Source organism: Streptomyces sp. NPDC004327, assembly GCF_042873935.1.
Lineage (GTDB): Bacteria > Actinomycetota > Actinomycetes > Streptomycetales > Streptomycetaceae > Streptomyces.
Map to the genome: position 1 here is coordinate 110761 of NZ_JBIAME010000003.1, position 223002 is coordinate 333762.

Annotated in this window: 212 protein-coding genes, 3 pseudogenes and 1 riboswitch (1 of these 216 only partly in view); of the genes and pseudogenes, 119 read left to right on the forward strand and 96 right to left on the reverse strand. The window is 73.0% G+C overall.

The features are described 5' to 3' along the window. Positions 1-60 precede the first annotated feature (60 nt). On the reverse strand, positions 61-627 hold the full coding sequence (locus ACFYU9_RS10980) for a flavin reductase family protein (RefSeq protein WP_389205154.1): 567 nt from the start codon (positions 625-627) through the stop codon (positions 61-63). Between the two features lie 249 nt (positions 628-876). Between ACFYU9_RS10980 and cdgB the strand changes: the two genes are divergently transcribed. Both cdgB and ACFYU9_RS10990 read left to right on the forward strand, forming a co-directional pair. Next, complete coding sequence (gene cdgB, locus ACFYU9_RS10985; protein WP_389205153.1) at positions 877-2562, forward strand: diguanylate cyclase CdgB; 1686 nt, start codon at positions 877-879, stop codon at positions 2560-2562. A gap of 231 nt (positions 2563-2793) precedes the next feature. Next, entirely contained in the window at positions 2794-3771 is a 978-nt protein-coding gene (locus tag ACFYU9_RS10990; RefSeq protein WP_389205152.1) for a CBM35 domain-containing protein, read from the forward strand. Positions 3772-3861: 90 nt separating this feature from the next. Here ACFYU9_RS10990 and ACFYU9_RS10995 read toward each other — a convergent pair whose 3' ends face one another. The 5 genes from ACFYU9_RS10995 to ACFYU9_RS11015 all read right to left on the reverse strand — a co-directional run bounded on the left by ACFYU9_RS10995 (position 3862) and on the right by ACFYU9_RS11015 (position 8994). Continuing rightward, entirely contained in the window at positions 3862-4707 is an 846-nt protein-coding gene (locus ACFYU9_RS10995) for a ketose-bisphosphate aldolase (RefSeq protein WP_389344248.1), read from the reverse strand. Between the two features lie 97 nt (positions 4708-4804). Beyond that, positions 4805-5749: a 1-phosphofructokinase family hexose kinase gene (locus ACFYU9_RS11000; protein WP_389205150.1), complete on the reverse strand. Its 945-nt coding sequence runs from the start codon at positions 5747-5749 to the stop codon at positions 4805-4807. Between the two features lie 119 nt (positions 5750-5868). Beyond that, positions 5869-7014 carry an N-acetylglucosamine-6-phosphate deacetylase gene (nagA, locus tag ACFYU9_RS11005; protein WP_389344250.1) on the reverse strand — a complete coding sequence of 382 codons (1146 nt, stop codon included), beginning with the start codon at positions 7012-7014 and terminating at the stop codon, positions 5869-5871. Continuing rightward, positions 7014-7976 (reverse strand): ROK family protein, encoded by a 963-nt coding sequence (locus ACFYU9_RS11010; protein ID WP_389344252.1) that lies wholly within the window; start codon positions 7974-7976, stop codon positions 7014-7016. Before ACFYU9_RS11010 ends, nagA begins: the two co-directional genes overlap by 1 nt. Positions 7977-8073: 97 nt before the next feature. Continuing rightward, entirely contained in the window at positions 8074-8994 is a 921-nt protein-coding gene (locus tag ACFYU9_RS11015) for an SIS domain-containing protein (RefSeq protein ID WP_389344254.1), read from the reverse strand. Between the two features lie 204 nt (positions 8995-9198). Between ACFYU9_RS11015 and ACFYU9_RS11020 the strand changes: the two genes are divergently transcribed. From ACFYU9_RS11020 to otsB, 3 genes are all read left to right on the forward strand, one after another. Then, entirely contained in the window at positions 9199-10473 is a 1275-nt protein-coding gene (locus ACFYU9_RS11020) for an extracellular solute-binding protein (protein ID WP_389344255.1), read from the forward strand. Positions 10474-10483: 10 nt separating this feature from the next. After that, positions 10484-10723 carry a DUF3263 domain-containing protein gene (locus tag ACFYU9_RS11025; protein WP_389205145.1) on the forward strand — a complete coding sequence of 80 codons (240 nt, stop codon included), beginning with the start codon at positions 10484-10486 and terminating at the stop codon, positions 10721-10723. Between the two features lie 64 nt (positions 10724-10787). After that, on the forward strand, positions 10788-11633 hold the full coding sequence (gene otsB / locus ACFYU9_RS11030) for a trehalose-phosphatase (RefSeq protein WP_389344257.1): 846 nt from the start codon (positions 10788-10790) through the stop codon (positions 11631-11633). 60 nt (positions 11634-11693) lie between these two features. Here otsB and ACFYU9_RS11035 read toward each other — a convergent pair whose 3' ends face one another. The 3 genes from ACFYU9_RS11035 to ACFYU9_RS11045 form a co-directional block, all read right to left on the reverse strand. Next, entirely contained in the window at positions 11694-12596 is a 903-nt protein-coding gene (locus tag ACFYU9_RS11035) for a hypothetical protein (protein WP_389344259.1), read from the reverse strand. A gap of 113 nt (positions 12597-12709) precedes the next feature. Continuing rightward, a complete protein-coding gene (locus tag ACFYU9_RS11040) occupies positions 12710-14074 on the reverse strand; it encodes a trehalose-6-phosphate synthase (protein ID WP_389344261.1) in 1365 nt (454 codons plus the stop codon). Positions 14075-14166: 92 nt separating this feature from the next. Then, the gene (locus ACFYU9_RS11045; RefSeq protein ID WP_389344748.1) at positions 14167-15111 is read right to left on the reverse strand and encodes a glucosyl-3-phosphoglycerate synthase; all 945 of its coding nucleotides are present in this window, start codon (positions 15109-15111) and stop codon (positions 14167-14169) included. A 121-nt stretch (positions 15112-15232) separates the two neighbouring features. Further along, a riboswitch (SAM riboswitch) is annotated at positions 15233-15377 on the forward strand. A gap of 17 nt (positions 15378-15394) precedes the next feature. Between ACFYU9_RS11045 and thrC the strand changes: the two genes are divergently transcribed. The 4 genes from thrC (at position 15395) to groL (ending at position 19597) form a co-directional block, all read left to right on the forward strand. Then, positions 15395-16687 carry a threonine synthase gene (thrC, locus tag ACFYU9_RS11050; protein WP_389205141.1) on the forward strand — a complete coding sequence of 431 codons (1293 nt, stop codon included), beginning with the start codon at positions 15395-15397 and terminating at the stop codon, positions 16685-16687. 32 nt (positions 16688-16719) lie between these two features. Beyond that, complete coding sequence (locus tag ACFYU9_RS11055; protein WP_389205140.1) at positions 16720-16998, forward strand: MoaD/ThiS family protein; 279 nt, start codon at positions 16720-16722, stop codon at positions 16996-16998. Positions 16999-17398: 400 nt separating this feature from the next. Beyond that, a complete protein-coding gene (locus ACFYU9_RS11060; RefSeq protein WP_005315736.1) occupies positions 17399-17602 on the forward strand; it encodes a cold-shock protein in 204 nt (67 codons plus the stop codon). A 372-nt stretch (positions 17603-17974) separates the two neighbouring features. Further along, entirely contained in the window at positions 17975-19597 is a 1623-nt protein-coding gene (groL, locus tag ACFYU9_RS11065; RefSeq protein ID WP_389205139.1) for a chaperonin GroEL, read from the forward strand. A 101-nt stretch (positions 19598-19698) separates the two neighbouring features. On the opposite strand, the gene ACFYU9_RS11070 is transcribed toward groL, so the two are convergent. Together ACFYU9_RS11070 and ACFYU9_RS11075 are read right to left on the reverse strand one after the other, a co-directional pair. Further along, entirely contained in the window at positions 19699-21411 is a 1713-nt protein-coding gene (locus ACFYU9_RS11070) for a hypothetical protein (RefSeq protein ID WP_389344263.1), read from the reverse strand. After that, the gene (locus tag ACFYU9_RS11075) at positions 21401-23068 is read right to left on the reverse strand and encodes a hypothetical protein (RefSeq protein WP_389344265.1); all 1668 of its coding nucleotides are present in this window, start codon (positions 23066-23068) and stop codon (positions 21401-21403) included. Before ACFYU9_RS11075 ends, ACFYU9_RS11070 begins: the two co-directional genes overlap by 11 nt. 211 nt (positions 23069-23279) lie before the next feature. Here ACFYU9_RS11075 and ACFYU9_RS11080 point away from each other — a divergent pair, with 211 nt between their 5' ends. Next, a complete protein-coding gene (locus ACFYU9_RS11080; protein WP_389344267.1) occupies positions 23280-23756 on the forward strand; it encodes an SRPBCC family protein in 477 nt (158 codons plus the stop codon). Positions 23757-23820: 64 nt separating this feature from the next. After that, entirely contained in the window at positions 23821-24186 is a 366-nt protein-coding gene (locus ACFYU9_RS11085) for a VOC family protein (RefSeq protein ID WP_389344269.1), read from the forward strand. Here the strand turns inward: ACFYU9_RS11085 and ACFYU9_RS11090 are convergent. From ACFYU9_RS11090 to ACFYU9_RS11100, 3 genes are all read right to left on the reverse strand, one after another. Further along, positions 24134-24907, reverse strand: a complete 774-nt coding sequence (locus tag ACFYU9_RS11090) for a class I SAM-dependent methyltransferase (RefSeq protein ID WP_389205134.1) — start codon at positions 24905-24907, stop codon at positions 24134-24136. The two genes, ACFYU9_RS11085 and ACFYU9_RS11090, sit on opposite strands and share 53 nt — an antisense overlap. 274 nt (positions 24908-25181) lie before the next feature. Further along, a complete protein-coding gene (locus ACFYU9_RS11095; RefSeq protein WP_389344271.1) occupies positions 25182-25949 on the reverse strand; it encodes a transporter substrate-binding domain-containing protein in 768 nt (255 codons plus the stop codon). A gap of 9 nt (positions 25950-25958) precedes the next feature. Continuing rightward, complete coding sequence (locus ACFYU9_RS11100; protein ID WP_389344273.1) at positions 25959-26894, reverse strand: aldo/keto reductase; 936 nt, start codon at positions 26892-26894, stop codon at positions 25959-25961. A gap of 237 nt (positions 26895-27131) precedes the next feature. Here ACFYU9_RS11100 and ACFYU9_RS11105 point away from each other — a divergent pair, with 237 nt between their 5' ends. Further along, a complete protein-coding gene (locus tag ACFYU9_RS11105; protein WP_389344275.1) occupies positions 27132-28628 on the forward strand; it encodes an alpha/beta hydrolase in 1497 nt (498 codons plus the stop codon). A 31-nt stretch (positions 28629-28659) separates the two neighbouring features. Here the strand turns inward: ACFYU9_RS11105 and ACFYU9_RS11110 are convergent, their stop codons facing one another. From ACFYU9_RS11110 to ACFYU9_RS11120, 3 genes are all read right to left on the reverse strand, one after another. Further along, positions 28660-30147, reverse strand: a complete 1488-nt coding sequence (locus ACFYU9_RS11110) for a PTS transporter subunit EIIC (protein WP_389344277.1) — start codon at positions 30145-30147, stop codon at positions 28660-28662. Positions 30148-30189: 42 nt separating this feature from the next. Then, positions 30190-31110 (reverse strand): N-acetylmuramic acid 6-phosphate etherase, encoded by a 921-nt coding sequence (murQ, locus tag ACFYU9_RS11115; RefSeq protein WP_389344279.1) that lies wholly within the window; start codon positions 31108-31110, stop codon positions 30190-30192. Between the two features lie 87 nt (positions 31111-31197). After that, positions 31198-32181: a MurR/RpiR family transcriptional regulator gene (locus ACFYU9_RS11120; protein ID WP_389205128.1), complete on the reverse strand. Its 984-nt coding sequence runs from the start codon at positions 32179-32181 to the stop codon at positions 31198-31200. A gap of 54 nt (positions 32182-32235) precedes the next feature. Between ACFYU9_RS11120 and ACFYU9_RS11125 the strand changes: the two genes are divergently transcribed. Next, entirely contained in the window at positions 32236-32592 is a 357-nt protein-coding gene (locus ACFYU9_RS11125) for a hypothetical protein (protein ID WP_389205127.1), read from the forward strand. Then, on the forward strand, positions 32589-32858 hold the full coding sequence (locus ACFYU9_RS11130; RefSeq protein WP_389205126.1) for a DUF4031 domain-containing protein: 270 nt from the start codon (positions 32589-32591) through the stop codon (positions 32856-32858). Before ACFYU9_RS11125 ends, ACFYU9_RS11130 begins: the two co-directional genes overlap by 4 nt. A gap of 135 nt (positions 32859-32993) precedes the next feature. Here ACFYU9_RS11130 and ACFYU9_RS11135 read toward each other — a convergent pair whose 3' ends face one another. Further along, positions 32994-34208, reverse strand: coding sequence for a Cmx/CmrA family chloramphenicol efflux MFS transporter (locus ACFYU9_RS11135; protein ID WP_389344750.1), 1215 nt, complete (start codon positions 34206-34208; stop codon positions 32994-32996). A 260-nt stretch (positions 34209-34468) separates the two neighbouring features. Between ACFYU9_RS11135 and ACFYU9_RS11140 the strand changes: the two genes are divergently transcribed. Further along, complete coding sequence (locus ACFYU9_RS11140) at positions 34469-35041, forward strand: DinB family protein (protein ID WP_389205124.1); 573 nt, start codon at positions 34469-34471, stop codon at positions 35039-35041. A gap of 198 nt (positions 35042-35239) precedes the next feature. On the opposite strand, the gene ACFYU9_RS11145 is transcribed toward ACFYU9_RS11140, so the two are convergent. Continuing rightward, on the reverse strand, positions 35240-35935 hold the full coding sequence (locus ACFYU9_RS11145) for a hypothetical protein (protein WP_389344281.1): 696 nt from the start codon (positions 35933-35935) through the stop codon (positions 35240-35242). 178 nt (positions 35936-36113) lie between these two features. Between ACFYU9_RS11145 and ACFYU9_RS11150 the strand changes: the two genes are divergently transcribed. The 20 genes from ACFYU9_RS11150 to ACFYU9_RS11245 all read left to right on the forward strand — a co-directional run bounded on the left by ACFYU9_RS11150 (position 36114) and on the right by ACFYU9_RS11245 (position 58774). Continuing rightward, on the forward strand, positions 36114-37556 hold the full coding sequence (locus ACFYU9_RS11150; RefSeq protein ID WP_389205121.1) for an MFS transporter: 1443 nt from the start codon (positions 36114-36116) through the stop codon (positions 37554-37556). Between the two features lie 187 nt (positions 37557-37743). Next, entirely contained in the window at positions 37744-38916 is a 1173-nt protein-coding gene (locus tag ACFYU9_RS11155; protein WP_389344283.1) for a trans-sulfuration enzyme family protein, read from the forward strand. A gap of 120 nt (positions 38917-39036) precedes the next feature. Then, entirely contained in the window at positions 39037-39606 is a 570-nt protein-coding gene (locus ACFYU9_RS11160) for a MaoC family dehydratase (RefSeq protein ID WP_389344285.1), read from the forward strand. Positions 39607-39681: 75 nt separating this feature from the next. Further along, positions 39682-40524 carry a class I SAM-dependent methyltransferase gene (locus ACFYU9_RS11165; protein WP_389344287.1) on the forward strand — a complete coding sequence of 281 codons (843 nt, stop codon included), beginning with the start codon at positions 39682-39684 and terminating at the stop codon, positions 40522-40524. After that, positions 40521-41564, forward strand: coding sequence for a methyltransferase domain-containing protein (locus ACFYU9_RS11170; RefSeq protein WP_389205117.1), 1044 nt, complete (start codon positions 40521-40523; stop codon positions 41562-41564). Before ACFYU9_RS11165 ends, ACFYU9_RS11170 begins: the two co-directional genes overlap by 4 nt. Before the next feature lie 29 nt (positions 41565-41593). Then, a complete protein-coding gene (locus ACFYU9_RS11175; protein ID WP_389205116.1) occupies positions 41594-42484 on the forward strand; it encodes a diiron oxygenase in 891 nt (296 codons plus the stop codon). Positions 42485-42541: 57 nt separating this feature from the next. Beyond that, complete coding sequence (locus tag ACFYU9_RS11180) at positions 42542-43438, forward strand: hypothetical protein (RefSeq protein ID WP_389205115.1); 897 nt, start codon at positions 42542-42544, stop codon at positions 43436-43438. A gap of 1 nt (position 43439) precedes the next feature. After that, positions 43440-43901, forward strand: coding sequence for a holo-ACP synthase (gene acpS, locus ACFYU9_RS11185; RefSeq protein WP_389205114.1), 462 nt, complete (start codon positions 43440-43442; stop codon positions 43899-43901). A gap of 14 nt (positions 43902-43915) precedes the next feature. Next, complete coding sequence (locus ACFYU9_RS11190; RefSeq protein WP_389205113.1) at positions 43916-44179, forward strand: phosphopantetheine-binding protein; 264 nt, start codon at positions 43916-43918, stop codon at positions 44177-44179. Continuing rightward, positions 44176-45396 (forward strand): methionine adenosyltransferase, encoded by a 1221-nt coding sequence (gene metK / locus ACFYU9_RS11195; protein WP_389344288.1) that lies wholly within the window; start codon positions 44176-44178, stop codon positions 45394-45396. Before ACFYU9_RS11190 ends, metK begins: the two co-directional genes overlap by 4 nt. Positions 45397-45399: 3 nt before the next feature. Then, a complete protein-coding gene (locus ACFYU9_RS11200; protein WP_389344290.1) occupies positions 45400-46383 on the forward strand; it encodes a carbohydrate kinase family protein in 984 nt (327 codons plus the stop codon). Next, on the forward strand, positions 46380-49850 hold the full coding sequence (gene metH, locus ACFYU9_RS11205) for a methionine synthase (protein WP_389344292.1): 3471 nt from the start codon (positions 46380-46382) through the stop codon (positions 49848-49850). The genes ACFYU9_RS11200 and metH overlap by 4 nt, the downstream gene beginning before the upstream one ends. Next, positions 49847-50722 carry a methylenetetrahydrofolate reductase [NAD(P)H] gene (metF, locus tag ACFYU9_RS11210; protein ID WP_389205109.1) on the forward strand — a complete coding sequence of 292 codons (876 nt, stop codon included), beginning with the start codon at positions 49847-49849 and terminating at the stop codon, positions 50720-50722. Before metH ends, metF begins: the two co-directional genes overlap by 4 nt. Next, the gene (gene ahcY / locus ACFYU9_RS11215; protein WP_389205108.1) at positions 50715-52118 is read left to right on the forward strand and encodes an adenosylhomocysteinase; all 1404 of its coding nucleotides are present in this window, start codon (positions 50715-50717) and stop codon (positions 52116-52118) included. Before metF ends, ahcY begins: the two co-directional genes overlap by 8 nt. Before the next feature lie 88 nt (positions 52119-52206). After that, positions 52207-52803, forward strand: coding sequence for a maleylpyruvate isomerase family mycothiol-dependent enzyme (locus ACFYU9_RS11220; RefSeq protein WP_389205107.1), 597 nt, complete (start codon positions 52207-52209; stop codon positions 52801-52803). Between the two features lie 131 nt (positions 52804-52934). Next, on the forward strand, positions 52935-56681 hold the full coding sequence (locus ACFYU9_RS11225; protein WP_389344294.1) for an amino acid adenylation domain-containing protein: 3747 nt from the start codon (positions 52935-52937) through the stop codon (positions 56679-56681). Between the two features lie 107 nt (positions 56682-56788). Further along, complete coding sequence (locus tag ACFYU9_RS11230) at positions 56789-57070, forward strand: antibiotic biosynthesis monooxygenase (protein WP_389344296.1); 282 nt, start codon at positions 56789-56791, stop codon at positions 57068-57070. Positions 57071-57120: 50 nt separating this feature from the next. After that, positions 57121-57408, forward strand: a complete 288-nt coding sequence (locus ACFYU9_RS11235) for a DUF2087 domain-containing protein (RefSeq protein ID WP_389205104.1) — start codon at positions 57121-57123, stop codon at positions 57406-57408. Continuing rightward, positions 57405-58034: a LysE family transporter gene (locus ACFYU9_RS11240; protein WP_389344298.1), complete on the forward strand. Its 630-nt coding sequence runs from the start codon at positions 57405-57407 to the stop codon at positions 58032-58034. The genes ACFYU9_RS11235 and ACFYU9_RS11240 overlap by 4 nt, the downstream gene beginning before the upstream one ends. Before the next feature lie 167 nt (positions 58035-58201). Then, on the forward strand, positions 58202-58774 hold the full coding sequence (locus ACFYU9_RS11245) for a dihydrofolate reductase family protein (protein WP_389205102.1): 573 nt from the start codon (positions 58202-58204) through the stop codon (positions 58772-58774). A 13-nt stretch (positions 58775-58787) separates the two neighbouring features. On the opposite strand, the gene ACFYU9_RS11250 is transcribed toward ACFYU9_RS11245, so the two are convergent. From ACFYU9_RS11250 to ACFYU9_RS11300, 11 genes are all read right to left on the reverse strand, one after another. Beyond that, positions 58788-60176: an FAD-binding oxidoreductase gene (locus ACFYU9_RS11250; protein ID WP_389205101.1), complete on the reverse strand. Its 1389-nt coding sequence runs from the start codon at positions 60174-60176 to the stop codon at positions 58788-58790. 45 nt (positions 60177-60221) lie between these two features. Beyond that, positions 60222-60494: a hypothetical protein gene (locus tag ACFYU9_RS11255; RefSeq protein WP_389205100.1), complete on the reverse strand. Its 273-nt coding sequence runs from the start codon at positions 60492-60494 to the stop codon at positions 60222-60224. 100 nt (positions 60495-60594) lie between these two features. Then, the gene (gene tpx, locus ACFYU9_RS11260; protein WP_389205098.1) at positions 60595-61092 is read right to left on the reverse strand and encodes a thiol peroxidase; all 498 of its coding nucleotides are present in this window, start codon (positions 61090-61092) and stop codon (positions 60595-60597) included. A 178-nt stretch (positions 61093-61270) separates the two neighbouring features. Further along, positions 61271-61513, reverse strand: coding sequence for a DUF6253 family protein (locus tag ACFYU9_RS11265; protein ID WP_389205097.1), 243 nt, complete (start codon positions 61511-61513; stop codon positions 61271-61273). 4 nt (positions 61514-61517) lie between these two features. Beyond that, complete coding sequence (locus tag ACFYU9_RS11270; RefSeq protein WP_389205096.1) at positions 61518-62321, reverse strand: maleate cis-trans isomerase; 804 nt, start codon at positions 62319-62321, stop codon at positions 61518-61520. Between the two features lie 11 nt (positions 62322-62332). Then, a complete protein-coding gene (locus ACFYU9_RS11275; protein WP_389205095.1) occupies positions 62333-63034 on the reverse strand; it encodes a transglutaminase family protein in 702 nt (233 codons plus the stop codon). Positions 63035-63166: 132 nt separating this feature from the next. Further along, positions 63167-64276, reverse strand: coding sequence for an acyl-CoA dehydrogenase family protein (locus ACFYU9_RS11280; protein WP_389205094.1), 1110 nt, complete (start codon positions 64274-64276; stop codon positions 63167-63169). Positions 64277-64386: 110 nt separating this feature from the next. Next, positions 64387-64788 carry an ectoine synthase gene (locus ACFYU9_RS11285; RefSeq protein ID WP_389205093.1) on the reverse strand — a complete coding sequence of 134 codons (402 nt, stop codon included), beginning with the start codon at positions 64786-64788 and terminating at the stop codon, positions 64387-64389. 52 nt (positions 64789-64840) lie between these two features. Further along, entirely contained in the window at positions 64841-65110 is a 270-nt protein-coding gene (locus ACFYU9_RS11290) for an acyl carrier protein (protein ID WP_389205092.1), read from the reverse strand. Beyond that, positions 65107-66588: a class I adenylate-forming enzyme family protein gene (locus ACFYU9_RS11295; RefSeq protein WP_389205091.1), complete on the reverse strand. Its 1482-nt coding sequence runs from the start codon at positions 66586-66588 to the stop codon at positions 65107-65109. Before ACFYU9_RS11295 ends, ACFYU9_RS11290 begins: the two co-directional genes overlap by 4 nt. 338 nt (positions 66589-66926) lie before the next feature. Then, positions 66927-67382 (reverse strand): MarR family winged helix-turn-helix transcriptional regulator, encoded by a 456-nt coding sequence (locus ACFYU9_RS11300; protein ID WP_389205090.1) that lies wholly within the window; start codon positions 67380-67382, stop codon positions 66927-66929. A 129-nt stretch (positions 67383-67511) separates the two neighbouring features. Between ACFYU9_RS11300 and ACFYU9_RS11305 the strand changes: the two genes are divergently transcribed. The 8 genes from ACFYU9_RS11305 to ACFYU9_RS11340 all read left to right on the forward strand — a co-directional run bounded on the left by ACFYU9_RS11305 (position 67512) and on the right by ACFYU9_RS11340 (position 71249). Continuing rightward, positions 67512-67949 (forward strand): DMT family transporter, encoded by a 438-nt coding sequence (locus ACFYU9_RS11305; RefSeq protein WP_389205089.1) that lies wholly within the window; start codon positions 67512-67514, stop codon positions 67947-67949. A gap of 112 nt (positions 67950-68061) precedes the next feature. Beyond that, positions 68062-68379 (forward strand): DMT family transporter, encoded by a 318-nt coding sequence (locus ACFYU9_RS11310; RefSeq protein ID WP_389205088.1) that lies wholly within the window; start codon positions 68062-68064, stop codon positions 68377-68379. An 11-nt stretch (positions 68380-68390) separates the two neighbouring features. Then, a complete protein-coding gene (locus ACFYU9_RS11315) occupies positions 68391-68888 on the forward strand; it encodes a nucleoside deaminase (RefSeq protein ID WP_389205087.1) in 498 nt (165 codons plus the stop codon). Beyond that, positions 68885-69544, forward strand: a complete 660-nt coding sequence (locus ACFYU9_RS11320; RefSeq protein WP_389205085.1) for a DsbA family protein — start codon at positions 68885-68887, stop codon at positions 69542-69544. The genes ACFYU9_RS11315 and ACFYU9_RS11320 overlap by 4 nt, the downstream gene beginning before the upstream one ends. Before the next feature lie 290 nt (positions 69545-69834). Further along, positions 69835-70293, forward strand: coding sequence for a group II truncated hemoglobin (locus ACFYU9_RS11325; protein WP_389344300.1), 459 nt, complete (start codon positions 69835-69837; stop codon positions 70291-70293). Between the two features lie 130 nt (positions 70294-70423). Continuing rightward, positions 70424-70561: a hypothetical protein gene (locus tag ACFYU9_RS11330; RefSeq protein WP_389344302.1), complete on the forward strand. Its 138-nt coding sequence runs from the start codon at positions 70424-70426 to the stop codon at positions 70559-70561. Next, positions 70558-71019, forward strand: coding sequence for an ester cyclase (locus ACFYU9_RS11335; RefSeq protein WP_389344304.1), 462 nt, complete (start codon positions 70558-70560; stop codon positions 71017-71019). The genes ACFYU9_RS11330 and ACFYU9_RS11335 overlap by 4 nt, the downstream gene beginning before the upstream one ends. 95 nt (positions 71020-71114) lie before the next feature. Continuing rightward, the gene (locus tag ACFYU9_RS11340; protein WP_389205311.1) at positions 71115-71249 is read left to right on the forward strand and encodes a hypothetical protein; all 135 of its coding nucleotides are present in this window, start codon (positions 71115-71117) and stop codon (positions 71247-71249) included. A 129-nt stretch (positions 71250-71378) separates the two neighbouring features. Here ACFYU9_RS11340 and ACFYU9_RS11345 read toward each other — a convergent pair whose 3' ends face one another. From ACFYU9_RS11345 to ACFYU9_RS11355, 3 genes are all read right to left on the reverse strand, one after another. Next, entirely contained in the window at positions 71379-72200 is an 822-nt protein-coding gene (locus ACFYU9_RS11345; protein WP_389344306.1) for a hypothetical protein, read from the reverse strand. Positions 72201-72598: 398 nt separating this feature from the next. Further along, positions 72599-73951, reverse strand: coding sequence for a hypothetical protein (locus tag ACFYU9_RS11350; RefSeq protein WP_389344308.1), 1353 nt, complete (start codon positions 73949-73951; stop codon positions 72599-72601). A 149-nt stretch (positions 73952-74100) separates the two neighbouring features. Further along, positions 74101-74784 (reverse strand): PIG-L deacetylase family protein, encoded by a 684-nt coding sequence (locus tag ACFYU9_RS11355; RefSeq protein ID WP_389344310.1) that lies wholly within the window; start codon positions 74782-74784, stop codon positions 74101-74103. Positions 74785-75041: 257 nt separating this feature from the next. Between ACFYU9_RS11355 and asnB the strand changes: the two genes are divergently transcribed. From asnB to ACFYU9_RS11385, 6 genes are all read left to right on the forward strand, one after another. Further along, the gene (gene asnB, locus ACFYU9_RS11360; protein WP_389344312.1) at positions 75042-76856 is read left to right on the forward strand and encodes an asparagine synthase (glutamine-hydrolyzing); all 1815 of its coding nucleotides are present in this window, start codon (positions 75042-75044) and stop codon (positions 76854-76856) included. Further along, positions 76846-77748: a hypothetical protein gene (locus tag ACFYU9_RS11365; RefSeq protein WP_389344314.1), complete on the forward strand. Its 903-nt coding sequence runs from the start codon at positions 76846-76848 to the stop codon at positions 77746-77748. The genes asnB and ACFYU9_RS11365 overlap by 11 nt, the downstream gene beginning before the upstream one ends. 121 nt (positions 77749-77869) lie before the next feature. Continuing rightward, the gene (locus ACFYU9_RS11370; protein WP_389205076.1) at positions 77870-78616 is read left to right on the forward strand and encodes an SDR family oxidoreductase; all 747 of its coding nucleotides are present in this window, start codon (positions 77870-77872) and stop codon (positions 78614-78616) included. 30 nt (positions 78617-78646) lie between these two features. After that, positions 78647-80212: a class I tRNA ligase family protein gene (locus ACFYU9_RS11375; RefSeq protein WP_389205075.1), complete on the forward strand. Its 1566-nt coding sequence runs from the start codon at positions 78647-78649 to the stop codon at positions 80210-80212. Positions 80213-80414: 202 nt separating this feature from the next. Next, on the forward strand, positions 80415-81734 hold the full coding sequence (mshA, locus tag ACFYU9_RS11380; RefSeq protein ID WP_389205299.1) for a D-inositol-3-phosphate glycosyltransferase: 1320 nt from the start codon (positions 80415-80417) through the stop codon (positions 81732-81734). A gap of 216 nt (positions 81735-81950) precedes the next feature. Next, positions 81951-82142, forward strand: a complete 192-nt coding sequence (locus tag ACFYU9_RS11385) for a hypothetical protein (protein ID WP_389205074.1) — start codon at positions 81951-81953, stop codon at positions 82140-82142. Positions 82143-82284: 142 nt separating this feature from the next. Here ACFYU9_RS11385 and ACFYU9_RS11390 read toward each other — a convergent pair whose 3' ends face one another. The 7 genes from ACFYU9_RS11390 to ACFYU9_RS11420 form a co-directional block, all read right to left on the reverse strand. Continuing rightward, positions 82285-83340, reverse strand: a complete 1056-nt coding sequence (locus ACFYU9_RS11390; RefSeq protein ID WP_389205073.1) for a LuxR C-terminal-related transcriptional regulator — start codon at positions 83338-83340, stop codon at positions 82285-82287. 138 nt (positions 83341-83478) lie between these two features. Next, a complete protein-coding gene (locus ACFYU9_RS11395; RefSeq protein WP_389205072.1) occupies positions 83479-84507 on the reverse strand; it encodes a LuxR C-terminal-related transcriptional regulator in 1029 nt (342 codons plus the stop codon). A 97-nt stretch (positions 84508-84604) separates the two neighbouring features. After that, positions 84605-85045, reverse strand: coding sequence for a Fur family transcriptional regulator (locus ACFYU9_RS11400; RefSeq protein ID WP_389344316.1), 441 nt, complete (start codon positions 85043-85045; stop codon positions 84605-84607). Between the two features lie 96 nt (positions 85046-85141). After that, positions 85142-86095, reverse strand: coding sequence for an SAM-dependent methyltransferase (locus ACFYU9_RS11405; RefSeq protein WP_389205069.1), 954 nt, complete (start codon positions 86093-86095; stop codon positions 85142-85144). Positions 86096-86393: 298 nt separating this feature from the next. After that, positions 86394-86882, reverse strand: coding sequence for a GNAT family N-acetyltransferase (locus ACFYU9_RS11410; protein WP_389344318.1), 489 nt, complete (start codon positions 86880-86882; stop codon positions 86394-86396). Between the two features lie 103 nt (positions 86883-86985). Next, positions 86986-87897, reverse strand: a complete 912-nt coding sequence (locus ACFYU9_RS11415; protein ID WP_389344320.1) for a M56 family metallopeptidase — start codon at positions 87895-87897, stop codon at positions 86986-86988. Then, a complete protein-coding gene (locus tag ACFYU9_RS11420; protein WP_389205297.1) occupies positions 87894-88325 on the reverse strand; it encodes a BlaI/MecI/CopY family transcriptional regulator in 432 nt (143 codons plus the stop codon). Before ACFYU9_RS11420 ends, ACFYU9_RS11415 begins: the two co-directional genes overlap by 4 nt. 85 nt (positions 88326-88410) lie before the next feature. Between ACFYU9_RS11420 and ACFYU9_RS11425 the strand changes: the two genes are divergently transcribed. Then, the gene (locus ACFYU9_RS11425) at positions 88411-88566 is read left to right on the forward strand and encodes a hypothetical protein (RefSeq protein WP_389205065.1); all 156 of its coding nucleotides are present in this window, start codon (positions 88411-88413) and stop codon (positions 88564-88566) included. Positions 88567-88648: 82 nt separating this feature from the next. On the opposite strand, the gene ACFYU9_RS11430 is transcribed toward ACFYU9_RS11425, so the two are convergent. The 3 genes from ACFYU9_RS11430 to ACFYU9_RS11440 all read right to left on the reverse strand — a co-directional run bounded on the left by ACFYU9_RS11430 (position 88649) and on the right by ACFYU9_RS11440 (position 91645). Beyond that, a complete protein-coding gene (locus tag ACFYU9_RS11430) occupies positions 88649-88930 on the reverse strand; it encodes a metal-sensitive transcriptional regulator (protein WP_132911977.1) in 282 nt (93 codons plus the stop codon). A 50-nt stretch (positions 88931-88980) separates the two neighbouring features. Beyond that, a complete protein-coding gene (locus ACFYU9_RS11435; protein WP_389344322.1) occupies positions 88981-91257 on the reverse strand; it encodes a heavy metal translocating P-type ATPase in 2277 nt (758 codons plus the stop codon). Positions 91258-91354: 97 nt separating this feature from the next. After that, positions 91355-91645, reverse strand: a complete 291-nt coding sequence (locus ACFYU9_RS11440; RefSeq protein ID WP_389205062.1) for a cation transporter — start codon at positions 91643-91645, stop codon at positions 91355-91357. 184 nt (positions 91646-91829) lie between these two features. On the opposite strand from ACFYU9_RS11440, the gene ACFYU9_RS11445 reads away from it, so the two are divergent. Continuing rightward, positions 91830-92807 (forward strand): hypothetical protein, encoded by a 978-nt coding sequence (locus tag ACFYU9_RS11445; protein WP_389344324.1) that lies wholly within the window; start codon positions 91830-91832, stop codon positions 92805-92807. Between the two features lie 67 nt (positions 92808-92874). Further along, complete coding sequence (locus ACFYU9_RS11450; RefSeq protein WP_389205060.1) at positions 92875-93564, forward strand: copper homeostasis protein CutC; 690 nt, start codon at positions 92875-92877, stop codon at positions 93562-93564. Between the two features lie 9 nt (positions 93565-93573). Here the strand turns inward: ACFYU9_RS11450 and ACFYU9_RS11455 are convergent, their stop codons facing one another. Continuing rightward, positions 93574-94461 carry a LysR family transcriptional regulator gene (locus ACFYU9_RS11455; RefSeq protein WP_389205296.1) on the reverse strand — a complete coding sequence of 296 codons (888 nt, stop codon included), beginning with the start codon at positions 94459-94461 and terminating at the stop codon, positions 93574-93576. Positions 94462-94612: 151 nt separating this feature from the next. On the opposite strand from ACFYU9_RS11455, the gene ACFYU9_RS11460 reads away from it, so the two are divergent. Beyond that, entirely contained in the window at positions 94613-95332 is a 720-nt protein-coding gene (locus ACFYU9_RS11460) for a flavodoxin family protein (protein WP_389344326.1), read from the forward strand. 88 nt (positions 95333-95420) lie between these two features. On the opposite strand, the gene ACFYU9_RS11465 is transcribed toward ACFYU9_RS11460, so the two are convergent. The 3 genes from ACFYU9_RS11465 to ACFYU9_RS11475 form a co-directional block, all read right to left on the reverse strand. Next, on the reverse strand, positions 95421-96326 hold the full coding sequence (locus ACFYU9_RS11465; protein ID WP_389344327.1) for a hypothetical protein: 906 nt from the start codon (positions 96324-96326) through the stop codon (positions 95421-95423). A 303-nt stretch (positions 96327-96629) separates the two neighbouring features. Beyond that, positions 96630-97208 (reverse strand): HD family hydrolase, encoded by a 579-nt coding sequence (locus tag ACFYU9_RS11470; protein WP_389205056.1) that lies wholly within the window; start codon positions 97206-97208, stop codon positions 96630-96632. A 16-nt stretch (positions 97209-97224) separates the two neighbouring features. Next, positions 97225-98226 carry an XRE family transcriptional regulator gene (locus tag ACFYU9_RS11475; RefSeq protein ID WP_389205055.1) on the reverse strand — a complete coding sequence of 334 codons (1002 nt, stop codon included), beginning with the start codon at positions 98224-98226 and terminating at the stop codon, positions 97225-97227. 264 nt (positions 98227-98490) lie between these two features. Here ACFYU9_RS11475 and ACFYU9_RS11480 point away from each other — a divergent pair, with 264 nt between their 5' ends. The 3 genes from ACFYU9_RS11480 to ACFYU9_RS11490 all read left to right on the forward strand — a co-directional run bounded on the left by ACFYU9_RS11480 (position 98491) and on the right by ACFYU9_RS11490 (position 101148). After that, positions 98491-99012 (forward strand): hypothetical protein, encoded by a 522-nt coding sequence (locus tag ACFYU9_RS11480; RefSeq protein WP_389205053.1) that lies wholly within the window; start codon positions 98491-98493, stop codon positions 99010-99012. A gap of 3 nt (positions 99013-99015) precedes the next feature. Beyond that, the gene (locus tag ACFYU9_RS11485) at positions 99016-100191 is read left to right on the forward strand and encodes a methyltransferase domain-containing protein (RefSeq protein ID WP_389344329.1); all 1176 of its coding nucleotides are present in this window, start codon (positions 99016-99018) and stop codon (positions 100189-100191) included. A gap of 75 nt (positions 100192-100266) precedes the next feature. Continuing rightward, complete coding sequence (locus tag ACFYU9_RS11490; protein WP_389344331.1) at positions 100267-101148, forward strand: aminoglycoside phosphotransferase family protein; 882 nt, start codon at positions 100267-100269, stop codon at positions 101146-101148. Between the two features lie 149 nt (positions 101149-101297). Here ACFYU9_RS11490 and ACFYU9_RS11495 read toward each other — a convergent pair whose 3' ends face one another. Next, entirely contained in the window at positions 101298-103340 is a 2043-nt protein-coding gene (locus ACFYU9_RS11495) for a HelD family protein (protein WP_389205049.1), read from the reverse strand. Positions 103341-103555: 215 nt separating this feature from the next. Beyond that, positions 103556-105196 carry a DNA repair helicase XPB gene (locus tag ACFYU9_RS11500; protein WP_389205048.1) on the reverse strand — a complete coding sequence of 547 codons (1641 nt, stop codon included), beginning with the start codon at positions 105194-105196 and terminating at the stop codon, positions 103556-103558. A gap of 140 nt (positions 105197-105336) precedes the next feature. Here ACFYU9_RS11500 and ACFYU9_RS11505 point away from each other — a divergent pair, with 140 nt between their 5' ends. Further along, positions 105337-105615 carry a hypothetical protein gene (locus tag ACFYU9_RS11505; protein WP_389344333.1) on the forward strand — a complete coding sequence of 93 codons (279 nt, stop codon included), beginning with the start codon at positions 105337-105339 and terminating at the stop codon, positions 105613-105615. Between the two features lie 2 nt (positions 105616-105617). Next, positions 105618-105959 (forward strand): type II toxin-antitoxin system PemK/MazF family toxin, encoded by a 342-nt coding sequence (locus ACFYU9_RS11510; RefSeq protein ID WP_389344335.1) that lies wholly within the window; start codon positions 105618-105620, stop codon positions 105957-105959. A gap of 33 nt (positions 105960-105992) precedes the next feature. Here ACFYU9_RS11510 and ACFYU9_RS11515 read toward each other — a convergent pair whose 3' ends face one another. After that, positions 105993-106733: a GntR family transcriptional regulator gene (locus tag ACFYU9_RS11515; protein ID WP_389205044.1), complete on the reverse strand. Its 741-nt coding sequence runs from the start codon at positions 106731-106733 to the stop codon at positions 105993-105995. Between the two features lie 234 nt (positions 106734-106967). Here ACFYU9_RS11515 and ACFYU9_RS11520 point away from each other — a divergent pair, with 234 nt between their 5' ends. The 5 genes from ACFYU9_RS11520 to ACFYU9_RS11540 are packed head-to-tail and all read left to right on the forward strand — an operon-like array spanning position 106968 to position 112493. Further along, positions 106968-108128 carry an ABC transporter substrate-binding protein gene (locus ACFYU9_RS11520; RefSeq protein WP_389205043.1) on the forward strand — a complete coding sequence of 387 codons (1161 nt, stop codon included), beginning with the start codon at positions 106968-106970 and terminating at the stop codon, positions 108126-108128. 17 nt (positions 108129-108145) lie between these two features. Then, entirely contained in the window at positions 108146-109045 is a 900-nt protein-coding gene (locus ACFYU9_RS11525) for an ABC transporter permease (RefSeq protein WP_389205041.1), read from the forward strand. Further along, positions 109033-109863: an ABC transporter permease gene (locus ACFYU9_RS11530; protein ID WP_389205040.1), complete on the forward strand. Its 831-nt coding sequence runs from the start codon at positions 109033-109035 to the stop codon at positions 109861-109863. The genes ACFYU9_RS11525 and ACFYU9_RS11530 overlap by 13 nt, the downstream gene beginning before the upstream one ends. A 2-nt stretch (positions 109864-109865) precedes the next feature. Next, positions 109866-110945 carry an ABC transporter ATP-binding protein gene (locus ACFYU9_RS11535; RefSeq protein ID WP_389344337.1) on the forward strand — a complete coding sequence of 360 codons (1080 nt, stop codon included), beginning with the start codon at positions 109866-109868 and terminating at the stop codon, positions 110943-110945. 57 nt (positions 110946-111002) lie between these two features. Then, complete coding sequence (locus ACFYU9_RS11540; RefSeq protein WP_389344339.1) at positions 111003-112493, forward strand: HAD-IA family hydrolase; 1491 nt, start codon at positions 111003-111005, stop codon at positions 112491-112493. 54 nt (positions 112494-112547) lie between these two features. On the opposite strand, the gene ACFYU9_RS11545 is transcribed toward ACFYU9_RS11540, so the two are convergent. After that, complete coding sequence (locus ACFYU9_RS11545; protein ID WP_389344341.1) at positions 112548-115112, reverse strand: helicase C-terminal domain-containing protein; 2565 nt, start codon at positions 115110-115112, stop codon at positions 112548-112550. A gap of 41 nt (positions 115113-115153) precedes the next feature. Here ACFYU9_RS11545 and ACFYU9_RS11550 point away from each other — a divergent pair, with 41 nt between their 5' ends. Then, positions 115154-116014 carry a hypothetical protein gene (locus tag ACFYU9_RS11550; protein ID WP_389344343.1) on the forward strand — a complete coding sequence of 287 codons (861 nt, stop codon included), beginning with the start codon at positions 115154-115156 and terminating at the stop codon, positions 116012-116014. 191 nt (positions 116015-116205) lie between these two features. Here ACFYU9_RS11550 and ACFYU9_RS11555 read toward each other — a convergent pair whose 3' ends face one another. Next, on the reverse strand, positions 116206-116538 hold the full coding sequence (locus ACFYU9_RS11555; protein WP_389344345.1) for an ArsR/SmtB family transcription factor: 333 nt from the start codon (positions 116536-116538) through the stop codon (positions 116206-116208). A gap of 128 nt (positions 116539-116666) precedes the next feature. On the opposite strand from ACFYU9_RS11555, the gene ACFYU9_RS11560 reads away from it, so the two are divergent. Further along, positions 116667-117659, forward strand: a complete 993-nt coding sequence (locus tag ACFYU9_RS11560) for a zinc-binding alcohol dehydrogenase family protein (protein ID WP_389344347.1) — start codon at positions 116667-116669, stop codon at positions 117657-117659. Positions 117660-117712: 53 nt separating this feature from the next. Then, positions 117713-118348: an HAD family hydrolase gene (locus ACFYU9_RS11565; RefSeq protein ID WP_389205033.1), complete on the forward strand. Its 636-nt coding sequence runs from the start codon at positions 117713-117715 to the stop codon at positions 118346-118348. On the opposite strand, the gene ACFYU9_RS11570 is transcribed toward ACFYU9_RS11565, so the two are convergent. Further along, positions 118336-118626: a hypothetical protein gene (locus ACFYU9_RS11570; protein ID WP_389205032.1), complete on the reverse strand. Its 291-nt coding sequence runs from the start codon at positions 118624-118626 to the stop codon at positions 118336-118338. The genes ACFYU9_RS11565 and ACFYU9_RS11570 overlap by 13 nt on opposite strands. Positions 118627-118794: 168 nt before the next feature. Here ACFYU9_RS11570 and ACFYU9_RS11575 point away from each other — a divergent pair, with 168 nt between their 5' ends. Then, positions 118795-119178, forward strand: coding sequence for a cold-shock protein (locus tag ACFYU9_RS11575; protein ID WP_389205031.1), 384 nt, complete (start codon positions 118795-118797; stop codon positions 119176-119178). Positions 119179-119244: 66 nt separating this feature from the next. Here ACFYU9_RS11575 and ACFYU9_RS11580 read toward each other — a convergent pair whose 3' ends face one another. The 4 genes from ACFYU9_RS11580 to ACFYU9_RS11595 all read right to left on the reverse strand — a co-directional run bounded on the left by ACFYU9_RS11580 (position 119245) and on the right by ACFYU9_RS11595 (position 122773). Continuing rightward, on the reverse strand, positions 119245-120093 hold the full coding sequence (locus ACFYU9_RS11580; protein ID WP_389344349.1) for a 1,4-dihydroxy-6-naphthoate synthase: 849 nt from the start codon (positions 120091-120093) through the stop codon (positions 119245-119247). Continuing rightward, positions 120081-120779, reverse strand: a complete 699-nt coding sequence (locus ACFYU9_RS11585; protein ID WP_389344351.1) for a futalosine hydrolase — start codon at positions 120777-120779, stop codon at positions 120081-120083. Before ACFYU9_RS11585 ends, ACFYU9_RS11580 begins: the two co-directional genes overlap by 13 nt. 23 nt (positions 120780-120802) lie before the next feature. Beyond that, positions 120803-121285: a DUF2771 domain-containing protein gene (locus tag ACFYU9_RS11590; RefSeq protein WP_389205028.1), complete on the reverse strand. Its 483-nt coding sequence runs from the start codon at positions 121283-121285 to the stop codon at positions 120803-120805. 87 nt (positions 121286-121372) lie between these two features. Next, entirely contained in the window at positions 121373-122773 is a 1401-nt protein-coding gene (locus ACFYU9_RS11595; protein WP_389344353.1) for an MFS transporter, read from the reverse strand. A gap of 400 nt (positions 122774-123173) precedes the next feature. Here ACFYU9_RS11595 and ACFYU9_RS11600 point away from each other — a divergent pair, with 400 nt between their 5' ends. Next, positions 123174-124112 carry a DUF3027 domain-containing protein gene (locus ACFYU9_RS11600; protein WP_389205025.1) on the forward strand — a complete coding sequence of 313 codons (939 nt, stop codon included), beginning with the start codon at positions 123174-123176 and terminating at the stop codon, positions 124110-124112. 205 nt (positions 124113-124317) lie between these two features. Continuing rightward, the gene (locus tag ACFYU9_RS11605; RefSeq protein WP_389344355.1) at positions 124318-127497 is read left to right on the forward strand and encodes a sacsin N-terminal ATP-binding-like domain-containing protein; all 3180 of its coding nucleotides are present in this window, start codon (positions 124318-124320) and stop codon (positions 127495-127497) included. Between the two features lie 340 nt (positions 127498-127837). On the opposite strand, the gene ACFYU9_RS11610 is transcribed toward ACFYU9_RS11605, so the two are convergent. From ACFYU9_RS11610 to ACFYU9_RS11625, 4 genes are all read right to left on the reverse strand, one after another. Beyond that, the gene (locus ACFYU9_RS11610) at positions 127838-128731 is read right to left on the reverse strand and encodes a hypothetical protein (RefSeq protein ID WP_389344357.1); all 894 of its coding nucleotides are present in this window, start codon (positions 128729-128731) and stop codon (positions 127838-127840) included. An 89-nt stretch (positions 128732-128820) separates the two neighbouring features. After that, a complete protein-coding gene (locus ACFYU9_RS11615) occupies positions 128821-131343 on the reverse strand; it encodes a hypothetical protein (RefSeq protein ID WP_389344359.1) in 2523 nt (840 codons plus the stop codon). Between the two features lie 69 nt (positions 131344-131412). After that, positions 131413-133815 (reverse strand): HAD-IC family P-type ATPase, encoded by a 2403-nt coding sequence (locus ACFYU9_RS11620; protein ID WP_389344361.1) that lies wholly within the window; start codon positions 133813-133815, stop codon positions 131413-131415. Between the two features lie 134 nt (positions 133816-133949). Continuing rightward, positions 133950-134228, reverse strand: a complete 279-nt coding sequence (locus tag ACFYU9_RS11625; protein ID WP_389205020.1) for a DUF2530 domain-containing protein — start codon at positions 134226-134228, stop codon at positions 133950-133952. A 155-nt stretch (positions 134229-134383) separates the two neighbouring features. Here ACFYU9_RS11625 and ACFYU9_RS11630 point away from each other — a divergent pair, with 155 nt between their 5' ends. Then, positions 134384-135835, forward strand: a complete 1452-nt coding sequence (locus tag ACFYU9_RS11630; RefSeq protein ID WP_389205019.1) for an NCS2 family permease — start codon at positions 134384-134386, stop codon at positions 135833-135835. Here ACFYU9_RS11630 and ACFYU9_RS11635 read toward each other — a convergent pair. Then, on the reverse strand, positions 135805-136044 hold the full coding sequence (locus ACFYU9_RS11635; protein WP_389344363.1) for a ribbon-helix-helix protein, CopG family: 240 nt from the start codon (positions 136042-136044) through the stop codon (positions 135805-135807). The two genes, ACFYU9_RS11630 and ACFYU9_RS11635, sit on opposite strands and share 31 nt — an antisense overlap. A gap of 157 nt (positions 136045-136201) precedes the next feature. On the opposite strand from ACFYU9_RS11635, the gene ACFYU9_RS11640 reads away from it, so the two are divergent. Together ACFYU9_RS11640 and ACFYU9_RS11645 are read left to right on the forward strand one after the other, a co-directional pair. After that, the gene (locus ACFYU9_RS11640; RefSeq protein ID WP_389205017.1) at positions 136202-136651 is read left to right on the forward strand and encodes a MarR family winged helix-turn-helix transcriptional regulator; all 450 of its coding nucleotides are present in this window, start codon (positions 136202-136204) and stop codon (positions 136649-136651) included. A gap of 27 nt (positions 136652-136678) precedes the next feature. After that, the gene (locus ACFYU9_RS11645) at positions 136679-138043 is read left to right on the forward strand and encodes an MFS transporter (protein WP_389344365.1); all 1365 of its coding nucleotides are present in this window, start codon (positions 136679-136681) and stop codon (positions 138041-138043) included. A 190-nt stretch (positions 138044-138233) separates the two neighbouring features. On the opposite strand, the gene ACFYU9_RS11650 is transcribed toward ACFYU9_RS11645, so the two are convergent. Then, positions 138234-138746: a GNAT family N-acetyltransferase gene (locus tag ACFYU9_RS11650; protein ID WP_389205015.1), complete on the reverse strand. Its 513-nt coding sequence runs from the start codon at positions 138744-138746 to the stop codon at positions 138234-138236. A gap of 42 nt (positions 138747-138788) precedes the next feature. Here ACFYU9_RS11650 and thpR point away from each other — a divergent pair, with 42 nt between their 5' ends. After that, entirely contained in the window at positions 138789-139373 is a 585-nt protein-coding gene (thpR, locus tag ACFYU9_RS11655; protein WP_389344367.1) for an RNA 2',3'-cyclic phosphodiesterase, read from the forward strand. A 164-nt stretch (positions 139374-139537) separates the two neighbouring features. After that, the gene (locus tag ACFYU9_RS11660; RefSeq protein WP_389344369.1) at positions 139538-140530 is read left to right on the forward strand and encodes an aldo/keto reductase; all 993 of its coding nucleotides are present in this window, start codon (positions 139538-139540) and stop codon (positions 140528-140530) included. Positions 140531-140646: 116 nt separating this feature from the next. On the opposite strand, the gene ACFYU9_RS11665 is transcribed toward ACFYU9_RS11660, so the two are convergent. Next, positions 140647-141228, reverse strand: coding sequence for a MarR family winged helix-turn-helix transcriptional regulator (locus ACFYU9_RS11665; RefSeq protein ID WP_389344371.1), 582 nt, complete (start codon positions 141226-141228; stop codon positions 140647-140649). A 21-nt stretch (positions 141229-141249) separates the two neighbouring features. On the opposite strand from ACFYU9_RS11665, the gene ACFYU9_RS11670 reads away from it, so the two are divergent. Together ACFYU9_RS11670 and ACFYU9_RS11675 are read left to right on the forward strand one after the other, a co-directional pair. Beyond that, positions 141250-141666, forward strand: a complete 417-nt coding sequence (locus ACFYU9_RS11670) for a carboxymuconolactone decarboxylase family protein (RefSeq protein ID WP_389344373.1) — start codon at positions 141250-141252, stop codon at positions 141664-141666. Between the two features lie 227 nt (positions 141667-141893). After that, positions 141894-142337 carry a RidA family protein gene (locus tag ACFYU9_RS11675; RefSeq protein WP_389344375.1) on the forward strand — a complete coding sequence of 148 codons (444 nt, stop codon included), beginning with the start codon at positions 141894-141896 and terminating at the stop codon, positions 142335-142337. Here ACFYU9_RS11675 and ACFYU9_RS11680 read toward each other — a convergent pair. Then, positions 142334-143014, reverse strand: a complete 681-nt coding sequence (locus ACFYU9_RS11680) for a GDSL-type esterase/lipase family protein (protein ID WP_389205008.1) — start codon at positions 143012-143014, stop codon at positions 142334-142336. The two genes, ACFYU9_RS11675 and ACFYU9_RS11680, sit on opposite strands and share 4 nt — an antisense overlap. Positions 143015-143113: 99 nt before the next feature. On the opposite strand from ACFYU9_RS11680, the gene ACFYU9_RS11685 reads away from it, so the two are divergent. After that, complete coding sequence (locus ACFYU9_RS11685; protein WP_389344377.1) at positions 143114-144115, forward strand: WD40 repeat domain-containing protein; 1002 nt, start codon at positions 143114-143116, stop codon at positions 144113-144115. Positions 144116-144124: 9 nt separating this feature from the next. Here the strand turns inward: ACFYU9_RS11685 and ACFYU9_RS11690 are convergent, their stop codons facing one another. Then, positions 144125-144721, reverse strand: a complete 597-nt coding sequence (locus ACFYU9_RS11690) for a peptidase inhibitor family I36 protein (protein WP_389205006.1) — start codon at positions 144719-144721, stop codon at positions 144125-144127. 222 nt (positions 144722-144943) lie between these two features. On the opposite strand from ACFYU9_RS11690, the gene ACFYU9_RS11695 reads away from it, so the two are divergent. Continuing rightward, complete coding sequence (locus tag ACFYU9_RS11695; RefSeq protein ID WP_389205005.1) at positions 144944-146008, forward strand: helix-turn-helix domain-containing protein; 1065 nt, start codon at positions 144944-144946, stop codon at positions 146006-146008. A 31-nt stretch (positions 146009-146039) separates the two neighbouring features. Here the strand turns inward: ACFYU9_RS11695 and serC are convergent, their stop codons facing one another. Then, positions 146040-147158, reverse strand: coding sequence for a phosphoserine transaminase (gene serC / locus ACFYU9_RS11700; protein WP_389205004.1), 1119 nt, complete (start codon positions 147156-147158; stop codon positions 146040-146042). Positions 147159-147208: 50 nt separating this feature from the next. Between serC and ACFYU9_RS11705 the strand changes: the two genes are divergently transcribed. Further along, positions 147209-150049 carry an FAD-binding and (Fe-S)-binding domain-containing protein gene (locus ACFYU9_RS11705; RefSeq protein WP_389344379.1) on the forward strand — a complete coding sequence of 947 codons (2841 nt, stop codon included), beginning with the start codon at positions 147209-147211 and terminating at the stop codon, positions 150047-150049. 85 nt (positions 150050-150134) lie between these two features. Here the strand turns inward: ACFYU9_RS11705 and ACFYU9_RS11710 are convergent, their stop codons facing one another. Both ACFYU9_RS11710 and ACFYU9_RS11715 read right to left on the reverse strand, forming a co-directional pair. Further along, complete coding sequence (locus ACFYU9_RS11710; protein ID WP_389344381.1) at positions 150135-150827, reverse strand: DUF4232 domain-containing protein; 693 nt, start codon at positions 150825-150827, stop codon at positions 150135-150137. Positions 150828-150979: 152 nt separating this feature from the next. Beyond that, positions 150980-151885: a LysR family transcriptional regulator gene (locus tag ACFYU9_RS11715; RefSeq protein WP_389344383.1), complete on the reverse strand. Its 906-nt coding sequence runs from the start codon at positions 151883-151885 to the stop codon at positions 150980-150982. A 120-nt stretch (positions 151886-152005) separates the two neighbouring features. Between ACFYU9_RS11715 and ACFYU9_RS11720 the strand changes: the two genes are divergently transcribed. Continuing rightward, positions 152006-152950 (forward strand): DMT family transporter, encoded by a 945-nt coding sequence (locus tag ACFYU9_RS11720; RefSeq protein WP_389344385.1) that lies wholly within the window; start codon positions 152006-152008, stop codon positions 152948-152950. Between the two features lie 43 nt (positions 152951-152993). On the opposite strand, the gene ACFYU9_RS11725 is transcribed toward ACFYU9_RS11720, so the two are convergent. Beyond that, a complete protein-coding gene (locus ACFYU9_RS11725) occupies positions 152994-153200 on the reverse strand; it encodes a hypothetical protein (protein WP_389204998.1) in 207 nt (68 codons plus the stop codon). Positions 153201-153284: 84 nt separating this feature from the next. Further along, positions 153285-155780, reverse strand: coding sequence for an FtsX-like permease family protein (locus tag ACFYU9_RS11730; protein WP_389344387.1), 2496 nt, complete (start codon positions 155778-155780; stop codon positions 153285-153287). A gap of 250 nt (positions 155781-156030) precedes the next feature. Here ACFYU9_RS11730 and ACFYU9_RS11735 point away from each other — a divergent pair. The 10 genes and pseudogenes from ACFYU9_RS11735 to ACFYU9_RS11780 form a co-directional block, all read left to right on the forward strand. Beyond that, positions 156031-156810 (forward strand): annotated as a pseudogene (locus ACFYU9_RS11735) (TIGR03084 family metal-binding protein); the annotation flags it as partial. 206 nt (positions 156811-157016) lie between these two features. Then, entirely contained in the window at positions 157017-158717 is a 1701-nt protein-coding gene (locus ACFYU9_RS11740) for an acyclic terpene utilization AtuA family protein (RefSeq protein ID WP_389344389.1), read from the forward strand. Continuing rightward, entirely contained in the window at positions 158714-160318 is a 1605-nt protein-coding gene (locus ACFYU9_RS11745) for an acyl-CoA carboxylase subunit beta (protein ID WP_389204995.1), read from the forward strand. Before ACFYU9_RS11740 ends, ACFYU9_RS11745 begins: the two co-directional genes overlap by 4 nt. A gap of 8 nt (positions 160319-160326) precedes the next feature. Next, positions 160327-162252, forward strand: coding sequence for an acetyl/propionyl/methylcrotonyl-CoA carboxylase subunit alpha (locus tag ACFYU9_RS11750; RefSeq protein ID WP_389344391.1), 1926 nt, complete (start codon positions 160327-160329; stop codon positions 162250-162252). Next, positions 162249-163385, forward strand: coding sequence for an acyl-CoA dehydrogenase family protein (locus ACFYU9_RS11755; protein WP_389344393.1), 1137 nt, complete (start codon positions 162249-162251; stop codon positions 163383-163385). The genes ACFYU9_RS11750 and ACFYU9_RS11755 overlap by 4 nt, the downstream gene beginning before the upstream one ends. A 51-nt stretch (positions 163386-163436) precedes the next feature. Then, positions 163437-165023, forward strand: a complete 1587-nt coding sequence (locus ACFYU9_RS11760) for a 4-coumarate--CoA ligase family protein (RefSeq protein ID WP_389344395.1) — start codon at positions 163437-163439, stop codon at positions 165021-165023. Continuing rightward, a complete protein-coding gene (locus ACFYU9_RS11765; RefSeq protein ID WP_389204987.1) occupies positions 165020-165742 on the forward strand; it encodes an enoyl-CoA hydratase family protein in 723 nt (240 codons plus the stop codon). Before ACFYU9_RS11760 ends, ACFYU9_RS11765 begins: the two co-directional genes overlap by 4 nt. Further along, a complete protein-coding gene (locus ACFYU9_RS11770) occupies positions 165730-166308 on the forward strand; it encodes a TetR/AcrR family transcriptional regulator (RefSeq protein ID WP_389204986.1) in 579 nt (192 codons plus the stop codon). The genes ACFYU9_RS11765 and ACFYU9_RS11770 overlap by 13 nt, the downstream gene beginning before the upstream one ends. Positions 166309-166399: 91 nt before the next feature. Next, the gene (locus ACFYU9_RS11775) at positions 166400-166474 is read left to right on the forward strand and encodes a putative leader peptide (RefSeq protein ID WP_389205295.1); all 75 of its coding nucleotides are present in this window, start codon (positions 166400-166402) and stop codon (positions 166472-166474) included. A 91-nt stretch (positions 166475-166565) separates the two neighbouring features. Further along, entirely contained in the window at positions 166566-167636 is a 1071-nt protein-coding gene (locus ACFYU9_RS11780; RefSeq protein WP_389344397.1) for an isopenicillin N synthase family dioxygenase, read from the forward strand. Here the strand turns inward: ACFYU9_RS11780 and ACFYU9_RS11785 are convergent. Further along, positions 167615-168715 carry a citrate synthase 2 gene (locus ACFYU9_RS11785; protein WP_389204984.1) on the reverse strand — a complete coding sequence of 367 codons (1101 nt, stop codon included), beginning with the start codon at positions 168713-168715 and terminating at the stop codon, positions 167615-167617. The two genes, ACFYU9_RS11780 and ACFYU9_RS11785, sit on opposite strands and share 22 nt — an antisense overlap. 399 nt (positions 168716-169114) lie before the next feature. Here ACFYU9_RS11785 and pdxH point away from each other — a divergent pair, with 399 nt between their 5' ends. Continuing rightward, positions 169115-169768: a pyridoxamine 5'-phosphate oxidase gene (pdxH, locus tag ACFYU9_RS11790; RefSeq protein ID WP_389205294.1), complete on the forward strand. Its 654-nt coding sequence runs from the start codon at positions 169115-169117 to the stop codon at positions 169766-169768. Positions 169769-170023: 255 nt separating this feature from the next. Here the strand turns inward: pdxH and ACFYU9_RS11795 are convergent, their stop codons facing one another. Continuing rightward, the gene (locus tag ACFYU9_RS11795; protein ID WP_389344786.1) at positions 170024-170656 is read right to left on the reverse strand and encodes a hypothetical protein; all 633 of its coding nucleotides are present in this window, start codon (positions 170654-170656) and stop codon (positions 170024-170026) included. 12 nt (positions 170657-170668) lie between these two features. Then, positions 170669-171609, reverse strand: a pseudogene (iscB, locus tag ACFYU9_RS11800) (RNA-guided endonuclease IscB); the annotation flags it as partial. A 318-nt stretch (positions 171610-171927) separates the two neighbouring features. Here iscB and ACFYU9_RS11805 point away from each other — a divergent pair. Both ACFYU9_RS11805 and ACFYU9_RS11810 read left to right on the forward strand, forming a co-directional pair. Beyond that, positions 171928-173280 carry a PAS domain-containing protein gene (locus ACFYU9_RS11805; RefSeq protein ID WP_389204981.1) on the forward strand — a complete coding sequence of 451 codons (1353 nt, stop codon included), beginning with the start codon at positions 171928-171930 and terminating at the stop codon, positions 173278-173280. Between the two features lie 89 nt (positions 173281-173369). After that, a complete protein-coding gene (locus tag ACFYU9_RS11810; protein ID WP_389344399.1) occupies positions 173370-176264 on the forward strand; it encodes a hypothetical protein in 2895 nt (964 codons plus the stop codon). 88 nt (positions 176265-176352) lie between these two features. Here the strand turns inward: ACFYU9_RS11810 and ACFYU9_RS11815 are convergent, their stop codons facing one another. Continuing rightward, positions 176353-177108 carry an SIS domain-containing protein gene (locus ACFYU9_RS11815; RefSeq protein ID WP_389204979.1) on the reverse strand — a complete coding sequence of 252 codons (756 nt, stop codon included), beginning with the start codon at positions 177106-177108 and terminating at the stop codon, positions 176353-176355. A 149-nt stretch (positions 177109-177257) separates the two neighbouring features. Here ACFYU9_RS11815 and ACFYU9_RS11820 point away from each other — a divergent pair, with 149 nt between their 5' ends. From ACFYU9_RS11820 to ACFYU9_RS11830, 3 genes are all read left to right on the forward strand, one after another. Further along, complete coding sequence (locus ACFYU9_RS11820; RefSeq protein WP_389204978.1) at positions 177258-177950, forward strand: metal-dependent transcriptional regulator; 693 nt, start codon at positions 177258-177260, stop codon at positions 177948-177950. Positions 177951-178421: 471 nt separating this feature from the next. After that, complete coding sequence (locus ACFYU9_RS11825; protein ID WP_389344401.1) at positions 178422-179273, forward strand: alpha/beta fold hydrolase; 852 nt, start codon at positions 178422-178424, stop codon at positions 179271-179273. A gap of 164 nt (positions 179274-179437) precedes the next feature. Next, positions 179438-180460, forward strand: a complete 1023-nt coding sequence (locus ACFYU9_RS11830) for a hypothetical protein (RefSeq protein WP_389204976.1) — start codon at positions 179438-179440, stop codon at positions 180458-180460. 100 nt (positions 180461-180560) lie between these two features. Here the strand turns inward: ACFYU9_RS11830 and ACFYU9_RS11835 are convergent, their stop codons facing one another. From ACFYU9_RS11835 to ACFYU9_RS11850, 4 genes are all read right to left on the reverse strand, one after another. After that, a complete protein-coding gene (locus tag ACFYU9_RS11835; RefSeq protein WP_389204975.1) occupies positions 180561-181025 on the reverse strand; it encodes a subtilase-type protease inhibitor in 465 nt (154 codons plus the stop codon). Between the two features lie 390 nt (positions 181026-181415). Next, positions 181416-183038 carry a transporter gene (locus tag ACFYU9_RS11840; RefSeq protein ID WP_389344403.1) on the reverse strand — a complete coding sequence of 541 codons (1623 nt, stop codon included), beginning with the start codon at positions 183036-183038 and terminating at the stop codon, positions 181416-181418. After that, entirely contained in the window at positions 183035-183874 is an 840-nt protein-coding gene (locus tag ACFYU9_RS11845; RefSeq protein ID WP_389205293.1) for an ABC transporter ATP-binding protein, read from the reverse strand. Before ACFYU9_RS11845 ends, ACFYU9_RS11840 begins: the two co-directional genes overlap by 4 nt. Before the next feature lie 108 nt (positions 183875-183982). Further along, positions 183983-184657 carry a bifunctional DNA primase/polymerase gene (locus tag ACFYU9_RS11850; protein WP_389204973.1) on the reverse strand — a complete coding sequence of 225 codons (675 nt, stop codon included), beginning with the start codon at positions 184655-184657 and terminating at the stop codon, positions 183983-183985. 323 nt (positions 184658-184980) lie between these two features. Between ACFYU9_RS11850 and ACFYU9_RS11855 the strand changes: the two genes are divergently transcribed. Together ACFYU9_RS11855 and ACFYU9_RS11860 are read left to right on the forward strand one after the other, a co-directional pair. Beyond that, a complete protein-coding gene (locus ACFYU9_RS11855; RefSeq protein ID WP_389204972.1) occupies positions 184981-186363 on the forward strand; it encodes a transcriptional regulator in 1383 nt (460 codons plus the stop codon). Between the two features lie 174 nt (positions 186364-186537). After that, positions 186538-187848, forward strand: coding sequence for a hypothetical protein (locus ACFYU9_RS11860; protein ID WP_389344405.1), 1311 nt, complete (start codon positions 186538-186540; stop codon positions 187846-187848). A 22-nt stretch (positions 187849-187870) separates the two neighbouring features. Here the strand turns inward: ACFYU9_RS11860 and ACFYU9_RS11865 are convergent, their stop codons facing one another. Beyond that, on the reverse strand, positions 187871-189127 hold the full coding sequence (locus tag ACFYU9_RS11865) for an ABC transporter substrate-binding protein (RefSeq protein ID WP_389204970.1): 1257 nt from the start codon (positions 189125-189127) through the stop codon (positions 187871-187873). Between the two features lie 193 nt (positions 189128-189320). On the opposite strand from ACFYU9_RS11865, the gene ACFYU9_RS11870 reads away from it, so the two are divergent. Together ACFYU9_RS11870 and purU are read left to right on the forward strand one after the other, a co-directional pair. After that, entirely contained in the window at positions 189321-189767 is a 447-nt protein-coding gene (locus ACFYU9_RS11870; protein ID WP_389205292.1) for a hypothetical protein, read from the forward strand. Between the two features lie 69 nt (positions 189768-189836). Then, complete coding sequence (gene purU / locus ACFYU9_RS11875) at positions 189837-190688, forward strand: formyltetrahydrofolate deformylase (RefSeq protein ID WP_389204968.1); 852 nt, start codon at positions 189837-189839, stop codon at positions 190686-190688. An 86-nt stretch (positions 190689-190774) separates the two neighbouring features. Here the strand turns inward: purU and ACFYU9_RS11880 are convergent, their stop codons facing one another. Then, positions 190775-192085: a maleylpyruvate isomerase N-terminal domain-containing protein gene (locus ACFYU9_RS11880; protein ID WP_389344407.1), complete on the reverse strand. Its 1311-nt coding sequence runs from the start codon at positions 192083-192085 to the stop codon at positions 190775-190777. Then, positions 192082-192675: a sigma-70 family RNA polymerase sigma factor gene (locus ACFYU9_RS11885; RefSeq protein WP_389204966.1), complete on the reverse strand. Its 594-nt coding sequence runs from the start codon at positions 192673-192675 to the stop codon at positions 192082-192084. Before ACFYU9_RS11885 ends, ACFYU9_RS11880 begins: the two co-directional genes overlap by 4 nt. Positions 192676-192960: 285 nt before the next feature. Here ACFYU9_RS11885 and ACFYU9_RS11890 point away from each other — a divergent pair, with 285 nt between their 5' ends. Continuing rightward, the gene (locus ACFYU9_RS11890) at positions 192961-193335 is read left to right on the forward strand and encodes an STAS domain-containing protein (protein WP_389204965.1); all 375 of its coding nucleotides are present in this window, start codon (positions 192961-192963) and stop codon (positions 193333-193335) included. Between the two features lie 18 nt (positions 193336-193353). Here the strand turns inward: ACFYU9_RS11890 and ACFYU9_RS11895 are convergent, their stop codons facing one another. Beyond that, positions 193354-194868, reverse strand: a complete 1515-nt coding sequence (locus tag ACFYU9_RS11895) for a class I adenylate-forming enzyme family protein (protein WP_389204964.1) — start codon at positions 194866-194868, stop codon at positions 193354-193356. Positions 194869-195013: 145 nt separating this feature from the next. Between ACFYU9_RS11895 and ACFYU9_RS11900 the strand changes: the two genes are divergently transcribed. From ACFYU9_RS11900 to ACFYU9_RS11915, 4 genes are all read left to right on the forward strand, one after another. Beyond that, positions 195014-196204, forward strand: a complete 1191-nt coding sequence (locus tag ACFYU9_RS11900) for an amidohydrolase family protein (RefSeq protein ID WP_389204963.1) — start codon at positions 195014-195016, stop codon at positions 196202-196204. Then, the gene (locus tag ACFYU9_RS11905) at positions 196204-197337 is read left to right on the forward strand and encodes an acyl-CoA dehydrogenase (RefSeq protein WP_389344408.1); all 1134 of its coding nucleotides are present in this window, start codon (positions 196204-196206) and stop codon (positions 197335-197337) included. The genes ACFYU9_RS11900 and ACFYU9_RS11905 overlap by 1 nt, the downstream gene beginning before the upstream one ends. An 8-nt stretch (positions 197338-197345) precedes the next feature. After that, the gene (locus ACFYU9_RS11910) at positions 197346-198224 is read left to right on the forward strand and encodes an acyl-CoA dehydrogenase family protein (protein ID WP_389204961.1); all 879 of its coding nucleotides are present in this window, start codon (positions 197346-197348) and stop codon (positions 198222-198224) included. 376 nt (positions 198225-198600) lie between these two features. Continuing rightward, complete coding sequence (locus ACFYU9_RS11915) at positions 198601-199050, forward strand: ATP-binding protein (protein WP_389204960.1); 450 nt, start codon at positions 198601-198603, stop codon at positions 199048-199050. 191 nt (positions 199051-199241) lie between these two features. On the opposite strand, the gene ACFYU9_RS11920 is transcribed toward ACFYU9_RS11915, so the two are convergent. Continuing rightward, entirely contained in the window at positions 199242-200168 is a 927-nt protein-coding gene (locus ACFYU9_RS11920; protein WP_389204959.1) for a cyclase family protein, read from the reverse strand. Positions 200169-200269: 101 nt separating this feature from the next. On the opposite strand from ACFYU9_RS11920, the gene ACFYU9_RS11925 reads away from it, so the two are divergent. The 3 genes from ACFYU9_RS11925 to ACFYU9_RS11935 all read left to right on the forward strand — a co-directional run bounded on the left by ACFYU9_RS11925 (position 200270) and on the right by ACFYU9_RS11935 (position 203558). Then, positions 200270-201202, forward strand: coding sequence for an SDR family oxidoreductase (locus ACFYU9_RS11925; protein WP_389344410.1), 933 nt, complete (start codon positions 200270-200272; stop codon positions 201200-201202). Beyond that, entirely contained in the window at positions 201199-202248 is a 1050-nt protein-coding gene (locus ACFYU9_RS11930; RefSeq protein WP_389204957.1) for a Zn-dependent alcohol dehydrogenase, read from the forward strand. The genes ACFYU9_RS11925 and ACFYU9_RS11930 overlap by 4 nt, the downstream gene beginning before the upstream one ends. 77 nt (positions 202249-202325) lie before the next feature. After that, complete coding sequence (locus ACFYU9_RS11935) at positions 202326-203558, forward strand: MFS transporter (RefSeq protein WP_389204956.1); 1233 nt, start codon at positions 202326-202328, stop codon at positions 203556-203558. Positions 203559-203602: 44 nt separating this feature from the next. Here ACFYU9_RS11935 and ACFYU9_RS11940 read toward each other — a convergent pair whose 3' ends face one another. Then, positions 203603-204163 (reverse strand): nuclear transport factor 2 family protein, encoded by a 561-nt coding sequence (locus ACFYU9_RS11940; protein ID WP_389344412.1) that lies wholly within the window; start codon positions 204161-204163, stop codon positions 203603-203605. Between the two features lie 169 nt (positions 204164-204332). After that, positions 204333-205307 carry a GlxA family transcriptional regulator gene (locus ACFYU9_RS11945; protein ID WP_389204954.1) on the reverse strand — a complete coding sequence of 325 codons (975 nt, stop codon included), beginning with the start codon at positions 205305-205307 and terminating at the stop codon, positions 204333-204335. Positions 205308-205347: 40 nt separating this feature from the next. On the opposite strand from ACFYU9_RS11945, the gene ACFYU9_RS11950 reads away from it, so the two are divergent. The 3 genes from ACFYU9_RS11950 (at position 205348) to ACFYU9_RS11960 (ending at position 208834) form a co-directional block, all read left to right on the forward strand. Then, positions 205348-206616, forward strand: coding sequence for an MFS transporter (locus ACFYU9_RS11950; RefSeq protein ID WP_389205291.1), 1269 nt, complete (start codon positions 205348-205350; stop codon positions 206614-206616). A gap of 239 nt (positions 206617-206855) precedes the next feature. Then, on the forward strand, positions 206856-208163 hold the full coding sequence (locus ACFYU9_RS11955) for an MFS transporter (protein ID WP_389204953.1): 1308 nt from the start codon (positions 206856-206858) through the stop codon (positions 208161-208163). A 92-nt stretch (positions 208164-208255) separates the two neighbouring features. Continuing rightward, positions 208256-208834: a hypothetical protein gene (locus tag ACFYU9_RS11960; RefSeq protein WP_389204952.1), complete on the forward strand. Its 579-nt coding sequence runs from the start codon at positions 208256-208258 to the stop codon at positions 208832-208834. A gap of 155 nt (positions 208835-208989) precedes the next feature. On the opposite strand, the gene ACFYU9_RS11965 is transcribed toward ACFYU9_RS11960, so the two are convergent. The 5 genes and pseudogenes from ACFYU9_RS11965 to ACFYU9_RS11985 form a co-directional block, all read right to left on the reverse strand. Beyond that, positions 208990-209601, reverse strand: a complete 612-nt coding sequence (locus ACFYU9_RS11965; protein ID WP_389344414.1) for a flavin reductase family protein — start codon at positions 209599-209601, stop codon at positions 208990-208992. A 16-nt stretch (positions 209602-209617) separates the two neighbouring features. After that, positions 209618-209997, reverse strand: a pseudogene (locus ACFYU9_RS11970) (MarR family transcriptional regulator); the annotation flags it as partial. A 208-nt stretch (positions 209998-210205) separates the two neighbouring features. Further along, positions 210206-210997 carry an enoyl-CoA hydratase/isomerase family protein gene (locus ACFYU9_RS11975; RefSeq protein ID WP_389344416.1) on the reverse strand — a complete coding sequence of 264 codons (792 nt, stop codon included), beginning with the start codon at positions 210995-210997 and terminating at the stop codon, positions 210206-210208. 9 nt (positions 210998-211006) lie between these two features. Further along, positions 211007-213244: an acetate--CoA ligase family protein gene (locus tag ACFYU9_RS11980; RefSeq protein WP_389344418.1), complete on the reverse strand. Its 2238-nt coding sequence runs from the start codon at positions 213242-213244 to the stop codon at positions 211007-211009. A gap of 138 nt (positions 213245-213382) precedes the next feature. Then, the gene (locus tag ACFYU9_RS11985) at positions 213383-214564 is read right to left on the reverse strand and encodes a flavin-containing monooxygenase (protein WP_389344419.1); all 1182 of its coding nucleotides are present in this window, start codon (positions 214562-214564) and stop codon (positions 213383-213385) included. A 166-nt stretch (positions 214565-214730) separates the two neighbouring features. Here ACFYU9_RS11985 and ACFYU9_RS11990 point away from each other — a divergent pair, with 166 nt between their 5' ends. Both ACFYU9_RS11990 and ACFYU9_RS11995 read left to right on the forward strand, forming a co-directional pair. Continuing rightward, entirely contained in the window at positions 214731-215180 is a 450-nt protein-coding gene (locus ACFYU9_RS11990) for a DoxX family membrane protein (protein WP_389204947.1), read from the forward strand. 13 nt (positions 215181-215193) lie between these two features. Beyond that, the gene (locus ACFYU9_RS11995) at positions 215194-215604 is read left to right on the forward strand and encodes a Zn-ribbon domain-containing OB-fold protein (protein ID WP_389344421.1); all 411 of its coding nucleotides are present in this window, start codon (positions 215194-215196) and stop codon (positions 215602-215604) included. Here the strand turns inward: ACFYU9_RS11995 and ACFYU9_RS12000 are convergent. Then, positions 215601-216230 (reverse strand): YciI family protein, encoded by a 630-nt coding sequence (locus tag ACFYU9_RS12000; RefSeq protein WP_389344423.1) that lies wholly within the window; start codon positions 216228-216230, stop codon positions 215601-215603. The genes ACFYU9_RS11995 and ACFYU9_RS12000 overlap by 4 nt on opposite strands. Before the next feature lie 146 nt (positions 216231-216376). Here ACFYU9_RS12000 and ACFYU9_RS12005 point away from each other — a divergent pair, with 146 nt between their 5' ends. Beyond that, positions 216377-217162 carry a MerR family transcriptional regulator gene (locus ACFYU9_RS12005; protein WP_389344425.1) on the forward strand — a complete coding sequence of 262 codons (786 nt, stop codon included), beginning with the start codon at positions 216377-216379 and terminating at the stop codon, positions 217160-217162. 162 nt (positions 217163-217324) lie between these two features. Here the strand turns inward: ACFYU9_RS12005 and ACFYU9_RS12010 are convergent, their stop codons facing one another. Both ACFYU9_RS12010 and ACFYU9_RS12015 read right to left on the reverse strand, forming a co-directional pair. After that, entirely contained in the window at positions 217325-217900 is a 576-nt protein-coding gene (locus ACFYU9_RS12010; protein ID WP_389344427.1) for a DUF1707 domain-containing protein, read from the reverse strand. After that, the gene (locus ACFYU9_RS12015) at positions 217900-218529 is read right to left on the reverse strand and encodes a TetR/AcrR family transcriptional regulator (protein ID WP_389204942.1); all 630 of its coding nucleotides are present in this window, start codon (positions 218527-218529) and stop codon (positions 217900-217902) included. Before ACFYU9_RS12015 ends, ACFYU9_RS12010 begins: the two co-directional genes overlap by 1 nt. Before the next feature lie 231 nt (positions 218530-218760). Here ACFYU9_RS12015 and ACFYU9_RS12020 point away from each other — a divergent pair, with 231 nt between their 5' ends. Together ACFYU9_RS12020 and ACFYU9_RS12025 are read left to right on the forward strand one after the other, a co-directional pair. Continuing rightward, complete coding sequence (locus ACFYU9_RS12020; protein ID WP_389204939.1) at positions 218761-219315, forward strand: ClpP family protease; 555 nt, start codon at positions 218761-218763, stop codon at positions 219313-219315. Between the two features lie 86 nt (positions 219316-219401). Then, positions 219402-219623 (forward strand): hypothetical protein, encoded by a 222-nt coding sequence (locus ACFYU9_RS12025; protein WP_389344428.1) that lies wholly within the window; start codon positions 219402-219404, stop codon positions 219621-219623. 32 nt (positions 219624-219655) lie between these two features. Here the strand turns inward: ACFYU9_RS12025 and ACFYU9_RS12030 are convergent, their stop codons facing one another. Continuing rightward, a complete protein-coding gene (locus tag ACFYU9_RS12030) occupies positions 219656-220327 on the reverse strand; it encodes an HAD-IA family hydrolase (RefSeq protein ID WP_389204937.1) in 672 nt (223 codons plus the stop codon). Between the two features lie 98 nt (positions 220328-220425). On the opposite strand from ACFYU9_RS12030, the gene ACFYU9_RS12035 reads away from it, so the two are divergent. The 3 genes from ACFYU9_RS12035 (at position 220426) to ACFYU9_RS12045 (ending at position 222460) form a co-directional block, all read left to right on the forward strand. Continuing rightward, positions 220426-221232 (forward strand): alpha/beta fold hydrolase, encoded by an 807-nt coding sequence (locus ACFYU9_RS12035; RefSeq protein ID WP_389344430.1) that lies wholly within the window; start codon positions 220426-220428, stop codon positions 221230-221232. Positions 221233-221357: 125 nt separating this feature from the next. Beyond that, positions 221358-222218: an oxaloacetate decarboxylase gene (locus tag ACFYU9_RS12040; RefSeq protein WP_389344432.1), complete on the forward strand. Its 861-nt coding sequence runs from the start codon at positions 221358-221360 to the stop codon at positions 222216-222218. After that, positions 222215-222460 carry a hypothetical protein gene (locus ACFYU9_RS12045; RefSeq protein ID WP_389344434.1) on the forward strand — a complete coding sequence of 82 codons (246 nt, stop codon included), beginning with the start codon at positions 222215-222217 and terminating at the stop codon, positions 222458-222460. Before ACFYU9_RS12040 ends, ACFYU9_RS12045 begins: the two co-directional genes overlap by 4 nt. 91 nt (positions 222461-222551) lie before the next feature. Here the strand turns inward: ACFYU9_RS12045 and ACFYU9_RS12050 are convergent, their stop codons facing one another. Next, positions 222552-223002, reverse strand: partial view of a DUF664 domain-containing protein gene (locus tag ACFYU9_RS12050; protein WP_389204933.1) — the 3' portion only. 74 nt of this gene lie beyond the right edge of the window; only the last 451 of its 525 coding nucleotides appear in the window; its start codon lies beyond the right edge, outside the window — the gene reads right to left on this strand; its stop codon occupies positions 222552-222554.

Sequence of the window (223002 nt, forward strand, 5' to 3'; positions counted from 1 at the left end):
CTGCGGCCTTCGAGCCCGCAGCTTCGGGCCCGCACCCTTCGGACCCGCGCCCCCCCGCCGTCAGCCCAGCGTCCGGTAGCGGCCCTTGAAGTACGTCAGCGGGCTGCCCTCCGCCGACGGCAGCGTCGTCGCGAGCACGCGGCCGATGACGAGGGTGTGGTCGCCGGCGACGACACGGCTCTCCGTACGGCATTCGAGGGTGGCGAGCGCGCCGCCCATCAGGGGCGCGCCGCTGTGCGCGCCGCGCGTGTACGGCACGTCGGCGAAGAGCAGCCGGTCGCTGACCCGGCCTTTCATGGCGAAGCGGCCCGCGATGTGCCGCTGGCTCTCGGCGAGCAGCGAGACCGCCCAGACCGGCACCTCGGTGAGCACGTCGTCCATGCGGGAGCCGTTGCGCAGGCTGACCAGGACGAGCGGCGGGTCGAGGGAGACCGAGAGGAACGCGGTGGCGGTCATGCCGACGTCCTCGCCGTGCGGGCCGTCCTCCGGGTCGTGGGCCGTCACCAGGACGACACCGGCCGCGAGGCGGGCCATGGCGGCCTTGAACTCGTCGTTGCTCACCCCCTCAGCATGAGGGATGGCCAGGTCGACGGTGGGGGTCCCGAGCGTGGGCGTCTTCTGCAGCACACTCGCACGCTAGTCCGGGCCGCCGGACGGCCACATCGGACCCCGGGACCAGCCGGGCTTCCCCCGTGGGTCCTAGGACCCGCAAGCCCTCCGGGTCGGCTGTGACTTGAGTCACAGAGGGCGCTAATTGTTGACCCTGTGTACCGGGTGCACAGCTCGCTGTGATTCAGTGGCGGGAACAGCACCACGTAGCCGATGAGCCGATGAGAACCCTGGAGTCAGCTGTCGAGGTCTCGGGGAGAGCGAGCGATGGAGACCGAGTCGGAGCCGTACGTCCGTCTTGCGACCCTGCGGCAGCTGCATCAGGTCGTGGCGGACCTCAACACCGCCCGCAGCCTGGCGGACACCGTGCAGGCCGTCGCCGACGGCATCGTCAACGGGCTCAACTATGAGCTGGCCTGCGTCAATCTCGTGCGCCCCGACGGCGACCTGGTCGTGTCCGCCTTCGCCGGCAGCCCCGCCGCCGAGGCCCTGATCACCGGCCGGGTCGGCTCCCGCGCCTCCTGGGACCGCCGCCTCGCCATGGGCGAGGCCTGGGGCGACCTGCGCTTCATCCCGCACACCGAGGGCTGGGTGCTCATCGAGGACGACGTCCCGCAGTGGCACACCGAGGGCCCAGCCCCCCGCTTCGAGGACGAGTGGCACCCGCACGACCGGCTCTACGCGCCCATGTACTCCCCCGGAGTCCGCTCCGCCCACTCGGGGGCGCCCACGGGACCGGCCCGTGAGCTGCTCGGCGTCATCTCCGTCGACCGCCCGCGCAACGGCCGCCATCCCGGCCCCTGGGGCCAGGAGGCGCTCCAGATGTACGCCTCGCAGGCCGCCATCGCGATCAGCAACGCCCGCCTGCGCTCCAACATGCAGCGCGCCCTGGTCCGTCTGGAGCGCGAGCAGCAGGCGCTGCGGGCCAGCGAGGAGTCGTTCCGGCAGGCCTTCGAGTACGCGCCCTCCGGCATGGCCATCGCCGAGATGGGCGGCGACCAGCACGGCCGGCTCCTGCGCACCAACGACGCCCTGTGCCGCCTGCTCGGCCGCCCCGCCTCCGTCATGCGCCGCTACAGCTTCGCCGACCTCGTCCACCCCGAGGACATAGGCACCCTGCTCCGCACCTCCGCCGAGGGCGGCCGCGCCGAGCTGCGCCTCGGCCGCCGCGACGGCACGTACGTCTGGGTGTCCCTCCGCAACTCCGTCGTCGCCGACACCGCCGACGGCCCCCGCTTCCTCCTCACCCACGTCGAGGACATCGAGGAGCGCAAGCGGCACGAGCTCCAGCTCGCCCACCGCGCCTCGCACGACGCCCTCACCGGCCTGCCCAACAGCGCCGAGCTGCGCTCCCGGCTCTCCGCCCGGATCTGCGAGCGCCCCTTCGCGGGCGCCGGCGACACCGCCGCCGCGGCGCACGGACCGGCCCACGAGGGCGAGTACGGATACGAGCACGAGCACGGCTTCGGCTTCTCCCCGGTCGGCGGCCCGGGCGGTGTCTACGACCACCACGTGCACACCGTCGCCCCCACCGGCGGCGAGGTCGACGACGGCACCAAGGGCCTCGCCGTCCTCTTCTGCGACCTCGACGGCTTCAAGTCGATCAACGACCGCTTCGGCCACCACACCGGCGACGCCGTCCTCATCGAGGTCGCCCGCCGCCTCACCACGGGCGTGCGGGACGGCGACACGGTGGCCAGGCTCGGCGGCGACGAGTTCGTCGTCCTCGCCGACGGGCTCGGCTCGGCCGACGCCGCCGACCTCGCCGTCCGGCTGCGCAACGCGATCATCCCGCCGATCCGGGTGGACGGGCGGGCCGTGCGCGTCGGGGCCAGCTTCGGCATCGGCTGGGCGGAGTGCGGCATGACGGTCGAAGAGGTGCTGAACAGCGCGGACCAGCGGATGTACATCGAGAAGCGGTCGAGGTCGAAGGTGCACCGCAGGGCCGGATGACCTCCTCGGTCCTCTCCACCGGTCTGCGCGGGGCCTGTTGAGGACGGCCCCACCGGCCGTCTCGCCGGACGCTCGCAGTTCGTCTCACGGTCGCGCCGTGAGCGGCCTCATGACGTCCCCCGCGGGTTCGTTCACCGGTCGTACACATGGGGCCGAGCCGTTGACAGGGCCGTACGAGGTAGGCTCGGCCGGTCGGCGACGGCTGGCGAGCAGGGAAAAGGAGTGACCCGGATGGCTGCCGGTAACGACGGCGCGAAGACGCCCGAGGACGAGGATCCGTTCGGCTATCTGTACGCGGACGGACAGGCGGCGGATGCCCAGCGCACCCAGGGCGGCGGCTACGGCTACCCGGGTCCGGCGGCGCAGCCGGGCGTGCCCCGCACCTCGTACCACCAGGTCCGCGCGGTCGGCGAGCGCCAGTACGGCGGCCACGCGCAGGCCCAGCAGGCGCACGTGCCGCAGCAGCAGGCGTACGGGCAGCAGCCGGGCGGCTACGGCCAGCCGCACCCGCAGTACGCGGCCCCCGAGACCTACCCCGGCGGCGCCCCCACCCGTCCGACCCCGCCGGTTCCCGCCGGGCGCGGCGGCTCCGGCCGCGGCCCGAACACCAAGGGCCTGCTCATCGGCGCCGTGGCGGTCGTCGCGGTCGTCGTGATCGGCATCACCGCGGCCGTGATCAGCAACACCGGCGGCGACGAGAACAACGCGGGCGGCGGCACGCCGACCGGCACGCCCACCCAGGTCTCCGAGTCCCCCTCGACGGCCCCGACCCAGTCCTCGCAGCCCCCGCAGGAGCTGCCGAAGCAGGACGCGGCCACGCTGAAGCTGGGCGGTTCGGCGGCGCTCGCCAAGGACATCAAGGGCGCCGAGGGCGCGGACGGCGCGTACGTCACCGGGTTCAACGCGCTCGGGTCCTCGGTGACCTGGCAGGCGGACGTGGCGACGGCCGGCAGCTACCGGCTGTACGTGCGCTACGCGATCCCCGCGGCGGACGCGAACGCGACCCTGACGATCAACGACAAGGCGAACAGCAACCCGATAGGGCTGAAGAACTTCGTCGGTTCGACGGACCCGAACCTGGAGAAGAACTGGCAGACCACCTGGGCGCCGGTGACCCTCAAGCAGGGCACGAACACGATCAAGCTGTCGTGCGAGCAGGGCAACCAGTGCAACGCGATCTTCGACTGGCTGGAGATCCGCACCGGCTGAACCGTCGGCTGGCAGAGAAGGGCCCCGGAGGCACACGCCTCCGGGGCCTCGTCGTTTCCGGGCGTCGTTTCCGGGCGCCGGATCCGGGTCTCAGAGCAGCCGCAGGAACGCCGCCACCGTCTCCGTCATCGCCTCGCGCGCCGGGCGCAGGTACCGGCGCGGGTCCACCGACGCCGGGTCGTGGTCGAGGAAGGTCCGCACGGCCCCGGTGAAGGCCGTGTTCAGGGCCGTACCGACGTTGATCTTGGTCATGCCGGCGGCGACGGCGGCGCGGATCTCGGCGTCCGGGACGCCGGAGGAGCCGTGCAGGACGAGCGGGACCGGGACGGCGGCGCGGAGGGCGGAGATCAGGGCGTGGTCGAGGGCGGCGGTGCGCTCGGTCATCGCGTGGGTGGAGCCGACGGCGACGGCGAGGGCGTCGACGCCGGTGTCGGCGACGTAGCCGGCGGCCTCGGCGGGGTCGGTGCGGACGCCGGGCGCGTGCGCGTCGAGCGGCGGCTCGCCCGCCTTGCCGCCCACCCTGCCCAGTTCGGCCTCGATCCAGATGCCGCGCGCGTGGCCCCAGCGGACCGCCTCGGCCGTCGCCTTCACGTTGTCGCCGTAACCCAGCCCGCTCGCGTCGAACATGACGCTCCCGAAGCCCTCCGCGTGCGCCTGGCGGAGCAGGCCGACGGACTCGACGTGGTCGAGGTGGAGGGCGAGCGGGGCGGTGGAGGCGCGGGCGACGGCGGCGGTGGCGGCGGCGATCGCGGAGAGCCGGCCGCCGTGGAACTTCACGGCGTTCTCGGAGATCTGCAGGACGGCCGGGGCGCCGGCCCGTTCGGCGCCGGCGGCGATGGCCTCGGCGTGTTCCAGGGTGATGACGTTGAAGGCGGCGAGCCCCCGGCCGGAGGCCTGCGCGTCGGTGACGAGGTCGCCGGTGCGGACGAGTGGCATGTGCGTTCCCCGATTCCCGGGCCGGACCGGCCCGGTGGGCCGATCGGCCTGCTCGTGCTGCGGTACGCGCCGGAGCCGGGCCCCGGCAGGACTGGGGTTACGCCGCCGTCGCCGGCTCGCGCAGCGTGACGCGGGGGAGCAGCGCCTCGTACGCCGTCTCGTCGAACTCGCCCGCCACCGGGGAGAGGACGGTCGCGGCGGACAGGGCGACGGCGTGGGTGAGGCGGGTGGGCCAGTCGGCGCCGTCGACGAGGCCGGCGAGCAGCGCGGCGACGGCCGAGTCGCCGGCTCCGGTCGGGTTGCCCCGCACGGGCGCCGGCGGGGCCGCCTGCCACTGGCCGTCGGGCGTGGCGGCGAGCAGGCCCTCGGGGCCGAGCGAGGTGACGACCGCGTGGGCGCCGCGGCGGCGGGCGTCGCGGGTGGCGCGGTGGGGCTCGCGGGAGCCGGTGAGCCGGGCGAGTTCCTCGGCGTTGGGCTTGACGATGTCGGGGCGGGCGGCGATGCCGCGGCGCAGCGGTTCGCCGCTGGTGTCGAGGAGGACGGGGACGCCTGCGGCGCGGGCGCGCCGGACCAGTTCGGCGTAGGCGCCGACGTGGATGCCGGGCGGCAGGCTGCCGCACAGGGCCACGGCCCGGGCGCCGTCGAGGAGTTCGGCGAAGCGGGCGGTGAAGGCGGCCCATTCGGCGGGGGTGATGGCCGGTCCCGGCTCGTTGAGCTGGGTGGTGTCGCCGCTGGCGGCGTCGACGACGGCGACGGTGCGGCGGGTGGCGCCGCCGGTCGGCACGAGCGCGTCGCGGACCCGGCCGGGCAGGTCGGCGGTGGTGGCGGCGAGCAGGCCGCGCAGCACGTCGCCGGTGGGGCCGCCGGCGAAGCCGGTGACGACGGTGTCGTGGCCGAGCGCGGCGAGCACGCGGGCCACGTTCAGGCCCTTGCCGCCGGGGCGTTCGATGACCTGGGTGACGCGGTGCGAGGCGTGCGGGACGAGGGCGGGGACCCGGTAGGTGAGGTCGAGCGCCGTGTTGAGGGTGACTGTCAGGATCACCAGCCGTACCCCCTCGTCGTCTGCTGGCTGTCGGCGCCCCGATCATGCCAAACAGAAGGCGGTTGGCCCAGACCCAGGACCAACCGCCTTGAGACAACTTGCCACAAGTAGTGGCGAAATCAGATCATTTGAGGCTCGATCAGCCACTCGCCCTTGCGCATCACGCCCCTGACCTCGAACTCCGCGTCGAGGACGACGAGGTCCGCGTCCTTGCCGGCCTCCAGGGAGCCCACCCGGTCGTACACGCCGAGGAGTCTCGCCGGGTTGGCGGAGATGGCCTGGACGACGGACTCGACGGGCAGCTTGTCGACCGTCGCGGCGCGCTTGAACGCCCGGTCGAGGGTGAGCGTGGAGCCGGCGATGGAGCCGCCCTCGACGAGCCGCGCCACGCTGTCCTTCACCTCGACCTCCAGCGGGCCGAGCATGTAGCGGCCGTCGCCGAAGCCGGCCGCGTCCATGGCGTCGGTGATGAAGGCGACGCGCTCCGGGCCGGCGTGGTGGAAGGCCAGCTCCAGGGCGGCCGGGTGCAGATGGGTGCCGTCGTTGATGAGCTCGACGGTGATCCGCTCGTCCTCCAGGAGCGCGGCGATCGGGCCGGGCGCGCGGTGGCCGAGGGCGGGCATCGCGTTGTAGAGGTGGGTGGCGACGCTCGCGCCCGCGTCGATGGCGGCCCGCGTCTGCTCGTAGGTGGCGTCGGTGTGGCCGATCGCGGCGATCACGCCGTGCTCGGCGAGCAGCCGTACGGAGTCGAGGCCGCCGGGCAGCTCGGTGGCGAGGGTGACCATGCGGGCCTGGCCGCGGGCCGCGTCGAGGAGCTTGCGGACCTCGGCCGGCTCGGGGTCGCGCAGCAGCGTCTCGTCGTGGGCGCCCTTGCGGCACGGGGAGATGAACGGGCCCTCGAAGTGGATGCCGGCGATGTCGCCCTGCTCGGCCAGCTCGGAGAGCAGACCGGCGCGCCGGCTCAGGAAGTCCATCTCGCCGGTGACGAAGGAGGCGACGACGGTGGTGGTGCCGTGCAGCCGGTGGGTGCGGACGCCGGTGAGGATCTCGTCCACGGTGCCGGAGGTGAAGGACGCGCCGCCGCCGCCGTGGTTGTGCATGTCGACGAAGCCGGGCACGAGCCAGTGGCCGGAGAGGTCGAGGGTGGGGGCTTCGGCGGGGGCGGAGCCCGCGATGCGGCCGTTCTCGACGATCACTCGTCCGTTCTCGACGATCCCGGTCGGCAGCACCACGCGGGCCCCGGTGAGAACTGTGGAAACGGCCATCAGGCGGATACCTCCGGGTCGGTGGGGCGGTCGAGGGGGCTCTGGTCGGCGACGAGGTCCCAGGCGAGGAGGCCCGCGCCCAGGCAGCCGGCGGTGTCTCCGAGGGCCGCCGGGACGATGGCGGGCAGCTTCTGGAAGGTGACGCGCTCCTCCACGGCGGCCCGCAGGGGTGTGAACAACGTTTCCCCTGCTTCGGCCAGACCGCCACCGATGATGAGCGTGCGGGGGTCCAGCAGGGTGAGGGCCGTGACCAGGCCGTCGGCGAGCGCGTCGACGGCGTCCTGCCAGACGCGGCCGGCGGCCGGGTCGCCGGACTCGACGGCCTTGGCGCAGTCGGCGGCGTCGGCCTGCGGGTCGCCGGAGGCGGCGGCCCAGGCGAGCGAGACGGCGGAGGCGGAGGCGTACCGCTCCAGGCAGCCGCGCTGGCCGCAGCCGCATTCCGTGCCGCCGGGGCGGACGACGATGTGGCCGATCTCGCCGGCGTAGCCGTGGGCGCCGGCCTCGATGGCGGAGCCGATGCCGATGGCGCCCGCGATGCCGGTGCCGAGCGGCACGAAGAGGAAGCGGTCGGCGCCGTTGCCGGCGCCGATCCGGCCCTCGGCGAGGCCGCCGGTGCGCACGTCGTGGCCGAGGGCGACGGGGATGCCGCCGAGCCGTTCGCTGAGCAGGGCGCGCATGGGGACGTCGCGCCAGCCGAGGTTGGCGGCGTAGACGGCGATGCCGTTCGCGGCGTCGACGATGCCGGGCACGGCGACGCCGGCGGCCGCGGCGGGCTCGCCGTACCGCTCCTGGCCGAGTGCGCGCAGCTCCTCGGCGAAGCCCAGGATCGTCTCCACGACGGCCGCGGGGCCGCGCTCGCGCCCGGTGGCCCGCCGCGCCTCGTGGAGCAGGGTGCCGTCCGCCCCGACGAGGGCGGCCTTCATGCCGGTGCCGCCCACATCGAGGGCGATGACGTGTCTCACGGGGGACAGTCTCGCGCGTCAGCACCCGAAAGGTCTAGTCCACTGTGGAGGATTGTTGCGCGGGGATACAAAGCCTGGTCGGCGGACGTGAGCGGCCTCACGGGGTGAGGATCACGCTCCGCGTGAGGTTGCGCGGCCGGTCCGGGTCGAGGCCGCGCGACTCCGCGAGCGCGACCGCGAGGCACTGGGCGCGGACCAGGTCGGCGAGCGGATCGAGGCCGGCGCGCGAGACGAGGGTGCCGCCGACCCGGGCCACATCGGCCGCGAGGCCCTCGGGGAGCGCGCCGAAGACCCAGGTGGCGCGGCCCGGGGCGGTGATCGCGATGGGGCCGTGGCGGTACTCGAGGGCCGGGTACGCCTCGGTCCATGCCCCGGCCGCCTCGCGCATCTTCAGCGCGGCCTCCAGGGCGAGCCCGTACGCCCAGCCGCGGCCCAGGAAGGTCCACTGCTCGGCCGCGAGCACCGCCTCCTCCAGCGGCTCGGTGAGCGCGAGCTCGGCGTCGACGGCGGCCTCGGCGACGGACTTCACGCCGGGGACCTCGCCGAGCCCGGCGCGCAGGAAGGCGAGCGCGGTGGTGGCGAAGCGGGTCTGGACGACGGACTCCTCGTCGGCCCAGTCCAGGACCGCGAGCGCGTCGGCCGCGTCTCTCACCGGCGTCCCCGGGTCGGCGGTCAGCGCCGTGGTCGGGACCCGGCCGCGCACCGCCGCGAGCAGGTCGAGGACCTCGGTCGTGGTGCCGGAGCGGGTGATCGCCACGACCCGGTCGTACGAGCCGGCGGCCGCCCGGCCCACCGGGAACTCGGACGAGGCGAAGGCGTCGGTCTCGCCGAGCCCGGCGGCCTCGCGCAGCGCCGCGTAGCCGAGGGCCATGAACCAGGAGGTGCCGCAGCCGGTGACGGCGACCCGCTCACCGGGCTTCGGCAGCCCCTCGAAGCCGGCCGCGGCCTCGGCGGCGCGGCGCCAGGAGGCGGGCTGGGTGGCGATCTCGGCGGCGGTGCGGGAGGGCGTGCGGGACATGCGGGCGACTCCTCATGGTCCAGACCAGCGGGAAATCCAGGAAGGTACTGCCAACTTCTGCGGTCCCGTGCATAGCAGTGCACGGCACCGCACGGCAATGCGTTGCCGAAGCGATACGTGAGTGGTGTAGACCTCCGGTGCCTACCCGGGAGAAACTTGCGGCCGAACATTGTCTCGACGACGAGCAAAGGGTGGGTTACGGCTGTGCAGCGGCGACGATTCCTGGGACTGGCCGCGGCGGCCGGAGCACTCGGCCTGACCGGCGGGCTCACCGGCTGCGGCACGCTGACCGGCGGCGACGGCGACGTCACCCTCAAGCTGGTCGCCGCCGACTACGACCTCACCGGCGGCGACTCCACCCGGAAGTACTGGGCCGGCCTGGTCGCCGCCTTCGAGGCGAAGAACCCCGGTGTGAAGGTCCAGGTCCAGATCGAGTCCTGGAACGACGTCGACCGCAAGGTCGCCGAGCTGGTCAAGGCCGGCCAGGCGCCCGACCTCGCGCAGATCGGCGCCTACGCCGACTACGCGGCCGCCGACAAGCTCTACGCCGCCGACCAGCTGCTCTCCATCCCCGTGGGCGCCAACTTCCTCGCGCCGCTCGTCGACGCCGGCGAGTACAAGCGCACCCAGTACGGCATGCCGTTCGTCGCCTCCACCCGGCTGCTCTTCTACAACGAGGACCTGTTCGAGAAGGCCGGCATCAGCGCGCCGCCGACCACCTGGGACGAGCTCGCGGCCGCCGCGCAGAAGCTGCGGAAGAAGGGCGTCACATACCCCTTCGCGCTGCCGCTCGGGCCCGAGGAGGCCCAGGCCGAGACCATGATGTGGCTGCTCAGTGGGGGCGGCGGCTACACCGACGGCATCGACCACTACAAGATCGACTCCGAGGCGAACGTCCGCACCTTCGACTGGCTGCGCGACGAGCTCGTCGGCGCGGGCCTCACCGGCCCGGTCGCCCCCGGCAAGCTCAACCGCAAGGAGGCCTTCGCCGCCTTCGCGCGCGGCGAGGTAGGCATGCTCAACGGCCACCCGTCCCTCATGCAGGAGGCCGAGAAGAAGGGCGTCAAAGTCGGCAAGGTCGCCCTGCCCGGCCGCGACGGCAAGGCCAAGGCGACCATGGGCGTCGCCGACTGGATCATGGCCTTCAAGCAGAACGGCCACCGCAAGGAGATCGGCGCCTTCCTCGACTTCGTCTTCAGCGACGAGAACGTGCTGCGCTTCGCCGGCGACAACGACCTGCTGCCCGCCACCATCACCGCCTCCCTCGCCATGCAGTCCGCCCCGGAGCACGCGGCCCTGCGCGAGTTCCTCGCGGCCCTGCCCGAGTCCCAGCTGCCGCCCGTCGGCAAGACGTCCTGGGCGCAGGTCAGCGGCAGCGTCAAGGCGCAGATCGGCAAGGCGGTCGAGCCGGGCGGGAAGCCGTCGGAAGTCCTGGGCAGGATCGCACGCGAGGCGACGGCGGCCGAGAGCGCGGAATAAGTTGGTCAGTATGACCAGTGAACTCGGGGAGCTCGGCGAGCGCGAGCGGGCCGTCCTGGCCGTGGAGCGCCGCTCCTGGCCCGGCCCGGGCGCCAAGGAGCGGGCGGTACGCGAACAGCTCGGCCTCTCCGCCGTCCGCTACTACCAGCTGCTCAACGCCCTCCTCGACGACCCGCGCGCCCTCGCCCACGACCCGGTCACGGTCAACCGCCTGCGCCGGGTCCGCGCGGAGCGCGAAGCGCGCCGCTGAGCCGTCGCGCCGCTGAGCCGTCGCCCCGCTGACGGGACGGGCATCCGTCGGTAGGGTCGTGGGCATGGTCAGCAGCCTTCCGCACCCGACCACAGCCGCCGGCCGCGACGGACTCGCCGCGCTCCTCGCGCGGCCCGAGAAGGCCGTCGTGGCGCTCGACTTCGACGGGACGCTCGCCGAGATCGTCCCCGACCCCGAACGCGCCCGCGCCCACCCCGGCGCCGTGCCCGCGCTCGCCGCCCTCGCCCCCCGGGTGGCCGCCGTCGCGGTCGTCACCGGCAGGCCCGCCGGAGTGGCCGTACGGTACGGGGGCTTCGCCGGCGTACCGGGCCTGGAGCACCTGGTCGTCCTCGGCCACTACGGCGCCGAGCGCTGGGACGCCGTCACCGGCACCGTCCGGGCCGCCGCCCCGCACCCCGGCGTCGCCTCGGTCCGCGCCGAGCTGCCCGGCTTCCTCGACCGGGTCGGCGCCTGGCCCGGCACCTGGATCGAGGAGAAGGGCCGCGCGGTCGCCGTCCACACCCGCCGCGCCACCGACCCCCAGGGCGCCTTCGAGGCCCTCAAGGGCCCCCTCGGCGACCTCGCCGCCGCCCACGGCCTCGTCCTCGAACCCGGCCGCATGGTCCTCGAACTCCGCCCCCCGGGCATGGACAAGGGCGTTGCCCTCGCCGACTACGTCCACGAGATCGGCGCCTCCGCCGTCCTCTACGCGGGCGACGACCTCGGCGACCTCCCCGCCTACGCCGCCGTCGAGAAACTCCGCTCCGACGGCACCCCCGGCCTCCTCGTCTGCTCCGCCGCCGAAGCCCAGGCCGTCCCCGACCTGGCCGACCGCGCCGACCTCACGGTGGCGGGGCCGGCGGCGGTGGTGGGTTTCCTGGCGGGGCTGGCGCGCGAGCTGGAGGCGTAAGCCGAAGGGCCCCGGTCCGTCGGACGGACCGGGGCCCTGGGCGTGCGCCGGGCGGGCGGGTCAGCTCAGCTGGACCACCTTGTGCATGCCGAGGAAGGCGTGCGGGATGCCGTTCTCGTCGTCCGGGATGAAGCAGAGCAGGACGTACCTGCCGGCCGGGAGGTTCTTCGCCTGGACGATGGCCGTGTGGTCGGCGGAGATGGCTCCCAGGCCGCTGGGCGGGCCGGTGAAGGGGGACGGGGGCTGCTGGCCGTGGGCGAGGGCGTCGAAGTAGGCCTGGATGTCGGCGTCCGTGGTGCCCGGCTTGACCGGCCGGATGAGCATCTCGTGGATCTCGTCGGTCGTGTTGTGCACCAGGATCGGGGCGTCCGCCCGGTTCACGTCCTCGACCCGGAAGCGCGGGCCCTTCTCCTGGAGCACGATGCCCTTGGGGAAGGGGGCCAGGCCCTTGTCCGGGTCGCCGTCGCAGAGTTCGAGCGACCTGAGCACGGGGTGGGCGGGGTCGGCGAGGAAGGCGCTGAAGTCGAGCAGGTAGACGGTGCCGTCGGAGATCGGCTCGGTGACGTCGACCGGGACCTTCGGCGTCGCGAAACCGCCGCCGAGTGCCTCCGCGTCCTTGTTGAACGCGGTGATGCCGACCTTCGCGATCGCCGGGTTCTCGTTGACCGCCTTGGCCAGGTCGGCGAGCACCTTGTCGACCGAGACGCCCTGGTGCGGGCGGAAGACCTGGAGCTGGCGTCCCCCGGGGTTGTCGGTGCTGATGCGGAAGTGGACGATTCCGCCTTCGGCGGCGTCGGGTGCCTCGATGCCGTGCTCGGTGAGCCTGACGTCGACGGCCTCGTGCCGGTCCTGGCCCTGGTGCGTCACGGCCTGGGCCGTGCCGACGCCGGTCAGGGTGGTGGCGCAGGCGAGAGCGACGGCCGCGGCCGCTCCCGTCCCGCGCCTCAGCGGGGCGATGCGCATGGAAGTCCTTTCGACGGGGTCCCCCGTCGGCCAGGGCACCACGGGCCCGCCGTGCGTGCCGTCAGGCACGCGGCAGGAACGCCCGTTCGGTGCAGGACATCCCGTCGACCGCCCTACTGCCCGCGCAGCTCCGCCAGCTGGCTCAGGAACCACCGCTGCGGCGGCAGCGCCGTCGCCGCCGCGGCCAGGCGCTTGGTGCGGTCCGCGCGCTCCGCCGCCGGCATCGTCAGGGCCTCGTGGAGCGCCTCGGCGGTCTCCGTCACGTCGTAGGGGTTGACCGTGAGGGCGTCGGCGTGGAGTTCCTCGTAGGCGCCCGCCTCGCGGGAGAGGACCAGGGCGCAGCCGGCGTCGGAGACGACCGGGATCTCCTTGGCGACGAGGTTCATGCCGTCGCGGACGGGGTTGACGAGGGCGACGTCGGCGAGGCGGTAGGCGGCGAGGGAGCGGGGGAAGTCGTCCTGGACGGAGACGAGGACGGGCTGCCAGTCGGCCGTGCCGAACTCGGCGTTGATCGCGGCGGCGAGCTCGGTGACCGAGGCGGTGTAGGAGCGGTAGACCTCCAGGTCCTGGCGGGAGGGGTAGGCGGAGGCGAGGTGGACGACGCGGCCGCGCCACTCGGGGCGGGTGGTGAGCAGCTCGCGGTAGGCGAGCAGGCCGCGGAGGATGTTCTTGGAGAGTTCGGTGCGATCGACGCGGACGATCGTCTTCCGGTCCCCGACCTCGGCCCGCAGCGCCGCCAGACGGTCGTCGACCTCGGGCCGGTGCGCCAGCGCGCGCAGGTCGTCGCCGTCGACGCCGAGCGGGTACGTACGGACCCGGGTGTCGCCGATCGTGCGCCCCACGCGCGGGTCGGACAGGAAGGCGTCGGCCCAGGCCCGGGTGTGGAAGCCGACCTCGTCGGCGCCGAGCATGCCCTCCACCAGCTCCTGGTGGACGTCGTCGGGGAGCATCCGCAGATAGCGCGGATCGGCCCACGGCGTGTGCGTGAAGTGCCCGATCCGCAGGTCGGGGCGGAGCTCCCGCAGCTGCCCCGGCACCAGCGCCAGGTGGTAGTCCTGCACGAGGACCGCCGCGCCCTCGTCCGCCGCCCGGGCGAGCGCCTCGGCGAAGGCCTGGTTGTAGCCGCGGTAGGACTCCCAGCGGCGGCGGAAGGCGGCGTCGAAGACGGGCTCGCGCGGGATGTCGTACAGGTGGTGGTGGAGGAACCACAGCACCGAGTTCGCGATGCCGTTGTACGCGTCGGCGTACACCTGCGGGTCGATGTCCAGCATCGTCACGCCCGGCTCGGCGATCCCGCGCCGCACCGCCTCGCGGTCGCCGTCGCCGAGCGCCGCGCACACCCACACGCTGTCGCCGGACGAGACCGCGCTCAGGCCCGACACGAGGCCGCCGCCGCCGCGCCGGGGGTGGAGGGAGCCGTCCTCCCGCAGGGTGTACGAGACCGGGCCGCGGTTCGATGCCACGAGGACAGAAGCCATACGGCGAACCTAGCCCGTCCGGTAAACGCTCAAACGTACGGATTTAAGACAGGAGGATGCGGGCAGGCCCGTCCCCGGCCCGCCGCCCGGCCTCACGCCACCCTGCGCCGCTCCGCGTACTCCGCCACCTCCGCCATCGGCGGCCGCTCCTCCGTGTCCACCTCGTACGTGCGGGGCGTGAACCCCTCCTCGCCGCGCTCGAACTGCGTCAGCCGCGGCCTGACGAGATGGCCGCGCGACAGCCGCAGCTGCGCCGTCCGGTAGATCGCCGCCGCCATCCGGCCCAGCGCCCGGCCGTCCTGGTGGCGGTGCTTCCTGACCCCCACGTCCACCTGTGCGAGCGCGTCGAGGCCCACCGTGTGCAGCGCGTCCACCAGCAGGCCCAGCTCCACTCCGTAACCGACCGGGAACGGCAGCCGTTCGAGCAGCGAGCGCCGCGCCGCGTACTCGCCGCCCAGCGGCTGGACGAAGCCGGCCAGCTGCGGCCAGTGCAGATTGAGCAGCGGGCGGGCCACCAGCTCGGTCACCCGGCCGCCCTGACCTGGTTCGTCGCCGAGCGGCCGGTCGTACATCGCCTTGACGAAGTCCACGTCCGGGTCGGTCAGGAGCGGTCCCACGATGCCGGTGACGAAGTCCGCCGAGAAGTCCTTCAGGTCCGCGTCCACGAAGCAGATCACGTCGCCGCTCGTCACCATCAGTGACCGCCACAGGACCTCGCCCTTGCCCGGCACCGCCGGTATCCGGGGCAGGATCGCGTCGCGCGCGACCACGCGCGCGCCCGCCGCCGCGGCGACCTCGGCCGTACGGTCGGTCGAGCCCGAGTCGACCACCACCAGCTCGTCCACCAGCGGCACCGCCTCCGTCATCAGCTCGCGGCGGATCACGGAGACGATCGTGCCGACCGTCGCCTCCTCGTTCAGCGCGGGCAGCACCACGCTGACCTTCGTACCGCGCTTGGCGGCGAGGATCCGCTCCAGCGGACGGTCGGCCACCGACCAGGACCGCCGGGCCAGCCAGCGCTCCACTTCTTCCAGCAACGTGATCTCCATCTCGCGGATCGGACGTCCGTCTCCGGCTTCGAAGGCTTCGGTTACAGTCTTGAACAACGCGGATGCCCGATGCATGTCGGGGTGCCGACCGCGTTCCACAATCGAATACCGCTCATCCAGAGGGGCAGAGGGATACGGCCCGTTGAAGCCCCGGCAACCCTCCAGTCGGTTTGTCTCGTCATCCAGCGAGGTCCCCGGCTAGGGAAGGTGCCAAATCCGTCTCATGGCGAAATGCGCCATGAGGAAGATGAGGAGAAAGGGCCTCGCCTCCATGGCTGTTCAGACCGTCGCACCCGCTTCCGGAACCTCCGTCGACCTCGGTCCCGCGTCCGGCCTCTCTTGTCGGGAATGCGGTGAGACCTTCCCGCTCGGCCCGATTTTCGCCTGTGAGCTGTGTTTCGGCCCGCTCGAAGTGGCCTACGACCTGCCGGCCGGCGACCCCGAGGCCCTGCGCAAGCGCATCGAGGCCGGTCCCGCCAGCATCTGGCGCTACGCCCCGCTGCTGCCCGTCCCGGCCGACGTCGCCGAGAAGCCGAACCTGAACCCCGGCTGGACCCCGCTGGTCAAGGCCGACAACCTGGCCCGCGAGCTCGGCGTCGAGCCCGGCAAGCTGTTCGTCAAGGACGACTCCGGCAACCCGACCCACTCCTTCAAGGACCGGGTCGTCGCCCAGGCCATCGAGGCCGCCCGCGCCTTCGGCTTCACCACCCTCTCCTGCTCCTCCACCGGCAACCTGGCCGGCGCCGTCGGCGCCGCGGCCGCCCGGGCCGGCTTCCGCTCCTGCGTGTTCATCCCGCACGACCTGGAGCAGGGCAAGGTCGTCATGGCCGGCGTCTACGGCGGCGACCTCGTCGCCGTCGAGGGCAACTACGACGACGTCAACCGCTTCTGCTCGGAGCTCATCGGCGACCCGCTCGGCGAGGGCTGGGGCTTCGTCAACGTCAACCTCCGTCCGTACTACGGCGAGGGCTCCAAGACGCTCGCCTACGAGATCTGCGAGCAGCTCGGCTGGGTCATCCCGGACCAGCTCGTCATCCCCATCGCCTCCGGCTCCCAGCTCACCAAGATCGACAAGGGTCTGCAGGAGCTCATCAAGCTGGGCCTGGTCGAGGACAAGCCGTACAAGATCTTCGGCGCCCAGGCCGAGGGCTGCTCCCCGGTCTCCGCCGCCTTCAAGGCCGGCCACGACGTCGTACGGCCCCAGAAGCCGAACACCATCGCCAAGTCGCTCGCCATCGGCAACCCGGCCGACGGCCCCTACGTCCTCGACATCGCCCGCCGGACCGGCGGCGCCGTGGAGGACGTGAACGACGAGCAGGTCGTCGACGCCATCAAGCTGCTCGCCCGCACCGAGGGCATCTTCGCGGAGACCGCCGGCGGCGTGACCGTCGGCGTGGCGCGCAAGCTCGTCGAGAACGGCGTCATCGACCCGTCGAAGACCACCGTCGTCCTCAACACGGGTGACGGCCTCAAGACCCTGGACGCCGTTGCCGACACTTCTCAGGCGACCGCCACCATCCGACCGAGCCTGGACGCGTTCCGCGACGCCGGCCTCGCCCACTGACCGCTGACCCGCTGAAAGGTACGAAGACAGCCATGGCCGTGAACGTCCGCATCCCCACCATCCTCCGCACCTACACCGGCGGCCAGGCCGAGGTCGCCGCCGAGGGCGCGACCCTCGCCGAGGTCATCGCCGACCTGGAGAAGAACCACGCCGGCATCGCCGCCCGCGTCCTGGACGACCAGGGCAAGCTGCGCCGCTTCGTCAACGTGTACGTGAACGACGACGACGTGCGTTTCGAGCAGGGCCTGGAGACGGCCACGCCGAACGGCGCCGGCATCTCCATCATTCCGGCGGTCGCCGGCGGCTGCTGAGCCCCGGAGACGGCACTACCCATCAGTACAGAATTGCCCCTTCCGCGAGAAGAAGCGGAGGGGGCAATTCTGCATGGTTGAGCGCGGTAGAGTTGGGGAAGTCCCCTCCGCTGCTCATGCCAGACGCATATGAGAATGCGCCTCGACCGACAAGAAGCAGCCAAAGTGCCCGTGCCTTGTGTACCTTCTGCGCACTTTGCCGGGCCCGACTTGCCCCGGAATTCAGCATATTCTCCCCAATTCCCCTTTCCGGCGTGCCCAGAATTCTCGTCCGATTGACCTGTTGCAGAGGGCAGTTGGGCAGATACATTCAGCCGCGGTCGACGCGTTCCGGCGCAGGGTCTGACCCGGGTCCGCGAAGTGCGGTCCCGCGCAAGGGCCAGTAATAGGGGAGTTAGGCATGGCTCAGGGCACCGTCAAGTGGTTCAACGCGGAGAAGGGCTACGGCTTCATCGCGGTCGACGGTGGTGCGGATGTTTTCGTCCACTACAGCGCGATCCAGATGGACGGCTACCGCACCCTCGAAGAGGGTCAGCGGGTCGAGTTCGAGATCTCGCAGGGCCAGAAGGGTCCGCAGGCGGACATGGTCAAGCTCGCCGTCTGAGCACGGCGCGATCGGCCGACGACGCACTTCCGTCGAGGGGCCCGCATCCCGGTTACCGGGGCGCGGGCCCCTCGCGCGTGCGCGGGCGCGTACGTGCGGGAGGACGGGGGCGCGTGCGTACGGGAGGGCGGGGGGAGCGTGCGCGGGAGTGCGCCGAGAGGTGGTCGATCCTCCGTAGTCGCTTGCACTCACATGGGGCGAGTGCTAATCATTGGCGTTAGCACTCTCACGCTGAGAGTGCTACGAGGATCGGGCAGACGAGGTCGCCGGCCGCGTGGGGCAAGGAACCACGAGGACGCGCCGACCGTCCGTCGCGGGCGTCGGCGCGGTCCTGGAGCGTTATCCACCCCATGTCCGGGAGGACCACTTCACATGGCCAAGATCATCGCGTTCGACGAGGAGGCCCGGCGCGGTCTCGAGCGCGGCATGAACCAGCTCGCTGACGCCGTCAAGGTCACCCTCGGCCCCAAGGGCCGTAACGTCGTCCTCGAGAAGAAGTGGGGCGCCCCCACGATCACCAACGATGGTGTCTCCATCGCCAAGGAGATCGAGCTCGAGGACCCGTACGAGAAGATCGGCGCCGAGCTGGTCAAGGAAGTCGCCAAGAAGACGGACGACGTCGCCGGCGACGGTACGACCACCGCCACCGTTCTCGCCCAGGCCCTGGTCCGCGAGGGCCTGCGCAACGTCGCCGCGGGTGCCAACCCGATGGCCCTCAAGCGCGGCATCGAGAAGGCCGTCGAGGCCGTCTCCGGTGCGCTGCTCGACCAGGCGAAGGAGGTCGAGACGAAGGAGCAGATCGCCTCCACCGCCTCCATCTCCGCCGCCGACACCCAGATCGGCGAGCTCATCGCCGAGGCCATGGACAAGGTCGGCAAGGAAGGCGTCATCACCGTCGAGGAGTCCCAGACCTTCGGTCTGGAGCTTGAGCTCACCGAGGGCATGCGCTTCGACAAGGGCTACATCTCGGCGTACTTCGCGACCGACATGGAGCGCATGGAGGCGGCGCTCGAGGACCCGTACATCCTCATCGTCAACTCCAAGATCTCCTCGGTGAAGGACCTGCTCCCGCTCCTCGAGAAGGTCATGCAGTCGGGCAAGCCGCTGCTGATCATCGCCGAGGACGTCGAGGGCGAGGCCCTGTCGACCCTGGTCGTCAACAAGATCCGCGGCACCTTCCGCTCCGTCGCCGTCAAGGCCCCGGGCTTCGGCGACCGCCGCAAGGCCATGCTGAACGACATCGCCATCCTCACCGGCGGCACGGTCATCTCCGAGGAGGTCGGCCTCAAGCTGGAGAGCGCCGGTCTCGACCTCCTGGGCCGCGCCCGCAAGGTCGTCATCACCAAGGACGAGACGACCATCGTCGACGGTGCCGGTGACAGCGAGCAGGTCGCGGGCCGCGTGAACCAGATCCGCGCCGAGATCGAGAACTCCGACTCGGACTACGACCGCGAGAAGCTCCAGGAGCGCCTGGCGAAGCTCGCCGGTGGCGTCGCCGTCATCAAGGCCGGTGCCGCGACCGAGGTCGAGCTCAAGGAGCGCAAGCACCGCATCGAGGACGCCGTCCGCAACGCGAAGGCCGCCGTCGAGGAGGGCATCGTCGCCGGTGGTGGCGTCGCGCTGCTGCAGGCCGGTTCCGTCTTCGAGAAGCTGGACCTGGACGGCGACGAGGCCACCGGTGCCGAGATCGTCCGCAAGGCGCTGGCCGCCCCGCTGACCCAGATCTCCGTGAACGCCGGCCTCGAGGGTGGCGTCGTGGTGGAGAAGGTCCGCAACCTGCCCGTCGGCCACGGCCTGAACGCCGCGTCCGGTGAGTACGTCGACATGATCGCCGAGGGCATCATCGACCCGGCCAAGGTGACGCGCTCCGCGCTGCAGAACGCCGCCTCCATCGCGGCCCTGTTCCTCACCACCGAGGCCGTCATCGCCGACAAGCCGGAGAAGGCCGCCGCGCCGGCCGGCGGCGGCATGCCGGGCGGTGACATGGACTTCTGATCCTGACGGATCGGACGTTCATCGCTGAACGCGACCGAGGGCGGCACCCCCACTGGGGGTGCCGCCCTCGGGCTTTCGCGGCCGGTCGTGCGGACTGCGGGTCAGCGCACGTCGACGTAGTCGTTGTACGCGGCCGGCGCGTTGAAGTGCGTGCCGTCACCGTTGTGCCGGATGGTGTACGAGCCGTCCACCGTCGCCGTCGTCCGGAACGTCACCGCGCCGTTCCAGGCCGTGCGGCCGGTCGCCAGCTGCTTCCACGCCGAGGAGCCGCGGGCCTGGAACCACAGGGTGACGGGAGCGTTCCCGTACCCCTTCCACACGCCGCCGACCGCCTGCTGGAGCGTGCCGGTCACGGTCATGGCCGCGCCCTTGCGCACCGGCTCCGGGTTGGCGTTCACGCCGATGATCCGCGTGGCGGTGCGGACCATCCGGAACGTGACGCCGGTGGACTCGGTGAACTCGTTGCTCAGCACGTGCCGGACCCGGAAGAAGCCGCCCTGGCTCCTGCCGTTGAGGTTGTAGAACGCGGGGTAGCTGTTGTTGCCGAGGGAAGTGGTGGCGATGGTCCGCCAGCCGGTTCGGCCGTCGGCCGAGTTCTCCAGGAGCAGCGTCTCCGGAGGGGTCCAGCTGAACCACTGCTTCGGGTTGTACCAGGGACGGAAGGCGCCGATCACATTGACCTTGCCGTCCGCGGCGAGGGTGCCGCGGGCGACGAGGACCCGGGCCTCCTGAGGCATCGCCAGCTGGCCGTTGGCGCCGGAGAAGTACAGGAACGGGTCGGTGGGGGAGACCGTCCAGCCGTCCACCCGGATGCCGGGAGTGGCCGGCAGCTGGGCGCTGAAGCGGCCGTCCGCGTCGGTCGAGACCGTCTGGGCGACGGGGGTGTCGTAGGAGCCGGAGGCCAGGCTCACCCGGACCTGCTGGTCGGCCACGGGGGCGTCGGCGTTGTTCGGGTCGGTCATGCGGCCGGTGACCGTGACCTTCTCGCCGGGCAGCACGCGGGCCTTGTCTGCGGTGGCGGTCACGTTCACGCGGCGGCTGTTGTAGCCGAGGAGCCCCCGCGTGAAGTCGTACGAGCCGTGCACCTGCTCGCTGTTCTCCGCGTACGAGACGCGGAACTCCTCGCCGATCTTCACGTCGCCGTACGACTCGCCGCTGAACGCGCCCGTGTCGTCTGTGGTCGCCGTCTGCGCCGGGGTGCCCTCGGCGGCCAGGCGCTGCACGGTGATGCCGCGGCCGGGGATCGGGACCAGGTCGCCGGAGCCGGGCTGGACGCCGACGAGCGTGCCCGAGGGGTGGGTGCTGCGGTCGTTCCAGCTGGGCGCGGAGAAGCCGACGTCGAGCTGCGGCTTCAGGGTGAAGTCGAGCGTGCCGGCGTCGCTGCGGGTCAGGGTGTTGCCGAGGGAGTCGGTCGCCGTGACGTCGATGGCGTATTTGCCGAGCTCCGGGATGGTGCCGCCGTCCTCGGTGAGCTTGAGCGCCTCGCCGACGGCCAGGGAGTAGAGGTTCTTGTTCCAGGACGCCTGGGTGAGGGCGGGGATCTCGGCGACGACGGCGTCGCCCTTGCGGATCTTCGCCGACACGGCGGTGATGGTGGCCGAGGGGGCGTCCGTCCACGTGTTCACGTGGAAGGCGCCGCGCTGGTACTCCTCGGTGACGGCGTGGCCGATGCCGACGGTGGCCGGTGCCGGGGGCGCCGGCTCCTCCGCGAGGGCGGGGGCGGTGCCCGCGCCGAGGGCGAGGACGGTCAGCGCGGCGAGCAGGGACGCGGCGCGCGCGGTGGCGCGGGCGGAGGGGTGGAGGTCAGAGCGCATCGATGTACTTACCCTTCGCCTCGCTGTAGAAGTAGCCGTTCTGCGACTGCTTCAGCACGATCCACGAGCCGTCGCCGTAGTTCTTGGCCCGGAAGTTGAAGTTGCCGTAGGTGTTGGTGGGTACGTCGCGGCTCACCCAGTACCACTGGGTGCCGCCCTTGGGCTTGAACAGGAGCATGACCTTGGCGCCGGCGAGCGGCTTCCAGGTGCTGCCGATCTTCTTCTGCACCGTGCCGGTGACCGTCATGTGCGAGTTCACGCGCGGCCGGGTGGGGCTGATGTTGAAGGCGGAGAAGCGGGTCTCGATGCGGGAGAGCCTGGCCGGGGCGGCGTCCCGCGCGGCGAAGAGGTCCGTCTCGTAGTGGTACAGCCGGTAGGTGGCGTTGACGTAGCCCCAGGCCGTGATGTCGGCCTTGCAGTAGGTGAAGCTGTTGTCCCACTGCGTCTTGCCGTACTTCAGGTTGCCCCAGGTGCGGCCGCCGTCGAAGGACACCTGGAGGTACACGGGCTCGTTCTCGCAGCTGCCGCCGTTGACGCGGGCGGTGGCGTGGACGGAGCCGAACTCGTCCAGGGTGGTGCGGACGCCGCTGTACCAGATCGGCTGCGGGACGGCGATCTGGCCCTGGTCGAAGTTGATGTTCTGGAAGTACACCGACGGCCGCAGGAACGTGTACACCTGCGTGGCGTACGTGGCCCGGGCGCCGTACGAGAAGGTGCCGGCGGCCGTGGCGGTCCCGCTGCCCATCACGTCGGTGCCCGGGTCGGTGCGGTCGTAGTACTGGGGTTCGAGGTTCCTCGTCACGACCGGCGCGTTCGCGAACGGCTGCCAGCCGTCCTGGGTGAGCCGCTCCACCCGGCCGGAGACGGTGACGTCGGTGCCCTTGGCGACCCGGTACTTGTTCAGATCGGCGTTGATCCGGTACTGGAGGGTCTCGACGCCGACCTCCGGCACCTTGTACCCGGCGTTCGGGTCGGTGTCGGCGGCGGCCTCGACGACCGTGGCGCTGCCGCCGCGGACCACCGCGTTCGGGGTGAACGGCAGCGAGAAGCCGCCGCCGGCGCCGGTGACGGCGGTCGCGTCGACGGTGTGCCAGTTGCCGCCCATGAGGTCGCTCAGGCTGAGCGAGACCTTGACCTTGGTGCCTTCGCGGGCCGCGGTCCGCGCGCCGGTGGACGGGTCCCAGGTGGTCGCCGCGCCGGACAGGACGAGGTCACGCTGGTCGTAGCTGGTGGTCTTGTGGTCGAAGGACAGCTTGCTGACACCGGTGTGCAGCTTGTGGCTGTACGTGCCGCCGGTCCACTTCTGGACGGTGCCGGCGGGCAGCCGGTACTCGACGACGACCGGGTAGTCGCCCAGCGGCGTGCCCTCGGGCAGCTTCAGGGTGTCCGCGGTGGCCCAGCCGTAGGGCCGGTCGGTGGCCTCGTCGGCGGACTGCCAGCTGAGGTCGTCTGTCGAGGCGAGCACGGCGGCGTCCGGGGCGCTGGAGGCGAGGACGCTGACCTTCACCCACACGGCTTCCGACGTCAGGTCGACGACGATCCGGCCGTCGTCCGAGGTGGTGGTGCGGGTGACGCCGGCCGCGTGCGCGGCGGGCGCGATGACCAGGGCGGGCAGCGCGAGGCCCGCGGTCAGAGCGAAGACGGTGGCCGCACGCACGAGGGCATGCGGACGTGTGCGCGTAGAGCGCATGAAAGGGACCCCCCACAGGTCAGACGTGCGGCGCGCGTGGTGGCGGGCCGCGTGGTACGCACGATAGCGCTTGTTGTTGAACGCGTTCACCGGATTGTTCGGGTAGGCGGCGGGCGGCGGCCGGGGCGATGCTGGTGGGAGAGCCCGCAGCGGCTGCGGCGGGAGGCGAGAAAATGTCATGATCACGCTGCTGACCACCCCGGCGGACCGCGAGCTGGTCATCACCCGCACCTTCGACGCCCCCGTGCGGCGCCTCTGGGAGGCGTGGACGCGCCCGGAGCACGTACGCGCCTGGTACGGCGCCGCCGGGCTGACCATGTCGGTCTGCGACATCGACCTGCGCCCGGGCGGCGCCTGGCGCTGGGGCCAGCGCACCCCGGACGGCCAGGAGATCGTCTTCTCCGGCACCTACCAGGAGATCCTCCCGGCCGAGCGCCTCGTCTACACGGAACGCTTCGAACAGATGCCGGACGCCGCCCCGGTCCACGTCACCCTCGCCTTCGACGCCACCCCGGCCGGCGGCACGGCCCTGACCAGCACGTCCTTCTGGCCGTCTTCGGAGGTCCGGGACCAGGCGCTGGCGGCGGGGATGGAGACGGGGGTGCGGGAGCAGTACGACAGGCTGGCGGAGTACCTGAAGGGGATGGGCGACTGATCGGGCCGTGGTGGCGGGTGAAATCCCGGGCGGGGGCGGGGCGTTGGTTCCTAGGGTGCTGTCCATGGAGCTTTCCGCGATCACCCTCGACTGCGCCGACCCGCTCGCCCTCGCCGACTTCTACCACCAGGCCACCGGCCTGCCCCTGCACCCCGCCAACCGCCCCGACTTCGCCGGCCTCCAGCGCGACGGCGGCCTTCTGCTCGGCTTCCAGCGCGTCGACGACTACCGGGCGCCCGAGTGGCCGGGCCAGACCGTGCCGCAGCAGGTCCACCTCGACTTCGACGTGGACGACCTGGCGGCGACCGCGGCCCGGCTGCTGGCCCTGGGTGCGACGCGCCCGGAACCGCAGCAGGACCCCGACCGCTTCCTGGTGCTCATCGACCCGGCGGGACATCCGTTCTGTCTGTGCCCGCGGCGGGCGGGGTGACGAACAGCCCGGCCCAGAGGAACGATTCGCCGAAGTGCGGGGAGTCGGCCGGTTCGTCGCGCATGCGGCGGAGCGCGAGCTCTTCGAGGCCGGCGGTGTCGGCGAAGAGGGCGCGCAGGGCTTCGGCGGTGTAGGCGAGGCCGCCGTGGAGGGAGCGGTCGCGGTAGAAGGCGGGGTCGGGGAGTTCGGAGCCCATGCCGCCTTCGCCGGCGGCGAAGCAGGTGAGGGCGAAGTGGGCGCCGGGGGCGAGGTGGCGGGCGAGGAAGGCGAGGTAGGTGGGGCGGCGGTGGGGCGGGAGGTGGTGGAAGCAGCCGGAGTCGTAGATCAGGTCGTACGGGCCGCGGTCGCCGATCGCGTCGAGGGCGAAGGCGTCGCCGTGCAGGAAGCGGACGTCGAGCCGCGCCTCGTCCGCCCGCTCCCGGGCCCAGTCGAGCGCGGCGCCGGACAGGTCGACCGCGTCGACCTCGTAGCCGTGGGCGGCGAGGTGCAGGGCGTTGCGGCCCGGGCCGCAGCCGAGGTCGAGGGCGCGGCCGGCCCGGTCGCCCGTGGGGATCAGGCCGCGGTCGAGCAGCTCGGCGAGGTTCTCGTCCGGTTTGCCGACGAAGAACGGCACCGGGCGGGAGCGGTCGTCGTAGAAGCCCTGCCACTTGTCGGTGTCGGCCGTGAACAGGCCGTCCAGGAGCCGGAGGACGTCCTCGGGTGTGCGTGTGGTGCGATCCATGCCGGAACGCTAGGGGAGGAGCGGCGGAAGGGCCAGGTCAGAGGTGGTGTGAGGGGGTTCGGGCGAGGCGCTGGACGGGGGGCTGCCGGGCATCCGCGTACGGGGACGGCGCCCCCGTCCCGCACCTCCGGGAGAGGGTCGGGGAGGGGGCGCCGCGGGTCGCCTCGGGGGCTTTCTCAGTGGTGCGTGAGCACGAAGTTGGAGCCCTGGGCGCAGTGGGCGCCGCCCGCCGCGCACACCGGACTCAGCCGGACTCGGTCGGACTCGGCCGGACTCAGACGGACGAGGCTGCCGGGGGCGCCACCAGGTTCGGGTCCTGGCCGGCCCGGCGCAGCGACTCCGCGACGAAGCCCGTCGCCTTCAGCTCCTCCACCGTCGCCCGCAGGAACGCCACCGTCTCCGGCGACCGCCCGACCGTCGTCCCGACCGCCTGCCGGATCTCCATGAACCGCTCCTCGATCAGCCGCACCTGCGGGTGCGCCGCCGCGTACGCCGTCATCGGCTGCCGGATCCCCGCGCCCGCCTCCAACTCCCGCTCCGCGAAGGTGTCGACGCCCTCCTCGCCCCGCACGATCTCCGCGTGCCGCAGCGTGCGGGTCAGATAGAGGTCGTACGCCGAACCCGCCTTGACCCCGATCCGTACGCCCGGCGCGTCGACGTCCGCCGGAGTGCGCAGCGCGGAGTCGCGAGGGACGGCGTACACGCCCTCGATGACGACGTAGGGCGCCGTGAACGCCACCTCCGCCTCGCGCGCCGGCTCGACCGCGAGGAAGCACAGGTCGGCCCGGCCCGACGCCATCGCCTCGTACGACTTGCGCGCCGCGTCGAAGCAGAGCAGCTCCACGGGCAGGCCGAGCCGCGCGCCGATCTCGCGCGCGAGGTCCACGGTGATGCCGGACGGGGCGTCCGGGGTGCCCTGGGCGAGGACCGGGTTGCCCAGGTTGATGGAGGCGCGCAGCGTTCCGGCGGGAGCGAGGTCCGCGGCGATCTTCGTCAGGTCGGCGCCGGTGTCCGCGCTGGTGTGGGCGTTGGTGTCGGTCATGGGCGGAGTCTAGGCAGCGGCGCGGTGCACGCCGTCGAGCAGGGCCAGTTCGTCGTCGGTGAGCGCGATCGAGCCCGCCGCCACGTTCGCCGCCAGGTGCGCCGGGTCGCCCGTGCCCGGGATCGCGAGCAGGTGGGGGCCCTGGTGGAGGGTCCAGGCGAGGCGGATCTGGGCCGGGCTCGCGCCGTGCGCCCGGGCCACGCTCAGGATCTCCGCCGGCTCGCCGGCGGTCGCCCCGCTCTCCCGCCCGGCCGCGGCGATCGCGTAGAAGGGCACGAACGCGATGCCCTGTTCGCCGCAGTCGCGCACGAACGCCTCGTACTCCGGGCGCACCCCGATCCCGTACATGTTCTGCACGCAGACGACGGGCGCGATCCGGCGGGCCTCCGCCAGGTGCTCGGGCGTGACGTTGGAGAGGCCGAGGTGGCGGATGAGGCCCGCCTCGCGCAGCTCGGCGAGCGCGCCGAAGCGCTCGGCGACCGAATCGGTGCCGAGGACCCGGAGGTTGACGACGTCCAGGTGGTCGCGGCCGAGCTGGCGCAGGTTCTCCTCGACCTGCGCGCGCAGCGCCCGCGGCGTGCGGGCGTGCTCGGTCCAGGCGCCGGAGGCGTCGCGGGCGGGGCCGACCTTGGTGGTGATGACGAGGTCGTCGGGGTAGCGGCCGGAGGGCGAGGCGAGGGCGCTGTTGATGAGCTCGTTGGCCGAGCGGAGCGGGGAGAAGTAGAAGGCGGCGGTGTCGATGTGGTTGACGCCCAGCTCGACAGCCCTGCGCAGGACCGAGATCGCCTGGTCGCGGTCGCGCGGTACGGCGTGCTCGACGAGCGCCTCGCCGGTCTGCGGCAGACGCATCGTGCCGAAGCCGACGCGGTTGACGGTGAGGTCGCCGAGCGTCCAGGTGCCGGAGGCTGAGGCGTGGGGCGGCGTGGTGGTGAGGGCTGTGGTCATGGCGGGGATGATCTCCTGTGCGGGGCGCCGGGGTAAAGGAGTAGCGGATCTCCGCGGCCCGTGGCGGGGTGCCGGGGCGAGTGGGTGGCGGATCTCCGCGGCCCGTGGCGGGGTGCCGGGGCGAGTGGGTGGCGGATCTCCGCCCCGTCCCGTCCCGCGGGGCAGGGGGATAGCCCCACCCCGCACCCGCGTGCCTGCCGGATGGGTCGCTGACGCCTCATCAACAAGGCTGTCCGCATGAAGACTTCCGCGGGAATCGCCCTCGTCGCAGCCGCCCTCACCTCCGCCACCCTCGCCGTCCCGGTCGCCCCGGCCTCCGCCGCCGGGCCCGCGGGAGCCGCCGGGGCGGCCTCGCTCGCCTGGGCCGCGTGCGGGCCCGCCGGGCTCCACCAGGAGTGCGCCACCCTCTCCGTGCCCCTCGACTACGCCGACCCCGACGGCCGCCAGGTCTCCCTCGCCGTCTCGCGCGTCGTCAGCGCCGATCCCGCCGCCCGCCGCGGCACCCTCCTCGTCGTGCCCGGCGGCCCCGGCAGCTCCGGGGTGCAGCAGCTCAGCTCGAAGGGCGCGCGCCTGAAGGGGCAGCTGGGGGAGGCGTACGACCTGGTGGCGTTCGATCCGCGGGGCGTCGGCGGCAGTTCGAAGGCCGGGTGCGGGCTCGCCGAGGAGGACCGGCACATCGCGACCCTGCGCGCCTGGCCCACCGCCGACGGCGCGATCGGCGAGAACGTCGCCCGGTCCCGCCGTGTCGCCGAGGCCTGCGCCCGCAACGGCGGCCCGGAGCTGCGCGGCCTCACCACCGCCAACGAGGTCCGCGACATGGACCGGCTGCGGGAGGTGCTCGGCGAGGACAGGATCTCGGCGTGGGGCACCTCGTACGGCACGTACGTCACCGCGCAGTACGCCCAGAAGTTCCCGCGCCGCACCGACCGGGTCGTCCTCGACAGCAGCGCCGACCCGAACCCGGGGTTCGTCGCCCGGGGCTGGCTGCGGGACATGGCGGCCGCCGCCGACATCCGCTTCCCCGACTTCGCGGCCTGGGCCGCCCACCCGGACCGCGCCGCCGACGGACTGCGCCTGGCCGACCGCGCCGAGGACGTCCGCCCGCTCTTCCTCGACCTCGCCGCCCGCCTCGACCGCGCGCCGAAGCCGACGACCACGCCCGGGGTGCCGCTCACCGGCAACCTGCTGCGCCAGGCCCTGCAGATGGCCCTCTACTCCGACTCCCAGTTCCCGTCCCTCGCCCGGCTGATCGAGCAGGCCCGCACCGACGGCGAGACGCCCGTCCTGCCGGGCGGGCTGGCCGGCCCGATGCCCGACGCGGACGCGGCCGTGACCGTCGGCGTCATCTGCAACGACGTGAGGTGGCCCGCCTCCGTGCCCGCGTACGAGCGCGCCGTCGCCGCCGACCGCGTCGCCCACCCGCTGACCGCCGGCATGCCCGCCAACATCACGCCCTGCTCGTTCTGGAAGGGCGGCCCCGTCGAGAAGCCCACCCGCATCACCGATGCCGGCCCCTCCAACATCCTCATGATCCAGGGCCTCCGCGACCCCTCCACCCCGCACTTCGCCGGACTGAAGATGCGCGCGGCCCTCGGCGACCGCGCCCGCCTCGTCTCCGTCGACCACGGCGGCCACGGCATGTACCTGGGCAACGGCAACGCCTGCGGCGACCGGACGGTCACCCGCTTCCTGCTGACCGGGGAGCGCCCGGCGGCCGACGTGACCTGCCGCTAGGCATGTCCTGCCGATCACGCCCGGGCAGGGCTCAGAGCTGGGCGGGAGCCGGGTCCGACGGTGCGGTGACCGAGAGGGGCTCCGGCTCCGTGTCCACGTCGTACTCCTCGATCATCGCCTTGCTGAACCCGAAGAAGTACGTGGCCAGGAAGCCCGCCACGTACCCGGCCAGCAGCCCGCCCGCGTAGATCGCGGCCGTCGTGCCCAGGCCACGGTCGCCGGCGAGGAGCGGGAAGAGGGCCCAGCCGGAGGGGCCGATGGCGGTGGCGCCGACCTTGTCGCCGAGCATGCCGAAGAGGCCGACGAAACCGCCGCCGAAGGCGCCGCCGACGCACGCGGTGACGAAGGGGCGGCCGAGGGGGAGGGAGACGCCGTAGATGAGGGGCTCGCCGACGCCGAGGAAGCCGGCCGGGAGCGCCGACCTGATGGTGCGGCGCAGCGAGCGGTTGCGGGGGAGCCTCAGGTAGACGGCCATGGCGGCACCGACCTGGCCCGCGCCCGCCATCGCCAGGATCGGGAGGAGGACGGTGTAGCCCTGCTGCTCGATGAGGGTGGTGTGGATCGGGATCAGGGCCTGGTGCAGGCCGAGCATCACCAGCGGGAGGAAGAGGCCGCCGAGGACGAAGCCGGCGCCGGCGCCCGCGTGCGCGAGCAGCCAGTTCGCGGCGTCGCCGATGGCCCGGGAGATCCCGCCGGCCACGGTCATCAGGCCGAAGACGGTGACCAGGCCGGCGACGAGCACGGTGAGCGTCGGGGTCACCAGGACGTCCAGGGACTCCGGCACCCAGCGGCGGCACCACTTCTCCACGTACACGGCGAGCACCGCCGCGCCCAGCGCGCCGAGCACACCGCCCTGGCCGGGCGCGAGGGGCCGGCCGAAGACCTCGATCTTCGCGACGCCCGCGAAGACGATGACGGAGGCGGCCGCGCCGCCGAGGACCGGCGTGCCGCCGAACTCCCGGGCCGTGTTGTGGCCGACGAAGACCGCGATCAGCGCCATGAAGCCGCCGGCGACGGCGGCGAGCGCCGGGGTGACGCCGGGGAGCCAGCCCAGGTTGACCAGCAGACCGCCCAGGGCCGCGATGATGCCGCAGCCGATGAGGGCGGGGATCAGCGGGACGAAGATGTTCGCGAGGCGGCGCAGCAGGAGCTTGCCGGGGGTGGCGTTCCGTGCCGTGCGGGCGGCCTTGAGGGCCGCGCCCCGGCCGGCCAGCTCCTCCGCGGTGGGGGCCGCTCCCGGAGCCCTGGCCACCAGGGCCTCGAACTCCGGGGTCACGCGGGCGACCGTGCCGGGGCCGAGGACGATCTGGTACGTGTCGTCCTCCACCACGCCCAGGACGGCCGGCAGGGCCTTGAGGGACTCGTCCCGGACGAGCGAGCGGTCCCGCAGACCCAGCCGGAGCCGGGTCATGCAGTGGGCCACGGAGTCGATGTTCGCGGCGCCGCCGACGAGGGGGAGGATCGCGGCGGCGAGGGCGCGGTTCTTGTCGGCGGTGCCCGCTTCTCTGTCTGTGCTCATGGGGGTGGCGCCTTGCTGTGAGGGGGTGGCTGCCTCTGGGGGTCAGGCGTGCAGGGCCGCGCGCAGGTGGCCCTGCGAGTCGGTCAGCCGCTGCTCGGCGGTCTTGGCGTCGAGGTCGGCGAGGATCATCAGGATCGCGGTCTTCACCTCGCCGTCGGCGGCGGCGAGGGCCGTCTCGATCTGCTCGTCCGGCGCGCCGGTGGCCAGTGCCACGATGCGGCGCGAGCGGGCCTGGAGCTTGTCGTTGGAGGCGCGGACGTCGACCATCAGGTTTCCGTAGGTCTTGCCGAGCCGGATCATGGTGATCGTCGAGATCATGTTGAGCACGAGCTTCTGGGCCGTGCCGGCCTTCAACCGGGTGGAGCCGGTGAGGAGTTCGGGCCCGGGCACGACCTCGATGCCGTGCTCGGCGGCCGCGGCGAGCGCGCTGTCCGGGTTGCAGGACAGGCCGATGGTGAGCGCGCCGAGCGCGCGGGCGTGCTCGACGGCGCCGATGGCGTACGGGGTGCGGCCGGAGGCGGAGATGCCGACCACGGTGTCGTCGGCGGTGAGCCCGAGTGCGGTCAGGTCGGCGGCGGCGAGCTCCGCCGAGTCCTCGGCGCCCTCGACGGCCCGCACCAGCGCCTCCGGGCCGCCCGCGATCAGGCCGACGACCTCGGACGGGTCGGTGTTGAAGGTGGGCGGGCACTCGCTGGCGTCGAGGACGCCGAGCCGGCCGGCCGTGCCGGCGCCCATGTAGACGAGCCGGCCGCCGCGCGCCATCCGCTCGGCCGTCGCGTCGATGGCGGCGGCGATGGCCGGGAGCTGCCGGGCCACGGCGGCGGGGACGGTCTGGTCCTCCCGGTTCATGAGCGCGGCGATCTCGGCGGTGGGCAGCCGGTCGATCTCGGCGAGCTCGGGGCGGAACGCCTCGGTGGTGAGGGTGGCGAGCTGGGCGCGCAGTTCGGAGTACGTGGCGGACACGGATCGCTCTTTTCCGAGGTCGGAGAACGGCGGGGGTCGGAGAACTGAGGGGGTTCGGTGGCCGGTAGCCGGTGTCCGTGGCGGCGGTCAGCGGCTGCGGGGGGTGTGGCGGTGGGCGAGGGCCTCGTACGAGGCCGCCAGGGCCGGCGCGGCCGTCTCGTACGTACGCTGGGTGACGCAGGTGAACAGGCAGTCCACGACCAGGAGTTGGCTGGTGCGGGAGGACATGGCCGCCGGGCGCAGCTCGCTCTCGCGGGCGGTGGAGGTGGTCAGCACGTGGTCGGCGTACTGCGTCACCGGGCCGTCCGGGCGGCCCGTGATGGCGACGGTGGTGGCGCCGTGGTCGAAGGCGACGCGCAGCGGTTCTATGACGTCGCCGGTCGAGCCGGAGTGGGTGATGGCGATGGCGACGTCGCCGGAGCGGAGCTGCACGGCGTTGGTGACGGCGAGGTGCGGGTCGCTGTGGGCGTGCGCGATCAGGCCGATGCGCAGCAGCTTCTGGGCCAGGTCCTGGGCGACCAGGCCGGAGGCGCCGACGCCGTAGATGTCGACGCGGCGGGCGGTGGCGAGGGCGGCGACGGCGGCGCCGAGCTGCACGGTGTCGAGCCCGGCGGCGGTGTCGGCGAGGGTCTGCTGCTCGTCGTACGCGAGCTTGGCGACCACGTCGGCGACCGGGTCGTCGACGGCGATGTCGGCGGTGACGGAGGGTGCGCGGCCGGACTGCTGCTGGGCGGCGAGGCCGGCGAGGGCGAGCCGCAGGTCGCGGTAGCCGGGGTAGCCGAGGAGGCGGGCGGTGCGCACGACGGTCGCCTCGCTGGTGCCGGTGAGCTCGGCGAGACCGGTGACCGTGAGGGCGGCGCAGCCGGCCGGGTCGCCGGCGACGGCCTCGGCGACCCGCTGCATGGAGCGGGTCATGGAGGGGGCGAGGGTCCGCACCTTGGCCGCGAGGGCGGCGGGGGCCGGCGGGGCCGAGGCGGAGGCGGCGGCGGGAGCGGCTGCGCCGCCCGCGCCCGCACCGGTGCCGGCGCCCGCGCCAGCGCCGGTGAAACTTTCCTTCACGTCATGGGTCACAATTGAAAGATATTTTCGGGCGGAGGGGGCGTCAAGAAGGGTGACAATGTGAACATGGACGACATCGACCCGCTGGAGCAGTCCCTCCATGCCGCCCGCGCCCTGGTCCTCGCCGATCTGGTGGCCCGCGAGGTCGCCATGGCGGAGGTCGTCTCGATGGTGGAGGACGCCGTCGCGCACCGCCGCTGGTGGGTCGAGCAGTGGCCGGAGGGGCAGGCCTTCGTCGCCGGCCTGATCGCCCAGGACGTCCAGGACGCCCTGCTCGAACGGTACGGCCGCTGGCCGCTCTGCCCGGTCTGTTCCTCGGGCGACCCGCACGCCCTCGACGTCGAGCCGGAGATGGGCCCCGACCCGCACTGGGTCTGCGGCAAGCAGGGCGTGGTGGTCGCACCGGTGGGCGGACTGACGTGACCCTCTACATCGACCCGCCCACCTGGCCGGGCCACGGCCGCATGTGGTCGCACCTGGTCAGCGACGTCTCCTTCGACGAGCTGCACGCCTTCGCCGCCGCCATCGGCTGCCCGCCCCGCGCCTTCGAGCGCGACCACTACGACGTGCCGTCCGACCACTACGCCTCGGCGGTGGCGGCGGGCGCGGTCGAGGTCGGCTCGAAGGAGCTGCTGCGCAGGCTCACGGAGGCGGGGCTGCGGCGCCCGAAGAGCCGGCCGATGGCCTGAGGCCGGTCGGCCGCGGACCCGGTCGCTTGTGGGCCCGGTGGCTTGTGGACCGGGCCGGCGCGGCCTTGAGGCGGGCGATGACGGTGATGGCGTGGGTGACGGCAGTGCTCATGGTTCCCCCGTGGACGACGGATTTCAGCGAGACGACACGGGCTGGTCGGCGGCGTCCGGTACGTGTGGGGCGTGCGAAGCCACCACCCGGGAACGGGACTTGGTGAGCCGCAGCGACACCGCGACCGCCGCGAGCCCGAGCAGCGTCATGGCCGCGCCCGCCCAGGCCGGCGACGCGTAACCGAGGTCCGCGTCGATGACCGTGCCGCCGAGCCAGGGGCCGCCGGTGTTGCCGAGGTTGAAGGCGGCGGTGGTGGTGGCGCCGGCCAGGGTCGGGGCGGCGCCCGCGACGTTGAACATGCGGGCGTTGAGGGCGGGCGCCGTGTAGAAGGCCGAGACGCCGAGCAGGAAGGTGAGGACGACCGTGGCGACCGGGCTGGACGCCAGCAGGGCGAGCGCCACCAGGATCACGGTCGAGGCGGTGATGCCGCTGAGCAGGACGCCGAAGAGGTGCGCGTCGGCGACCCGGCCGCCGATGTACGTACCGATGAGGGCGCCGATGCCGAAGAGCGCGAGCACGCCGGAGACCCAGCCCGCATCGAGGCCGGCGACGTCGGTGAGCAGCGGCGCGAGGTAGGAGAAGGCGCAGAAGACGCCGCCCGCGGCGAGCGCGGTGATCAGGACGGAGAGCAGCACCTGCCGGTCGCGGTAGATGACCAGCTCGCGCTTGAGCCGGGGCCGCTGCTCCGGCAGGGGGATGTGCGGGATGCGGGTGAGGACGCCGACGAGGGCGATCGCGGAGGCGGCGGCCACGGCCCAGAACGCGGAGCGCCAGCCCAGGTGCTCGCCGAGGAAGGCGCCGGCGGGCACGCCGAGGACGTTCGCGATCGACAGGCCGCCGATCATCACGGCCATGGCCCGCGCCCGCGCCCCGACCGGCACCATCGCGATGGCGACGGCGGCGCCGACGGCCCAGAACCCGGCGCACGCCAGCGCGCTCACCACGCGCGACGCGAACAGCACGGCGTAGTTCGGTGCGAGCGCGCCCGCGACCTGGCCCAGGCCGAAGACGCTGATCAGCGCGACCAGGGTGGTCTTGCGCGGCAGCCGCAGGGTCGCGGCGGCGAGCAGCGGGGCGCCGACGACCATGCCGATGGCGAAGGCGGAGATCAGCAGTCCGGCGCGCGGGATGGAGACGTTCATGTCCTCGGCGATGGGCGGCAGGAGCCCGGACAGCATGAACTCGCTCGTGCCGAGCGCGAAGACGGAGAGGCCGAGGATGTAGACGGCCAGGGGCATGCGGGTGGTCGGATCGGCTGCGGGGCGGGCGGCCGCGGGGGACTCGGGCGTGAGGGAGGCGGCCGCGTGGGATTCGGACGCGGGGGACTCGGGCGCGGGCGGATCGGCCGGGGACGTAGAGGGCATGACATGGGCAACCCGGGGTTTGAGCCTGTCATTCCTCTCACGGCGAACATCTCGCGATTCGGTACGGCCACCGGTGCCGCGGTGCGGGCGGCGAGCCGATAACTCGGTGGCGGATGACGCCTGTTGGGGTGACCATGCGACGCATGACCGACGACACCACCCGCTGGACCCAGGCGACCGTCCACCCCGACATGTGGGCGGATCCCGACGACGATCCGCGCAACAGTGACGGCCCCAGTCCGGACGGCGAGCTCGGCACGCTCCTCGACTGTCTGACGAACTACCGCCTGACGCTGCGCATGAAGTGCGAGGGCCTCGACGCGGAGCAGCTCGCCCGCCGTTCCGTGCCGCCGTCGACGATGTCGCTGCTCGGCCTCGTGCGCCACCTCGCCGAGACCGAGCGCGACTGGCGCGGCTGGATCAGCGCCGACGGCGAGCGGCCTTCGAAGCTCTACGGCCCGCGCGACGCCGACTTCGACGGCGCCGCCCCCGACCAGGCCCTGGTCGAGGCCGCCTTCCGCGACCTCGAACGCGAGCAGGCCGAGACGGATGCCGCCCTGGCCGCCTTCCCGGACCTCGGCGAGCGCGTCGGCAAGGACGGCATCGCGATCCGCGAACTCCACGTCCACCGCATCGACGAGTACGCCCGCCACTGCGGCCACGCGGACCTGCTGCGCGAGTGCGTGGACGGGCGCGTGGGGCAGTAGGGGAGGGAACGGGCCGCCCGCCGGTGCCGGTTCCGGTGCCGGCGGGCGATGCCTGTGGCGGCGGGCGTGTCCTACGCTCCCGGCCCGGCCCGGCCCCGCCCGGCCCCGCCCGGCCCGGCCCGGCCCCGCCCGGCCCGATCCGGCCCCGCCCGGCCCCGCCCGGTGCCGACGGGCGGTGCCGGTGCCGTTGGACGTGTCCTACGCTCCCGGCCCCGTCAGTTCCCCCAGTTCCCGTTCCATGTTCGCCCGCGCCCGCTCCTCCCACACCGCCGCCCCGTACGGCGTCCGGAACAGCCGTGGCAGTGCGAGGAGTTGGCGCAGCACCCCCGCGCGGCCCTCGCGGAAGGCGTCGTCCGGGACGAAGGAGTATTCGTCGCGGACCGCTGAGGTATACCCCCTGTAGGTATCCGGGTCGCTCGCCAGGATCGCCAGGTCGGCGTCGCAGAGGGTCTCGCCGTTGAGGTCGCCGGGGTCGGGGTCGTGGGTGGTGGTGAGGCGGACGAGGCGGGCGACCTCGGTGACCTCGTGGGGGGTGAGGGCGGCTTCGGTGAGGGCCTTTTCGGCCAGGGCGGCGGAGCGTTCCTCGTTCTCGGAGCGGTCGGGGCGGTAGACCGCGTCGTGGAACCAGGCGGCGAGCCGGACGAGCTCCAACTCTCCTCCCTCGCCGCCCTGGTCGGCCAGTTCGTCGATGCGGTCGAGGACCCCCCGCAGGTGCTCGGCGGTGTGGTAGCGGCGCTGTGGTTCGTTCCAGCGCGACAGCAGGTTCCGGCCGTAGGGGAGGGGGTCGGGACCCTCCCGGCCCGACCGGGCTGCCAGCAGGGTCGAGGTCCAGCGGGCCAGGAGTTCCTGGTCGCGCAGTGCGGTCGTCTCGGGCGGCGTCTGGGGCTCCGTCATGGGCGCATTCTGCCGTCACCCGTACCTTCCAACCCGCCGTGGCGCGGGCTTCTTTGTGGGCACCACGTCTCCGGAAGGCCGCCTTCATCTCACTCTTACATACCCCCCATGGGTATGCTACGGTGCTCCACGCAGGTACCCCCCAGGGGTATGTCACCGCGATCGAAGGGCAGGGCAGATGTCAACCGTCAACCCCCGGCGCTGGTGGGCACTTGCCGTGCTCGCCGCCGCCCAGTTCATGGTCATCATGGACACCTCCATCATTGGAGTGGCGCTCCCCGAGATGCAGAAGGACCTGGGCTTCTCGCAGAGCGAGCTCCAGTGGATCTTCAACGCCTACGTGATCGTCTTCGGCGGTCTGCTGCTGCTCGGCGGCCGGCTCTCCGACCTCGTCGGCGCCCGCAAGATCTTCGTCTCCGGCTGGGCGATCATGATCGCCGGTTCGGTCGTCGCGGCCGCCGCGCAGACCGCGTGGGTCGAGATCGCCGGCCGTGCCGTGCAGGGCGTCGGCGGTGCGCTCATCGCGCCCTCCGCCATGACCCTGCTGATGATGCTCTTCATGCACGACCCGCGTGAGCTCGGCAAGGCGATGGCCCTCTACGGCGCCGCGGCCCCGGCCGGCGGCACCGCCGGCGTGTTCCTCGGCGGCGTGTTCACCGAGTGGGCCTGGTGGCAGCTGTGCTTCGTCATCTACGTCCCGATCGGCCTCGCGACCCTCGCCGCGACCAAGCTCCTCCCGAACGTCGAGTCCCGCCGCGGCTCCGTCGACGTCCTCGGCGCCGTCGCCGTGACCGCCGGTCTCGCCCTCGGTGTCTTCGCCGTCGTCCGTGCCCCCGAGGTCGGCTGGGGCGCCACCGCCACCGTCCTCGAACTCGTCGGCGCCGTCGTCCTCATCGCCCTCTTCTTCGTGATCCAGAAGGCCATCCGCGAGCCGCTCATGCCGCTCAGCGTGTGGCGGGTCCCGCGCCTCGGCTCCGCCAACCTGGCGATGACGCTGCTCGGGGCCGCCTGGATCCCGATGTGGTACTTCCTCAACCTGTACCTCCAGCAGGTCCTCCACTACGGCGCCTTCGAGTCCGGTGCCGCGCTGCTCCCGATGACCGTGCTCCTCATGATCTTCATGACGGCCATCACCTCCCGCCTGATGGCCAAGGTCGGCGCCAAGCCGCTCATCGGCGTCGGTCTGCTCGTCCTCGCCGCCGGCCTGGTCTGGCTCGCAGCCGTCGAGCCCACCGGCACCTTCCTGGTCGACGTCCTGCCGGCCTCGCTGGTCGCCGCGCTCGGCATGTCCCTCGCCTACATCCCGACCATGATCGCGTCGATGGCCGGTGCCCCGCAGGAGCAGGCCGGTCTCGCCTCCGGCATCGTCAACACCACCTACAACGTGGGCTCCGCGCTCGGCCTCGCCGCCCTCACCGCGGTCGCCATGTCCCAGGGCGCCGACCAGCTCGGCAACCTGCCGAAGCTGACCGACGGCTTCTCGGCCGCCTTCATCGGCGCCGCGATCATCGCCGCCGTCGGCGGTGTCGTCACCCTCCTGGTGATGAAGGGCGACAAGGCGCTCGCCGCCGGTGCCCCCGACTCCGCCCCGCAGCCGCAGGGCGACAAGGTCGCTGCGTAACGCGCAGCCCGCAAGGGGCCGCCCGACGTTCCTCCCCCGGACGTCGGTCGGCCCCTTTTCCCATTCCCTGAATTCATTCCGGCAGCGCCTTGCCGAAAGCTCCGAAAGGGAACATCCCGTGGATCTGTTCACCCGTGCCGTGCACGTTTCCAATCCGCCTCTTCCCGACGGAAGTTGGCCACTGTCCGTGCCGCTCGTCCAGTCCTCCGTCTTCGCCTTCTCCTCCGCCGGTGAACTGGCCGAGGCGATGGCCGGACCCGACGGGCGGTACGTCTACAGCCGGCGCGGCAATCCGACCGTCCGCGCCCTGGAGCAGACCCTCGCCGGGCTCGAAGGCGGCGCCGGCGCCATCGCGTTCGCGTCCGGGATGGGCGCCATCAGCGGGGTGCTGCTCGCGCTGCTCAAGCCCGGCGACCGGGTGGTGGCGCAGAAGTGCCTGTACGGCGGGACCTTCAGCGTCCTGTCGGACCTGGCCGCGCGGTACGGCATCCACGTCACGTACGTCTCCGGCGACGACCCGGCCGAGTTCGAGCGGGCCGCCCAGCACCCGGCCACCCGGCTGCTCGTCCTGGAGACCGTCGCCAACCCCACCGGCCAGGTCGCCGACCTGCCCGGACTGCTCGCCGCGGCCCGCCGGACGGGCATCACCAGCGTCGTCGACAACTCGCTCGCCTCGCCGGTCCTGTGCCGCCCGCTGGAGCTCGGCGCGGACGTCGTCGTGCACTCCACCACCAAGTACCTCTCCGGCCACTCCGACGTCCTCGGCGGCGCCGCCGTCTTCGCCGACGACGGCCTGCGCCGGGCCGTGTGGCCCCGTACGGTCGAACTCGGGGCCTGCGCCGACCCGTTCGCCGCCTGGCTGACCCTGCGCGGGGTACCGACGCTGCCGCTGCGGATGCGCGAGCACTGCGCCAACGCGGCCGTGCTCGCCGAACGCCTCGCCGCCCGCGACGACGTGGTGAAGGTCCACTACCCGTGGCTGGCCGGCCATCCCTCGTACGACACCGCCCGCAAGGTGCTCTCGGGCGGCGGCGGGCTGCTCTCCTTCGAGCTCGCGGGCGGCCGGGAGGCGGGCCGGGCGTTCATCGAGGGCGTCCGGGTCGCGCGGCTCGCGCTGTCGCTCGGTGGCGTGGAATCGCTGGTCACCCATCCCGCCTCCACCTCCCACCGCGAGCTCGGCGCCGAGGCCCTGGCGGCGGCCGGGATCGCGCCCGGGCTCGTCCGGATGTCGGTCGGGATCGAGTCGGTGGAGGACCTGTGGGCCGACATCGAGCGCGTCCTCGATCAGGCACACGGCAAGGCACGGGGCGAGGCGCGAGATCAGGCCAACGGCGCGGTTCCCGAACAGCCGCTCAACTAGCGCGTGTTTGCGCCAGAAAAAGGGGCCGGCCTCCTTCTTTTGGGTTGACAAAATAAATGACTGATTCGTAGATTGGGTGATGCCAGGGAACGACCACTCCTAGGTCAAGGGGGGCGCGAGATGCGCTACTTCGAGGACTTCCGGCCCGGCGACGTCCACCAGCTGGGCACCGTCACCGTCACGGCGGAGGAGGTGCTGGAGTTCGGCAGGCGCTTCGATCCGCAGCCCTTCCACACGGACCCCGAGCTCGCCAAGGACTCCCAGTTCGGCGGGCTGATCGCCAGCGGCTTCCACACCCAGTCGATGTTCATGCGCCGCTACGTCGACGGACTGCTCGCCTACAGCGCCTGCATGGGCTCGCCCGGCATCGACGAGGTCCGCTATCTGCGGCCCGTGCGCCCCGGGGACGTCCTCACCGCGCGCGTCGAGATCCTTGGCGTCACGCCGTCGCCGTTCAACCCCACCACCGGCACCGTCAAGCCGCGGTGCACGCTGGTGGCCGCCGACGGGACGGCCGTGTTCAGCATGATCCTGCACAGCATCTTCCGGCGCCGTCCCGCCGGGTCCGAGGCCGGTCGTCCGTCGTCGATGCCCGCGGCCGCGGACCCGTCCGGATGCTGCCGCTCCGCCCGGCGGAGCGCCCCCGCCGGCGTCGTGGAGACCGAGCCCGCAGTGGCCATGAGCGCGTGACCGCAGAGCCCCGGTCCCGCGACTGAGCACGGCCGTCCGAAACCCGCCTCACCTATCACCGAAGGGGGACCTCCTGTGGAGGCCGTATCCCGCACCGCCCAGTGGACCGCCGCCGCGCGCGCCCTGGAGACCGAGCGCGAGGACCGGCTGTTCGCCGATCCCTACGCGCGCACCGTCGCCGACCGGATCGGCTTCGAACTGCTCGAGCGCTACGCCGGGGGCGGCACCGTGCCGTTCCTCGCCATCCGCACCACCTACCTGGACCGCGCCATCGTCAAGGCGGTGGAGGAGCGCGGCATCCGGCAGGTCGTCTTCCTCGCCGCCGGCATGGACACCCGCTTCTTCCGGCTGCCGTGGCCCGACGGCGTCACCGTCTACGAGCTCGACCGCCCGGCGCTCCTGGAGGCCAAGGCGGAGATGCTGAAGGACGAGCCGCAGCCCGCCGGCCGCACCCGGGTCCCGATCCCGGTCGACCTGACCCAGGACTGGACCGGCCCCCTCAAGGAGGCGGGATGGAAGAGCGACGAGCCCGTCCTGTGGGTCGTCGAGGGCCTGCTGTTCTTCCTGCCCGAGCAGGCCGTCCGGACCCTCATCTCGCTGCTCGCCGCGCACGCGGCGCCCGGCTCGGTGCTGCTCGGCGACGTCATCTCCCGGGCCGCCCTGGAGAACCCGCTGGCCCGCTCCTTCATGAAGGCGCTGGAAGAGGACGGCAACCCGTGGCTCTTCGGCACCGAGGAGCCCGAGGCGCTGCTCGCCGACTGCGGCTGGGACGTGCGCGAGGTGAAGCAGCCGGGTGAGCCCGGCGCCCACTTCGACCGCTGGCCCTACCCGGTCCCGGCGCGCTCCGTCCCGCGCGTGCCCCGCTCCTTCCTCTTCACGTGTGACCTCCCGACCAGCCAGCAGGAGGTGGCCGCATGAGCGCCCACGACTTCCACCAGAAGGTCATCACCGACGCCGGCGCGGCCGTGCGCGGTCTGACCGTCGCCCTCGGCGAGCGCCTCGGCCTCTACAAGGCCCTCGCCGAGCACGGCCCGCTCACCGCGGGCGAGCTCGCCGGGAAGACCGGCACCGACGAGCGGTACATCGAGGAGTGGCTGCACGCCCAGCTCTCCGCCGGGTACGTGGAGCGGCACCCGAGCTCGCTCACGTACACGCTGCCCGCCGACCACGTCGAGGTGCTCGCCGACCCCACCGCCGTCACCTTCGCCGCCGGCTTCTTCACCGCGCTGAAGGCGCTGTACGCCACCGAGGACCTGCTCGTCGAGGCGTACAGGTCCGGCGACGGCGTCGGCTGGGCCGAGCACGACGCGGCGCTCGACACCGGCATGGGCTCCTTCTTCCAGCCGACGTACGAGCACAAGCTCGTCCCGGACTGGCTGCCGGCCCTGCACCAGGTCACCGACAAGCTGAACGCCGGCGGCACCGTCGCCGACGTCGGCTGCGGCGTCGGGCACACCACGCTGCTGATCGCGAAGGCGTTCCCGAACGCCACCGTGCACGGCTTCGACTACTCCGAAGAGGCCATCAGCATCGCGCGCCAGCTCGCCGAGGAGGCCGGCCTGTCCGACCGCGTCGTCTTCGAGGTCGCCTCGGCCGACGACTACCCGGGCAGCGGCTACGACCTGGTCTGCTTCTTCAACGCCCTGCACGACATGGGCGACCCGGTCGCCGCCGCGCAGCACGTGCTCGGCTCGCTCGACGCCGACGGCACCTGGATGCTCGTCGAGTCGAACGTCTCGCCCGCCGACATCGACACCCAGACCCCGGCCGCCCGCATGTTCATGGCCCTGTCCGCCGTGATGTGCCTGCCGGTCGCCGTCGCCCAGCGCGGCCCGCACGCCCTCGGCAACCACTCCGGCGAGAAGGCGTTCCGCGCCATCGCCGAGGAGGCCGGCTTCACCCGCTGGCGGCGCGCCACCGAGACGCCCGTCAACGCCGTCTACGAAGTCCGCCCGTAGCCCACTCCGAACGACCAAGGAGCGAGATCATGGGCGTTGCCGCCCTGCCCGTCACCGACCGGTTCATGGAGGTCCTGGAGCGGCTCAGCGAGCGCTCCGTCGAGGACTACTACAACCCGTACCAGACCTTCCAGTGGCCCGAGAGCCTGGAGGAGAACCGGTACTGGATGACGCCGGAGCTGCTCACCGTCTACGGCACCGAGCACTTCGACACCCTCGGCGAGGAAACGCTTCAGCGCCTGTCGAAGTGGGAGTCCGTCAACTTCTACAGCCTCAATGTGCACGGCATCCGCGAGCTCCTCATCGAGGTCGTCGGCCGCATCCACATGCCCGGCTTCGAGGTCCCCTCGGACTTCTTCCACCACTTCATCGGCGAGGAGAACGAACACATGTGGTTCTTCTCCGAGTTCTGCCGGCGCTACGGCAACAAGATCTACGGCTCCACCGCCATGCGCGCCGACGCCGCCTGGGAGCCCGAGGTCGAGAACTTCCTGGTCTTCACCCGCATCCTGTTCTTCGAGGAGCTGGTCGACCACTACAACTCCCGGATGGCGAAGGACGATTCCCTCTGCCACACCATCCGCGAGGTCAACCGCATCCACCACCAGGACGAGTCCCGGCACATCGCCTTCGGCCGCGAGCTGGTCTCGCTGCTCTTCCAGCGCATGTGCGAGGCCGTCCCCGCCGAGCGGGTCCGCGAGGTCGAGGCGTACCTCAAGCGCTACGTGGTCTACAGCATCAACTCGCTGTACAACCCGCACGTGTACAAGGACGCCGGCATTCCCGACCCGCTGGCCCTGCGCAACTCGCTGATCGCCGACCAGGGCCGCCGCGCCCACGAGCGCAAGGCGATCCGCAAGCCGCTCTCCTTCTTCCTGAAGACCGGCATCTTCTCCGACGACAGCCTCCCCGTCCTCTGAGAACCGGTCCTGAGCGCGCGCCGAGAGCGCGAACCCACCCTGAGAGGTGAACCGACCATGACCGTGACCACCCCCGCCACCGTCGGGGCGACCGGGGCGACCAGGGGCCTGCCCACGCTCGGCCCGGAGGGGACCCGCCTGCTGCGGCTCCTCGACGACACCTTCGAGGGCTGGGGGGTGACCGCGGGTGCCCGCACCATGACGATGCCCCCGCTGCTCCCGGCCGCAGACCTGGCCCGGCTCGACTACTACGACAACTTCCCCCACCAGGCCGTCGTCGCCGCCCCGCTCGACCTGGAGCGCCGCGCGGCCGCGCCCTTCTCCACCGACACCGGCCGCTTTCCGACCGAGGCCCTCCAGCCGGCCGAGCTCGGACTGCCCTCGGCGTCCTGCTACGCCGTCTACCTGACCCACCAGGGCACCCAGGTCGCCGACGACCACCTGGTGACCATCTGCTCGTGGTGCTTCCGCAAGGAGACGCACTACGAGGGCATGCGGCGCCAACTGGGCTTCCGCATGCGGGAGATCGTGGCCATCGGCGCGCAGCGCCACGCCGAGAACCACCTCGCGGACTTCACCGCCCGCATCCACGCCTTCGCCACGGCACTCGACCTGCCGCTGCGCAAGGAGGCCGCCTGCGACCCGTTCTTCGACAAGGGCGGTTCCAAGGCGCTGCTCCAGCGGCTCACGCCGGTGAAGCACGAGTTCCTGTACGAGGACCTGGCGATCGCCTCGGTCAACACGCACCGGAACTTCTTCGGCGACCGCTGCGACATCACCCTGGAGTCGACCGGCGGTCCGGCCTTCACCAGCTGTGTCGCCTTCGGTCTGGAGCGCTGGCTGTCGGCGCTCACCCGCCGTCACGGCAGCTGGGAGACCGCCACCGAGGCGGTCCTCGACGCGAACGCCCGCATGCGCACCGATGCGAGTCTCGCGGCCGGGCCGGTGATCTGACGTGCCGGCCCGTCCCGTCGCCCCGCCGGCGGGCGGCCTGGGCTGGGCGAACCTCGGCATGGACATCGTGTCCGTCAACCGCGTGAAGAGGCTTCTCGCGCAGTACGGGGAGAAGTTCTTCGAGCGGATGCTCACCCCCGGCGAACTCGACGACTGCCGCACCGCCAGCGGGCTCGACGTCCTGAGCCTGTGCGGCCGGATCGCGGCCAAGGAAGCGGCCTTCAAGACCTTACGGGTCAGGGGCAGGTTCCTGCCCTGGCCGGACATCGTCGTACGGCGCTCCGAGGGCGGCTGGCCGCTCGTGGAGCTGCGCGGTCCCGCCGCGGAGATGGCCCAGGAGTCCGGCATCTCCGAGATCACCGTGTCCATCAGCCACGACGTGGACTACGCGGTCGCGGTCGCCGCGCCGATCATCGCCCCCACCCCTTCCGCCCCCACCCCTTCCGCAAGCAGCAGCAGCTAAAGAGGAGAAGCATCATGGCCGACGGCCTGCAGACGGTGAAGAACTGGATCCTCGAGCGTCACCCCGAGCGCGACGACATCGCCGCCGACCTCGACCTGATCGAGAACCGTCTCATCGACTCGCTGTCCTTCGTCGAGTTCGTCTTCCTCCTGGAGCAGGAGAGCGGCACCTCGATCCAGATGGAGACCCTGGAGGTCGACTCCATCCGCACGCTCGGCGCCATCGAGCAGCACTTCTTCGCGAAGACCGCCGAGGACCGCGTGGAGGTCCAGGCATGAGCCGCCGCCTGTTCACCTCGGAGTCCGTGACCGAGGGCCACCCGGACAAGATCGCCGACCGGATCAGCGACACCGTCCTGGACGCCCTGCTCGCCCAGGACCCGCACTCCCGCGTCGCCGTGGAGACCCTGATCACCACCGGTCAGGTGCACATCGCCGGCGAGGTCACCACCTCCGCGTACGCGCCGATCGCCCAGCTGGTGCGCGACGCCGTGCTCGACATCGGCTACGACTCCTCCGCGAAGGGCTTCGACGGCGCCTCCTGCGGCGTGTCGGTGTCCATCGGCGCCCAGTCGCCGGACATCGCGCAGGGTGTCGACACCGCGCATGAGGCGCGCGTCGAAGGCGTGGAGGACGAGCTGGCGGCCCAGGGCGCCGGCGACCAGGGCCTGATGTTCGGCTACGCCTGCGACGACACGGCCGAGCTGATGCCGCTGCCGATCGCGCTCGCGCACCGGCTGTCGCGCCGGCTGACGGAGGTCCGCAAGAACGGGACCGTGCCGTACCTGCGGCCGGACGGCAAGACCCAGGTCACCATCGAGTACGACGGCGACAAGCCGGTCCGCCTCGACACGGTGGTCGTCTCCTCGCAGCACGCCGCCGACATATCCGTCGAGGGCCTGCTGACGCCGGACGTCCGCGAGTACGTCGTCGAGCACGTCCTCAAGGAGCTCGTCGAGGAGGGCGTGACCCTGGAGTCCGACGGCTACCGGCTCCTGGTCAACCCGACCGGGCGCTTCGAGATCGGCGGCCCGATGGGCGACGCCGGCCTCACCGGCCGGAAGATCATCATCGACACGTACGGCGGCATGGCCCGCCACGGCGGCGGCGCCTTCTCCGGCAAGGACCCGTCGAAGGTGGACCGTTCGGCCGCCTACGCGATGCGCTGGGTGGCGAAGAACATCGTCGCCGCGGGCCTCGCCCGCCGTGCCGAGGTGCAGGTCGCGTACGCGATCGGCAAGGCCGAGCCGGTCGGTCTCTTCGTCGAGACCTTCGGCACCGGCACCCTCCCGGACGAGACGATCCAGGAGGCCGTGTCCCAGGTCTTCGACCTGCGGCCGGCCGCGATCATCCGCGACCTGGACCTGAAGCGCCCGATCTACGCGGCCACCGCGGCGTACGGGCACTTCGGCCGGGAGCTGCCGGAGTTCACCTGGGAGCGGACCGACCGTGCCGAGGCCCTCGGCAAGGCCGCGCGAGAGGTCACGGGGGGCTGATCCGTGCGAATCGCTGTCACCGGATCCATCGCGACCGACCATCTGATGACCTTCCCCGGCTGGTTCAGCGAGCAGCTGATCGCCGACCGGCTCGACAAGGTCTCCCTGTCGTTCCTCGCCGACAACCTGGAGGTCAGGCGCGGCGGAGTGGCAGCGAACATCGCCTTCGGACTCGGTGTGCTCGGCCTGCGCCCCGCTCTCGTGGGCGCGGTCGGCGCCGATTTCGAGCCGTACCGGATCTGGCTCAAGGACCACGGTGTGGACACCGACTCGGTGCGCGTCAGCGAGTCGCTCCACACCGCCCGGTTCGTCTGTACCACCGACCGGGCGCAGAACCAGATCGCCACGTTCTACGCCGGCGCGATGAGCGAGGCCCGCGACATCGACCTGCGGGACGTCATCGCCCGGACCGGGCGCCTGGAACTGGTCCTGGTCTCACCGGACGACCCCGAGGCCATGCTGCGGCACTCCCGCACCTGCCGCGAGCTCGGGGTCCCCTTCGCCGCCGACCCGTCGCAGCAGCTGGCGCGGCTCGACGGCGGGCAGGTGAAGGAGCTGGTGGACGGGGCGCGGTTCCTGTTCACCAACGAGTACGAGACCGCCCTGCTGCAGGAGAAGACCGGCTGGTCCGAGGCGGACGTGCTGCGCCGCGTCGGCACGTGGGTCACCACCCACGGCGAGGCCGGGGTGCGGATCCGCGGCGAGGGCCGGGCGCCGCTCGCGGTGCCGGCGGTGCCGGTGGCGGGCGTGGTCGACCCGACGGGCGTCGGTGACGCCTTCCGGGCCGGTTTCCTCGCCGGGACGCTGTGGGGCGTGCCGGAGAAGTGCGCGGCCCAGCTGGGCTGCGCGGTGGCGGCCACCGTCCTCGACTACGTGGGGACGCAGGAGTACCGGCTGCACCGGGACACGCTGATCGACCGCATCAGGACGACGTACGGGGTGGGCTGCACGGCCACGCTCATGACGCATCTGAGGGGGCTGACGTGACGGACCGCGCCAGGCGCTCGCTCCGCGAGGAGTTCGCCACCCGGGTCGTGGTGGCCGACGGGGCGATGGGCACGATGCTCCAGGCCGCCGACCCCACCATGGACGACTTCACGGGTCTGGAGGGCTGCAACGAGATCCTCAACGTGACCCGTCCCGACATCGTCGCCTCCGTGCACGACGCCTACTTCTCGGTGGGCGTGGACGCGGTGGAGACCAACACGTTCGGCGCCAACCTGGCGGCGCTCGCCGAGTACGGCATCGAGCACCGCGTGTACGAGCTGTCGGAGGCGGGCGCGCGCATCGCCCGCAACACCGCCGACGCCCACACGGCCGTCGACGGCCGGCCGCGCTGGGTGCTCGGCTCGATGGGCCCGGGCACCAAGCTGCCGACCCTCGGGCACGTCACGTACGAGCCGCTGCGGGACGCCTTCCAGCAGAACGCGGAGGGGCTGCTGCGGGGCGGCGCGGACGCGCTGCTCGTCGAGACCTCGCAGGACCTGCTCCAGACGAAGGCGGCCGTCATCGGCGCCCGCCGGGCCCTGGACTCCCTGGGGCTCGACCTGCCGGTGATCGTGCAGGTGACCGTCGAGACGACGGGCACCATGCTGCTGGGCTCGGAGATCGGCGCCGCGCTGACGGCCCTGGAGCCGCTGGGCATCGACATGATCGGCCTCAACTGCGCCACCGGCCCGGCCGAGATGGCGGAGCACCTGCGCTATCTGTCCCGCCACGCCCGCATCCCGGTCTCGGTGATGCCGAACGCCGGCCTGCCGGTGCTGACCTCCGACGGCGCGCACTATCCGCTGTCGCCGGCCGAGCTCGCCGACGCGCAGGAGGCGTTCGTCCGCGACTACGGCCCGGCGCTGGTCGGCGGCTGCTGCGGTACGACGCCCGAGCACCTGCGGCAGATCGTGGAGCGGGTGCGCGGCGCGGCCGTGCCGGTGCGCACGCCGGCCGCCGAGCCGGGCGCCTCGTCGCTCTACAGCCATGTGCCGTTCCGCCAGGACACCTCGTACCTGGCGATCGGCGAGCGGACGAACGCCAACGGCTCGAAGAAGTTCCGCGAGGCCATGCTGGAGGGCCGCTGGGACGACTGCGTGGAGATGGCGCGCGAGCAGATCCGCGAGGGCGCGCACATGCTCGACCTGTGTGTCGACTACGTGGGCCGGGACGGCGTCGCCGACATGGCGGAGCTGGCCGGCCGCTTCGCCACCGCGTCCACGCTGCCGATCGTCCTCGACTCGACCGAGGTGGCGGTGCTGCGGGCCGGCCTGGAGAAGCTGGGCGGCCGCGCGGTCGTCAACTCGGTCAACTACGAGGACGGTGACGGCCCCGGCTCGCGGTTCGCGCAGGTCGCGGGCCTGGCGCGGGAGCACGGCGCGGCGCTGATGGCGCTGACGATCGACGAGGAGGGCCAGGCCCGTACCGTCGGGAAGAAGGTGGAGATCGCCGAGCGGCTGATCGCCGACCTGGGCGCGAACTGGGGGATCAGGGAGTCGGACATCCTGATCGACACCCTCACCTTCACCATCTGCACCGGCCAGGAGGAGTCCCGCAAGGACGGCATCGCCACGATCGAGGCGATCCGCGAGCTGAAGCGGCGCCACCCGGACGTCCAGACGACGCTCGGCCTGTCCAACATCTCCTTCGGCCTCAACCCGGCCGCCCGGATCGTCCTCAACTCGGTCTTCCTCGACGAGTGCGTGAAGGCCGGGCTCGACTCGGCGATCGTGCACGCGTCGAAGATCCTGCCGATCGCGCGCCTGGAGCCGGAGCAGGTCGAGGTCGCGCTCGACCTGATCTACGACCGCAGGCGGGAGGGGTACGACCCGCTGCAGCGCCTCCTCGAACTCTTCGAGGGCGCGACGGCGAAGTCCCTGAAGGCCGGCAAGGCGGAGGAGCTGCTCGCGCTGCCGCTGGACGAGCGCCTCAAGCGGCGGATCATCGACGGCGAGAAGAACGGCCTGGAGGCCGATCTGGACGCCGCCCTGGAGACCACGCCGGCCCTGGAGATCGTCAACGAGATCCTGCTCGACGGCATGAAGACGGTCGGCGAGCTGTTCGGCTCCGGGCAGATGCAGCTGCCGTTCGTGCTCCAGTCCGCCGAGGTCATGAAGACCGCGGTGGCCTACCTCGAACCCCACATGGAGAAGACGGATGCGGACGGCAAGGGCACGATCGTCCTGGCGACTGTGCGCGGCGACGTCCACGACATCGGCAAGAACCTCGTCGACATCATCCTCTCCAACAACGGCTACAACGTGGTCAACATCGGCATCAAGCAACCGGTGTCGGCGATCCTGGAGGCCGCCGAGCAGCACGCCGCCGACGTGATCGGCATGTCGGGCCTGCTCGTGAAGTCCACGGTGATCATGAAGGAGAACCTGGAGGAGCTGAACGGCCGCGGCCTGGCCGCCAGGTATCCGGTGATCCTCGGCGGCGCGGCCCTGACCAGGGCGTACGTCGAGCAGGATCTGCACGAGATCTACCAGGGCGAGGTCCGCTACGCCCGCGACGCCTTCGAGGGCCTGCGCCTGATGGACGCCCTCATGGCGGTCAAGCGCGGTGTGCCGGGCGCGAGCCTGCCGGAGCTCAAGCAGCGCCGGGTGCCGAAGAAGGCGACGCCCGCGCTCGACGTGCGGGAGCCCGAGCCGGCCGGCCGCTCCGACGTGGCTTCCGACAACGTCGTACCGGAGCCGCCGTTCCTCGGGACGAAGGTCGTCAAGGGCATCCAGCTCGCCGAGTACGCCTCCTGGCTCGACGAGGGCGCCCTGTTCAAGGGCCAGTGGGGCCTGAAGGACAAGGAGACCGTCGAGTCGGAGGGCCGGCCGCGGCTGCGCGGCTGGCTGGACCGGCTGCAGACGGACCGCCTCCTCGAAGCGGCCGTCGTCCACGGTTACTTCCCCTGTGTGTCCAAGGGCGACGACCTGATCATCCTCGACGAGGACGGCGGCGAGCGGACCCGCTTCAGCTTCCCCCGCCAGCAGCGGGGCCGCCGCCTCTGCCTCGCCGACTTCTTCCGCTCCGAGGACTCCGGCGAGATCGACGTGATCGGCCTCCAGGTCGTCACCGTCGGCTCGCGGATCGGCGAGGAGACGGCGCGGCTGTTCGCCGCCGACTCGTACCGCGACTACCTCGAACTGCACGGCCTGTCCGTGCAGTTGGCCGAGGCCCTGGCCGAGTACTGGCACGGCCGGGTGCGCCAGGAGTGGGGCATCGCGGGCGGCGACCCGGCCGGCATCGACGGCATGCTGCGCACCGAGTACCAGGGCTGCCGCTACTCGCTCGGCTACCCGGCCTGCCCCGATCTGGAGGACCGGGCGAAGATCGCCGAGCTGCTGCGGCCGGAGCGGATCGGCGTGGAGCTGTCGGAGGAGTACCAGTTGCACCCCGAGCAGTCGACCGATGCGTTCGTGGTCCACCACCCCGAGGCGAGCTACTTCAACGCGGGAGGCCGACGCCTGTGAATCCGACCCCCGGATCCCCCACCTTCTCGTTCGAGTTCTTCCCGCCGAAGACCGACAAGGGCGAGCAGACCCTGTGGGACGCGATCCGCCGCGTGGAGGCCCTCGCGCCGGACTTCGTCTCCGTGACGTACGGCGCGGGCGGCTCCTCCCGGGACCGCACGATCGACGTCACCAAGCGGATCGTCACCGAGACCACCCTGCGGCCCGTCGCCCATCTGACGGCCGTCGGCCACTCGGTCGCCGAGCTCCGCGCGATCATCGGCGCCTACGCGGACGCCGGTGTCCGGGACGTCCTCGTGCTGCGCGGCGACCCGCCGGGCGACCCGCGCGGGACCTGGACGGCCCATCCGGACGGTTTCACCTACGCGTACGAACTCGTCGAGCTCGTACGGTCGCTGGGCGACTTCCGGATCGGCGTGGCGGCCTTCCCGGAGGGCCATCCGCGCTCGGCGGGCCCCGAGAGCGACCTCGCGCACTTCGTCGCCAAGTGCCGGGCGGGCGCCGACTACGCCATCACGCAGATGTTCTTCGACCCGGAGGACTACCTGCGGCTGCGCGACCGGGTCGCGGCCGCCGGCTGCGACACCCCGATCATTCCGGAGATCATGCCCGCGACCGACGTCCGGCAGATCCGCCGCTTCGCCGAGCTGTCGGACGCGGCCTTCCCCGAGGACCTGGCCCACCGGCTGGAGGCGGCGAAGGACGACCCCGCCGCCGCGTACCGGACCGGTGTCGAGCACGCGACCGCGATGGGTCTGCGGCTGCTCGACGAGGGCGCCCCGGGCCTGCACTACATCACGCTCAACAAGAGCACCGCGGCCCTCGAAATCCACAGATCGATCCACGCCTCAAGGAGCCTCGCACGTGTCTGACTTCACCGATTTCAAGGTTGCCGACATCGGTCTGGCGGAGTTCGGCCGCAAGGAGATCACGCTGGCCGAGCACGAGATGCCGGGGCTCATGGCGATCCGCCGCGAGTACGCCGAGCAGCAGCCGCTGGCCGGCGCCCGGATCACCGGCTCCCTGCACATGACCGTGCAGACCGCCGTCCTCATCGAGACGCTGGTCGCGCTCGGCGCCGAGGTCCGCTGGGTGTCCTGCAACATCTACTCCACCCAGGACCACGCCGCCGCCGCGATCGCCGCCGCCGGCATCCCGGTCTTCGCCTGGAAGGGCGAGACGCTGGAGGAGTACTGGTGGTGCACCGAGCAGGCGCTGACCTGGCCGGGCGCCGACGGCCCGAACATGATCCTGGACGACGGCGGCGACGCCACGCTCCTCGTCCACAAGGGTGTGGAGTACCAGAAGGCCGGCGCCGTGCCGGACCCGTCGACCGCCGACAACGAGGAGTTCCGGATCGTCCTGGAGCTGCTCGGCCGGACCGGTCTCGACTGGGCCGCGATCGCGTCCGGCATCCGCGGCGTGACGGAGGAGACCACCACCGGTGTCCACCGCCTCTACGAGATGCACCGCGAGGGCGCGCTCCTCTTCCCGGCGATCAACGTGAACGACGCCGTCACCAAGTCGAAGTTCGACAACAAGTACGGCTGCCGCCACTCGCTCGTCGACGGCATCAACCGGGCCACCGACGTCCTCATCGGCGGCAAGACGGCCGTGGTCTGCGGTTACGGCGACGTCGGCAAGGGTTCGGCGGAGTCGCTGCGCGGCCAGGGCGCCCGGGTCATCGTCACCGAGATCGACCCGATCTGCGCGCTCCAGGCGGCGATGGACGGCTACCAGGTGACGACGCTGGAGGAGGTCGTCGAGACCGCCGACATCTTCATCACCACCACGGGCAACAAGGACATCATCATGGCGTCCGACATCGCCCGGATGAAGCACCAGGCGATCGTCGGCAACATCGGCCACTTCGACAACGAGATCGACATGGCCGGCCTGGCCCGGATCCCCGGGATCGTGAAGGACGAGGTCAAGCCGCAGGTCCACACCTGGACCTTCCCCGACGGCAAGGTGGTGATCGTCCTCTCCGAGGGCCGCCTGCTGAACCTGGGCAACGCGACGGGCCACCCGTCCTTCGTGATGTCGAACTCCTTCGCGGACCAGACCCTCGCCCAGATCGAGCTGTTCACGAAGACGGACGCGTATCCGGTCGGCGTCCACACGCTGCCGAAGCACCTCGACGAGAAGGTCGCCCGGCTCCACCTCGACGCCCTCGGCGTGAAGCTCACCGAGCTGCGCCCCGAACAGGCCTCGTACATCGGCGTTCCGGTCGAGGGCCCGTACAAGCCGGACCACTACCGCTACTGAGGCTCACGTGTGTACCGAATGCCCTGAGGAAGCACCACGTGACCCGTGGCTCCCGGACCGTCTGCTGAAGACGGAGCGGGACCTGCTGATGCCGCTGCTGCGCCGTACGCCCGCGGAGGCGTACGAGAACCGCACCGCCTGCCCCGGCTGGACCGCCCGGCAGGTGCTCGCCCACTGCGCGGCGGCGCTCATCAGGATCGTCGAGGGACGGCTTGAGGAGGGCGTGTTCCTGCCCGACGCCAACGCCTGCGACGTGGCCGAGCGCCAGGACTGGCCGCTGGAGAGGATCCTCGACGAGCTGGAGCGCGGCTTCAGCGAGGCCGGGCCGGTCATCGCCGCACGCGAGGACGGCCGGCTCGACGCGGTCGCCCTCGGCGAGTGGGTGCACGCCGGAGACGTACGGGAAGCCTTCGGCGAGCCCGGCGCGTACTGCGGCGATGCGCTCGACCTGGCGCTGCCGCTGCTGTCCGTCACCAGCCGCAAGCGGGAGACGCCCCGCCTGGTCGGCACCCTGGCGGACCGCACCGTCGAGGTCGACCTCGGCAACGCCATCGAGGGCCGTGAGCCGGCCCGCTTCCACGGCGACGCCGCTACCTTGATCCGCATTTACTCGGGACGCCCGCTGGTACGGACACGCTACGAACTGACGGGCGCGACGGAGCAGGAACTTCTCATCTACCGCTGAGGGCGGTGGGCCCGGGCGCCATGGGGCGGGGGTTGTGGGCATTCGTTTCCGCAGGGCGGAACGGGTGGGCACAACCCCCCACCGGCCGGCACCCTGCCGCCGCCCTCGTCCCCGCAGACGAAGGGACCCCCATGCCCACGCTCGACCGGCTCCTGCACGACGAGGCGGCCCGGCGCCCAGACGACACCGCCGTCGTCTTCGGCGACGACACCCTCTCCTTCCGCGAGCTCCACGAAGGCGCCGCCGTCCTCGCCGGCTACCTCCGCACCCTCGGCGTCGCCGCCGACCACCGCGTCGGCGTCCACGTCGAACCGTCACTCGAACTGATGATCGGCACATGGGGCGTGGTGCTGTCCGGCGGCGCGTACGTCCCGCTCTCCCCGGAGTACCCCGAGGAGCGCCTGCGCTACATGATCGAGGACAGCGGCGCCCGCGTCGTCTTCACCCAGGAACGCTTCCGCGAGCGCGTCACCGAACTCGCCCCGCCCGGCACCACCGTCGTCACCTTCAAGGACGCCGTGCAGCACGCCTGGCGCACGGCCGGTGTCGAACAGCCCCTCGCCGACGCCGAGTTGGCACCGACCCAGCTCGCGTACGTCATCTACACCTCCGGCTCCACCGGCAAGCCCAAGGGCGTCATGGTCGAGCACGGCTCGATCGTCTCCCAGATGCGGTGGATGGCCGCCGAGCACCGGCTCGGCCCCGGCGAGACCGTCGTCCAGAAGACCCCGATGAGCTTCGACGCCGCCCAGTGGGAGATCCTCGCCCCGGCCGTCGGCGCCCGCGTCGCCATGGGCCCGCCCGGCGTCTACCGCGACCCCGAGGGCCTCGTCGACACCGTGCGCCGGCACGGCGCCACCATGCTCCAGTGCGTTCCGACCCTGCTCCAGGCCCTCGTCGACACCGAACGCCTCGGCTCCTGCACCACGCTGCGCCGCGTCTACTCGGGCGGCGAGATCCTCTCCCGCAACCTCGCGGTCCAGGTCCTCGCCGAGCTGCCGGACGCCGAGCTGGTCAACCTGTACGGCCCCACCGAGTGCACCATCAACGCCTCCTCCCACACCGTCGACCGCGCGACCGTCGCCGCCGGCCCGTCCGCGATACCGATCGGCAGACCGGCCCACCAGACGAGCTTCCACATACGCGACGGCGAACTGTGCGTCGGCGGCGTCCAGGTAGCGCGGGGGTACCTGGACCGGCCGGAGCTCACGGCCGAGAAGTTCATCACCGCCGAGAACGGCGAACGGCTCTACCGCACGGGCGATCTGGCGACGCTGAACGAGGACGGCACCGTCCAGTTCGCGGGCCGCGCCGACAACCAGATCAAGCTCCGCGGCTTCCGCGTCGAGCTCGACGAGATCGCGCTCGCCATCGAGAACCACGACTGGGTCAAGAGCGCGGCCGTCATCGTCAAGAACGAGCCCCGCACCGGCTTCCAGAACCTGGTCGCCTGCGTCGAGCTCTCCCCGAAGGAAGCCGCCCTGATGGACCAGGGCAACCACGGCGCCCACCACCAGTCCAAGGAATCGAAGCTCCAGGTCAAGGCGCAGCTGTCCAACGCCGGCACCCTCGACGCGGCCGCGCTCGCCGGCCGCCCGGTCGTCGAACTGCCCGGCCGCACCCCGGCCGAGCGGACCCGCCGGGCCGTCTTCGCCCGCAAGACCTACCGCTTCTACGAGGGCGGCCCGGTCTCCCGCGCCGACGTCCTCGGTGTGCTCGCCCGCCGCCCCGAGGGCATCGGCTCGCGTGCGGTCGGCACGCTCGCGGCCGCCGACCTGGGCGAGATCCTGCGCTGGTTCGGCCAGTTCCTCAGCGAGGAGCGGCTGCTGCCGAAGTACGGCTACGCCTCGCCGGGCGCGCTGTACGCGACGCAGCTGTACGTGGAGGTGCGCGGCATCGCCGGCCTGGAGCCGGGCACGTACTACTACCACCCGGTGCACCACCAGCTGTACCTGACGGAGCCCGCGTCCACCGACGAGGGCGAGCCCTTCGTCCGCTTCGGCTTCCGCGGCAAGTGGGAGGCCATCGAGCCGGTCTACAAGAACAACATCCGCGAGGTGCTGGAGATCGAGACCGGCCACATGGTCGGCCTCTTCGAGGAGATCCTGCCGCCGCTCGGCCTGGACATCCGCCCGGTGCGCGGCGGCGACCCCGGCGACGAGACGGACCTGGGGCTCTTCGAACTCACCCCGTACGACGAGGAGTCGGCGTCCGGGCCCGACGTCGACCTGTACGTGCAGGCGCACCCGGGGCGGATCGCCGACCTGGACGCGGGCCAGTACGCGTACGAGGAGGGCGGGCTGACCCGCATCGGCGACGGCCGGGTGGAGAAGAAGCACGTCATCGCGATCAACCAGGCGGTGTACGACCGGGCCTCGCTCGGCGTCTGTGTGATCGCCCGCACCGGCGCCCCCGACGCGGCCTGGCGCTCGTACATCGACCTCGGCCGCGCCCTCCAGCGCCTCCAGCTCGGCTCGGAGGTCCACGGCCTCGGGTTCATGTCCTCCGGCTACAGCTCGATGTCCGGCAACCCGCTGCCCGCCGCCCGCCGCATGGACGAGCTGCTCGCCGCCGCCGGCCGGCCGACCGGCCCCTCGTACTTCTTCGTCGGCGGCCGGATCAGCGAGGAGCAGCGGCTGAGCGAGGGCATGTACGAGGACTCCGTCCACATGAAGGGCCCCGCGGAGATGATCCGCGACGACCTGGTGAACCACCTGCCCGACTACATGATCCCCAACCGGGTCGTGGTCCTCGACCGGCTGCCGCTCTCCGCCAACGGCAAGGTCGACACCAAGGCGCTCGCCGACCTCGCCGTCGTCAACGCCGGCCTGCACGGCCGCCCGCACGTCCTGCCGCGCACCCGCACCGAGCGGCGGATCGCGGAGATCTGGGCGGCGGCGCTGAAGTACGAGGAGGTCGAGGCGGTCTCCGTCCAGGACGACTTCTTCGAGTCGGGCGGCAACTCGCTGATCGCGGTCGCGCTCATCACGAAGATCAACCGGGAGTTCGGCGGCGAGTCCCAGCTGCCGCTGCAGATCCTCTTCGAGTGCCCGACCATCGAGAAGCTGGCCCACCGCCTCGACGGCGCCGCCGCGACCCCGGCGTCCCGGCTCGTCCGGCTGCACGCCGACGGCGCCCAGTCGCCGGTCTACTGCTGGCCGGGCCTCGGCGGCTACACCATGAACCTCCGCTTCCTCGCGGAGGAGATCGGCATCGACCGGCCGTTCTACGGCGTCCAGGCGCACGGCATCAACCGCGGCGAGACCCCGTACGACACCATCCGCGAGATGGCCGCCGCCGACGTCGCCGCGATCCGCCGCCGCCAGCCCTCGGGGCCGTACACGCTGTGGGGCTACTCCTTCGGCGCGCGCGTCGCCTTCGAGTCGGCGCACCTCCTGGAGGCGGCCGGCGAGCAGGTCGAGCACCTGTTCCTGATCGCGCCGGGCTCGCCGAAGGTGCGCGAGGAGTCGGCGGCCGGCGGCGCCTCGTACGACAACCCCGGCTTCACCAAGATCCTCTACTCGGTCTTCGCGGGCGCGCTCGGCGACGTGCCGGCGTCGGACGCGGAGGGCTTCGCGAAGTACGTGACGGAGCGGTTCCCGGCGCTCGATCCGGAGCTGGTCGCCCGGATCATCGCGATCGTCGAGAAGACCTTCGACTTCACGTACACCTTCAAGGAGCTGACCGAGCGCCGGGTGTCCTGCCCGGTCACCCTCTTCAAGGCGCAGGGCGACGACTACTCCTTCCTGGAGGGCACGACCGGCTGGTCGACGCGCCCGCCGACGGTCGTGGAGCTGGACGCCGACCACTACAGCCTGCTGCGGGCACCGGACCTGAAGGAGCTGGTGAAGAAGATCCGCTACCGGCTGGGCAGGTAGCCGGGGGGTCGCCCGATCGGGCGTGACGTGGTGCGGGGCGGGGTGCCGACTGCTGTGCTGGTGGGTGGTCGGCACCCCGCCCTTCCCGCATCCGTCAGGAGCGCACCATGCCCGTGATCGTCACCGTCGAGATCCCCGGCGGCACGAAGGAGCAGTACGAGCAGAACACCGAGCAGATCACCTCCGCGGACTGGTGGCCGATGCCCGGCTTCCTCGCCCACGCGGCGGGCCCGGACGGCACGGGCGGCTGGCGGGTGGTCGACTTCTGGGAGTCGGCGGAGGCGTTCCAGGCGTTCGTGGAGAAGGCGACGCCGATCTTCCGGTCGTCGGGGACGCCGCCGGTGATGCCGAGGATCGACGAGGCGGTGAACGTCATGGTCGGGCGCTGAACCCGAAATCCCTTTGCGGGCGGCGGCGGCCGGGCGCCAAGCTGCGTGCCATGACCGCAGACCTGTTCACCGCCGAAGGGCGCCTCAAGGCCATCCCGCGCCGCCCGGCGCGCCGTGCCGCCCTGCTCGACCACCTCGCCGCCGAGCTCTTCGAGCCGGCCCGCGTCTACAGCGAGCGCGAGGTCAACGAGGCCCTGAAGACCGTGCACGCGGACTTCCCGGCGCTGCGCCGCTACCTGGTGATCGGCGGCCAGCTCGCCCGCACGAAGGACGGCTCGGCCTACCGCCGACAGCAGCAGCCCCTGTCCCCGGCCGGAGCGACTCCCGCCGCGCCGTGATCGCCGCGGCGGTGGCCGGCCTGCTGGCCGGCTACGGCATCGCGATCCCCGTCGGCGCCGTCGGCGCCTACCTGGTCGCCGTCACGGCCCGCACCGGCTGGCGTACGGGCGCGGGCGCCGCGCTCGGCGTCGCCACCGCGGACGGCGTGTACGCGCTCCTCGCGGTCGCGGGCGGCTCGGCGCTCGTGCCGCTGCTGACCCCGGTGATGACGCCCCTGCGGTGGCTCTCGGCCCTGGTCCTCGTCGTCCTCGCGGCCCGCGCCGCCGCGGCGGCCGTCCGCACCCACCGCGCGGGCCGCCTCGCCACCCGCGACGACGGCGCGGCCACCCTGACCCCGGCCCGCGCCTACCTCACCTTCCTCGGCATCACGCTGCTCAACCCGATGACGGTGATCTACTTCGCCGCCCTGGTCCTCGCCACGGGCCCCGCCGCCCCCGCCACGCCCCCGGCCCGCACCGCCTTCGTCCTCGCCGCCCTCCTCGCCTCCGCCACCTGGCAACTCCTCCTCGCCACCGGCGGCACCCTCCTCGCCCGCACCCTGACGGGCCCGCGCGGACGGCTGACGACGGCGCTGGCGTCGAGCACGCTGATCACGGTCCTCGCGGTCGGACTGGTGACGGGTTAGAGCGTGTCGATCCGGAGCAGCTCGGCGCCGTCCGCTTGGCCGATCATGGAATCCTTGCCGGTGGAGGAATCCTCCGGCGACCGATGAGTTTTCGACGGAGACGACGTCTACACCTCCGAGAACAGCGCGCACGACCGAGAACGACCAGAAGCCATCAGGAGCCCGCCATGCGTACCCTCATCACCTCCGCCTTCATCTCCCTCGACGGCGTCGTCGAGGCCCCCGGCGGCGAGCCCGGCTACCGCAACTCCGGCTGGACCTTCAAGCACACCGAGTTCCTGCCCGAGGCGTTCGAGATCAAGGGGCGGGAGCAGAAGGAGGCCGCGGCGATGCTGCTCGGGCGGGTCAGCTACGAGGCGTTCAGCCCCGTGTGGCCCGACATGGCGGACTTCGCGGACTACAAGGAGATGCCGAAGTACGTCGTCTCCACCACCCTCACCGACGACGACCTCGTGTCGAACTGGGGCGAGACCACGATCCTGCGCTCCGTCGACGAGGTCGCCGCGCTCAAGGAGACCGAGGGCGGGCCGATCATCGTGCACGGCAGCGCCTCGCTCAACCAGGCGCTGTCGGACGCGGGCCTCATCGACCGCTACCACCTGCTCGTCTTCCCGCTGCTCCTCGGCGCCGGCAAGCGGCTGTTCAGCACCTCGGACGTGGACGCGCGCAAGCTGACGCTGGCCGAGCACGAGGTGTACGCGAACGGGCTGCAGAAGCAGGTCTGGGACGTCGTCCGGTAGCCGGCGCGGCGGCTCAGCCGCCCGCGGGCCGGATGTTCTGGTTGTGCCGGAACACGTTGTCCGGGTCGTACGTCCGCTTCACCTCGGCCAGCCGGTCGTAGTGTCCGCGGTACGTGGCCCGGACCCGGTCCTGGCCCTCGTCCTCGCCGAGGAAGTTGACGTACGCGCCGCCCATCGAGTGCGGGTGCAGCGCCTCCCAGTAGCCGACCGCCCAGTCGCGGATCCGCTCCGCGTCAGCGGGCTCCGGGCTGATGCCGCCGATCACGCCGGACCACACCGCGTCCCGGTACGCCCAGGCCGTGTCCATGGGCCCGGGCCGGTGGGCGGCGCCGTCGACCGGGTAGAGGTGCATCGTCGACAGCTCGGTCGGCAGGCGCTCCAGGAAGGCGCGGTGCACGTCGATCGCGCCGTCCGTGATCCGGTCGAAGAAGTCACCGCGCCAGTACCACTGCAGCCCCTTCGGGATCAGCTCGTCGAACATCGACTGGACCGCCGGGTAGGGCATGGGCACCGCGAAGTGGAAGGCGGGCGGCGCCGGTTCGGCGACGTCCGCGAACGCCTTCGCCAGGCTCTCCTCGTCCGTCGCACCGGTGTGGCACCACACCACGCCGCACATCTTCCTGTGCTGGATCTCCTCGGGGAACGGCGGCCCGGGCGGCACCGCCAGCGTCGCGAAGAAGCCGTTCAGCTCCTCGGACGCGGCCGGCAGGTACTCCCGGTACCAGCGCAGCACCGGCCCGATCCACTCCGGGTCCCACAGCGTCACGCCGAGGCCCACCGTCTCCACCGGATGCAGCGCGTACGTGAAGGCCGTCACCACGCCGAAGTTGCCGCCGCCGCCGCGCAACGCCCAGTAGAGGTCGGTGTGTTCGTCCGCCGACGCGGTCACGAACGAGCCGTCCGCGAGGACCACGTCCGCCGCCACCAGGTTGTCGGCCGTCAGCCCGTACGCCCGGGTCAGATGCCCGTGCCCGCCGCCCACGGTCAGCCCGCCGACGCCGGTCGTCGACATGATCCCGGCGGGCGTGGCGAGCCCGTAGCCGTGGGCCTCGTGGTCCAGGTCGCCCAGCTGGCTGCCGCCGCCGACCAGCGCGGTCCGGGATTCCGGATCCACCCGCACCCAGCGCATCCCCGACAGGTCCAGCATCACCGATCCGTCGGACACGCAGAGCCCGCCGCCGCTGTGCCCACCGCCGCGCACCGTCATGTCCATGCCGGTGTCGCGGGCGAAGCGCACCACCGCCCGTACGTCCGTCGTGTCCGCGCACCGCGCGATGGCCGCGGGCCGCCGGTCGATCATCGCGTTGTAGACCGACCGGGCCTCGTCGTACCCGGCGTCCTGCGGTCCGATCACCTCGCCGCGCAGCAGCTCGCGCAGGTTCTCCACAGCCGTACCGCCCATGACCACTCCTCCAGGGCACCCCTGTCAGACGGCCGTGCTACCCCTTCAGTCTCCCTCTCGGCCCGGCACCCTGCCTCCCGGGCCCGGGCTCATGACCCCGCGCACGGACCGCCAGGACATGACGGACCAGCGCGACCGGGCCGACAGCAGCGATCCGGCGCTGAGGAAGGACCCGACCGAGCCGATGGAGAACGCGGACCCGACCGACCCGATCGACAGGAACGATCCGACCGACCCGATCGACAGGAACGAACCGACGGACCCGATCGACAGGGCGGAGTCCTTCGACCAGAGGGAGAGGAAGGAACGAGGTCTCATGCCCCGATCGTAGGCGGGCGCACCCCGGGAGTCCGGGGAACGGCCCGGAGAACACGGCGGCCCGCCCCGAAGGGCGGGCCGTCACGGCTGTCGCGGGCGACTACAGGACGGCGAGCGCGGCCTCGTAGTTCGGCTCCTGGGAGATCTCGTTGACGAGCTCCGTGTGCAGGACCTTGTCGTTCTCGTCGAGGACGACGACCGCGCGGGCGGTCAGGCCGGCCAGGGCGCCGTCGGCGATCGCGACACCGTAGTCGGTGTGGAACTCGCGGCCGCGGAAGGTCGACAGGTTCTGCACGTTCTCCAGGCCCTCGGCGCCGCAGAAGCGGGCCTGCGCGAAGGGCAGGTCGGCGGAGATGCACAGCACCACGGTGTTGTCGAGCTCGGCGGCCTTCGCGTTGAAGGCGCGGATCGAGGCGGCGCACGTCGGGGTGTCGACGCTCGGGAAGATGTTGAGGACCTTGCGCTTGCCCGCGAAGTCCTTCAGCGACTTGTCCGCGAGACCCTCGCCGACCAGGGTGAACGCGGGAGCGTCGGCGCCCTGGGCGGGCAGGATGCCGTCGACCGTTACGGGGTTGCCCTTGAGCGCGACCTGCGCCATGTGATTCTCCTTCGACTGGACTCGTTGTCATCAGCAGCTGCCAACGCCCCCGATCGTATTCCGTCGCCCCGTACGGCGAGGCCGGCCCGCCCGCTCCCCGGGGATGGACGGAGGGGAGCGGGCGGTCCGGCGGGGCAGGCGCGGGCCTTTGCGTCCCCGGTCGCGGGGGACCCCGTGCCTACCGGTTCGTGAGCTGCCCGGCCAGGCCCGGCACCGGTACCGCGGCCGTTTCGCAGGCGCACTCCGGCTTGGCGGCGTAGCGCGTGAAGCCGGGCAGTTCCTCGGCGCGGCGCAGTCCGCCCTTGTGGAGCGTCACTCCGTAGACGTACGGGCCGTCCTCGCGCCAGCACACGAGGGGGGTGCGGTAGAGGTCGCCCTCGGGGGTGGTGAACTCGGCGACGTAGCCGTCGGCGGGCAGCATCCGGTCACGCTCCCGCAGGCAGGGCCTGGAACAGGTGCCCGTAGTCGGTGATCGTCCGGGCGGTCGCGGCGGCGCCCGCGAGGTGCAGGGCGTGCCACAGGACGACCTGGTTGGCGGTGAGCACGTGGAAGCCGAGCTCGGCCTCCAGGCCCCTGACGGTGCCGACGGCGCGGATGCCGTTGCCGGCGACGAGGATCGCCTCGGGGCGGGCGTCGGCGACCGTCGTACGGATCCACTCCGACAGGTTCTCCGGGGTGATCGCGGTCTGCTGGGACGGCAGCCCGACCGGGCCGTGCTGGACGACGGTGAAGCCCTGCGACGCGAAGTACTCCTCGCCCTGGGCGGAGAGCTTGTCGTCGAACCACGGCGGGTTGACGATCGCGATCCGCCCGGCGCCGAGCGCGCGGAAGCCGGCGACGGCGGCCTTCGCGGTGCCGGTGACCGGGATGTCGCGGGTGACCGGCGCGAGCCGCTCGTACAGCGCCCGCTCACCGTCGGCGCCCAGGACGTACGAGGAGCTGGTGAAGCCGAGCACGAGCGCGTGCAGCGGCGAGTCGGCCAGGAGCTTGACGGCGTTGTCGAGGGCCGGGGGCTCGACGAACGCCGCGATGGGGTCCTCGGGGATCTTCTCCGCGACCATGTGCCCGCCGGGCAGCATGCCGCCGAAGTCGATGCGGGAGGCGTGGACGGAGACGGCGGCCGGGGACATCGCCCGGAGCTCGGCCTCGGGGCCGATGTCGGCCGAGGGGACGACGACGCCGATCCGGGTGGTGGCGTCCCAGCCGTCGGCGGGCGCGGTGGTGGTCATCGGGTCGGTCCTCACTTCTCGACGGTGTCGGCCTCGGCGGCGAGCGAGCCGCCCTTGACGGTCCCGGTGCCCTCCCCGTCCCCGCGGACGAAGTCGGGGTGCTGGGTCCGCATCTGCGCCATGACGAAGTCGTACGGGACGTCGTCGTAGGCGCCGTGGTCCCTGAGGAACTCCATGGCGCCCTTGCCGCCCGCGCCGGAGTGCGGGTGGTAGAGCGAGTCGGCGGTGCCGTCGAAGTCGAGGGCGTCCATCCCGTACAGCCGGCACAGCAGCTTGTTGAAGACGGGCGTGGCCTTGACCCACTTGCCGTCCAGGAAGACCTGGGTGAGGCCGTGGAAGAAGACGTCGCCGCCGATGTGGGCGATGAGCCGCGGGCTGGCGAGGTGGTTGCGGACGTCGCCGTACACGAGCTTCGACGGGATGCCGAGGGCGCGGACGGAGGCGGCGTACACGACCGACTTGTGCAGGCAGAAGCCCTGGCCGGCGTCGAGGACGCTGGAGGCGCGCAGCCCCTCGGGGCTGAGGTCGGTGCCGTACACCTCGTAGTCGAGGCCGTCGCGGACGGCGTAGTAGAGGGCGACGGCGTTCTCGCGGCGGTCGGCGGCCCGGTCCTTGACGACGGAGTCCACGAAGTTCTGGACCTGGTCGGACTCGTGGTCGAGGAAGGCGGTGGACCTGGTCAGGGTGTGCAGTTCGTCGAGGGCGATGCTCATGGGAAGGAGAGCTCCTAGCTCAGGGACGCGGTCGGAGTCGCGGTCGTAGCCGCGGTCGGAGTCGCTGTCGGAGTCGCGTTCCGCGTCGCGGTCGGTGTCGTGTTCCGCGTCGCGGTCGGTGTCGCCGGCGGGTCAGAGTCCGAGGAGGGCGGCCATGCGGTTGCGCTGGATCTCGCTGCTGCCCGAGTAGATCGTTCCGGCGATCGAGTTGCGCAGGTCGCGCTCGACGCCGTACTCGGTGAGGACCCCGCGCCCGCCGTGGATCTGGACGGCGGCCAGGGCGGTCTGCACGTTGGCCTCGGAGACGACGATCTTGGTGGCGGCCAGGTCGAGGGAGATGTCCTCGCCGCGCTCGGCCTTGGCGCCGGTGTCGGCGAGCCACTTCGCCGCCGTCTCGACGGCGATCCGCATGTCGACGATCTTGTGGCTGACGGCCTGGTAGCTGCCGATGGGCTGCCCGAACTGGGTGCGCTTCGCGGCGAACGCGAGGACGCTCTCCAGACGGTGGCGCATCTCGCCGAGGGTGAGGGAGAAGGCGTAGAGGATCTCGCGCTTCATCACGTAGTCGAGGACGAGGAAGCCGCCGCCCTCCGCGCCGACCCGCCGGCTCACCGGCACCCGCAGCCCGTCGAAGGCGAGCCGGCCGATCGGGGAGGTGCGCAGGCCCAGCTTGTCCATGGGCGCGCCGATCTCCAGGCCCGGGGTGTCGCGCTCGACGAGCAGGCAGGTCAGGCCGAAGGGGCCGGGCTTGCCGGTGCGCACGTACAGCAGGAAGAGGTCGGCGACGGGCGCGTTGGTGATGAACATCTTGCCGCCGGTGACGACGTAGTGGTCGTCCTCGCGGACGGCGGTGGTGGTGATGTTCATGGCGTCGGAGCCGCCGGACTCCTCGGTGATGGCGTGCGCGGTGACGGCCTCGCCGGACAGGATGCGCGGCAGGTAGCGGGCCTTCAGCTCGTCCGTGCCGAACTTCTCCAGGGGCGTGGCCAGCGACACGATCTGGGTGGAGGTGGAGAAGGCGATGCCGGCGTCCCGGCAGTGGTAGCCGAGCCCCTCCAGGGCCCGCATGGTCTCGGTGAAGCTGTGCCCGGCGCCGCCGTGCTCCTTCTTGAACGGGGTGCGCAGGATGCCGCTGTCCTGGATCGCCTGCCACTTGGCGCGGGAGAAGACGGCCCCGGCGTCCAGCTCCGCGAGGTCGGCGTTGAGGACGTCGGCGTAGGGCGCGACGAGGTCGACGGTCACGATCTTCCTTTCTGCTGCGGGCACTCGGGTGCGGGTGAGGGCCGGGCCGGGCCGCGGTGGGGGGAGGGGAAGGGGCGGCCCGGCCGGGCTCGCGTGCGAAGGCGCGGGGCTCAGTGCTGGACGGCGGCGGGGGCGGCCTCGTACTGCGAGAAGCCGTCCTCGGAGAGTCTGTGCTTCTCGGTTCCCGTCAGCGGCGGGTTGAAGACCGAGATGAGGTGCAGGTCCTCGTGCTCGGAGGCGATGAGGTAGTGCGGGTCGTGCTCGTCGAGGACGTAGATCGTGCCCTCGGTGATCTTGAAGACGGTGCCGTCCTTGTGCACGACCGAGCCGGAGCCTCCGATGCAGTAGCAGGCCTCCAGGTGGTTGCGGTACTGCAGGGCGGAGTTGGTGCCCGCGCGGACCAGCGTCTTGCAGACCGTGAAGCCCATCTTGTCGGCCTCGGTCAGCAGCCGGTGGCTGGTGCCGTTGCCCCACTCGACCGGGGTGACGTCCTCGAGGGTGCGGGTGAACATGGCGTGACTCCTTGTGAGAGAAGGGATGTTCAGTGCGCGGTGCGGTGTGGGGTCAGCCGGCGGTGTGCCGGCGGACCGTCTCGCTGATGGCGTCGATCGAGCGGAAGCTGTCCGGGCTGATCTCGATGTCGTCGACCGGCAGCCCGTAGGTGTTCGCGATGTACTGGATGAGCTTCACGAGGCCGAGGGAGTCGATGACGCCGGACTCGATGAGGTCGTAGTCGCCGGTGAGGTCCTCGGCGGTGACGTCCTCGCCCTTGAGGTAGGTGGCCAGCAGGTGGGTGCGGATCTCGCCGGCGATGTCCTTGGTGGGAGCGCTCATGCGCCGATCTCCTCCTTGATCTTGGTGCGGTCGGGTTTGCCGGTCGAGGTGCGCGGCAACGGGAGCTCGCTGATGCGGACGGTGGACGGGATCGCGTGCCGGGGGAGGTTCGCCCCGGCGTACGAGCGGAGCTTGAGGGAGCTGAGGGCGGCGCCGGGGCGCCGGGTGACGCGGGCGTGCAGCGTGACGCCGGCCTCGGCGTCGGGGAGGGCGACGACGGCCGCCTCCTCGACGTCGGGGTGCTGGGCGAGGACGGACTCGACCTCCTGGAGGTTGGTGCGCACTCCGCGCACCTTGACCTGCCAGTCGGAGCGGCCTTCGAGGGTGTAGACGCCGTCGGCGTCGCGGGTGACGATGTCGCCGGTGCGGTAGAAGACCCGGCGCTCGCCGTCGGCGGCCGTGCGTTCGGTGAACACGGCCGGGTTGAGGGACTGCTGGAGGTAGCCCTCGGTCTGGAAGGGGGTGCGGACGACGAGTTCGCCGGTGCCGGGTCCGGTCAGCGGCCGTCCGCCGTCGTCGAGGACGCCGGCCTCGACCCCGGGCAGCGGCCGGCCGATCGGGATCCTGCCCTCGGCGGTGTGCGGGTCGACGGGGTGGACGAAGCTGTCGTTGGTCTCGGTGCACCCGTACACGTTGTGGAAACGTGCATGAGGAAACGATTCTGCACAACGTCGGAGCAGGTCCTGGGGCATCGCGTCCCCGGTGAACACCACCTCGCGGACCTGCGGGAACGGGCTGCCGCCGGCCCCTTCCGTCAGGAGGCGGTGGAGCAGCGGCACGCCCTGGACGAAGGTGACCGGGGCCGTGGAGACGAGGCTTCGCAGATGCGGGCCGTCGGTGGCCTTCGCCCGGTCGACCAGGACCACCCGGGCGCCGGCGCCGAGGAAGGTCCAGACGTCGAGCAGGGCCAGGTCGAAGTTGAGCGGGGCGTAGGACAGCGAGGTGTCCCCGGAGGTGATGCGGAACTCCGCCGTGGCCCAGGCCGCGAAGGCGTCGAAGGCGTCGGTGCCGATCGGCACGAGCTTGGGGGTTCCGGTGGACCCGGAGGTGGTGAGCAGCAGCCGGGTCCGGTCGGCCCGCGGCCGGGCGAAGCCCTCCGCGGCGGTCTCGTCCGCGGTCAGGGGCTCGATGCGCGGGTCGTCGTCGCCGGGAGCGACGGAGAGTCGCGCGGAGACCCGGGCCTGGCGGCAGATCCGGTCGAGCGCGTCGTCGCCGAGTTCCGCCGAGGGGGCGAGGACGACGAGGGATTCGGTGAACGCGGCGAGCATCAGGGCGACGGTCGCCGGGTCCTTGCGGGCGGGGATGCACACCGGCCGGTCGGCCGGCAGGTTCGCGGTCCGGAGTCTTGACGCTAACTCCGTTGTCCGCTCGGCCAGTTGGCCATAGGTCACCGTCTCCCCGTCGTATAACAGGGCCGGTAAGGAGGGGTGCCGCCGGGCGTGGGCGGCAAGATTTCGGACAAGGCTGGGCGATGGCACGTTTCCCCCGGATGAAGTGGAAAAGATGGGCCAAGCGCTGTGCGATGTGACGTGGTCCCCGATCGCTCTCGCACTGCTCCCGATCGGCGCCGCAGCAGACATTAGGGCTGCGATCCATGCAGCCGCAAGCATGTACTAGTCGGTTCCGTTGTGAGCTAGCTCACCGCTTGTACGTACAAGTACCACCCCGGGGTACGGGGGGCGTGAAGCACGCACTGCAATCGCGTGAACACGAAAAAAGCCGCGCCCTCCCGCCTCTCGGGGAAGAGGCGATGGGAGGCGGCGGCTGCGGGGCGGGGGTGCGGGAAGCGGGGCGGAGTCGGCTTGGGCGGTGCGGGTTACGCGGGGCGGGCGCTGCGCAGGGCGGCGACCGTGGCGGCGAGCGCGGGGTCCGCGCCGTGCGAGTTGAGCGCGCCGGAGAGCACCTCGGCGTAGGTCGCGCGGGCGGCCACGTAACGGCTGCGGCCCTCGTCCGTGATCACCGCGTACACCCCGCGCTTGTCGGACGGACACAGGTCCTTGAATGCGTAACCAGCACCTTTGAGGCGCTCGACGAGCCGGGTGACCGACGACTGCCCGAGCCCGATCTTGTCGGCCAGCTCCTGCATCCGCAGTTCGCTGGAGGGGGAGGCGGCGAGGTTCTCCAGGGCCCGGTACTCGGAGAGGCCGATGCCGTGCCGGCGCTGGAGGGCGGTCGCGAGCTCCCGTTCCACATGCGTGTGCAGAGTGAGGACGCGGTCCCAGACGGCCTGGTCGGAGGTCGCGGCGGGAGGTGTCGTTGCGGTGCTGTTCATGTACCTCTCCTCTGACGGGGGTTTGACAACAGGTTATATGACCATGCAAGATCCTGGCTATCTCCGAAACGTCCTGGGGCCACTCATGGTGGTTCACAACTTGCACGGACAAACAACCAAGGAGCTCACGTGTCCGCGGACTCGACACAGAAGAACCAGAACAACATCGGCTGGGCCTGGCTGCTGTTCTCCTCGCTCTTCGAGATCACCTTCGCGCTCTCCACCGAGGCGACCCACGCCTTCACCCGCCTCGGCCCCTCGCTGCTGACCGCCGCGGCCGCCTCCTGTGGCATCTTCACGCTGTCGCAGGCCCTCAAGTACATCGACGTGGGCGTCGGTTACACGGTCTGGGCCGGCATCGGCGGCGTGGGCACGGTCATCTTCGGCACGCTGATCTACGACGAGCCGATGACGATCTGGAAGGTCCTCGCCTTCGTCCTGATCATCGGCGGCGGCACGACCCTGCGCATCACGGACAAGATCGCCGCGGACAAGAAGGCGGCGCAGGAGGCGGCGGCGGCGCCGAGCGCGGCGCGCGCGACGACGGACCCGAAGGTCACGGTCTGACCGCCTGGTTCACCCCCGGGCCGCCTCCGGCCGGCCCTCCCCGGTTCCACCCCGCAACACCCCGCTCCTCCTCCCCCCTGCACGCCACCTTCCAGCAGAGAGAGCCGTTCCCATGACCTGGGTGTACCTCGGAATCGCCATCGTCTTCGAGATCTGCTTCGCGCTCGGCACCAACGCCACCAAGGGCTTCACCCGCCTGTGGCCCAGCGTCCTCACGCTGCTCGCCGCCGCCGGCGGCATCTACACGCTCTCGCGCGCCCTGCTCGACCTGGACGTCTCGGTCGGCTACACCATCTGGACCGGCATCGGCGGCGTCGGCACGGTCGTCTTCGGCGCGATCCTCTTCAAGGAGAAGATCACCCTCGCCCGTCTGCTGTCCTTCGCGTCCATCATCGGCGGCGCGGTCATCCTGCGGCTGACCGCGGTCTAGGGCCGGCCGGCATGACCACCGCAGCCGAGCACCAGCACCAGCAGCTGACCAGGCAGGTCCTGGAGGCGGTCCGCATCAGCCGCGAGCACGTGGCCGCCGGCGGCATCCCGTTCTCCGGCATCGTGGTCCGCCACGACGGCCGGATCCTGGGCACCGGCTTCAACCGCGTCCGCGAGGACCGCGACGCCTCCGCCCACGCCGAGGTCGTCGCCCTGCGCAACGCGGCCGCCCAGCACGGTTCGTTCGCCGCCCACGGCGCCACGCTCGTCGCCTCCGGGGAGCCGTGCGCCCTGTGCTACCAGGTCGCCCTCTACTTCGGCGTCGAGCACGTCGTGTACGCCGCCGACCGCAGGACCGCGGCCCGGTACGGCTTCGACTACTCGTCCTCGTACGCCATCTACCGCACCGACCCGACGGAGTGGGGCATCAGGACCACGCACCTGCCGGTCGAGGGCCACGAGGTCCCGTTCCAGGAGTACCTGACCAGCCGAGGGAGTGGGCAGCTGTGAGCGACAAGGTGAGGATCCAGGTCTGGTCCGACTACGTCTGCCCCTTCTGCATGCTCGCGGAGGGACCGCTCGAAGAGGCCGTCGACGGCCTCGACGTCGAGATCGAGTGGAAGCCGTTCGAGCTGCGCGCCGAGCCCCAGCCGACGCTGCGCCCGGAGGACCCGTACCTGCCGGAGATCTGGAAGCGCGCCGTCTACCCGATGGCCCGCCGCCTGGGCGTGGACATCACCCTGCCCACGGTCTCGCCGCAGCCGTACACCCGACTCGCCTTCGAGGGCTGGCAGTTCGCCGTCGAGCAGGGCCTGGGTGACGCGTACAACCAGCGCATGTTCCGGGCCTTCTTCCAGGAGGACCTGGACCTCGGGCGGCTCGACGTCCTCGTCACGCTCGCCGAGGAGATCGGCCTCGACGGCCCGGCCTACCGCAAGGCCCTGGAGGACGGCACCTACTACGAGCGCCACCAGGACGCCCTGCGCGAGGCCGAGGCCAACCGCGTCCAGGCCGTCCCGACCATCCTCGTCGACGACATCCGCCTGGAGGGCGTCCCCACCGCGGCCCAGATCCGCAAGGCCGTCCTCGACGCCCGGGCCAGGCAGGCCGAGTCGCCCGCGCTCGACGGCGTCGCGTGTCGCGCCGACGGCACGGGCTGCGCCTGAGTTCGCCCGCAGGCACCCTCCCGACCGCCCCCTCACCCGTTGAGGGGGCGGCGGACGTGTGTCCGGGGGCGTTGTGGACCGCAAGACCGCAAGACCGCAGGACCGCAAGACCGCAAGACCGCAAGACCGCAAGACCGCAAGAGCGTAGGGCCGTCACGACCTCGGCGGCAGCGCCTCGACCGGTCGACGGGAAGCCTGCTGCGACCCGCCCCGCCGAGAGCGAACATCCTTTGCCGCGAGCCGCGTTGGGTGAAAGCTGGGATGACAGATCCCGGATCCGGAGGGCTTCCATGAGCGCCGAGCACACCAACACCCTGTATGAGGCCGTGGGCGGCGCCGCCGCGCTGCGCCGGCTCTCCGAGACGTTCTACGAGGGGGTCCTGGCCGACCCGCTCCTCGCGCCCGTCTTCGCCGACTTCACCGCCACCCATGTGGAGCACGTAGCCGTGTGGCTGGGGGAGGTCTTCTCGGGGCCGGCCGAGTTCACGGCGGAGCACGGCGGCCACCAGGCTCTGCTCCGTGCCCATCTCGGGCTCGGCATCACGGAGGAACAGCGGCTGCGCTGGGTGGAGTTGATGACGGCGGCCGTGGAGAAGGAGTTGCCGGAAGACGCCCTGCTGCGCCGCCGGGTGATGGAGTACTTCGACTGGGGCACCCGGATCGCCAAGGACGTCTCGGCCTCGGCCCCGGGTACGGACCTCGGCAACCCCGGCCCCACCCCGCGCTGGGGCTGGGACGGCCTCGCCTGACCACGCCGCCGGACCGGGGCTTCACGTTCCTGCCGAAGCGGACGGCAATGGCGCGCCGGAGGTTTTGAGCCATGGCATGATCACGTCTAACTGGCGGCATTCCGCCGCCACTTGAACGGGGATCACCGTCATGAACATCAAGAATCGCATCGCCGTCGCGATCGCCCTCGCCTTCACCGCGACCACGCTCGCCGTCGGCGCCGCGGCCGCCCTGACGCAGGGCCCGAAGTACGAGGTCCTGGCCGGCAACGTCACGAGCTGCCCGTGAGCGACGACCGACAGAACGGGGGTGCGGCCATCATGGTGGACGCGAACAAGAAAGTGGTCCTGGGCTTCTTCGAGGCGATCAGCGAGCGCCGGCTCGCCGACCTGCCCACGTACATGGCGCCCGACGTCATCGACCACAACAAGATCATCCACGGTGAGGCCGACGAGCCGGGGGCGGCCTTCGAGGGCCTGCGCATGCAGGCCGAGGCGTTCGACCCGCTCACGGGTCACGTCGAGGAACTGATCGCCGAGGGCGACCGCGTCGTCGCGCGCGTCACCCAGCGCGGCACGCACGCCAGCGCCCATGTGCGCATGCCCGAGCCGACCGGCCGCAGCTTCGAGAACGAGGCGATCTGGATCTTCACCCTCCATGAGGGCAGGATCACCGAGATCCGAGGCGTCAGCGACCGCCTCGGCCTCTTCATCCAGCTCGGCTGGCCCTGGCCGCAGGCGGACTAAGGCCTGTCCGACCTGCCTTCGGACGCCTCACCGCCGGATCCCCTCCGGCGGTGGGGCGCCCGGCCCGTGCGCCGCAACCGCATCGCCCTCGACCGGTGCGGCTCGTCGCCGAAGGCTGCGGCCTTTCGCGGGCCGAGGTGGAGCGACTGATCACGGAGGGGAACCTGGTGTCGGCGGCCCGGCTGACCGGCCGGCTCTCCGGCGACTTCACGTTCCTGCTCAAGAGCTGAGCGTCGCTCCTCGTGACCACGGGCCCGTCCGGCTTGATCCGCCGGACGGGCCCTGGTCGCTCTGGTCATCCTGCCCGCCCCCCTGCGGGAAGAGCAGCGGGGTGAGCTCCGCCCCCGGAGCCGATCCCTTTACGGAGCGGTGCAGACCACCGAGGCGTACAGGGTCCCCTGCGCCGACCCGGTGTTCGTGGCCCTGACCGTCCAGCCCGACGCGGTCGGGGCGGAGGCGTTGAACAGGACGTCGGTGCCACCGGATCCGCCGCCGCCGGACGGCACGAGCCCAGGGGGACACTCCACGTGGGCCGTCCCCACCTTTCCGGCGTCCAGCCGCACGGTGTCGCTGAAGCCGTAGGTGGGCTGCGTGCGGGAGCAGAGCGCTTTGGTCCGCAGGAACGACGGGGGAGCCGCCGGGTCGCCGTTCGTGTACTTCGCCTTCGCCTGCCACCCGTGGACCGTGTACACGAGCGTCCCGCTGAGAAACGTCACGTCGCCCCCCTGGCCCCCGCCACCCACCACGAACGTGTTGTCGTCGCAGTAGGCGGGGGCGGACCGGCTCTCCCCGGGCCGCAGGGGCACGTCCGGCGAGACCTGCGTGGTGACGCTGTCCGTCGTACAGATCACCCTCGGGTGCAGGGTCTGCACCTCGTCGGAGTAGTTGACCGCCCGCACCACCCATCGCTGGCCGTCCGGGAACGTGTCCTTGAGGAACACCGCGCTCTCGGGATCGCTCTCGACCGTCGCGCCACCCCCCGACGGCGTCATTCCCTCCGGGCAGTACGCCGCCACCGTCACCTGTCTGCCGGGAAACATGACGGCGGGGTGCCCCGGCTCCTGCGTGACGGTGGCGGGGGCGGCGGCAGCGACGGCGACGGCGACGGGGATGGCGCCAGGGACCGCGGCTGCGGCGAGCAGGGCCGCGGCGGTCAGGGCTGCGGTACGGAAACGGGGCATGTCCGGCCTCCTCGTGATGCGGTACGGGAGACAGTCATGCCCGGCCGCACGACGCCGCGACGCGGTGAGCGCCCGTCTGCGCCCGGTGATTCACTCTCGCGATGGCGCCGAAACGCGCGATGACCCGGGCCGCAGCCTCGCCGCGCGGCGGGGCGTGGAGCAGAGCGCGTACGGCAAGACGGTGTGGTGCGAGCTGCGCGGTGGCGGACCACGGCCGGGAGCGGGGGACGTGGAGGGGGTCGCGTTCGGGACGTAGAGCGTGATTTGTGGCGCGGAAACCAGCGCGTGCACTCCTCAACTCACGTGCTCCGCGCCGTACATCATGCAGTCCCGAACGCGACCACCGGAACGGCCCCCGCGGACCCGCCACCGGCCCCCGATCCCGCGGATCCCGAGTCTCAGGCGACCAGCTTGGCCGCCCACTTCAGACCCGAGGGCAGCCTGTCCTTGGCGATGCGCTGCTCCACATAGGTGATCAGCTTCTGGACCGCCTGGTCGTGCGTCATGCCGCTCTGGGTGTCCATGACGTACTTCGCGGCGGCCTTGGCCCCGTTGACGGAACGGTGCTGGGCGCTTGCCTCGTCGTAGGCGCCCGACGCGATGGCCCGCAGCAGGAGGCCGTTGCCGTTGAAGACGCTCGCGAGATCGGCGAACGCGGCGGTGATGCCCGCGCCGAGGAGGTCCTTGAGCCGGTCCTTCTGCGCCGGGTCGTCCAGGATCGCGGTGACCTCCGGGCGTTCGCGGTGAGAGATGCGGAGCCGCTCCAGGAACTTGTCGATGTAGGGGTTGGCGCGGGCGGGCGCGCGCAGCCCCTGGAGGTGGCCGACCTTCGCGTCGAGCCCGCCTTCGAGCCTCTTGTTGCCCGAGCTGCCGATGGCGACCTTCGGGGCCGGGAACCGGGCCTCATTGTCGATCGCGGTGATCTGGCCGGCGGCCCCCGGCGCGATGACGGCCGCCGCCTGGTAGAGGAAGTTGCCGAGGTTGGCCTTGCTGGTCGTGATCCGGTCGCCGTTGCCGAGGAAGGCGTCGGCGACCATGGTCCTGCCGATCTGGCGCAGGGACGCCTCGTCGTGCAGGAAGGCCACGGCCGCGTCGGTGCCCATGGTCTGCAGCGAGGCTCCGGGGGCCATCTCCATGACGAGGAACGCCTGGGCCATGGTGAGCTGCTGCTCGATCTCCTCCGTGGTCTGGTTCCGGAGGAGGGCGGAGATTTCGTCGCCCTCGGCCGAGCCGATCGCGTGGCGGACGATGCGGGGCGCCTGGATGCCCATGTGTTCCAGGAACCGGTGGGCGTATTCGATGTCGCCGGTGGACCACACCGGCTTGACGACGACCTCCTCGCCCGGCCCGCCGACGAAGTAGACCCCGAAGACTCCTTCGCCCGAGCGCCGCACCGGCTGGCCCTGCCAGGAGGAGGGCGCGTCCTCGATGGCGAGGCGCTGGACAGCGAGGTCGGCGGGAGCAGCGGAGGCGGCGGGGGCGCGCTGGACGGCGAGCTCGGCGGGAGCGGCGGCGGTGCGCTGCACGGCGGGGCGCTCGCCCTGCCGGTCCTGGCCGTGGCCGCAGCCGGCGCCGTGCCGGTGCTGCTCCGGGGTGGCCCAGGGGTGGCCGGCCTGCCGGAGCATCTGGACGACGGCGGCGTTCCCGGCCGCTCCGGCGAGGGCCGGCGGCAGGGCGGGGGCGCGGTCCGGGGCGCGGCCGCGCGGGGGCTGCGATTTCGTGGCGTTGTCAGCGTTGTCTCGGGCGTGCACGAAGGGGCACCTTTCGTACGCAGGAATGGCAACCGTTCCTGGATACGCGGCCCGCGATCGCGCGGACCAGGCACCGTCGGGCAGACCGGCGTGGCCGAACGGGCAAGGCGGAGCGGCCACCGCCGAGCGGGTCCGCGCCCGCCACGCGTTCAGTCGATGTGCACGATCTGGAAAGCCTCCGCCATCCGCCCCGCCGGCAGTCCGCCCGCCCTCGCGTGTTCGCTGAGCCAGTCGCGGAGCAGGCCCGCCAGGTCGTCGAAGTGGGCGGTCTGGGAGGTGTGGATGCGCAGGGCCTCGACCTTGCGGTCGAAGACGGGGGTGACGTCGACGTACTGGTTGGGGGTCGGGCCGGTCATCAGCCACAGTTCGTGGACGATCCAGGGCTCCAGGCCCTCCTGCTTCAGCAGCTCGGGGTGGGCGAAGGGGTTGCGGGCCTCGGGGTAGATCGCGCGCAGGCAGGCGTCGCCGACCGCGCGGTGGTCCGGGTGGAGGTCGGCGACGCGGGCCCAGTTGATCTCGGGGGACGGGATGATCACGCGCTGGGGGCGGACCTGACGGATGATCCGGCAGAGGTCGCGGCGCAGTTCGACGGTCGCCTCGACGAAGCTGTCGGGGTAGCCGAGGAAGACGACGTCGACGACGCCGCTGAGCTTCGCCGAGTGCATCTGCTCGGCGCGGCGCAGGTCGGCCATCGCCTGACGGGGGAGCATCGGGTCGTAACCGCCGGCGTCTCCGTCGGTGACGATGCAGTACGTGACCTGGGTGCCGCGCTCGATCCACTGCATGACGGTGCCGCTGACGCAGAACTCGATGTCGTCCGGGTGCGCCGCCACCACCAGCAGTGATTCGGGCGCACTTCGAACGTTTGGGTCGGTCGCGAAGTCCTCCATGAGGTCAGCCTCTTGGCGCGGCGGGGGCGTCGCAAGGCCAAGTCGTGGCGTGAACCGGACATGGCACTTACGCGCCAGTCAAAAAGTTGGTAGATTCAAATCATTGGTTGCGACATGTGATCGGCATGTGGACAACGGACAGTGGACGGTGGAGGCAGACCGGCCGCTGCATCAGGATTCAGATCCGGAGGCGACCGGCAATGTGCAGGATTCTCGGCTCCTTCGCCGCACGGGCGGACCGGCCCGACCCGGCCGAACTCGCGGCGGTCTCGGCCCGGCAGCGGCACGGCGGCCCCGACGAGCACCAGGTGCTCAGCGGTCCCGGCTGGTCGCTCGGCTGCGACCGGCTCGCCGTCACCGACCCGTGCGGCGGCACGCAGCCGTACCGGCTGCCCCACCTCCCCGGCATCCTCGCCGTGCTCAACGGCGAGATCTACAACCACGACGAACTGCGCCGCCGCCTCGCCGCGCGTGGCCACCGCTTCCCCGACCGGTGCGACGGGACGCTGCTGCCGGCGCTGTACGCGGAGTACGGGCCGGCCTTCGCCGAGCACCTGGACGGCATGTTCGCGGTCGCGGTGCTCGACCTGCGGCCCGGCAGCGTCCAACTCGTCCTGGCCGTCGACGACATGGGCATGAAGCCGGTCCACGTCCACCACGACCCGTACGACGGCTCCACCCGCTTCGCGTCCGAGATCCCGGCGCTGCTGGCGTTCGAGGGCGTACGGATCGCGCCGCGCGAGGACGCGCTCGACACGGTCCTCGCGACGCGCACCTCCTACTCGGCGCACACCGCGCTCGACGGCATCAGCGTGCTGCCGCCGGGTGCGACGGCGCTCGTCCGGCCCGGGGCCGCGCCGGTCGTACGGCGCCGCGCCCCGCACGCTTCGGAGGCGGCGCGGCCGGTCGGCGACACGCAGGACGTGCTGCGGCACGAGGTGCGCCGGCTCGTCACCGCCGACGTGCCGGTGTGCGCGGTCACCAGCGGCGGGCTCGACTCCGGGCTCGTCACGGCCCTCGCCGCCGAGCACACCCGCGAGACGGACGCGCCGCCGCTGCACACCTTCCACCTCACCTACCGGGGCAAGTGGCCCGACTCCGAGTCCGCGTACGCCCGTTCGGTCGCGCGCCGGGCCCGGACGGTGCACCACGAGGTGACCGTCGACCCCGGCGAGATCCCGTCGCTGCTGACCCGGACCGTACGGCACCTGGGCCAGCCGAACGCCGACCCGATCGCCCTCTCCACGTACGCGCTCTTCCGGGCCGTCCGCGAGAACGGCTTCACCGTCGCCCTCACCGGCGACGGCGCCGACGAACTCTTCGGCGGGTACGACCGGATGCGGGCCGCCCTCGCGTCGCCTCCCGGCATCGACTGGGCGAGCGCCTACGCGGACGCGCTGTCGGCGGCGCCGCGGCTGCTGCGCGAGCACCTCTACACCTCCTCGTACGCCGCCTTCGTCGCCGACGAGGGCTCCGCCGCCGACCGCATCGAACAGGAACTGCGCTCCGCGGAGGCGGCCGGCGTCGACCGCGCGACCGCCATGACCGCCTTCGAGACGCGCTGGCGCCTGCCCGCGTACCACCTGCGGCGCGTCGACCACCTGTCGATGGCCTGGGCCGTCGAGGCCCGCATGCCCTTCTGCCAGCCGTCCGTCGTCACCCACGCCCGCGAGCTGCCTGCGGCGGCGCGGCACGGCAAGCGCGCGCTGTACGACGCGGGCGCGGAGCTCCTCCCGGCGGCGGTCCTGAACCGGCCCAAGCAGCCCTTCACCCTGCCGATCGCGGCGATGATCGCGCCCGGCGGGCCGCTCCTGGAGACGGTGCGGGAACTGCTGTCGCCGGCCCGCCTTGTCCTGGGTGGGAAGGTGCGCGCGGACCGGGTGCAGAAGCTGCTCGCACGGCACCTGGAGCGGCCGAACCAGTACGTGGCGCTGACGCTGTGGGCGCTGGCGGTGCACGAGCTGTGGACGGACGTGGTGCAGGGCATGCGGATTCCGGTGGGCTGTGCGGCCTGAACCACCGGGGGCGTCGCGGGACGGGTACGTCACCGCCGCGGTCGTCCGGGCCCTCGACGCCCCCGGGCCCACCCTCGTCGTTCAGCTCGACCAGCTTCCCCGCGGCGCCCTCGCCCTCTCCCACGAGCTGGCGCATCTGCGCCACGCCCTCGCCCGCACCCCGTACGCGGCCCTCAACAAGATCGCGCTGTACGGGACTTCGGCGCACGCCGGCACCGATCTCGACTACCGGTTCGTGCAGGCGCTGCCGGACGGGCGGTTCGACTTCCGGACCGGGTGCGGGCACAGCCTCCTCGCCTGCGTCGTCGCCGAAGGGCACCGCCGGCCCGTCACCGTGCGCGCGGTCACGACCGGGGACACGATCAGGGCGACGCCGTACGGCGACACGTACACCCTCGACTTCCTGCGCGCGCCCACCGCCCCCGGCACGCTGCCCACCGGCCGTCCCCTCGACGTCGTCGACGGCGTGCCCGTGTCCGTCGTGCGGTACGGCAACCCGTACGTCCTCGTGGACGCCCGCCACCTCCCGCCCGCCGGCCTCGAACGGCGCCTCCTCGACCTGCGCGCCCGCGTCGCCCGCACCCTCGGATACGAGGCCCACTCGCCGCTCCCGAAGATCGCGGCCTTCGCGCCAACCAGCCACGGCACTCTCGCCGTTCGGGCCCTCACCGTGGGAGGCTGGCATCCGCGGCTCGCGCTCACGGGCGCCGCCGCGTTCGCCGCCGCCGCGGCCATCGGCGGGACGGTCGTCGACGGGCCGGTCACGGTGCTGGAGACGCCGGGCGGACGGGTCACCGTGTCGGTGGCCCCCGGGCTCGTGCGCGTGCACGACAAGCGGGCCACCGTCCTCGACCGGCTCGAACTCCCCTGGCGTATCCACGCAACGGCGTGAACGCGCACCCCTCTGGCCGGGCAATCCACCGCTCTCCTCTGCCACGCTGAGAAAGACCGCCTAACGGCTGCCGCCTGTCGGCATCCGCCGGTATCCGCATCCGTGGGGAGAGCAGACACACATGAAATTCGAGAATCTGCGTGTCGTCGTGACCGGGGCGTCCCGCTATTTCGGCCGCGCGCTCGCGGTCGGATTCGCGCATCTCGGTGCGGAGGTCTATGTCTCGGCGCGCACCGTCGAGGCGGCGGAACGCACGCGTTCGGAGGTCATGGGATCGGCCCGGGACCGTATTCACGCGTTCGGCTGTGATCTCAGCCGGCCCGCCGAAATCCGCGAATTCGCGGCCCGCGTGGGCGAACGGACCGACCGGGTCGACCTGTTGGTCAACAACGGGGCCCGCTGGCTCGACGGAATGGACCTGGAGGCGGCGAGCGACGACGAGATCGTGGAGACGATCGAGTCGACGGCCGGCGGCACGGTCCTGATGGTGAAGCACTTCCTTCCGCTGCTGCGCCGGTCACTCCGCCCCGACATCGTCAACATGGTCGCGGTCCGCGACGCGGAGGGCGCCTCGGCGGCCACCGCCGGGATCGCGCACGAGGCCTTCTGGACGGCGAAGTCCGCCCAGGCCGGCTTCGCCGACATCCTGTCCCGCCGGCTCCGCCCGTCCGGCGTGCGCGTCTTCTCCCTCTACCCGCCGGACTTCTCCACCTCCGACCCGCGCTTCGCGGAGTGGGACGGCGCGAACCCGGACGGCGTCGCCCCCGACGAGAAGCTGACGACGCAGGCGCTCTTCGAGTGCATCGTGTACGCCGTCGAGCAGCCGCGCGACTGTTTCATCCGTTCCTTCCACTTCGAGCCCCGCTGACAGCGCCCCGCACCGCGTCAAGGAGGTCCCATGAACACGCCCGTCTGGATCACCGCGACCCCTCCGGCCACCCACGGCGAACTCCACATCGGCCACCTGGCGGGCCCGTACGTCGCCGCCGACGTCCTCACCCGCTTCCTGCGCGCCGAGGGCGAGCCCGTCCGCTTCACCACCGGCACCGCCGACCACGCCAGCTCCGTCGAGGTCCGGGCGCTGCGCCACCATCGCAAGCCGGAGGAGGTCGCCGAGGGCTACCGCGCGGCGATCACCGCGGACTGGCTGCGCTCGGGCGTCGAGTTCGACCACATCGTCAAGCCGCGCAAGGACCGCGGGTACGGGCGCTGGGTGCAGGAGCTGTTCAGCCGCCTATACGCGCAGGGCGTGATCGCCCCGCGCACCCGCCTGCTGCCGTACTGCGAGCCGTGCGAGCGCTGGCTGCACGGGGCGCACGTCACCGGCTCCTGCCCGCACTGCGGCGCGCTCAGCGACGGCGGCATGTGCCACGAGTGCGCCCGCCCGAACGACGGCGGCGACCTGATCTCGCCGCGCTGCTCGCTCTGCGACACCCCGGCGGTCGCCAAGCGCTGCCGCCGGCTCTACGTCCCCCTGGAGCCGTTCCGCGACCAGCTGTCCGACTACTGGGCCATGGTCGAACTCCCGCCGCGGCTCGCCGCGTTGTGCGAGTCGCTCGTGGAGGACGGGCTGCCGGACATCGCGGTCGGCCACCCGGCGGACTGGGGCCTTGAGGTGCCGGTGGAGGGCTTCCCCGACCACCGCATCGACGCCTGCTTCGAGGCGGCGGCGATGCACCTGTTCGGCTACGACACCAAGGGCCCGCTGCCGCGCCGCACGATCCACTTCTGCGGCTTCGGGCACGCCTTCTGCCACGCCGTGCTGCTGCCGGTGCTGCTGCTCGCGCAGGACATCAAGCTGCCGCAGGAATTCAACGTCAACGAGTCGTACGTGGTGGAGGAGGGCGTCCGCGAGGGCAACGTCTGGGCGCTCGACCTGCTCACCGAGTACGGCTCCGACACCCTGCGCCGGCACGTGCTGCAGACCCGGGCGACCGGCCGCAGGACCGTCCACCAGCGCGACCGGCTCGCCGCCGCCCGCCTGGAGCTCGACGAGAGCTGGAACGCCTGGCTCGGCCGGCTCTTCTCGGCGATCCGCGAGGAGTGCGACGGGCTCGCGCCGCAGGCGATGCCCGGCGGCACCGGCTGGACGGTCCTGGAGCGCCGGCTGCACCGGGGCGTGGACGACCTGCGCGAGGCGTACGGCCCCGACGCCTTCGACCCGCGCCGGGCGGTCGCCGTCCTCGACGAGATGGTCCGCTCGGTCGCCGACTTCGGCTACGTCAACGCCCACGAGCGCTGCCGGCCAACCACCTCCTGCCGTCATCTCCCCGCACTCGCGGCCCAGTTGGCGGTCGCCTCCGCCCTGTCGGCGTGGGCGCGGCCGGTGATGCCGGAGGGCGCGGACCGGCTCGCGCACGCGCTCCAGGTGGAGCCGGGCCGGGCCGTGGACTGGTCGGCGCTGATCGCTCCGCTGCCGGGCACCCGCCTGGCGCCGCCGTCGGGTCCGGTGTTCGGCTTCTGACGGCAGTCCTCCGACGCTCTCGACTTCTAAGCCCCTAAGAAGTCGCGTACTTCCCCGCCACCGCCTGCCCCGCCCTGGTTCCCGTCTCCGCCCCCATCCCCGCTCCACGCAGCCCGGCACCCCCCCCGCCGCGTGACCGCGCGCCACGCGCAGGGACACGTGGCCCACCCCACAGGAGTCCCACGTGTCCCTGCGCGTCGCCATGCTCAGCGTCCACACCTCGCCGCTCCACCAGCCCGGAACCGGGGACGCCGGCGGGATGAACGTCTACATGGTCGAGCTCTCCCGCGCCCTGGCCGAACAGGGCGTCGAGGTCGACCTGTTCACCCGCTGCCGCGGCGAGGGCCTGCCCGGCCTCGTCGACCTGGAGCCCGGCGTCCGGGTCCGGCACCTGCACGCGGGCCCGCGCCGGGCCCTCCCGAAGGAAGCCATGCCGGACCTGGTGCTGCCCTTCTCGCTGGCCCTGCTCCAGGAGGCCCGGCACGCCGGCCGGCGCTACGACGTGGTCCACTCGCACTACTGGCTGTCCGGGCAGGCCGGGCGGATCGCCTCCTTCGGCTGGGGCGTCCCGCTCGTGCACACCGCGCACACCCTCGCCCTGGTGAAGAACGCCCACCTCGCCGCCGGCGACGCCCCCGAGCCCGAGCTGCGGATCCGCGGCGAGCGCCAGATCATCGCCGACGCCGACCGGCTCATCGCCAACACCGCCGACGAGGCGGAGGCGCTGCGCACGCTGTACGGGGCGGAGCGGCCGCGCACCGAGGTCGTCCGGCCCGGGGTCGCGCTGCGGACGTTCTCGCCCGATGGGGGCACCTCCCGGGCCGGAGGCTCCGGGGGAGGCAGGGCGGCGGCCAGGGCCCGGCTCGGGCTGCCGGCCGACGCCTTCGTCCCGCTGTACGCGGGGCGGATCCAGCCCCTGAAGGGTCCGGACGTGCTCGTCCGGGCGATCGCCGAGCTGCTGCGGATGGCCCCGGAGCTGCGCCGCCGCCTCCTGGTGCCGGTGATCGGCGGCCACTCGGGCGCGACCCGGGAGGGCACGGTGTGGCGGCTGGCGGCGGAGCTCGGTGTCACCGACGTGCTCAGGCCGTGCCCTCCGGTGCCGCAGGAGCGGCTCGCCGACTGGTACCGGGCGGCCGACGTGCTCGTCGTGCCCTCGCGTTCGGAGTCGTTCGGCCTGGTGGCGCTGGAGGCGCAGGCGTGCGGCACGCCGGTGCTCGCGGCGGCGGTCGGCGGGCTGCCGACGGCCGTGTGGGACGGGGTGACGGGACTGCTCGTACAGGGCCACGATCCGGTGGAGTACGCCCGCCGGCTGCTGTGGCTGGCCCGGCATCCCGAGGCGCGGGTCTCGATGGGCGAGGCGGCGGTCCGGCATGCGCGGGGGATGAGCTGGCGCGCTTCCGCCACGCGCACGATCGACGTGTACGAGGACGCGCTGGCACGGGTGGGGCAAGGGCGGCGGCACGCCCCTGCCCCGTCGGCCCCTCTCTCCTGGAGGAACGAGAAGGCCGTAGCACGAGTCTAGCATCTCTTTTGGTTTGACCAAAGGTTAGAGACGGCCCGGATCGGACAATTCCGTTCCCTGGATGGCGGATTGACGCACTCACGCCATGGCAGGTCCACGCACCGACAATCTCTGGATTCACTCCAGGAGCCCGGACAGAATAGAGATGTCTTCAGGGAACACCCGGCGGCACGGGACCCGGAAGACGGAATTCACATTCCAACTCCTGGAGGAATCATGTCCGCTCAGCAGACCACCGGAATCCGCAAGACGGCCACCCAGCTCGCCCTGGCCCTGGTCGCCTGTCTCGCGGTCGCGGGCGGCGCCGCCGCCGTGGCCCACAGCGATGACGCGGCCGTCCAGCAGCAGCCCGGCGTGGCCGGCGCCGAGTGGCCGGCGCCCCCGGCCTCCCCGACCCCCACCAACTGAGCGAATTCTCCAGGGAATTCCGCCGGGGGAGTCGACCGGACGGATCAAGAAGGACTTCGCACCACCCGAAAAGGCCCCGTGATCGTTCTGCCGCGATCACGGGGCCTTTTCCTGTCATAAGCCGGACGGATGTGCGCCCGGCTCAGTCGAGCCAGCCCATCCGGACCGCCTTCACGCCCGCCTCGAACCGGCTCGACGCGCCCAGTTCCTGCATGAGCTCGGACAGCATGCGGCTCACCGTCCGCAGCGACACCCCGAGACTGCGGGCGATCTTCTCGTCCTTCATGCCGGTGGCGAGCATGCGCAACGCCGCCTGCTGCTGCTCGCTCAGCCCGTCACCGCCCAGCTCGGACGACACCCCGTCGCCGTACGGCGTCGCCGAGTGCCAGCAGTGCTCGTAGAGGTTCAGGAACGAGCGCACGAGCAGCGGTCCGCGGGCCAGGATCGCGCCCTCGCGCGGCGCCTCCGGGCGCAGCGGCACCAGGGCGAACTGCTCGTCGGAGATCACCATGTTCATCGGGATGACCGGCGCGATCCGCACCTCGACACCCAGCTCGACGCGCCGGTTGAGCAGCTCGGCGAACTCCGGCAGGGCCGCGTCCCTGCTCTGGTACATCACCCGGACCCGCGCCCCGTGCTCCAGCTTCCGCCGGTCCCGGTCGAGCAGCCGCTCGGGCACCTGCCGGCTCGGGCCCGTCGGATACATCTCGCACAGCGAGATCCGGGTGACGTCGATGAAGTCCTCGATCGCCTGCTGGATCCGCCGGTAGTCGGTGATCGCCTCGACCGCGACCTCGGAGCGGGCCACCGAGTCGCCCTTGAGGAAGGTGCCGGCGAGCGTCTCCAGGACGCTGTACGCCCGGTCCGCCTCGGCCAGGTGCTCGCGCAGCCGCTCCCGCTCCCGTTCGAGCAGGCGCAGCAGGGCTATCTCCGGGTCCACGGCGGCCACCGTGTCCAGATCCGGCCGCCAGTCGGACTTGCGCAGCTCGCTGATCGGCGCGTGCGCGGTGCCGGTCGGCACGATGAGGCCGAGCGAGGTCAGCTCGTCGCGACATCGCTCGTGCTCCTCGGGCGCGAGCCCTAACTCCTTGGCGACATCGGGGAAGCTGGACACCCCGCGCCGCCGCAGCTCCCGGTACAGGGGCACGAGCCCGCCGTCCGTCCGGCCCTCTCCCGAGACGTCACCCGTCGTGCTCATGGCGAGGCTCCCCCTTCACTTCAGTACTCGACCCGCTCCCCGCGCGTGCTCGCCGTGCGAACCCTTCCGTGCGTGATCCACGTGTTCCACGTACGGACCGCCCGCACAAGTTCCCGCGCGGGGAGATCCGTTGGTGCCCTAGGCCGGCTGCTCGAACGGGTCGACGTCGAGCAGCCCGAGCCGGGCCGCCTTCACGCCGGCCTCGAAGCGGCTGGCGGCGTCCAGTTCGTGCATGACCTCGGAGATCAGCCGGCTGACCGTGCGCAGGCTGACGCCCAGGCTGCGGGCCACCTGCTCGTCCTTGACGCCGGACGCCAGCATGCGCAGCGCGGCCCGCTGCTGTTCGGTGAGCCCGTCGCCCCTGTTCCCGGCCGGTTCCTCGTGGCCGTACGGGGTCGCCGCGTGCCAGCAGTACTCGTAGAGCGCGCGGTAGGAGCGCACCAGGCCCGGCCCGCGGGCCAGGATCGCGGCCGAGTCCGGGTCGCGCGGATCGGTCGGGAGCAGGGCGAAGTTGTCGTCGGCGAGGACCATGTTCATCGGGACGACGGCGGAGAGCCTGATCTCCACGCCGAGCGCGCTGCGCTCGGCGAGGTGCTGCACCATCTCGGGGACCTGGCCGACCCGGTGGCTGTACATGGCCTGCACCGAGACGCCGCGCGTGATGCGGTCGCGGTCCCGGTCGAGTTCGAGGGCCGTCTCCTCGCGGCGTACGGATCCGGTCAGCATGGACTGGAACGAGCCGCGCACGGAGTGCGTCAGGTCGGACAGCTCGCGCTGGACGCGGGCCGGGTCGTCGACGATCTCCACCTCGACCTCGGAGCCGGGCTCCGTCCCGGCCTGCAGAAACGGTCCGGCGAGGGTTTCGAGGGTGGTGTGCGCCCGGCTGGTCTCGGCGAGGCGGCTCTCCAGGCGGTCGCGCTCGTGCTGGAGGAGCCGGAGCAGGGCGACATCGGGGGCGACGACGGCGGCCGGCTGACGGGGTTCGACCGTGGGATCGATCAGGCCGAGCGAGATCAACTCCTCGCGGCAGCGGTCCCGTTCGGCGCCGGTCAGCTCGACGCGTGCGGCGACCGTGTCGAAGGGCTCGCCCGGAGTGCTGCGGAGCTCCTGGTAGAGGGCGAGGGCCTGCTCGCTTCCCGTACGCGCTCCGGCGGCGTTTTTGGACACGGCGCAGCAGACTCCCCTCGGATCGCGCGGATCCTGTTGAAACGCCCCGCTAGACCCTGCCACACATTCGAACGCGTCGCACGGTGTTCAAACGCTTTCAGTGCGAAGGGGTCTCTTCGTCGCAGTCGGGGCAAAGGCCCTTGAAGACCACCTCGGCATCGCTCATCCGCCACTTCGGCAGGCTGCCGGCGGGCGGGGCGGGGGCAGCCTGGGCGACGTTCTCCACGCGGCCGCAGTGCAGGCACAGGGCGTGCTGGTGGCGGGGTCCGGAGATCTCGAACACGGCCGGGAGGCCGGGCCGGTCGAACTTGCTGACCAGACCGGTCTCCTGGAAGTGCCGCAGCATCTCGTAGACGGCCTGGCTGGTGAGCGTGCCGAGCCGCTCGCGGGCGGTGGCGGTGATCGCCTCGACGTCGAGATGGCCGCCGGCCGCGAGCACCGTGAGCACCTCGAGGCGGGGGCCGGTGACCCGCAGGCCGACGTCGCGCAGGCGCTGGATCACCGCCTCGCGGCCCGTCAGGTCTTCCACGACTGCCATCTTCTCCGCCCGCCACCCGCCACCTGGTCGGCCCAAACTTTTGTGGGCATCGTACCTCTTGGCCGTCCCGGCCGTCAGTGGACCGTTCCGGCCGTCTCAGTCCTCCGTCCGGCAGACGAGCAGCACGCTCTCGGTGCGGTCGTCGATCCGGTGCCGGCGGCGGCCCTCGATGTGCAGGCCGGCGGAGTGCAGCTCGGCGGCGAGCCGCTCGCCGTCCACGATCCACTTGTCGGTGCTGAGCACGACCCGCTCGGTGGAGAGCTTGCCGGTGCGGGCCGAGTGGTACGTGATCCGCTCGCTCATCGAGCGCAGGTCGAAGTCCTGCCGGGCCACCACCCACTCGTCGACCCCGTCGAACCGCGGCACCTGGAAGGCCCAGGTCCGCTGCGGTTCGGCGACCAGTCCGGGCAGCAGGTGGGAGGTGTAGTCGAGCGCGAGCGCTCCGCCCGCCCCCAGGTGCGAGGCGATCTCACGCAGCAGCCGGGGCCGCGCGTGCGGCGGTACGGCGGAGACCATCGCGCCCGCGAGCAGCGCGAGCCGGTAGTCGCCGTCGAGCCGCAGCTCGGTGAGGTCGGCCTGGGTGGTCACGATCAGCCCGGCGACCTGCGGACCGATTCGCCGGGCCCAGTTCTCGAGGCGTTCCAGGGCGGGGCCGTCGCGGTCCACGGCCTCCACGGCGAAGCCGTGCCGGGCGAAGGGGACGGCGAGCCGTCCGGCGCCGGAGCCGAGATCGAGAACGGGGCCGCCGGTGGACCGGGCGAGGGAGAGGTACCGGACGATGTCGGCGCTGTGCGGGCCGAGGAGCGCGTCGTGGAGCCAGACCGAGTCCTCGTCGCCGGGCGAGACGGTCTCCAGTCCGGGAAGGGAGTCGGACATGAGCCGGATGCCGGCGCCGGGGGCGGGCAGTTCGAGGTGGCCGGAAAGCTCCGGCCGGTGGGGGTGGTGGGGCTGGTGGGGACCGCGTGGGTGGGCCCGCTCGTATCGGGACGGCAGGACCGGCGCGAGCGCTGCGGGCACGACGGGCAGGGAAGTGCCGCTCGGTGTGTGCATCGCTCCTCCAGGGGCTCGCCGGTCCGTGCCGTCCGAGGGCGAGGAGCCCGTGCCGCCGGGTCCGCGCCGCTGTGCTCCATCCTGACCTGCGACGGAGGGCCGGTTCCAGCGGATCCCGGGGCGTGAACACGCGATGGCGTGTGTCTGCCACGCTCGGGTGTTCGGGGGAGGGACGTGCGAAGGAGGGGGAACGGGGGAGAGGCGTGCGAAGGGGGTGCGCGACGAAGAGGCGTGCGAGGGAGGGGCGCGCGAAGGAGTGCGGTGCGAGGCAGGGAGGGGCGTGCCCGCAACCGCGGGGCTACAGCGGGCGGTTCAGCCGGTTGTTGGTCGGCGCGGCCAGCGGGGCGAAGCCCACGCGCTCGTAGAACGGCAGCGACGGGTCCCGGTCCGCCGGCAGCGTCACCCGCTGCTCGGTCGCGCCGAACGCCCGCATCCGGTCGCTCGCCGCGGCGAGGAGCGCCGAGCCGACGCCGCCGCGCCGGGAGCCCGGGCAGACCGCCAGCGCGTACAGCTCGCCCTCGCCCGGTACGGGCACGCCGCCCGCGGCCACGCCGATGAGGGCGCCGTCCGCGCCGGTGGCGACCAGCCAGCCGAGCCAGCCGGGGGCGCCGCCGGGAATTTCAATTTCCGCGCGGATACGGGGAAGTGCGCATTGGGTGGAGACGAGGCGCCGGGTGGGGATTTCGCCGAGTATTTCCGCGTAGCTGCCCCGAATGGCTTCAGCCAGCAGCCTGGATATCGTCGTCGCGTCCGCGGCTTCCGCCGCCCGCACGTCAGCCAGCTGCATTGGTTCGTACCCTTCGACGTGCCGAGCTGAACGCCAACGTACCCACAATAGCCGGGAATTCAGACGGGCGTGACCGATGTGAAATCTACGAATTCTCTTAGTATTAATTCGGGAACGAGCAGCAGGCGATGATCAGAGGTGCGGCGGCGAGACCCGCCGCCGCGATCGTGAGCAGTCCGCGCAGCACCGGATGTCCGGCGGCCTGCGGGGTGAGGATGCGCCGCATGCGCAGCGCCGCCGACGGGCCGCCCGCCGCGAACGCCTGGCGCGGAGCCTTTCCGGAGGCGAGCGCGTAGAGCGCGGTGGCGAGCGCGTCGCGCGAACAGCGGCGCAACGCCCGGTCGTCCGCTGCCATTTCGAGCAGCAGCGGCACCGCCGCGCCGCCGTGCCGGGCGAGCGGGAGGTGCGGGAAGAGCGAGGCGAAGGACTCCGTCGCCGCGACGAGCAGGTGGTGCCGTCCCGAGATGTGCGCCCGCTCGTGCGCGAGCGCCGCGTCCAGCTGCGGGGTGGTGAGCGTGGCGAGCGCTCCCGAGGAGACCACGACCCGGCGCGAGCGGCCCGGCAGGCAGTAGACGGCCGGCCGCTCGTGGTCCAGGACGGTGGCGCCGAGCGCGGCGTCGTAGCGCCCGACGAGCCGCAGGGTCTCGGCATGACGATGCCGGCTCCGCCGGGCCCTGAGCAGGGCGCGGGCGAAGCCGGCGGCGGGGGCGGCGAGCACGGCGACGGCGGCCGCGACGGCGGTCCACTCCTGGCCCGACAGGTGCGACAGCTTCTGGAGCGGCGGGAGCTGGAGGGCGAAGAGCGCGTCGCTGAGCCGGTGGCCGGTGCGGCTCGGCAGGATCAGCTGGGCGGAGAGGAGTGCCGCCGATCCGGTGAAGAGCGCCCCGCTCGCCGCCCACACGGTGAGCGCGAGCCGTGGCACCTGGTGGGCCCAGCGGGCCCGGACGAGCAGCCAGGGCACCAGGAAGGCGGTACAGAGGATGAGCCCGAGCGGGGGCAGGACGTGGTGGTTCATCGCGTCCCGCCGAGCCCACCGGAGCCGGCCGGTCCGGAGGGTCCGCCGGCCTCGCCGTACTCGCCGCCGGGTGCGCGCCGGGCGGTGCGCAGGGCCGCGTCGAGGGCGGCCATGTCCTCGTCGGAGATGGTCTCCACGAAACGCAGCAGCGCGGCGGGCCGGTCCTGGCTGTCGCCGAGCGCGTCCTGCATGAGCCCGGCGGTGTACTCCTCGCGGCTGCGGACCGGTTCGTACAGCCAGGCGCGTCCCGATTTCTCGCGGCGCAGCCAGCCCTTGCGGTGGAGTATGTCGGCGACGGTCATCACCGTCGTGTACGCGACCGGGCGTCCCCGGTTGATGTCGTCGACGACCTCGCGGACCGTCGCGGGCCGCTGCCAGGCCCACAGCCGGTCCATGATCTCGGCCTCCAGCTCTCCCAGCCGGCGCACGTGCATCCCCTCCCCGCTTACGGGCGGCTCATCGTACGGGCCGCGGAACCCGCCCAGGTATACCCCCCAGGGGTACGATGGCGGGATGACGACCCTTATGGCGAACCGCCCTTGCGCGAAGGTCTGCGTCCCCGGTCTGCCCGGTTCGATGGAGCTGGTGCTCCTCCGTCAGGTGCTCGGCCTGTGTCTTCGGCTGAGCGTCCGGCTGACCGCGGACTGCCCTTCGCGCAAGGGCGGCTGAATCCCTGTCCAGTTGTCTTCGACGCGAGTCCGTCACCTACGGTTTCGGGGCCGGGCCTTTCGGCCCGGCCCCGATGGGTTTCTCAGGTGCGGATCAGGCGGGCGATCGCCCTGGACGCCTCGCCGACCTTGACCTTGGCCTGGTCTCCGCCGGCCTCGATGGCCTCCGTGACGCAGCAGCTGAGGTGCTCGTCCAGGAGGGCCACCGCGCAGGACTGGAGCGCCGCGTTGATGGCGGAGACCTGGGTCAGGACGTCGATGCAGTAGACGTCCTCGTCGACCATCCGCTGGACCCCTCGGACCTGGCCCTCGATGCGGCGCAGGCGTCTGATGATGTCTTCCTTGTGCTGTACGTAACCGGCCACGGCGGCCTCCTTGTTTCGGATGGTTACAGCAGGCGGTGGTGACGGGCTGGTTACTCGGCTCGGCGGTCGGCGGACTGGAAGCCGCGCAGCCGCAGGCTGTTGCCGACCACGAAGACCGAGGAGAAGGCCATCGCGGCACCGGCGATCATCGGGTTGAGCAGTCCGGCCGCGGCGAGCGGCAGGGCGGCCACGTTGTAGGCGAAGGCCCAGAAGAGGTTCGAGCGGATGGTGCCGAGGGTCTTGCGGGAGAGCCGGATGGCGTCGGCCGCGGCGCGCAGGTCGCCCCGGACCAGCGTCAGGTCGCCGGCCTCGATGGCCGCGTCCGTGCCGGTGCCCATCGCCAGGCCCAGGTCGGCCTGGGCGAGCGCGGCGGCGTCGTTGACGCCGTCGCCGACCATGGCGACCGAACGGCCCTCGCCCTGGAGGCGCTTGACGACGTCGACCTTGTCCTGCGGCATGACCTCGGCGATGACCTCGTCGATGCCGACCTCGGCGGCGACGGCCTCGGCGACCGCCTTGTTGTCACCGGTGAGCAGGATCGGGGTGAGGCCGAGGGCGCGCAGCCGCCTGATGGCCTCGGCGCTGGTCTCCTTGATCGCGTCGGCGACCTCCAGGACCGCGCGGGCCTGGCCGTCCCAGGCGACCGCGATGGCGGTCTTGCCGGCGGCCTCGGCCGCCTTCTTGGCGGCCTTGAGCGAGGGGGTGAGCTCCATGGCCCACTCCTGGAGCAGCTTCTCGCGGCCGACGAGGACGGCGTGGCCGTCGACGACGCCCTGGACGCCGAGGCCGGGGATGTTGGCGAAGTCCTCGGGGGTGGGCAGGGTGCCGACCTTGGCGGCGGCGCCGGTGGCGACGGCCTGGGCGATCGGGTGCTCGGAGGAGTGCTCCAGGGCGCCGGCGAGGCGCAGCACGTCGGTCTCGTCGGTGCCGGCGGCGGTGTGGACCTTGATGAGGGTCATCCGGCCGGTGGTGACGGTGCCGGTCTTGTCCAGGACGATGGTGTCGACCTTGCGGGTGGTCTCCAGGACCTCGGGGCCCTTGATGAGGATGCCGAGCTGGGCGCCGCGGCCGGTGCCGACCATGAGGGCGGTCGGGGTGGCGAGGCCGAGGGCGCACGGGCAGGCGATGATCAGGACGGCGACGGCCGCGGTGAAGGCGGAGGTCAGCTCCTGCCCCGTGCCCAGCCAGAAGCCGAGGGTGCCGAGCGAGAGCGCGATGACGATCGGCACGAAGACCGCGGAGATCTTGTCGGCGAGGCGCTGTGCGGCGGCCTTGCCGTTCTGGGCGTCCTCGACGAGCTTGGCCATGCGGGCCAGCTGGGTGTCGGCGCCGACGCGGGTGGCCTCGACGACGAGGCGGCCGCCGGCGTTCAGGGTGGCGCCGGTGACGGCGTCGCCGACGGAGACCTCGACGGGCACGGACTCGCCGGTGAGCATGGAGGCGTCGACGGCCGAGGAGCCCTCGACGACGGTGCCGTCGGTCGCGATCTTCTCGCCGGGGCGGACCAGGAAGCGGTCGCCGACCTGGAGCTCGGCGGTCGGTACGGTGACTTCCTTGCCGTTCCTGAGGACGGTGACTTCCTTCGCGCCGAGCTGCATCAGCGCCTTGAGCGCGGCGCCCGCCTTGCGCTTCGAGCGGGCCTCGAAGTAGCGGCCGGCCAGGATGAAGGCGGTGACGCCGGCGGCGGCCTCCAGGTAGATGTTCCCGGCGCCGTCGGTGCGGGCGATGGTGAACTCGAAGGCGTGCGTCATGCCGGGCGTGCCGGCCGTGCCGAGGAACAGCGCCCACAGCGACCACAGGAACGCGGCGATGGTGCCGACCGAGATCAGCGTGTCCATCGTGGCGGCGCCGTGCTTGAAGTTGGTCCAGGCGGCCTTGTGGAAGGGCCAGGCGGCGTAGGTGACGACCGGGGCGGTGAGCGTGAGGCTCGCCCACTGCCAGTACTCGAACTGGAAGGCAGGGACCATCGCCATCGCGATGACCGGCACGGCGAGCGAGACGGCGGTGATCAGGCGCTGGCGCAGCGGGCGCAGCTCCTCGTCGGCCTTCTCCTCGTCGGAGGGGCCCTCGGGGGCGCCGGCGGCGGCCGGGCGCTCGGGCTCGGGCTCCTTGGCGGTGTAGCCGGTGGCCTCGACGGTGGCGATGAGGTCGGAGACGTCGATGTCGGCGTCGAAGGTGACCTTCGCCTTCTCGGTCGCGTAGTTGACGGTGGCCTCGACCCCGTCCATGCGGTTGAGCTTCTTCTCGATGCGGGCCGCGCACGAGGCGCAGGTCATGCCGCCGATGGCGAGCTCGACCTGGGCGGTGCCCGGAGTGGTCGTGGTCATTTCCTGCTCCTCGGTATAGCGGTTTCGGGGGCCGGGGCCCGGGCGTGGTGGGCGAGCCCCGGCGGCCGGTCGGCGCCGGCAGCGCCGGTCATACGGGTCAGGCGCGGCCGGTCAGCTCGTAGCCCGCGTCGTCGACCGCCGCGGCGATGGCGGCCTGGTCGGGCTCGCCGCCGGTGACGACGGTGACCTTGCCGGCGGCGACGTCGACGTCGACGGAGACGACGCCGTCGAGGGCGCTGACGGAGTTGGTGATCGCGGTCTTGCAGTGGCCGCAGGTCATGCCGGAGACGGCGTAGACCGTGGTGGTGGTGTCGGCGACGGCGGTGGCCGTCGAGATCTCCACGGTGTTGGTGGAGCAGCTGTTGTCGGGGGTGCAGCAGGAACCCATGTCGTCCTCCATCGTGCGGCGGGTCTCGGATACCCTCGGGGGGTATCGGTTACGAGATATGTATACCCCCCGGTGGTATCTCACGCAAGTGTCGACCCGACTTGACTTGATACCCCCCAGGGGTATGGTGAAGTGCAGTTGAGACGCCAGGAAGACCCAGCCACCCATGTACGGGAGAGCAGCCATGAACACCGGAGTGAAGATCACTGCCTTTGCCGCCGCGCTCGCCGCGACCTTCGGGACCGCGTACGGGGTCGGCAAGGGCGTCGGCCCGGTCGGGGAGCCGGCGAAGGCGGAGCACGGCGGCCACGCGGCGGCGGCGCCGAAGGAGGAGGGTGGCGGTCACGGCGGCCACGAGGGCCACGCGGAGGCGGCGAACGCGCCCGCCGCCGGCGGTCTGCAGGTCTCCGAGAACGGCTACACCCTCGCGCTCGACACCCCGGCCCCGGCGGTCGGCAGGAGCACCCTGAAGTTCTCGATCAAGGACGCCACGGGCCGGAAGGTCACCGCGTTCACCACCGAGCACGGCAAGGAGCTGCACTTCATCGTCGCCTCGCGCGATCTCAACGTCTTCCGTCACCTGCACCCGGTGAAGGCCGCCGACGGCACCTGGTCGGTCGACGCGGACCTGCCGGCGGCGGGTGCGTACAAGGCGTTCGCCGACTTCAAGCCGGCCGCGGCGGGCGCGAAGGGCGTCACGCTCGGCGCGGACCTGTCGGTGCCCGGGGCGTACGCGCCGAAGCCGCTGCCCCCGGTCGCTCCGGTCGCCGACGTCGACGGCTACCAGGTCCGGCTCGGCGGCACGCTCGACCCGGGCAAGGCGGGCGAGCTGCGGCTCACGGTCACCAAGGCGGGCAAGCCGGTGACGGACCTCCAGCCGTACCTCGGCGCGTACGGCCACCTGGTCGCGCTGCGCGAGGGTGACCTGGCGTACCTGCACGTGCACCCGAACGAGGGCGGCCCCGGCCCGGACGTCTCCTTCACGGCGACGGCGCCGAGCACCGGCACGTACCGCCTCTTCCTCGACTTCCAGCACGAGGGCAAGGTCCGGACGGCGGCGTTCACGGTCAGGGCGGGCGCGACCGGCGCCGTGGGTGCGACGGGTGAGACGGGTGCGACGACTGGGGCAGGACACGATGCGGGCGGCCACGCGCACGGCTAGTCTGGTCATTGGACTAGACCTGTAGGCGCCTCCGGGTGGCCGCGCGATCCGTGGAGGAATGGGCTCGATGAGCAACCGTGCAGTGCTGGAGGTGATCGCCCTCGACGAGGCGGACGCGGTCGCCGCCCAGACCGGTGGGGCGGACCGCCTGGAGCTGGTCACCGACATGGCGGCGGACGGACTCACCCCGTCCAGGGACGTCTTCGAGGCGATCCGCGCCGCGGTGGACATCCCGCTGCGCGTGATGCTGAGGCTCACCGACGGCTTCGCGGCCGGCGACGTCGAGGCGCTGGTGGCGCGGGCCGGGGAGCTGCGGGCGGCGGGCGCCGACGAGTTCGTCCTCGGCTTCCTGACCCCGGCCGGCGAGGTGGACCTGGTGGCGGTCGAGCGCCTGATGGCGGTCCTGGACGGCTGTCGCTGGACCTTCCACCGCGCCATCGACCGGGCCGCCGACCGCGACGCGCTGCGCAAGCAGCTCGCCGACCTCCCGGGCCTCGACACCTACCTCACGGCGGGCGCCGCCACCGGCGTCGACGACGGCCTCCCCGTCCTGGCGGCCGAGGCCGCACGCACGGGCGAGCCGGGCTACGAGCCGCGGATCCTCGTCGGCGGCGGCCTGCGCCTCGACCACCTCCCGGCCCTGCGCGCGGCCGGCCTCACCGCGTTCCACATCGGCGGCGCGGCCCGCCCGCTGGGGTGGACGGCACCGGTGTCGGCGCAGGCGGTACGGGAGTGGCGCGAGGCGATCGACGGGTAGCCGCGCCGCTCAGTGACCGGCGGCGTCGAGCAGCAGCTCGCGCAGGGCCGTCGCGGTGTCCGACGGCTCGGCCGGGGTGAGGACGACCTGGTCGGCGGTGGTCGAGGGGCCGGTGAGCGGGATGACACGCAGGCCCGGTGGCCGGTGGTCGAGCGCGGACTCGACCGTGATGCCGATCCCCGTGCCCGCGGCGACATGGGCGGCGATGGCCTGCACGCTGTCGGCGGTCCTGATGATGCGCAGGTCGGCGTCGCCGATGCGGAAGGCGGACAGGAGCCGGTCGCACAGGCCGCTGTTGATCTGGTGCGGCCAGGTGAGCAGGTCGGTGGTGGACAGTTCGGCGGCGCTCAGCTCGGCGTGACCGGCGAGCGGGTGGGCCGCGGGGACGAGTGCCATGAACCGCTCGGTCGACAGCACCCGCGCGCGCACGCCGGTGACCCCGTCGGTCGCCCAGCCGATGCCGAGTCCGACCGTCCGTGCGCGCAGGGCGGTGAGCTGGGCCGTCGTCGGCATGGCCTCCGGCACGATCGTCACGCCGGGGAAGCGCTCGCGCAGCCGCGGCAGGCAGCGCAACAGCAGTTGCTGGTCGGTGTATTCGGCGTGGGCGACGACCAGGGTGGCGCCGGCCCGGTCGCCGGCGGCCAGCGAACGTCCGCGCTGCTGGAAGCGGCGCAGCTGGGCCAGCGTGGCGCGGGCCTCGGGCAGCAGCTGCGTACCGAGCCCGGTCAGTGACACCCGGCGACTGGTGCGGTCGAACAGCCGCCCGCCCAGGCTGCTTTCCAGCCGCCTGACGGCATCACTGACGGTGGGCTGCCCCCGGTGCAGGCGCGCGGCGGCGCGGCCGAAATGGAGCTCCTCCGCGACGGCGACGAACGCCTCCAGCTCCACCAGTTCCATCCTGTCCACGGGGCCAGGCTAACGCGGCGGCCCTGATCGATCGGTGCGACCGATCGCTGCGTGCCGGACTTCGGCGTTGATGCCGTGCGGTGGGCGGGATGGGATGGCTGGGCAGGCAAGACGTTCCCAGCGATGGAAGGAGCGAACAGTCATGACAGTCGATGACGTTGACGCCGACCGCGAGCAGGATGCCCCGGCGGCCACGGTGACCGTGGTCTACCACTCGGTCCACGGCCACACCCGGGTCCTGGCCGAGCGCCTCGGCGAGGGGGCGCGGCGGGTGCCGGGTGCCCGGGTGCACCTCGTCGAGATCCGGGCCGAGGACGTCGTCGCGGGCCGCTGGCACGACGCGGAGGTGCTGGCGCTGCTCGACCGCTCCGACGCCGTCGTCCTCGGCTGCCCGACGCTGATGGGCAGCGTGTCGGCGGTGTTCAAGGCCTTCATGGAGGCGGCGTTCACGCCGTTCGTCACCCAGGCGTGGAAGGACAAGCTGGCCGGCGGGTTCACCATGTCCGCCTCGCAGAGCGGCGACAAGCTGGCGGTCCTGGAGCAACTCGCGGTCTTCGCGGCGCAGTTGGGCATGCAGTGGATCGGTGTCGGCGACATGCCGGGCAACAACTGGAGCGGTGGCTCGCGCGACGACGTGAACCGCCTGGGCTCCTGGCTGGGGCTGATGAGCCAGAGCCATGCCGACCAGGGCCCCGAACACGCCGGATCGCGCGGTGACCTGATCACCGCGGAGCGGTACGGCGAGCGGATCGCCCGGCTGGCCCAGCGCTGGGTCAACGCCGTGCCGTACGAGACCCCGCGCATGACCGAACACGAGGCCCGCGCCCTCTCGGCTTCCCTCAGGGAGCCGGCCGACGCCTGAGGCGAGCCGGCGGTGGTACCGCGCGTCAGGCCGATCAGGCAGATCAGGCCGCACCGGCAGAGCAGGCCGCACTGGCCGCACCAACCGATCAGGCCACACCGGCCGCATCGGCCGCGTCTTGTCTGCAGTCGGCGCACATCGGCTTCTCGTCGTACGTCCGGATCGCCCGCTCGCACCCGTCGCAGCTCACCAGCGGTGGCCGCGCGGGCGGCGTCGGCCGGGGCGCTTCCGGCACTTCGGCGGGCAGCGGTGGCGGCAGCATGGAGTCGAGCCGGTACGCGAGGAAGCGGGCAGGCTGGTGAATGGGTACGTGTTCGGGCGGCAGCGCGGCCGTGAGCGTCCGCGTGACCTGCTCGGGCCCGACCCCCTGGCCGAGCCACGTGTCGACGGCGGGCGCCAGCTCCCGCACGTCCCGCCAGGACAGCAGCAACCGGGGATCGACGGTGCGCAACCGCGCCAGAACGGCGGCGGCGACCTCGGAGGCGGGCGGTGGTGACGGCGGAGCCGCCGACGGAGGCGTGACGGGCGGGGGCGCGGGCCTCTCTCGTACGGGCGCGGGCGAGCTCTCTCGTACGGGCGCGGATCTGGGCGAGGGCGAGGTGGCCGCGGCGTCGCGGGTCGTGCCCGGACGGTCGTACGAGATCACCCGCGTCGCGAACCGCCCACCCCCGAGCGCCACCCGCCTCCGCTCCAAGTACCCGGCGGCGACGAGCTCGTTGAGTGCCCGCCGGACCGTGATCTCACCCTCGCGGAAGCGCAGCGTGAGCCGCTTCACGGTCACGTCCGCGCCGTCGGGCAGCGACTGGATGTGCACGGCGATGCCGATCGCCGCGGCGGAGAGTTTCGGGTGCTGGGCGAGGTGATTGCCGACGACGGTGAACCGGTCGCGATGCCGGTGTCGTACGCGGATCACTCCTGCGCGTGGCGCGTCGACGGGGATGTCGAACGGAACGGGATGCGCGGACACGGCCGCGTTAGACTGCGGATCAGCCATCGGGAAGCCTGTTTCTTCCTGATCGGTAGGCCCTCGTCAGGATTGCCGTCCTGCCGGGGGCCGAGTTGCATATGCCGTTGTTGCGGCCGACCGTACCGCATCCGTCCGCGTTCCGGACCATCTGTCACCCGATCGTGTATTCGGCCCAGTTGGGCCGAAGTCGGCTCGGTTCGCGGGGGACGGAGGGGGAGGGTTGGGGAGTTCCTCTCCCGGGATTCTTTCCAGGGCGTCGAGCAGAACCGGGGCGTGGCGGAGCGCGCCCCGGAGAGCGGTCGCGGGAGAGCGGGGCTCAGCTCAGGAGACTCAGCTCAGGAAGGTCCGCCGCCACTCCAGCGGCGACATCGTCAGCGCGGCCTCGGCCAGCTCCCGCGCGGACGCCGTCTTCAGGCTGTTCAGCGACGTGTCGATCCAGTCCTGGACCAGCGTGTTCCCCTGCGCCCGGTACTCCACCGCCTGCACCAGGCACTCCAGCTTGTCCGCGTCCCGCGCCACCACCGCCTCGGGCGACTCCTTCGCCTCGTACTCCTCGACCACCCGCTGCACGCCGTCCCGCACGGCCGGATGAGCGGCGGAGACCTGGTCGGCGGTGACGGTCTGGTTGGTGGCGGCGTCGATGTAGCGCCGGCCGATGTGGGGGATGTCCCCGATCCGAGTCTCCTGCGTGTCGTGGAACAGGCACATCAGCGCGACCCGCGCCGGATCCACGCCCTCCATCATGGCCAGCACGGCACCGATGATCCCCACGCGGAACGAATGCTCGGCGATCGACTCGGGGTTGTTGTTCCCGGTGAACCACCACCCGGTGCGCTTGGCGTTCTTGAGCACGCCCATCTCGAAGAGGAACCCGGCCGTGCCCTCGGCGTACGTGGTGTCGTCTGCCATGCGGTGACCTCCGGTGTCAGCTGTGATCCAACAAAACGTAATGCACGGTGTTGAGTTCGTGGTGGGCCCTTTGCGAGGTCGCACCCTCGTCGAGCAGCCTCACGACGCGCTCGGTCAGGTCGCGAGCCAGCACCGGTGACGCCTTGGGCAGCCACGGATGTGCGGTGAGCAGCGCCCACAGGGTGTGCACGTACAGGTCGACGTAACCGGGGGAGTAGTGCATCCCGTACGTGAGCCCCCGGAGCAGAGTGACGGGGTCCCAGCCGGTCAGCTCCCGGTCCCGCATGAACCCGTCGTCGGACTGGGGAAGCCGTACACCGCCGAGCCAGTAGGCCCAATAGTTGAGGTTCGCGGCCTCGGCGGTGTCGTCGCCGGCCAGGGAGCGCTCGATGAAATCGAGGAGGGGCTGCGGGTCTCCCAGGCGGGCCAGCGCCGTCGCCGTCGATCGAGCCTCGGCCCAGTGCTCCGACCATCCCTGCCGAGCAAGCACACCCCGGCGAGCGTGGAGGGCGTGCGCTGTCCAGGAGGCCGATTCCGGGCCGCGATCGTACGAGGCGAGGTACAGCGCTTGGCGGTGCAGCAGTGTGTCACCGCACGGTTTCTCCCGGGCGGCCTCGGCGGTCTCTCGTAGGTGTTGGAAGAACCGGGAGCGGTCAGCTGTGCTCAGGATCGGTGCGGCAGCCATCGGTCCTCGCCGGGGAAGAGGCACACGGTCGGTGAGCCCCGGTGGTGTTGCCCCAGTCAGGGCCCAGGCGAGCATGTGCGCGGTGTCGCGGGTGTGTACCCATAACGACAGCGGGTGCAGACCGATGTCTCCGGACGGATTCAGCGCGGCACCGATGATCTGATCGGCGTCCATCGCCGAGTCCAATAACCCCACCACTGCGGTGTCGGCGCCCAGCGCGGAAAGTCGACGCCGGAGGCTCAGCAGCGCCCCGGCCTTCATGTTCGCCAACGGCCTTCGGCCCGACTCCCAGCCCTGCATCGTGCCTAGATCGATTCCCAGGGCCTCGGCCATCGACACCTGCGTACACGGGATGCTCTCCCGTGCCAGCCGCAGCACGAATCCTGCGACCGCCCCCGTGGCCGCACGTCCCCGTGCGGACGGTTTCACCGCCATGAGCAGCTCCCCGAGACCGTTCCGTCCCCGAACACGTACTGCCAGTCAGTCCTACCGCGTCCGCGCCGACCGTACGTTCAAGTCGTGGAAACGACCAGCACCCGTACAGGTCACGGGTGTTGAACGTCCGATGCCACGCATCCACCCGAGAGGAGTGACGGCATGACCACGTCCGACCCGCCGACGCGCCCTTCCGAGCCACCGCCCGGCGCCCCGAGCCGCGCCCTCCGCCTTCGCGCGGCCGCCGGCTGGGAGCGGTTCATGCGGCGTGCCGAGGCGCGGACCGCGTACCCGGTCGGGCCGGACGGGTACGAGCAGCATCCGCTGCTGCACACGTGCGTCCGTGACACCGCCAGCGGCGCGGAGGGCGAGCTCACCGCCGTCACGCACCAACTGCACGGCGACGGCCGGGTGGTCCGCATCGCGCACATCAGGGCCGGGAACGGCGTCGAGTGGACGGCCTCGGCCGACAACATCCAGGCGGCCCACCGGCCGACCGGCACGACGATTGACGAACGGAGAACCACGATGGCCGACGACAAGGGAAGCGGCAGCGGCAGCGGAGGAAGCGGTGGCGGGGGTGGCAGTCACGGTGGAGGGTCGGCGCCGATCTCGACGCCGCCTCCGCCACCCCCGTCCAACCCGGACACCAGCACGCCCTCTGGCGGCGGAAAGCACAGGTAGCGCATGACCGCGCCAGCACACCAGGAGCGCCCCGGCCGTATCGGGCTGGGGCGCCGCCTCATCGCGTCCGGCGCCCTGCGCGAGGACTGGTTGCCCACGTTCGCCGCCGTCGACCGGGCCGCCTTCCTGCCCGACGTGATGTGGCCGTTCGTCCCGGCCGACGCCGACGCCGGAACCCCGGCCCGTACTGTCGCTGTCGACCGCCGTGTCGAGCCCGCCGCCTGGTACGGCTTCGCCGACTCCGACCTCTCGATCGTCACGCAGTGGGACGATGGTCGACATGACGGGATCGAGCCCGGCACTATCCCCACTTCGTCCTCCTCGCAGCCCAGCGTCGTCCACTGGCTGCTCGCCGCGCTCGACGTGGACGCGGGCATGGCCGTGCTCGACGCGGGCACCGGTACGGGAGAGACCGCCGCGTGCCTCGCCCATCGGTGCGGAGCACGGAAGGTCACCACGGTTGAGGTCGACCCCCATGTGTCGGCCACCGGTCGCGAACGGCTGCGCAGACAGGGGCTGGACGTCACCACGGTCGTCGGGGACGCCCTCGCCGGACACGTGGCGAACGCGCCTTACGACCGGCTGCTGTGCACGTTCGGTGTACGGGCCATTCCGCCGGCCTGGGCAGCACAGGTGCGGGCGGGCGGGGTGATCGTGGCCCCGTACGGAACCCACTACAGCAATCGCGATGCTGTCGTCCGCCTCACCGTCCACGCCGACGGCACGGCTTCGGGGCGGTTCGTCACGCCCGTGGAGTTCATGAAGGCGCGATCGCACCGGCTGGAGTGGCCGGACGCCGCCGAGTACGTGACGGACTGGCCCGCCCCGGCAAGGACCGGACTGCGGCCCGGTCAGCTCGCGGACGCCGCGTTCACCATCGGCCAGTGCGTGGCCGACGTGGCCCACACTGCCTACGCCGAGCGCGACGGGACGCCCGCCGCCTGGTTCTACTCGCTCACGGACCGGTCCTGGGCGGCCGTCCGATGGCCGGACGGGGACGCGGCGGGCGAGGTCTACCAGCAAGGGCCACGGCGGTTGTGGGACTCCGTGGAGGTCGCGCACGCCTGGTGGGAGGCACGAGGGCGCCCGGGGCTCGACCGATACGGTCTGACGGTCACCGCGCAGGGTGCCACGCCCTGGCTGGACGACCCTCGATGCCTTCTTCTCACGGCACGGTGACAGCGGACGGCGCGGCGGGGCCGGTGTCGCAAACTCCGTGGCGGCCCGCCCGCCGCCCTCGTTAGCCTCCCGCGCATGACCTCGATCGATGCCGCGCTCGTCCGCCGTCTCCTCGCCGCCCAGTTTCCGCGGTGGGCCGGTCTGGAGGTGACCGAGGTCGCCTCCGCCGGGACCGACAACGCGATGTTCCGGCTCGGCGACGAGTACGTGGTGCGGCTGCCGAAGGCGGAGTGGGCGGCCGGGCAGGTGGAGAAGGAGGGGCGGTGGCTGCCGCGACTGGCGGCCACGGGGCTGCCGTTGGAGGTTCCGGTGCCGGTGGGCGTCGGTGCGGCCGGGGAGGGGTTCGGGCAGGCGTGGGGGGTGTACCGGTGGCTGGACGGCGCCGACGCGTACCAGGCGCCCGTACGGGACCTCGCGCACGCGGCCGTCGCGCTCGGGCGGTTCGGCGTGGCGTTGCGGGCGGCGGACGCGGCCGGCGCGCCGGTGTCGTTCCGGGGCGGGCCGGTGACCGCGTGGGAGGACGGGGCGATGGCCGGGGCGCTGCGGGACCTCGGCGGTGACGGGACGCTCGACGGCGAACGGGTCGCCGCCGCGTGGGAGTCGGTGCTCCGGCTGCCGCAGTGGTCGGGCGAACCGGTCTGGGTCCACGGCGACCTGCTGCCCGGCAATCTGCTCACCCGTGACGGCCGGCTCAGCGCCGTCATCGACTTCGGCGGCCTCGGCGCCGGCGACCCCGCCTGCGACATGATGGCCGGCTGGACCTTCCTCACCCCGGAGACCCGCCCGCTCTTCCGCGAAGCGGCCCAGGTCGACGACGCGACCTGGGCGCGCGGGAGGGGCTGGGCGCTGTGCTGGGGGATCGTGACCGAGCACTACTACCGGGAGAAGAACCCGGTCCTGGCGGCGGTCGCGCACCGCGCCTGGAGCGAGGCGCTGCCGGAGTACGACACCGTCTGAACGGGCCGGCGCGTGCGCGGGGGCGTGCGGTGCGGCCGCCGGTGATCCCGGCAGGTCAGTCCGGTGGGTCGGAGGCGGCGGCCGCGTACCCTCAGCCGAGCTGTTCCGGCAGGTCCGTCCGGCGGGGCCGACGCGGCCGCCGCCTCCCCTCAGCCCAGCTGTTCCGGCAGGTCCGACGCGTGCACCACCGTCAGGCCCGACACCGCACGCGTCAGCGCCACGTACAGCCGCCGCAGGCCCGTCCGCTCGTCCGGCTCGCCGTCCACCACCGCCGCCGGCTCATCCAGCACCACGTAGTCGTACTCCAGGCCCTTCGCCAGCGACGCCGGGACGAGCGTCAGCCGCGACTCGGCCGTGGTCTCCTCGCCCGGCGAGAGGTAGGCGAGGCCCGCCGCTTCCAGGGCCGCGGCCAGCGGGGCGATGCGGGCGTCGGCGGCGATCAGGCCGATGGAGCCCTCGTGCCGCAGCGACTCCAGGCAGGCCGCGACCACGTCGCCGTCGAGGTCGTCGCTCTGCCGGACGACCAGCGAACCCGGGTTCTCACGCACGGACTTGACCTCCGCGAGCCCCGGCGACATGTGCGGCAGCAGCCGCGACGCGTACGCGATCACCTCGCGCGGCACGCGGAAACCGGCCGTCAGCTCCTCGACGTGCGCCTCCGGCTTGCCCAGGTGCGCGAGGGCCTGTGCCCAGCTCTCCGTCGCCCACGGCGTGGTGCCCTGCGCGAGGTCGCCGAGGATCGTCGCCGAGCCGGTCGAACAGCGCCGGCCCACCGCGCGGTACTGCATCGGGGACAGGTCCTGCGCCTCGTCGACCACGACGTGGCCGAGCGAGTGCGTGCGCTCGATCAGGTCCTGGACCTCGTCGATGAGGACCGCGTCCGCCGCCGACCACTTCGCCGACTTCACGCTGCGGTACGGCTTCGGCCACAGCAGCGCCTTGCGCTCCTCGTCGTCGAGGATCCCGGCGGAGTGCTCGGCCAGGAAGTCCGCGTCGCCCAGCAGCCGCAGCACCAGCTTCGCCGGGTCGACGGCCGGCCAGCACTCCTTCACGACCGCCTTCACCGCCGCGTTGCGCGCGACCGCGTTCTGCACCCGGTCGTCCGGGGCCTCGCCCGCCTGCTCCATCCGCACGAGCACGGCGTGCGCGACGCGCTGCGGCAGCGCCTCGCGGGCCGCGCCGTAGCGGATGTCGCGGTCCGTCAGCTCACGGACGATCTCCTCGATCTCGTACGCCGGGACCCGCCAGCGCCGCGAGCCGCGCACCACCATCAGCGGCTCCGTCGGCAGCGTCACGTGCGACCACACCGCGCGCCGCAGCACCTCCGCCATCCGGGCGTCGCCCTTGACGACGGCCGTGGCCGCCTCGTCCGTGCCGCGCACCTCCACGTGCGCGACGAGGTCGTCGACCGTCGCCTGCTGCACCTCCAGCTCGCCGAGCGCCGGCAGCACCTGCTCGATGTAGTGGAGGAAGGAGCGGTTCGGCCCGATGACCAGCGTGCCGGAGCGGGCGAGCCGCTCGCGGTGCGCGTACAGCAGGTAGGCGACTCGGTGCAGGCCGACGGCGGTCTTTCCGGTGCCCGGCCCGCCCTGCACGCACACCGTGCCGGACAGGTCGGAGCGGACGATCTCGTCCTGCTCGGGCTGGATCGTCGCGACGATGTCGCGCATGGGGCCGACGCGGGGCCGCTCGATCTCCGCCTGGAGCAGCCGGCTGGTCTGTTCGAGCTCCGAGGGGTCGGAGAGGTGCTCGTCCTCGTACGCGGTGAGGTCGCCGCCCGTGTAGCCGAAGCGCCGGCGCAGACCGACGTCCTGCGGGTTCTGCTTCGACGCCTGGTAGTACGGCTGCGAGACCGGCGCACGCCAGTCGATCACCATCGGGTCGCCGTCGGCGTCGTGCACGTGCCGCCGGCCGATGTAGAAGCGCTGGCCCTCCTGCGTGGTGTGCAGGTAGTCGAGCCGGCCGAAGAAGAGCGGGGTGTCGGCGAGGTCGGCGAGCGCCTTGATCCGGTCCTCGATCTGGCGGGTCAGGATGACCGCGTTCACCCAGTTCGCGGTGACGTCCTTGATGTCGAGCGACTCCACGTCCTCGCGCATCGCCCGCAGTGCGGCGCGCGACGCGCTGAGGTGGGCCCGCTCGCGCGCGAGCGGCGCCGTCGGGTCGTCTGCGGACAGGGCGGACTGTGCGGACACGGTGAAGCCTCCGGGTCGGGTACGCGGACACGTCGAGGTGGCCGCCGGTTTCCGACCGGACGGCGGCGCTCCGCGTACGGAGTCGTGCACGGGAGGCGGGGAAGCTGGCGAGTGTAACGCCGGGCGGGGGGCCGGGGCGAATGGTTTTCACCCGCGAGGGCCCCCGCCCCGGGGGTGCCCGGCACGGGCCCCACCCCGGCGCGCCCCGGCCCGGTCTACGACTCCAGGAGCTCGCTCGCGTCCACGATCCGGTACGCGTACCCCTGCTCCGCCAGGAAGCGCTGCCGGTGTGCCGCGAAGTCCTGGTCGATGGTGTCGCGGGCGACGACCGAGTAGAAGTGCGCCTGGTGGCCGTCGGCCTTCGGGCGCAGCACGCGGCCGAGGCGCTGGGCCTCCTCCTGGCGGGAGCCGAAGGTGCCGGAGACCTGGATGGCGACGGTGGCCTCGGGCAGGTCGATGGAGAAGTTCGCGACCTTGGACACGACGAGGACGTTGATCTCGCCGTTGCGGAAGGCGTCGAAGAGCTTCTCGCGCTGCGCGTTCGAGGTCTCGCCCTTGATCACCGGGGCGTCGAGGTGGGCGCCGAGTTCGTCGAGCTGGTCGATGTACTGGCCGATGACCAGGATCTGCTGCCCGGCGAACTTCTTCACCAGCGCCTCGGTGACCTTCCGCTTCGTCGCCGTCGTCGCGCAGAAGCGGTACTTCTCCTCCGCCTCGGCCGTCGCGTACGCGAGCCGCTCGGAGTCGGTCAGGTCGACCCGTACCTCCACGCAGTCCGCGGGCGCGATGTAGCCCTGCGCCTCGATCTCCTTCCACGGCGCGTCGAAGCGCTTCGGGCCGATGAGCGAGAAGACGTCGGACTCGCGGCCGTCCTCGCGGACGAGCGTGGCCGTGAGGCCGAGGCGGCGGCGGGCCTGGAGGTCGGCGGTGAACTTGAAGACGGGCGCCGGCAGCAGGTGCACCTCGTCGTAGACGATCAGGCCCCAGTCGCGGGAGTCGAAGAGCTCCAGGTGGGGGTAGATGCCCTTCCGCTTGGTGGTGAGGACCTGGTACGTGGCGATGGTGACCGGCCGGATCTCCTTCTTCGCGCCGCTGTACTCGCCGATCTCCTCCTCGGTGAGCGAGGTCCGCTTGATCAGCTCGTGCTTCCACTGGCGGGCGGAGACGGTGTTGGTGACGAGGATCAGCGTGGTCGCCTTGGCCTGTGCCATCGCACCGGCGCCGACCAGCGTCTTCCCGGCGCCGCAGGGCAGCACGACGACGCCGGAGCCGCCGTGCCAGAAGCCCTCGACGGCCTGCTGCTGGTACGGGCGCAGGCTCCAGCCGTCCTCGGCGAGGTCGATCCGGTGCGCCTCGCCGTCCACGTAACCGGCGAGGTCCTCGGCCGGCCAGCCCAGCTTGAGCAGCGTCTGCTTGATCTGGCCGCGCTCGGAGGGGTGCACGACGACGGTGTCGGGGTCGATCCGCCGGCCGACGAGCGGCTGGACCTTCTTCGACCGCAGGATCTCCTCGAGGACCGGGCGGTCGGTGGTGGTGAGGACGAGCCCGTGGGCGGGGTGCTTGCTGAGCGTGAGGCGGCCGTAGCGCGCCATGGTCTCGGCGACGTCGACGAGCAGGGCGTGCGGGACGGGGTAGCGGGAGAACTCCACCAGCGCGTCCACGACCTGCTCGGCGTCGTGCCCGGCCGCCCGCGCGTTCCACAGCCCGAGCGGCGTCACCCGGTACGTGTGGATGTGCTCGGGCGCCCGCTCCAGCTCGGCGAACGCCGCGATCGCCCGCCGGCAGGCGTCGGCCTGCTCGTGGTCGACCTCCAGGAGGAGCGTCTTGTCGCTCTGGACGATGAGTGGACCGTTCACGTGTCGTGGATTCCTTCCGTGCGGCCAAACATCCAGTCTGCCGCATCGGCGCCGGTACGGGGCGGGGTGTGGGACGCTCGTAAGACAGCTGTCATACGCGTACGGTCGCGCGTACGCGTGGAACGAGTGCGAGGTGAGCCATGGCTGGACGTTCGGCCGAGTCGGCGGGCACCCCTGCCCAGGTCAGGCTGTCCCGGCAGGACTGGGCGGATCTTCGGGAGACCATGGCCATACTGCAGCTGGAGTCCACGTCGGACGCCTTGCGGGAGGCCATCCGACTCCTGCACCGGGAGGCGCGCCAGATCGAGGCGGCGCGGAACATCGCGCGCTTCTACGGCGAGGGCGGAGCCCCGCGCCCCCTCCTCGACGAGCTGGTCACGGACGCGGACCTCGCCGCGGCCGACGCGGCGGACTTCTAGGCGTGGTCACCGTGCCGATGCCCCCGCTGCGGGGGCAGGTGTGGGTCTGCGCCTTTCCGCAGCCGATCGGCCCCCATCCCGTCGTCGTGCTGACGGCCGACAGGATCTCCCGCCGCCTGTCGGGGATCACCGTGGCTCTCGTCACGGGCACGGCCGGGCCCGCCGAGACCCATGTGGCCGTCGGCCCGGAGAGCGGGCTGAAGAAGTACGTGGAGTCGTACGTCGACTGCACCGAGCTGCACACAGTCGGCAAACCGCGCCTGCGCCGCATGCTCGGCCTGCTCGCACCCTCCGAGCTTGCCGCGGTCGAGGCGCGCGTACGGGTGGTCCTCGAGCTGGACTGAGGTCCGCCCCCCGAGGGCCGTTCCGCCCCCGCGTCACCCCGCCGTCGTCCGCACCAGCGGGTTGTGCCCTATCGCGTTGTGCACCGTGAAGCTCACCGCGTCCGGGCGGTAGCGGTCGTCCGACCACTCCACCGGGCGGCCGTCGTGGGTCGTGGTCACGCGGCGGACCCGGAGCAGGGGGCTGGTGCGGCGGACGGCGAGGAGGGTGGCGTCGGCGGCGCCGGCGGCGATCGCGTCGATGACGTGCTCGCCGTGGGCGAAGACGAGGCCGGTGTCGTCGTAGAGGCGCTGGGTGACCGAGGCGCAGTCGGGGTCGATGGCGGCGACGGCGGGGGAGATCCAGTCGGCGTAGACGCTGCGTTCGACGAGGACCGGTTCGCCGTCCAGGCCGCGCAGCCGCAGGACGCCCAGCACCGGTGTGCCGGCCGGGAGTTGGAGGCGGGTGGCGTCCTCGGCGGTGGCCGGGTGGTACTCCTGGCTGATGACGCGGCCGGTCGCGGTGCGGCCCATGGCCTGGGCCCACTGGGCGAAGCTGCGCAGTTCGGCGAAGCTCTGGCTGCGGCCGCGGGCCAGGACGACGCGGCGGGCGCCCTGGCGGGAGCCGATCAGGCCCTCGGCGGTGAGGGCGGCGACGGCCTGGCGGACGGTGCCGCGGGAGACGCCGTACTGGGCGGCGAGGTCGGTCTCGGCGGGCAGCCGGGCGCCGACCGCGTACTCCTCGCGCTGGATCGCCCGCCGCAGCTCGGCGGCGATCTGTTCGTGACGCGCCGTCATGTCCCCTCCTGGTGCCGGGTGCAGGCATGTGCGCAGCTGGTGTTCGGTGACAGCAGCGTAATCCAGGGTTTAACCAACCCTCCACCACGCGACCGCTGGCCGAAAAGCGCTGCCAATGTGCAGGGAATCGCGGGCGGGCGTTCCTTCCGCGTTCATCTTCGCGACACCGACTCCGGGCGTACTGAAGCCAACTTGTTCAGACAAGTTGATCCCCCGACCTCCCTGGAGAAGCTCGTGTCCGTCCCCGCGACCCTCCCGAGAAAGGCCGCCCTCGGCGGCTCCCTCGCCCTCGTCGCCGCGCTCGCCCTCACCGCCTGCGGCGCCGCCCCCGAGAACGGCACCACCCCCGACGGCAAGAACGCCGCCACCGCCACCTCCGCCGCCGACCTCGGCGGCATGGACGCGCTCGTCGCCGCGGCCAAGAAGGAGGGCACGCTGCACGCCATCGCGCTGCCCCGCGACTGGGCCAACTACGGCGCGATCATCGACGGGTTCCAGAAGAAGTACGGCATCAAGGTGGAGGTCGAGAACCCCGACGCCTCCAGCCAGGACGAGATCAACGCCGTCACCACCCGCAAGGGCCAGGACCGTGCCCCGGACGTCCTGGACCTCGGCAGCTCCTTCGCGCTCAGCGGCGCCCAGCAGGGCCTGTTCGCCTCCTACGAGGTCGCCGGCTACAGCGACATCCCCGAGGGCCAGAAGGACCCGAAGGCCCGCTGGTACAACGACTACGGCGGCTACGTCTCCATCGGCTGCGACGCGGGACGGGTCAAGAACTGCCCGACGAACTTCAAGGACCTCCTGAAGCCGGAGTACAAGGGCCAGGTCGCCCTCAACGGCAACCCCACCAAGTCCGGTTCGGCCTTCGCCGGCGTCTACGCGGCCTCCCTCGCCCAGGGCGGCTCCTTCGACGACATCCAGCCCGGCCTCGACTTCTTCGCCCAGCTGAAGAAGAACGGCAACTACACGCCCGTCGAGTCCACCCCGGCCACCGTCGAGAAGGGCGAGACGCCCATCTCCATCGACTGGGACTACCTCAACGCCGGTTACGCCCAGGAGTTCAAGACCAAGGGCCTCGACTGGAAGGTCGCCGTCCCCACCGACGGCCGCTACGCCATGTACTACTCGCAGGCGATCAACAAGGACGCCCCGCACCCGGCGGCCGCCCGCCTGTGGCAGGAGTACGTCTACAGCGCCGAGGGCCAGAACCTGTGGCTCAAGGGCTTCGCCCGCCCGGCCCTGATGGCCGCCATGGACAAGGCCGGCACGCTCGACAAGGACGCCTCGCTCAAGCTGCCCGCCGTCTCCGGCGTCCCGTCCTTCCCGTCCGAGACCCAGCAGGCCAAGGCCAAGACGGTGCTCGCCCAGGGCTGGGGCAAGGCCGTCTCCGGATGACGAGCTCCGACACTCCCATGAGGGACACCCTCACGGTGTCCGCCGCCGCCGCGCCCACCCGGGCCCGGCAGCGGCGGCGCCGCGCCCCCGCCTGGCTCGCCACCGTCCCGCTGCTCGCCTTCGTCGCGGTCGCCTTCGGCGTTCCCGCCGTCGCCATGCTCGCCGGCGCGGTCACCGTCGACGACCCGGTCACCGGCGCGAGCTCGTACGGCACGGGGAACCTGACCGCCTCCCTCCAGGGCGCGTACCTCACCGCCCTGCTCGGCAGCGTCAAGCTCTCCGCGACCGCCGCGGTCCTCGCCGCCCTGCTCGGGCTGCCGCTCGCCCAGGCGATCGTCTCCTCCGGCTCGCGGGCCCTGCGCGAGGCCGTGCTGACCGCCTCCGGCGTGCTCGCCAACTTCGGCGGCGTGCCGCTCGCCTTCGCGTTCGTCGCCACGCTCGGCAACTCCGGTGTGCTCACCACGCACCTGGGCCTCGCCGACCGGGGCTGGAGCCTGTACAGCTTCTGGGGCCTGGTCCTGGTCTACCTGTACTTCCTGGTCCCGCTGATGGTGCTCACCATCACCCCGGCGCTCGACGGCCTGCGCACCCAGTGGCGCGAGGCCGCCCGCAACAACGGCGCCACCGGCTTCCAGTACTGGCGGCACGTGGCCCTGCCGGTGCTGCTGCCGAGCCTGCTCGGCGGACTCGTGCTGCTCTTCGGCAGCGCCTTCGCCGCCTACGCCACCGCCGCCGCGATGGTCGGCAGCGCGGTCCCGCTCGTCACCCTGCAGATCTCCGACGCGATCTCCGGCAACGTCCTCGTCGGCCAGGAGAACGTGGCGCTGGCCCTCAGCGTCGACATGGTCGTCATCGCCGGCCTCGTCATGGCGGTCTACCTGCCCCTGCAACGCCGGAGCACCCGATGGCTCGCCTGAACCGTACGAACAACGCCTGGCGGCTGCCGGTCCTGGGGATCGCCGGTCTGTACTTCCTGGTGCCGCTCGCCGCCTCGGTCGTCTTCACCGTCGACGTGCCCGGCCAGGGCGTCACCTTCGACGCGTACACGCAGATCGTCACCACCGAGGGCTTCACCACCAGCCTGCTGCTCTCGCTGGGCCTCGCGGCGGTCACCATCGCCGTGGTGCTGCTCCTGATGATCCCCGCCATGGTCGCCCTGCGGCTCGGCGCGCCCCGGCTGAAGCCGGTCGTCGAGGCGGTCTGCTCGCTGCCGCTGGTGGTGCCGCCCATCGCGTTCGTCGCCGCCATCGGCACGGTCCTGAAGTGGGGCCCGGAGCACCTCTCCCGCACGCCGCTCTTCCAGACCTTCATGGCGCTGCAGAACCCCGACTTCCCGCTCGTGCTCGTGCTCGCGTACGTGGTCATGGCCCTGCCCTTCGTCTACCGCTCGCTCGACGCCGGACTGCAGGCCGTCGACGTCCGCACCCTCGTCGAGGCCGCCCGCAGCTGCGGCGCGAACTGGGCGCAGGCGCTGGTCAAGGCCGTCCTGCCCAATCTGCGCGGCGCGCTGATGAACGCCTCCTTCCTCACCCTGGCCCTGGTCCTCGGCGAGTACACGGTCGCCCAGCTGCTCGGCTTCCGGCCGTTCGCCGTGTGGATCGTGAACATCAGCGGCTCCCAGGCCCAGATGTCCGTGGCCGTCTCCGTCCTCAGCCTCCTCGTCACCTGGGTGCTGCTCCTGGCCCTCTCCGGGGTCGGCGGACGCTCCCCGCGGACCCGTACCACCAAGGGATAACCATGACCGTCCTCACCGCCGGGGCCACCGCCGGCGCCGCCACCGCGGCCGCCACCGTCGAATTCCGCGGACTGCGCCGCCGGTTCGGCACCACCACGGCCCTCGACGGGCTCGACCTGACCGTCGCGCCCGGCGAACTCCTCGCGCTGCTCGGCCCGTCCGGCTGCGGCAAGACCACCGCCCTGCGCATGCTGGCCGGCTTCGAGCACCCCGACTCCGGCGCCGTGCTCGTGGACGGCAAGGACATCACCGGGGTGCCGGCGCACCGCCGCGACGCCGGCATGGTCTTCCAGTCGTACAGCCTCTTCCCGCACCTCAGCGTCCTCGACAACATCGCCTTCGGGCTGCGGATGCGCAAGGTCGCCAAGGCCGAACGCCGCCGCACCGCAGGTGAGTTGCTGGACCTCGTCGGCCTCGGCGACAAGGGCGACCGCTTCCCCCACCAGCTGTCCGGCGGACAGCAGCAGCGCATCGCCCTCGCCCGCGCCCTCGCCCTGCGGCCGCGCGTGCTCCTCCTCGACGAGCCGCTCTCCGCGCTCGACGCCAAGGTGCGGCTCACGCTCCGCGACGAGATCCGCCGCATCCAGCAGGAACTCGGCATCACCACCCTGTTCGTGACGCACGATCAGGAGGAGGCGCTGTCGATGGCCGACCGCGTCGCCGTGATGCGCGCCGGCCGCCTTGAGCAGTGCGCCCCGCCCGCCGAGCTGTACGGGCGGCCCGCGACCGCCTTCGTCGCCGAGTTCGTCGGCACCATGAGCCGCGTCCCCGGGTACCTCGACGGCAGCACCGTGGAGGTCCTCGGCCGGCGGCTGCCCGTGGACGGCGAGACGCCCGCGGGCGCCAGGGACGTCGACGTGCTCGTACGGCCCGAGGACGTGCGGATCGCGGCGGACGGCGCCCGCTCGGCCCGGGTCGTGGCGACGGCCTTCCTCGGCGCGACCACCCGGCTCACCGTGCGGCTCGCCGACGCCACCGAGGTCAAGGCGGACCTGCCGACGCACGAGGCGGCCGCGTTCGCGGCGGGAGATGCTGTGACGGTGACCCTGCGCGAACGCCCGGTGCTCGTCGCCGCGCGCTGACCGCCGCGCGCCGACCGTCGAGCGGGCCCCGGCCCGCCCCGCCCGAAGAAACAGAGAGTGAAGTACGTGAACTCCGAACTCCCCCTCCACGCCGTGCTCTTCGACATGGACGGCACGCTCGTCGACACCGAGGGCCTGTGGTGGGAGGCCGTGGAACTGGTCGCGGGCCGGGCGCTGACCGACGCCGACGAGCCCGACGTCCTCGGCCGGCCCGTCGAGCACACGGCCGACTGGCTCGCCGCCGAAAACGGCCGCGACGCCGGCGAGCTGGCGGCCGAGCTGCACCGGGAGTTCGCCGACCGGGTCCGGGCCGGCGTCGTGCCCCGGCCCGGCGCGCTCGGCCTGCTGACCGCGCTGGCCGGCGAGGGCGTCCCCACCGCCCTCGTCACCGCCTCGCCCCGGGCCGTCGCCGACACCGTGATCGCCGCGCTCGCGGCGCTCGGCGCGCCCGGGTTCGCGGTCTCGGTCACCGCCGACGACACTGCGACGACCAAGCCCGAGCCCGAGCCGTACCTCGCCGCCTGCCGCGCGCTGGGCGTCGAGCCCGGAGCCTGCGTGGCCGTCGAGGACACCCCGACCGGTGTCGCCTCGGCGGAGGCGGCCGGCTGCGCGGTGCTCGCGGTGCCCTCGCTCGTCGCGATCGACCCGGCGCCCGGCCGGACCGTGCGGGACAGCCTGGAGGGCGTCACGCCGGACCTGCTCGCGCGGCTGACGGGGCGCCGGCTCACCGTCATGAGCTGGAACCTGTGGCTCGGCGGCGGACTGGTCGAGGAGTACCGGGCCAAGCAGCTCGCCGTCATCCGCGCCTCGGGCGCCGACGTCATCGGCTTCCAGGAGACCGGGCAGCTCGCCACCCAGGAGCTGGCCGCCGCGCTCGGCTGGCACCACCACGCGGCCGGCGAGAACCTCGGCATCCTCAGCCGCCACCCGATCACCGCCCGCCTCGGCGACCCCGAGGTCGGCTTCTACGGGGCGGCGGGCGTCCGCGTCCGGATCGACGGCCCGGACGGCGAGCGCGAGGTCGACGTGTGGACCGCGCACCTCCACTACACCCCGTACGGCCCGTACGAGGCCGCCTTCGACGGGCTGCCGGCCGACGAGCTGATCGCCCACGAGGAGGTCCGGCTCGCCCAGATCCAGGACACCCTGGAGCGCATCCGCAAGGAGGCCGGCGAGGACCGGGCCGTCGTCCTCGTCGGCGACTTCAACGCGCCCTCCCACCTCGACCGGCCCGACGTCGCCTGGCCGGTGACCAAGGCCGCCGAGGACGCCGGACTCCGCGACTCCTACCGCGAGGCCCACCCCGACCCGGTGCGCGACCCGGGCCACACCTGGTCGCCGATCCACCCCGTCCACCCGGAGGAGGGCGAGCACGCCGGCCGCCCCGAGCCGCAGGACCGCATCGACTACGTCCTGCACAACGGCCGCGGCCTGCGCGTCCTCGACTCGCGGACCCTGGTCACCGGCGAGCCCCGCCCCTGGCCGGACTTCGCCGCCAACGAGTGGCCCTCCGACCATGCGGCGGTGATCACCACCTTCGCGCTCTAGGGCCTGTCCGGCGGATCAGGGTCGGACAGCCCCTGGGCGGCAAGCCCCCAGGGGCTACACCTCGCCGTCCGCCAGCTCCGCCACGCCCGTGATCCGGTGCAGCGGATACGTGCGGACCTCGTCGGCCGTGTGGTCGTAGCCGGTCACGAAACCGCCCTCGACCCGCACGGGCGCGATGACCCGCTGGCTCGCCGCGCCCTCGGCGTTGACGTAGCCGATCCACACGGCCGAGCCGGTGAGCGCCGCGGCCTGCACGGTCGCCAGGGTCTCGGCGGCGGAGGTACGGGGCAGGGAACCGGCCGCGACGGGGGTGGCGGCCGGCTCCTTCCGTGCCACCGTCGCCGCGCGGTCGCCCGCCCGGATCGCCTTCACCGCGGCCGTCAGCATCGTCGCGTCGGGCACCGGCGGGCCGTCCGGCACTGGTGCGGGCGCGGTCCGGTCGCCCGTCCGGTAGGCGTCGGCGCGGGTGATCAGCACATCGCCCTCCGCCGACTCGGCCGCCGGCGCGAACCCCATCGCGCGCAGCCCCTCCAGGAGCGAGACCGGGTCGGACGAGGAGGCCAGCACCGTCGGCGCGAGCCGGCGCAGCTGGAGCGCGGCCGCCCGCTTGTCGGCCAGGATCTCGCCGAGCATCGCGTCGTCGTCGCACCGCACGTACGAGGACGCCGCCCCGACCCGCAGGTGGCCGTGCCGGCGCGCCACGTCGTCGATGAGATAGGCGAGCGGCTGCGGCACGGGCGTGCGCGAGTGCGCCGTCAGGAAGCCGTGCAGGTCGGACGCGCTGCGCCCGGCGTCGAGCGCCCGGCGCACCGAGGCGGGCGTGAAGCGGTACACGGTCGCGCCGCCCTTGGACTCCACGTCGGCGAGCACGGACAGCGCGTCGGCGAGCGGGCGGCGCAGCGGCCCGGGCGCGACCGCCGTCAGGTCCGCCTGGAGCAGTACGTGGTCGACGGCCTCGGGCAGCAGCGGCCCGAGGAGCGTCGCGGCGCGCGAGGCGGCGACGGCGGGCTCGCAGTCGCCCGGGTGCCGGGTCTCCGGGGCGGCCTCGGCGAGCGGCAGGTTGAGCAGCGCGCGGGCGGGCGTGCCGAGCGCCCCGCGCCCGGTGATGCCGAGCTGCTCGGCCTCCTCCAGGGTCCAGGCGGCGATGCGTTCGCGCAGGTCGCCCGCGCCGGATGCCTCCGCGGCGCCGCGCAGCGGCCGGTCCCAGCGCAGCCGGGCGAGCACCGACTCGCGGTCGGCCGCCGCGCCCGGCGGCAGCGTCGCGAGCAGGGCGAGCACCCGGTGGCGCACCTCGGGCGCCATTCCGCGGTCCAGGCCCGGGCCGAAGGCGGCCAGGGTGCGGCCCTTGGCGTCCTGGGTGCCGACGAGGCCGGCGGTGCGGGTGGCGGCGAGCCAGGTGACGGCGAGCCGGGTCCAGCGTTCGGCGGGCGGGAGGTCGAGCCAGTCGTCGTAGGCGGGCGTGGGGGCGTACCGCTCGTCGGCCTCGCCGTCGGAGGCGAGCAGCCCGGCCCCGTACGCCAGTTCCATCCAGAAGGCGGTGGCCGGCTCGGGCAGGTCGAGGGCGCTCGCGGTGCGCTTGAGGTCGCGTACGGCGAGGCCGCCGGCGCGCAGCACCTGCGGGCCGCCCTGGTTCCAGGACTTCAGCAGCTCCTCGACGGTGGCGAGGGCCGCGTACGCCTGCCCGGCGGCCGCGTTGTCCACGACCTGTGGACGGTGCTCGCGGGTGACCACCAGCTCCGGGGCCACCGGCTCCGGCGCCTCGTGCGCCCGCCCGCCGCGCAGATGGAGGGCGGCCTCGCGCGGCAGCACGACCGTCCGCGCCGAGACGGGCAGCAGCAGGCCCCGGTCGCGCAGCCAGCGCACCGGCACCGCCGGATCGGGCGTGACCTCTCCGTACGGCGGGCCCCACACCAGCCGGTCCAGGACGGCGAGGGCCTCCGGCGGGGCCGTGTCGAGCAGCGCCGCCATCCTCGTGCGGTCCGTGAAGAGGTCCGTCAGGGCGGCCACCGCCGACACCGGGTCGTGCGTCGTCGGCAGCCCGGCCGCCGCGATGATCTCCTGGAGCCGGCCCGGCGACATCCCGGCCGTCGCCTCCGCGACCGTCGGCCCGAGCCCGGTGGGCGAGGGGTGCTGCGCGGACGGCGCGAGCAGCTCGCGCGCGGTCCGCACGAGCCGCAGCCGCTCGTCGTCGCCCCACACCAGCGCCTGCTCGCGCAGCAGTGCGACGGCGCGCGGCAGCGCCGCCTCGATCCCGGGATCGCCGGCGTCGCCCGCGAGCAGGCCGAGGAGCACCGGGTACGGGGCGGGGTCCGGCGCCACCGCGAGGGCCTCGGCGGCCTGGAGCGCGAACCGGTCGAGCCGTTCGAGCGCCCGGACGACCGAGGCGCGGGTGCCGGCCCGGGTGGCCAGCTGCGTCAGGTCGTTCGGGACCGGCGAGAGCAGGTCCGGGCGGGCCCGCAGCAGCGCGGCGAGCGCCTCGTCGCCGCCGGCGCGCAGCGCCTCCGCGAGCGTGCGCGGCGCGGCCGCGCCGGCACCGGTCCCGCCGCCGGCCCCGTCCCCGCTCCCGCCGCCTTTTCCTTCGGGCACGTGCGCCTCCCGGTCGAGCTCACCGATCCCCATCCGCACCACGTTAGCCCCTGTGCAGGCGCTACCGTCGTGCTGTGGGGACCGAGGGGATCGAGAACGAGCGAGTGACCGGGCGCCGCGCGGACGCCGAGGGGGACACCGAGGGGAACGCCGGGGGGAATGCCGGGGGCGACGCGCTGCCGGCGATCCCGGACGGGCCGGGTACGCCGGACGGGGCCGCGGCGCCGGCGGCGTCGGCTCCGGCCGTTCCCGGCCCGCGCCCGACGACGTCGGCTCCGGCCGTCCCGGGCCCGCGCCCGACGGCGTCGGCTCCGGCCGTCCCGGGCCCGCGCCCGGCGGCGTCGGCTCCGGCCGTTCCCGGCCCGCGCCCGGCGGCGCCGGCTCCGGCCGTTCCGGGGCCGCGCCCGGCCGACTGGTGGCGTGCGGACGCCATGGCCGCCGAGGCCACGCCCACCGGGCAGGTCCCCGGCTTCGTCGGCGGCGTGGAGATCCCCGAGATACTGAAGCCGCCGCCGTCCGAGGACGACGAGCCGGAGGATCCGGAGACCGGGGATCCGGAGTTCCCGGACGAGCCGCCGCGCCCTCTCGCCCGGCTCCGCGCGCTCCCGCGCTTCGGCAGCCCGCTGCTCGTGATCGCCGCGGCGCTGCTGCTCGCGGGCGCCGCCTTCGGCTCCCTCGTCCCGCTCGCCGCCGGCTGGGTCCTCGCGTACTTCTCCCGCGAGCGCCGCGGCGCCGCCCTGGTCGCCCCGGGCCTCGCCGCGGCCGGCGGCATCCTCTGGCTGTGGGGCCGGGTGGAGGGCCGCTGGGGCGCGCCGGTGCCGACGGGCAGCGCGGGCATGGGCGCGGCGATCGCCGACACCTGGCCCTGGACGCTGCGGGCCGCGGCGATCGCCTCGGCGCTGTTCCTGCTGTGGCGGGCGCGGCGCAGGGGGTAGGGGGCGTCTTGCCGGTCAGGCCGGGCTCGCGACGCCTGGCACCGCTCCTCGCCGCGTTGTCGTCAGTCGCCATGGTCCCCCGTAGCCCCTTCGGGCACGGGAGTGCCCCCACCGCGTTGGCTCCCGCCTCGGCCTTGCGATGCACGGCACCGGACGCCGCTCTCTGAGTGGCGGCGTCCAGTCCTGCACCTCTAGCCCTGCTCCTCGTCCCGCAGGACGAGGTCGAGCAGGCCCGGGAAGCGGGCGTCGAACTCGGCGCGGCGCAGCCGGTTGACCCGCTTGGGGCCCTGGTCGCGCTGCTCGACGAGGCCGGCCGCGCGCAGGACGGTGAAGTGGTGGCTGAGGGCCGCCTTGCCGACGGGCACGTCGAAGCTGCCGCAGGCCCGGGTCCACTCCTCGGACCCGGCGAGCTCGCGCACGAGCGCGAGGCGCACGGGGTCGGCGAGTGCGGCGAGCGCGGTGAGGACGGGCACGTCGTCGGGGTGGGTGTGCTCGGGCGCGGCCCGGTGGCGGGGCGTCGTCATGCCGTCCTCCCGTACACATCGTGGGTCGAAGCCTTGCGGAGTGTTCGATCCGGATCATACAGTCGGCAGTGTTCGCTTTTCATTGAACAGTCGACGGCGGTCGAGAACCGCCGAGCCGGAGGTGTGCCATGCGCGCGATCGAGCTGGGGGAGCACGGCGGTCCCGAGGTCCTGAAGGCGGTGGACGCCGACGTCCCCGCCCCCGGCCCCGGACAGGTGAGCATCGACGTGGCGTACGCGGGCGTGAACTTCGCCGACCTCAAGGCGCGCGCCGAGGGCTATCGGGTCGAGGCCCTGCCCTTCCGCCCCGGCCTGGAGGTCTCCGGCCGGGTGCGGGCGCTCGGCGCGGGCGTCACCGGCCTCGCCGTCGGCCAGGAGGTGGCCGCGCTGACCGAGAGCGGCGGCTACGCCGAGGTGGCCGTGGCCGACGCGACGACCGTCTTCCCGGTCCCGGCCGGCGTCGGCCTGCGCACCGCCGCCACCCTCCCGACCGTCCTGCCCACCGCCCAGGCCCTGGTCCACGCGGTCGGCCGGCTCCAGCCGGGCGAGACGGTCCTCGTGCACGGCGCCGCCGGCGGCATCGGCACCGCCGTCGGGCAGCTCGCGAAGGCGGCGGGCGCGGGCGCGGTGTACGGCACGGTGTCGTCGGCCGCCAAGGCCGCGTACGCCCGGGACCACGGTTACGACGAGGTGTTCGTCGGCGACTTCGAGCGCGACCCCCGCGCCCTGGAGAAGGCGGTCCGCGCGGCCACCGGCGAGCGCGGGGTCGACCTCGCCCTGGACCCGGTCGGCGGCGAGACCTTCAAGGCCTCGCTCGCCTCGCTCGCCGTCTTCGGCCGGCTGGTCTCCTTCGGCAACGCGGGCTCCGCCGAGCCGTGGCGGGTCGGCCAGCCCGAGCTCTACCCCACCGGGCTCACCGTCTCCGGCTTCTCGATCCTCACCCTCGCGAAGACCGGCCCCGCCGCCCTGCGCGCCCTCGCCGACCGCGCCTTCGCCCGGGTCGCCGACGGCACGGTCACGCTCCCGGTCACCGCCGAGTTCCCGCTCGCGGACGCGGCCGGGGCGCACCGTCTCATGGGCTCGCGCACGAGCACCGGGAAGCTGCTGCTCAAGGTCGGCTGAGCCGTTTCCGGACGGCCGGGGCCCGTTTCGAACACCTGGGCACAATGGCCGGCATGGACACCCGCATCGGCACGGCCCCCACGGTCGGCTTCGACCTCGACCTGACCCTCCTCGACACCCGCCCCGGCATCAAGGCCGCCTTCGAGGCGTTCTCCGCCGACGTCGGCGTCCCGATCGACGCCGACCTGGTCGTCACCCGGCTCGGCCCGCCGCTGGCGCAGGAGCTGGCGCACTGGTTCCCGCAGGAGCGGATCGCGGAGATGGTGGTGCGCTACCGCGAGTTCTACGGGCGGTACGCCATCGAGCCGACCGTCCCGATGCCCGGCGCGCGGGATGCGATTCAAGCCGTATCCGAGGCGGGCGGCCGGACCGTCGTCGTGACCGCGAAGAACGAGCCGCACGCCAAGCGGCACCTCATCCACCTCGGCATGGAGCCGGACGCCGTCGCCGGCGACCTGTGGGCCGAGGGCAAGGCGGAGGCGCTGCGCGCCCACGGCGCGAAGGTGTACGTGGGCGACCACGTCGGCGACGTGCGCGGGGCGCGTACCGCCGGCGCGTTCTCGGTCGCCGTCGCCACCGGCCCGTGCGCCCCCGAGGAGCTGCGCGCGGCCGGCGCGGACGTCGTCCTCACCGACCTGACGGACTTCCGGGCCTGGTGGGAGGGGTACCTGGCGGACTACCGCGGCTGACCGGCCGCCGCCTGGACGGCCCGCGCCCGGCGGCGCTGCACGGCGATCGACCGCAGCACGCCGGCCGCGGCCACCAGGAAGCCGACGCCCATCAGCATCGAGACGAGGTAGGCGACCGTCGGGAACGGCTTGGTCCCGAGGAACAGCGGAGCCACCGTGACCAGGGTCGCGACCGCGCCGACGATGAAGACGACCGCACCGGCCCGGACCAGGCCGTCACCCGGCGCGGGTTCGTCCGTCGGGGCCGAAGTCGGAGCCGAAAGGGTTTCACTACGCATTCGGCCAGGGTAGTTCCCTGGCCGGGAGGAACGGACCGGAGACGGCTTGTCACCGGGCCGCAGCCTATTAGCCTGGTGCCCGGCGGGTCGGTGACCCGCTGTATCTCTTTCATAGCCTTCATAGCCGGGATCCCGGCGCACCCAACGAGTACGAGGACGAGGACGGACGTGCCTACCGGCAAGGTCAAGTGGTTCAACAGCGAGAAGGGCTTCGGCTTTCTCTCCCGTGACGACGGCGGCGACGTCTTCGTGCACTCGTCGGTGCTCCCCGCCGGAGTCGACGCCCTCAAGCCGGGGCAGCGCGTGGAATTCGGCGTCGTCGCCGGTCAGCGCGGCGACCAGGCCCTGTCCGTGGTCGTCCTCGACCCGACCCCGTCCGTCGCCGCGGCGCAGCGCCGCAAGCCCGACGAACTGGCGTCCATCGTCCAGGACCTGACCACGCTCCTGGAGAACATCACGCCGATGCTGGAGCGCGGCCGCTACCCCGAGAAGGTCCACGGCAAGAAGATCGCGGGCCTGCTGCGCGCGGTCGCCGACCAGCTCGACGTATGAGCCGTTGAACCGTACGAGCTGAGCCGTACGAGCTGAGCGGTACGAGCCGAGCCGTACGAGCCCCCGTCAGGGGAAGCGCAGCGAGTCCGGGCCGAGGGGCGGTACGAGCCCCTCGGCCGCCGCGCGCGTCAGGAGCCCGCGCACGGCCGCGTAACCGGCCTCGCCGAGGTCGGCGGTGAACTCGTTGACGTAGAGCCCGATGTGCTGGTCGGCGACCTTCGGGTCCATCTCCTGCGCGTGCTCCAGGACGTACGGGCGCGAGACGGACGGGTCGTCCCAGGCCATCCGGACCGACGTCCGCGCCGACTCGGCGAGCAGCCGCAGCGTCTCCTCGCCGAGCGAGCGCTTCGCGACGATCGCGCCGAGCGGGATCGGCAGCCCGGTGGTGTGCTCCCAGTGCTCGCCCATGTCCGCGAGCGCGTGCAGCCCGTAGTTCCCGTACGTGAAGCGGGCCTCGTGGATGACGAGCCCGGCGTCCACCTTGCCGTCCCGCACGGCCGGCATGATCTCGTGGAACGGCAGCACCACGATCTCGCCGACGCCTCCGGGGACGGTGTCCGCCGCCCACAGCCGGAACAGCAGGTACGCCGTCGAACGCTCGCTCGGCACCGCGACCGTCTTGCCGGTCAGGTCGAGCCCGGCCTCCCGGGTCAGCACCAGCGGGCCGCAGCCGCGCCCCAGGGCGCCGCCGCAGGGCAGCAGGGCGTACTCGTCGAGGATCCACGGCAGCACGGCGTACGAGACCTTCAGGACGTCGTACGGGGCGTCGCCTTCGGCGGCCCAGCCGTTGGTCAGGTCGATGTCGGCGAAGGTCACGTCGAGGCGCGGGGCGCCGGGGACGCGGCCGTGGGCCCAGGCGTCGAAGACGAAGGTGTCGTTCGGGCAGGGCGAGTAGGCGATCTTCAGCTTGGGCATGACGGGAGCTCCACGAATGCGGTGCGGCTGAGCTGCTGGAAGGCGTCGCGCAGGGCGGCCAGGGCGTCGCCGATCCGCCAGGCGGCGCGGTCGCGCGGGCCGACGGCGTTGGACACGGCCCGGATCTCGACGACGGGCACCCGGTGCGCGGCGGCGGCCTCGGCCACGCCGAAGCCCTCCATCGCCTCGGCGACGGCGCCCGGATGACGCTCCGCCAGCTCGGCGGCGCGCCCGGCGGTGCCGGTCACGGTGGAGACGGTGAGGACGGGCCCGACGACGGCGTCCGGCAGCGCGGCGGCGATCCGGTCCGTCAGCGGCTTCGCGACCCGGTGCGCGGACCGCCCGAAGCCGAGTTCCTCGACGGCCAGGTAGCCGTCGGGCGTCTGCGCCCCGAGGTCCGCGGCGACGACGGCGTCCGAGACGACGACGGCGCCGAGCGGCGCGAGCGGCTGGAACCCGCCGGCGATCCCGGCGGAGACCACCAGGCCGTACGGGTCCCGGGCGCACGCGAGCGCGGTGGCGGTCGCGACGGCGGCCGCGGCCGGTCCGACACCGGCGGCGAGGACGTCGACGTCCCCGTGCCGGCGCAGCACGAAGCCGCCGGGCAGCGGGAGCTCCGTGCCCCCGGCCTCAGGACGGCCGAGGCCGGCGGCGACGGAGTCGGCCTCCGCCGCCACGGCCGTCACGACCAGGATCCGAGGGGACGGGGTCAGGACTTCTTCTTGAGGTTGAAGTGCCAGATGCCGGTCACGTTCTTGCCACCGCTCTCGACGATGGTGACCTGGGTCTGGTCCGGCGCGGCGCCCGTCTGGCTGGAGAAGAACGCGCTGGCCGGAATGGTCCGGTAGGTCTTCTTGAACGGCTCCGGCTCGGCGTTCTGGCCGTTCAGGAAGATCGTCCAGCCGTTGTCGGCGATCGACGGGTCGACACCGAAGCGGATCTTGTCCGCCTGCGGGTCGACGGTGATCGACTGCTCGGCCTTCTTGTTGAGGCAGGCGGGGATCTGCTTCTCCTCGATGGGGTGGCCATCGTTGTAGCAGGCGGCCTGGGAGTTCACCGACGAGGACCCGACCGTCACGGTCGCTACCGGGGTCGGCTTTTCGCAGGCGGAGAGGACGAGGAGCCCCGCGGAGACAGCCCCGAGGGCCACGGCGGCCCGGCGGCGCTTGGAGGTGAGGAACGCAACGGTCATGGCCCGAAGGCTATCGGTCCGCCGCGCTCATGCCACGCGGGGGTACGGCGTGCCGCCCCCGGGTTCCCTTGTGGGTGTTTCGCCCGGCTACGCCGCACGCGTCGTGGTGGACGCTCCCTTGCGCGGTCCGCGCTTGCGTGCGGCCGTGATCAGACCCCGTACCGCGAGCAGCCAGCCCACCCCCAGGAAGCCCGCCGCCACGGCCATGCCCAGCGTGCCGTTCAGCGGCAGCGCGATGCCGATCGCGCCGCCCACCACCCACGCCATCTGCAGCGCCGTCTCGGACCGGGCGAAGGCGGAGGTCCGCACCACCTCGGGCACGTCGCGCTGGATCAGCGCGTCGAGGGACAGCTTGGACAGGGCCTGGGTCAGGCCCGCCACGGCCGTCAGGACCGCCACCATCAGGCTGCCGAAGAACAGCGCGGCGCACACGGCCGTGGCCAGGACGATCGACAGCATCGTGGCGATGATCACCTCGGGACCGTGGCCGCGCTCCTTCAGGAGCGAGCCGACGGCCGTCCCGCACGCGTTGCCGACGCCCGCCGCCACCGCCACCATGCCGAGCGAGACGACCGCGCTCTGCCCGTTCAGCGGGTGCACGCGCAGCAGGAAGGCCAGGAAGAAGATCAGGAAGCCGGAGAGCATGCGCTGCGCGGCGTTCGCCTGCAGTCCGTGCAGGACGGCCGGGCCCACCGTCCGCAGGCTCGGCTTCTTCTCGCCGTGGGTGAGCAGATGGGCCCGCCGCTCGCCCTTGGCGGAGTCCACCTTGTGCGGCAGCCGCAGCGCCCAGTACGTGCCGAGCAGGAACAGCGCGCAGGCCCCGTACAGCGAACCGGCCGAGCCGAGCTTCTGCAGCCCGGCGCCGATCGGCGCGGCGATGCCGGTGGCCAGCAGGCCCGCGAGGGTGACGCGGGAGTTCGCCTTCACGAGCGAGAAGTCCGGTGGCAGCAGCCGTGGCACGACGGCGCTGCGGACCACGCCGTACGACCTGGAGGCGACCAGCACGCCGAGCGCCGCCGGATAGAGCTGGAGCCCGCCGGTGGCGACCGCGGCCGACATCAGGACGGCGAGCACGGCACGGGCCAGCATCGCGCCCGCCATGGCCGCGCGGCGGCCGTGCGGGAGGCGGTCGAGCAGCGGGCCGATGACGGGGGCGAGGAGGGCGAACGGGGCCATCGTGATGGCCAGGTAGAGCGCGACCCGGCCGCGCGCCTGGTCGGTCGGGACGGAGAAGAAGATGGTGGAGGCGAGGGCGACGGTGATCATGACGTCGCCGGCGCCGTTCACGGCGTGCAGCTCGATCAGCTTGCCGAGCCCGGACTCGCCGGCGCCGTGCGCGTGGGTGGCCCTGCGGATGCCCTTCGCGGTGCCGGTGAAGGGGAGGTGCAGGGCGCGGCCGACTTTCCGGCCCGCTCGGCTGAGCGGTCCGGCGCGGTCACCACGGTCACGATGATCGTGGGATCGTACGGGAGACCGTGCGGCTGCCACCCCGTCATAGTGCCCCAATCCGGGGCTCCGGGGGCGGGTGACGGGGCCCGGCGGGGCCGGTTCGGCGCGAATCGGAACCCCTTCCGGGGGTCTTCCGGCCGCCTGCCGACCCGCTCCGGACCGGCCGCCGATCGCCCGCGATGCGGGCCACTTGGGGCGGGCAGGTGGGCTGAGCGCGGCGAACGGGGTAGCGTGCGTAGCGCGCCACCGGCGGATGTTCTCGGCCGCGCGCCTCTTCGGCATCCCGCAGAATGGATGACGATAGGTGTGCCCGAGACATGCGAGACATCGTCGGGCGTGGACGTCGATGCGGCCCTCTGGTCCGCTCCGCCCACGGCCCGGAACCTCCCGCTCCTCGGCCGGCGCACCCGTGAGACGGCGTAGGAGAAGAGCGAGACCTGTGAGTGCTGCGACGACGCGAAGCCGTACCCCGCGAGCCACGCGTACCCCGCGAGCCACGCGAACCCCAGACCGTCTCTGCGCCGAGGCGGTAGACCTCGCGAGGGAGGCCGCCGAGGAGGCGGCCGCGCCCGGCGTGGTCGGCGAGCACGTGGGACTCGTCGCCGAGGGCGACCGGGTCGTCACGCACTTCTTCGAGTCCAAGGAGCCCGGCTACCGCGGCTGGCGCTGGGCCGTGACGCTCACCCGGGCCTCCCGCGCGAAGAACGTCACGCTGGACGAAACCGTCCTGCTGCCCGGCTCCGACGCCCTCCTCGCCCCCGAGTGGGTGCCGTGGAGCGAGCGGCTGCGCCCCGGCGACATGGGCCCCGGCGACCTGCTCCCCACCGAGCAGGACGACCTGCGCCTGGAGCCCGGCTACTCCGGCGAGGACGCGCCGCCGCCGAACTCCGTCGTCTCGGAGGAGATGGCCGACCACCTCGACGCCGAGGACGCCGAGATCACCCAGCGCGCCCCGTCGCGCGGCGCGATCGCGGCCGTCGCCGAGGAGCTCGGCATGCGCCGCGCCCGGGTCCTGTCCCGCTACGGCCTCCACCAGGCCGCCGACCGCTGGGACGAGGCCTTCGGCGCCAACACCCCGATGGCCCAGGCCGCCCCCGCGACCTGCGTCTCCTGTGCCTTCCTGGTCCCGCTCGCCGGCTCCCTGAAGCAGGGCTTCGGCGTCTGCGCCAACCAGTTCTCCCCGGCCGACGGCCGCGTCGTCTCCCTCTCGTACGGCTGCGGCGGCCACTCCGAAGCCGCCGTCATGCCCAAGCCCCCGCGCCCCGCGGCCCCCGTCCTCGACTCGGTCTCGGCGGACGAGTTCCCGCTCCGCCCGGCGGCGGACTCGGGCTCGACGACGGAGCCGGACGGGGCGTCGGAGGACCTGGGCCACTCGTAGGAGGGGCGCGGGGCGGGGCCGCGCGGCCGCGACGCCGCGGGCCACGCGGCGGCACGTCGCGGGGGCGGCCGGCGCCCCGTGTGCCCACCGCCCCCGTGGGACGCCTGCCCACAGCGAGGTGAACGGCCCCGGCGCGGTACCTTCGGGCACCGGTCACTTCCCGTGCCCGGCAGACCGGCAGCCCGCACCTCAGAAGGAGTCAGACGTGAGCGTCAGCGTCAGGACGTCGACCGACGGAGCCGACCCCTTCGGTACCGCACGGCTCCGCAGAGGCGTGCTCGACGCGTGGGCGGCGGGCCCGGCCCGCTTCCGCGAGGACGCGAACGCCGAGGAGGACCTGGTCCTCGGCGGGTACCGGGACCGGCTCGTCGTGGAGCTCGCGCAGAACGCCGCCGACGCCGCCCACCGGGCCGGCGTCACCGGGCGGCTGCGGCTGACGCTGCACCCGGCGGACGCCGACGGCCCTGCGGTGCTCGCCGCCGCGAACACCGGCGCGCCGCTCGACGCCGCCGGCGTCGAGTCCCTGTCGACGCTCCGCGCCTCCGCCAAGCGCACCGAGCGCGACACCGGCGCCGTCGGCCGCTTCGGCGTCGGGTTCGCCGCCGTGCTCGCCGTCTCCGACGAGCCGGCCGTCCTCGGCCGCCACGGCGGCGTCCGCTGGGCGCTCGCGGAGGCCCGCGAGCTGGCCGCCGACGTGGCCCGGCACAGCCCGGGCCTGGGCGACGAACTGCGCCGCCGCGACGGCCACGTACCGCTGCTGCGCCTCCCGCTGCCCGCCGAGGGCACCGCGCCCGACGGCTACGACACGGTCGTGGTGCTGCCGCTGCGCGACGCGGCCGCCGTCGACCTGGCCGAGCGGCTGCTCGACTCCGTCGACGACGCCCTGCTGCTGACCCTCCCGGGCCTGACGGAGATCGTCGTCGAGACGGCCGACGGCCGCACCCGCACCCTCACCCGAGCCGAACGCGACGGGTACGTCCACGTCGACGACTCCGCGACCGGCACGCACCGCTGGCGGACCGTCAGCCACGCCGGGCCCGTCGACCCGGCCCTGCTGAAGGACCGTCCGACCGAGGAGCGCCTGCGCCCGCACTGGTCGGTCACCTGGGCCGTACCGGTGGACGCCGACGGCGCGCCGCGGCACCCCCGCACCGACGCCGTCGTCCACGCCCCGACCCCCACCGACGAGCCGCTCGGCATCCCGGCCCTGCTCATCGCCTCCTTCCCGCTGGACACCGCGCGCCGCCACCCGGCGCCCGGGCCGCTGACGGACTTCCTGGTGGAGCGGGCCGGCGAGGCGTACGCCGAGCTGCTCGCCGACTGGCAGCCGGTGTCGACCGGCACCCTCGACCTCGTGCCGGGCCCGCTCGGCAAGGGCGCGCTCGACGGCGCGCTGCGGGCGGCGATCCTGGAGCGGCTGCCGCGCGTGGCGTTCCTGGCGCCCGCGGCCGCCTCCGAGGAGCTGCCGGCGCTGCGGCCGATCGAGGCGGAGGTCGTGGAGGGCGCGGGCGCGGAGACCGTCGCGGTGCTCGCGGAGGTCTTCCCGACGCTGCTGCCGGCGGGCCTGGAGCGCCGCGTGGAGCTGCGCACGCTCGGCGTGGGCCGGCTGCCGCTGACGGAGGCGATCGACCGGCTCGCGGGCGCGCACCGGACGGCGGAGTGGTGGTGGCGGCTGTACGACTCCCTCGCGGGCGTCGACCCGGACCGGCTGACGGGTCTGCCGGTGCCCCTGATGGGCACCGAGTCCTACGAGGAAGCGGCTGCCGAGGGCGACGTGGCGGGCCCGGTCGGCCCCCGCGTCCGCACCACCATCGGCCCCCGCCAGGTCCTCCTGCCGCAGGACCACACCCCCGTCGACCTCGCCCGCCTCGGCCTGAAGGTCGCCCACCCCGACGCCGCCCACCCGCTCCTGGAGAAGCTCGGCGCCGTGCCGGCGACCCCGCGGGCCGTGCTGACCACGCCGCAGGTGCGGGCCGCGGTCGCCGGTTCCCTGGACGCGGGGGAGATCTGGGACGAGGACGGCGACGCCCTGGACGCCGACGAGCTCGCCGAGACGGTCCTCGCGCTCGTCAGGGACGCGGACCTGGCGCCCGGCGACGAGCCGTGGCTCGGCGCGCTCGCGCTGCCCGACGAGGACGGCGAGCTGGCCCCGGCGGGCGAGCTCGTGGTGCCCGGCTCGGCGTTCGCGTCCGTGATGCGCGAGGGCGATCTGGCGCTCGTCGACGCCGACCTGGCCGCCCGCTGGGGCGAGCAGCCGCTCGCCGCGGTCGGCGTGCTCGCCGGCTTCCAGCTGGTCCGCGCCGCCGACCTGGTCCTCGACCCGGACGAACTGGAGCCGCGCGAGGGCGACTTCGCCGAGCCGGACGACGCCGGGCTGCTCGACTCCGTCGACGTGTGGTGCGAGGACGTCCTGGACCGGCTGCCCCAGACCCCGGTGCCGCCGGTCGCGACCGAGATCGTCGCCGTCCGGGACCTGGACCTGGTCGACGACGACGCCTGGCCGCAGGCGCTCGCGCTGCTCGCGCGGCCGCCGCTGCGGGACGCGCTGACCCAGCCGGTGCGGGTGCTGCTGCCGGACGGCACGACCGAGACCGTGCGGTCGTACACCGCCTGGTGGCTGCGCGACCATCCGGTCCTCGACGGCCGGCGCCCCGCCGGGCTGCGCGCGGCCGGCACGGACCCGCTGCTCGTCGGCCTGTACGACTCCGCCGACGCGACCGGCTTCGAGGACGAGCAGGTGCTGCGGGCGCTCGGCGTCCGCACCTCGGTGGCGGCCCTGCTCGACGAGCCGGGCGGCGCCGCCGAACTGCTGGCCCGGCTCGCCGACCCGGCCCGCGAGGTGTCCGGCGCCCAGCTCCACGCCCTCTACACCGCCCTGGCCGACCTCGACCCCGAGCAGGTCACGCTCCCCGACGAGCTGCGCGCGGTCGTGGACGGCGCCCTGGTCGTCGTCGACGCCGCCGACGCCCTCGTCGCCGACGCCCCCGACCTGCTCCCGCTCACCGGCGGCCTGCCGCTGCTCCCGGTCGCCCCGGCCCGCGCCGCCGACCTGGCGGAGCTGTTCCAGGTGCGCCGGCTGAGCGAGGCCGTCGAGGCCGAGGTGACGACGGTCGGCGAGGAGCACGAGGTGCCGCCGTCGGTCCACGCCCTGCTCGGCCCGGCCACCCCGGCCACGTACATCGAGCACGACGAACTGCGCGCGGCCGGCACCGAGCTCGACTGGCGCCGCACCCCGGACGGCGTCATCCACGCCGCCACGCTGGAGGGCGTGGCGGCGGGACTGGCCTGGGCGGCGGGCCAGTGGCCGCGCCGCTTCGAGGTGGCGGCGCTCCTGGAGGACCCGTCGCGGACGGCGGAGCTGGCCCGGGACCGCTGGTTCGACTGACGGACCGGGCCACCTGCCGCGGGTGCGATCGGCCCGCGGCAGGCGGCCCGTGTCCCTGACGTCGTTTCACACCGCCGGCGCCGGGCGCGCTCCGGGCCCGGCACACGGGTGTGGCCACCACCAGGGCCGGGACGCTCATTCCGGGGACCTGGCCCCGGCGCCCTCTCCCGCCCCGGCCGGCCCCAGGCCCGCCGGCCACAGCACCCCGGCGACGGCCGCCGCGCCCGCCTCGTACGGTCCCCGGCCCCGGCCCCGGCCCTGCCCCCGGCCCCGCCGCCGCGCCCGCCTCGTACGGTCCCCGGCCCCGGCCCCGCTCCCGGCCCCGCCGCCGGGCCCGCCTCTAGGTCCGCCGCGGCGGCAGCCCCATCGGGTTCGGGAACGGGATCGTCCCCGAGTCGCGCACCTCGTCGGACAGCGGGCGCAGCGCCGTCACCAGTCCGCTCGCCTCCGCCGCCGACAGGGCTTCGCGGTACGGGCGGACGGCCAGGGCGTCCGTGCGGGCCTCGACGTGGGTGCGCAGGGCGCGGCCCTGCGCGGTCAGGGAGCCGTCGGTGGCGAGCAGGCCGCGGGCCGCGAGGCGCTCGGCCGCCGCCCGCCAGTCGGCCTCCGTCCAGCCGCGGTTCTCGCGGAGCGTCGCCGTCGGTGCGCCGCCTTCCGAAGCGGCGAAGAGGACGTGGACCTCGCAGCCGTCCAGGCCCTCGGCGGTGAGGAGGGCGACATGGGCGTCGCCGCGGTGTTCGCGCAGGGTGGTGGTGGCCTGCCAGAGGGCGGCGACCGGGTCCTCGGGAGCGGTCAGGTCGCGGTTGGCGGCGAAGAGGGGGCGGCCGGCGCCGTCCGCGGCCCCGATCACCCGGGCGAGGAGCGGCAGCAGACCGGGTGCGGCCGCGGCCGTCGACGGGGCGAGGCGCCGGAGCGCCGTGGCCGCGGCGGCCGTGCGGGCCCCGATCACGGCCTTCGGCGTGGCGAAGCCCCAGGCGTCGGGGATGGCGCGCCGGACCATCGACGGGTGGAAGTTGTGGAAGGCGGCCTCCACCACCCCGGCGGCCACCGCGCCGAGCGGCGCGGCCCGGGCGGCGAAGTAGCCCATCCAGAAGCCGCGCAGACCGGCCGCGCGGTTGGCCTCGCGGCTCTCGGGCGAGAAGTAGGTGACGGCGTGCAGGGGTTCCATGGCCTGCCAGACCGTACGGGCGAATGCGGCGTCGGGTGAGGTGTCTGCCTCGTATGCCTTGTCCACGCCCGCCATGCTGCCAAAGGCGCGGGCGCCAAACGGCAAAGGGGCCCGGCCACTTGGTGTGGCCGGGCCCCTTCGGGCGTGCTGCCGGGTCAGCGCACGTCGACGTACTTGGGCGAGGTGGGCGCCCAGGTCGAGGTGGCGCTGCCGCCGTACACCAGGCGCCAGGAGCCGTCGTTCCACGCGGCGCGCCTGATGGTCACGGCGCCGGTGGCGTCGGTGGTCCCGGTGGCCGCGATCGTCCAGGTGGTGCCGGCGCCGGCCTTCTTGAACTGGAGCTCCACCTTCTGCCCGGCGAGACCGGTCTGCGCCCCGTACTCCCACGCGGCGCCGGTCAGCCGGCCCTTGACGGTGAGCGTGCCGCCGCGGGTGACGGGCTGCGGGGTGACGGAGGTCAGGGCGAAGGCGGAGGACCGGCGGAAGGTCGCCTGGCCGGGGACCGGGCCCTGGTAGACGCTCGCGCCGTCGGCGGAGTGGGCCCACGCGGCGATCGACCAGGCGCCGGCCAGCTTGTTGAGGCCGATGTAGGTGGCGGCGTTCATGTGGAACTCGGTCGTGCAGTCGTACGTGGTGCCGGTCGTCCGCTTGGTGCACTGGCCCGGGAAGATGTACAGCAGGCCGTCCGGGTTCGCGTACGCGCCGTGGTAGAAGTGCAGCCCCGCCGAGCCGAGGCCCCCGGGGGCGTCGACGGTGAAGCGCGCGTTGTACGTCTCCTCGCCACCGGACACCACCGGAACGATCGGCTTGGCGGAGTTCACGACGACGTTGCCGACCGTGATCGAACCGGCCTTGAGGGCGGTCTGGGTGCCGGGGCCCCCGAAGGCGCGGGTGATCGTCTGGGTGACGGTGCCGCCGGAGGTGTCCTTGCCGCCGATCCGGAGCGAGACGAAGGCGGCCGTGGCCGGAACGTCGACCGCGACCGTGCCGGACGCCGCCGTGTCGGCGCCGAGCGGGGCGGTCTGCCAGGTCGCGCCGTCGTCGAAGGAGTACGCGACGGAGGTGAGCGTGGCGGCGTAGGAGGAGACCCGGTTCGCCAGCGAGACGCGGACGGAGGCGGGCCCGGCCGGCACGCGGTTGCGCAGGTCGAGCCCGGGGACGTCGATGCGGGCGTCGAGCACCGGAAGCGTGGCGCTGAACTGGCCGAGCGAGCGGCTGGGCACGAGCCAGTCGGTCTCGATGCGCGTCGACAGCCGCGTCGAGTGATCCGCGCGGGCGGCGGTGTGGTGGATGCCGTACATGGCGTACGGGGCCACCGACAGCTCGTACCGGTCACCGACGGTCAGCGGGCCCGAACGGCCGAGCTCCTGGCCGTCGCCGGTGACGCGGTAGGTGTGTGTGGTGCTGAAGTCGAAGCCCGCCTTGCCGGTGGGGCCGGCGAAGCGGGTCTCGGCCAGGTAGAACTTGCCCTGGCGCCCGGCCGACTGTCCGTCGCCGACGGTGACGGGCCCTTGCCCGAAGGTCTCGGCGGGCGCCTCGCCCTGGGACCCGCCCAGATCCGGCAGCGGGAGATCGAGCCGGCCCTGCATGACCTTGCGGCTGAAGGTCTTGCCGGGGGTCAGGTAGTGGGTGAAGGTGCCCGGCGCCGGCACGTCGCTCGTCCGGTACGGCGACGCCCACCCGCCGCACAGGCAGGCGACGCCGTACCACGCGCTGATCCCGGCGCCCGAGGACCGTACCGTCGTCCGCGTCTTCAGTAGATCGGCGGTGCGCACCGCGGCGACGGGCGTGGCGGGGACGCCGTTCGTGAACGTGTGGACCAGGTCGTAGCGGTAGGGGCTGGGCCGGTTGGCCGTGGTGCCCTTGCGCGCGAGCACCTCGTGCAGCTGGAGGCTGACACCGGGCAGCGAGATCGGGTTCACGAGGACCTCGGTGGCGCCGCCGCCGGCAAAGCCGTAAATGTCGCCGTTGGGCAGCGTCAGTCCGACCGCCGAGTCGGCGCGGCCCGCGCTCGGATCGTCGACGGTGAGCCGCGTCGGCTTCGACGTCTTCGCGTCGATCGTCACGGTGAGCGGCGCCGTACCGACGGTGAAGGTCTTCGACAACAGGTGGGTCGGCTGCTGCCAGTTGCTCCACAGGCCGATGACCAGGTAGTCGCCGGGCGGCAGGTCGACCGTGCCGAAGTCGTCCCACTGCTCCTCGCGTACGTCGAAGTACTGCCAGGTGCTGCGGTTCCAGACGCCGATGTTGCCGCCCCAGTGGTACGTGTTGACCAGGTCGATCTTCACGCGCTGGAGGCCGGTGGCGGTAGCGGTGGCGGAGGCCGGCGCCTGTGCGGCGGCCGTGGACGTGGCGCCGAGGGTCGTGGTCGCCTGCGGGGTGCGCCGGCCCGTCGGCGTCACCTCGGTGCGGCCGCCGACCTTGGCGAAGGCGTACGGGCCGGAGGGCGCGCCGCCGGGTCCCGTGACGCTCAGCCCGCCGCGGCCGAGCGTGGCGGTCTCGCCGGTGCTGAGCCGGGCCTTCTGCGACGCGGGCGCGGGCACGGGTGCGGTGGCGCGGCTGTCCGCGACCCCTCCGGCCCGCTCCTTCGCACCGGCCGGCCCCACGAGCGCTGCCGCGGCCACCACGGCCCCGCACACCACTCCGGTCGCCCGCACCCACTGTCTTGTCCGACGCATGCGCGCCCCCCACTCGTCACGGGTGTTACGCAGGCAAGACCGCCCACCCGGCGAAAGGTTGTACGAGGGCTACGCCGGGAACCTCCGCCCCACCCACCGCCACACGAACTCCAGCAGCGCCGACGCCCCCACCGCGATCGCCACCGCCGTCCACGGCATCGTCACGCCCACCAGCTTCAGCGCGAAGAAGCTCTGCAGCGCGGGGACGACGAGCACCAGCAGGAACGCGCCGCCCATCGCCGCGACCAGGGCGATCCGCCACCAGGTGTAGGGCCGGGCGATGATCGCGAGGACCCACATGGAGACGAGGAAGAGGGTGAGGGTGGCGGCGCTGGTCTCGGCGTCGAGGGCGCCGGGGCCGGTGTAGTGGTGCCGGGCCAGGAGGTAGCTGGCGAAGGTGGCCGCGCCCGCGATGACGCCGGCGGGGATGGCGTACCGCATCACGCGCCGGACGAAGTGCGGCCTGGCGCGCTCCTTGTTGGGGGCGAGGGCCAGGAAGAAGGCGGGGACGCCGATGGTGAGCGTGGACAGCAGGGTGAGGTGGCGGGGCAGGAAGGGGTACTCGACCTGGCTGACGACGACGAGGATCGCGAGCAGCATCGAGTAGACCGTCTTGGTCAGGAAGAGGGTCGCGACGCGGGTGATGTTGCCGATGACCCGGCGGCCCTCGGCGACCACCGACGGCAGCGTGGCGAAGGAGTTGTCGAGCAGGACGATCTGGGCGACGGCCCGGGTCGCCTCCGAGCCCGAGCCCATGGAGACGCCGATGTCGGCGTCCTTCAGGGCGAGGACGTCGTTGACGCCGTCGCCGGTCATGGCCACGGTGTGGCCGCGGGACTGGAGCGCGGCGACCATGTCGCGCTTCTGCTGCGGGGTGACCCGGCCGAAGACCGCGTTCGCGTCGAGGGCCTCGGCCATCTCGTCGCGGTCGGTGGGCAGGGCGCGGGCGTCGACGGTGTTCGCGGCGCCGGGCAGGCCGAGCTTGCCGGCGACGGCGGCGACGGAGACCGCGTTGTCGCCGGAGATGACCTTGGCCGTGACGTTCTGGTCGGCGAAGTACGCGAGGGTGTCGCCGGCGTCGGGCCGCAGCCGCTGCTCCAGGACGACGAGCGCGGTGGCGCGGGCGCCGGCGGCCACGTCGGGGGAGTCGAGGTCGGCCGCGGCCCGGGCGAGCAGCAGCACCCGCAGGCCCTGCTCGTTGAGCCGGTCGATCTCGCCGAGCGCCGGGTCCCCGGCCGGCAGGAGCACGTCGGGCGCGCCGAGCAGCCAGGTGGAGTCCTCGCCGTCGCCCTCGCTGAACGCGGCGCCGCTGTACTTGCGCGCCGAGGAGAACGGCAGGGACTCGGTGCACCGCCAGTCCTCCGCGTCCGGGTAGGCGTCGATGACGGCCTGGAGCGAGGCGTTGGGCCGCGGGTCGGACTCGCCGAGGGCGCCGAGCACCTTCCGCACGTAGGCCTCGTCGGCTCCGTTCAGGGTGCGCAGCTCGGTGACGTCCATGCCGCCCTCGGTCAGCGTGCCCGTCTTGTCGAGGCAGACGACGTCGACGCGGGCCAGGCCCTCGATCGCGGGCAGCTCCTGCACCAGGCACTGCTTGCGCCCGAGCCGGATCACGCCGATCGCGAAGGCCACGGAGGTGAGCAGGACGAGGCCCTCGGGGATCATCGGGACGATGCCGCCGACGGTGCGGGCGACGGCCTCCTGGAAGCCGTGGCTCTTGACGACGAGCTGGCTGATGATGAGCCCGAGGGCGGTCGGCAGCATCATCCACGTCACGTACTTGAGGATCGTGGAGATGCCGGTGCGCAGCTCGGAGTGGACGAGCGTGAAGCGGGAGGCCTCCTCGGCGAGCTGGGCCGCGTACGCCTCCCGGCCGACCTTGGTGGCGGTGAAGGCGCCGCCGCCCGCGACGACGAACGACCCGGACATCACCGCGTCGCCGGGCCGTTTGAGGACGGGGTCGGCCTCACCGGTCAGCAGCGACTCGTCGATCTCCAGGCTGTCGGCCTCGGCGACCACGCCGTCGACCACGGCCTTGTCGCCGGGCCCGAGCTCGATCAGGTCGCCGAGGACGATCTCGGAGGTGGAGATCTCGGCGGCGACGCCGTCGCGCCGGACGGTGGGCTTGGCCTCGCCGATGACGGCGAGCCCGTCGAGGGTCTTCTTGGCGCGCAGCTCCTGGATGATGCCGATGCCCGTGTTGGCGATGATCACGAAGCCGAAGAGGCTGTCCTGGATCGGCGCGACGATCAGCATGATCAGCCACAGCACGCCGATGATCGCGTTGAAGCGGGTGAATACGTTGCCGCGGACGATGTCGGCGGTGGACCGGGAACCGCGGACGGGCACGTCGTTGACCTCGCCGCGCGCGACCCGCTCGGCGACCTCGGCCGTGGTGAGGCCGGCGGGGCGGTGCACGACGGGCGGTGCCGGGTCGGGCGGGCCGGGAGTGTCGGTCTGCGTCCGCTCAGTCATGTTCTCGACGGTACGACCGGATGCCCCCGGTCACCTGCCGAGGGGCGGCGGAGGGCCGACGGAGGGCCCGACGAGGGTCGGCGCAGGGGCCGGCGAGAGTCCGCCGAGGGCCCGGAGAGTGCGCCGAGGGCGGTTTACGCGGCCGGGGGCTCGCCCTGTGCGGCCCGTGCCGCCTCGTGGCGCTTGATCGCCGCGTCGCGCTTGCGCACGTACCAGATGCCGATGAGCCCGAGGCCCGCGCCGGCCAGGCAGGTCCACACCCAGGTGGTCGCGTGGTGGTCCTGGAACCAGCCGTAGAAGGGGACCTGGACGACGAACAGGACGAACCAGAGGATCGTGCCGCCGGTGATGGTGGCGACGACCGGCCCTTCGAGGGGCTCGGGTGCCTCGTGCTTCGGTGTCCACTTCGCCATGGGAGTCAGTCTAGGCGGCCGGTTTCGGTATCTACGCGCGGAGATGGACTGGCGTTCGTTCATGTGTTCATACTGAAACGGTTTGCCTCTGGCGGGTTTCCTTCGTATGAACCGCCAAAAGGGACTTATTTTCTCTCGAAGAGGAACCAACCCCCATGAGTACGACGGCCCCCGCCAAGGCCACGCCCGCCGAGGACCGGACCCCTCAGGGTCCCGTCTCCGGTCTCGACCGTTTCTTCAAGATCACGGAGCGCGGCTCCACTGTAGCCCGTGAGGTCCGGGGCGGCTTCGCCACCTTCTTCGCGATGGCCTACATCATCGTGCTGAACCCGATCATCCTCGGCAGCGCCAAGGACATGTACGGGCACCAGCTCGACGGTGGCCAGCTCGTCACCGCGACCGTCCTGAGCGCGGCCTTCACCACGCTCCTCATGGGCGTCATCGGCAACGTGCCGATCGCGCTCGCCGCCGGCCTTGGCGTCAACACGGTCGTCGCGCTCCAGCTCGCGCCGAAGATGTCCTGGCCGGACGCCATGGGAATGGTCGTCCTCGCCGGCCTCGTCGTGATGCTCCTCGTCGCGACCGGTCTGCGCGAGCGCGTCATGAACGCGGTCCCGACCGGCCTGCGCAAGGGCATCGCGATCGGCATCGGCCTGTTCATCATGCTCATCGGCCTCGTCGACTCGGGCTTCGTCTCCCGCATCCCCGACGCCGCGCACACCACGGTCCCGCTCCAGCTCGGCGGCAGCGGCCACCTCACCGGCTGGCCGGTGCTGATCTTCATCCTGGGCACGCTGCTGACGCTCGCGCTGATCGTCCGCAAGGTGCCGGGCGCGATCCTCATCTCCATCGTCGTGATGACGATCGCCGCGATGGTCGTCAACGCCGTCGCCGACGTCCCGTCCTGGGGTCTGACGACCCCGGAGTGGCCCGGCAACCCGGTCGCCAGCCCCGACTTCGGCCTGTTCGGCGCGTTCAGCCTGTTCGGCGGATTCCACAAGGTCGGCGTCCTGACGGGCGTGCTCTTCGTCTTCACCGTCCTGCTGTCCTGCTTCTTCGACGCCATGGGCACGATCCTCGGCGTCGGCGACGAGGCCAAGCTGATGGACAAGGACGGCAACTTCCCGGGCATCAACAAGGTCCTACTCGTCGACGGCCTCGCCGTCGCCTCCGGCGGTGCCACCTCCTCCTCCGCCACCACCTGCTTCGTGGAGTCCACGGCCGGTGTCGGCGAGGGCGCCCGCACGGGCCTCGCCTCGGTGGTGACCGGCGCGCTCTTCTCGGTCGCGCTGTTCCTCACGCCGCTCGCCACGATGGTCCCGTCGCAGGCGGCCACGCCGGCGCTGGTCGCCGTGGGCTTCCTGATCCTGGCGGGCTCCGTCAAGGAGATCGACTGGAGCGACTACACCATCGCCATGCCGGCCTTCCTGGCCATGGTGATGATGCCGTTCACGTACTCGATCACCAACGGCATCGGCATCGGCTTCATCTCCTTCACCCTGCTGCGGCTCGCGGCCGGGCGGGGCCGTGAGGTCCCGGTGGCGATGTACGTCGTGTCGGCGGTCTTCGTCTTCTACTACGCGATGCCGGCGCTGGGCCTGACCTGATCCCGGGAGACCGGGCCGGGGGGCGCGTCGGAGGCCCCGTAGAACTTCTCCGTCTCCTCGACGGCGGTCTTGAACCGTTCGTCGAAGTCCTCGCGAATGAGCGTCCGGGCGACATAGTCCTGGACGCTCATTCCGCGTCTGGCGGCGTGTCCGCGGAGCCGTTCGAGCAGCTCTCCGTCGATGCGCAGGCTGAGCACGGTCGATTCCATGCCCGCCAGGTTCGCGCCAGGGAAGGGCCTCGCGCGTCACTTTCCGGATCGCACTCACTCATTTGGGTGACAGGTTGCGACGGACGGTTTTCGTCCGGGTCCCCGCGCACGGCGTGCCGATTGGTCTTTAGGAAGAGTAATGAGTTACGCTAAGGACATGCCTGACCTGTCCCATGGCGACGTCAACGCGGACGACGCCGCGGCCGTGAACGCGATTCGCAGCGCCGTCATGCGGCTCGGCCGGCGCCTGAAACACCAGCGCGTCGACGAGTCGCTCAGCCCGACCGAGATGTCGGTGCTCGGCACCCTGTCGCTCTGCGGCTCGGCCACCCCCGGTGAGCTGGCCCGCAAGGAGCACGTCCAGCCGCCGTCGATGACCCGCATCGTCGCGCTGCTCGAAGCCAAGGGCCTGGTCAGACTGGAGCCTCACCCCGACGACCGTCGGCAGAAGGTGGTCAGGCAGACCGAGCAGGCGGAGTCCATGCTGGAAGAGTCCCGCCGCAAACGGAACGCCTGGCTCGCCACCCTCGCCGAAGGTCTGGACGAGGACGAGTGGGCCAAGCTGCGCGCGGCCGCCCCGGTCCTGGAGAAGCTCGCACACCTCTAGCACCGATGGCCGAGGAGGCGACGCACTTTGAGCACGGGACCCGGAGCAGACTCCGCACCCGTCCATGAACCCGCACACTATTCGCGCACGGGTCCCCCGACCCGTGCGAGCAGAGGAACCTTCTCCTCACTCGGGATCCGGAACTACCGGCTGTTCTTCAGCGGAGCGATCGTCTCCAACACCGGTACCTGGATGGCCCGGATCACCCAGGACTGGCTCGTCCTGAGCCTCACCGGCTCCGCCGCCGCCGTCGGCATCACGACGGCGCTCCAGTTCCTGCCGATGCTGCTGTTCGGCCTGTACGGCGGCGTCATCGCCGACCGCTACCCGAAGCGCCGCCTCCTCCTCGTCAGCCAGACCGCGCTCGGCCTGTGCGGACTGACCCTGGCCCTGCTGACCCTCACCGGTCAGGTCCAGGTCTGGCACGTGTACCTGATCGCCTTCCTGCTCGGCATGGTCACCGTCGTCGACAACCCGACCCGGCAGTCCTTCGTCTCCGAGATGGTCGGCCCCGCGCAGCTGCGCAACGCGGTCTCGCTGAACTCGGCGAACTTCCAGTCCGCCCGCCTCGTCGGCCCCGCCGTCGCCGGTGTGCTGATCTCCACCGTCGGCAGCGGCTGGGCGTTCCTCATCAACGCCCTCTCCTTCCTCGCGCCGATCGCCGGCCTGCTGCTCATGCGGACGAGCGAACTCCACAAGGTGGAGCGCGCCCCGCGCGGCAAGGGCCAGCTGCGCGAGGGACTGAGGTACGTGGCCGGGCGCCCGGACCTGATCTGGCCGATCGTCCTCGTCGGCTTCGTCGGCACCTTCGGATTCAACTTCCCCATCTGGCTGACCGCCTTCTCCGGCGAGGTCTTCCACGTCGGCGCCGGCACGTACGGCTTCCTCAACACCCTCATGGCCGCCGGCTCCCTCGCCGGCGCCCTCCTCGCGGCGCGCCGCGGCTCTACCCGGCTGCGCATGCTGGTGGTCGCGGCCGGCGTCTTCGGCGCGCTGGAGATCGCGGCGGCCCTCTCGCCCGCGTTCTGGCTGTTCGCGCTGCTGCTCGTCCCGATCGGCATGATCGGCCTGACCGTCAACATCAGCGCCAACTCCGCCGTCCAGATGGCGACGGACCCCGTCATGCGCGGCCGCGTGATGAGCCTCTACATGATGGTCTTCGCCGGCGGCACCCCGATCGGCGCGCCGCTCCTCGGCTGGGTGACCGACACCTACGGCGCGCGCGTCGGCTTCGCCACGGGCGGCCTGGTGTCGCTGCTCGCCGCCGCCGCCATCGGCCTGATCCTGGCCCGCGTGGGCGGCCTGAAGCTCGCGATGGGCTGGCACCACGGCCACCCGAGCGTCCGCTTCGTCCCGCAGGAGCGGGAAGCGGAACTGGCCCCGGCGGCCTGACCCGAGGCGCGGGCCATCGTCCGGCTGGGGCGGTGGGGGTTTCCCGGACGAAGTGGGGGCGGGTACACAGGACGGCGCCCCGGCGGGCGCGTTCCGCCCCTGGCCTGCCGGGTCTGTGGCCCAGGGCCTGCGGGGCCAGTGACGGACGGTGCCGTCCGTCGCAGGCCCCGCGCCCCCCAGGGGCGGCGCCTCAGACCCGGCGCTCCAGCACCTGCCCCTCCCACTCGCCCACCGCGAACGCCTCCGTACGGGTGAACCCCTGTCGCTCGTAGTACGCCACGAGCCGGCCCTCGCTGCCCGCGAAGCAGTCCACCCGCAGCAGCGACACCCCCGCCTCCCGCGTCACCTCCGCCGCGTGCGCGAGCAGCGCCGCGCCCACGCCGTGGCCGTGGCGGCGGCCGTCGGTGGCGAGGAAGCGTACGTAGCGCTCGGGCTCGGCCGCCGGCGGCACGTGCTCGCCCGGGTGCGGGGTCAGCGTGAGCGTGCCGACCGGGGCGCCGTCGAGCTCGGCGATCCACGGCTCGCCCTCCGCGACCAGCCGCTCGATCAGCGCCACCGTCTTCGGCCGGACGCTGAACGGCTCCGTGCCCCACTGCGCCGTGATGCCCTGCCGGTTCAGCCACACCACCGCGCTGTCGAATATCCCGAGCATCGCGGGAACGTCGTCCGCCGTACCGCGCCTGATCTTGATCCCGTTGTCCATCCGACCGAGGTTAGACCCGTCGATGCCTGGGACACTCGCCGTATGAGGCTTTTCGCCGCCGTCGTCCCGCCGCCCGCGCAGCTCGCCGAGCTCGCCCGCGAGGCCGACCGCCTCGCCCACCTGCCCGACGCCGACCGGCTGCGCTGGACCTCGCGGCCCGGCTGGCACTTCACGCTCGCGTTCATGGGCGAGGTCGACGAGGAGCTGCTGCCGGACCTGCGCGCCCGGCTCGGCCGGGCCGCGCACCGCACGGCGCCGTTCCCGCTGCGGCTGCACGGTGGCGGGCACTTCGGCCGGGCGGTGCTGTGGACGGGCGCGGCCGGCGACCTGGACGAGCTGCGCCTCCTCGCCGAGCGCGCGGACGCCGCGGCCCGCCGCGCCGGCGTCCCGATGGACGAGCACCGCCGCTACCAGGCCCACCTCACCGTCGCCCGCGCCCGCGGCCGCACCCGCGCCGACGAGGTGGACCTCCGCCCCTTCGTCGACGCGCTGGCCGGCTTCGAGGGCACCCGCTGGCAGGTGGAGGAGCTGGCCCTGATCCGCAGCAACCTTCCCGGCGGCGGCACACCGGGAGCCCAGTCGCGCTACGAGACGGTCGCTTCGTGGCCGCTCGGCGCGCCGGGTTAACCTCGTGAGGTGGACCCGAAAACCCGTAACCGGATCATGGCCGGTGTGCTCGTGCTGATGTTCGCGATCGTCGCGGTGGCGTCGTTGGTCAACCAGTAGCGCTCGCGAGCCCCGCGAAACCGACGCTTGCTTCGAGTGGACTCGAAGGCGTTGGCTTGGCGGTCATGGAGTACACGCAGCTCGGACGCACGGGACTCAAGGTCAGCCGACTCGTTCTCGGCACGATGAACTTCGGTCCGCAGACCGACGAACCGACCAGCCACGCCATCATGGACGCCGCGCTCGACGCGGGCCTCAACTTCTTCGACACCGCGAACGTGTACGGGCAGACCGCGGGCAAGGGACGCACCGAGGAGATCATCGGCTCCTGGTTCGCCAAGGACCCGGCCCACCGCGACAAGGTGGTCCTCGCCACCAAGATGTACGGGAACATGGGCGAGGGCGCCGGGCCCGCCTGGCCCAACCACGACAAGCTGTCCGCCGTGAACATCCGGCGGTCCGTCGAGGCCAGCCTCAAGCGGCTCGGCACCGATTACATCGACGTCTACCAGTTCCACCACGTGGACCGCCTGACTCCCTTCGAGGAGATCTGGCAGGCCGTGGACGTGCTGGTCCGGCAGGGCAAGATCCTCTACGCCGGCTCGTCCAACTTCCCCGGCTACAAGATCGCCCAGGCCAACGAGGCCGCCGCCCGCCGCGGCATGGTCGGCCTGGTCAGCGAGCAGTGTCACTACAACCTGTACGAGCGGCGCGCCGAGATGGAGGTGATCCCGGCGGCCCAGGAGTACGGGCTCGGGGTCATCCCCTGGTCGCCGCTGGGCGGCGGCCTGCTCGGCGGGGTGATCCGCAAGGAGGTCCGGGGCGGGCGACGGGCCGGCGGCCGGGCCGCGGAGCTGCTGAAGGATCCGGCGACGCGGGCCCGCGTCCAGGCGTACGAGGACCTGCTCGACAAGCACGGCCTGGACCCGGCGGAGACGGCGCTGGCCTGGCTCCTGACCCGTCCGGGCGTGACGGGCCCGATCATCGGCCCGCGGACGGCGGAGCAGCTCCGGGGCGCGCTGCGCGCGCTCGACGTCGAGCCGGGCGAGGAGCTGCTGGCCTCCCTCGACGAGATCTTCCCGGGCCCGGGCCCGTCGCCGGAGGCGTTCGCCTGGTGACCGTCCGGACGGCCTGAGGCCGTCGGGTCCTGGCGAGCCGGTTCGGCGCGTTCGGCTGGTACGTGGTCGTCAGGTCCTGCCGAGCCGGTTCGGCGCGTCCGGCCGGTGCGTGGCCGTCACGCCCCGCCGAGCCAGCTCGTCGCGTCCAGTCGGTACGCCGTCTCGGCGGGGACGACGGTGCGCAGGGCCGCCTCCAGGTCGCGGACGCGGTCCGCGCCGAGGCGGGCGGCCCACTCGGCGCGCAGTGCGTCGAAGACGGCGGCCGAGCGGGCGAGAGCGTCGGTGCCGTACGGGGTGAGCCGGACGAGCTTGCGGCGGGCGTCGTGCGGGTCGTCGGCGCGCTCGGCGTAGCCGACGGCGAGCAGCCGGTCCACGGTCTTGCCGGCCGCCTGCTTGGAGACGCCGAGGCGCCGCCCGATGTCGCTGGCGGTGGAGCCGTACGGGCTCGCGGCGATGGCCTGGAGGGCGAAGCCGTGCGCGGGGCGCAGTTCCGGGTGGCCCTGGCGGGCGAGTTCGGCGTGCAGCCGGTCGATGAGGGTGCGGAAGCCGGCGAAGAGCAGCAGCGGCAGCTCGTAGCCAGGGGGGTCCCCGGGATCGGGACAGGGATCGGGATCGGGATCGCCCGAGGGAATCCCCTTGCGACTATCGACAACCTGGTTTACGTTTTCCCCATCGACATGGTCAACCATGTTGTCCATCTTAGCTCTGGGGGATCTGCTTTGTCGTTCGACCTGCCCGCCCGCACCGCCGACGCCGTCGCCGTCCTCAAGGCGACGTCCCCGCACACCCTCGACGCCTTCCTCAAGCTCAGCGAGATCTTCGAGTCGACGACCCTCGACGCGCACTCCCGCGAGACCGTGATCCTCGCCGTCGCCGAACGCAACCAGTGCCACCTCTGCGTCGCCATGCACGAGACGAAGCTGGCGGCTCTCGGCCCGGCCCCGTCCGCCGAACGCCTCGACGCCGTACGCCGCTTCACCCTCCAGGTCCTCGCGGCCTCGGGCGCGGTGAGCGACGCCGAACTCGACGCGTTCTTCTCCCACGGCTACACCCGGCAGAACGCCCTGGAGGTCGTCCTCGGCATCGGCGCCTACACCGTCTCCACCTTCGCCAACCGGCTCACCCGCGTGGCGTGAGCGGGTTTCCGGGCGCCGAGCGGGGGCCGGGTGCCGAACGGCGCTCAGGCGCCGAACGGGGCCAGGTCGGGCTCCACCCAGCCCGACCGGGCGGCGTCGCCGGCCAGGGTCTCGGGCCGGTAGTGGCGGCCGAGCAGGTCTTGTCGAACAACTCGCGGTGACGCGCGGCGAAGCCGTGAAAGTCGCCGTCCCCTCCGGGCGGTCAAGTTCCGTGCGAGCATGGCGCGATGAGCCACGACAACACCGTGAGTGCCCGGAAGAATATCGGGTCGGGATCGCCGCTCGAACCGCGGATCGGTTTCTCCCGAGCTGTCCGCAAAGGATCCCACATCGCCGTGGCCGGGACCGCGCCCATCGCCGACGACGGCACCACCGCCGGCATCGGCGACGTCCACGCCCAGACCGCCCGCTGCATCGACATCGCCGAGACCGCGCTCAGGGCCGCCGGCGCCTCGCTCGGCGACGTCGTGCGCACCCGGATCATGCTCACCGACATCACCACCTGGAAGGCGGCGGCGCAGGCCCACGGCGAACGGTTCGCGGACGTGCGCCCGGTGACGACCTTCGTCGAGGTCTCCCGCTTCATCGACCCCGACTGGCTGGTGGAGATCGAGGTCGACGCGATCCTCGACCAGACTGACCAGGCCGACCAGACAGACCAGGCCGACTAGCCCGCGTACGGGCCGCCGAGCCCCCACGCCTGGTGCATGGCGTCCGCGAAGGCCGCCGCCAGCTTCCGCTCGCCCGTCGGACCCGGGTGCGTGCCGTCGTACGTGTCCGCGTGGATGTCGTACGACTCCGGGACCGTCGCGAGCAGCAGCGGCGACGCGGCCGTGTCCAGGTCGGCGACCGTCTTCGCGAGCAGCTCGTTGAAGCGGGCGCACTCGGCGGCGAAGGGGGCGTCGTACGTGGCGCGGATGTTCGGGATGACGGGCAGCAGCACCGCCCGCACCCGCGGGTTCGCGGCGCGCGCGGCGGCCAGGAAGGCGCGGACGTTCTCCGTGGTCTGGTCGCAGTTGGTGTAGAAGCCGAGGTCGATCAGGCCGAGCGAGACGAGCAGCACGTCCGCGCCGCCCGCCGTCACCGCGTCCCCGACGAGCGGCGCCATGTGCAGCCAGCCCTCGCCCCAGCCGGCCAGATGGCGGCGGGCCGCGGCCGGGAACTCCGGGTCGGCGTACGCCTCCGAGGTGGCGGCGTCGTCGGCGGCCTCGTACACCGCGGTGCGCGGCCCCACGATCTCGTAGGCACCGGGAAGCACCGATTCCAGGTGTTGCCACATCCGGTAGCGCCAGGTGAAGTCGCCGGCGCGTCCGATGGTCATGCTGTCGCCGACGAACAGAAAACGCATGGTCGACATCATCACCGACGATCATCGGCGCGGGAGCACGGCGGCGACGTGATCCCGAACACCCGGGCGACCGCCGGGTGCCGTGGCAGGCTTGAGGTCATGCGATCTGCTGCGCTGCGCGTCCTCGGTGCCACGGCCGCCCTCGTCCTGGCGTCGGCGGTGCCGGCCGTCGCGGTGGCGGACGACCAGGGCCCCGACCGGGACTTCACGATCGAGGACCCGCGGATCACCGAGTCCAGCGGCCTCGCCGCCAGCCGCGCCCACCCGGGCGTCTACTGGACGCACAACGACCAGGACGCGCCCCTGATCTACGGCGTCGACTCCCGTACGGGACGCACCGTCGCGACCCTCACCATGAAGGGCGTCGGCACCCCGCGCGACATGGAGGGCATCTCCGTCGGCCCCGACGGAGACATCTACGTCGGCGACATCGGCGACAACCTCGACGGCTCCTGGGACCACGTCTGGATCTACCGCTTCCCCGAGCCGGAGCAACTGCGCGACCAGACCGTCCGCGCCACCCAGTACGACGTGAAGTACGCCGACGGCGCCCGCAACGCCGAGGCCCTGATGGTCCATCCGAAGACCGGCCGGGTCTACATCGCCAGCAAGAACCAGAAGGGCGGCGGCCTCTACGAGGGCCCCGAGCGCCTCTCCACCACCCGCACCAACGTCTTCCGCCGCGTCGGCGAGGTCCCGTGGGTGACCGACGGCGCCTTCTCGCCGGCCGGCGACCGGCTCGTCCTGCGCGGCTACTTCGCCGCCGACGAGTACGCCTGGAAGAACGGCCGCCTCGCCGACGACGGCACCGCCGTCGCCGCCCCCTTCCAGGGCCAGGCCGAATCGGTGACGTACACCCCGGACGGCTCGGCCTTCATGTTCGGCTCGGAGGGCAAGCAGAGCCGGGTGATCCGCGTGGACCGCGAGGGCGTCACCCCCTCACCCGGCACCACCGGCCCCGGCGCGCCCGCTCCCACCGGCCCGGGCGGGACCGGCGCGAGCGGCGAGAGCAAGGGGAACGCCACCGTGGGCGTCCTGGTGCTCGGCGCGGCCGCGGCGCTGTTCGTGGGCTTCCGGCGACTGGTGCGCCGCCGGCGCTGAAGAGGAGGGTCAGCAGGGGCTCAGGTACCAGACCCAGCGCCAGTCGGCGTGGGCGTCGGAGCTGTAACCGCCGGGCGAGGTCCAGCGGAGGATCTTGTCCGAGTCGTAGAACTTCGCGTACAGGGTCGAGCGCTGGGCGTTGATCCACGAGCCGGTCGTGTACCAGTTGATGAGGTTCAGGGTGTTGCAGGTGAAGAGGTTGAGCTGGTCGCCCGTGAAGTTCTCGTACTTGTAGGCGCATACGTACGTGCTCGGGCACGCGCTCGTCACGCCGAGGCCCGCCTTCGGCGCGTCGAGGTCACGGACCTTCCGCTCGCCGGGCAGTGTCAGTAGCAGCTCGCCACCGGGCAGGGCGATCTTGTTGGCGGCGATCTGGGTGCCGTGGTTCTCGGCCAGATAGCCGTCGACGCGCTGTTGCAGGCTGCGGGCCTGGGCGGCGGTCAGTCCCGCGCGCTCGGCCTGCGCCGAGAAGTCGTTCGCGGCCGTGCGGGGCCCGTCGGCGGCGCTCGCGGCGCCCGGGACGGCCACGAGTGCCACGAGTGCCACGACAAGGGCGGCGAGGAGCTTGCCCGGCCCGCCGGGCCGTGAGATTCCGTGCTTCGTCACTGCGTTGCCTCTCTGCTTCACGTTTCTTCGCACCTGGCGCGGTGCCGGCCACCACTGTGGGGCGGGTCGCCGGCCGGCGTCGTTGGCAGCGGGCGCAGAGTCGCTTCGCACCGGGCGCAGACGGGCCTTCAGCGCACGGGAGTTGTCCGACATCCCGCTGTTCCGGCGGCCCGCCGAGCCCCAACCATGGCCGTGTACACATCACCGTGGAGCGGGGGCTTCGTGACGGGTACGGCGACGCGTGCGCAGACGGTCAGTGTCAGTGCGCGGGACGGCTTCGAGTCCTGGTCGGGCATGGTCGGCGACCTCGTGATGCCGGTCTCCATCACCAGCCCGTACGTCGAGCGCTTCCGCGGCACGGCGACGGCGCTCGACCTCACCCACACCGATCTGTCCGCTTTCGCCTTCTCGCCGATGTCCGCCCGGCGCGGCGCCGGGCACATCCGGCGCGCGGACCCGGAGAACTACTTCCTCTTCCTCGTCCACGGCAGCCCGGTCGGCCTGGAACAGGGCCGCAACCAGAGCCTGCTCCGCGCCGGGGACATGGCGCTCTTCGACTCCTCGCACCCGATGAGCTGCGAGTTCCTCGACGAGGGCCGGCTCTCCCGGGTCTCGCTGCTGCGGGTGCCCCGGAGCACCCTGCCGCTGCCCGTGGACCACGCCGACCGGCTCCTCGGCACCCGGCTCGCCACCGGCACCGCCACGGGAACGCTGCTCGCCTCGTACCTGACCGGGCTGCGCACCCGTGCCGGCAGCTGCGACCCGGCGGAGCTGCCGCGCCTGGGCTCCGTCGGCCTCGACCTGTGTGCCGCCTATCTCGCCGCGCAGTCCGCGGGCCCCGCAGCGCTGCCCGCGGAGGCCCGAAGACAGGTCCTGATGGCCCGCATCCGCGCCTTCGTCCAGAACAACCTGCCCGACCCGGGTCTCGATCCGGCCGCCGTCGCGGCGCACCACCACATCTCCGTACGCCTGCTCCACGCGCTGTTCCGCGACGAGCCCGAGACCATCGGCGCCACGATCCGCCGGCTCCGTCTCGAACGCAGCCGGGCCGACCTGGCCGATCCGCGGCTCGGTCACTCCAGGGTCGGCGAGATCGCGACGCGCTGGGGGTTCCGGCACCCGGCGGACTTCAGCCGGGCCTTCCGCCGCGCGTACGGCATGCCGCCCAGCGACTACCGCCGCCTGGCCCTGCCCGCCCCGAACGCAGCCGCCGGCCGGCCCGGCGCCGGACAGGCCGAGGGCCCGGCGTCGGTCGTGTCCGATGCCGGGCCCTCGTACGGTGTGTGAGGCCGTGGAGCCGTGACGGCTGCCGCGGCTGTTACAGCTGGCCGATGACGTGGTCGATGCAGGCCGTAAGCGCCCGCACGTCCGCCGGGTCGATCGCCGGGAACATCGCGATGCGCAGCTGGTTGCGGCCCAGCTTGCGGTACGGCTCGGTGTCGACGATGCCGTTGGCGCGCAGGACCTTGGCGACGGCGGCCGCGTCGATGTCGTCGGAGAAGTCGATCGTGCCGATGACCTGCGAGCGCTTCGCCGGGTCGGTGACGAACGGCGTCGCGTACTTGGAGTCCTCGGCCCAGCCGTACAGGGCGTCCGAGGACTCCTTCGTGCGGGCCACGGCCCAGTCCAGACCGCCCTGGCCGTTGATCCACTTCAGCTGCTCGTTGAGCAGGAAGAGGGTCGCGAGGGCCGGGGTGTTGTACGTCTGGTTCTTCAGGGAGTTGTCGATCGCGGTCGGCAGGCTGAAGAACTCCGGGATGTGCCGGCCCGACTCGTGGATCTTCTTCGCGCGCTCCAGCGCGGCCGGCGAGAACGCGGCCAGCCACAGACCGCCGTCGGCGGCGAAGGACTTCTGCGGGGCGAAGTAGTAGACGTCCGTCTCGGTGATGTCGACCGGCAGACCGCCGGCGCCCGAGGTCGCGTCGACCAGCACGAGCGCGCCCTCGTCGGCGCCCGCGACCCGCTTCAGCGGGGCGGCGACACCGGTGGAGGTCTCGTTGTGGGTGAAGGCGTAGACGTCGACGCCCGCCTCGGCGACCGGCTCCGGGTGGGTGCCCGGGTCGGCGGAGACGACGGTCGGGTCGGCCAGCCACGGGGCCAGCTTCGCGGCCTTCGCGAACTTCGAGGAGAACTCGCCGAAGGTGAGGTGCTGCGACTTGTTCTCGATGAGACCGTGCGTCGCGACGTCCCAGAAGGCGGTCGAGCCGCCGTTGCCCAGGATCACCTCGTAGCCCTCGGGCAGCGAGAACAGGTCACTGATGCCGGCACGCACCTCGCCGACCAGGTTCTTGACCCGGGGCTGGCGGTGGGAGGTGCCGAGGTAGGAGGTGCCGGTGGCCGCCAGGGCGTCCAGCGCCTCCGTGCGCACCTTGGAGGGGCCCGCGCCGAAACGGCCATCGGCGGGCTTCATGTCAGCGGGAATCTGGATATCGGCCACGAGGCGGAGCGTATCGGGTCGGCGAAGCGGGATCGCGGGATGTCCGCCCGATGAGACGAGGACTGAGACATTCTGTAGTCGTGGGATCACACAAGAATTCGGCGGGGGAACCGGTCCGCGAGCCGGCGGACGGGCTTGCGCGCGCGCTGCGCGCCGCCGTCTCGGGCGACGTCGACTTCTCCGCCACCGCCCGGGCCCTGACCTCGATGGACGCCTCCAACTACCGGCGCGTGCCGCTCGGTGTCGTCGCCCCGCGCGACGCCGACGACCTGGCCGCCGCGCTCGCCGTGTGCCGTACGTACGAGGTGCCGGTCGTCGCCCGCGGCGGCGGCACGTCCATCGCCGGGCAGGCCACCGGCACGGGCGTCGTGCTCGACCTCACCCGCCACATGCGGCAGTTGGTGTCCCTCGACCCCGAGGCGCGCACCGCCGTCGTCCAGCCCGGCCTCGTCCTCGACCGGCTGCGGGACGCGGCCCGCCCGCACGGCCTGACCTTCGGTCCCGACCCGTCCACGCACAGCCGCTGCACCCTGGGCGGCATGATCGGCAACAACGCGTGCGGCGCGCACTCGGTGGCGTGGGGGACGACCGCCGACAACGTGCGGGCGCTCGACGTCGTCACGTACGACGGCCGGCGGGCCACGCTCGGGAAGCGGTGGCAGGGCGCGCCGGCCGGGCTGCGGGAGCTGGTCGGAAGCCGGCTCGCGCTGCTGCGCACCGGCTATCCGCAGGGCCTGCCGCGCCGCATCTCCGGCTACGCCCTCGACGCGCTGCTGCCCGAGCGCGGCGCGGACGTGGCCCGCTTCCTGTGCGGGAGCGAGGGCACCCTCGGCGTGGTCACGGAGGCGACGGTGCGGCTGGTGCCGCTGCCGGCCGAACCCGTCCTCGTGGTCCTCGGGTACGCGGACGAGAGCGCGGCCGCGGACGCGGCGGCCGGGTTGCTGCCGTACCGGCCGCTGACCGTCGAGGGCATGGCCGCCGATCTCGTGCGGGACGGGGCCGGGCGGGCCGGGCTGCCGCGCGGCGGGGCCTGGCTGTTCGCCGAGGTCGACGGCGCCGGGGCGGCCGGCGCGCTGGTGCGGGCGGCGGACGCCCTGGACGCCCTCGTGGTGCGCGACCCGGCCGGGCAGCGGGCGCTGTGGCGGATCCGCGAGGACGCGGCCGGCACGGCGACGCGGACCCCGGAGGGCGGGGAGGCGTGGCCGGGCTGGGAGGACTGCGCGGTGCCGCCGGCCCGCCTCGGCTCGTACCTGCGCGCCTTCCGTTCGCTGCTGCGTCAGTACGGGCTGCACGGCGTGCCGTACGGGCACTTCGGCGACGGCTGCGTCCACGTCCGCATCGACTTCGACCTGTGGACGCCGGACGGCGTGGCGCGCTTCCGGGAGTTCTCGGCGGACGTCGCCGACCTGGTGGTGGCGCACGGCGGTTCGCTGTCCGGCGAGCACGGCGACGGCAAGGCGCGGGCGGAACTGCTGCCGAGGATGTACGGGGACGAGCTGGTCGCGCTGTTCGGCGCGGTCAAGGACCTGTGGGACCCGGACGGCGGGCTCAACCCGGGGATGCTGGTGCGCCCGGAGCCGCTGGACTCGGGACTGAGGTTCACCGGCCTGCCGGTCGTGCGGGCGGGGGAGGAGCCGCCGGAGCCGGGCGCGGGGTCGGTGGCGCGCCTCGGGCGGGAGGCCGCGCGCTGCGTGGGCGTTGCCAAGTGCCGTGCGGAGGGCCCGAGTTCGGGGCCGGGCGTGATGTGCCCCTCGTACCGGGCGACCGGCGAGGAGCGGCACTCCACGCGCGGCCGGGCGCGCCTCCTGCACGAGATGGCGCTCGGCGGGACGATCACCGACGGGCTGCGCTCCGAGGAGGTCCGGGAGGCCCTCGATCTGTGCCTGTCCTGCAAGGGCTGCCGCAGCGACTGTCCCGTGGGCGTCGACATGGCCGCGTACAAGGCGGAGTTCCTGCACGGCCACTACGCCGGGCGGCGCGCCCTCGGGCGGCCGCGTTCGCACTGGTCGATGGGCGGACTGCCGCACTGGCTCGACGTGTTCGGGCGCGGGCTCAACGCGGCCATGCGGCTGCCGTTCGCCGCGCGGATCGCCGGCGTCACGCCGGAGCGGGCCATGCCGAGGGTGGCCGAGCGGTCCTTCGTGTCCTGGTTCGGCGAGCGCGCCTCCGGCCGGCCGCCCGCGCTCACCCTGTGGCCCGACACCTTCACCGACCACCTCGCGCCGCACGTCGGCGCCGCGGCGGTACGGGTCATGGAGGCGGCCGGGCTCGGTGTGGCGCTGCCGCCGGGCCGGGTCTGCTGCGGGCTCACGTACGTGTCGACCGGCCGGCTCGACGCGGCGCGCCGCGTGATGCGCCGCACGCTGGACGTCATGGACGAAGCCGCGCCCGGCCTGCCGGTCGTGGTCCTCGAACCGTCCTGCGCGGCCGCCCTGCGCGGCGACCTGCCCGAGCTGCTCCCGGACGATCCGCGCGCGGCCCGGCTCGCCGCCTCCGTCCGCACCTTCGCCGAGGCCCTGGAGGAACTCGCCCCCGACTGGACGCCGCCGCGCCTCGGCCGCCCGGTCGCCGGCCAGACCCACTGCCACCAGCACGCCGTCCTGGGCGACGCGGCGGACCGGCGGCTGCGCCGGCGGGCGGGACTGGACGGCGAGCTGGCGGGCGGCTGCTGCGGTCTCGCGGGCGACTTCGGCTTCGAGCCGGGCCACTACGAGGTGTCGATGGCCTGCGCCGAGGACCAGCTGCTGCCGGCGCTGCGGGCGGCGCCGCCGGACGCGGTCGTCCTCGCCGACGGCTTCTCCTGCCGTACGCAGATCACGCACGCGGCCGGGGACCGCCACCCGCGCCATCTGGCGGAGGTCCTGGCGGAAGCGCTGGACGAGTCGCCGTAGGCGCGGCCCCGGGGAGCTGGCCGCAGAGGGCTGGCCGCAGGGGGCTGGTCGCAGTGGGCCAGCCGCGGGGGCCAGCCGCAGTGGACTAGCCGATGCTGAGGGCGTCCTCGGCGTTGTCGACCCACGGGGTGACGGAGGACTTGTCCGAGACGTGGAAGCCGGGCGTGGTGGCCTTCAGGGGCGTCTGCGTCAGGTCGGACTCGGTGTCCATGGTCAGCTTGATGAAGGACACGGTCTTGCTGCCCGCGCCGCCGGCGCCGCCCGTCAGCCCCGCGTACGCCGTCTGACCCGGCTTCAGCAGGAGCGCGTCCTCGATCCCGGGTGCCGCGCCCACCTGGTGCGCCGCCCCGTCGAGGTCGCCGAAGGTGACGATCGGGTGGCCGAGGGCCCGGCACGCCTTGCCGGACTTGTTGGTGACCTTCAGCAGGTAGCTGCTGGTGGTGGGCTCCGCGAGCTCCGCCTTGAACGTCACGTCGAAGGTGCTGCACGGGAAGACGTCGTAGTCGGGGCCGGTCGACGGCTTCGCGGTCTTGGTCGTGCCGGGTGCGGCGGTCGGCTTCGGCGCCTTCGGGGCGGAGGGCTTGGGGGCGTCCGTCGTCGGCGCCGCCGTCGCCGTCGCGTCCGGCGTGGCGGAGGACGTGCCGGAGGTGGCCGACGCGGTCGGCGCGCCGGCGGCCCCGTCCTCGGACGGTCCGCAGGCGGTCAGGCCCAGCGCGGACACGGCGACGAGGACGGCGGCGGCTCTGCGGACGGCGGCTCTGCGGACGGTGCTGCTCATGGTGGTTCTCCCCCGATGACGAAGCGCGCGTGCGGCGTGCTCGCGCTGTGGTGAGTTGTGGTGATCATCAGGATCCCGTGGCAGCTTCACAACTTGGTGACGGCGCCTTTCCGAATTCACCACGGTTCGGGGCGGGGTGGGCACGGCGGGCGTCAGCGCTCCCCTTCCTCCGCGATCTCCCGCGCCATGTCCACCAGCGCGCCCGTCGCCGGATGCCGGTCCCCGTCGCGCCAGGCCAGCAGCACCGGCAGCGGGGGCGCGTCGGCCAGCGGGCGGTAGGCGACCCCGGGGTGGGGGTGGAGGGTGGCGGTGGAGACGGCGGAGACACCGATGCCGCGGCCGGCGGCGATCGCGGTCAGCCAGTCGTCGGTGTTGGCGACGGTGAGGGTGGAGCGGGGGCGGCCGGCCGGCGGCCAGAGGTCGAGGGTGGTGGTGCCGGAGACCGGGTTGAGGACCGCCGGGTGCGCGGCCAGGTCCGCGAGGGTCAGCGATGCGCGCGCGGCGAGCGGGCTGTCGGCCGGCACGGCCGCCACGCGCCGTTCCGTGAGGAGCTCCTCGGCCGCGAGGCCGGGGATCTCCACCGGCCCGCGGAGCAGCGCCGCGTCGACCTCGCCGCGCAGCAGCCCGGCGGTGCGGTCGTCGACGCGCAGGAGTTCGAGCGGGGTCTCGGGGTGTTCGCGCTGCCAGCGGCGCAGCAGGGGCGTGGTGTACGGGCCGAAGGCCGACCAGGCGTGGCCGAGGCGGAGCGGCCGGTGGCGCAGGCGGGCGGGGTCGACGGCCGCGTCGAAGGCGGCGACGGCGGCCGCGGCCCGGTCGCGGACGTCACGGCCTTCGGGCGTGAGCGACACGTGGTGGGTCGAGCGGTCGGCGAGCCGCGCGCCCAGGTGCTTCTCCAGCGCCGCGAGCGTGCGGGACACGGCGGGCTGGGTGAGGTGGAGGCGGGCGGCGGCGCGGGTGAGGTTGCCCTCCTCCGCGATGGCGAGAAAGCAGCGGAGGTGGCGCAGCTCGATGCTCGTGCGGCTCATGCGTGCGGAGCATAAGCGCAGCGCAATCGGCATTTCACTCGCCGCGCGGGCGCTCTTAGCGTGAGTGGTGGAGTCTTGAACCAGTGGTGCATTACTCTGGACTTCGAAGTCCAATGAAATGGACTTCCGACCCGTCAAGCAAGGAGCACGCCGGTGGACAGCCCGGTCAAGGACATCCCCGTGGCCCAAGCCGCCACCGCCACCACCGCCGTCGCCGCGCCCGCGTCCGCGCCCGCCGGCCGGTCCCACCGCCTCGGGCCCGTCGCCCTCGTCGTCGCCGGCGGGCTCTCCGTGCAGTTCGGCTCCGCCGTCGCCGTCCTCCTGATGCCCCGCGCCGGCGCCCTCGGCGTCGTCACGCTGCGGCTGGTCCTCGCCGCCGCCGTGCTCCTGATCGCCTGCCGGCCCAAGGTCCGCGGCTACACCCGCGCCGACTGGGGCACGGTGCTCGCCTTCGGAGCCGCCATGTCGGGGATGAACATCCTCTTCTACCTCGCCGTCGACCGGATCCCGCTCGGCGCCGCCGTCACCCTCGAAGTGCTCGGCCCGCTCGTGCTCTCCGTCGTGGCCTCCCGCCGCCTGGTCAACCTGCTCTGGGCCGGCCTCGCCGTCGTCGGCGTCGCCCTGCTCAGCGGGGTCACGAGCGGCGGCCTCGACCGGCTGAACCCGGCCGGCGCCTGCTTCGCCCTCGCCGCGGGCGCCATGTGGGCCACGTACATCGTCTTCAGCGCCCGCACCGGCCGCCGCTTCCCGCAGGCGGACGGGCTGGCCCTGGCGATGGCCGTCGGCGCGGTGATCAGCCTGCCGTTCGGCATCACGGAGGCGGGCGACCGGCTGCTCGTCCCGTCGACGATCGGCCTCGGCCTCGCCGTCGCGCTGATGTCCTCCGTGCTGCCGTACACGCTCGAACTGCTCGCCCTGCGCCGCCTCCCGGCCCCCACCTTCGCGATCCTCATGAGCCTGGAACCGGCCATCGCCGCGACCGCCGGCTTCCTCGTCCTGCACCAGGCGCTCGACCTGACGGACGCGCTCGCGATCGCGCTGGTCATCGCGGCGAGCATGGGCGCGGTACGCACCCAGGTGGCCCGCTCGTCCCACTGAGCCCGCGCCGGCCGGTGCCGGCCTCGGCGGGCCGGTGCCGGCCTCAGCGCTTGCGGCGCTTCTTCTTCCGGTTGTGCGTGACGCCCGCCGTCGTCAGGAGCAGGACCGCCGCTGCCGCGGCCCCGGCGGTGCCCGCGTCCGTATCGCCGTCGGCGCCCGCCGCCGACGGCGAGGCGGCCTGCGCCGCCGCGACCGGAAGGGCGAGCAGGAGCGTGGTCACCGCTCCGACCACTGCCGTTCGAATGCGCATGGACCGTCCTTGACCGTGTGGCGGATGCCGCTCGCCGGGACCGATGGGGCGGAGGGTAGGACGCCCCGCCGCCCCGGACAGTTGCTACGACGCCTGCAGCGCGTCCACCACCACCATCCGCCGCACCCGCCGCGCCGGCAGCACCGAGGCCGCGACGCCCGTCAGGACCGTGGCGGCGAGCAGCGCGAGGATCGTCAGGGCGGTGCCGCCCGAGGAGGCGAGGACCGCCAGCGGGGAGATGCGGCCGCCCATGACGGAGCGGGCCGCGAGGGTGCCGTACACCAGGCCGAGGAGGGTGCCGGCGAGGGCGCCCGAGAGGGCCAGGAGGACGGACTCCAGGGTGAGCATGCGGCGCAGCTGCCCGCCGGCGAGGCCGATGGCCCGCAGCATGCCGAACTCGCGCGTCCGCTCCTCCACCGTCAGCATCAGCGTCGCCGCCACGCCGAGGGCCGCGATGGTCATCGAGAAGCCGAGCAGCACGGTGACCACGAGCATCAGCCGGTCGAGCATCGTGCGGACGATGGCCGCGTCGGAGCCGGTGTCCGCGACGCGGATGCCGGGGTACGAGGTGAGGGCGCGGTCGAGCGCGGTGCGGGCGTCGTCGTGGGAGACGCCGTCCGCCGGGTTGACGAGCACGGTCGCCGTGCGCGAGCCGGCCGCCCCGGCCAGCCGGTCGAACGTCGGGCCCGTGACGTACAGCGTCGCCTCCGGGTACAGCCCCACGGGCAGCATCTCGCCGCCCCGGACGACCGTGAGGCCCGGAGCCGAGCCGAAGCCCAGCGCCTCGCCGTCCCTCAGCGAGCGCGCCGCCGCCATGCCCTCCGCGTCCGGGTTGAGGCCGGCCGGGTCGGCGGTGGCGACGACGGTGGAGCGGTGGCCGGCAACCGGCACGGTCGCCGTGCGGACCGGGGTCGCCGTCAGCGCGTGCTCGGCGCGCAGGGCGGCGAGGGCGGTGGGCGGGACGGGCGCGCCGTCCGCGTCCAGGGCGAAGACGGCGGGCATGCGGTTGGCCAGCATCTCCTCCAGGCCGCCCTTGGTGATGTCGATCGCGGTGACCGCCGACACGGCGACGGTCACGCCCACGAGCATCGCGGAGGCGGCGGCGCTGGTGCGCGAGGCGTTGGCGCGCAGCTGCTGGACGGAGAGGCGGCCGACGGTGCCGAGCGGGCGGCGCAGGGCCAGGCCGATCAGGGCGACGAGCGGCGGCAGCAGGTGACGCCCGTAGCGCAGCACGGCGAAGAAGGTGAGGATCGCGCCGCCGGTGACGGCGAGGAGCGAGAGCGCCGAGCCGCCGAACGCGCCGAGGACGAGCAGTCCCGCGCCCGCCACCAGCATCAGCACGGAGACGACCTCGCGGACGGCACGGCTGCCGGGCTCGGGCAGCGTCGCGGTGCCGCTCGCCGCGAGCGCGGCGACCGGCGGGACGGCGGAGGCGGCGCGGGCGGGGCGGCGGACGGCCCAGAGGGTGAGGAGCACGCCGAAGATCCCGCCGAGGACGAAGGTCCAGCGGCCCGGCATCAGGGAGATGCTGACGGGGCCGAGGTCGGCGAGGCCGTTCAGGAGCACGGTGCCGAGGGCGCAGGCGCCGGCGCCCGCCGCGAGGCCGGCGGCGGAGGCGAGCACGCCGAGCAGCAGGCCCTGGCGGCGGATGATCCGGCGGACCTGGTCGCGGTCGGTGCCGACGCAGCGCAGCAGGGCGAGCTGGCGGGCGCGCTGGGCGAGGACGACGGAGAAGGTGTTGGTGACGACCATGCGCGCGACGGCCATCGCGATGAGGACGAAGGAGAGCGCGGCGGTGAGCACGACGGCGTACATCGTCTTGCCGCTCTCCTTGGCCTGCGCGACCGCGCCGGCGTGCGTGCGGGCCGCGACGCCGTCGCCGAGTGCCGCATGGACGGCCTTGGCGGCGGCGAGCGCGTCGGCGCCGGGGCGCAGGGCCAGGTCGAGGTGGGTGGCGCGCAGGCCGGTGGCGTAGGTGGCGGTGTCGGCGTACGGGACGCCGATGGCGGGCTGCGAGCCGAGCGTCTGCGAGGCGGAGGTGTCGAGCAGGCCGGTGAGGCGTACGTCGGCGGTGCCGCCGGCCGCCTTCGTGAGCCGTACGGTGTCGCCGACCCGGGCGCCGACGCGCGCCGCGCTGTCCTGGTCGAGCGCGATCTCGCCGTGGCGCGCCGGCCAGTCGCCGGTGGCGAGCCGCTGCCAGCGCAGGGCCGGGTCGGCGGCGACGGAGGTGACGAGCGCCCGGGCGTCGAGCGGGCGACCGGTGGGCGTGAGCACGTTGGCGTGGCCGGTCAGCCGCTCGGCGACGGCAGCCACCTGGGGCACGCGCGCCGCCTTGCCGGCCGCGCCCTTCGGCAGTCCGCCGCCCGGCACGCCGTCGCGCGCGGTGACCTGCACGGCCGCCTCGCCCACGTCGGCCGCCGCCGACTGCTCGTACGACTGGACGAGCGCGCCCGCGCCGCCGACGGACAGGACGAGGAACGCCACGCCGACGGCGACGGCCGCGCCGGTGAGGACGAGTTGGCGCAGCTGGGCGCGGAAGTCCTTGAGCGTGAAGGACAGCAGGGAGGGGGAGGACGGCATGCCTCCACGCTAGGAGCGGGCGGCCCCGCCGCACGGCCCCACCAGGCACGATTCGGGGTCATCCCGGAGTCGTCGGGACGGCGCGCCGGGCGTACCTCTCCGGGATGACGCGGGGTGCGACTCAGGGCGCGGAGGCCGTCCCCGACCCGGCCATATTTTTAAAGCAAGCACGCTTGATTGTTTCTTTGGCGGCTGCCATGCTCCTCGTGCACGTCGCCCGTGGCCCGCCCGTCCCCGAGGGGAGCGCTCCGTGTCCGACCCAGCCGTCGTCCTTGACGACCTGCGCGCCGAGAGCGAGGAAGTCGACGCTCTGGTACGGGAGTTGACCGCCGAGCAGTGGGCGGCGCCGACGCCCGCGCCGCGCTGGACCGTCGCCCACCAGATCGCCCACCTCGCCTGGACCGACGCGGCCGCGCTGCTCGCCGCGACCGACCCCGAGGCGTTCGCGGCCGAGGCGGCGAAGGCGCTCGACGCGCCCGACCGCTTCGTCGACGACGGCGCCGAGGAGGGCGCGGCCCTGCCGCCCGCCGAGCTGCTCGCCCGCTGGCGCGAGGGCCGCGAACGGCTCCACCGGGTACTGCGCGAGGCCCCGCCCGGCACCCGCTTCCCCTGGTACGGGCCCGCCATGAGCGCCGTGTCGCTCGCGACCGCGCGGCTCATGGAGACCTGGGCGCACGGCCAGGACGTGGCCGACGCCCTCGGCGTGGTGCGCCGGCCCACGGCCCGGCTGCGCCACGTGGCGTGGATCGGGCTGCGGGCCCGTGACTACGCGTACCTGGTGCGCGGCCTGACCCCGCCCGCCGAGCCCTTCCGCCTCGAACTCACCGCGCCCGACGGCGAGTCGTGGTCGTTCGGCCCCGAAGGCGCGACCCAGACCGTCACCGGCCCCGCCCTCGACTTCTGCCTCCTGGTCACCCAGCGCGTCCACCGCGCCGACACCGCGCTCGTCGCGCACGGCGCCGACGCCGAGGAGTGGCTCGGCATCGCCCAGGCGTTCGCGGGCCCGGCCGGACAGGGCCGCGCACCGAAGGAGGACGCGCCGGCGGAGGACGCGCCGACGGAGGACGCGCCGACGGGAGACGCGCCGACGGGAGACGCGCCGACGGACGACGCGCCGACGGACGTTGCACCGAGGGAAGACGCGCCGGCGGAGGACGCGCCGGCGGACGACGCGCCCAAGACGGCCGCGCCCAAGACCGCCGCGCCCAAGGAAGGCGCACCCAAGGAGGCCGGGGCGTGATTCTCCGTATCGGCAACGCGTCCGGCTTCTACGGCGACCGCTTCGACGCGGTCCGCGAGATGCTGACCGGGGGCGGGCTCGACGTCCTCACCGGCGACTACCTCGCCGAGCTGACCATGCTCATCCTCGGCCGCGACCTGCTCAAGGACCCCTCCGCCGGGTACGCGAAGACCTTCCTGCGCCAGATGGAGGAGGGCCTCGGGCTCGCCCACGAGCGCGGCACCCGCATCGTCACCAACGCCGGCGGCCTCAACCCGGCCGGCCTCGCCGACGCCCTGCGCGCGCTGGCCGGGCGACTGGGCGTGCCGGTCCGTGTCGCCCATGTCGAGGGCGACCGACTGCCGCCGCGGCCGGGCGTACTGGCGGGCAACGCCTATCTCGGCGGCGGCGGCATCGCCGCCGCCCTCGCCGCCGGCGCGGACGTCGTCGTCACCGGCCGGGTCACCGACGCGGCCCTCGTCACCGGGCCCGCGCAGTGGTTCTTCGGCTGGAACCCGCAGGACGCCGACTGGCACGACAAGATGGCCGGCGCGGTCGTCGCCGGGCACGTCCTGGAGTGCGGCACCCAGGCCACCGGCGGCAACTACGCCTTCTTCACCGACCACGATCCCGCCCTGCTCCGCCGCCCCGGCTTCCCGCTCGCCGAACTCCGTGCCGACGGCAGCGCCGTCATCACCAAGCACCCGGGCACGGGCGGGATCGTCGACACCGGCACCGTCACCGCCCAGCTGCTCTACGAGACGGCCGGCGCCCGCTACGCCGGGCCCGACGTGACCGCCCGCCTCGACACCGTACGGCTCACCCAGGACGGGCCGGACCGGGTGCGCATCGACGGGGTGCGGGGCGAGGCGCCGCCGCCGACGCTCAAGGCGGGCCTGTGCCGGCTCGGCGGCTTCCGCAACGAGGTCGTGTTCGTGCTCACCGGCCTCGACATCGAGGCGAAGGCCGCCCTGGTCCGCGCGCAGGTCACCGACGCGCTGACCGCCGGCGACGGCAAGTCCGCGCCCGCCGAGATCCGTTGGGAGCTCGCCCGCACCGACCGCGCGGACGCCGGCACCGAGGAGACGGCCAGCGCCCTGCTCCGGCTCGTCGTCCGCGACCCCGACCCCGAGAAGGTCGGCCGCACCCTGACCGGGGCCGCGATCGAGACGGCCCTCGCGAGCTATCCCGGCTTCCACGTCACCGCCCCGCCCGGCAAGGGCGCCCCCTACGGGGTCTTCGAGTCCGCGTTCGTCCCCGTCGAGGACGTCCCGCACACGGCGGTGCTGCCCGACGGGACCCGCGCCGCCGTCCCCGTACCGCCGCGCACCAGGCCCCTCGAAGCCGTACCGGAACCGGACCTGCCGGAACCGCTGCCCGCGGGCCCGGTCCGGCGGGCGCCGCTCGGCGCCGTCGCCGGCGCCCGCAGCGGCGACAAGGGCGGCGACGCCAACGTCGGCGTCTGGGCCCGCACGGAGCAGGAGTGGCGCTGGCTCGCCCACACCCTCACCGCCGACCGCCTGCGCGCACTGCTCCCGGAGACGGCCGGCCTGCCGGTCGAGCGGCACGTGCTGCCGAACCTGCGGGCCCTCAACTTCACGATCACCGGGATCCTCGGCGAGGGCGTCGCCTCCCAGGCCCGGTTCGACCCCCAGGCCAAGGCCCTGGGCGAGTGGCTGCGCTCGCGCCACCTCGACATCCCGGAGGAACTGCTGTGACCGTCCTCGCCTCCGCCCTCGACACCGGCGGACCGGACTACGCGGCCCACCGCGCCGCCATGCTCGACAAGCTCACCGCGCTCGACGCCGAGCACGCCAAGGCGCTCGCGGGCGGCGGCGAGAAGTACACGGCCCGGCACCGCGAGCGCGGCAAGCTGCTCGCCCGCGAGCGGATCGAACTCCTCGTCGACCCCGACACGCCCTTCCTCGAACTGTCGCCGCTCGCCGCCCACGGCAGCGACTATCCCGTCGGGGCGTCCCTGGTGACCGGCATCGGGCTCATCGAAGGCGTCGAGTGCCTGATCACCGCCAACGACCCCACGGTGCGCGGCGGCGCCTCCAACCCGTGGACGCTGAAGAAGGCGCTGCGCGCCAATGAGATCGCGTACGCCAACCGGCTCCCGGTCGTCTCGCTCGTCGAGTCCGGCGGCGCCGACCTGCCCTCCCAGAAGGAGATCTTCATCCCGGGCGGCGCGCTCTTCCGCGACCTGACCCGGCTCTCCGCCGCCGGCATCCCGACGGTCGCCGTCGTCTTCGGCAACTCGACGGCGGGCGGCGCCTACGTGCCCGGCATGTCCGACCACACCGTGATGATCAAGGAGCGGTCGAAGGTCTTCCTCGGCGGCCCGCCGCTGGTGAAGATGGCGACGGGGGAGGAGAGCGACGACGAGTCGCTCGGCGGCGCCGAGATGCACGCCCGCACCTCCGGGCTCGCCGACCACTACGCCGTCGACGAGCACGACGCGCTGCGCCAGGCCCGCCGGATCGTCGCCCGCCTCAACCACCGCAAGGCGCACCCCGATCCGGACCCGCTGACGGTCGAGCCGCCGAAGTACGCCGAGGAGGAGCTGCTCGGGATCGTGCCGGGCGACCTCAAGACGCCGTTCGACCCGCGCGAGGTGATCGCCCGGATCGTCGACGGCTCGGACTTCGACGAGTTCAAGCCGCTGTACGGGCCGAGCCTGGTGACCGGCTGGGCCCGGCTGCACGGCTATCCGGTCGGCGTCCTCGCCAACGCGCAGGGCGTGCTGTTCAGCGCCGAGTCCCAGAAGGCCGCCCAGTTCATCCAGCTGGCGAACCAGCGCGACATCCCGCTGGTCTTCCTGCACAACACCACCGGCTACATGGTCGGCAGGGAGTACGAGCAGGGCGGCATCATCAAGCACGGCGCGATGATGATCAACGCGGTGTCGAACTCGACGGTCCCGCACCTGTCCGTGCTGATGGGCGCCTCGTACGGTGCCGGGCACTACGGCATGTGCGGCCGGGCCTACGACCCGCGCTTCCTCTTCGCCTGGCCCAGCGCCAAGTCCGCCGTCATGGGCCCGCAGCAGCTCGCGGGCGTGCTGTCCATCGTGGCGCGGGCGAGCGCGGCGGCGAAGGGGCAGCCCTACGACGAGGAGGCGGACGCGGGGCTGCGGGCGCTCGTCGAGGCGCAGATCGAGTCGGAGTCGCTGCCCATGTTCCTGTCGGGGCGGCTGTACGACGACGGGGTCATCGACCCGCGCGACACGCGCACCGTCCTCGGGCTCTGCCTGTCCGCGATCCACACGGCACCGGTCGAGGGCGCGCGCGGCGGCTTCGGCGTCTTCCGAATGTGAGGCCACTCGTGATCAGTACCGTTCTCGTGGCGAACCGGGGCGAGATCGCCTGCCGGGTCTTCCGCACCTGCCGTGACCTGGGCATCTCCACGGTCGCCGTGTACTCCGACGCGGACGCCGACGCCCTGCACGTACGGGAGGCGGACGCGGCCGTCCGGCTGCCCGGCGCGACGCCCGCCCAGACGTATCTGCGCGGCGACCTGGTCGTCCGGGCCGCGCTCGCGGCCGGCGCGGACGCCGTGCACCCGGGCTATGGATTCCTCTCCGAGAACGAGGAGTTCGCACGGGCGGTGACGGCGGCCGGCCTCGTCTGGATCGGGCCGCCGCCGGCCGCGATCGAGGCGATGGCGTCGAAGACCCGCGCCAAGGAGCTCCTGGGCGTGGCCCCGCTCGCCGCCGCCGACGTCACCGAGGCCGACCTGCCCGTCCTGGTGAAGGCGGCGGCGGGCGGCGGCGGCCGCGGCATGCGCGTCGTCCGCGAACTCAAGGCGCTGGAAGGCGAGTTGGCGGCGGCGTCGGCCGAGGCGCTGAGCGCGTTCGGCGACGGCGAGGTGTTCGTCGAGCCGTACGTGGAGAACGGCCGGCACGTCGAGGTGCAGATCCTCGCCGACGCGCACGGCACCGTCTGGACCCTCGGCACCCGCGACTGCTCGCTCCAGCGACGCCACCAGAAGGTCATCGAGGAGGCCCCGGCGCCCGGCCTGCCCGCGGCGCTCGTGGACGAGCTGTACGAGCGGTCGGCGGCCGCCGCGAAGGCCGTCGGGTACACCGGCGCCGGCACGGTCGAGTTCCTGGTCGCCGACGGTCCCCGGGCTCTCGGCTCCGCCCGGGCAGGGGGGAGCCCCAGGGCGTACTTCCTGGAGATGAACACCCGTCTCCAGGTCGAACACCCGGTCACCGAGGCGGTGTACGGCGTCGACCTCGTCGCCCTCCAGCTCGCCGTCGCCGAGGGCACCCCGCTCCCGCCCGAGCCGCCCGCCCCGCGCGGCCACGCGATCGAGGCCCGGCTCTACGCGGAGGACCCGGCCGCCGGCTGGACCCCGCAGACCGGCCGGCTGCACACCTTCGACGTACCGGCCGGGCCCGGCCTGCGGGTCGACACCGGCTACGCGTCCGGCGACACCGTCGGCGTCCACTACGACGCCATGCTCGCCAAGGTCGTCGCCCACGCCCCGACCCGCGCCGAGGCCGCCCGCACGCTCGCCCGCGCGCTGGAACGGGCCCGCCTGCACGGCCCCGTCACCAACCGCGACCTGCTCGTGGCCTCCCTGCGCCATCCGGACTTCGCCGATCCGGCACGCCTGGCGACCGGCTTCTACGCGGCCCACCTGCCCGCCCTGACCGAGCCGCCCGCGGGAGCCGCCGAGGCGGCCGTGGCGGCGGCGCTCGCCGAGGCGGCCCGGGGGGCGAGCCGCTTCGGCGGCGGCTGGCGCAACGTCCGCTCGCAGGACGAGGTGAAGACCTACGGCGGGCACGAGGTCCGCTACCGCCCGAGGCGCGACGGCGGCTACGAGGTGACGAGCCCGCCCGGCATCCGCGCGGTGACGGTGACACCGGAGCACGTACGCCTCGAAACGGCCGGAGTCGTACGGCACTTCGAGGTGGCCCGGCACGACGGCACCGTGTACGTCGGACCGCACCGGCTCGCCGCCGCGCCCCGCTTCCCCGACCCCCGCGAGCAGACCGCCCCCGGCTCCCTGCTCGCCCCCATGCCCGGCACCGTCGTCCGCGTCGCCGACGGCCTCGCCGCCGGCGACCGGGTCGAGGCCGGGCAGCCCCTGCTCTGGCTGGAGGCCATGAAGATGGAACACCGGGTCACCGCGCCCGCCTCCGGCACGCTCACCGCGCTCCACGCCGCCCCCGGCCGCCAGGTCGAGGTCGGCGCCCTGCTCGCCGTCGTATCGACCGATGCCCAGGAGGAACAGTCCGTATGAGCAGCAGCCTGATCGAGTCACCGGAACACACCGCCCTCCGCGCCGCCGTCTCCGCCCTCGGCCACCGCCACGGCCCCGGCTTCGACCGGGCCACGCTGTGGGCCGAGGCCGGCAAGCTCGGCTACCTCGGCGTGAACCTGCCCGAGGAGTACGGCGGCGGGGGCGGCGGCATGGCCGAGCTGTCCATCGTCCTGGAGGAGGCGGGCGCGGCCGGCGCGCCGCTGCTGATGATGGTCGTGTCGCCCGCCATCTGCGGCACCGTGATCTCCCGCTTCGGCACCGACGAGCAGAAGACGGCCTGGCTGCCCGGCCTCGCCGACGGCAGCCGCACCATGGCCTTCGGCATCACCGAGCCCGACGCCGGCTCCAACTCCCACCGCATCACCACCACCGCGACCCGCACCGAGGACGGCTGGGTCCTCAACGGCCGCAAGGTCTTCGTCTCCGGCGTCGACATCGCCGACGCCACCCTGATCGTCGGCCGCACCTCCGACGCCCGCACCGGCAACCTCAAGGCGTGCCTCTTCATCGTCCCGCGCGACACGCCCGGCTTCGGCCGCCGCGCCATCGAGATGGAACTCGCCGCGAACGAGAAGCAGTTCGAACTCATCCTCGACGACGTCCACCTGCCCGCCGACGCGCTCGTCGGCGACGAGGACGCCGGCCTGCTCCAGCTCTTCGCGGGCCTCAACCCCGAACGCATCATGACCGCGGCCTTCGCCATCGGCATGGGCCGCTACGCGCTCGCCCAGGCCGTCACCTACGCCAAGGAGCGCCAGGTCTGGAAGACCCCCATCGGCGCCCACCAGGCCATCGCCCACCCCCTCGCCCAGGCCCACATCGAGCTCGAACTCGCCCGCCTGATGATGCAGAAGGCCGCCGCCCTCTACGACTCCGGCGACGACCTGGCCGCCGGCGAGGCCGCCAACATGGCCAAGTACGCCGCCGCCGAGGCCTGTGTCAGGGCCGTCGACCAGGCCGTCCACACCCTCGGCGGCAACGGCCTCACCAAGGAGTTCGGCCTGGCCCGCCTGATCACGGCGGCACGGGTGGCCCGGATCGCCCCGGTGAGCCGCGAGATGATCCTGAACTTCGTGTCCCACCAGACCCTGGGTCTCCCCAAGTCGTACTGATCCGGGCCATCCTGTCGCCACCACCCACCCAGAGCCAGGGGGCACGCACGCATGGTGTTGCACAGCGAGTACGCCGACGTCCCGCTCGTCTCCCTTCCCATCCACGACGCCGTCCTCGGGCGCGCCGCCGAGTTCGGGGACACGCCGGCACTGATCGACGGCAGCGGCGGGGACGGGGCGCCGGCACTCACGTACGGGCAGGTGGACGCGTTCCACCGGAGGGTCGCGGCCGGGCTCGCGGCCGCCGGGGTGGCCAAGGGCGACGTGCTCGCCCTGCACAGCCCCAACACCGTGCTGTTCCCGGTGGCGTTCTACGCGGCGACGCGCGCCGGCGCGGCCGTGACCACCGTGCATCCGCTCGCCACGCCCGAGGAGTTCGCGAAGCAGCTCCGCGACTCCTCGGCGCGCTGGATCGTCACCGTCTCGCCGCTGCTCGCGACGGCGCGCGCGGCGGCGGAACTCGCCGGCGGCATAGCGGAGATATTCGTGTGCGACCGCGCGCCGCAGGGCGACGGCGCCCGGTCGCTGCAGGACTTCCTCGCCTCCACCGCGCCCGAGCCGCGGATCGAGGTCGACCCGGCGACGGACCTCGCCGCCCTGCCGTACTCCTCGGGCACCACCGGCGTCCCCAAGGGCGTGATGCTCACCCACGCCTCCATCGCCACCAACCTCGCCCAGCTCGAACCGCTCATGCCGATGGGCGTCGGCGACCGCATCCTGGCCGTCCTGCCCTTCTTCCACGTCTACGGCCTCACCGCGCTGATGAACGCCCCGCTGCGGCGCGGCGCCACCGTCGTCGTCCAGCCGCGGTTCGAGCTCGACGCGTTCCTGGCGGCCATCGAGAAACACCGGATCAACGCGCTGTACGTGGCACCGCCCATCGTCCTCGCCCTCGCCAAGCACCCGGCGGTCGCCTCCTACGACCTGTCGTCGCTGGAGTACATCGTCTGCTCGGCCGCCCCGCTCGACGCGGCGCTCGCCGAGGCCTGCTCGGCGCGGCTCGGGCTGCCGCCGATCCTCCAGGCGTACGGGATGACGGAGCTGTCCCCGGCCACCCACCTCGTCCCGCTCGCCACCGAGAACCCGCCGCCGGGCACGGTCGGCAAGCTGCTGCCCTCCACCGAACTGCGCCTCGTCTCGCTCGACGACCCGGCGAAGGACGTGCCGCCGGGGGAGGAGGGCGAGATCGCGATCCGCGGGCCGCAGGTCATGAAGGGCTACCTGGGCCGGCCCGACGCCACCGCCGCGATGATCGACGCCGACGGCTGGCTGCACACCGGCGACGTCGGCCGGGTCGACGAGGACGGCTGGCTGTACGTCGTCGACCGGGTGAAGGAACTCATCAAGTACAAGGGCTTCCAGGTCCCGCCCGCCGAGCTGGAGGCCCTGCTGCTCACCCACGACGGCATCGCCGACGCCGCCGTCATCGGCGTCCGCGACGCGGACGGCACCGAGATCCCGAAGGCGTTCGTGGTCCGGCAGCCGCACGCGGCCGGACTCGGCGCCGAGGACGTGCTCGCCTATGTGGCCGGGCGCGTCGCCCCGTACAAGAAGATCCGGCAGGTGGAGTTCATCGACACCGTGCCCCGAGCGGCGTCGGGCAAGATCCTGCGCCGGGAACTGAGGGACCGCGCATGAGTCTTGTCGGCACCGCGCACGACCGGGGCGTCACCACGCTCACCCTGGACTCCCCGGGCAACCGCAACGCCCTGTCCGCCGCCCTCGTCACCGAGCTCGCCGACGCCCTCGCCGCCTGCGGCAAGGACCCGGCCGTACGGGCGGTCCTCCTCACCCACACCGGCGGCACCTTCAGCGCGGGCGCCGACCTGAAGGCGCCGCCCGGCCCGTACGCCTTCGTCGACCTGCTCCGGCAGATCGTCGAGCTGCCCAAACCGGTCGTCGGCCTCGTCACCGGCCACGCCCGGGCCGGCGGCCTCGGCCTGCTCGGCGCCTGCGACATCGTGCTCGCCTCGGCGGAGGCGGACTTCGCGCTCACGGAGGTGCGCATCGGCGTCGCGCCCGCCGTCATCTCGCTGACCCTGCTGCCCAGGCTCGACCCGCGCGCGGCCGCCCGCCACTACCTCACCGGCGAGCGCTTCGGCGCGGCCGAGGCGCGGGCGATGGGCCTGGTGACGGCCCCGGACACCGATCTGCCGGCCGTCCTCGACGGGCTGCGCGCCGCCTCCCCGCAGGGGCTGCGCGCCGCGAAGCGGCTGGTCACGGCTAGAGTCCTGGAGACCTTCGAGCGCGACGCGGAAGAGCTGGTCCAGCTGTCCGCCACGCTGTTCGCCTCGGCCGAGGCACGCGAAGGGATGACGGCCTTCCTCGAACGACGGGACCCGACGTGGCGGCTCTGACCGGCCCCAAGCAGGACAGGAGCCGCGCCACCCGGCAGCGGCTCCTGGAGGCGGCGGTGGCCTGCCTGGCCGAGCACGGCTGGGCGGGCTCCACCGTCTCGGCGGTCGCCGAGCGCGCCGGAGTGTCGCGCGGCGCCGCCCAGCACCACTTCCCGACCCGCGAGGACCTGTTCACGGCCGCCGTCGAGTACGTCGCCGAGGAACGCTCCCAGGCCCTGCGCGAGCTCCCCGCCGTCGGCCGCCAGGAGGCCGTCGCCGCCCTCGTCGACCTCTTCACCGGCCCGCTCTTCCGCGCCGCCCTCCACCTCTGGGTCGCCGCCTCCGACGAGGAACAGCTGCGCCCGCGCGTCACCGAGCTGGAGGCCCGCGTCGGCCGCGAGTGCCACCGCATCGCCGTCCAACTCCTCGGCGCCGACGAGTCCCGCCCCGGCGTCCGCGAATCCGTCCAGGGTCTCCTCGACATGGCCCGCGGCCTGGGCCTCGCCACCCTCCTCACGGACGACCGCGCCCGCCGCGAACGGGTGGTCGCCCAGTGGGCCCGGCTTTTGGACGAGGCGCTGGGCTGAGGGAGCTGGGGTGGGGGTGCTGGGCTGAGGGCGGCCCGGCACCGTGACTCAGGCCATATCAAGGCGCCCGGCCCCGCAGTACGCTGGTCGCATGCTTTCGCTCGTACGTCGCCGCCACGTGGATCTGCTCCGCGTCGCGAGCATGGGCTGTCCCGGTCGTCCCTGACCCCAGCGACCCACGCCCCACCCCACCGTCCGGCACGGCCACCACCCCCGGCCCGGCCCCGGGCGCCGTACACCCCCCGCGGACGCACACCATGAGTTACCCCTCTCAGCTCCCCATCGTCGACCTCGCCGCCGCCGACCGCGGCCCCCAGGCCCGCCGGCTGCTGCACGCCCAGCTCCACTCCGCCGCCCATGACGTGGGCTTCTTCCAGCTCGTCGGGCACGGCGTGACCGAGGCCGAGACGCGGGCGCTGACCTCCGCCATGCAGGCCTTCTTCGCCCTGCCCGAGGCGGACCGGCTGGCCCTGGACACCACGAACTCGCCGCACTTCCGCGGCTACACCCGGGTCGGCGACGAACGGACGGCCGGCGCCCGGGACTGGCGGGACCAGCTGGACATCGGGGCCGAGCGCCCGGCGCACGTACCGGGTCCCGGGGAGCCGTCGTACTGGTGGCTGCAGGGCCCCAACCAGTGGCCGGACGCGCTGCCGGAGCTGCGGCTCGCGGCACTGAACTGGATCGAACGGCTCAGCGGGGTCGCCGAGCGGCTGCTGCACGAGCTGCTGACGTCGATCGGCGCCAGGCCCGACTTCTACGACGACGCCTTCGGCCCGCGCGCGCACCCGCACCTGAAGCTGGTCCGCTACCCGGGCAGCAGCGGCGACGCGGGCGACGAGCAGGGCGTGGGCGCGCACAAGGACTACGGCTTCCTGACCCTGCTGCTCCAGGACCAGGTGGGCGGGCTGCAGGTGGAGCGGGAGGACGGGCGGTTCCACGACGTGCCGCCGCTGCCCGGCGCGTTCGTGGTGAACCTGGGCGAGCTGCTCGAAGTGGCGACGAACGGCTACCTCGTCGCCACCAACCACCGGGTCGTGTCACCGCCCGGCGCGACGGAACGCTTCTCCGTCCCGTTCTTCTACAACCCGCGGCTCGACGCCCGGATCCGCCCGCTGGAGTTCCCGTACGCGGCCGCCGCGCCCGGCATCACGGCCGACCCGGCGAACCCGCTGTTCGCCGAGTACGGCCGCAACGAACTGAAGGGCAAGCTGCGGGCGCACCCGCTGGCGGCGGCCCGCCACCACGCCGGGCTGCTCACCTCCGCGGGAGCAGGCGCCGGCGCGGGTGCCGGGGCGGGCGCGGCTCAGCCCGCGATGTCGGAGTAGCCGACGATCTCGCGCGGGTCCCGCTGGCCGGGGCCCGTGTAGCGCGCGGACGGGCGGACCAGGCGGCCGGTGCGCTTCTGCTCCAGGATGTGCGCGGACCAGCCGGCCGTCCGGGCGCAGGTGAACATCGACGTGAACATGTGCGCCGGGACCTCGGCGAAGTCGAGCACGATCGCCGCCCAGAACTCCACGTTCGTCGCCAGGACCCGGTCCGGGCGGCGGTTGTGCAGCTCTTCCAGGGCGGCCTTCTCCAGCGCCTCGGCGACCTCGAAGCGCGGCGCGTCGAGCTCCTTGGCGGTACGGCGCAGGACGCGGGCGCGCGGGTCCTCGGCGCGGTAGACGCGGTGGCCGAAGCCCATCAGGCGCTCGCCCTGGTCCAGGGACTTCTTCACGTAGCCGACCGCGTCGCCGGTGCGCTCGATCTCCTCGATCATGCCGAGGACGCGGGACGGGGCCCCGCCGTGCAGCGGGCCGGACATCGCGCCGACCGCGCCGGAGAGCGCCGCGGCCACGTCGGCGCCGGTGGAGGCGATGACGCGGGCGGTGAAGGTGGAGGCGTTCATGCCGTGCTCGGCGGCCGAGGTCCAGTAGGCGTCGACGGCCTTGACGTGCTTCGGGTCCGGCTCGCCGCGCCAGCGGATCATGAACCGCTCGACGACGGACTGCGCCTTGTCGATCTCACCCTGCGGCACCATCGGCAGGCCCTGGCCGCGGGCCGACTGGGCGACGTAGGACAGGGCCATGACGGCGGCGCGGGCGAGGTCGTCGCGGGCCTGCTCGGCGGAGATGTCGAGGAGCGGTTTCAGGCCCCAGACGGGGGCGAGCATGGCGAGCGCGGACTGGACGTCGACGCGGATGTCGCCGGAGTGCACGGGGATCGGGAAGGGCTCGGCGGCGGGAAGTCCGGGGTTGAAGGCGCCGTCGACGAGCAGGCCCCAGACGTTGCCGAAGGAGACGTGACCGACCAGGTCCTCGATGTCGACGCCGCGGTAGCGCAGGGCGCCGCCCTCCTTGTCGGGTTCGGCGATCTCCGTCTCGAACGCGACGACTCCTTCGAGCCCGGGTACGAAGTCGGACATGAGGCGGCTCCTCAATCGATGGGAAGTCCGGGCGGGTGAGCGACGATCAAGTGATCGATGATCAATCATTCGGCCGGGACTTGGTGGAGAGCAACAGTGATCCAGCGGATGAGTCTGTACGGTTCCGATGATGCGGGGAAGCGTGACATCCGGCACACTGCGCCGATCCGGCGACGAAGGATTAGCGGCGCGGAGTGCCGGGCAGACTGAGGCACCGGACCGAGCGGCCGGAGCCGGGGCGATGGGCCGGGACCGGGGCGACGGGCCGGGGCCGAGCCGCCGGAGCGGTGCCGAGACCGCATGCATGCCGGGGCCCGTGACGCGCCCTACGGCAGGATGGGCCCCGTGACCGACGCCCTGGATTCCCCGGATTCTTTCGACGCTCTCGATCCCGCCGACATGCGCGAGGTGTACCGGACCATGGAGCTGACCGTGGCCGATCTCGCCCCGGACCCGATCGAACAGTTCGCGCACTGGTTCAAGGAGACCGCCGCCAATCCGGCGATCCACGAGCCGAACGCCATGGTCGTCTCCACCGCCGACGCGGACGGCCGCCCGTCCTCCCGCACGGTGCTGCTCAAGCACTACGACCGGGCCGGCTTCGTCTTCTTCACCAACTACGGCTCGCGCAAGGGGCGGGAGCTGACGGCCAACCCGTACGTCTCGCTGCTCTTCCCCTGGCACCCGCTGGCCCGCCAGGTGATCGTCACCGGCCGCGCCGAGCGCACCGGCCGGGACGAGACCGTGGCCTACTTCCGCACCCGCCCGCACGGCTCCCAGCTGGGCGCCTGGGCGAGCCACCAGTCCTCGGTGATCGAGTCGCGGGACGAGCTGCTGGCGCGCTACGAGGAACTGCACGTCCGCTACCCGGAGGGCGAGCAGGTGCCGGTGCCGCCGGAGTGGGGCGGCTTCCGGGTGGTGCCGGAGGCGGTGGAGTTCTGGCAGGGCCACGAGAACCGTCTGCACGACCGGCTGAGGTACGTGCGCGAGGCCGCCGGGGACGCAGGGAGCGCCGAGGGCGAGTCGTGGCGGGTGGAGCGCCTCTCGCCGTGAGGCTCCGGGGCCGGGAACGCAGACGACCCGTGGGCCTTGGTCCCGTCCGCCTAGGTTCGGACGGGAGCCGGCCGGACTGACCGGCGGCCCACGGGTCGGGTGACTGCGATGGTGTCGGCAGCTGGCCTGCCGAGGTGCACAAGTGTGCGACGGCAGGCCTTAGCCCGCAGTCACCTCGCTGGTCCGGTTAGAAATCATTTCCGGATCACCTCCTTTCATGCGTGGCTCACACGTTACGTACGCCGGGCAGGACGCTCAACCGATTTGTTCGACGAGTTCGGCTTCGCTGCGCCGGGCATAGGCGAACCCGTCGGCCCGCTGGAGCAGGCGGAGGTTCTCGTGGGACGCGTTGAACCGCCCGAGGGGCGAGGCGACGCTGTGCCGGCCCGTACTGCGGACCGAGACCCGGCCGGTCCATACTCCTGTCCAGCGGCCCTTCAGCACGGTGGCCCGCACGAGATCACCGCTCGCGAAACCCTGGTGTCGTTTCCGGCGCGGGCGCAGCAGGCGAGGGAAGCCGTAGCGGTCCGGGGTGGTGCGGGCGTAGGAACCGCGACCCGTGGACGCGAGGACGTACAGAGGGGTGGCGCTGCGGACGATCGCGCCTCCGGCGTCGGAGCCCAGCGGTCCCACGCAGAGCGCGTCGAGCGTGTGTGACTTTGCCAGCCCTGAGGCAGCGCGATTCGCCGAGGTCAGGGACGCAGGCCAGCAGTGCACCGGCAGGCCCGCCCTTTCGAGCAGCAAGAGAAGCTGCGACTTCGTCGCGTTCATGGCAGCCGAGTCGCTGAGCGGGGGCGGCAACCGGCCGAGAACGTCCGCCAGACGTTCGGGACGATGGGCCAGGAACTCCTCGACGGGACGGGCCGCCTTGGCCTGGTTGCAGGGCACGCACGCAAGGAGGAGGTTGGCGGGACGGTCGGTGCCGCCGCGGGCGCGGGCGCGGATGTGGTCGGCTTCGAGCGGGACACCGGACGCTCCGCAGTAGACGCAGCTCCCACCCGACCGGCCGCGTGGGCGTGCGAGGCCGGTCGGCGTCCCTCCTCTCTCGGTCGCACTGAGTGCCGGGATGTCGAAGGAGTTCCTCTCGATGTGGATCTCGACGACGGGGGCGTATCGGCGCAGACGGGCGACGACCGAGCAGATCGACTCGACTCGGTGTCGCAGAGAAGGCGCGAGCCAGTCCGGCCGAGGGCCCGGTTGGCGAATCGGGGAGGCCGGTACCGGAGTGCGGATCGCCGTCTGCGCCGGTACCCGGCACGACGCACCATCGCCTGATGGATCTGCGGCCCACGGTGCTGTAGCTCGATGGCGACCAGCCCCCGGCGAACCATCCGGGCACGGCCGTCCGGGGAAGTCTGCGGTCGTGTCTCGGTGAGAGCGAGACCGGTGCCACGGGAACCCGGGTCGATCCGCAACTCGACGCCTGAGACCTCGGCGTCGACGCGTTTTCGGTCCTTCAGCCGGATGGTGAAGGGCGTGTGGCGTGCCACGGCGGCCCGCCCCCGGGTCAGCAGGGTGCGTGCGCGTGCCGGATGGCACGGCATGAGGGGCAGCCCGTCCCGGGAAAGGACGAACACGTGATGGTCCCCTCTCCCGCTCCGCGCCTGTGGGGCGTCACCGCCCCTGTTCTCTGCCTGTTCGGCGTGACGCCGACGAGCCCGGGTGCCGCGCCCGTCGGTCTCCCCTCGCCCATGTACCCGGCCGGTGCCCCGCGTGTCAGCGAGGTGTCCGCGAGCCGTTTCGTCCCTGCTCCCAGGGGTGTCTGCGCTTGCGGATTCCAGAGCAGGCTGCTGAGGAAGCACAACCTGGTGGGTCTTCCGGCCTGCCGGGAACGTAGTCATCGAAGGCACCCGCTTCCGATCCGACGATCATGATGACTGGGGCTGGTCACTCCGGCTCCACGGGGGAGTCCGGCAGACGCCGGGGAGCGAGTGACCTCACGAGTCCGTGAGGTCAGCGTAGGGAGGGTGCTTCAGCGGATTTCCCCACGAAGTCACCCATGTGACACAGGTCACATTCAGGTCGTCGGTGTGGCTGCGCTGACCTGGGTGCGGTTCGGTGATCCGCATCTCCGGTGCAACGAATCCGGCGAAGATGATGTGCTCTGAGTCACATTCGAGTTGAATGAACCCGGTTGAATGAGGCCCGGGGGGTGCCGGATGAGTGGCTCTGCGCGTGACAGGTCCGGAACGGCGAGAACGGCGGGGGTGCGCGGCCTGCCGGGTGTCGAGCTGCTGACCGCCCTGCTCGACGGGATGGACGCGGCGCTCTGCGCGCTCGACGCGACCGGCACCGTCACCCACTGGAACCGCGAGGCGGAGCGCATCCTCGGCTGGAGCGCCCGCGAGGCCGTCGGCCGGCACGGTTTCGCCGGCTGGGCGGCCCGCCCGGCCGACGCCGAGGAGACGCTGGCGCGGCTGCTGCGCGCGATGACGGCGCCGGGCCGCCAGGTCCACGAGTTCCCGCTGTTACGCAAGGACGGCGGCCGGGTCCTCGTCCGCGTCCAGACCACGGGAGTGCGCGGCGCCGACGGGCGCGCGGCCGGGGTGTACTGCGCGTTCACCGAGGTGCACGTCCAGCTCGACCTGGAGCGGTCCCTCGCGCTGAGCGAGGCGCTGTGCGCGGACGCCGCCTGGGGCGTCGTCCTGGTCGACGTGGACCTGCGCCCGGCGGTCCTCAACGCCTACGCGGTCCGCGCCCTCGGCGCCGGGCGGGGCTCGCTGCTCGGCCGCCCGCTCGGTGAACTCGTCGTGGAGGGCGTGGAGGAGCTGGAGGGCGCGCTCCGGCACGTCCTGGCGGCGGGCGCGCCGCGCGAACCGGCCGACGTGTGGGTGACGCTGGGCGGCCCGCACGGCGAGCGGCGGCGCTGCTGGCGGTGCGGTTTCGTCCGCCTCGCCTCCCCGTTCGCCGAGGAGCCGGAACCCGTCCCGCTCGGCGTCGGCTGGCTCTTCCAGGACGTGACCGAGGCCCGCCGCGCCGAACAGGACGCCGACCGGCTGCGCTTCCGCTGGAGCCAGCTGCACCGGGCGAGCCTGGCCGCCGCCGAGTGCGAGGACCCGCTGCGGGCCGCCGCCGTCCTCCTGGACTTCGCGCTCGCCGGCTTCGCCGACCACGTCCTGCTCGACCGCGCCACCCCCGACGGCCGCCTGGTCCGCGCCCTCGCGACCCCGCTCGGCACCCCCGGTCCGGTCGCCCCGGTCGCCTCGGGTGGCATCCCGCTGCGCTACCCCTCGTACCACCCGGCCCTCCAGGCCCTCACCCACGCGGCCCCGGTCCGCACCGACGCCACTCCCGGCATCCCCCGCTGGGCCGCCGACCGCCGCTGGCCCCCGGACACCGCCCACGCCCTCTGCCTCCCCCTGCGCACCCGCGCCCGCACCCTCGGCACCACGACCTTCCTCCGCTCGCCCGCCCGCCCGCCGTTCGACCGGGACGACACGGCGTACGCGGAGACGGTGGCGGGGCAGGTGGCGGCGGTCCTGGGCGAGGAGTGGAACCAGCGAGTCCGGTAGGAAAACAGGTGGAGTTGTCGGTCAGTTGTGCGATCATCGCGGCGAACTGATGACACCGCTCTGGGGGGAACGGAATGCACCACCCACGCGTGCCCGCACGCGCCGAATCGCGGAGACCGGCCGCGTACCTGGCCACACTTCTTGTCGCACTGTCCGCGGTGCTGTCCCTCGTCCTGCCCGCGCAGCCCGCCACCGCCGCCTCGGCGGACACCGCGTGCTCGCAGAAAACGGACGCCGTCGCCGGTTACAACCGGGGGACCCTCGACTCCGTCGACGAAGTCGACTGCCTGCTGCTGCCGTTCCCGGCCGGAGCCGTGATCGTGGCCCCCGAGGACCGGATGTGGGTGACCGGTTCATGGGTCCCCTCGTTCGACATCGTCGACTCCACCGGGACCAAGATCTGCGGGGCGTCGGACAACCGGTACGGCACGTGCCGACTGAGCGGCACCGCCCCGCACTACGCGAAGGCGTACACGGCCTCCGGGAGCGTCCCGCCCGGCTCGTCGTACGGACTGTTCCTGCAGCGCGTCGACGGGCCGGCCGACGGCACCGGGAGCTGCCCGGTCCTCCCGGCCGGCGACTTCACGGCGGCGACCCCCGCGACCCGCTTCTCGACCGCGGACGGGACCTTCGCGCGCTGCGCCACCATCCCGGCCTCCGGCCACTCGGCGAAGGAACTCGTCCAGATCCAGAAGGTGACGGGGACCAAGGACTCCGTCGCCCGCTTCTGGGTGGTCGAGGACACCGGCCGCCAGGTCTGCGACATGCCGGACCAGCGCAACATCTGGGCCGCCTGCGGCCTCGTGGCGGGCAGGTCCTACCGCGTGATCGCCGCCGGTGACGGCGCCCCCGGCGAGTTCGACCTCGTCCGCCGCGATGTCACCGCGACCGCGAAGGGCTGCGAGCCCACCCCGGCGACGTCCGTCGGCGCTCCGGCCGCGACGGGCACGCTGCCCGCACCGGGCGTTCCCGTCTGCCGGCAGGTCACGACGGGCGACGCCCGTGACGTGCTGTACCTCAACGAGCGGGACGGTTTCAACGCCGCCAGCCACGCCGCGTTCGGCCCGGGCGGTGGGCTTTCCTGCAACACCACGTACGAGGACTGCGGTGTGACGGGAGCGACCCGCTACCAGGTCGTCGTCACCCCGGCGTGGAACAGCGTCCACGCCGGCGCGCCGTACCGCCTCGACGCCCAGCGCATCGCCGGAGCCTCCGGCCCGGCGCCCGAGTGCGCACGGCCCGCGAACATCAGCTACGGCTACGGCCCGGTCACCGGCGTCCTCGACGAGCAGCACACCGCGGTGTGCGCCGGCCTGGAGACGTACCAGCGCGACCGGTACGACGCCGTGGTCAAGGACACGGAGCGGGAGGGCCGGGGCGCGGTCCTGTCGCTGTACGACCGGTCCGTCGACCGCTGCACCGACCGTTCCACCGAGATCGACTGCTATCTCGGCGACCCGGTCGACGGCGTGGCGAAGCCGACCGTGATGGTCCTCGGCCTGCAGGAGTGGACCACGCGCACCGCGTACTCCGCCGAACTCGTCTGCACCGTCGAGGTCTGCGGCGCCGACCCGATCTCGTTCCGCTCCGTGGATCCCGCGTTCGCCGCGAGCGGCACCAAGGCCCGGGTGGTGCTCGCCGGCACCGCGCTGCGGGCCGAGCACAAGCTGCGGATCGAGCACCCGTCGGGCGCGCGCGTCGAGAGCACGACCGTGTCCGTGGACGCCGGCCGCACCGCGCTCGTGGCCGACCTCGACCTGACCGGTGCCCCGGCCGGGGTCTGGACGCTGTCGGCGGTGAACGACCTCGCCCTGGACGCCAAGGTCACCCCGCTCGGCACCTTCACCGTCACCAAGCCCGGAACGGCCGGTCTCGGCAGGTTCCGGCCGATGGCGCCGACCCGTCTGATGAACACGATGGCGGGCGTGGGCGTGCCCAAGGCCAAGGTGGCGGGCGGCAAGACGGTCACGCTCCAGGTGACCGGCACCTCCGGGATCCCCGTGAAGGGGGTCACGGCGGTCGTGATGAACGTGACGGCGGTGGCGCCGACGGCGGCCGGCTACGTGTCGGTCTTCCCGGCGGGCACGACCCGTCCGGCGACGTCGAACCTCAACTTCAAGGCCGGTCAGACCATCCCCAACCTGGTCGTGGTCCCCGTGTCCGCGGACGGCAAGGTGACGTTCTACAACCACTCCGGCGCGGTGGACCTGCTCGCCGACGTGTCCGGCTACTACTTCTCCGACCAGTACGCGTCCACCGACCCGGGCACGACCTACCAGCCCCTGGGGCCGGTCCGTCTCATGAACACGATGGCGGGTCTGGGCGTGCCCAAGGCCAAGGTCGCGGGCGGCAAGACGGTCACGCTCCAGGTGACCGGCACCTCCGGGATTCCCGCCTCCGGTGTCACGGCGGTCGTGATGAACGTGACGGCGGTGGCGCCGACGGCGGCCGGTTACGTCTCGGTCTTCCCGGCGGGGACGGCGCGGCCGGCGACGTCGAACCTGAACTTCGCGGCGGGGCAGACGATCCCGAACCTGGTCGTGGTGCCGGTGTCGGCCGACGGCAAGGTGAGTTTCTACAACCACTCCGGTGCGGTGGACCTGCTCGCCGACGTGGCCGGCTACTTCACCACCGACGGGCTCGGCTCCGCCTTCAGGCCGACCGCCCCGACCCGGGTGATGGACGCCACCGCCGGTGCGGGCAGGACGGTCACGCTCCAGCTGGCCGGCACGTCCGGGATCCCGGCGAGCGGGGTCACCGCCGTCGTGATGAACGTGACGGCCGTGGCGCCGACCGCGACCGGGTACGTGTCCGTCTTCCCGGACGGGGCGCCGCGCCCGAGCACCTCGAACCTCAACTTCACCGCCGGGACGACCGTCCCGAACCTGGTCGTGGTCCCGGTCGTGAACGGGAAGGTGAGTTTCTACAACCACTCGGGGTCCACGCGGCTGCTGGTGGATGTCGCCGGTTACTACGTGTCCTAGGTGCCCGGCGGGACCTGACACAGAACCCGGGGGCCGCGGCGAGAACTCGCCGCGGCCCCCGGGTTCGTTTCCGGCCTCAGTGGCGGAATCAGTGGCGGAAGAAGATGCGGTCGCCGTACTCCGTCATCACCCGGCCGTTCCACTCGTGGCCCCCGTCCACGTTGCCCGAGCGCAGCAGCGGCGGCTCGATGCCGAGGCGGACCAGTTCCTCGGCGGCCGCGGCCATGGTGGCCTGCATGAGGGCGCTGGTGACGACCGTGGAGGCGGGGGCGAAGGGGGCCTCGATGCCCTCGTGGGTGAGTTCGGCGTCGCCAATGGCGATCTTGGAGTCGAGGACGATGTCGCAGTGGTCCTTGAGGTACGTGCCCGAGACGTGCCGGGACTTCGTCTCCGTCGCGTACGCGACCGAGGTGACGCCGATCACGGTGAGGCCGAGGGCGCGGGCGTTCATCGCCATCTCGACCGGGAGGGCGTTGCGCCCGGACAGCGAGATGATGATCAGGACGTCGCCGGCCCGGGCGGGGGAGGAGTCGAGGACCGCGCCGGCCAGGCCGTCGACCCGTTCGAGGGCGGAGCCGAGGGTGGCGGGCATGACGTCGACGCCGACGACTCCGGGGACGGCGAGCAGGTTCATCAGGGCGAGGCCGCCCGCGCGGTAGACGACGTCCTGGGCGGCGAGCGAGGAGTGGCCCGCGCCGAACGCGAAGAGCCGGCCGCCCGCGGCCACGGCCTCGGCGATGGCGGTGCCCGCGGCCGCGATGTCGCCGGCGTCCTCGTCCCGTACCTTCTGGAGCAGGCCGATGGCGGCGTCGAAGAACTGTCCGGCCAGCTTGCTCTCGCCCATGCTGCGGCTCCTTCTCGTCGTGGTCGCCGATCACGGTGCGGTCTGGACCATTGCTCTGTCAATACCGCCTCTCCCCGGCGAGACCCGGTTGTCGGTGCGATGCGTCAGAATTGGGGCAGGGCCAGCGCACGACTCATCAAGGGGCACGTATGTCCGGACTGATCGACACCACGGAGATGTACCTCCGCACCATCCTGGAGCTGGAGGAGGAAGGTGTGGTCCCGATGCGCGCCCGGATCGCCGAGCGGCTGGACCAGAGCGGTCCGACCGTCAGCCAGACGGTGGCCCGCATGGAGCGCGACGGTCTGGTGGCCGTCGCCAGCGACCGCCACCTGGAGCTGACCGAGGAGGGCCGCCGCCTGGCCACCCGCGTCATGCGCAAGCACCGGCTCGCCGAGTGCCTGCTCGTCGACGTGATCGGCCTGGAGTGGGAGCAGGTCCACGCCGAGGCGTGCCGCTGGGAGCACGTGATGAGCGAGGCCGTGGAGCGGCGCGTCCTGGAGCTGCTGCGCCACCCGACGGAGTCGCCGTACGGCAACCCGATCCCGGGTCTGGACGAGCTCGGCGAGAAGGCCGAGCCGGAGTCCTTCCTCGACGACTCGATGGTGTCGCTCGCCGACCTGGAGGCCGGCGGCGAGGGCAAGACGGTGATCGTCCGGCGGATCGGCGAGCCGATCCAGACCGACGCCCAGCTGATGTACACGCTGCGGCGGGCGGGCGTGCAGCCCGGCTCCGTGGTGTCGGTGACGGAGTCGCCGGGCGGTGTCCTGGTGGGCAGCGGCGGCGAGGCGGCCGAGCTGGACACGGACGTCGCGGCGCACGTCTTCGTCGCCAAGCGCTGACGCCAAGCGCTGACGGCGGCGCTGACGCCAAGCGTTGACGCCAAGCGCTGACGCCCGCCGCCCGCGCCGCCGCCCGCGCTTGGCGCCGGCGTCCTTCTCAAGCCCGTTTTACGGCGGAATCGCCACGCACGCGCCCTCTCCCGTGCCACGCTGGTGGGATGAGGGCGGTCCTCCTGACGACACTGAACCCCGGCGCCTCGCGGCGCCGGGGTTCGTCCTCCCCTGTTCTGACCTGGAGCCCCGAGCTCTCAAGGTCAGTCCCGCCGGACCGTTTTCCCCGAGCGGTCCGCCTCCCGCTGAAGATCTCCCCTCGGCAGAAGCCGTCAATCCTTGAGCCCTGTCACTCGAACGTGGGGTGTTGAGCGGCAGAAGCGCATTTTCGAATATGGGTTCGATACTCTGGCGAAAGTCTCGCGGAGGTCTCGCGGGAATCCGGCGAAGTTCGACGGGAAAGAGGGGGTGCCGAGCAGCATGGTGCGACGACTCGACGTCACGGGAGCCGACGGCGTACGCCTGGCGGCCTGGGACTTCACGGAACGGACCGCCCCGCAGGGCGGCCCCGGTGTCTTACTGCTGCACGGTCTGATGGGCGCCGCCGCGCACTGGGCCCCCGTCGCCCGCTGGCTCGCCCCGCGCCACCGCACGATCGCGCTCGACCAGCGCGGCCACGGCCACAGCGAGAAGCCTCCCGCCGGCCCGTTCACGCGCGAGGCGTACGTGGCCGACGCGATCGCCGCCGTCGAGGAGCTCGGCCTCGGCCCGGTGACCCTCGTCGGTCACTCCATGGGCGCGCTCACCGCCTGGCAGCTCGCCGCGGAGCGGGCGGACCTCGTCCACGCCCTCGTCATCTGCGACATGCGGGCCTCCGCCCTCGGCGCCGCCTCCCAGCGCGAGTGGCAGGACTGGTTCCGCCGCTGGCCGCTGCCCTTCCCCTCGCTCGACGCCGTCCGTCAGTGGTTCGGCGAGGACGATCCCTGGGTGGAGCGCTCGCATCCGGCCCGCGGCGCGTTCTTCGCCGAGGTGATGACCGAGCGTCCGGACGGCTGGCGCCCGGTCTTCGACCCCGACCAGATGCTCACGTCCCGCGAGACCTGGGTCCACGACGCCCACTGGGACTCGCTCGCCCAGGTCCGCTGCCCCACCCTCGTCGTCCGCGGTCTCGACGGCGAGCTCGGCCGCGCCGAGGCCCAGGAGATGGTCCGCGTCCTGCCCCGCGGGGCCTATGCGGAGATCCCGGACGCGGGTCATCTGCTCCACTACGAGCACGCGGACGCCTGGCGCGAGGTGGTGGAGCCGTTCCTGAACGGAGTGCTCACCGGGTGAGGGGGCCGGGAGATCACTCCCGGCGGTAAAGGTCCAGGCCAAGGGGGGTGTACGGCCGAAAAGCGCACCGGCGAACCGGCCATTCCTCTCACTCTGCGTTGACGCTCGGTCACGCGTCGCTTCAGCATGGCGTGTCCATGCCAGCAACGAGATCGAGGTATCACGTGTCAGGCATACGTCACAGACGCAGGTACGCCGCCGGCCTCGCCGCCGCGGTCGCGCTCTTCCTCCTCCCCACGGCCGCCGCGCAGGCGACGGAGGCCCCGAAGGCACCGAGCAGGGCGGCCGTCGCGCCCACCGCGCCGGTCGAGCACGCCGTACCGGCCGGCGAGGCCGCGCGGCTGACGGAGTACTGGACCCCCGAGCGGATGGCCAGGGCCGTCCCGCTGGACATGACCTCCCGCGCGCCCAAGGCGGACCCGGCCGCGCCGAAGGCGCCGCAGAAGCCGACCGGGCCCGCGACCACCGGGTCGGACCCCGTCGAGGGCCACGCGGCCGCGCCCGGCGGGATCCGGATCAGCGTCACCGCGACCCAGGTCGTCGGCAAGGTCTTCTTCACCGGCTCGGACGGCGTCGACTACGTCTGCTCCGGCTCCGCCGTCAACAGCACCAACAAGAACATGGTGTTCACCGCCGGGCACTGCGTCCACGGCGGCCCGGGCAAGTCCTGGAACACCAACTGGCAGTTCGTGCCGTACTACGACCACGGCAACCGGCCCTACGGCACCTGGTGGGCCAAGACCCTCGTCGCCTTCAACGGCTGGACCCAGAGCGGGAACTTCGGCTACGACCTCGGCATCGTCATCACCTGGCCGAACGCCGCCGGTGAGCTCGTCAACAGCGTCGGCGGCCTCGGCGTCCAGTGGAACTATCCCAAGGACCGCTACATGACCTCCATGGGCTACCCGCAGGCCGCGCCCTTCGACGGGCAGTGGCAGTACTTCTGCGCCGCCACCACCTCGCAGCGGAGCATCTGGACCACCGACCAGATCAAGATGCCGTGCAACATGACCGGCGGCTCCAGTGGCGGTCCCTGGATCTACGGCAAGGACGACAACGTCTACTACAGCGGCTGGGTCAACGGCGTGAACAGCAACGTCGACAACGGGGCCGCCCCGACCGAGATGCGCTCGCCGTACTTCGCCCAGTGGGTCGGCGACGCGTTCAACACGTACTCCACGTACTAGGGGAGGGCCCGTGGCGCGCACAGCGGCGGCGTCCCGGCGGCGTGTTCGCACCGCTCCTCGCCGCCGTGCCGCTGTGCGCGCCCGACGGGCCGGCCGGGCGTCAGAACGCGAAGACCGTGCCCTCGCCCGTCGCCGCCCGCATCTCGCACGAGTTGCCGTACCGGGCCGACCAGCGCACCCGCTTGCCCTCCCAGACGCCGTCGCCCGTCACCGTGACCGGGTCCCACTCGCGGGTGCACGGCACGTGACGTGACGACGACAGGACGGTCAGCCGGGCGAAGTCGCCGCCCGCCTCGCGGAGTTCGCGACACGCCTCGGCCGGAGCCGGGTGCGTGCCGGACGCGGTCGGGGCGCAGCTCAGGGTGACCGCGCGGACCACCGTGGCGGTCGCGGGGCGCGAGCCCTTGCCGAGCGTGAGGACCAGCGCCGACGGCGGGTACAGGAGGCTCGGGGCCGAGGCGGGTGCGGCCTGGGCGGTGCCGGTGCCGGTGACGGCGGTGCCGAGCAGGGCGAGACCGCTCGCGGTGGCGAGCGCGGTGGCGCCGAGCGTACGGAAGGAGCGCACGGGGGTGTCCCTTTCCTGGAGGTCTTCTATGGGTCCGAAGACACGGGAGTGACGGGGGATGCGAGCCGATCGGCTGCGCAACGGAGTCTCGCCGACGCGCAGCGTGATCGCACATCCGTCCGCCGCTTTCCGGCCGCACCCCCGTACTCCCCAACGCCCGACTGGTCGTTCGGCCCTCGCGCAGCCGTCCCGCGCCGAGCCGTTCAATTCTGGACAGCCCGCTGACCTGCGGTGATGGGGAAAATGTTCGAGCTTGGACCAGTCACGGACGGGTGCGATCGTCCGGAAGGCCGTAGGTCCGCGTGCGCAGGGGCGATCGCGCGAAGAGGCGGAGGCCGCGTTGCGCACGTCGGTCCTCCGCCTCCTCGCGGTCGAAGAGAAAGCCCTGGGCTAGCCCTTGCTCACCGCCGCCAGGATCTCCGGCAGCCGCTTCGACACCCGCGGCGCCGCCGCCTTCAGGCCGCCCCACACGAGCAGCGCGCCGTAGAGCGCGCCGCCCGGCAGCAGCAGCCACAGGGCCGACTCGCTGTCCGTGAGGTGCAGGACGACCACCGCGACGATCATCGGCGCACACAGCACCGCGGCGCTGACCATGCCGCCGAAGATGGACATCCAGGCCAGCCCGGCCTGGCCCGGCGCCACGTTCTTGTAGGCGCTGTCCTGCGGGATCGAGTACGGGAAGAGGGCCGAGGCCACCGCGCCCGTCGCGACCATGGCGCAGAGCAGCGCGAGCGCCAGGCCGAGGGCCTCGGGGATCCCGCTCCAGGTGCCGAGGACGGCGGCCATCGCCGCCATCAGCAGGACCGTGTACGGCACGGTGATGGCCAGCATCGCCAGGGCCCGGGCCCGCAGTTCGGCGTAGGCGTCGGCCGGCGTCGAGATGGTCTGCGCCACCATCCAGAACGCGGACGTGTCCTGGCCGAACTGGTTGAGCATCTGCAGGCCGAACATGCCCGAGGCGAAGCACGCGAAGTACAGCGAGCCGACGCCCTGCAGGGCGTTGAACAGCGGCACGATCGCGCCCATGGCGAGCGAGGTGACCCAGCCCGCCTTCGTCTTCGGGTCGCGCCAGACGTAGCGCAGGCTGCGCTCCATCACCGCGCCCGTGCGCCCGCCCGGCAGCAGCCGGCCGAGCCGGCCCGACGACGCCGACCCGTCCTTGGCGCCCGCGCCGTCCGACGCGCCGATCGTCGAGCCGTCCGGCGCCGTCATCAGCTTCACCAGGCTGTTCTGCCACCACATCAGCAGACCCGCCACGGCGGCCGCGGTGAGCAGCAGTTTCGCGGCGGCGACCGCGTAGTCCCCGTCGCCCGCCGCGGTGATCGCGGAGACGGCGGAGGCCGGCGGCAGCCAGCCGATGACCTCGGCGGCCGGTTCGAGCGCCTTGAGCCCGCCGACCTGGCTGAGCCGCTGCGCGCCGAAGTTGACCACCTGGATGCCGACCGCGATCAGGAGGCCGGACAGGACGGCCAGGTCGCGGCCCTTGCGGGAGGTCAGCAGCCGCACGTTGGCGGCGGCCACCGCGCGCGAGAGCGTCACGCAGCCGACGAGCAGCAGCGGTACGGCGAGCACGGCGACGACGATCCCGGCCGCGCCGCGCGCGAGCGCCAGGGCCGTGCCGACCGCCAGGATCAGGGTGAGGCCGGGGCCGATGCCGACGAGCGAGGCCACGAGCAGCGCCCGCACCAGCGGGCGCGGCCGCAGCGGCAGCATCACGAGCCGCGAGGGGTCGAGGGTTTCGTCGCCGCTCGGCACGAACAGCGGCATGACCGTCCAGGCGAGCGCGAGCACGCCCGCGATGAGCACCGGGACGACGGTCGCGGCGTGGTGGCCGCGCATGGCGAGGAAGGCGAGCGTCATGACGGCGGCGAAGATCGCGGCGACGACGATCGACGTCACATAGGCGGCGATCCGGCCGCCCGACTGCTTCAGGCCGTTCTTCAGGAGCGACAGCTTGAGTCCGACGAAGACCGAGGTCAGCGAGGGTGCCGCCGCGGCGGGAGCGGTGGTCATCGGGCCGGACCGCCCAGCCAGTCGAGCGACTCCCCGGCGTTGCGCCCGTTCGCGCCGACCAGCTCCAGGAACGCGGCCTGCAGCGACGGCGCCGAGCCCCGTACCTGCTCCAGCGGGCCCTGCGCGCGGATCTGTCCGGCGGCCATCACGGCGACCCAGTCGCACAGCGACTCCACCAGCTCCATGACGTGGCTGGAGAAGACGACGGTGGCGCCGGAGGAGGTGTAGCGCTCCAGGACCCCGCGGATGGTCTGCGCGGAGACCGGGTCGACGCCCTCGAACGGCTCGTCGAGGAAGAGGACTTCGGGGTTGTGCAGCAGGGCCGCGGCGAGACCGATCTTCTTCCGCATGCCGGTCGAGTAGTCGACGACCAGCTTGTGCTGCGAGCCCGCGAGGTCGAGGACGTCGAGCAGCTGCGCGGCGCGCTTGTCGACCTCGGCGCCCGGCAGGCCGCGCAGGCGGCCGCTGTACGCGAGCAGTTCGCGGCCGGAGAGCCGCTCGAAGAGCCGCAGGCCCTCCGGCAGGATGCCGATGCGTGCCTTGACCTGGGCGACGGACTCGGCGTCGGCCCACACGTCGTGGCCGCCGACCCGGATGCGGCCGGCGTCCGGCCGCAGCAGGCCGGTGATCATCGAGAGTGTGGTGGTCTTGCCCGCCCCGTTCGGCCCGACCAGACCGATGAACTTGCCCGCGGGCAGGACCAGATCGATCCCGTTCACCGCGATCTGCTGGCCGAAGCGCTTCCACAGCCCCTCGACGTGAACGGCGGGCACCGCACCGGATCCCGGTGCGGCCCCCGCCGCTTCGTACGCTCCGTCACGTGCCTGGTCAGGCATCATGTTCCGTCAACCCTTCGGTTGTCCCCGTTTAGACGGGACCACCTTACGGGCGACGAACTTCACGCCACATGGCCAGAACGTCCATGATCAAAAAGACTTTCGTCGCTAGTCGGAGGAGGTGCGCCGGGAGCGGGCGTCCGCCGCCTCCCGCCCGCACGCGTAGGCCAGCGCGCTGATCAGCTCCTCCGCGTCCGGCAGCCAGCGGTTCGCCGCCGTGGGCTTACGGGCCCACTGCACCGCCCCGGATCCGCCGACCCGGGTCGGCGGCGCCGCCACGAAGTGCCCCTCGCCGCGCGTGACCAGGTCGATGGAGGACGGCACCCAGCCCAGCTTGCGCACCAGGTCCGGCACCTTGGCCGCGGCGCCGGGCAGCACGAAGAAGAACATCCGGCGGTCGGGCGTGCAGGTCACCGGGCCGAGCGTCAGCTCCATCCGCTCCATCCGGGCGAGCGCCAGGAAGCCGGCCGAGTCCGACACCTCGATCGCGTCGAAGGTCCGCCCGGTCGGCAGCAGGATCGACGCCTTCGGCTGCTTCGACCACATCCGGCGGGCCCCCACGGCGCTGCCCGTCGCCTGGGTCGACCAGTCGGGCCTGGCCGGGTGCGCGCCGGGCGCCGGGCACGCGTCCGCGCCGCAGGAGCAGCGCTCGCCACCCTCGACGGCTTCCAGCCAGGTCCCGGGGAACACGTCCCAGTGCCGCTCTTCCGCGTACCGCACCGCGCTGTCCAGCAGCAGCTCGCCGCGCTGCTGGGGGATCTGTGCGGTTTCCGTGACTCCCAAGGTCTCTTCCACGACGGATTCAACTCCCGCCGCCACCTCGGGTTACGGGCGCGGCTCCCCGGCCGGGTGGCGCATCGATCCTGCATGCGGGGCGCACGGGTGCATGCGTGGGGGCGCGCGGGGGCAGGTCGAGCGGGCGGCGGGTACGGATGGGACGGGGGGGCGTCGGTGACGCGCCGCCGTACCGCGCGGGTGGGTGCGACAGGGCGACCGACGTGTCCGGTTTCGCGTGTTCACATCTGCATTGACCGGATATCGGCCGGGCAGTGATCAGCCAGCGTTCACTTCGATCACTTCATGCGCGGCCTCAGGGGGTAGCAATCATGGCAGCCAGGCCACTCGTCGCCCGCCAGCCCAACGAACGGCTGCAGGCGCTCATCCAGGAGGCCGGGTGCTCCAACGCCGGCCTCGCCCGCAGGGTCAACATGGTCGGCGCGGAGCGCGGCCTCGACCTGCGGTACGACAAGACGTCGGTGGCGCGCTGGCTGCGCGGGCAGCAGCCGCGCGGCCGGGCGCCGGGCATCATCGCCGAGGCGCTCGGGCGCAAGCTCGGCCGCACGGTCACCATCGACGAGGTCGGCATGGCCAACGGCCGCAACCTCGCCTCGGGCGTCGGCCTGCAGTTCGCGCCGACCGTGCTCGGGGCCATCGAGCAGGTCTGCGAGTTGTGGCGCAGCGACGTCGGCAGACGGGACTTCCTGGCGGCCTCGACGGTCGCGGCCTCCGCGCTCGTCGAGCCCAGCCGCGACTGGCTGATCACCGGCGCCGACCCGCAGGTCGCCCGGCACGCCGGGGCGCGGGTTGGCGCCTCGGACGTGGCGGCGGTCCGGGCGATGACGGCCGCCCTGGTCGACCTGGACCGGAAGTTCGGCAGCGGGCACGTGCGCCCGGTCGTCGTCCATTACCTCAACAGCGTGGTGTCGGGCATGCTCTCCGGCTCCTACCGGGAGAACGTCGGCCGCGAGCTGTTCGCCGCCGTCTCGCGCCTCACCGAGCTGGCCGGCTACATGGCCGTCGACACCGGACAGCCGGGACTCGCCCAGCGCTACTACATCCAGGCGCTGCGGCTCGCGCAGGCCGCCGGCGACCGGGCCTACGGCGGTTACGTGCTCGCCGCGTCGATGAGCCACCTCGCCGCCCAGCTCGGCAACCCGCGGGAGATCGCCCAGCTCGCGCGGGCCGCGCAGGAGGGCGCGCGCGGGCAGGTGCCGCCGCGCGCGGAGGCGATGTTCCTGGCCGCCGAGGCCCGCGGGCACGCGCTGCTCGGCGACGCCCGGGCCTGTGAGCTGGTCGCGGGCCGCGCCGAGGAGGCGCTGGAGCGGGCCGACCCGGAGGCGGGCGACGACCCGGCCTGGATCGCCCACTTCGACGAGGCGTACCTCGCGGACGAGCTGGCGCACTGCTTCCGCGACCTGGGCCAGGGCCGGGAGGCGGCGCGGGCGGCCGAGCGGTCGCTGGCGGGCCACCCGGAGACGCGGGTGCGGCGGCGGGCGATCGGCCTGGCGCTGCTCGCCTCGGCGCAGGTCCAGCAGCGCGAGGTCGAGGCGGCCTGCCGGACGGGCACCCGCGCCCTGGAGATGCTGGGGACGCTGCGGTCCTCGCGGGGCGCGGAGTACCTGGGCGATCTGAAGGACCGGCTGGAGCCGTTCGCGGGCGAGGCGGTGGTGCGGGAGTTCGGGGCGCGGCTCGACCTGCACGCGGCGTAGCTCACATCGCGCCGGTGCCGGGCGCACCGTACGTCACACCTGCGTCACACGTGGGTCGGACGTGTGTGCGGCGGCCCGGGGGCACCCGGTAGCGTGAGCCGACGATTCCGTAGCCAGAGCAAGAACGACGCCCAGCAAGAACGACGCCCAGCAGTCCAGTACACAGGAGTCCCGGTGACGCACAGCGGACAGGGGCCGGAGCAGCAGTATCCGGCCGCTCAGCCCCTCCCCCCTGAGGTGACCCCTGGTGGCTCCTCGGACGCCCAGGCCACGCAGTACCTGCCGCCGGTGCCGGCGCAGCCGCCGGTCGCGCCGCAGCCGCCGGCGTACGGCTACCCGCAGGCCGTCCCGCAGCAGCACGCGCAGCACCCGCAGCAGCCGCAGCCCGGGTACGGGTACCCGGGCCCGGACTCGCAGGCGACGCAGTTCATCGCGCCGGTGGCCCAGCCGCCGGCCGCGGACTCGCAGGCCACGCAGTACATCCCGCCGGTCGCGGGCGGCCCGGTCGCCGGGGCTTCCGACATGCAGGCGACGCAGTTCATGGCGCCAGTACCGCAGCAGGCCCCGGTGCCGCCGCAGGCTCCCGTGCCGCCGCAGCCGCAGGTGCCGCAGGAGCGGCCGCCGCTCGCCGACTTCGACAACCTGTTCCGCAGCGAGACCCCGCAGCAGGCCCCGCAGCCCGGCTACGGCTACCCGCACCAGGCGCCTCCCCAGGCGGCGCCGCCGCAGTTCCAGCCCCATCAGTTCCAGCAGCAGCCGCCCCCGCCGCCGCAGCAGTACGGCCATCAGGACGGCTACCAGGACGCGTACTACGACGACGAGCCCGAGCCGCCGCGCCGCCGGTCGCCCGTCGCGCTGATCGCGGGCGTCGTCGTGGGCTGCGCCGTGGTCGGCCTCGCGGCCGGCGCGTTGCTCAGCGGCGGGGACGACGACAAGAAGGACACGGCCAAGGGCGGGCAGAACGTGGCCGCCGGCTCGGCCGCGCCGTCCGACTCCGCGGCCGCGCCGTCCGAGCAGGCCGCCGATCCGGCGCAGGCGCAGGCGCAGGCCCTGGACAAGCTGCTCGCGGACAGCAACAACAGCCGCGACACGGTGATCCGCTCCGTCGGCGACATCCGGCAGTGCGAGGGCCTCGACGAGGCCGCCACCAACCTGCGCGGCGCGGCCCAGCAGCGCCGCGACCTCGTCACCCGGCTCCGGTCGCTCTCCATGGACCAGCTGCCGAACAGCCAGGCGCTGTCCGCGGCCCTCGTCAAGGCGTGGGAGGCGTCGGCCTCGGCCGACGACCACTACGCGGCCTGGGCGGACCAGGCGAAGAGCAACAAGAAGGTCTGCAAGGACGACCACGCCCGGCGCACCGGCGAGGCCAACGCGGCCGACAGCAAGAGCGGCGAGGCGACGGTCGCGAAGAAGACGGCGGCCGGGCTGTGGAACCCGACCGCCGAGAAGTACGGACTGACGAAGCGCAACTACACCCAGCTGTAGCGGGGTCGGCGGGGCCTGGCCGTCACGGCGCGGCCAGGACCGTCTCGCCGACGTCCACGAAGCCGGGCTTCTCCGCCACGAGGCGGCCGTCCCGTACGACCTGGAAGGTCACGTCACGGTTGACGATCCGGGGGAAGCTGGCGGCGCCGAGCAGGTCCTGGTAGCGCCAGCGCAGCGGCGGCGTCAGGCCGCCGGTGTCGATCTTCGCGCCCTCGTCGAGGGCGTGCGAGAGCTGCAGCGGGGTGATCTTGTCGCTGTCGAGCGACTCGATCAGCTGCTTGAGGACGGTGTAGGCGATCCAGGTGGTCTGCACGCCGGCGTCGGTCGGGTCGACCCGGTTGTCGACGAAGGCGTGCTCCTTGATCACCTTGCGCATCGGGTCCCACGCCTTGTCGTCGGCCTGCGGGTACCAGCCGGTGACGTAGGCGCCCTCGAAGGGGCTGTGCGGGCCGCCGGTGCGGTCGATGAGCGGCTGGTCGACGCTGCCGAGGACGGAGGAGATCCGTACCGAGCGGCCCTCGCCCTGCTTCGGCAGCCGGCGGAAGGAGTCGAAGAACGTCTGGGTGCGCTCGCCGAGCACGGCGGTGACGCAGCCCTCCTCGCCGCCCGCCCGGGCCCGGGCGCGGGTGGCCTGCGCCGTGTACTCGCCGGCGTCCTCGACGGCCGGGATGTCGATGGCGCTGCGGTGGTCGGCCTTGCGGAGCCCGGAGTTGAGCAGGTCGGGCAGCTTGTCGCCGGCGATGGTGTCGGGGCGGACGAGCGAGACCTTGCGGCAGCTCGCGGCGAGCTGCATGCCGTGGCCGGCGACGAGCGAGGCCACGCCGCCGTTGACGGGATAGGAGAGCGGGCTGGTGAACTCGTCCTCGGAGATGCCGTAGCCGCCGATGTACGGGATGCCGGCGGCCTCCAGCGGGGCCATGAAGGCGTTGCCGTTCTGGCTGTACGAGCCGACGACGGCGACCGCGCCCTCGTGGACGGCGCGGCGGGCGCAGCCGGCGGCGCCGGCGGAGGTGTTCTCCTCGTTGCAGGTGAGCACGCGGAGCTCGTGGCCGTTGATGCCGCCGTTGGCGTTGACCCAGCGGGCGTAGGCCTGGGCCATCGCGGGCATGCCGGGCATGTTGGTGGCGCGGGTCTGGTCGGGAGCCCAGGTCATGACGGTGACGGGCTCCCTGGAGCCCCCCGTGGCCCCAGGGAGTACGCCGCAGCCGGTGAGCAGCGACGCTGCGGCCGCCGCTGTCGTGACGTACGCGGGAAGGGAAGTGAGTCGCCTACCGGTCATGGGCATGCACAATTCCGCCTCATGGGTAACGCTGGAGTGAGCCGGATGCAACGGTGGGTGACGTCAAGGTGAATTGCGGGGGTCGGGCGAGGCCGGGAAGCCCGCTGTCAGAGGGGGAACGTACGATCGAACGGTGTCCAGCTCCACGTCCCCTTCAGTGAACTCTTCCCGTCGCGGCCGTCGCTCCTCCACCATGGGCGGCATGCCGCTCAACGACATGCCGTGGTGGCGCTGGCGCGCCAATGTGCGTTCCGCGCTGCACATGCTTTCGGATCCGGGGTTCCACGAGTCCACCTGGCTGGCCGGCCAGGAGGGCTACGGGGACATCACCGACGCCGTGTACCGGCTGGTGGAGGACACCTGGCTGGACAACTGGTCCGCCGAGAAGTACGTGGGGACGATCTTCCGCGACTCCGGCGAGGCCGCGCTCGTCGACGTCGCCGTCCTGCGCGTGCTGCGGATCATGCACCAGGTCGGCGCGGACGCGCCGGTCTCCGCGTATCTGGAGCACCACGGCTGGCCGGAGGCGGTCCGGGCCGCCCGCGAGGCGCACATGCGCATGGCGACGGCCGACGGGGAGGACCCGGACGCGCCGCCGCGCTCGCTGGAGGTGCTGCGGATCATGACGCGGTCGGCCTGACCCGGGTGCCGGGGTCCGTCTGACGGACGGTGCGGTCTTGGCCAAGGCCCGCTGTGGCAGGCTAGGCGAATGACCGACCAGTACGTCCTCACCCTCTCGTGCCCCGACAAGCAGGGCATCGTGCACGCCGTGTCGAGCTACCTCTTCATCACGGGTTGCAACATCGAGGACAGCCAGCAGTTCGGAGACCGCGACACCGGTCTGTTCTTCATGCGGGTCCACTTCTCGGCCGAGGCCCCGGTCACGGTGGAGAAGCTGCGGGCGAGCTTCGCCGCGGTCGGCGACGCCTTCGAGATGGACTGGCAGATCAACCGGGCCGACGAGCGGATGCGCGTCGTGCTCATGGTGTCGAAGTTCGGCCACTGCCTGAACGACCTGCTGTTCCGCTCACGGATCGGCGCGCTGCCGGTCGAGATCGTCGCCGTGGTGTCCAACCACACCGACTTCGCCGAGCTGGTGGGCTCGTACGGGATCCCGTTCCGGCACATCCCGGTCACCAAGGACACCAAGGCGGAGGCCGAGGCGGAGCTCCTGGAGCTGGTCCGCGAGGAGGACGTCGAGCTGGTCGTCCTCGCCCGCTACATGCAGGTCCTCTCCGACGACCTCTGCAAGCGGCTCTCCGGCCGGATCATCAACATCCACCACTCCTTCCTGCCGAGCTTCAAGGGCGCCAAGCCCTACCACCAGGCCCACGCCCGCGGCGTGAAGCTCATCGGCGCCACCGCCCACTACGTGACGGCCGACCTCGACGAGGGCCCGATCATCGAGCAGGAGGTCGAGCGCGTGGGCCACGAGGTCACGCCGGACCAGCTCGTCGCGATCGGGCGGGACGTGGAGTGCCAGGCGCTGGCGCGGGCGGTGAAGTGGCACGCGGAGCGGCGGATCCTGCTGAACGGGCGCCGGACGGTCGTCTTCGCGTAGCGCACGGCGGCGGGGCCCCGCGACGAGGCCCCGCCCCCGCACCCGCCCGTACGCGAATCCCTGCCGCCGCACCCGGCTGCGTCCGGCTACATCCGGCTCAGTGACGCCGCCGCGAACAGCACGTCCCTGATCGCCTCGCGGTCGCCGTCCTGACCCGCGGCCGCGTCCTCCGGAGGGATGTGGCCCGCGACCAGCTGGCAGAACTCGACGCCGTCCATGGCGACCTGGGCCACCGCGTGGTCGCGGGAGCCGAGGGCGGCGGGGGAGTCCAGGGCGATGAACCAGTGGCCGCCGCCCGCGCCCTCGATCTCCAGATGCAGCGAGCGGCCCGGGGAGCCGGCCGCGACGAGTTCGCGGGGCGGGGCCGCGAGGCCCGCGCGGCGGCGGCCGGCGAGCGCCGCCGGGAGCTGGCGGGCGGCGAGGTCGATCATGCCGTGCAGATGCGCGCCGCTGGGCGGCTCGTACGGATAGTCCACCGCGTCCGCGATGTCCCCGGCGTGCACCCAGCACTCGAAGGCGCGCTCCAGGAGCGCGTCCCGCAGCGGCATCGCGAAGTCCCCGTAGGTCACCGTCAGATCGGCCACGCCACGGCCCGCGAACGACACCGTGCGGATCAGGGTGTGGCCCTGCTCCCGCCACGGCTCGCGGACCGTCCGGGTCGGCGGCCGCCGCGAGGCGCTCCAGTACGCCTCGGTGCGCTCGGTCGGCGACAGCTCGCCGACGCCCTTGCCCACCGGGTCGTCGAGCCCGAGCGACGCGGCCACCAGGCCGTCCATCGCGAGCAGATGACCGATGACCCCGGCCACGGTCGTCTTGCGGTGCACCCGCCGCTCGCCCTCGAACCACTTGAGCCGCACCGGCGCGTGCCACTCCGCCTCGCCGATGTCGCGGAGCAGCGCGTCGAGCCGGGCGGTCTCCGCGTCGTACGGAGTCGCCCACGCCGGCACCGGGATCCGGGCCGGGCGGCGGCCGAGACAGTTCTCCAGGACCCGGGAGCGCAGCAGCGGATCCAGGTCCAGATCGCGCTCGGCGTGCAGCAGCCCGACCGCGTCCCGCAGCCGCAGCGCCTCCTCCGCGCAGGGCGCGCACTCGGTGAGGTGCTCCTCGACCGCGTGGGTCTCCGCGGCGGAGCAGGCGGACAGAGCCCAGGCCCCGAGCAGCGACTTGAGCACCCGGTGGGGGAGTTCCAGTACGGGATCGGGCGCGGACTCCGGCTCCGGCTCCGAATCCGGCTCCGGGGCCGCGAGACCGCCGGCGGGCTCGCCGGGCGCGCCGGACTCGTCGCCGGACGGCGGCACGGGCGCCGAAAGGTCCGCGTGGTCGTCGGCCGAGCGGCGCGGGCCCGGTATCCAGGGAGCGCGCGCGGTCCCCTCGGGATCGTCGTTCGCGCCGCTCACAGCGACCGTCCGTAGCCACCGGGGCCGGGCGGCGACGAGCCTTCGAGCGGCCGGGTGTTGGCCGTCGACAGCAGCTGGAGGCCGAGCCGCAGCCGGCGCCGCGCCTCGTCCTCGGTCACGCCGAGGTCCGCGGCGGTCTGCCGGTAGTCCCGGCGCTGGAAGTAGGCCAGCTCCAGGGCCTGGCGCAGCGGCGTCGGCATGGACGTCACGATGTAGTCGGCGCGGGCCGCGACCGAGGCGCGCCGCACCTTCTGCTCCAGCTCCTCGGCCGAGCCCTCGCCGCGCTCGGCGAAGGCGAGCGCCTCCGCCTGTCGCAGCCGGTGCACGGCCTGCGCCTGGGTGAGCCGGGCGACCCAGGCGCGCATGTTGCCCTGCTTGGGGTCGTAGGCGTCGGGGTTCTCCCAGATGTAGCCGAAGACCTCGCGGGTGATCTGGTCGGCCGCGTCGTCGTCGTCGAGCACGCGGTGGGCCAGGCTGTGCACGAGCGAGGCGAACTTGTCGTACAGCTCGCCGAGCGCGGCGGCCTCACCACGCGCGAGCCGCTGCTGCATTCTGCGGTCCCAGCGCGGAGGTGTGTCCTTCGCCGCCATCCGAGGCCCTCCCGACAGCCCGCCCGACCTGAGTTCTTTCCTCAAAGTAATGTGCCCGGCCCCCCGTGCACCCCTGTTTGCCGCAAGTGCGCCCTTGACGCGCCGCGGGATGGTAAGGAAAGCGACAACCCTGGATCGGAGGGTTTGGGAGCGGCGCGAACGGGCAGCGGGAGGGGACAGGAACACCGGGCTCCGTTTGCCGCCCGCCCCTTGCCCGGCCCTTCGCCCTTGTCCCCCCCGCCCTTCGCCCTTCTGCCCCTGCCCCTTCCTTGAAAGGCACCGCTCGTGACGATCCAGGTCGACGAGAACGAGCAGGACCCATGGACCGTGCTGCGCATCAGCGGGGAGCTGGACCTCGTGACCACCCCGCTGATCCGCAAACGCCTCCACGCCGCCGTCGCCGGCGGCCGCCACGACGTGGTGCTCGACCTGTCCGCCGTGCGCTTCTGCGACTCCAGCGGTGTCGGCGTCCTGGTCGCCGCCCGCCGGCTGATGCGCTCCTGCGGCGGCCGGCTCCGGCTGATCCTGCCCGCCCGCGGCGCCGAGGACGGGGCGCACGTCAACCGGGTGCTCGCGGCGCTCGGTGTGCGCCGCCTCTTCGAGGTGTACCCGGACGTGCCGGCGGCCCTCGACGAGGCGGCGGAGCCGCTGTCGGCGTGACGCGGCCGGCCCGGCCGGTCAGGAGTACCGCTCGCGCAGCTTGTACTTGAGCACCTTGCGCAGCGTCTCGTTGCGCGGCAGCGCGTCCACCAGCTCCAGCTGCTCCGGCAGTTTGAAGACCGACAGGCCCGCCTCCCGCAGGAAGGCCGTGACCCCGGCCAGGGTCAGCGGCTCGGCGCCCGGTGGCTGTTCGACCACGGCGCAGACGCGCTCGCCGCGTTCGGGGTCGGGCAGCCCGATGACGGCGGCGTCGCCGACGCCCGGGTGCTCGTGCAGCAGGTCCTCGATCTCCTTGGCGGAGATGTTCTCCCCCTTCCGGATGATGATGTCCTTGATCCGGCCGGTGAGGACCAGGTGTCCGCCCGGGGTGAGGTGCCCGACGTCTCCCGTGATGAGGAAGCCGTCCTCGTCGAAGGCGGCCGCGGTCTGCGCCGGGTCGAGGTAGCCGCGGCAGACCGCCTCGCCGCGCAGCCGTACCTCGCCGTCCGCGGTGATGCGTATCTCCATGCCGGCGGGCGGCCGGCCCTCGGTCGTCGCCAGGTTCTCGGCGGTGTCGCCCGGGTCGCCCATGGTGATCATGGGGACCTCGGTCATGCCGTAGCCGTGGGTGAGCTGGCAGCCCAGCTCCCGTACGACCGCGTGGTAGACCTCCGGCGGCTTGGGCGCGCCGCCGCCCGCGAGGAGGCGGAGCGTGGGGATGACCGGCTCGTCCGGCCGCTTGCGCTGCTCGGCGAGGAACATCGTGTAGAAGGCGGTGGACCCGCCGGCCACCGTGACGCCGTGCCTGCGGTACTCGTCGAGCGCCTCCGGCAGCGCGAAGTGCTCGAACATGACCGCGGGGAAGCCGTAGAGCAGCAGCATCACCGTGTAGTCGGGCCCGGCGATGTGCGCGTACGGGAAGGCCATCGAGCCGACGTCGTCGCGGGACAGGTGCAGCGCGTGGGCGAGGCAGGAGCCGCCCGCGAGCAGCGAGCGGTCCGTGTGCAGGACGCCCTTGGGGTCCGAGGTGGTGCCCGAGGTCCAGTAGATCCAGCGGACGGCGGTCCCGTCGGCGGGCGGCGGCGGCAGGACGGCCGGGTCGCCGTCGGGCATGCCGTCGGGGTCGTACGCCTCGAAGACCGTGAGCTTGCCCCGCGGGTCGAGCCGCCGGGCCATCGCCGTGTGGTCGAATCCGCGCCACACACCGGGCACGGCGAAGAACTCGGCGCCGGACTCGCGCAGCGCGAAGCCGACCTCCTTGTCCCGGTAGAAGGGGATGACCGGCGTCTGCACGGCGCCGAGGCGGGCGAGCGCGAAGGAGAGCACCGCGGTCTCGATCCGCGTCGGCAGCTGCCACGCGACGACCGTGCCCGGCCGCACGCCCATCCCGTGCAGTCCGGCGGCCACCCGCTCGGCCCGGTCGCGCAGCTCGCCGAAGGTGAGGGCGCGGTCGCCCTGGAGGAGCACGGGAAGGCCGGGCGTGAGCGCGGCGCGGCGCTCGACGAGCTCCCAGAGCGTGCGGGACGCGCCCAGGTCGTGTGCGGTCTCGGTCATGCCTACCCCTTCTGGCTGACGGAGCGTCAGATCGTGCGGAGAGCGTAGAGGGACGGTCCTTGTCGGTCCAGGGGCGCGGGACTAGCCTGATGAGCGAGCTGAATCTGACGGGTCATCAGAAACGCCATCAGGAATCGGAGGGGTCATGACGGAACTGCCCCGCATCATCAGCGTCGACGACCACGTGATCGAGCCCGCCCACCTCTTCGCCACCTGGCTCCCCGCCAGGTACCGCGACCGCGGGCCGCAGCCGCTGACCGCCGGGATCGGCGAGCTCGCCTACGTCGGCGGCAAGTACCAGATCACGATGGATCCCGACGGGCCGCCCACCGACTGGTGGATCTACGAGGACCTGAGGTTCCCGTACAAGCGGAACATCGCCGCCGTCGGCTTCGACCGCGACGACATGACCCTGGAGGGCATCACCCGCGAGGAGATGCGCCGCGGCTGCTGGGACCCGGCCGCGCGGCTGGAGGACATGGACCTCAACCACGTCGAGGCGTCGCTCTGCTTCCCGACCTTCCCGCGCTTCTGCGGCCAGACCTTCGCCGAGGCCAAGGACAAGGAGGTCGCGCTCGCCTGCGTGCGCGCCTACAACGACTGGATGGTCGAGGAGTGGTGCGGCGGCAGCGGCGGCCGGCTCATCCCGCTGTGCATCATCCCGCTGTGGGACATCGGCCTGGCCGTCGCCGAGATCCGGCGCAACGCGGCCCGCGGCGTCAGGGCGGTCACCTTCTCCGAGATCCCGACGCACCTCGGGCTCCCGTCGATCCACTCCGGCTACTGGGACCCGTTCTTCGCGGTCTGTCAGGAGACCGGCACGGTCGTCAACATGCACATCGGATCCAGCAGCCAGATGCCGGCCGCGTCCCCCGACGCCCCGCCCGCCGTCCAGGCGTCCCTCAGCTTCAACAACGCGATGGCGTCGATGATGGACTTCCTCTTCTCCGGGGTGCTCGTGAAGTTCCCGCGGCTGAAGCTCGCCTACAGCGAGGGCCAGATGGGCTGGATCCCCTACGCCCTCGAACGCGCCGACGACGTGTGGGAGGAGCACCGCGCCTGGGGCGGGGTGCGCGACCTGATCCCCGAGCCGCCCTCCACGTACTACTACCGGCAGATCTTCTGCTGCTTCTTCCGCGACAAGCACGGCATCGCCTCGCTCGACGTCGTCGGCCGCGACAACGCCACGTTCGAGACCGACTACCCGCACGTCGACTCGACCTTCCCGCACACCAAGGAGGTCGCCCTCGACCACGTGAAGGGCCTCGACGACGAGACGGTCTACAAGCTGATGCGCGGCAACGCCATCCGCATGCTCGGCCTGGGCATCGTCTGATGGACCTCGCGTACACGCAGGAGGAGGAGGAGTTCCGGGCCGGGCTCAGACAGTGGCTGGCCCGTGCGCTCGCCGCGCTCCCGCCGAGGCCCGACCCGCTCGACTGGCCGGCCCGGCGGGCGTACGACTGCGGCTGGCAGCGGCGGCTGTACGACGCGGGGTACGGGCACGTGCACTGGGACGCCTCGCCGACGCAGCGGCTGATCTTCCTGGAGGAGACCGAACGGGCCGGGGCGCCGTACGTCGGCGCCAACTTCGTCGGGCTGCTGCACGCCGGACCGACGATCGCCGCCGAGGGCACCGAGGAGCAGCGGGCGCGCTGGCTGGAGCCGGTGCTGCGCGGCGACGAGGTGTGGTGCCAGGGCTTCAGCGAGCCCGACGCCGGCTCCGACCTGGCGTCCCTGCGGACCAGGGCCGTGCGGGACGGCGACGACTACGTCGTCACCGGCCAGAAGATCTGGACCTCGCACGCCGAGGTCGCCGACTGGTGCGAACTCCTCGTCCGCACCGACCCCGACGCGCCCAGGCACCGCGGCATCAGCTGGCTCGCGATGCCGATGTCCGCGCCCGGGATCACCGTCCGGCCGCTGCGCACGCTCGCCGGGTCGGCGGAGTTCGCCGAGATGTTCCTCGACGAGGTGCGGGTGCCGGTCTCCCATCGCGTCGGCGAGGAGAACGACGGCTGGCGCGTCACCATGGTGACGCTCTCCTTCGAACGCGGCACCGCCTTCGTCGGCGAGGTCGTCGCCTGCCGCCGCGTCCTCGGCGAACTCGCCCGCGCTGCGCGGAAGAACGGCCGCTGGGACGACCCCGTGCTGCGCCGCCGCCTGGGCCGGCTCGGCGCCGAGTTCCAGGCGCTGTGGCGGCTCACCCAGTGGAACGTCAGCGAGGCCCAGGCCAGCGGCGGCGTCCCCGGAGCCGGCGGCTCCGTCTTCAAGCTGCGCTACTCGCACGCCCGCCAGGAGCTGTACGACACGGCCGCCGCCGTCCTCGGGCCCGACGCGCTCGACCTGGGCCGCGAGTGGAACCTCGACCGGCTGTCCTCGCTCTCGTACACGATCGCCGCGGGCACCTCGCAGATCCAGCAGAACATCGTCGCCGAGCGCATCCTCGGCCTGCCGAAGGGCCGGTGAACCGCCGCATGGACTTCCGACTCGACGAGGACCAGCGGGCGCTGCGGCGCGGCGTACGGGAGCTGCTCGCGGCCCGCTTCGGGCACGAGGCCCTGCGGGCGGCCGTGGACGCCGGCGGGGTGCTCGACCGGGCGCTGTGGCGGGAGCTGGGCGCGGCCGGGTTCTTCGCGCTGCGGCTGCCGGAGGCGGACGGCGGCGCCGGGCTCGGGCTGCCGGAGGCGGTCCTCGTCTTCGAGGAGGCCGGCCGGGCGTTGCTGCCGGGCCCGCTCGTGGCCACGCACCTGGCGGCCGGACGGGTGCCGGGCGCGGCCGAGGGTGAGGTGGTGGTGGCGCGGGCCGACGGCGAGCTCGTGGAGTGGCTGGACGCGGCGGACGAGGTGCTCGGTGCCGCGCAGGGAGCCGTGCCGATCCGGTCGGTCGATCCGCTGACGCCCCTGCACCGGCTGCCCGGCGGCGCCCCGGGCCCGCTCGCGCAGGAGGCCTCGCTCCTCACCGCCGCCGAGCAGCTCGGCAGCGCCGCCCGCACCACCGAGCTGGCCGTCGCGCACGCCCGGGTGCGCGAGCAGTTCGGGCAGCCGATCGGCGCGTTCCAGGCCGTCAAGCAGTTGTGCGCGCAGATGCTCGTACGAACGGAAGTAGCCCGCGCGGCCGTCTACGCCGCCGCCGTCACGGCCGACCCGGTGGAGATCGCGGGCGCCCGGCTGCTCGCCGACGAGGCGGCGGCCGGCTGTGCCCGGGACTGTCTGCAGGTGCACGGCGGCATGGGTTTCACCTGGGAGGCCGATGTCCATCTGCATCTGAAGCGGGCCTGGGTGCGGGCCGGGCGGGGGCTCGGCGGGGCGGTGGCGGAGGAGCTGGTGGCGGCGGCCCTCGAACCGGCGCCGTGACGCGGCCGGTCCGGGGGGTCACACAGTGTCGATATCGGGTTGTGTCCTTCGACCCGGCCGTCACGGGCCGGAGTCGACCCCGGCCTCCGGTACGCTCCGTGGGATGCGAGAGCTTGTGGGCCCGGTGTGCGCCGGTGCCGCCCCTGCGGCGGCTCCGGGTCCCGGAATGCCCGCCGCTCGCGCCCCCTGGCGGCGTTTCACGCGCCCCTGTTCGACTCCCTGCGGCGTGCGTCGCACAGTATGGACCATGCGTACTCCTTCGCGCTGGAATATGCCCGAAGCGCTTGTTGCGGTGACTGTACGTCAACCATGCTGTCCCACAAGGGAATCACGTTCCGTTAGGTCGTCGAGGACGCCGGTTCGGATGGTGTGAACGGTGCAGGTGCTTCAGGTTCAGTTGGAGGTCGGGGCCGACCCGGCAGAGGTGGGCCGCGCCCGGCGTTGGGCGCGTTCGCGGTTGGCCGGGTCGGGGATAGGCGATGACGAGCCGCTCGCGGAGACGCTGGTGCTGCTCATCTCCGAGCTCGTGACCAACGCGGTGGTGCACACGGGCTGTCCGGCCGTGCTGCGGATGCTGTTCGGCGGGGGCGGGGTGCGCGTCGAGGTCGCCGACCGCAGCGACCGGCCGCCGCGCCCCCGGCACGCGGCCGGCGAGGACACCAACGGGCGCGGCCTGGAGCTGGTGGACGGGCTGGCGGACCGCTGGGGCTGGCAGCGCGAGGGCGCGGGCAAGAGCATCTGGTGCGAGGTGGACCGGGCTCCGGCCGGGTCGGCCGCGTCGCCGGACGCCGTCGCGGCGGTGTCACCCACCCGGGCGTGGTGTTGACGGTTCGTGCCGAATTGATCACTCTTGGGTGAGCGATTCGTCGCGCGAGGGGAGTCGAGGGGCGTGGCCCCTCGACGAGCGCGGGTCGTGACGGGTGGCGGCCGTTGTCGTGCCGTGCTCGGGGCGCGCGCGAGTGCGCCGCCACCCGCGGTTCCGCTCCGCGCCGCGGTCCGGAACGCCGTTGCGGCGGTCTAGAACACGGCGACAGGTGCCACCGGTGTGCCCGTGCCGCCCACGAAGGGCTCGGGCATGGCGGAGAGCAGGAACGCGTAGCGCCGTTCCCGTGCACAGGTTGTGGACAAGGTCTCCAGGTTCCAGTTCTGTCCCTGGAGCATGCCCATCTCGACCAGGTCGAGCGCGTGCACGGGCAGCCACAGGTCCTCGATCTCCGGCGGGAAGATCTCGAAGGTGAGCGTGTCGTTGGCGACCGCGGCCACGTCGCGCGCGTGGAACCACTCGGGCGTGCGGACGGACAGGCCGGGTGACGGGAAGGCGTAGCCGTGCTTGTCGCCGGCCAGGTACACCTGCATCTGTCCGGTCCGCACGAGTACGACGTCCCCGGCCCGGACCGTGACCCCGCCGAACTCGGCGGCCTCGTCCAGGTCTTCCGGCGTCACCGCGTGCTCGCCGGGCAGCCGGTCCAGGCCCTTGGCCGCGGCGACGTCGAGCAGGACGCCCCGGCTGACGACGTGCCGCGCGGTGTGGATGCCGCTGAACTCGGAGCGGCCGTGCGCGGTGACGGTGGCGGCCGGGCGGCCGTTGTAGATCCGGCCCGAGTGCGAGACATGGGTGAGGGCGTCCCAGTGGGTGCCGGCCTGGAGGCCGAGGGTCACGGCGTCGTCGCTGGTGGCGACCGTGCCGGGGCCGAACAGCTCCTGGTTGATCTGCACCATCACGTGCAGCGGGTTGACCCGGCCCGGGATCATGCCGGTCTGTACGCCGTCCTGTTCGAGGTCGACGGCGAGCGGGATCCGCTGCCCGGTGCGGACGGTGGCGGCGGCCTCGCGCACGACCTCGTCGGTGATCAGGTTGAGCGTGCCGATCTCGTCGTCCCGGCCCCAGCGCCCCCAGTTGTTGACGCGCTTGGCGATCTCGTGGAATTCGGGTGGAAGGGGCATCGGGCGCCTCCGGGGTCTTGTTTTCCGGTATCTGACGGGCCGTAGAATCCTGCCGACGAAGGAATCTAACGGACCGTCAGAAACCCGGGAAGGGGCCGGTCGTGGGGAACTTCTTGGCAGGAAAGGTCGTCGCCGTCACGGGCGCGGGACGCGGCATCGGCCGCGCGGTCGCGCTCGCTTGCGCGGCGGAGGGCGCGAAGGTCGTCGTCAACGACTACGGGGTGTCCATCGAGGGCGGTGAGCCCACCAGCGAGATCGCCGAGTCCGTCGTCAAGGAGATCGAGGCGGCGGGCGGCGCGGCCGTCGCCGTCGCCGACGACATCTCGACGATGGCGGGCGGACAGCGGATCGTCGACGTGGCACTCGCCGAGTACGGGCGGATCGACGGCGTCGTGTGCGTGGCCGGCATCCTGCGCGAGCGGATGCTCTTCAACATGTCCGAGGAGGAGTGGGACCCCGTCGTCGCCACCCACCTCAAGGGCACCTTCACCGTCTTCCGCGCCGCCTCGGCCGTCATGCGCCGGCAGGGCTCCGGCACGCTCATCGGCTTCACCAGCGGCAACCACCAGGGCTCCGTCGCCCAGGCCAACTACTCGGCCGCCAAGGGCGGCATCATCTCGCTCGTCCGCAGCGCGGCGCTCGGACTCCACAAGTACGGGGTCACGGCGAACGCGGTCGCGCCCGTCGCCCGCACCCGCATGTCGGCCAACGTGCCGATGACGCTCAAGGAGATCGGCGAGCCGGAGGACGTCGCCGCGCTCGTCGTCTACCTGCTCTCCGACCGGGCCAGGGCCGAGCGGATCACCGGCCAGGTCTACACGATCGCCGGCCCCAAGATCGCCGTCTGGGCGCAGCCGCGCGAGCTGCGCGCCGGCTACGCGGAGGGCGGCGCGTGGACGCCGGAGCGGATCGCGGACTTCCTGCCGGGCACGGTGGGCATCGACCCGATGCCGCTGCTCGTGCAGCTGGAGGAGATGGCGCGCGCGGCCGCCGCCGGAGAGCGCCCCAACTCCCGCAAGGAGAACGGATCATGAGAGGTGTCGTCTTCGACGGCAAGGAGGTCCGGGTCGTCGACGACCTGGAGATCCGCGAGCCCGGACCCGGCGAGGTGCTCGTCGGCATCCGCGCCGCCGGGCTCTGCCACAGCGACCTGTCCGTCGTCGACGGCACGATCCCCTTCCCCGCGCCCGTCGTCCTCGGCCACGAGGGCGCGGGGGTGGTGGAGGCCGTCGGCCCCGGCGTCACCCATGTCGCCCCCGGCGACCACGTCGCCCTGTCCACCCTCGCCAACTGCGGCGCCTGCGCCGACTGCGACCGCGGCCGGCCCACCATGTGCCGCAAGGCGATCGGCATGCCCGGCCGGCCGTTCTCCCGCGCCGGCACACCCCTCTTCCAGTTCGCTTCGAACTCCTCCTTCGCCGAGCGGACCGTCGTCAAGGCCGTGCAGGCGGTGCGGATCCCGCGGGACATCCCGCTCACCTCGGCCGCGCTCATGGGCTGCGGCGTCCTCACCGGCGTCGGCGCCGTCCTCAACCGGGCGAAGGTGGCGCACGGCGAGACCGTCGTCGTCATCGGCACCGGCGGCATCGGCCTCAACGTCCTCCAGGGCGCCCGGATCGCGGGCGCGACGACGATCGTCGCCGTCGACACCAACCCGGCGAAGGAGGCCACCGCCCTCCGCTTCGGCGCCACCCACTTCCTCACCTCGACCGACTCCGTACGGGAGATCCTGCCCACCGGCGCCGACCACGTCTTCGAGTGCGTCGGCCACACGGGCCTGGTCCGCACCGCGATCGACCTCCTCGACCGCCACGGCCAGGCGATCCTGCTCGGCATGACGGCCCCCACCGCCGAGGCGAGCTTCCCGCCCGCCGCGATGTTCCTCGACAAGTCGGTCCTGGGCTGCCGCTACGGCTCCTCGCGCCCGCAGAAGGACATCGCGCTCTACGCGGAGCTGTACCGCTCGGGCCGGCTGCTGCTCGACGAACTCGTCACCGCCACCTACCCGGTGGAGGAGTTCGCCCGCGCGGTCGAGGACGCCGAACAGGGGAAGGTGGCGCGGGGCGTGCTGACGTTCTGAGCGGCGCCGCCACGGGGCCCGCGCGGGCGGGGAAACACGGTGGGCTTCGGGGGCGTGCGCGGTTACGGTCCTGAGCCATGTCCTATCGCGAGCTCGCCACCCGTCCCGTCCTCGCCTGGTGCGCCGTCACCGCCGCCTCCCGGCTGCCCGTGGCCATGGCACCGCTCGCGGTGGTCTTCCTCGTGCGCGAGCAGCCCGGCGGCTACACCCTCGGCGCGGTGCTCGCGGCCGTGTACGTCGTCGGGGAGATCGTCGCCGCGCCCGTCCTCGGCGTACGGCTGAACGCCGAGCGGGCCCGGCCGCAGCTCGCCGCGGGGCTCGCCGTGGGCGCGGCCGGGTTCGCGGGACTCGCGGCCGCCGGGGGCACGGCGAGCCCCGTCGTCCTCGGCGCGCTCGCCTTCCTCGCCGGTGCCGGACCCGCCGCCGTCCCCGGCGCCCAGCGCGCCCTGCTGACCAGCGTAGTCCCGGAACGGGCCGTCACCCAGGCGATGAGCATGGAGTCGGTGCTGACCTTCGTCATCTGGGCCGCCGCCCCGGCCCTCACGACCGGCCTCGCCCTCGGCGTCGACCCGGCCGGGCCGCCGCTGCTCCAGGGCGTGCTGATGGCGCTCGCGCTCGCCGGCCTGTGGCTGCTGCCGCGCGGCTGGCAGGCCGGGAAGAAGGACGACGAGGGCTCCATCGGCGGGGTCCTGGCCCGCGCCTGGCCCGTGTACGTCACCGGCGCCGCCGGGCTCACGCTGCTCGCGCTCGCCGAGCTGCTCCTGCCCGCCCTGCTCGAACAGCGCGCGATCCCGATCGGCTGGGCGGGCCCGCTGCTCGCCGGCTTCTCCGTCGGCTCGGCCGTCGGCGCGTTCGTCTACGGCCTGCGCGGCACCTGGCCCGGCCGGCTGCCCGTGCAGTCCGCCGTGCTCATCACCGCCGTGTCGGCGGGCATCGCGCTGGCCGCCGTGCTGCCCTGGACGGCCGCCATCGCCGTCGCCCTCGCCGCCGCCGGACTCCTCCAGGCCCCCGCCAGCCTCACCCGCAACCTCGCCCTGCGCCAGATCCTGCCGCCCGGCGCGCTCGCCGCCGGTTACTCGGTGATGTACGCGGCGGTCGGCGCCGGCTACGCCGCCAGCGGCACGCTCGCGGGCGCGCTGCTGAAGACCGTGGCGCCGTCGACGGCCATCCTGTGCGGCGTCGTGCCGACCCTGGCGCTCACCGCGCTCGGTCTGTGGGGCGAGCGCCGCATCGCGCCGGACCGCACGCGGCCGGCGGTCCGGCGGCCGGCCGCGCCGGACCGTCCGCGGACCGCGGATTCCGACCGGTGACCCGGCCCGGGCACACCCGTGGACGGCGCGCCCCGCCCGCGGCCTCACACGCCGTCGGCCCGCGGCGCGGCGATCGTCCGGCCGAGGCGTTCGGCGGAGGCCGGCGCGCCGAAGTCCTCGGCCCGGGCCTGGGCCTCGGTGCCGGCCTCGGCCCGGGCCTGGGCCTCGGTGCCGGGCGCCGAACCGTTCAGCGGGGTGGCGTCGGCGTACCGGACCTCGTAGACCCGCTCGGCGAACCGCCAGCCCTCGGCCGTGCGCCGGTAGGTGTCGTGGTAGATCGCGAAGTTCTGGCCCGAGCGGCCGTCGCGCAGCCGGGCGAGCTCCTGCATGTAGGTGCGGCCGGTGGCGGTGTCGCCGTCGATGCGGATCACGCCCGGGTGGCTGTTCTGCACGAAGAAGTCCCACTGGCTCTGCAGGCGTTCGCCGCCGGCCAGGATCTGCTCGCGGCCGATGAACTCGACCGGGACGTTCGGCATGCGCAGGACGGCGTCGGCGGTGAACAGCGCGGCGAGACGGGGGCGGTCGCGCATCATCGCCGCGTCGGTGAACTCGCCGCGCAGCGCCTCGATCTCGACGCGGTCGGCGATCTCCTGGAAGTTGTTCATGGTCGGTCAGCGTCCTGTCCTGTCGAAGGCGTGTTCCTCTTCGCCACCCCGACGAGACAGCTCCGCGAAGTGTGAGGCGCCGCGCCCGGGACGGGCCCGGACAGACGGCGGCCGGGACCGGTGCCGGCCGGGACAGGTGCCGCCGGGACCGGTGGCGGCCGGGCGGGCGTCAGCCGGGCGTCGTCGCCCGGAACGTGCGCCGGTAGGCCGTCGGCGTCACCCCGATCGCGCTCTGGAGGTGCACCCGCAGCGACTGGGCGGTGCCGAAGCCGGAGTCGTGGGCGATCTGGTCGACGGGCAGGTCGGTGGACTCCAGCAGGTGCCGGGCCCGCTCGACGCGCTGCTGGGTGAGCCACTGGCCCGGGCTGATGCCGACCTCGTCACGGAAGCGGCGGGTGAAGGTCCGCACGCTCATCGACTCCCGTACCGCCAGGTCCCGCAGCTGGATCGGCTCGTGGAGATGGGCGAGCGCCCAGGCGCGGGCCGTGGTCGTGGTCGAGGTGCCGGCCTCGGGCAGCGGGCGGGCGATGTACTGCGCCTGGCCGCCGTCGCGGTGCGGCGGCACGACCGTGCCCCGGGCCACCGCGTTGGCGACGGCCGTGCCGTGGTCGCGGCGCACGATGTGCAGGCACAGGTCGATCCCGGCGGCCACGCCCGCCGAGGTGAGGACGTCGCCGTCGTCCACGTACAGCACGTCCGCGTCGACCCGGACCTTCGGGAAGAGGCGCTGGAAGTGGTCGGCGTGCGCCCAGTGGGTGGTGGCCGGGCGGCCGTCGAGCCAGCCGGCGGCGGCGAGCACGTACCCGCCGGTGCAGATGGAGACGATCCGGGTGCCGGGCCGGACGTGCGCGAGGGCGGCGGCCAGCTCGGGCGTCAGCCTGCCCTCCTCGTAGACCGGGCCCAGCTCGTACGAGGCGGGCACGACGACCGTGTCGGCGGTGGCCAGCAGCTCCGGTCCGTGCTCGACGTGGACGGCGAAGTCGGCATCCGTCTGGACCGGTCCCGGCGCGGTGGCGCAGGTGAGGATCTCGTACAGCGGACGGCCGTCGGGGTCCTTGGCCCGGCCGAATATCCGGTGCGGGATGCCGAGTTCGAAGGGCAGCAGGCCGGGCAGGGCGAGGACGGCGACGCGGTGCGCCCGCATGCTGAGCTCCCTCCGTAAAAGAGTGGTGGTCCAGACCACCATGCTGTACCTGTGTCTGTTCGTGACGGACAACACCTACAAGTCTGAGGCCGCCGAGCGGATTCCCGTGCCGGCGGTGCCCCGCGCTCTCTGGAACCGTAACTTCCGGCTCTTCTTCGTCGCCCGCGCCGTCGCCGTCTTCGGCGAGGGCATGGTCCCGGTCGCCTTCGCCGCCGCGCTCACCGGCGCCGGCTACCCGGACGCCTCCGTCGGCTACACGCTCGGCGCCTGGACCGGCGCCTTCGCCCTCTTCGTCCTGTTCGGCGGCGTGCTCGCCGACCGCTTCACCGCCCGCCGGATGATGGTCCTGGCCGATCTGCTGCGGCTGCCCGGCGCGCTCGTCCTCGCCGTCTCCTTCAGCACCGGCAGCCCGCCGCTGTGGTCGGTCTACGCGCTCTCCGCGCTCAGCGGCGTCGGCGCGGCGCTCTTCCAGCCGGGCGTGGCCTCCACCATCCCGCGCATCGCGCCGGACGTGCAGAGGGCCAACGCCGTCATCCGGGTCGTCGAGGCGCTGATGACGATGGCGGGCCCGGGGGCCGCCGGTCTGCTCGTCGCGCTGTGGAGCGCGGGCGCGGCCTTCGCCGTCAACGCGGTGTGCTTCGCGCTCAGCGCCGTCTGCTTCACGCTGCTGCGCGTGGCGCCCGCCCCGTCCGACGGGATGCGGCGTGGCTCGATGCTCACCGAAATGGCCCTGGGCTGGCGGGAGTTCAGGTCGCGGAGCTGGCTGTGGGGGGTGATCGCGATCTGGACGGTGTACGGCCTGACGGTCTCGGGCCCGATGGTCCCGCTGACCGCGACCCTGATCACCGGCGCGTACGGCTCCGCCACCTACGGCGTCCTGATGACCGTCATCGGCGCGGGCAGCGCCGCCGGCGGTCTGCTCGCCGTCCGGCTGCGCCCGCGCCGGCCGCTGGCGGCGGGCGCGGTGGGCCTGCTCGGCCTGCCGGTGTTCCTGGCGCTGCTCGGTACGGGCGCCGCCGTGCCGCTGCTGTACGCGGGCGGGTTCGTCGAGGGCGCGGCCTTCGCGTTCTGGCTGGTGATGTGGTCGACGTCGGTGCAGACGCATGTGCCGCAGGAGGCGCTGAACCGGATGCACGCCTACGACATCGCCGGATCGCTGCTGATGATGGGCGTCGGCCGGGCGCTGTCGGGGCCGGTGGCGGCGGTGGTCGGGACGGAGAAGGTGCTGCTCGCGGGCGCGGGGATCGCGGTGCTGGTGGTGACGGCGCTGCTGGTGGTGCGCCCGATCAGGACGCTGCCGAGGCTGTAGGGGGCGGCGTGACCCGGTCCGTTGGCGGTCCGTTGGCCCGGCCCGTTGGCCCGTTGGCCCGTTGGCCCGTTGGCCCGTCCGCGTCGTGTCTCGATCCGTTGGCCCGGTCCGTGCCGCGGTCCGTCGGCCCGATCCGTGGCCCGATCCGGGTCCTGCCCCGATCTATTGGCCCGATCCGTTGGAAACATGTCATTCGGGCCAATGGCCGGGGCGGGGGTCCCGGCCGGATTCTGAGTGACGTGACCCAGACAACCGAGACCCCCGCCTCCGCCCGTACCCCGGCCACCGCTCCAGGCGCCCCGCGCGTCCACCGCGCCTGGTTCGTCGCCGCCGTCACCTTCGTCACGATCATCGGCGCGGCGGCCTTCGCGTCCCTGCCCGGCCTGCTCATCGAGCCGCTGCACGGCGAGTTCCACTGGTCGCGCGGCACGATCGGCTTCGCGGTGTCGGTGAACCTGGCGCTCTACGGACTGACGGCGCCGTTCGCCGCCGCGCTCATGGACCGCTTCGGCATCCGCCGGGTCGTGGCCGTGGCGCTGAGCGTGATCTCGCTCGGCTCGCTGCTCACCGTGTGGATGACGGCGGCCTGGCAGCTCGTCCTCTACTGGGGCCTGCTCGTCGGCCTCGGCAGCGGCTCGATGGCGCTCGCGTTCGCCGCGACCGTCACCAACCGCTGGTTCGTCGCCCGGCGCGGCCTGGTCACCGGCATCCTGACCGCGGCCGGAGCCTCCGGCCAGCTGGTCTTCCTGCCGCTGCTGTCCTGGCTGGTCGAGCGGCACGGCTGGCGTCCGGCCGCCGTGACCGTCGCCCTCGCCGCGGCCGCCGTCGTGCCGTTCGTCTGGCTGCTGCTGCGCGACCACCCGGCGGACGTGCGGCTCGCCCCGTACGGCGGCGAGTACGCCGAGAAGCCCGCGCCCGTCACGGGCGCCGCCCGCCGCGCCCTCGCCGTCCTCCTCCGCGCGGCCCGCACCGGCCCCTTCTGGTTGCTCGCCGGCTCCTTCGCGATCTGCGGCGCCTCGACGAACGGTCTGGTCAAGACGCACTTCGTGCCCGCCGCGCACGACCACGGCATGCCGGTGACGGCGGCGGCCGGACTCCTCGCGGTCATCGGCGTCTTCGACGTCGTCGGCACGATCGCCTCCGGCTGGTTCACCGACCGCTTCTCGCCGCGCCGCCTGCTCGCCGTCTACTACGCGCTGCGCGGGATCTCCCTGCTCTTCCTGCCGATGCTCCTCGCGCCGTCCGTCCACCCGCCGATGCTGTTCTTCATCGTCTTCTACGGCCTCGACTGGGTCGCCACCGTCCCGCCGACGATCGCGCTGTGCCGCGAGCACTACGGCGACGACTCCGCGATCGTCTTCGGCTGGGTCCTCGCCTCGCACCAGGTCGGCGCCGCCTTCATCGCCTTCGCCGGCGGCCTCGCGCGGGACGTCTTCGGCTCGTACGACATCGTCTGGTACGCGGCGGGCGCGCTCTGCGCGGCGGCGGCGCTGATGGCGCTGGTGATCCGGCGGCCCCGGGTGCGGCAGGAGGCCCTGGCCGTGTAGGTTGCTGCCGGGAGGGGATTTGAATGCGTTCAGAACTTCCGGATTTGTATGCCCGTGGGCCGGTACGGCCCCCGGCGCAGACGTGGGCACGGGTGGGGGACCGGCTCGGCGCGATCCTCGTGGTGTCGATGGCGGTGCTGGGCTTCGAGGCGGCGATCGTCGGGATCGTGCCGTGCATGTGGGCCGCCAGTGTCGCCTCCACCCCGATGACCGTCGTTCTCATGCTGATGCTCGTGCCCGTCTCCGCGGTGGCCGGCACCGCCCTCGGCGCCCTGCTGTCGGTCGCCGTGGTGGCCCCGCTGCTCGTGCTCGCCGGCTGGACCGGCCGCCGGATAGGGGGACGCGAGTCCTGGTACTGGGTGCCCGTCCTGCTCGCCGTCGTCACCGCCGTGCCGGCCCTGGGCTGGGCGGCGGAGGCGGAAGCCGGGATCCTGCCGGGGCTCGTGGTGTGGCTCCTGGGCACCGCCGCGCTCGCCGCCCCGGCCCTGGCCGCCCGCCGGCTGCTGCTGCCGGACCGCCCGTACGTCACCGGAGGCGTGATGTTCGGCTGGGTGGCGCTGATCGGGACGCCCTTGCTCCTCGCCGCTCTGATGCTCGCCGTCTTCTCGCCGTGGACCGGGATCGTCTTCGAGCCCCCGTGGGCGGACGCCGTGCGCACCGCCGTGACCTGAGCCGGTGACACGGAGGGCCGCGGCGCCGGCGGCGGCGGTCGTCGTGCCGTTCGTGCTGCTCGGCCGGCGGCGGCGGTCGTCGTGCCGTTCGTGCTGCTCGGTGAGGCCGCCGCGCGCCGGATCGCTCGTCCGGCCCTCGGGCTCGGCAGCCTCGTTCAGCTCTCGAAGTGCCCGAACCGGCCCCGGTGGAACAGCAGCGGCTCCCCGCCCTCGTCGGCCGCGCCCAGCGCCTCCACCCGGCCCACCACGATCAGGTGGTCGCCGCCGGTGTGCACCGCCGAGATCGTGCAGTCCACCCACGCCGGGGCGGCGGGCAGCCGGGGCGAGCCGGTCGACGGGGCCGGGTGCCACTCCACGCCCGCGAACTTGTCACCGCCGCTCACCGCGAAGCCGCGGCACAGTCCGCCCTGGCCCGCGCCGAGGATGTTGACGCAGAAGCGGCCCGCGCGGGCGATCCGGGGCCAGGTGGTCGACGTACGGGCCACCATGAAGACGACCAGTGGCGGGTCGAGCGACAGCGAGGCGAAGGACTGGCAGGCGAAGCCCGCCGGGCCGTCCTCGTCGAGCGCCGTCACGATCGTGACGCCGCTCGCGAAGTGCCCGAGCACGCGCCGGAACTCGGCGGCGTCCACCGGCGCTCTCTCGTCGTCCCCCACGGCGCGCAGCGCGGGCCGGGGGAGGGCTTCCACGGCCGTGGGCGCACCGGCCGATCTGAGGTATCGGACGGCGGTGGCCGCCATCCCAGCGTGTCCCATCACGCCACTCATTGAAGCTGACGCTTCGTCAGATAGGAAGCCTCGGGGCTCGGTCCGCGTCCGCACCGCCCACCGCCGCCTCGTAGGCGAGCAGCGTGTCCATGAACAGCCGCCGCTGCTCCGCCGTCAGCGGCCCGAGGGCCTTCCGCCAGGCCGCCGCGCCCGGCGCCGGCCGGGCCGTGATCGCCGGCTCGTGGGCGTCGGCGATCCGCACGATCCGCCGCCGGTCCCGCTCGTCCTCGCGGCGCTCCAGGAGGCCCTTACGGCTGAGGCGCCGACCAGGAGGCTGACGGTCGTCGGCGCGACCTCCAGGCGGGCGGCGAGCTCGTTGACGGACATCGCGCCGTCGAAGAGGAGCAGGGCGAGCAGGGAGAGGCGGCGCGGGGCGAGCGCGAGGGAGCCGAGGGCCTCGGCGAGGCGTCCGCAAGCAGACGATCGTCACGATCGAGGGCGTTCCCGAGGGGCGCACGGGCGTCGTCGGCACCCTCGCGCAACGGCGCCTACCGCCCTCGCGTAACGGCGCCTACCGCCCTCGCGTAACGGCGTCCACCGCCCTCGTGCGCCGGCGTCTACCGCCCCTCGTACGGGGGCGTCCACCGCCCTCGTACGCCGGTGTCTACCGCCCCTCGTACGCCGGCGTCCGCCGCTCCACGAACGCCGCCACGCCCTCCCTGGCGTCCCGCGTCGTCATGCACAGCTCCTGCGCCGCCGCCTCCGCCGCGAAGGCGGTGGCGCGGTCGGCGTCCAGGGAGGCGTTGACCAGCTGCTTGGTGAGCGCGAGGGCGCGCGTGGGCCCCTGGGCGAGGCGTTCGGCCCACTCACGGGCGGTCTTGGCCAGCTCCTCGGCCGGGACGACCCGGTTGACCAGGCCGAGGGCCGCCGCGTCGGCCGCCGGGACGGCGTCGCCGAAGAACATCAGCTCCTTCGCCCGCTGCGGCCCGATCAGCCGCGGCAGCAGATACGCGCCGCCGCCGTCCGGCACGATCCCGCGCCGCACGAACACCTCCACGAACGTCGCGGACTCCGCCGCGAGCACCAGGTCGCAGGCGAAGGCCAGATGCGCCCCGAGCCCGGCGGCCGTGCCGTTCACCGCCGCGATCACCGGCTTCTCGCATTCGAGGACGGCCCCGACGAAGCGCTGCGCGCCGCGCCGGATCATCCGCGCCACGTCCCCCTGCACCGGGTCGCCGGCGGAGGCGGACGGCCCGCCGCGCAGGTCCGCGCCCGCGCAGAAGCCCCGCCCGGTCGCCGTGACGACCACCGCCCGGACCGCCGGGTCGGCCGAGGCGTCCGCGAGGAGGCCGATGATCCGCTCGCGCTGCTCCCAGGTGACCGCGTTCATCGCGCCGGGCCGGTTGAGGGTGATCCACGAGACGCCGTTCTCGACGGCGTGCAGTACATCGGACAAGGCCGGCTCCTATCGGCAGACCGCGAGCGCGTCCAGGGCCACCGCGCCCTGCCCGCGCGGCAGCACCATCAGCGGATTGATGTCCAGCTCCTCCAGCTCCCCGTCGAGTTCCAGCGCCATGCGCTGCACCCGCAGGACGACCTCCACCAGCGCGTCCACGTCCGCCGCCGGCGCCCCCCGCACCCCGTCGAGCAGTGCCCGCCCGCGCAGCTCGCCGAGCATGTCCCGGGCCTCGCGCTCGCCGAACGGCGGTACGCGTACGGCCGCGTCGTTCAGCACCTCCACGAGCACGCCGCCGAGCCCCACCGTGACCGTGGGCCCGAAGAGCGGGTCCCGGCTGACGCCGACCACCATCTCGACGCCGCGCCCGACCATCTGGCACACCAGGACGCCGTCCAGGTCGACGCCCTCGTAGCGGGCGATGTCGGTCAACTCCTTGTAGGCGTCCCGGATCTGGCTCGCCGACGTCAGCCCGACCTTCACGAGCCCCAGCTCGGTCTTGTGCGCGAGCTGCGCGCCGGACGCCTTCATCACCACCGGGTAGCCGACCAGGCCGGCCGCGCGCACGGCCGCCGCCGCGCTGGTCACCAGCTGCTCGCGCGGCACCCGGATCCCGTACGCCCGCAGCAGCTGCTTCGCCGCGTGCTCGCTCAGCCGGTGGCCGGGCCGCATCAGGGCCTGGGCCTTGCGCAGCGAGGGGGACGGGGTGCGCGGGGCCTCGTCGAAGGGGGAGCGGTAGCCGGTGGTGAAGCGGTGGTGGTCGAGGTACGCCTTGACCGCGCCGATGCAGTTGCCGAAGGTGCGGAAGGTGGCGACCCGCGACGAGCCGAGCAGCGTCGTCCGGTAGGCGTCCTCGGTGCCCAGCGGCGAGCCCCACACCACGCACACCAGCTTGTCGGTCTGCTCCGCCGCCTCCACCAGGTCCCGCGCGAGCTTGTCGCTCATGGGCGGGAAGGGGCCGGTGATGGGGCAGATCAGCACGCCGACCTCCGGGTCGGCGAGGATCGCGTCGATGATCTTCCGGCCGCGCCAGTCGCCGACCGGATGCCCGCCGTTGTCGACCGGGTTGGCCACGCTCAGGTAGTCGGGGATCCACTGGTGCAGCTCGTCCTGCCTGGCCTGCGAGAGCGTGGGCAGCCGCAGGCCGGCCGCCGTGGCGAGGTCGGAGAAGTGGGCGCCCGTGCCGCCGGAGATGGAGTAGACGACGACGCCGTCCGCGACCGGCCTGCGGGCCCGGGCGAGCAGCGCGGCGGTGTCCTGGAGCTGGTCGAGTCCGTCGACCCGGATCACCCCGAACTGCCGCATGGCCGCGTCGACGACCTGGTCCGCGCCGGTCAGCTTGCCGGTGTGCGAGGCGGCCATCCGCGCGCCGGCCTCCGTGCGGCCGACCTTGACCGCGACCACCGGCACCTGGCGGCGGGCGGCCTGGTCGGCGGCGAGCAGGAAGGACCGGCCGTCCTTCAGGCCCTCCACGTAACAGGCGATGGCGCCGACCTCGGGCCGGTGCGCGAAGTACGAGACGAAGTCGGCGGTCTCCAGGTCGGCCTCGTTGCCGGTCGGCGCCCAGTGCGAGAGCCGGACGCCCAGCTCCTGCAGGGTGAAGACGGGCCGGCCCTGGTGTCCGGACTGGGTGATCAGCGCGATCGCCGGCCCGTCCAGGTCGTCCCGGAAGCGCTCGAAGGCGTTGAGGTTGGTGTTCGGCCCGAGCAGCCGGAGCCCGGAGCGCCCGACGGCCGCCGCGAGCCGCTCCTGAGCCGCCGCGCCCGCCTCGCCCGTCTCGGCGAAGCCGGAGGCGAAGGCGACCGCGAACTTCACCTTGGCCGCCGCCAGTTGCTCGACGACGGGCAGTGGATCGGCGACCAGGAGGACGGCGAGGTCGACCTCGACGCCGAGTGCGGCGAGATCGCCCACGGAGGCCACGCAGTCGATTCCGAACACGGCCTCGCGCGCCGGATGCACGGGCACGACCCGCGCCCCGACCCGCTCGGCCCAGTCGATCAGCTGCCGGGTGATGCCGGTGTTGGGCCGCCCCTCGGCGTCCGAGGCCCCGACGACCGCGACCACCTCGGGCCGGAAGAACCGGTCCAGGTCCGGCACGGGCGCGTGCAGCGCCCGCCCGCTGACGTCCGTGTCGCCCTCGACGGCGACCGCGCCGTGCACGGCCACGCGGGCGGCGGGCTGCTCGCCGCAGGCGACGACGCGGGCGCTGAGGTCGGTGGTGAAGGTGCCGTGGGTCGATCCAAGCATCGCGTCATCCCTTCTCTGACTATCCGTCAGATTACAGAACTGACGAGTAGTCAGGAATAGGCGCGTCGCCGCCCTTTCGCGAACGCTTCCGCTTGCCTCTCCGCCTAGCCCTGCGCCTGGCCCTGCGCCGTCCTGCGTCTAGCCCTTCACTCCCGCCTTCGCCCGGTCCCTGGTCCGGCCCTTCGCTATCCGCTTCGCGATCTTCTCCGCGTCGAGCGCGAGCTCCCGCAGTATCCCGCTGATCGGATTGGTGAAGCCGGTGAAGTAGAGCCCGGGGTACGCGCGCGGGCACCGTGCTCCGCGCACCGCCGGCCGTCCCCGCTCGTCGAGCACGCCCAGGTGGCCGACCAGCGGTTCGAGCCCGCGCTCGTAGCCGGTCGCGGCGATGACGGCCTCCGGGGAGATCCGCGAGCCGTCCGCGAGGACGACCTCGGCGCCGTCGAAGCCGGTCACGGCGGCCACCGGCTCGACCTTCCCGGCCCGCACGGCGGCGACCAGGCCCACGTCCTGCACCGGGATCGCGCCCTCGCCGGCCCGCGTGTACAGCCCGCCGGTCGGCCGTGGCAGGCCGTGCGAGGACAGGTCGGCGGTCATGAAGCGGCCGGCCAGGCTCGTCAGCCGGTCCACCAGGCCCACCGGCAGCCGCCGTACGAGCACGCCGTTGCGCTGCGTGGGCCAGCCGAGGGTCGAGCGGCGCACGATGTACGGCGCGGTGCGCACCGCGAGCCGGACCCGGGCGGCGCCGCCCTCCGCCAGGTCGGCCGCGATCTCGGCGCCGGTGTTGCCGGCGCCGACGACGAGGACGTCACGGCCCTCGTAGGGGGCCGGGTTGCGGTAGGAGCCGGCGTGCAGGAGTTCCCGGCCGTGGGTGTCGGCGTACGCGGCGGAGCCGGGCCACTCGGGCAGCCGGGGCGTGTGGTTGTAGCCGGTGGCCACGACGACGGCGGAGCCGACGAGCCGCCGCCCCCCGGTCCCGTACAGCACCCAGTCGCCGTCCTCCCGCTCGACGCGGTCGACCTCCACGCCGGTCACGATCTCCAGGTCGTGGAACTCGGCGTACTTCTCCAGGTAGCGCACCACGTCCGCGCGGGCCACCCAGCGTCCGAAGGAGCGCGGGATCCGCAGGCCCGGCAGGCCGGACAGCCGGCGGGTGGTGTGCAGCCGGAGCCGGTCGTAGTGGTGGCGCCAGGAGTTGCCGATCGCGTCCGACTTCTCCAGGACGACGGCCCGTACGCCGCGCCCGCGCAGCGCGGCCGCGACGGCGAGTCCGCCGGGTCCGCCGCCGATGACGTAGACGGGATGGGTCAGGGGGGTGGTCATGACTGCTGAGCGTAATGACGCGTACACGCCGTGGGTCTCGGTCAAGAGGGAGTTCGGTTGCGAATCGATCACGGGTGCAGAGGTCTTGCGAAGAGGTGGCGCCATCCGCTGAACTGACGGCCTGTCAGATTTCATGTGTCCGCCCGTCGCCGAGGAGGAACGGCCCATGCAGACGATCTGGCTCAGCGGTGCGGAATGGCTCGCCGTCCTCCGTATCGGCCTCGGCCTGTGGTGGCTGGAGAGCTGGCGCCACAAGGACAGGAAGGGCTGGTTCGAGCGCGGCACCGGCATCGCCTGGGCGGCCGACGTCGCCGGCAGGCACAAGTGGCCGGCCGTGAAGCGCGGCTTCGAGACCGTCGTCGCCCCGCGCCCCAAGCTCATGGCGTACGTCGTCGTCTACGCCGAACTCGCCCTCGGCCTCGGCCTGATCACCGGCCTGCTCACGCCCGTCGCCCTCGTCGGCGGCCTGCTGCTCAACCTGCTCTACCTCACGCTGATGATCCACGACTGGGCCGAGCAGGGGCAGAACGCGATGATGGCGCTGATCTCCCTCGTCGCCCTCTTCGCCATGTCCTGGCAGACCTGGTCCCTGGACCACGCGACCGGACTCTTCTGAGGGGACTGTTCTCATGACGGCGACGCCGGACATCGACGCCTTCACCCGCCCTTACTGGGACGCCGCGCGCGAAGGCCGCCTCCTCGTCCGCCACTGCACGGCCTGCGACCGCCCGCACCACTACCCGCGCGAGTTCTGCCCGCACTGCTGGAGCGAGGACGTCGAGTGGCGGACGGCGAGCGGCCGCGCGGTGCTCTACACCTGGTCCGTCGTCCACCGCAACGACCTCCCGCCGTTCGGCGAGCGCGTGCCGTACGTGGCGGCGGTCGTCGACCTCGCCGAGGGGCCCCGGATGATGACCGAGGTCGTGGGCGTGGAGGAGAGCGAGCTGCGGATCGGGATGGACCTGGAGGTCACGTTCCGGGAGGAGGGTGACCTCCAGGTCCCGGTGTTCGGACCGCGACCACGGTGTCCGTCCCGCTAGCGCCGCCCGCCCATCTCCCAGTCGTGCACCTCGACGTCGGCGTACGCGTCCGCCGTCAGCAGCGCCCGCGCCGCCTCCGCGTCCGGCGCCCGCAGGATGGCCGCGGTGCCGAGCCAGGTGGTGCCGTCGTCGGAGAGCAGCGGCCCGTACGCGATGAGGTCGCCGTCCGGGTCGGCCGGCACGGCCAGATCGGGCGCGGCGGCGGTGCCGGTGCCGGTGCCGGTGCCGGTGCCGCCGTCCGTGTCGGAGGCGGTGTCGGTGCCGGGGGCCAGGCGTACGGGCAGGCCGAGGCCGAGCACCAGATAGCGGTTGCCGCCGGTGCGGCCGCCCGGGTACTCCCACATGGTGCGGCCGAGCGCGTTCCGCCAGCGCCGCACCATCACGTCCCGGTAGGCGCCGGCCTGGTAGTTCGGCTCGTCGAAGGCGAACGCGCGGGCCGCGGCCGGGTCCGGCAGCTCGACGATGTGGACGCTGCCGGTGAGCGTCTCGGCGGCGCGGTCGAAGGTCGGACCGCGCGCGATGAGCTGCTGCTCGTAGCCGTCCATGTACGACCAGTGGGCCTCGCCGAGTTCCTGGCGCAGCGGCAGCGAGCCCGGCCGGTCGCGGTGGTAGCAGAGGAATTCCATGGCCCGAGGATCCGTGCCGGGCGGCGGCCCTGTCGAGGGGTTTCCCGGGGCGGGCTCCGCGCGGGCTTGCGGTTGACGCTGCGGCAACTCCTACGGTCTTCGTGTGGGGCCGGACGGACCGGCCCCGGCGATGGAAGGACACCGTCATGGCCTGGTCGATCGCGGACGTGGCCCGGATGTCCGGGGTGACCTCCCGGACCCTGCGGCACTACGACGAGATCGGCCTGCTGCCACCGGCGTGGACCGCGGGCAGCGGACACCGCTACTACGAGGAGTCCCAGCTGCTGCGGCTCCAGCAGATCCTGCTCATGCGGGAGCTGGACGTGGGCCTGCGCGAGATCCAGGCCGCCTTGGACGGCGAGGCCGACCGGGTGGCCGTCCTGCGCGAGCACCACGCCAGGCTGCTCGCGGAACGGAACCGGCTCGGCACCCTGGCCCGTACGGTCGCCCGCACCATCGCCTCACTCGAAAGCGGCAGCGAAAGCGAAAGCGGAAGTGAGGACAGGAAGAACATGGTGAAGATCAACCGCCCCGAGAACCTCTTCGAGGGCTTCCAGCCCGACCCCGGGCTGGAGGCCGAGACGCAGGCGCGCTATCCGGAGGCGTACGAGCAGTCCCGGCAGGCCGTCGAGGCGCTGACCCCGGAGACCAGCGAGCAGTGGCAGCGCGAGGTCACCGCCCAGATGATCCGCTTCGCCGAGTTCATGGCCGCCGGCACCCCGGCCGGCGACCCGGCCGTCCAGGCCGAGGTCGACGTCCACTACCAGGACGTCTGCCGCTTCTGGACCCCGAACGCCGAGGCGTACCGGGGGCTCGCCGCGACCTACGCCGACGACCCGCGCTTCCGCCAGAACTTCGACGCGATCGCCGAGGGCCTGGCCGAGTACCTGCGCGACGCGATGGGCATCTACGCGGACGCCAGGCTGAGCTGACCGACCGGACCGGCCGGACCGGCCGGACCGGGCTGTCGACGGGCTGCAGACCGTCGGCAGGGCCTCGCCGGAAAGCGGGAGGCGAGCGGCATGACCGCTTCTGACAGCACGGCGCGTACCGGGGCCGACGTCACACGGGTGCTCGGCGCCCCCGGCGACGCGTCAACGCTTGGTCCTGGTCACCACCGCGCCGAAGAGCGCGATGCCCTTGACGGTCACGCGCGGGGTGCCCGGCTTTCCGATGCGCTTCGCCGCACGCTTGTCGAAGGCGCCGAACAGCCCGAAGCCCTTCACCTCGACCTCCACGTCCTCCGGGACCCAGATCTTGGTGCCGCCCCACAGCGCGACGGCCCGGATCACCGTGTCCTGGCTGCTGAACCGGGCCTCGGTCAGGTCGAGTCGACCGCCGCCCCACATCGACCACGTGGTCATCCGGGCCGGCACGACCCACTGCCCCTTGCGCACGAAACCGCCGAAGATCCCGGCGAGGAAGGTGCCGGACGTCGGTGGCCGGTCCACGACGAGCGCGTCCCGCGGCCCCGGCTCCGGCAGGCCCCGGCAGGCGGCCTCCAGATCGCCCCGGGTGCGGGCCGCGTGCACCTCGTCGAGCCGGCCGCCGAGCTGGTCGAGCGGCAGCCGCCCGGTCTCGACGGCGGAGCGCAGCCGCTCCTCGGCGGCGTTGCGCTCGGCGTCCGAGGCGAGGATGCAGAGGTCGTGGCCGGTGTGCTTTTCCAACATCAGGTCAACCCTCCGAGATGGGCGGCGAGTACGGAGGAGAGGGCGGCGCGGTACGCCTCGTCGCGCCCGGGTTCGTCGGGGTCGTGCCCGAGGTCGGTGAGCCAGTAGCGCCGGCCCATCGCGTACCCGTACGCGCCGGACATCGCGAGCAGCACGACCATCTCGATCCGCGCCCGGTCCGGCATCTCGGGCGCGGGCAGCACGGTGCGGACGCCGTCCTCGATCGCGTCGACGAGCCGGGACAGGCTGGTGGGGGAGTCGGGGGCCTTCTCGACGTCCCAGTCGTGGAGGTTGGACCACGCCCACAGCCGGACGTACCGCTCGTCGCCGAGGATCTCGAAGAGCACCTCGGTCATCCCGCTCGCGTACGGCACCCGCCCGTCGGCCCGCATCCGTTCCCGCACGAGCTCCCGCTTGCGCTCGTTCTCCCGCTCCAGGACGGCCCGCACGAGCGCGCGGTACGTCCCGAAGTAGTGCGTCACGAGCCCGTGCGTCACCCCGGCCGCCTCCGCGACCCGCCGCAGCCCGACCCCGTCCGGCCCGTGGCGGGCGATGAGGTCGGTGGCGGCGTCGAGGATCTCGGCGCGGGCCTGCTCGGGGGTGCGGCGCCTGCGTCGTTCGGTGGTCATGGCCGGGTGCCCTCGCCCTCGCGCGCTCTCCTGTGAGCCTATTAGCAAGGTGGACAATATCCTGTTGTCCAGGTGGCTAACAAGCGGTTCGGGGTGTGTCTTCCAGCAGCCGGCTCCGGCGGTCGGCCGAGACCTGGCAGCTCGCGACCGGGGCGGCTCCACGACCCGGTCCGCTGGTCCATCGGGGTACGACCCGTGACGCGCCCCGCGCCCGGTGGAACGCATGTACACATGGCCCCCGATCCGGACCCCGGCCTCGTCCTCGACCGGCTCCTCCAGCACCGCATCATCCACATCGCCGAGCCGATCACCGCCGGGACCGCCGACCGCGTCACCGCCCAGCTGTTCCTCCTCGCCGCCGAGGACGACGACCGCCCCATCACCGTCTACGTCAACTCGACGGGCGGCTCCGTCCCCGCAGGCATGGCGATCTACGACGCCATGCAGCACATCCGCAACGACGTCACCACCATCGCCCTCGGCTACTGCGCCTCCATGGCCCAGTTCCTCGTCACCGCCGGCACCCCGGGCCGCCGCCACGCCCTCCCCAACACGCGCCTGATGCTGCACCTGCCGTCCTTCGCCGACGCGGCGACGGCCGACGGCGAGGGCACGCCGGTCGACGAGCTGCGCTACACCCGGCAGCGCATCACGGAACTCCTCGCCCGCCACACCCACCGCGCCACCGCGCGGATCGTCGCCGACTTCGCCGACGACCGCTGGCTCACGCCCGAGGAGGCCAAGGAGTACGGCCTCATCGACGACGTCCTGGACAGCGCGGAGTAGGGCCGGTCCGGCCGGCCACCGGTGCCTTTGTGCGCCGGCCGGAAAGCGCATGCGGACCGCCGGTCCGGCCGCCTACCATCCCGGCCATGCCAAGACCCTTCGGATTCGCCTTCGACCAGCGCCCCGACGGCACCGTGACGATCACCCACCAGGGCCGCCCCGCGGGCACGCTGCGCGGCGCGCGGGCCCGGAAGTTCCTCGCCGAGGCCGAGTCGGGGGACGCCCAGCTGGTGATGGCCCGCTGGACCGGCGCCTACAGGCACGGCAACGAGCGCACGGCACGCAACCACCCGCGCAACCGGGCCTAGGACCTGTCCGACGGGCGCGATCGGCCGCAGTCCTAGGAGGCGACCCCGGTCCGGGGTGCGGCCAGGGCCAGGATCTCCGGTGCGGCCTCGGCGAGCGTGCCGAAGTGGCGCTGCGAACCCTCCGCCGGGGCCGGGGTGTTGACCGTCCAGACCGTCATCCCGGCCGCGCGCCCCGCCGCCACTCCGGACGGCGCGTCCTCGATCACCAGGCAGTCGGCCGGGTCGGCGCCGAGCAGCTCGGCGGCCCGCAGGTACGGCACGGGCGACGGCTTCCCTTCGCTCACGGAAGCCGCGTCCACGACGACCTCCGGCACCGGCAGTCCGGTCCGCTCGAAGCGCCCGCGCACCCGGTGCTCGTAGTTCGACGTCACCAGCGCCCACCGCCCGGCGGGCAGCGCGTCCAGGAGCTCGGCGGCGCCGGCGAAGGCCGCGTACGTGCCCGTCCGCACGTCCTCGTCCTCAAGGGCGTGCAGCAGCGCCAGGCACTCCTCGGGGTCGCGCCCGGGTGCGACGGCCGCGAACGTCTCGACCGGCCGCGTCCGCAGCGCGACGGCGTACACCTCGTCCCCGTCGAGTCCGTGGCGCGCGGCCCAGGAATGCCAGACGCGCCGCTGGTTGGCGACCGCGTCCATGAGGGTGCCGTCGACGTCGAAGAGGACGAAGCGCTCGCCGTTTCCGCTGTTCCCACTGTTCTCACCGTTCACGCGCGAGACGCTACGCCAAACTCGCCTCCGGCCGGCCGATGAGTTTTCGGCGCGGCCGCCGTCTACCTCTCGTAAGCCCCTGAGAGGAGACGGAAGAGATGCCCTACGCCGACGTCAACGGAGTGTCCCTGTACTTCGAGGAGCACGGGCCGGCCACCACCCCCGCCGCAGGCGGCGAGCCGCCGCTCGTCCTCCTCCACGGCGGCTTCGGCGCCGGTGAGATGTTCCAGCCGCTGCTCGCCGCCGGAGTCGGCGAAGGCCGGCGGGTGATCACCGTCGATCTGCAGGGCCACGGGCGGTCGCCGGTGGCCGCCGAGCGGGAGATGACCTGCGAGGCGATGGGCGACGACGTCGCCGCGCTCGTCAAGCACCTCGGCCTGGAGCAGGTCGACGTGCTCGGGTACTCGCTCGGCGGCGGGACGGCCGCGCGGATGGCCGTCCAGCACGAGGAGCTGGTGCGGCGGCTGGTCCTCGTGTCGGTGCCGGCGCGGCGGGACGGCTGGTTCCCCGAGGTCACCGCCCAGATGGACCAGATGAACGAGGGCGCCGCGGAGTTCCTGAAGCAGTCGCCGATGTACGGGCTGTACGCGCGGATCGCGCCCGCCGTCGAGGACTGGCCGGTGCTCGTCGGCAAGGTCGCCGCGATGAACCGGCGGCCGTACGACTGGAGCGACGAGCTCGCCAAGCTCACCGTGCCCGTGCTCCTCGTCTTCGCGGACGCGGACGGCATCCGGCCGGCCCACATGGTGGAGTTCTTCGGGCTCCTCGGCGGCGGACTGAAGGACCCGGGCTGGGAGGGCACCGGCCGCCCGGCGTCCAGGCTGAGCGTCATCCCGGGCGCGACCCACTACGACCTGATGCTCTCGCCGCTGCTGCCGCCGACGCTGCGGGCCTTCCTCAAGTGACGTTTCTCCGGTGAATCCGGTCCACCTGGAGAGTGAGTAAAGCACTCGTCACGGGATATTCATGACTGTCTCCCGAAAACATATGGCTTTGGCAAAGCATTCGTATGTTGAAGAGGAGCCAGACAGTGGGCACCAGTTACGGGAACGACCTGCGCCGGCAGATCGCCGCGCCCGGCACCACGCCGCTCATCGGCGTGTACGACATGTACTCGGCGTCGGTCTCCGCCGAGCACTACGACGGGATGTTCGTGTCCGGGTTCGGCTTCGCCGCCTCGTACTACGGGCTTCCGGACATCGGCTTCATCGCGTGGCCCGACATGGTCGACTTCGTGCAGCGGCTGCGCGGGGCGTTCCCGCGGCACCACCTGCTCGTGGACATCGACGACGGCTACGTGGACCCGGAGGTCGCCTGTCACGTCGTCGCGCGCCTCGAGCGGATCGGCGCGTCCGGGGTGATCCTGGAGGACCAGAAGCGGCCGCGGCGGTGCGGGCACGCGGACGGCAAGCAGGTGCTGCCGCTGGACGAGTACCTGACCAAGCTGGAGATGGTGCTCCAGACCCGGCGGGACCTGGTCGTGGTGGCGCGGACGGACGCGACGGACGAGGACGACATCCTGTACCGGGCGAAGCGGCTGGCGGCGACGGACGCGGACGTGGTGCTCGTGGACGGGGTGCGGAGCGTGGAGTGGATCCACCGGATCCGCGAGGTGGTGGACGGCAAGCCGCTGCTCTTCAACCAGATCGCGGGCGGGAAGTCGCCGCGGCTCTCGCTCGGCGAGCTGACGGAGCTGGGCGTGGACGTGGCCATCTACAGCACACCGTGCCTCTTCGCCGCGCATGCCGCCATGGACTCGGCGCTGGCCGAACTGAGGGCGGCGGACGGGCGGCTGCCGGAATTCGACGTGGCGACGAGCGTCGGGGTCGCGGCCTCGACTCGGCTCCTGGAGCGGAACATCGCCCGGCACCACGAGCCGGTGACCGTGTGAGGAGGGCCCTCGGGGCGCTGGGCCTCGCGGCGGCGGCGCTCGCGGCCGCTGCCGGGCCCGCCGTCGCGGGCGGCAGCCTGGTCACCGTGATCGACAACCGGGAGGCCGACTCGATCGTGGAAGTCGACCGCACGGGCAACGTCCAGACCGGTACGGGCACCGCGGGCAGCGACCACGACGGCAGCGCCGTCGACGCCATCCAGGCCCTGATGGGCGCCCTGCACCCGGACGGCGAGGACTGACGGGCGGCGACGGCCGGTCACCGCGGGGGCCGTGACCGGCCGTTCGCCGTACGTCCTCGTGGCCGTACGTCCTCGTCGCCGTTCGCCTGCGTCAGCCGGCCGTCCCGCCGCCGGCCCGCTCCACCATCCCGCGCACGTACGCCGCCTGCCCCGCGTGCTGGTTGTCGTCGGTGACGACGCTGATCAGCCGGACGCCGAGGGTCACGTGCGGCGTCCAGCGGGTGTCGACGACCCGGTCGAGGTCGGCGTCGGTGAGCGGGGTGAGGTGCTCGACGCTCCGGGCGTGGACGGCGTCGTAGTAGTCGAGGAGGAGGTCCCCGGGCGCGCGGACGGCGGCGACCTGGGCGGAGGTGTGGCCGTAGCCGGTGGCGTCCTCGGGGAAGGGCAGTCCGAAGCGCCCGGAGAAGCCCTCGGACGTCCAGATCTGCTCCGTGCCGAACGCGTCCGCGACGTGGTCGTCCTGAATCCGGGTCAGGTGCCAGACCAGCCACGCGATCGAGTTGGCGTCGGGTTCGACCCGTACGGTCAGCGCGTCGTCCGAC

Coding starts and splice junctions, on each gene's coding strand:
- ACFYU9_RS12025 (WP_389344428.1), top strand. CDS start 219,402: ATGCCAAGACCCTTCGGATTCGCCTTCGACCAGCGCCCCGACGGCACC.
- ACFYU9_RS11530 (WP_389205040.1), top strand. CDS start 109,033: ATGGCTCGCCTGAACCGTACGAACAACGCCTGGCGGCTGCCGGTCCTG.
- mshA (WP_389205299.1), top strand. CDS start 80,415: ATGCTCAGCGTCCACACCTCGCCGCTCCACCAGCCCGGAACCGGGGAC.
- ACFYU9_RS11615 (WP_389344359.1), bottom strand. CDS start 131,343: ATGCGTCGGACAAGACAGTGGGTGCGGGCGACCGGAGTGGTGTGCGGG.
- ACFYU9_RS11620 (WP_389344361.1), bottom strand. CDS start 133,815: ATGACTGAGCGGACGCAGACCGACACTCCCGGCCCGCCCGACCCGGCA.
- ACFYU9_RS11870 (WP_389205292.1), top strand. CDS start 189,321: ATGGGCGGCATGCCGCTCAACGACATGCCGTGGTGGCGCTGGCGCGCC.
- ACFYU9_RS11945 (WP_389204954.1), bottom strand. CDS start 205,307: ATGCGGGCGCACCGCGTCGCCGTCCTCGCCCTGCCCGGCCTGCTGCCC.
- ACFYU9_RS12015 (WP_389204942.1), bottom strand. CDS start 218,529: ATGACCACCGAACGACGCAGGCGCCGCACCCCCGAGCAGGCCCGCGCC.
- ACFYU9_RS11455 (WP_389205296.1), bottom strand. CDS start 94,461: ATGGAACTGGTGGAGCTGGAGGCGTTCGTCGCCGTCGCGGAGGAGCTC.
- ACFYU9_RS11885 (WP_389204966.1), bottom strand. CDS start 192,675: ATGGCGGCGAAGGACACACCTCCGCGCTGGGACCGCAGAATGCAGCAG.
- ACFYU9_RS11180 (WP_389205115.1), top strand. CDS start 42,542: ATGACCGTGACCACCCCCGCCACCGTCGGGGCGACCGGGGCGACCAGG.
- ACFYU9_RS11140 (WP_389205124.1), top strand. CDS start 34,469: ATGCGACGCATGACCGACGACACCACCCGCTGGACCCAGGCGACCGTC.
- ACFYU9_RS11680 (WP_389205008.1), bottom strand. CDS start 143,014: ATGCGTTTTCTGTTCGTCGGCGACAGCATGACCATCGGACGCGCCGGC.
- ACFYU9_RS11310 (WP_389205088.1), top strand. CDS start 68,062: ATGACCTGGGTGTACCTCGGAATCGCCATCGTCTTCGAGATCTGCTTC.
- ACFYU9_RS11300 (WP_389205090.1), bottom strand. CDS start 67,382: ATGAACAGCACCGCAACGACACCTCCCGCCGCGACCTCCGACCAGGCC.
- ACFYU9_RS11895 (WP_389204964.1), bottom strand. CDS start 194,868: ATGACCGAGACCGCACACGACCTGGGCGCGTCCCGCACGCTCTGGGAG.
- ACFYU9_RS12000 (WP_389344423.1), bottom strand. CDS start 216,230: ATGGAATTCCTCTGCTACCACCGCGACCGGCCGGGCTCGCTGCCGCTG.
- ACFYU9_RS11865 (WP_389204970.1), bottom strand. CDS start 189,127: ATGACCGGTAGGCGACTCACTTCCCTTCCCGCGTACGTCACGACAGCG.
- pdxH (WP_389205294.1), top strand. CDS start 169,115: ATGCGCGAGGTGTACCGGACCATGGAGCTGACCGTGGCCGATCTCGCC.
- ACFYU9_RS11845 (WP_389205293.1), bottom strand. CDS start 183,874: ATGCCTGACCAGGCACGTGACGGAGCGTACGAAGCGGCGGGGGCCGCA.
- ACFYU9_RS11785 (WP_389204984.1), bottom strand. CDS start 168,715: ATGTCCGACTTCGTACCCGGGCTCGAAGGAGTCGTCGCGTTCGAGACG.
- ACFYU9_RS11755 (WP_389344393.1), top strand. CDS start 162,249: ATGAGCAGCAGCCTGATCGAGTCACCGGAACACACCGCCCTCCGCGCC.
- ACFYU9_RS10990 (WP_389205152.1), top strand. CDS start 2,794: ATGGCTGCCGGTAACGACGGCGCGAAGACGCCCGAGGACGAGGATCCG.
- ACFYU9_RS11660 (WP_389344369.1), top strand. CDS start 139,538: ATGGAGTACACGCAGCTCGGACGCACGGGACTCAAGGTCAGCCGACTC.
- ACFYU9_RS11425 (WP_389205065.1), top strand. CDS start 88,411: ATGACGACCCTTATGGCGAACCGCCCTTGCGCGAAGGTCTGCGTCCCC.
- ACFYU9_RS11985 (WP_389344419.1), bottom strand. CDS start 214,564: ATGACCACCCCCCTGACCCATCCCGTCTACGTCATCGGCGGCGGACCC.
- ACFYU9_RS11325 (WP_389344300.1), top strand. CDS start 69,835: ATGAGCGCCGAGCACACCAACACCCTGTATGAGGCCGTGGGCGGCGCC.
- ACFYU9_RS11330 (WP_389344302.1), top strand. CDS start 70,424: ATGAACATCAAGAATCGCATCGCCGTCGCGATCGCCCTCGCCTTCACC.
- ACFYU9_RS11630 (WP_389205019.1), top strand. CDS start 134,384: ATGAGTACGACGGCCCCCGCCAAGGCCACGCCCGCCGAGGACCGGACC.
- groL (WP_389205139.1), top strand. CDS start 17,975: ATGGCCAAGATCATCGCGTTCGACGAGGAGGCCCGGCGCGGTCTCGAG.
- ACFYU9_RS11235 (WP_389205104.1), top strand. CDS start 57,121: ATGACCGCAGACCTGTTCACCGCCGAAGGGCGCCTCAAGGCCATCCCG.
- ACFYU9_RS11345 (WP_389344306.1), bottom strand. CDS start 72,200: ATGCCCCGTTTCCGTACCGCAGCCCTGACCGCCGCGGCCCTGCTCGCC.
- ACFYU9_RS11145 (WP_389344281.1), bottom strand. CDS start 35,935: ATGACGGAGCCCCAGACGCCGCCCGAGACGACCGCACTGCGCGACCAG.
- ACFYU9_RS11980 (WP_389344418.1), bottom strand. CDS start 213,244: ATGCTTGGATCGACCCACGGCACCTTCACCACCGACCTCAGCGCCCGC.
- ACFYU9_RS11580 (WP_389344349.1), bottom strand. CDS start 120,093: ATGCCCAAGCTGAAGATCGCCTACTCGCCCTGCCCGAACGACACCTTC.
- ACFYU9_RS11105 (WP_389344275.1), top strand. CDS start 27,132: ATGAAGACTTCCGCGGGAATCGCCCTCGTCGCAGCCGCCCTCACCTCC.
- ACFYU9_RS11405 (WP_389205069.1), bottom strand. CDS start 86,095: ATGCACACACCGAGCGGCACTTCCCTGCCCGTCGTGCCCGCAGCGCTC.
- ACFYU9_RS11855 (WP_389204972.1), top strand. CDS start 184,981: ATGGCAGCCAGGCCACTCGTCGCCCGCCAGCCCAACGAACGGCTGCAG.
- thrC (WP_389205141.1), top strand. CDS start 15,395: ATGGCTGTTCAGACCGTCGCACCCGCTTCCGGAACCTCCGTCGACCTC.
- ACFYU9_RS11910 (WP_389204961.1), top strand. CDS start 197,346: ATGGACTTCCGACTCGACGAGGACCAGCGGGCGCTGCGGCGCGGCGTA.
- ACFYU9_RS11905 (WP_389344408.1), top strand. CDS start 196,204: ATGGACCTCGCGTACACGCAGGAGGAGGAGGAGTTCCGGGCCGGGCTC.
- ACFYU9_RS11460 (WP_389344326.1), top strand. CDS start 94,613: ATGACAGTCGATGACGTTGACGCCGACCGCGAGCAGGATGCCCCGGCG.
- ACFYU9_RS11475 (WP_389205055.1), bottom strand. CDS start 98,226: ATGGCCGAGGCCCTGGGAATCGATCTAGGCACGATGCAGGGCTGGGAG.
- purU (WP_389204968.1), top strand. CDS start 189,837: ATGACCGACCAGTACGTCCTCACCCTCTCGTGCCCCGACAAGCAGGGC.
- ACFYU9_RS11230 (WP_389344296.1), top strand. CDS start 56,789: ATGCCCGTGATCGTCACCGTCGAGATCCCCGGCGGCACGAAGGAGCAG.
- ACFYU9_RS11190 (WP_389205113.1), top strand. CDS start 43,916: ATGGCCGACGGCCTGCAGACGGTGAAGAACTGGATCCTCGAGCGTCAC.
- ACFYU9_RS11400 (WP_389344316.1), bottom strand. CDS start 85,045: ATGGCAGTCGTGGAAGACCTGACGGGCCGCGAGGCGGTGATCCAGCGC.
- ACFYU9_RS11275 (WP_389205095.1), bottom strand. CDS start 63,034: ATGAGCATCGCCCTCGACGAACTGCACACCCTGACCAGGTCCACCGCC.
- ACFYU9_RS11730 (WP_389344387.1), bottom strand. CDS start 155,780: ATGCCGTCCTCCCCCTCCCTGCTGTCCTTCACGCTCAAGGACTTCCGC.
- ACFYU9_RS11675 (WP_389344375.1), top strand. CDS start 141,894: ATGAGCCACGACAACACCGTGAGTGCCCGGAAGAATATCGGGTCGGGA.
- ACFYU9_RS11255 (WP_389205100.1), bottom strand. CDS start 60,494: ATGAGACCTCGTTCCTTCCTCTCCCTCTGGTCGAAGGACTCCGCCCTG.
- ACFYU9_RS11470 (WP_389205056.1), bottom strand. CDS start 97,208: ATGGCAGACGACACCACGTACGCCGAGGGCACGGCCGGGTTCCTCTTC.
- ACFYU9_RS11055 (WP_389205140.1), top strand. CDS start 16,720: ATGGCCGTGAACGTCCGCATCCCCACCATCCTCCGCACCTACACCGGC.
- ACFYU9_RS11465 (WP_389344327.1), bottom strand. CDS start 96,326: ATGGCTGATCCGCAGTCTAACGCGGCCGTGTCCGCGCATCCCGTTCCG.
- ACFYU9_RS11685 (WP_389344377.1), top strand. CDS start 143,114: ATGCGATCTGCTGCGCTGCGCGTCCTCGGTGCCACGGCCGCCCTCGTC.
- ACFYU9_RS11705 (WP_389344379.1), top strand. CDS start 147,209: ATGAGACGAGGACTGAGACATTCTGTAGTCGTGGGATCACACAAGAAT.
- ACFYU9_RS11220 (WP_389205107.1), top strand. CDS start 52,207: ATGCCGCTGCTGCGCCGTACGCCCGCGGAGGCGTACGAGAACCGCACC.
- ACFYU9_RS11990 (WP_389204947.1), top strand. CDS start 214,731: ATGCAGACGATCTGGCTCAGCGGTGCGGAATGGCTCGCCGTCCTCCGT.
- ACFYU9_RS11900 (WP_389204963.1), top strand. CDS start 195,014: ATGACGGAACTGCCCCGCATCATCAGCGTCGACGACCACGTGATCGAG.
- thpR (WP_389344367.1), top strand. CDS start 138,789: ATGAGGCTTTTCGCCGCCGTCGTCCCGCCGCCCGCGCAGCTCGCCGAG.
- ACFYU9_RS11290 (WP_389205092.1), bottom strand. CDS start 65,110: ATGAGCGCTCCCACCAAGGACATCGCCGGCGAGATCCGCACCCACCTG.
- ACFYU9_RS11035 (WP_389344259.1), bottom strand. CDS start 12,596: ATGCGCATCGCCCCGCTGAGGCGCGGGACGGGAGCGGCCGCGGCCGTC.
- ACFYU9_RS12010 (WP_389344427.1), bottom strand. CDS start 217,900: ATGTTGGAAAAGCACACCGGCCACGACCTCTGCATCCTCGCCTCGGAC.
- ACFYU9_RS11025 (WP_389205145.1), top strand. CDS start 10,484: ATGACCAGTGAACTCGGGGAGCTCGGCGAGCGCGAGCGGGCCGTCCTG.
- ACFYU9_RS11090 (WP_389205134.1), bottom strand. CDS start 24,907: ATGGATCGCACCACACGCACACCCGAGGACGTCCTCCGGCTCCTGGAC.
- ACFYU9_RS11150 (WP_389205121.1), top strand. CDS start 36,114: ATGTCAACCGTCAACCCCCGGCGCTGGTGGGCACTTGCCGTGCTCGCC.
- ACFYU9_RS11545 (WP_389344341.1), bottom strand. CDS start 115,112: ATGGGGATCGGTGAGCTCGACCGGGAGGCGCACGTGCCCGAAGGAAAA.
- metK (WP_389344288.1), top strand. CDS start 44,176: ATGAGCCGCCGCCTGTTCACCTCGGAGTCCGTGACCGAGGGCCACCCG.
- ACFYU9_RS11415 (WP_389344320.1), bottom strand. CDS start 87,897: ATGAACCACCACGTCCTGCCCCCGCTCGGGCTCATCCTCTGTACCGCC.
- ACFYU9_RS12005 (WP_389344425.1), top strand. CDS start 216,377: ATGGCCTGGTCGATCGCGGACGTGGCCCGGATGTCCGGGGTGACCTCC.
- ACFYU9_RS11635 (WP_389344363.1), bottom strand. CDS start 136,044: ATGGAATCGACCGTGCTCAGCCTGCGCATCGACGGAGAGCTGCTCGAA.
- ACFYU9_RS11995 (WP_389344421.1), top strand. CDS start 215,194: ATGACGGCGACGCCGGACATCGACGCCTTCACCCGCCCTTACTGGGAC.
- ACFYU9_RS11490 (WP_389344331.1), top strand. CDS start 100,267: ATGACCTCGATCGATGCCGCGCTCGTCCGCCGTCTCCTCGCCGCCCAG.
- ACFYU9_RS11110 (WP_389344277.1), bottom strand. CDS start 30,147: ATGAGCACAGACAGAGAAGCGGGCACCGCCGACAAGAACCGCGCCCTC.
- ACFYU9_RS11435 (WP_389344322.1), bottom strand. CDS start 91,257: ATGACCACGACCACTCCGGGCACCGCCCAGGTCGAGCTCGCCATCGGC.
- ACFYU9_RS11095 (WP_389344271.1), bottom strand. CDS start 25,949: ATGACCGACACCAACGCCCACACCAGCGCGGACACCGGCGCCGACCTG.
- ACFYU9_RS11445 (WP_389344324.1), top strand. CDS start 91,830: ATGAACACCGGAGTGAAGATCACTGCCTTTGCCGCCGCGCTCGCCGCG.
- ACFYU9_RS11370 (WP_389205076.1), top strand. CDS start 77,870: ATGAAATTCGAGAATCTGCGTGTCGTCGTGACCGGGGCGTCCCGCTAT.
- ACFYU9_RS11265 (WP_389205097.1), bottom strand. CDS start 61,513: ATGCTGCCCGCCGACGGCTACGTCGCCGAGTTCACCACCCCCGAGGGC.
- ACFYU9_RS11315 (WP_389205087.1), top strand. CDS start 68,391: ATGACCACCGCAGCCGAGCACCAGCACCAGCAGCTGACCAGGCAGGTC.
- ACFYU9_RS11285 (WP_389205093.1), bottom strand. CDS start 64,788: ATGTTCACCCGCACCCTCGAGGACGTCACCCCGGTCGAGTGGGGCAAC.
- ACFYU9_RS11390 (WP_389205073.1), bottom strand. CDS start 83,340: ATGAGCACGACGGGTGACGTCTCGGGAGAGGGCCGGACGGACGGCGGG.
- asnB (WP_389344312.1), top strand. CDS start 75,042: ATGTGCAGGATTCTCGGCTCCTTCGCCGCACGGGCGGACCGGCCCGAC.
- ACFYU9_RS11780 (WP_389344397.1), top strand. CDS start 166,566: ATGAGTTACCCCTCTCAGCTCCCCATCGTCGACCTCGCCGCCGCCGAC.
- ACFYU9_RS11225 (WP_389344294.1), top strand. CDS start 52,935: ATGCCCACGCTCGACCGGCTCCTGCACGACGAGGCGGCCCGGCGCCCA.
- ACFYU9_RS11135 (WP_389344750.1), bottom strand. CDS start 34,208: ATGCCCCTGGCCGTCTACATCCTCGGCCTCTCCGTCTTCGCGCTCGGC.
- ACFYU9_RS11725 (WP_389204998.1), bottom strand. CDS start 153,200: ATGCGCATTCGAACGGCAGTGGTCGGAGCGGTGACCACGCTCCTGCTC.
- ACFYU9_RS11965 (WP_389344414.1), bottom strand. CDS start 209,601: ATGAGTGGCGTGATGGGACACGCTGGGATGGCGGCCACCGCCGTCCGA.
- ACFYU9_RS11485 (WP_389344329.1), top strand. CDS start 99,016: ATGACCGCGCCAGCACACCAGGAGCGCCCCGGCCGTATCGGGCTGGGG.
- ACFYU9_RS11505 (WP_389344333.1), top strand. CDS start 105,337: ATGGCTGGACGTTCGGCCGAGTCGGCGGGCACCCCTGCCCAGGTCAGG.
- ACFYU9_RS11525 (WP_389205041.1), top strand. CDS start 108,146: ATGAGGGACACCCTCACGGTGTCCGCCGCCGCCGCGCCCACCCGGGCC.
- ACFYU9_RS10995 (WP_389344248.1), bottom strand. CDS start 4,707: ATGCCACTCGTCCGCACCGGCGACCTCGTCACCGACGCGCAGGCCTCC.
- ACFYU9_RS11590 (WP_389205028.1), bottom strand. CDS start 121,285: ATGACCGTTGCGTTCCTCACCTCCAAGCGCCGCCGGGCCGCCGTGGCC.
- ACFYU9_RS11765 (WP_389204987.1), top strand. CDS start 165,020: ATGAGTCTTGTCGGCACCGCGCACGACCGGGGCGTCACCACGCTCACC.
- ACFYU9_RS11760 (WP_389344395.1), top strand. CDS start 163,437: ATGGTGTTGCACAGCGAGTACGCCGACGTCCCGCTCGTCTCCCTTCCC.
- ACFYU9_RS11825 (WP_389344401.1), top strand. CDS start 178,422: ATGGTGCGACGACTCGACGTCACGGGAGCCGACGGCGTACGCCTGGCG.
- ACFYU9_RS11015 (WP_389344254.1), bottom strand. CDS start 8,994: ATGTCCCGCACGCCCTCCCGCACCGCCGCCGAGATCGCCACCCAGCCC.
- ACFYU9_RS11715 (WP_389344383.1), bottom strand. CDS start 151,885: ATGCCGATTGCGCTGCGCTTATGCTCCGCACGCATGAGCCGCACGAGC.
- ACFYU9_RS11175 (WP_389205116.1), top strand. CDS start 41,594: ATGGGCGTTGCCGCCCTGCCCGTCACCGACCGGTTCATGGAGGTCCTG.
- ACFYU9_RS11060 (WP_005315736.1), top strand. CDS start 17,399: ATGGCTCAGGGCACCGTCAAGTGGTTCAACGCGGAGAAGGGCTACGGC.
- ACFYU9_RS11375 (WP_389205075.1), top strand. CDS start 78,647: ATGAACACGCCCGTCTGGATCACCGCGACCCCTCCGGCCACCCACGGC.
- otsB (WP_389344257.1), top strand. CDS start 10,788: ATGGTCAGCAGCCTTCCGCACCCGACCACAGCCGCCGGCCGCGACGGA.
- ACFYU9_RS11950 (WP_389205291.1), top strand. CDS start 205,348: ATGCTGTACCTGTGTCTGTTCGTGACGGACAACACCTACAAGTCTGAG.
- ACFYU9_RS11515 (WP_389205044.1), bottom strand. CDS start 106,733: ATGACGGCGCGTCACGAACAGATCGCCGCCGAGCTGCGGCGGGCGATC.
- ACFYU9_RS11555 (WP_389344345.1), bottom strand. CDS start 116,538: ATGACGACGCCCCGCCACCGGGCCGCGCCCGAGCACACCCACCCCGAC.
- ACFYU9_RS11920 (WP_389204959.1), bottom strand. CDS start 200,168: ATGCCCCTTCCACCCGAATTCCACGAGATCGCCAAGCGCGTCAACAAC.
- ACFYU9_RS11100 (WP_389344273.1), bottom strand. CDS start 26,894: ATGACCACAGCCCTCACCACCACGCCGCCCCACGCCTCAGCCTCCGGC.
- ACFYU9_RS11940 (WP_389344412.1), bottom strand. CDS start 204,163: ATGAACAACTTCCAGGAGATCGCCGACCGCGTCGAGATCGAGGCGCTG.
- ACFYU9_RS11625 (WP_389205020.1), bottom strand. CDS start 134,228: ATGGCGAAGTGGACACCGAAGCACGAGGCACCCGAGCCCCTCGAAGGG.
- nagA (WP_389344250.1), bottom strand. CDS start 7,014: ATGGCCGTTTCCACAGTTCTCACCGGGGCCCGCGTGGTGCTGCCGACC.
- ACFYU9_RS11560 (WP_389344347.1), top strand. CDS start 116,667: ATGCGCGCGATCGAGCTGGGGGAGCACGGCGGTCCCGAGGTCCTGAAG.
- ACFYU9_RS11410 (WP_389344318.1), bottom strand. CDS start 86,882: ATGCAGCTGGCTGACGTGCGGGCGGCGGAAGCCGCGGACGCGACGACG.
- ACFYU9_RS11070 (WP_389344263.1), bottom strand. CDS start 21,411: ATGCGCTCTGACCTCCACCCCTCCGCCCGCGCCACCGCGCGCGCCGCG.
- ACFYU9_RS11665 (WP_389344371.1), bottom strand. CDS start 141,228: ATGGACAACATGGTTGACCATGTCGATGGGGAAAACGTAAACCAGGTT.
- ACFYU9_RS12020 (WP_389204939.1), top strand. CDS start 218,761: ATGGCCCCCGATCCGGACCCCGGCCTCGTCCTCGACCGGCTCCTCCAG.
- ACFYU9_RS11480 (WP_389205053.1), top strand. CDS start 98,491: ATGACCACGTCCGACCCGCCGACGCGCCCTTCCGAGCCACCGCCCGGC.
- ACFYU9_RS11640 (WP_389205017.1), top strand. CDS start 136,202: ATGCCTGACCTGTCCCATGGCGACGTCAACGCGGACGACGCCGCGGCC.
- ACFYU9_RS11040 (WP_389344261.1), bottom strand. CDS start 14,074: ATGGCTTCTGTCCTCGTGGCATCGAACCGCGGCCCGGTCTCGTACACC.
- ACFYU9_RS11570 (WP_389205032.1), bottom strand. CDS start 118,626: ATGCGTAGTGAAACCCTTTCGGCTCCGACTTCGGCCCCGACGGACGAA.
- ACFYU9_RS11170 (WP_389205117.1), top strand. CDS start 40,521: ATGAGCGCCCACGACTTCCACCAGAAGGTCATCACCGACGCCGGCGCG.
- tpx (WP_389205098.1), bottom strand. CDS start 61,092: ATGGCGCAGGTCGCGCTCAAGGGCAACCCCGTAACGGTCGACGGCATC.
- ACFYU9_RS11125 (WP_389205127.1), top strand. CDS start 32,236: ATGGACGACATCGACCCGCTGGAGCAGTCCCTCCATGCCGCCCGCGCC.
- ACFYU9_RS11160 (WP_389344285.1), top strand. CDS start 39,037: ATGCGCTACTTCGAGGACTTCCGGCCCGGCGACGTCCACCAGCTGGGC.
- ACFYU9_RS11250 (WP_389205101.1), bottom strand. CDS start 60,176: ATGGGCGGTACGGCTGTGGAGAACCTGCGCGAGCTGCTGCGCGGCGAG.
- ACFYU9_RS11535 (WP_389344337.1), top strand. CDS start 109,866: ATGACCGTCCTCACCGCCGGGGCCACCGCCGGCGCCGCCACCGCGGCC.
- ACFYU9_RS11565 (WP_389205033.1), top strand. CDS start 117,713: ATGGACACCCGCATCGGCACGGCCCCCACGGTCGGCTTCGACCTCGAC.
- ACFYU9_RS11820 (WP_389204978.1), top strand. CDS start 177,258: ATGTCCGGACTGATCGACACCACGGAGATGTACCTCCGCACCATCCTG.
- ACFYU9_RS11085 (WP_389344269.1), top strand. CDS start 23,821: ATGGAGCTTTCCGCGATCACCCTCGACTGCGCCGACCCGCTCGCCCTC.
- ACFYU9_RS11450 (WP_389205060.1), top strand. CDS start 92,875: ATGAGCAACCGTGCAGTGCTGGAGGTGATCGCCCTCGACGAGGCGGAC.
- ACFYU9_RS11440 (WP_389205062.1), bottom strand. CDS start 91,645: ATGGGTTCCTGCTGCACCCCCGACAACAGCTGCTCCACCAACACCGTG.
- ACFYU9_RS11245 (WP_389205102.1), top strand. CDS start 58,202: ATGCGTACCCTCATCACCTCCGCCTTCATCTCCCTCGACGGCGTCGTC.
- ACFYU9_RS11930 (WP_389204957.1), top strand. CDS start 201,199: ATGAGAGGTGTCGTCTTCGACGGCAAGGAGGTCCGGGTCGTCGACGAC.
- ACFYU9_RS11270 (WP_389205096.1), bottom strand. CDS start 62,321: ATGACCACCACCGCGCCCGCCGACGGCTGGGACGCCACCACCCGGATC.
- ACFYU9_RS11840 (WP_389344403.1), bottom strand. CDS start 183,038: ATGACCACCGCTCCCGCCGCGGCGGCACCCTCGCTGACCTCGGTCTTC.
- ACFYU9_RS11710 (WP_389344381.1), bottom strand. CDS start 150,827: ATGAGCAGCACCGTCCGCAGAGCCGCCGTCCGCAGAGCCGCCGCCGTC.
- ACFYU9_RS11935 (WP_389204956.1), top strand. CDS start 202,326: ATGTCCTATCGCGAGCTCGCCACCCGTCCCGTCCTCGCCTGGTGCGCC.
- ACFYU9_RS11080 (WP_389344267.1), top strand. CDS start 23,280: ATGATCACGCTGCTGACCACCCCGGCGGACCGCGAGCTGGTCATCACC.
- ACFYU9_RS11650 (WP_389205015.1), bottom strand. CDS start 138,746: ATGGACAACGGGATCAAGATCAGGCGCGGTACGGCGGACGACGTTCCC.
- ACFYU9_RS11805 (WP_389204981.1), top strand. CDS start 171,928: ATGAGTGGCTCTGCGCGTGACAGGTCCGGAACGGCGAGAACGGCGGGG.
- cdgB (WP_389205153.1), top strand. CDS start 877: ATGGAGACCGAGTCGGAGCCGTACGTCCGTCTTGCGACCCTGCGGCAG.
- ACFYU9_RS12035 (WP_389344430.1), top strand. CDS start 220,426: ATGCCCTACGCCGACGTCAACGGAGTGTCCCTGTACTTCGAGGAGCAC.
- ACFYU9_RS11385 (WP_389205074.1), top strand. CDS start 81,951: ATGTCCGCTCAGCAGACCACCGGAATCCGCAAGACGGCCACCCAGCTC.
- ACFYU9_RS11815 (WP_389204979.1), bottom strand. CDS start 177,108: ATGGGCGAGAGCAAGCTGGCCGGACAGTTCTTCGACGCCGCCATCGGC.